The 225252-nt window shown below is 67.0% G+C and carries 221 protein-coding genes and 3 pseudogenes (1 of these 224 only partly in view); 72 read left to right on the top strand and 152 right to left on the bottom strand.

Annotated elements, in window-relative coordinates; genetic code table 11:
* Positions 1-874, top strand: the 3' portion of a protein-coding gene (gene lptF / locus U1701_RS10675) for an LPS export ABC transporter permease LptF (RefSeq protein ID WP_332782549.1). The gene continues 332 nt to the left of window position 1, outside the view; 874 of the gene's 1206 nt are visible here — the last part of the coding sequence; the start codon falls outside the window, past its left edge; the stop codon is at positions 872-874.
* Positions 871-1968 (top strand): LPS export ABC transporter permease LptG, encoded by a 1098-nt coding sequence (gene lptG, locus U1701_RS10670; protein ID WP_332782548.1) that lies wholly within the window; start codon positions 871-873, stop codon positions 1966-1968. Before lptF ends, lptG begins: the two co-directional genes overlap by 4 nt.
* 44 nt (positions 1969-2012) lie before the next feature.
* Here lptG and U1701_RS10665 read toward each other — a convergent pair whose 3' ends face one another.
* Positions 2013-3116 carry a fatty acid desaturase family protein gene (locus U1701_RS10665; RefSeq protein ID WP_332782547.1) on the bottom strand — a complete coding sequence of 368 codons (1104 nt, stop codon included), beginning with the start codon at positions 3114-3116 and terminating at the stop codon, positions 2013-2015.
* Positions 3117-3246: 130 nt separating this feature from the next.
* On the opposite strand from U1701_RS10665, the gene U1701_RS10660 reads away from it, so the two are divergent.
* Entirely contained in the window at positions 3247-4398 is a 1152-nt protein-coding gene (locus U1701_RS10660; protein ID WP_332782546.1) for an N-acetyltransferase, read from the top strand.
* Positions 4399-4431: 33 nt separating this feature from the next.
* Here U1701_RS10660 and U1701_RS10655 read toward each other — a convergent pair whose 3' ends face one another.
* From U1701_RS10655 to U1701_RS10630, 6 genes are all read right to left on the bottom strand, one after another.
* A complete protein-coding gene (locus tag U1701_RS10655) occupies positions 4432-5235 on the bottom strand; it encodes a transporter (protein ID WP_332782545.1) in 804 nt (267 codons plus the stop codon).
* A gap of 9 nt (positions 5236-5244) precedes the next feature.
* On the bottom strand, positions 5245-6009 hold the full coding sequence (xth, locus tag U1701_RS10650; RefSeq protein ID WP_332782544.1) for an exodeoxyribonuclease III: 765 nt from the start codon (positions 6007-6009) through the stop codon (positions 5245-5247).
* 22 nt (positions 6010-6031) lie between these two features.
* A complete protein-coding gene (erpA, locus tag U1701_RS10645) occupies positions 6032-6370 on the bottom strand; it encodes an iron-sulfur cluster insertion protein ErpA (protein ID WP_332782543.1) in 339 nt (112 codons plus the stop codon).
* Positions 6371-6438: 68 nt separating this feature from the next.
* Entirely contained in the window at positions 6439-7158 is a 720-nt protein-coding gene (locus tag U1701_RS10640; RefSeq protein ID WP_332782542.1) for a M23 family metallopeptidase, read from the bottom strand.
* Positions 7159-7411: 253 nt separating this feature from the next.
* Positions 7412-7864: a peroxiredoxin gene (locus U1701_RS10635; protein ID WP_332782541.1), complete on the bottom strand. Its 453-nt coding sequence runs from the start codon at positions 7862-7864 to the stop codon at positions 7412-7414.
* Positions 7857-10514, bottom strand: a complete 2658-nt coding sequence (locus U1701_RS10630; RefSeq protein WP_332782540.1) for a bifunctional [glutamine synthetase] adenylyltransferase/[glutamine synthetase]-adenylyl-L-tyrosine phosphorylase — start codon at positions 10512-10514, stop codon at positions 7857-7859. The genes U1701_RS10635 and U1701_RS10630 overlap by 8 nt, the downstream gene beginning before the upstream one ends.
* A gap of 83 nt (positions 10515-10597) precedes the next feature.
* Between U1701_RS10630 and U1701_RS10625 the strand changes: the two genes are divergently transcribed.
* Positions 10598-10771: a hypothetical protein gene (locus U1701_RS10625; RefSeq protein ID WP_332782539.1), complete on the top strand. Its 174-nt coding sequence runs from the start codon at positions 10598-10600 to the stop codon at positions 10769-10771.
* A gap of 14 nt (positions 10772-10785) precedes the next feature.
* Here U1701_RS10625 and U1701_RS10620 read toward each other — a convergent pair whose 3' ends face one another.
* From U1701_RS10620 to U1701_RS10610, 3 genes are all read right to left on the bottom strand, one after another.
* Positions 10786-11442 (bottom strand): sigma-70 family RNA polymerase sigma factor, encoded by a 657-nt coding sequence (locus U1701_RS10620; RefSeq protein WP_332782538.1) that lies wholly within the window; start codon positions 11440-11442, stop codon positions 10786-10788.
* 97 nt (positions 11443-11539) lie between these two features.
* Positions 11540-11677 (bottom strand): hypothetical protein, encoded by a 138-nt coding sequence (locus U1701_RS10615; protein WP_332782537.1) that lies wholly within the window; start codon positions 11675-11677, stop codon positions 11540-11542.
* Between the two features lie 48 nt (positions 11678-11725).
* Complete coding sequence (locus U1701_RS10610; protein WP_332782536.1) at positions 11726-12523, bottom strand: response regulator; 798 nt, start codon at positions 12521-12523, stop codon at positions 11726-11728.
* 238 nt (positions 12524-12761) lie between these two features.
* Here U1701_RS10610 and U1701_RS10605 point away from each other — a divergent pair, with 238 nt between their 5' ends.
* From U1701_RS10605 to U1701_RS10595, 3 genes are all read left to right on the top strand, one after another.
* Positions 12762-12926, top strand: a complete 165-nt coding sequence (locus U1701_RS10605; protein ID WP_332782535.1) for a NepR family anti-sigma factor — start codon at positions 12762-12764, stop codon at positions 12924-12926.
* 98 nt (positions 12927-13024) lie between these two features.
* Positions 13025-14554 carry a sensor histidine kinase gene (locus tag U1701_RS10600; protein WP_332782534.1) on the top strand — a complete coding sequence of 510 codons (1530 nt, stop codon included), beginning with the start codon at positions 13025-13027 and terminating at the stop codon, positions 14552-14554.
* 270 nt (positions 14555-14824) lie between these two features.
* Positions 14825-14959: an entericidin A/B family lipoprotein gene (locus U1701_RS10595; protein ID WP_332782533.1), complete on the top strand. Its 135-nt coding sequence runs from the start codon at positions 14825-14827 to the stop codon at positions 14957-14959.
* Positions 14960-15044: 85 nt separating this feature from the next.
* On the opposite strand, the gene tatC is transcribed toward U1701_RS10595, so the two are convergent.
* The 8 genes from tatC to argS form a co-directional block, all read right to left on the bottom strand.
* Entirely contained in the window at positions 15045-15812 is a 768-nt protein-coding gene (gene tatC / locus U1701_RS10590; RefSeq protein ID WP_332782532.1) for a twin-arginine translocase subunit TatC, read from the bottom strand.
* Positions 15809-16243 carry a Sec-independent protein translocase protein TatB gene (tatB, locus tag U1701_RS10585; protein WP_332782531.1) on the bottom strand — a complete coding sequence of 145 codons (435 nt, stop codon included), beginning with the start codon at positions 16241-16243 and terminating at the stop codon, positions 15809-15811. Before tatB ends, tatC begins: the two co-directional genes overlap by 4 nt.
* A gap of 36 nt (positions 16244-16279) precedes the next feature.
* Positions 16280-16516 (bottom strand): twin-arginine translocase TatA/TatE family subunit, encoded by a 237-nt coding sequence (locus tag U1701_RS10580; RefSeq protein ID WP_332782530.1) that lies wholly within the window; start codon positions 16514-16516, stop codon positions 16280-16282.
* Between the two features lie 28 nt (positions 16517-16544).
* Complete coding sequence (gene scpB / locus U1701_RS10575; protein WP_332782529.1) at positions 16545-17120, bottom strand: SMC-Scp complex subunit ScpB; 576 nt, start codon at positions 17118-17120, stop codon at positions 16545-16547.
* Complete coding sequence (locus U1701_RS10570) at positions 17117-17842, bottom strand: segregation and condensation protein A (RefSeq protein WP_332782528.1); 726 nt, start codon at positions 17840-17842, stop codon at positions 17117-17119. Before U1701_RS10570 ends, scpB begins: the two co-directional genes overlap by 4 nt.
* Before the next feature lie 16 nt (positions 17843-17858).
* Positions 17859-18860 (bottom strand): glycoside hydrolase family 3 N-terminal domain-containing protein, encoded by a 1002-nt coding sequence (locus U1701_RS10565; protein WP_332782527.1) that lies wholly within the window; start codon positions 18858-18860, stop codon positions 17859-17861.
* Between the two features lie 151 nt (positions 18861-19011).
* On the bottom strand, positions 19012-19731 hold the full coding sequence (locus U1701_RS10560) for an SPOR domain-containing protein (protein WP_332782526.1): 720 nt from the start codon (positions 19729-19731) through the stop codon (positions 19012-19014).
* Positions 19731-21455, bottom strand: coding sequence for an arginine--tRNA ligase (argS, locus tag U1701_RS10555; protein WP_332782730.1), 1725 nt, complete (start codon positions 21453-21455; stop codon positions 19731-19733). Before argS ends, U1701_RS10560 begins: the two co-directional genes overlap by 1 nt.
* A gap of 190 nt (positions 21456-21645) precedes the next feature.
* Between argS and U1701_RS10550 the strand changes: the two genes are divergently transcribed.
* On the top strand, positions 21646-21939 hold the full coding sequence (locus U1701_RS10550; RefSeq protein ID WP_332782525.1) for a hypothetical protein: 294 nt from the start codon (positions 21646-21648) through the stop codon (positions 21937-21939).
* 71 nt (positions 21940-22010) lie between these two features.
* On the opposite strand, the gene U1701_RS10545 is transcribed toward U1701_RS10550, so the two are convergent.
* From U1701_RS10545 to U1701_RS10445, 21 genes and pseudogenes are all read right to left on the bottom strand, one after another.
* Positions 22011-23195, bottom strand: a complete 1185-nt coding sequence (locus U1701_RS10545; protein ID WP_332782524.1) for a deoxyguanosinetriphosphate triphosphohydrolase — start codon at positions 23193-23195, stop codon at positions 22011-22013.
* On the bottom strand, positions 23192-25372 hold the full coding sequence (locus U1701_RS10540) for an SPOR domain-containing protein (protein WP_332782523.1): 2181 nt from the start codon (positions 25370-25372) through the stop codon (positions 23192-23194). The genes U1701_RS10545 and U1701_RS10540 overlap by 4 nt, the downstream gene beginning before the upstream one ends.
* A 193-nt stretch (positions 25373-25565) precedes the next feature.
* Positions 25566-27068 carry a cell division protein FtsZ gene (gene ftsZ, locus U1701_RS10535; protein WP_332782522.1) on the bottom strand — a complete coding sequence of 501 codons (1503 nt, stop codon included), beginning with the start codon at positions 27066-27068 and terminating at the stop codon, positions 25566-25568.
* Between the two features lie 112 nt (positions 27069-27180).
* Complete coding sequence (ftsA, locus tag U1701_RS10530) at positions 27181-28443, bottom strand: cell division protein FtsA (protein ID WP_332782521.1); 1263 nt, start codon at positions 28441-28443, stop codon at positions 27181-27183.
* Positions 28444-29391: a cell division protein FtsQ/DivIB gene (locus tag U1701_RS10525; RefSeq protein ID WP_332782520.1), complete on the bottom strand. Its 948-nt coding sequence runs from the start codon at positions 29389-29391 to the stop codon at positions 28444-28446.
* Positions 29388-30323: a D-alanine--D-alanine ligase gene (locus tag U1701_RS10520; RefSeq protein WP_332782519.1), complete on the bottom strand. Its 936-nt coding sequence runs from the start codon at positions 30321-30323 to the stop codon at positions 29388-29390. The genes U1701_RS10525 and U1701_RS10520 overlap by 4 nt, the downstream gene beginning before the upstream one ends.
* Positions 30320-31381, bottom strand: coding sequence for a UDP-N-acetylmuramate dehydrogenase (gene murB, locus U1701_RS10515; protein ID WP_332782518.1), 1062 nt, complete (start codon positions 31379-31381; stop codon positions 30320-30322). The genes U1701_RS10520 and murB overlap by 4 nt, the downstream gene beginning before the upstream one ends.
* Positions 31382-31422: 41 nt before the next feature.
* On the bottom strand, positions 31423-32838 hold the full coding sequence (gene murC / locus U1701_RS10510; protein ID WP_332782517.1) for a UDP-N-acetylmuramate--L-alanine ligase: 1416 nt from the start codon (positions 32836-32838) through the stop codon (positions 31423-31425).
* Positions 32835-33989: an undecaprenyldiphospho-muramoylpentapeptide beta-N-acetylglucosaminyltransferase gene (murG, locus tag U1701_RS10505; RefSeq protein ID WP_332782516.1), complete on the bottom strand. Its 1155-nt coding sequence runs from the start codon at positions 33987-33989 to the stop codon at positions 32835-32837. The genes murC and murG overlap by 4 nt, the downstream gene beginning before the upstream one ends.
* Positions 33986-35203 (bottom strand): FtsW/RodA/SpoVE family cell cycle protein, encoded by a 1218-nt coding sequence (locus tag U1701_RS10500; protein ID WP_332782515.1) that lies wholly within the window; start codon positions 35201-35203, stop codon positions 33986-33988. The genes murG and U1701_RS10500 overlap by 4 nt, the downstream gene beginning before the upstream one ends.
* 14 nt (positions 35204-35217) lie before the next feature.
* Positions 35218-36501, bottom strand: a complete 1284-nt coding sequence (gene murD / locus U1701_RS10495; protein WP_332782514.1) for a UDP-N-acetylmuramoyl-L-alanine--D-glutamate ligase — start codon at positions 36499-36501, stop codon at positions 35218-35220.
* A complete protein-coding gene (mraY, locus tag U1701_RS10490) occupies positions 36498-37568 on the bottom strand; it encodes a phospho-N-acetylmuramoyl-pentapeptide-transferase (RefSeq protein WP_332782513.1) in 1071 nt (356 codons plus the stop codon). The genes murD and mraY overlap by 4 nt, the downstream gene beginning before the upstream one ends.
* Complete coding sequence (locus tag U1701_RS10485; RefSeq protein WP_332782512.1) at positions 37568-38932, bottom strand: UDP-N-acetylmuramoyl-tripeptide--D-alanyl-D-alanine ligase; 1365 nt, start codon at positions 38930-38932, stop codon at positions 37568-37570. Before U1701_RS10485 ends, mraY begins: the two co-directional genes overlap by 1 nt.
* Before the next feature lie 115 nt (positions 38933-39047).
* Positions 39048-40475: a UDP-N-acetylmuramoyl-L-alanyl-D-glutamate--2,6-diaminopimelate ligase gene (locus tag U1701_RS10480; protein ID WP_332782511.1), complete on the bottom strand. Its 1428-nt coding sequence runs from the start codon at positions 40473-40475 to the stop codon at positions 39048-39050.
* A 10-nt stretch (positions 40476-40485) separates the two neighbouring features.
* On the bottom strand, positions 40486-42204 hold the full coding sequence (locus U1701_RS10475; protein ID WP_332782510.1) for a peptidoglycan D,D-transpeptidase FtsI family protein: 1719 nt from the start codon (positions 42202-42204) through the stop codon (positions 40486-40488).
* A complete protein-coding gene (locus U1701_RS10470) occupies positions 42201-42869 on the bottom strand; it encodes a hypothetical protein (protein ID WP_332782509.1) in 669 nt (222 codons plus the stop codon). The genes U1701_RS10475 and U1701_RS10470 overlap by 4 nt, the downstream gene beginning before the upstream one ends.
* Positions 42866-43810: a 16S rRNA (cytosine(1402)-N(4))-methyltransferase RsmH gene (rsmH, locus tag U1701_RS10465; protein WP_332782508.1), complete on the bottom strand. Its 945-nt coding sequence runs from the start codon at positions 43808-43810 to the stop codon at positions 42866-42868. The genes U1701_RS10470 and rsmH overlap by 4 nt, the downstream gene beginning before the upstream one ends.
* Positions 43807-44307 (bottom strand): division/cell wall cluster transcriptional repressor MraZ, encoded by a 501-nt coding sequence (locus U1701_RS10460; protein ID WP_332782507.1) that lies wholly within the window; start codon positions 44305-44307, stop codon positions 43807-43809. The genes rsmH and U1701_RS10460 overlap by 4 nt, the downstream gene beginning before the upstream one ends.
* Before the next feature lie 291 nt (positions 44308-44598).
* Positions 44599-44871 carry a hypothetical protein gene (locus U1701_RS10455; RefSeq protein ID WP_332782506.1) on the bottom strand — a complete coding sequence of 91 codons (273 nt, stop codon included), beginning with the start codon at positions 44869-44871 and terminating at the stop codon, positions 44599-44601.
* A gap of 47 nt (positions 44872-44918) precedes the next feature.
* Positions 44919-45899 carry a cysteine synthase A gene (locus U1701_RS10450; RefSeq protein ID WP_332782505.1) on the bottom strand — a complete coding sequence of 327 codons (981 nt, stop codon included), beginning with the start codon at positions 45897-45899 and terminating at the stop codon, positions 44919-44921.
* A gap of 118 nt (positions 45900-46017) precedes the next feature.
* Positions 46018-47081: pseudogene (locus tag U1701_RS10445) on the bottom strand (NAD(P)-dependent alcohol dehydrogenase).
* A gap of 220 nt (positions 47082-47301) precedes the next feature.
* Here U1701_RS10445 and U1701_RS10440 point away from each other — a divergent pair.
* From U1701_RS10440 to aat, 3 genes are all read left to right on the top strand, one after another.
* Positions 47302-47670: a hypothetical protein gene (locus U1701_RS10440; protein ID WP_443026032.1), complete on the top strand. Its 369-nt coding sequence runs from the start codon at positions 47302-47304 to the stop codon at positions 47668-47670.
* Positions 47671-47770: 100 nt separating this feature from the next.
* Positions 47771-48478: a ParA family protein gene (locus U1701_RS10435; RefSeq protein WP_332782503.1), complete on the top strand. Its 708-nt coding sequence runs from the start codon at positions 47771-47773 to the stop codon at positions 48476-48478.
* Complete coding sequence (gene aat, locus U1701_RS10430) at positions 48478-49200, top strand: leucyl/phenylalanyl-tRNA--protein transferase (protein WP_332782502.1); 723 nt, start codon at positions 48478-48480, stop codon at positions 49198-49200. Before U1701_RS10435 ends, aat begins: the two co-directional genes overlap by 1 nt.
* Positions 49201-49235: 35 nt before the next feature.
* Here aat and U1701_RS10425 read toward each other — a convergent pair.
* From U1701_RS10425 to U1701_RS10405, 5 genes and pseudogenes are all read right to left on the bottom strand, one after another.
* Positions 49236-49469 (bottom strand): annotated as a pseudogene (locus tag U1701_RS10425) (DUF2155 domain-containing protein); the annotation flags it as partial.
* Between the two features lie 194 nt (positions 49470-49663).
* Complete coding sequence (locus U1701_RS10420; protein ID WP_332782501.1) at positions 49664-50056, bottom strand: NADH:ubiquinone oxidoreductase subunit NDUFA12; 393 nt, start codon at positions 50054-50056, stop codon at positions 49664-49666.
* Positions 50057-50222: 166 nt separating this feature from the next.
* Positions 50223-50726, bottom strand: a complete 504-nt coding sequence (locus U1701_RS10415; RefSeq protein ID WP_332782500.1) for a DUF192 domain-containing protein — start codon at positions 50724-50726, stop codon at positions 50223-50225.
* The gene (locus U1701_RS10410; RefSeq protein WP_332782499.1) at positions 50723-51298 is read right to left on the bottom strand and encodes a cold-shock protein; all 576 of its coding nucleotides are present in this window, start codon (positions 51296-51298) and stop codon (positions 50723-50725) included. The genes U1701_RS10415 and U1701_RS10410 overlap by 4 nt, the downstream gene beginning before the upstream one ends.
* Before the next feature lie 66 nt (positions 51299-51364).
* Positions 51365-51928 carry a regulatory protein RecX gene (locus U1701_RS10405; protein WP_332782498.1) on the bottom strand — a complete coding sequence of 188 codons (564 nt, stop codon included), beginning with the start codon at positions 51926-51928 and terminating at the stop codon, positions 51365-51367.
* Positions 51929-52035: 107 nt separating this feature from the next.
* Here U1701_RS10405 and U1701_RS10400 point away from each other — a divergent pair, with 107 nt between their 5' ends.
* Together U1701_RS10400 and U1701_RS10395 are read left to right on the top strand one after the other, a co-directional pair.
* Positions 52036-53790 (top strand): fatty acyl-AMP ligase, encoded by a 1755-nt coding sequence (locus U1701_RS10400; protein WP_332782729.1) that lies wholly within the window; start codon positions 52036-52038, stop codon positions 53788-53790.
* Between the two features lie 91 nt (positions 53791-53881).
* Positions 53882-56239 carry a putative bifunctional diguanylate cyclase/phosphodiesterase gene (locus U1701_RS10395; RefSeq protein WP_332782497.1) on the top strand — a complete coding sequence of 786 codons (2358 nt, stop codon included), beginning with the start codon at positions 53882-53884 and terminating at the stop codon, positions 56237-56239.
* On the opposite strand, the gene U1701_RS10390 is transcribed toward U1701_RS10395, so the two are convergent.
* From U1701_RS10390 to U1701_RS10370, 5 genes are all read right to left on the bottom strand, one after another.
* On the bottom strand, positions 56236-57663 hold the full coding sequence (locus tag U1701_RS10390; protein ID WP_332782496.1) for a hypothetical protein: 1428 nt from the start codon (positions 57661-57663) through the stop codon (positions 56236-56238). The two genes, U1701_RS10395 and U1701_RS10390, sit on opposite strands and share 4 nt — an antisense overlap.
* A 109-nt stretch (positions 57664-57772) precedes the next feature.
* Positions 57773-59167: a dihydrolipoyl dehydrogenase gene (gene lpdA, locus U1701_RS10385; protein ID WP_332782495.1), complete on the bottom strand. Its 1395-nt coding sequence runs from the start codon at positions 59165-59167 to the stop codon at positions 57773-57775.
* Positions 59168-59189: 22 nt separating this feature from the next.
* Entirely contained in the window at positions 59190-59579 is a 390-nt protein-coding gene (locus U1701_RS10380; RefSeq protein ID WP_332782494.1) for an acyl-CoA thioesterase, read from the bottom strand.
* Positions 59576-59791, bottom strand: a complete 216-nt coding sequence (locus U1701_RS10375; protein ID WP_332782493.1) for a hypothetical protein — start codon at positions 59789-59791, stop codon at positions 59576-59578. Before U1701_RS10375 ends, U1701_RS10380 begins: the two co-directional genes overlap by 4 nt.
* A 112-nt stretch (positions 59792-59903) precedes the next feature.
* Positions 59904-61259 (bottom strand): pyruvate dehydrogenase complex dihydrolipoamide acetyltransferase, encoded by a 1356-nt coding sequence (locus U1701_RS10370; RefSeq protein ID WP_332782492.1) that lies wholly within the window; start codon positions 61257-61259, stop codon positions 59904-59906.
* 132 nt (positions 61260-61391) lie between these two features.
* Between U1701_RS10370 and U1701_RS10365 the strand changes: the two genes are divergently transcribed.
* The 3 genes from U1701_RS10365 (at position 61392) to U1701_RS10355 (ending at position 63884) form a co-directional block, all read left to right on the top strand.
* Entirely contained in the window at positions 61392-61847 is a 456-nt protein-coding gene (locus U1701_RS10365; RefSeq protein ID WP_332782491.1) for a universal stress protein, read from the top strand.
* A 10-nt stretch (positions 61848-61857) separates the two neighbouring features.
* A complete protein-coding gene (locus tag U1701_RS10360; protein ID WP_332782490.1) occupies positions 61858-62520 on the top strand; it encodes a hypothetical protein in 663 nt (220 codons plus the stop codon).
* A gap of 83 nt (positions 62521-62603) precedes the next feature.
* Positions 62604-63884 carry a M20/M25/M40 family metallo-hydrolase gene (locus U1701_RS10355; protein WP_332782489.1) on the top strand — a complete coding sequence of 427 codons (1281 nt, stop codon included), beginning with the start codon at positions 62604-62606 and terminating at the stop codon, positions 63882-63884.
* Between the two features lie 35 nt (positions 63885-63919).
* Here the strand turns inward: U1701_RS10355 and U1701_RS10350 are convergent, their stop codons facing one another.
* Both U1701_RS10350 and msrC read right to left on the bottom strand, forming a co-directional pair.
* Positions 63920-64951, bottom strand: a complete 1032-nt coding sequence (locus U1701_RS10350; protein WP_332782488.1) for an RcnB family protein — start codon at positions 64949-64951, stop codon at positions 63920-63922.
* 154 nt (positions 64952-65105) lie between these two features.
* Positions 65106-65588 (bottom strand): free L-methionine (R)-S-oxide reductase MsrC, encoded by a 483-nt coding sequence (gene msrC / locus U1701_RS10345; protein ID WP_332782487.1) that lies wholly within the window; start codon positions 65586-65588, stop codon positions 65106-65108.
* 136 nt (positions 65589-65724) lie between these two features.
* Here msrC and U1701_RS10340 point away from each other — a divergent pair, with 136 nt between their 5' ends.
* Both U1701_RS10340 and U1701_RS10335 read left to right on the top strand, forming a co-directional pair.
* Positions 65725-66477: an NUDIX hydrolase gene (locus U1701_RS10340; RefSeq protein ID WP_332782486.1), complete on the top strand. Its 753-nt coding sequence runs from the start codon at positions 65725-65727 to the stop codon at positions 66475-66477.
* Positions 66477-67205: an extensin-like domain-containing protein gene (locus tag U1701_RS10335; RefSeq protein ID WP_332782485.1), complete on the top strand. Its 729-nt coding sequence runs from the start codon at positions 66477-66479 to the stop codon at positions 67203-67205. Before U1701_RS10340 ends, U1701_RS10335 begins: the two co-directional genes overlap by 1 nt.
* Here the strand turns inward: U1701_RS10335 and U1701_RS10330 are convergent.
* The 4 genes from U1701_RS10330 to U1701_RS10315 all read right to left on the bottom strand — a co-directional run bounded on the left by U1701_RS10330 (position 67202) and on the right by U1701_RS10315 (position 70006).
* Entirely contained in the window at positions 67202-67756 is a 555-nt protein-coding gene (locus tag U1701_RS10330; RefSeq protein WP_332782484.1) for a hypothetical protein, read from the bottom strand. The genes U1701_RS10335 and U1701_RS10330 overlap by 4 nt on opposite strands.
* 256 nt (positions 67757-68012) lie before the next feature.
* On the bottom strand, positions 68013-68294 hold the full coding sequence (locus tag U1701_RS10325; RefSeq protein WP_332782483.1) for a hypothetical protein: 282 nt from the start codon (positions 68292-68294) through the stop codon (positions 68013-68015).
* A 93-nt stretch (positions 68295-68387) separates the two neighbouring features.
* Entirely contained in the window at positions 68388-69167 is a 780-nt protein-coding gene (locus U1701_RS10320; protein ID WP_332782482.1) for a transglutaminase-like domain-containing protein, read from the bottom strand.
* Between the two features lie 89 nt (positions 69168-69256).
* On the bottom strand, positions 69257-70006 hold the full coding sequence (locus tag U1701_RS10315; protein WP_332782481.1) for a Bax inhibitor-1/YccA family protein: 750 nt from the start codon (positions 70004-70006) through the stop codon (positions 69257-69259).
* A 112-nt stretch (positions 70007-70118) separates the two neighbouring features.
* On the opposite strand from U1701_RS10315, the gene thpR reads away from it, so the two are divergent.
* The gene (thpR, locus tag U1701_RS10310) at positions 70119-70685 is read left to right on the top strand and encodes an RNA 2',3'-cyclic phosphodiesterase (RefSeq protein WP_332782480.1); all 567 of its coding nucleotides are present in this window, start codon (positions 70119-70121) and stop codon (positions 70683-70685) included.
* Positions 70686-70704: 19 nt separating this feature from the next.
* A complete protein-coding gene (locus U1701_RS10305; RefSeq protein ID WP_332782479.1) occupies positions 70705-71241 on the top strand; it encodes a superoxide dismutase family protein in 537 nt (178 codons plus the stop codon).
* Between the two features lie 21 nt (positions 71242-71262).
* Here U1701_RS10305 and U1701_RS10300 read toward each other — a convergent pair whose 3' ends face one another.
* The 3 genes from U1701_RS10300 to U1701_RS10290 form a co-directional block, all read right to left on the bottom strand.
* Positions 71263-72834 (bottom strand): spinster family MFS transporter, encoded by a 1572-nt coding sequence (locus U1701_RS10300; protein WP_332782478.1) that lies wholly within the window; start codon positions 72832-72834, stop codon positions 71263-71265.
* Between the two features lie 79 nt (positions 72835-72913).
* The gene (locus tag U1701_RS10295) at positions 72914-73585 is read right to left on the bottom strand and encodes a hypothetical protein (protein WP_332782477.1); all 672 of its coding nucleotides are present in this window, start codon (positions 73583-73585) and stop codon (positions 72914-72916) included.
* Complete coding sequence (locus tag U1701_RS10290; protein WP_332782476.1) at positions 73585-74820, bottom strand: TIGR04063 family PEP-CTERM/XrtA system glycosyltransferase; 1236 nt, start codon at positions 74818-74820, stop codon at positions 73585-73587. The genes U1701_RS10295 and U1701_RS10290 overlap by 1 nt, the downstream gene beginning before the upstream one ends.
* An 82-nt stretch (positions 74821-74902) precedes the next feature.
* Here U1701_RS10290 and U1701_RS10285 point away from each other — a divergent pair, with 82 nt between their 5' ends.
* From U1701_RS10285 to U1701_RS10275, 3 genes are read left to right on the top strand one after another with little or no spacing between them, the layout of a single operon-like run.
* A complete protein-coding gene (locus tag U1701_RS10285; RefSeq protein WP_332782475.1) occupies positions 74903-75037 on the top strand; it encodes a hypothetical protein in 135 nt (44 codons plus the stop codon).
* Entirely contained in the window at positions 75030-76379 is a 1350-nt protein-coding gene (locus U1701_RS10280) for a putative O-glycosylation ligase, exosortase A system-associated (protein WP_332782474.1), read from the top strand. Before U1701_RS10285 ends, U1701_RS10280 begins: the two co-directional genes overlap by 8 nt.
* Entirely contained in the window at positions 76376-77467 is a 1092-nt protein-coding gene (locus U1701_RS10275; protein WP_332782473.1) for an acyltransferase family protein, read from the top strand. The genes U1701_RS10280 and U1701_RS10275 overlap by 4 nt, the downstream gene beginning before the upstream one ends.
* 4 nt (positions 77468-77471) lie before the next feature.
* On the opposite strand, the gene U1701_RS10270 is transcribed toward U1701_RS10275, so the two are convergent.
* Positions 77472-78035, bottom strand: a complete 564-nt coding sequence (locus tag U1701_RS10270; protein WP_332782472.1) for a type 1 glutamine amidotransferase domain-containing protein — start codon at positions 78033-78035, stop codon at positions 77472-77474.
* Positions 78036-78141: 106 nt separating this feature from the next.
* On the opposite strand from U1701_RS10270, the gene U1701_RS10265 reads away from it, so the two are divergent.
* The gene (locus tag U1701_RS10265; protein WP_332782471.1) at positions 78142-79179 is read left to right on the top strand and encodes a DNA topoisomerase IB; all 1038 of its coding nucleotides are present in this window, start codon (positions 78142-78144) and stop codon (positions 79177-79179) included.
* Positions 79180-79192: 13 nt separating this feature from the next.
* The gene (locus tag U1701_RS10260; RefSeq protein ID WP_332782470.1) at positions 79193-80371 is read left to right on the top strand and encodes a mechanosensitive ion channel family protein; all 1179 of its coding nucleotides are present in this window, start codon (positions 79193-79195) and stop codon (positions 80369-80371) included.
* 4 nt (positions 80372-80375) lie between these two features.
* On the opposite strand, the gene U1701_RS10255 is transcribed toward U1701_RS10260, so the two are convergent.
* The 3 genes from U1701_RS10255 to U1701_RS10245 form a co-directional block, all read right to left on the bottom strand.
* Positions 80376-81656 carry an MFS transporter gene (locus U1701_RS10255; protein ID WP_332782469.1) on the bottom strand — a complete coding sequence of 427 codons (1281 nt, stop codon included), beginning with the start codon at positions 81654-81656 and terminating at the stop codon, positions 80376-80378.
* Positions 81656-83776 (bottom strand): M3 family metallopeptidase, encoded by a 2121-nt coding sequence (locus U1701_RS10250; RefSeq protein ID WP_332782468.1) that lies wholly within the window; start codon positions 83774-83776, stop codon positions 81656-81658. The genes U1701_RS10255 and U1701_RS10250 overlap by 1 nt, the downstream gene beginning before the upstream one ends.
* A gap of 138 nt (positions 83777-83914) precedes the next feature.
* The gene (locus tag U1701_RS10245; protein ID WP_332782467.1) at positions 83915-84649 is read right to left on the bottom strand and encodes a Crp/Fnr family transcriptional regulator; all 735 of its coding nucleotides are present in this window, start codon (positions 84647-84649) and stop codon (positions 83915-83917) included.
* Positions 84650-84713: 64 nt separating this feature from the next.
* Here U1701_RS10245 and gntA point away from each other — a divergent pair, with 64 nt between their 5' ends.
* The 3 genes from gntA to U1701_RS10230 are packed head-to-tail and all read left to right on the top strand — an operon-like array spanning position 84714 to position 86888.
* Positions 84714-85454, top strand: coding sequence for a guanitoxin biosynthesis heme-dependent pre-guanitoxin N-hydroxylase GntA (gene gntA / locus U1701_RS10240; protein WP_443026031.1), 741 nt, complete (start codon positions 84714-84716; stop codon positions 85452-85454).
* Positions 85447-86034: a DUF1989 domain-containing protein gene (locus U1701_RS10235; protein ID WP_332782465.1), complete on the top strand. Its 588-nt coding sequence runs from the start codon at positions 85447-85449 to the stop codon at positions 86032-86034. Before gntA ends, U1701_RS10235 begins: the two co-directional genes overlap by 8 nt.
* A 20-nt stretch (positions 86035-86054) precedes the next feature.
* Positions 86055-86888, top strand: a complete 834-nt coding sequence (locus U1701_RS10230; protein WP_332782464.1) for a shikimate 5-dehydrogenase — start codon at positions 86055-86057, stop codon at positions 86886-86888.
* On the opposite strand, the gene U1701_RS10225 is transcribed toward U1701_RS10230, so the two are convergent.
* On the bottom strand, positions 86885-87145 hold the full coding sequence (locus U1701_RS10225; protein ID WP_332782463.1) for a hypothetical protein: 261 nt from the start codon (positions 87143-87145) through the stop codon (positions 86885-86887). The genes U1701_RS10230 and U1701_RS10225 overlap by 4 nt on opposite strands.
* 5 nt (positions 87146-87150) lie before the next feature.
* Positions 87151-87669 carry a hypothetical protein gene (locus tag U1701_RS10220; RefSeq protein WP_332782462.1) on the bottom strand — a complete coding sequence of 173 codons (519 nt, stop codon included), beginning with the start codon at positions 87667-87669 and terminating at the stop codon, positions 87151-87153.
* A 256-nt stretch (positions 87670-87925) separates the two neighbouring features.
* Here U1701_RS10220 and U1701_RS10215 point away from each other — a divergent pair, with 256 nt between their 5' ends.
* Positions 87926-90919 carry a TonB-dependent receptor domain-containing protein gene (locus U1701_RS10215; RefSeq protein ID WP_332782461.1) on the top strand — a complete coding sequence of 998 codons (2994 nt, stop codon included), beginning with the start codon at positions 87926-87928 and terminating at the stop codon, positions 90917-90919.
* 110 nt (positions 90920-91029) lie between these two features.
* Positions 91030-92295, top strand: a complete 1266-nt coding sequence (locus U1701_RS10210; RefSeq protein WP_332782460.1) for an aspartyl/asparaginyl beta-hydroxylase domain-containing protein — start codon at positions 91030-91032, stop codon at positions 92293-92295.
* On the opposite strand, the gene U1701_RS10205 is transcribed toward U1701_RS10210, so the two are convergent.
* Entirely contained in the window at positions 92292-93731 is a 1440-nt protein-coding gene (locus tag U1701_RS10205) for a tetratricopeptide repeat-containing sulfotransferase family protein (protein ID WP_332782459.1), read from the bottom strand. The genes U1701_RS10210 and U1701_RS10205 overlap by 4 nt on opposite strands.
* 96 nt (positions 93732-93827) lie before the next feature.
* Here U1701_RS10205 and U1701_RS10200 point away from each other — a divergent pair, with 96 nt between their 5' ends.
* Entirely contained in the window at positions 93828-94244 is a 417-nt protein-coding gene (locus U1701_RS10200) for a PilZ domain-containing protein (RefSeq protein WP_332782458.1), read from the top strand.
* A 69-nt stretch (positions 94245-94313) separates the two neighbouring features.
* Here the strand turns inward: U1701_RS10200 and U1701_RS10195 are convergent, their stop codons facing one another.
* Positions 94314-94586, bottom strand: a complete 273-nt coding sequence (locus tag U1701_RS10195) for a hypothetical protein (RefSeq protein WP_332782457.1) — start codon at positions 94584-94586, stop codon at positions 94314-94316.
* A gap of 273 nt (positions 94587-94859) precedes the next feature.
* Positions 94860-96368, bottom strand: a complete 1509-nt coding sequence (locus U1701_RS10190) for a YifB family Mg chelatase-like AAA ATPase (protein WP_332782456.1) — start codon at positions 96366-96368, stop codon at positions 94860-94862.
* A gap of 116 nt (positions 96369-96484) precedes the next feature.
* Here U1701_RS10190 and U1701_RS10185 point away from each other — a divergent pair, with 116 nt between their 5' ends.
* From U1701_RS10185 to yihA, 6 genes are all read left to right on the top strand, one after another.
* Entirely contained in the window at positions 96485-96790 is a 306-nt protein-coding gene (locus tag U1701_RS10185; protein ID WP_332782455.1) for a hypothetical protein, read from the top strand.
* 87 nt (positions 96791-96877) lie between these two features.
* A complete protein-coding gene (rpmH, locus tag U1701_RS10180; protein ID WP_031393806.1) occupies positions 96878-97012 on the top strand; it encodes a 50S ribosomal protein L34 in 135 nt (44 codons plus the stop codon).
* Between the two features lie 2 nt (positions 97013-97014).
* Positions 97015-97335, top strand: coding sequence for a ribonuclease P protein component (gene rnpA / locus U1701_RS10175; protein ID WP_332782728.1), 321 nt, complete (start codon positions 97015-97017; stop codon positions 97333-97335).
* Positions 97336-97471: 136 nt separating this feature from the next.
* Complete coding sequence (gene yidD / locus U1701_RS10170) at positions 97472-97684, top strand: membrane protein insertion efficiency factor YidD (RefSeq protein ID WP_332782454.1); 213 nt, start codon at positions 97472-97474, stop codon at positions 97682-97684.
* A gap of 26 nt (positions 97685-97710) precedes the next feature.
* On the top strand, positions 97711-99414 hold the full coding sequence (gene yidC / locus U1701_RS10165; protein ID WP_332782453.1) for a membrane protein insertase YidC: 1704 nt from the start codon (positions 97711-97713) through the stop codon (positions 99412-99414).
* 32 nt (positions 99415-99446) lie between these two features.
* Positions 99447-100085 (top strand): ribosome biogenesis GTP-binding protein YihA/YsxC, encoded by a 639-nt coding sequence (yihA, locus tag U1701_RS10160; RefSeq protein ID WP_443026039.1) that lies wholly within the window; start codon positions 99447-99449, stop codon positions 100083-100085.
* Between the two features lie 121 nt (positions 100086-100206).
* On the opposite strand, the gene U1701_RS10155 is transcribed toward yihA, so the two are convergent.
* From U1701_RS10155 to rpiA, 17 genes are all read right to left on the bottom strand, one after another.
* Positions 100207-101277 carry an acyl-CoA dehydrogenase family protein gene (locus U1701_RS10155; protein ID WP_332782451.1) on the bottom strand — a complete coding sequence of 357 codons (1071 nt, stop codon included), beginning with the start codon at positions 101275-101277 and terminating at the stop codon, positions 100207-100209.
* A 3-nt stretch (positions 101278-101280) separates the two neighbouring features.
* The gene (locus U1701_RS10150; RefSeq protein WP_332782450.1) at positions 101281-102477 is read right to left on the bottom strand and encodes an acyl-CoA dehydrogenase family protein; all 1197 of its coding nucleotides are present in this window, start codon (positions 102475-102477) and stop codon (positions 101281-101283) included.
* A 105-nt stretch (positions 102478-102582) separates the two neighbouring features.
* The gene (locus tag U1701_RS10145) at positions 102583-104118 is read right to left on the bottom strand and encodes an alginate export family protein (protein ID WP_332782449.1); all 1536 of its coding nucleotides are present in this window, start codon (positions 104116-104118) and stop codon (positions 102583-102585) included.
* Positions 104119-104180: 62 nt separating this feature from the next.
* Entirely contained in the window at positions 104181-105518 is a 1338-nt protein-coding gene (locus U1701_RS10140; RefSeq protein ID WP_443026030.1) for a dicarboxylate/amino acid:cation symporter, read from the bottom strand.
* Between the two features lie 51 nt (positions 105519-105569).
* On the bottom strand, positions 105570-106271 hold the full coding sequence (locus tag U1701_RS10135) for a spermidine synthase (RefSeq protein WP_332782448.1): 702 nt from the start codon (positions 106269-106271) through the stop codon (positions 105570-105572).
* A 13-nt stretch (positions 106272-106284) separates the two neighbouring features.
* On the bottom strand, positions 106285-107580 hold the full coding sequence (locus U1701_RS10130) for an Hsp70 family protein (protein WP_332782447.1): 1296 nt from the start codon (positions 107578-107580) through the stop codon (positions 106285-106287).
* A 68-nt stretch (positions 107581-107648) separates the two neighbouring features.
* Positions 107649-108107: a YaiI/YqxD family protein gene (locus tag U1701_RS10125; protein ID WP_332782446.1), complete on the bottom strand. Its 459-nt coding sequence runs from the start codon at positions 108105-108107 to the stop codon at positions 107649-107651.
* 145 nt (positions 108108-108252) lie between these two features.
* Positions 108253-110022, bottom strand: coding sequence for a DEAD/DEAH box helicase (locus U1701_RS10120; RefSeq protein WP_332782445.1), 1770 nt, complete (start codon positions 110020-110022; stop codon positions 108253-108255).
* Positions 110023-110077: 55 nt separating this feature from the next.
* Positions 110078-111256, bottom strand: coding sequence for a BaiN/RdsA family NAD(P)/FAD-dependent oxidoreductase (locus U1701_RS10115; protein ID WP_332782444.1), 1179 nt, complete (start codon positions 111254-111256; stop codon positions 110078-110080).
* A 289-nt stretch (positions 111257-111545) separates the two neighbouring features.
* Positions 111546-111728, bottom strand: a complete 183-nt coding sequence (locus tag U1701_RS10110) for a hypothetical protein (protein ID WP_147079614.1) — start codon at positions 111726-111728, stop codon at positions 111546-111548.
* Positions 111728-112183, bottom strand: a complete 456-nt coding sequence (locus U1701_RS10105) for a GreA/GreB family elongation factor (RefSeq protein WP_332782443.1) — start codon at positions 112181-112183, stop codon at positions 111728-111730. Before U1701_RS10105 ends, U1701_RS10110 begins: the two co-directional genes overlap by 1 nt.
* 1 nt (position 112184) lies before the next feature.
* A complete protein-coding gene (locus U1701_RS10100; RefSeq protein WP_332782442.1) occupies positions 112185-112928 on the bottom strand; it encodes an HAD-IIB family hydrolase in 744 nt (247 codons plus the stop codon).
* Positions 112925-113731, bottom strand: coding sequence for a Cof-type HAD-IIB family hydrolase (locus U1701_RS10095; RefSeq protein WP_332782441.1), 807 nt, complete (start codon positions 113729-113731; stop codon positions 112925-112927). The genes U1701_RS10100 and U1701_RS10095 overlap by 4 nt, the downstream gene beginning before the upstream one ends.
* Entirely contained in the window at positions 113728-114711 is a 984-nt protein-coding gene (gene gnd, locus U1701_RS10090; protein WP_332782440.1) for a phosphogluconate dehydrogenase (NAD(+)-dependent, decarboxylating), read from the bottom strand. Before gnd ends, U1701_RS10095 begins: the two co-directional genes overlap by 4 nt.
* 138 nt (positions 114712-114849) lie before the next feature.
* Positions 114850-115974 carry a transaldolase gene (gene tal, locus U1701_RS10085; protein WP_332782439.1) on the bottom strand — a complete coding sequence of 375 codons (1125 nt, stop codon included), beginning with the start codon at positions 115972-115974 and terminating at the stop codon, positions 114850-114852.
* Entirely contained in the window at positions 115974-118067 is a 2094-nt protein-coding gene (gene tkt / locus U1701_RS10080) for a transketolase (protein ID WP_332782438.1), read from the bottom strand. The genes tal and tkt overlap by 1 nt, the downstream gene beginning before the upstream one ends.
* A 68-nt stretch (positions 118068-118135) precedes the next feature.
* On the bottom strand, positions 118136-118810 hold the full coding sequence (gene rpiA, locus U1701_RS10075; RefSeq protein WP_332782437.1) for a ribose-5-phosphate isomerase RpiA: 675 nt from the start codon (positions 118808-118810) through the stop codon (positions 118136-118138).
* 190 nt (positions 118811-119000) lie between these two features.
* Between rpiA and U1701_RS10070 the strand changes: the two genes are divergently transcribed.
* The 4 genes from U1701_RS10070 to U1701_RS10055 are packed head-to-tail and all read left to right on the top strand — an operon-like array spanning position 119001 to position 126087.
* Positions 119001-120245 (top strand): efflux RND transporter periplasmic adaptor subunit, encoded by a 1245-nt coding sequence (locus U1701_RS10070; protein WP_332782436.1) that lies wholly within the window; start codon positions 119001-119003, stop codon positions 120243-120245.
* Between the two features lie 6 nt (positions 120246-120251).
* On the top strand, positions 120252-123500 hold the full coding sequence (locus U1701_RS10065; protein WP_332782435.1) for a multidrug efflux RND transporter permease subunit: 3249 nt from the start codon (positions 120252-120254) through the stop codon (positions 123498-123500).
* On the top strand, positions 123500-125107 hold the full coding sequence (locus U1701_RS10060) for an efflux transporter outer membrane subunit (protein WP_443026029.1): 1608 nt from the start codon (positions 123500-123502) through the stop codon (positions 125105-125107). The genes U1701_RS10065 and U1701_RS10060 overlap by 1 nt, the downstream gene beginning before the upstream one ends.
* Positions 125104-126087 carry an NAD-dependent epimerase/dehydratase family protein gene (locus U1701_RS10055; protein WP_332782433.1) on the top strand — a complete coding sequence of 328 codons (984 nt, stop codon included), beginning with the start codon at positions 125104-125106 and terminating at the stop codon, positions 126085-126087. The genes U1701_RS10060 and U1701_RS10055 overlap by 4 nt, the downstream gene beginning before the upstream one ends.
* Positions 126088-126191: 104 nt before the next feature.
* Here U1701_RS10055 and U1701_RS10050 read toward each other — a convergent pair whose 3' ends face one another.
* Together U1701_RS10050 and U1701_RS10045 are read right to left on the bottom strand one after the other, a co-directional pair.
* Positions 126192-129779 carry an autotransporter domain-containing protein gene (locus U1701_RS10050; protein WP_332782432.1) on the bottom strand — a complete coding sequence of 1196 codons (3588 nt, stop codon included), beginning with the start codon at positions 129777-129779 and terminating at the stop codon, positions 126192-126194.
* Positions 129780-129935: 156 nt separating this feature from the next.
* Positions 129936-130658, bottom strand: coding sequence for a PAS domain S-box protein (locus U1701_RS10045; protein WP_332782431.1), 723 nt, complete (start codon positions 130656-130658; stop codon positions 129936-129938).
* A 289-nt stretch (positions 130659-130947) separates the two neighbouring features.
* Between U1701_RS10045 and acnA the strand changes: the two genes are divergently transcribed.
* Positions 130948-133632 (top strand): aconitate hydratase AcnA, encoded by a 2685-nt coding sequence (gene acnA / locus U1701_RS10040; protein WP_332782430.1) that lies wholly within the window; start codon positions 130948-130950, stop codon positions 133630-133632.
* 205 nt (positions 133633-133837) lie between these two features.
* Here acnA and U1701_RS10035 read toward each other — a convergent pair whose 3' ends face one another.
* The 4 genes from U1701_RS10035 to U1701_RS10020 all read right to left on the bottom strand — a co-directional run bounded on the left by U1701_RS10035 (position 133838) and on the right by U1701_RS10020 (position 136911).
* Entirely contained in the window at positions 133838-134389 is a 552-nt protein-coding gene (locus U1701_RS10035) for a GNAT family N-acetyltransferase (protein WP_332782429.1), read from the bottom strand.
* Complete coding sequence (locus U1701_RS10030; RefSeq protein ID WP_332782428.1) at positions 134386-135168, bottom strand: LysR family transcriptional regulator; 783 nt, start codon at positions 135166-135168, stop codon at positions 134386-134388. The genes U1701_RS10035 and U1701_RS10030 overlap by 4 nt, the downstream gene beginning before the upstream one ends.
* Positions 135169-135310: 142 nt before the next feature.
* On the bottom strand, positions 135311-135709 hold the full coding sequence (apaG, locus tag U1701_RS10025) for a Co2+/Mg2+ efflux facilitator ApaG/CorD (RefSeq protein WP_332782427.1): 399 nt from the start codon (positions 135707-135709) through the stop codon (positions 135311-135313).
* Complete coding sequence (locus tag U1701_RS10020) at positions 135706-136911, bottom strand: trans-sulfuration enzyme family protein (protein ID WP_332782426.1); 1206 nt, start codon at positions 136909-136911, stop codon at positions 135706-135708. The genes apaG and U1701_RS10020 overlap by 4 nt, the downstream gene beginning before the upstream one ends.
* 82 nt (positions 136912-136993) lie before the next feature.
* On the opposite strand from U1701_RS10020, the gene U1701_RS10015 reads away from it, so the two are divergent.
* The gene (locus tag U1701_RS10015) at positions 136994-138211 is read left to right on the top strand and encodes a phospholipid carrier-dependent glycosyltransferase (RefSeq protein ID WP_332782425.1); all 1218 of its coding nucleotides are present in this window, start codon (positions 136994-136996) and stop codon (positions 138209-138211) included.
* A gap of 110 nt (positions 138212-138321) precedes the next feature.
* Here U1701_RS10015 and U1701_RS10010 read toward each other — a convergent pair whose 3' ends face one another.
* The 15 genes from U1701_RS10010 to U1701_RS09940 all read right to left on the bottom strand — a co-directional run bounded on the left by U1701_RS10010 (position 138322) and on the right by U1701_RS09940 (position 152667).
* Positions 138322-139422, bottom strand: a complete 1101-nt coding sequence (locus U1701_RS10010; RefSeq protein ID WP_332782424.1) for a glycosyltransferase family 2 protein — start codon at positions 139420-139422, stop codon at positions 138322-138324.
* Positions 139419-140465 carry a 3-isopropylmalate dehydrogenase gene (gene leuB / locus U1701_RS10005; protein ID WP_332782423.1) on the bottom strand — a complete coding sequence of 349 codons (1047 nt, stop codon included), beginning with the start codon at positions 140463-140465 and terminating at the stop codon, positions 139419-139421. Before leuB ends, U1701_RS10010 begins: the two co-directional genes overlap by 4 nt.
* A 40-nt stretch (positions 140466-140505) precedes the next feature.
* Positions 140506-141237, bottom strand: a complete 732-nt coding sequence (gene recO, locus U1701_RS10000) for a DNA repair protein RecO (RefSeq protein WP_332782422.1) — start codon at positions 141235-141237, stop codon at positions 140506-140508.
* A 97-nt stretch (positions 141238-141334) separates the two neighbouring features.
* A complete protein-coding gene (locus U1701_RS09995) occupies positions 141335-142225 on the bottom strand; it encodes a GNAT family N-acetyltransferase (protein WP_332782421.1) in 891 nt (296 codons plus the stop codon).
* The gene (locus U1701_RS09990) at positions 142222-143172 is read right to left on the bottom strand and encodes a polysaccharide deacetylase family protein (protein ID WP_332782420.1); all 951 of its coding nucleotides are present in this window, start codon (positions 143170-143172) and stop codon (positions 142222-142224) included. Before U1701_RS09990 ends, U1701_RS09995 begins: the two co-directional genes overlap by 4 nt.
* A gap of 238 nt (positions 143173-143410) precedes the next feature.
* A complete protein-coding gene (gene uvrC / locus U1701_RS09985) occupies positions 143411-145336 on the bottom strand; it encodes an excinuclease ABC subunit UvrC (RefSeq protein WP_332782419.1) in 1926 nt (641 codons plus the stop codon).
* 300 nt (positions 145337-145636) lie between these two features.
* The gene (locus U1701_RS09980; protein ID WP_332782418.1) at positions 145637-145957 is read right to left on the bottom strand and encodes a DMT family transporter; all 321 of its coding nucleotides are present in this window, start codon (positions 145955-145957) and stop codon (positions 145637-145639) included.
* A gap of 159 nt (positions 145958-146116) precedes the next feature.
* Positions 146117-146740, bottom strand: coding sequence for a F0F1 ATP synthase subunit B family protein (locus U1701_RS09975; protein WP_332782417.1), 624 nt, complete (start codon positions 146738-146740; stop codon positions 146117-146119).
* On the bottom strand, positions 146733-147227 hold the full coding sequence (locus U1701_RS09970) for a F0F1 ATP synthase subunit B family protein (RefSeq protein ID WP_332782416.1): 495 nt from the start codon (positions 147225-147227) through the stop codon (positions 146733-146735). Before U1701_RS09970 ends, U1701_RS09975 begins: the two co-directional genes overlap by 8 nt.
* Positions 147228-147294: 67 nt before the next feature.
* Positions 147295-147522: a F0F1 ATP synthase subunit C gene (locus U1701_RS09965; RefSeq protein ID WP_055873230.1), complete on the bottom strand. Its 228-nt coding sequence runs from the start codon at positions 147520-147522 to the stop codon at positions 147295-147297.
* Between the two features lie 39 nt (positions 147523-147561).
* Entirely contained in the window at positions 147562-148320 is a 759-nt protein-coding gene (locus tag U1701_RS09960; protein WP_332782726.1) for a F0F1 ATP synthase subunit A, read from the bottom strand.
* A gap of 75 nt (positions 148321-148395) precedes the next feature.
* Positions 148396-148716 carry an AtpZ/AtpI family protein gene (locus tag U1701_RS09955; protein ID WP_332782415.1) on the bottom strand — a complete coding sequence of 107 codons (321 nt, stop codon included), beginning with the start codon at positions 148714-148716 and terminating at the stop codon, positions 148396-148398.
* A gap of 242 nt (positions 148717-148958) precedes the next feature.
* Positions 148959-149330, bottom strand: coding sequence for a YdbL family probable chaperone protein (locus U1701_RS09950; protein WP_332782414.1), 372 nt, complete (start codon positions 149328-149330; stop codon positions 148959-148961).
* Positions 149330-149506: a YnbE family lipoprotein gene (locus U1701_RS09945; protein ID WP_332782413.1), complete on the bottom strand. Its 177-nt coding sequence runs from the start codon at positions 149504-149506 to the stop codon at positions 149330-149332. Before U1701_RS09945 ends, U1701_RS09950 begins: the two co-directional genes overlap by 1 nt.
* 47 nt (positions 149507-149553) lie before the next feature.
* Positions 149554-152667, bottom strand: a complete 3114-nt coding sequence (locus U1701_RS09940) for an intermembrane phospholipid transport YdbH family protein (protein WP_332782412.1) — start codon at positions 152665-152667, stop codon at positions 149554-149556.
* Positions 152668-152758: 91 nt separating this feature from the next.
* On the opposite strand from U1701_RS09940, the gene U1701_RS09935 reads away from it, so the two are divergent.
* A complete protein-coding gene (locus U1701_RS09935; protein WP_332782411.1) occupies positions 152759-153586 on the top strand; it encodes a JAB domain-containing protein in 828 nt (275 codons plus the stop codon).
* A 66-nt stretch (positions 153587-153652) separates the two neighbouring features.
* Positions 153653-153943, top strand: a pseudogene (locus tag U1701_RS09930) (JAB domain-containing protein); the annotation flags it as partial.
* Positions 153944-154029: 86 nt separating this feature from the next.
* On the opposite strand, the gene U1701_RS09925 reads toward U1701_RS09930, so the two are convergent.
* Positions 154030-154500 carry an EF-hand domain-containing protein gene (locus U1701_RS09925; RefSeq protein WP_332782410.1) on the bottom strand — a complete coding sequence of 157 codons (471 nt, stop codon included), beginning with the start codon at positions 154498-154500 and terminating at the stop codon, positions 154030-154032.
* A 208-nt stretch (positions 154501-154708) separates the two neighbouring features.
* Between U1701_RS09925 and purB the strand changes: the two genes are divergently transcribed.
* Complete coding sequence (gene purB / locus U1701_RS09920; RefSeq protein ID WP_332782409.1) at positions 154709-156007, top strand: adenylosuccinate lyase; 1299 nt, start codon at positions 154709-154711, stop codon at positions 156005-156007.
* A 262-nt stretch (positions 156008-156269) separates the two neighbouring features.
* On the opposite strand, the gene U1701_RS09915 is transcribed toward purB, so the two are convergent.
* The 5 genes from U1701_RS09915 to dnaK all read right to left on the bottom strand — a co-directional run bounded on the left by U1701_RS09915 (position 156270) and on the right by dnaK (position 161101).
* Positions 156270-156572, bottom strand: coding sequence for a transcriptional regulator (locus tag U1701_RS09915; protein WP_332782408.1), 303 nt, complete (start codon positions 156570-156572; stop codon positions 156270-156272).
* Complete coding sequence (locus U1701_RS09910) at positions 156569-157021, bottom strand: hypothetical protein (RefSeq protein ID WP_332782407.1); 453 nt, start codon at positions 157019-157021, stop codon at positions 156569-156571. The genes U1701_RS09915 and U1701_RS09910 overlap by 4 nt, the downstream gene beginning before the upstream one ends.
* A gap of 107 nt (positions 157022-157128) precedes the next feature.
* The gene (locus U1701_RS09905; RefSeq protein WP_332782406.1) at positions 157129-157944 is read right to left on the bottom strand and encodes an APH(3') family aminoglycoside O-phosphotransferase; all 816 of its coding nucleotides are present in this window, start codon (positions 157942-157944) and stop codon (positions 157129-157131) included.
* A 17-nt stretch (positions 157945-157961) separates the two neighbouring features.
* A complete protein-coding gene (dnaJ, locus tag U1701_RS09900) occupies positions 157962-159083 on the bottom strand; it encodes a molecular chaperone DnaJ (protein ID WP_332782725.1) in 1122 nt (373 codons plus the stop codon).
* A gap of 116 nt (positions 159084-159199) precedes the next feature.
* Positions 159200-161101 carry a molecular chaperone DnaK gene (gene dnaK / locus U1701_RS09895; protein ID WP_332782405.1) on the bottom strand — a complete coding sequence of 634 codons (1902 nt, stop codon included), beginning with the start codon at positions 161099-161101 and terminating at the stop codon, positions 159200-159202.
* Between the two features lie 158 nt (positions 161102-161259).
* Here dnaK and U1701_RS09890 point away from each other — a divergent pair, with 158 nt between their 5' ends.
* Together U1701_RS09890 and U1701_RS09885 are read left to right on the top strand one after the other, a co-directional pair.
* Positions 161260-161694: a copper chaperone PCu(A)C gene (locus U1701_RS09890; protein ID WP_332782404.1), complete on the top strand. Its 435-nt coding sequence runs from the start codon at positions 161260-161262 to the stop codon at positions 161692-161694.
* Positions 161691-162182 (top strand): vgr related protein, encoded by a 492-nt coding sequence (locus U1701_RS09885; protein WP_332782403.1) that lies wholly within the window; start codon positions 161691-161693, stop codon positions 162180-162182. The genes U1701_RS09890 and U1701_RS09885 overlap by 4 nt, the downstream gene beginning before the upstream one ends.
* Before the next feature lie 51 nt (positions 162183-162233).
* On the opposite strand, the gene U1701_RS09880 is transcribed toward U1701_RS09885, so the two are convergent.
* The 5 genes from U1701_RS09880 to hrcA all read right to left on the bottom strand — a co-directional run bounded on the left by U1701_RS09880 (position 162234) and on the right by hrcA (position 166106).
* Positions 162234-162473, bottom strand: coding sequence for a hypothetical protein (locus tag U1701_RS09880; protein ID WP_332782402.1), 240 nt, complete (start codon positions 162471-162473; stop codon positions 162234-162236).
* Between the two features lie 96 nt (positions 162474-162569).
* A complete protein-coding gene (locus U1701_RS09875; protein WP_332782401.1) occupies positions 162570-163793 on the bottom strand; it encodes a threonine synthase in 1224 nt (407 codons plus the stop codon).
* A 132-nt stretch (positions 163794-163925) separates the two neighbouring features.
* Positions 163926-164483: a hypothetical protein gene (locus U1701_RS09870; RefSeq protein WP_332782400.1), complete on the bottom strand. Its 558-nt coding sequence runs from the start codon at positions 164481-164483 to the stop codon at positions 163926-163928.
* A 14-nt stretch (positions 164484-164497) separates the two neighbouring features.
* On the bottom strand, positions 164498-165040 hold the full coding sequence (gene grpE / locus U1701_RS09865) for a nucleotide exchange factor GrpE (protein WP_332782399.1): 543 nt from the start codon (positions 165038-165040) through the stop codon (positions 164498-164500).
* A 25-nt stretch (positions 165041-165065) separates the two neighbouring features.
* Entirely contained in the window at positions 165066-166106 is a 1041-nt protein-coding gene (hrcA, locus tag U1701_RS09860; RefSeq protein WP_332782398.1) for a heat-inducible transcriptional repressor HrcA, read from the bottom strand.
* 70 nt (positions 166107-166176) lie between these two features.
* Between hrcA and rph the strand changes: the two genes are divergently transcribed.
* Positions 166177-166893, top strand: coding sequence for a ribonuclease PH (gene rph, locus U1701_RS09855; protein ID WP_332782397.1), 717 nt, complete (start codon positions 166177-166179; stop codon positions 166891-166893).
* Entirely contained in the window at positions 166890-167525 is a 636-nt protein-coding gene (gene rdgB, locus U1701_RS09850; RefSeq protein WP_332782396.1) for an RdgB/HAM1 family non-canonical purine NTP pyrophosphatase, read from the top strand. Before rph ends, rdgB begins: the two co-directional genes overlap by 4 nt.
* Positions 167526-167632: 107 nt before the next feature.
* On the opposite strand, the gene U1701_RS09845 is transcribed toward rdgB, so the two are convergent.
* A complete protein-coding gene (locus tag U1701_RS09845; RefSeq protein WP_332782395.1) occupies positions 167633-168181 on the bottom strand; it encodes a CAP domain-containing protein in 549 nt (182 codons plus the stop codon).
* Between the two features lie 40 nt (positions 168182-168221).
* On the opposite strand from U1701_RS09845, the gene hemW reads away from it, so the two are divergent.
* Positions 168222-169388 carry a radical SAM family heme chaperone HemW gene (hemW, locus tag U1701_RS09840; RefSeq protein ID WP_332782394.1) on the top strand — a complete coding sequence of 389 codons (1167 nt, stop codon included), beginning with the start codon at positions 168222-168224 and terminating at the stop codon, positions 169386-169388.
* A gap of 100 nt (positions 169389-169488) precedes the next feature.
* Here the strand turns inward: hemW and U1701_RS09835 are convergent, their stop codons facing one another.
* Complete coding sequence (locus U1701_RS09835; protein WP_332782393.1) at positions 169489-170688, bottom strand: penicillin-binding protein activator; 1200 nt, start codon at positions 170686-170688, stop codon at positions 169489-169491.
* On the opposite strand from U1701_RS09835, the gene rsmI reads away from it, so the two are divergent.
* From rsmI to U1701_RS09795, 8 genes are all read left to right on the top strand, one after another.
* A complete protein-coding gene (rsmI, locus tag U1701_RS09830) occupies positions 170687-171529 on the top strand; it encodes a 16S rRNA (cytidine(1402)-2'-O)-methyltransferase (protein WP_332782392.1) in 843 nt (280 codons plus the stop codon). The genes U1701_RS09835 and rsmI overlap by 2 nt on opposite strands.
* A 164-nt stretch (positions 171530-171693) precedes the next feature.
* A complete protein-coding gene (locus tag U1701_RS09825; protein WP_332782391.1) occupies positions 171694-172026 on the top strand; it encodes an ArsR/SmtB family transcription factor in 333 nt (110 codons plus the stop codon).
* A gap of 11 nt (positions 172027-172037) precedes the next feature.
* Positions 172038-172466: an arsenate reductase (glutaredoxin) gene (gene arsC, locus U1701_RS09820; protein ID WP_332782390.1), complete on the top strand. Its 429-nt coding sequence runs from the start codon at positions 172038-172040 to the stop codon at positions 172464-172466.
* Entirely contained in the window at positions 172466-173752 is a 1287-nt protein-coding gene (locus U1701_RS09815; RefSeq protein ID WP_332782389.1) for an arsenic transporter, read from the top strand. The genes arsC and U1701_RS09815 overlap by 1 nt, the downstream gene beginning before the upstream one ends.
* 40 nt (positions 173753-173792) lie before the next feature.
* Positions 173793-174545 carry an arsenical resistance protein ArsH gene (arsH, locus tag U1701_RS09810; protein WP_332782388.1) on the top strand — a complete coding sequence of 251 codons (753 nt, stop codon included), beginning with the start codon at positions 173793-173795 and terminating at the stop codon, positions 174543-174545.
* Positions 174546-174626: 81 nt separating this feature from the next.
* Positions 174627-175007 carry a YraN family protein gene (locus U1701_RS09805; RefSeq protein WP_332782387.1) on the top strand — a complete coding sequence of 127 codons (381 nt, stop codon included), beginning with the start codon at positions 174627-174629 and terminating at the stop codon, positions 175005-175007.
* Positions 175008-175155: 148 nt separating this feature from the next.
* Entirely contained in the window at positions 175156-176106 is a 951-nt protein-coding gene (gene gshB, locus U1701_RS09800; protein ID WP_332782386.1) for a glutathione synthase, read from the top strand.
* 120 nt (positions 176107-176226) lie between these two features.
* Positions 176227-176826: a DedA family protein gene (locus U1701_RS09795; protein ID WP_332782385.1), complete on the top strand. Its 600-nt coding sequence runs from the start codon at positions 176227-176229 to the stop codon at positions 176824-176826.
* Positions 176827-176927: 101 nt separating this feature from the next.
* Here the strand turns inward: U1701_RS09795 and U1701_RS09790 are convergent, their stop codons facing one another.
* Complete coding sequence (locus U1701_RS09790) at positions 176928-177830, bottom strand: tyrosine recombinase XerC (protein WP_443026027.1); 903 nt, start codon at positions 177828-177830, stop codon at positions 176928-176930.
* 61 nt (positions 177831-177891) lie between these two features.
* Here U1701_RS09790 and U1701_RS09785 point away from each other — a divergent pair, with 61 nt between their 5' ends.
* Both U1701_RS09785 and U1701_RS09780 read left to right on the top strand, forming a co-directional pair.
* Positions 177892-179370 (top strand): diguanylate cyclase domain-containing protein, encoded by a 1479-nt coding sequence (locus U1701_RS09785; RefSeq protein WP_332782384.1) that lies wholly within the window; start codon positions 177892-177894, stop codon positions 179368-179370.
* Positions 179371-179468: 98 nt separating this feature from the next.
* The gene (locus tag U1701_RS09780; protein WP_332782383.1) at positions 179469-181637 is read left to right on the top strand and encodes a primosomal protein N'; all 2169 of its coding nucleotides are present in this window, start codon (positions 179469-179471) and stop codon (positions 181635-181637) included.
* Between the two features lie 65 nt (positions 181638-181702).
* Here the strand turns inward: U1701_RS09780 and U1701_RS09775 are convergent, their stop codons facing one another.
* The 6 genes from U1701_RS09775 to U1701_RS09750 form a co-directional block, all read right to left on the bottom strand.
* Positions 181703-181954 (bottom strand): ATP synthase F1 subunit epsilon, encoded by a 252-nt coding sequence (locus U1701_RS09775; RefSeq protein ID WP_332782382.1) that lies wholly within the window; start codon positions 181952-181954, stop codon positions 181703-181705.
* A 116-nt stretch (positions 181955-182070) separates the two neighbouring features.
* On the bottom strand, positions 182071-183546 hold the full coding sequence (gene atpD / locus U1701_RS09770) for a F0F1 ATP synthase subunit beta (protein ID WP_332782381.1): 1476 nt from the start codon (positions 183544-183546) through the stop codon (positions 182071-182073).
* A gap of 4 nt (positions 183547-183550) precedes the next feature.
* Complete coding sequence (locus U1701_RS09765; RefSeq protein ID WP_332782380.1) at positions 183551-184138, bottom strand: DUF6030 family protein; 588 nt, start codon at positions 184136-184138, stop codon at positions 183551-183553.
* A complete protein-coding gene (locus U1701_RS09760; RefSeq protein ID WP_332782379.1) occupies positions 184135-185025 on the bottom strand; it encodes a F0F1 ATP synthase subunit gamma in 891 nt (296 codons plus the stop codon). The genes U1701_RS09765 and U1701_RS09760 overlap by 4 nt, the downstream gene beginning before the upstream one ends.
* A gap of 110 nt (positions 185026-185135) precedes the next feature.
* Entirely contained in the window at positions 185136-186665 is a 1530-nt protein-coding gene (gene atpA / locus U1701_RS09755) for a F0F1 ATP synthase subunit alpha (protein ID WP_332782378.1), read from the bottom strand.
* 2 nt (positions 186666-186667) lie between these two features.
* Positions 186668-187222 (bottom strand): F0F1 ATP synthase subunit delta, encoded by a 555-nt coding sequence (locus U1701_RS09750; protein WP_332782377.1) that lies wholly within the window; start codon positions 187220-187222, stop codon positions 186668-186670.
* A 694-nt stretch (positions 187223-187916) separates the two neighbouring features.
* Here U1701_RS09750 and ada point away from each other — a divergent pair.
* On the top strand, positions 187917-188957 hold the full coding sequence (gene ada / locus U1701_RS09745) for a bifunctional DNA-binding transcriptional regulator/O6-methylguanine-DNA methyltransferase Ada (RefSeq protein ID WP_332782376.1): 1041 nt from the start codon (positions 187917-187919) through the stop codon (positions 188955-188957).
* On the opposite strand, the gene U1701_RS09740 is transcribed toward ada, so the two are convergent.
* Complete coding sequence (locus U1701_RS09740; RefSeq protein WP_332782375.1) at positions 188933-190435, bottom strand: S1C family serine protease; 1503 nt, start codon at positions 190433-190435, stop codon at positions 188933-188935. The two genes, ada and U1701_RS09740, sit on opposite strands and share 25 nt — an antisense overlap.
* A gap of 95 nt (positions 190436-190530) precedes the next feature.
* Here U1701_RS09740 and U1701_RS09735 point away from each other — a divergent pair, with 95 nt between their 5' ends.
* The 3 genes from U1701_RS09735 (at position 190531) to U1701_RS09725 (ending at position 194821) form a co-directional block, all read left to right on the top strand.
* A complete protein-coding gene (locus tag U1701_RS09735; protein WP_332782374.1) occupies positions 190531-192063 on the top strand; it encodes a TadA family conjugal transfer-associated ATPase in 1533 nt (510 codons plus the stop codon).
* A 98-nt stretch (positions 192064-192161) separates the two neighbouring features.
* The gene (locus U1701_RS09730) at positions 192162-193352 is read left to right on the top strand and encodes a pepsin/retropepsin-like aspartic protease family protein (protein ID WP_332782373.1); all 1191 of its coding nucleotides are present in this window, start codon (positions 192162-192164) and stop codon (positions 193350-193352) included.
* A 32-nt stretch (positions 193353-193384) separates the two neighbouring features.
* Positions 193385-194821 carry a glycosyltransferase family protein gene (locus U1701_RS09725; RefSeq protein WP_332782372.1) on the top strand — a complete coding sequence of 479 codons (1437 nt, stop codon included), beginning with the start codon at positions 193385-193387 and terminating at the stop codon, positions 194819-194821.
* Here U1701_RS09725 and U1701_RS09720 read toward each other — a convergent pair.
* A complete protein-coding gene (locus U1701_RS09720; RefSeq protein ID WP_332782371.1) occupies positions 194811-194996 on the bottom strand; it encodes a hypothetical protein in 186 nt (61 codons plus the stop codon). The two genes, U1701_RS09725 and U1701_RS09720, sit on opposite strands and share 11 nt — an antisense overlap.
* Positions 194996-195556, bottom strand: a complete 561-nt coding sequence (phaR, locus tag U1701_RS09715; RefSeq protein ID WP_332782370.1) for a polyhydroxyalkanoate synthesis repressor PhaR — start codon at positions 195554-195556, stop codon at positions 194996-194998. Before phaR ends, U1701_RS09720 begins: the two co-directional genes overlap by 1 nt.
* A 26-nt stretch (positions 195557-195582) precedes the next feature.
* Between phaR and U1701_RS09710 the strand changes: the two genes are divergently transcribed.
* Positions 195583-196647, top strand: coding sequence for a polyhydroxyalkanoate synthase family protein (locus U1701_RS09710; protein WP_332782369.1), 1065 nt, complete (start codon positions 195583-195585; stop codon positions 196645-196647).
* Here U1701_RS09710 and U1701_RS09705 read toward each other — a convergent pair.
* Together U1701_RS09705 and U1701_RS09700 are read right to left on the bottom strand one after the other, a co-directional pair.
* Complete coding sequence (locus U1701_RS09705) at positions 196632-198683, bottom strand: TonB-dependent receptor (protein ID WP_332782368.1); 2052 nt, start codon at positions 198681-198683, stop codon at positions 196632-196634. The two genes, U1701_RS09710 and U1701_RS09705, sit on opposite strands and share 16 nt — an antisense overlap.
* Before the next feature lie 332 nt (positions 198684-199015).
* Positions 199016-199612 (bottom strand): hypothetical protein, encoded by a 597-nt coding sequence (locus U1701_RS09700; RefSeq protein ID WP_332782367.1) that lies wholly within the window; start codon positions 199610-199612, stop codon positions 199016-199018.
* On the opposite strand from U1701_RS09700, the gene U1701_RS09695 reads away from it, so the two are divergent.
* A complete protein-coding gene (locus tag U1701_RS09695; protein ID WP_332782366.1) occupies positions 199611-200099 on the top strand; it encodes a hypothetical protein in 489 nt (162 codons plus the stop codon). The genes U1701_RS09700 and U1701_RS09695 overlap by 2 nt on opposite strands.
* Positions 200100-200107: 8 nt before the next feature.
* On the opposite strand, the gene U1701_RS09690 is transcribed toward U1701_RS09695, so the two are convergent.
* The 11 genes from U1701_RS09690 to U1701_RS09645 form a co-directional block, all read right to left on the bottom strand.
* Complete coding sequence (locus U1701_RS09690) at positions 200108-200557, bottom strand: hypothetical protein (protein ID WP_332782365.1); 450 nt, start codon at positions 200555-200557, stop codon at positions 200108-200110.
* Between the two features lie 11 nt (positions 200558-200568).
* Entirely contained in the window at positions 200569-201105 is a 537-nt protein-coding gene (locus U1701_RS09685) for a demethoxyubiquinone hydroxylase family protein (protein ID WP_332782364.1), read from the bottom strand.
* On the bottom strand, positions 201102-201584 hold the full coding sequence (locus U1701_RS09680; RefSeq protein WP_332782363.1) for a disulfide bond formation protein B: 483 nt from the start codon (positions 201582-201584) through the stop codon (positions 201102-201104). The genes U1701_RS09685 and U1701_RS09680 overlap by 4 nt, the downstream gene beginning before the upstream one ends.
* 1 nt (position 201585) lies before the next feature.
* Positions 201586-202920: a S41 family peptidase gene (locus U1701_RS09675; RefSeq protein ID WP_332782362.1), complete on the bottom strand. Its 1335-nt coding sequence runs from the start codon at positions 202918-202920 to the stop codon at positions 201586-201588.
* A 108-nt stretch (positions 202921-203028) separates the two neighbouring features.
* Positions 203029-204192, bottom strand: coding sequence for a murein hydrolase activator EnvC family protein (locus tag U1701_RS09670; protein ID WP_332782361.1), 1164 nt, complete (start codon positions 204190-204192; stop codon positions 203029-203031).
* Between the two features lie 4 nt (positions 204193-204196).
* A complete protein-coding gene (locus U1701_RS09665) occupies positions 204197-204619 on the bottom strand; it encodes a 23S rRNA (pseudouridine(1915)-N(3))-methyltransferase RlmH (protein WP_332782360.1) in 423 nt (140 codons plus the stop codon).
* A gap of 13 nt (positions 204620-204632) precedes the next feature.
* Positions 204633-205037, bottom strand: coding sequence for a ribosome silencing factor (gene rsfS, locus U1701_RS09660; RefSeq protein ID WP_332782359.1), 405 nt, complete (start codon positions 205035-205037; stop codon positions 204633-204635).
* A gap of 1 nt (position 205038) precedes the next feature.
* Positions 205039-205650, bottom strand: a complete 612-nt coding sequence (locus tag U1701_RS09655) for a nicotinate-nucleotide adenylyltransferase (RefSeq protein ID WP_332782723.1) — start codon at positions 205648-205650, stop codon at positions 205039-205041.
* Between the two features lie 6 nt (positions 205651-205656).
* Entirely contained in the window at positions 205657-205935 is a 279-nt protein-coding gene (locus U1701_RS18725) for a type II toxin-antitoxin system RelE/ParE family toxin (protein WP_443026026.1), read from the bottom strand.
* On the bottom strand, positions 205926-206177 hold the full coding sequence (locus U1701_RS09650) for a CopG family ribbon-helix-helix protein (RefSeq protein ID WP_332782358.1): 252 nt from the start codon (positions 206175-206177) through the stop codon (positions 205926-205928). The genes U1701_RS18725 and U1701_RS09650 overlap by 10 nt, the downstream gene beginning before the upstream one ends.
* A 40-nt stretch (positions 206178-206217) precedes the next feature.
* Complete coding sequence (locus U1701_RS09645; protein ID WP_332782357.1) at positions 206218-207480, bottom strand: glutamate-5-semialdehyde dehydrogenase; 1263 nt, start codon at positions 207478-207480, stop codon at positions 206218-206220.
* A 78-nt stretch (positions 207481-207558) separates the two neighbouring features.
* Between U1701_RS09645 and U1701_RS09640 the strand changes: the two genes are divergently transcribed.
* Positions 207559-208602 (top strand): DUF3667 domain-containing protein, encoded by a 1044-nt coding sequence (locus tag U1701_RS09640; RefSeq protein ID WP_332782356.1) that lies wholly within the window; start codon positions 207559-207561, stop codon positions 208600-208602.
* A gap of 63 nt (positions 208603-208665) precedes the next feature.
* On the opposite strand, the gene U1701_RS09635 is transcribed toward U1701_RS09640, so the two are convergent.
* The 8 genes from U1701_RS09635 to ruvA form a co-directional block, all read right to left on the bottom strand.
* Complete coding sequence (locus tag U1701_RS09635; protein WP_332782355.1) at positions 208666-209046, bottom strand: hypothetical protein; 381 nt, start codon at positions 209044-209046, stop codon at positions 208666-208668.
* Between the two features lie 65 nt (positions 209047-209111).
* Positions 209112-211088 carry an ATP-dependent zinc metalloprotease FtsH gene (gene ftsH, locus U1701_RS09630; RefSeq protein WP_332782354.1) on the bottom strand — a complete coding sequence of 659 codons (1977 nt, stop codon included), beginning with the start codon at positions 211086-211088 and terminating at the stop codon, positions 209112-209114.
* A gap of 82 nt (positions 211089-211170) precedes the next feature.
* Positions 211171-212136, bottom strand: a complete 966-nt coding sequence (gene tilS, locus U1701_RS09625) for a tRNA lysidine(34) synthetase TilS (protein WP_332782353.1) — start codon at positions 212134-212136, stop codon at positions 211171-211173.
* Between the two features lie 60 nt (positions 212137-212196).
* The gene (locus U1701_RS09620) at positions 212197-213132 is read right to left on the bottom strand and encodes a hypothetical protein (RefSeq protein ID WP_332782352.1); all 936 of its coding nucleotides are present in this window, start codon (positions 213130-213132) and stop codon (positions 212197-212199) included.
* Positions 213133-213200: 68 nt separating this feature from the next.
* Complete coding sequence (locus U1701_RS09615; RefSeq protein WP_332782351.1) at positions 213201-214040, bottom strand: helix-turn-helix domain-containing protein; 840 nt, start codon at positions 214038-214040, stop codon at positions 213201-213203.
* A gap of 104 nt (positions 214041-214144) precedes the next feature.
* Positions 214145-216418: a phosphoenolpyruvate--protein phosphotransferase gene (ptsP, locus tag U1701_RS09610; protein ID WP_332782350.1), complete on the bottom strand. Its 2274-nt coding sequence runs from the start codon at positions 216416-216418 to the stop codon at positions 214145-214147.
* 83 nt (positions 216419-216501) lie between these two features.
* Positions 216502-217524 carry a Holliday junction branch migration DNA helicase RuvB gene (gene ruvB / locus U1701_RS09605; RefSeq protein ID WP_332782349.1) on the bottom strand — a complete coding sequence of 341 codons (1023 nt, stop codon included), beginning with the start codon at positions 217522-217524 and terminating at the stop codon, positions 216502-216504.
* Positions 217521-218117 (bottom strand): Holliday junction branch migration protein RuvA, encoded by a 597-nt coding sequence (ruvA, locus tag U1701_RS09600; RefSeq protein WP_332782348.1) that lies wholly within the window; start codon positions 218115-218117, stop codon positions 217521-217523. The genes ruvB and ruvA overlap by 4 nt, the downstream gene beginning before the upstream one ends.
* A gap of 117 nt (positions 218118-218234) precedes the next feature.
* Between ruvA and U1701_RS09595 the strand changes: the two genes are divergently transcribed.
* The 3 genes from U1701_RS09595 to U1701_RS09585 all read left to right on the top strand — a co-directional run bounded on the left by U1701_RS09595 (position 218235) and on the right by U1701_RS09585 (position 221375).
* Entirely contained in the window at positions 218235-219419 is a 1185-nt protein-coding gene (locus U1701_RS09595; protein WP_332782347.1) for an acetyl-CoA C-acyltransferase, read from the top strand.
* A gap of 218 nt (positions 219420-219637) precedes the next feature.
* Complete coding sequence (locus tag U1701_RS09590) at positions 219638-221056, top strand: DEAD/DEAH box helicase (protein ID WP_332782346.1); 1419 nt, start codon at positions 219638-219640, stop codon at positions 221054-221056.
* A gap of 52 nt (positions 221057-221108) precedes the next feature.
* The gene (locus U1701_RS09585; protein ID WP_332782345.1) at positions 221109-221375 is read left to right on the top strand and encodes a hypothetical protein; all 267 of its coding nucleotides are present in this window, start codon (positions 221109-221111) and stop codon (positions 221373-221375) included.
* A 113-nt stretch (positions 221376-221488) separates the two neighbouring features.
* Here the strand turns inward: U1701_RS09585 and hslU are convergent, their stop codons facing one another.
* The 3 genes from hslU to U1701_RS09570 form a co-directional block, all read right to left on the bottom strand.
* Positions 221489-222784: an ATP-dependent protease ATPase subunit HslU gene (gene hslU / locus U1701_RS09580; RefSeq protein ID WP_332782344.1), complete on the bottom strand. Its 1296-nt coding sequence runs from the start codon at positions 222782-222784 to the stop codon at positions 221489-221491.
* A gap of 113 nt (positions 222785-222897) precedes the next feature.
* On the bottom strand, positions 222898-223452 hold the full coding sequence (gene hslV, locus U1701_RS09575) for an ATP-dependent protease subunit HslV (protein WP_332782343.1): 555 nt from the start codon (positions 223450-223452) through the stop codon (positions 222898-222900).
* Between the two features lie 91 nt (positions 223453-223543).
* Positions 223544-223711, bottom strand: coding sequence for a 3TM-type holin (locus U1701_RS09570; RefSeq protein WP_332782342.1), 168 nt, complete (start codon positions 223709-223711; stop codon positions 223544-223546).
* Between the two features lie 131 nt (positions 223712-223842).
* On the opposite strand from U1701_RS09570, the gene U1701_RS09565 reads away from it, so the two are divergent.
* Positions 223843-225138, top strand: coding sequence for a recombinase family protein (locus U1701_RS09565; RefSeq protein WP_332782341.1), 1296 nt, complete (start codon positions 223843-223845; stop codon positions 225136-225138).
* Positions 225139-225252 lie beyond the last annotated feature (114 nt).

Here is a 225252-nt window from a genome sequence, read left to right as displayed (position 1 = left end):
GCTGACGAACCTGGCGATCGTCGGCTACGTACAGCCGATCGCGCGGTATTATTACGAGGGCCTGCGGTTCGAGCTACGCACCGGCGCACTCGGCGCGTCGATCAAGGTCGGCGAGTTCACGCATTTGGGCGACCGGATGACGTTGCGGATCGAGCAGAGCAAGGACAAGGGTCGTGAGCTGTCGGGCATCTTCGTCCACGCGCAATCGGCGAAGGGCGACTGGATCGGCGTCACCGCGGCCAAGGGCAAGTTCCTGGCGACCGACGATCCCAACGTCATCATCTTCCGCTTGGCGAACGGCACGCTGATCCACAACCGGCCCGAGTTCAAGGCGCCGCGCGTGTTGACGTTCGACAGCCACGATCTGCCCATCAACCTGCCCAAGTTCGGCAGTTTCCGCGGACGCGGCGGTCGCAACCTTGAATATACCCTGCCCGAACTCGCCCGCCAGGGGAGCAGCGCGGCCAGCGTCGAAGCGCGCGACAGCAGCCGATCCGAATTCCATTTCCGCCTGGCGGAGGTCGCGACGATGTTCCTGCTGCCGCTTCTGGCGCTGTCGCTGGGCGTGCCACCCAAGCGATCCTCGTCGGCGTTCGGCGTGTTCCTGGCGATCGTTATGATCGTCACCTATCACAAGGTGAACCAGTACGCGGCCGACATCGGCGAGCTCGGCCGGATCGACCCCATCATCGCGCTATGGGTGCCGTTCACGGTGTTCGCCGGACTGATCCTGTGGATGTACCACACTATCGCCTATGTCCCCGGCGGGCAGCCGATCGGCGCGCTCGAACGCGTCTTCTCCAAGGCCGCGAAGGCCGTCACCAGCCGTCTGCCCGGGCGCCGTCGGACTATGGGCCGCGGAGCCTCGGCATGAACACCATCAGCTTCTTCCCGTCGCGCACCGTGGCGATCTACATGGCGCGCCTGTTCCTGGTCCGCACCTTCGCGGTGCTGGCCGCGCTGGTGCTGGTGCTGCAGGCCCTCGATCTGCTGAGCGAATCGGGGCGCATCCTGGCGTTTCCCGGAAACGGCGATGCGCAGGTGTGGCATTATGTCAGTCTGCGCGTGCCGCAGATCATCGCTCGGTTCCTGCCCTTTTCGGTGCTGCTCGGCACGATCCTGACGTTGATCACGATGAACCAGAACAGCGAGATCGTTGCTCTAAAGGGGTCGGGATTGTCCGCGCACCAGGTGCTGGCGCCGCTGCTCGTCGCGAGCATGGGGGTCGCGGTGATTAGCTTCGTGTTCAGCGACCGCGTCGTGGCGCGCGCGACCGCGACTCTCGATCAATGGCAAAAGGTCGATTACGGGCGCCTGCCGATCGATCGTGGCGATCGTAGCAACGTCTGGGTCCGCGACGGCGACGATTTGATCGAGGTCGCACAAATTCGCGGGCGCGGCGACGCGGCACGGCTAGGCGGTGTCACGCTGTACGACCGGACCGGCGGCAACCTCGTCGCGGTGATCCGCGCCGATCATGGGCGCCGGGTACCTGGCGGCTGGTCGATCTGGCCTGCCAATCGCTTTGATGTTGCCAAGGGCACCGTGACCCAGCTCGGCACGACGGTGGTCGCGAAGGATGTTCGGCCCGACCAATTCACGCTGTCGACCGTCAACGCGGATGGGCTATCGTTCGGCGCGCTAAAGGCGGCGATCGCCGACCTCTCGGACGCGGGCCGGCCGACCAAGGCATTGGAGGGATCGCTGTGGCATAAGCTGTCCGGGCCGCTGTCCGCCGTGCTGATGCCGTTGCTCGGTGCGGTGGCGGCGTTTGGGATCGCGCGATCGGGCAAGCTGTTCATCCGCGCGGTGATCGGAATGGCGCTTGGGTTCGCCTATTTCGTCGCCGACAATTTCGCGCTCGCGATGGGAAATCTGGGGGCGTACCCGCCGTTTCTCGCGGCCTGGGCGCCGTTCCTGTTGTTCTTCCTGATCGGCGAGGCCGTGCTGATCCGAAGCGAGGAATAGACGCCTCCCGTCATCCTGACGTGGTCAGGATGACGGGAGGATGATCAGCGCGCCACCATCGTGCTGCGCGCGATCTTGCTGACCAGGCCCGGCAGACCCGGATAGCTCGCCTTGTGATACGGCGACATTGCGTCGAGCTTGTCCGACAGGCGCCGATGCGCCTCGCCCAATGCGTGATACGGCACGCCCGGCAGCAGGTGATGCAGCGCGTGATAGCGGAGACCGACGGGTGCCCACAGCACCGGCAACAGTGCCGGCGGCGGCACGTTGACGCTGTCGAGGTACTGCGCGGTCACGCTCATCACCTCGCCTTCGTTCTCCCACAGATGCGCTACCAGCGTTCGGACCTGGTTGAGCACCGCGACACCCGAACCGATGATCATCGCGATCGCGAACCCGCGTACCGGGATAATGCCAGTCGCGACCATCGTCAGCAGTGCAACCGCCCAGATCGCGGTGGCGGTCTCGACCTTCAGCCACTGCGCGCGAAACTCCCCCTCGGGCAGGCGGCGGCGGAACGACGGGTTGATCGATAGCGCCGAATAGCGCTCGATGACGACCTTGCGGAATCCCGGAATGATCACGGACAGCGGCGCTAGCACGCCGTAGCGGATCAACAGGCCGACCGGCGCCAGCGCCGATACAAGGATGAACAGCGGCAGCGTGTAGGGCTTCATCAGCGCCAGCGGCAGATATTCGGGATCTTCCGACGTGCCGTAGCGCGTCTTGGCATGATGCAGGTTGTGCACGCCTTCGTACATGAACGACGGTACCATCATCGGCACGCCAACCAGCGCGTTCCAGCCGGTCCGGAAACCCGGAAGCGCGGCGTGCTTGATGTGCGTGATCTCGTGGATGAAGCTCAGGGCGCGGTACAATGCCAGCACCGAAACGATGCCGGCGGCAACCATCCACCCGGTCGACGTGGTGGTCACCGCCACCGCGAGCGCGCCATAGCCGATGCCGACCGAGGCAATCAGGTCACCCCAATAGATCGCGCGGCTCGGCGTGATCAGGTCGCGGGTCGCCTCCGCCGCGGTACGCAGCATCGCCTTGTCGTCGGCGACGCGGTGCGACTTGGCGGGGATCGGCGACGCCGTGGCGGGGCCGCGCGAAAGGGCGATCGAAGTGTCCATAAGGCTATCCATTACCGCTAGATAATGGCGACACAGTGACTTTACAGCCCGCACCCGGTTCGGAAACGCTGTGTTGCCCGCCAGCTTGACATGCACCCTTGGCCAAGGGAACTGAAGCGCCGAACTACAGGGACGTCGTCACGTGGCCAATACCATCATCCGTCCGATCGAATCGAAGCGCGATCGCAAGGCGTTCATCGACCTGCCCTTCCGCCTTTATGCCGATGATCCGAACTGGATTCCGCCGCTGAAGAACGAGGCGCTGGGGCTGATCACGCCCGAGAAGAACGGCTGGTTCAGCCACGCCAAGGCACAACTGTTCCTGGCCGAGCGCGACGGGCGCGTCGTCGGGCGGATTTCCGCGCATATCGACACGCTGGCGCTGACGATGCCGCCCGAGCAAGGCTTTGGCCCCGGCGTCGGGCAATGGGGACTGTTCGACGCGGAGGATGCCGAAACCGGCGCACGGCTGATCGCGACCGCCGAGGACTGGCTGCGCGGCCAGGGCATGACCCGCGCGCTGGGCCCGATCAGCATGTCGATCTGGGAGGAGCCGGGGCTGCTGGTCGAAGGCTATGACCACCCGCCGACGATCATGATGGGGCACGCCAAGCCCGACTATCGCGGCTGGATCGAGGGTTCGGGCTATGTGTGCGTCAAACGGCTGCTGACCTATGAGGTCGACGTCACGAAGATGTTCCCGCCGATCGTTCAGCGGATCATCAAATCGGGCGAGAAGAACCCGCGGATCGTCATCCGCGAAGTCGACAAGACCAAGTTCGACCAGGAAGCGGCGATCATCCTCAACATCCTCAACGACGCGTGGTCGGACAATTGGGGGTTCGTGCCGCTCACCGAACCCGAGATCAAGGATGTCGGCGTCAAGCTGAAGCCGATCGTGTTCAACGACCTGATCCGCATCGCCGAGGTCGACGGCAAGCCCGCCGCGTTCATGATCACGCTGCCCGACCTGAACGAGGCGATCGCGCCGCTGAAGGGCAATCTGTTGCCATTCGGCTGGGCCAAGCTGTTGTGGTGGCTGCGCAAGCCCAGGGTGCGCACCGTGCGCGTACCGCTGATGGGCGTGGTCAAGGACATGCAGTCGTCGCGGATGGCGAGCCAGCTCGCCTTCATGATGATCGAATATATCCGCCGCGCCTCGGCGGCGAACTATGGCGCGACCCGCGCGGAAATCGGCTGGATCCTCGACGATAACCAGGGGATGCGATCGATCGCCGAGACGATCGAGAGCCGCATGAACAAGGTGTATCAGGTGTACGGGAAGGCCCTGTAGCCTGTTCCCTCGCGAAAGCGGGGGAACAGAAGATCAGAACAGGATGGCCCCGCCCGTCACCAGCCGGAAATCGGGGGCGTCGTGGTTGAGCCCCACCGTGCCGAGCAGATCGAGCTGCAGCCCGGTCCGCGGCTGCCATGCCACCGAGGTGGCGGCGACCGTCTCGGTATGCGCGTCGATCGGATCGTCGTCGCGCGCGACCGAGAGCTCGCCGACTACGGTCCATTGCTTGCTGAGCTGAAAGCCGAGCCCGACGATCCCGCTATAGGCGAAATGCCGGCCGTCGCCGTCTTCGTCGGGCGCCGCTTCGGCCTGGCCGGTGAAGGCGAGGTTCCATTTGTCGGTAAGGTCGTAGGTCACCGGGACCATCACCCCCGCCCCCCAGTCGCCGTCGCCGATCGGCTCACGGCCGACGGGCAGAGTCACGAACGGCTCGACGCCGTAGGACAGACCCTTGCCGTCGGGGTTGGCGAGGTTCTGGCGCAGCGCCAGCCGGATGTCGCCGACGCCGTTGACGGTATCGATCGCGCCGGATGCCTTGTCGCGGGTGCGGACATGGCCGAACCCGGTCCAGCCGACCTGCGCCTCGGTGCTGGCGCCCAGGCCGAACCGCACCAGCAGATCGCCCGCGAGCACGGTATCCTCGCGCGATTCGGCGGTGTCGTCGCGTTGCCAGTCGACCGCGGATAGCTCGACCTGCACCTTACCCGGCTCGGTGGTGCACGCCGACGATCCCAGACTCGGGCGGTTAGGGCAGAAGCGCGGTTCGTCGGCTTGCGCCAGCGCGGGGGTCGCGGCAAGCATCGCCAGTCCCAGCAGCCCCAATCGTCCAATCATATCCGGCCCTTACCGTAATCGTACCCAGGTCGGAGCATGGTCGCTCGCCTTTTCGCGGCCGCGATAGGCCTTGTCGACGCCGGCGTCGATCATCCGATCGGCGGCCTGGGGACTGAGCAGCAGATGATCGATCCGGAACCCGGCGTCGCGCTGCCATGCGCCCGCCTGATAGTCCCAGAACGTCCACACCCCGCCCTTAGGATATTGCGTGCGCAGCGAATCGGTCCAGCCCTGCGCCACCAGCGCGCGATAGTGTTCGCGCGATTCGGGCTGCATAAGGGCGTCGCTCTGCATCGCGCGGACCGAATAGGTGTCGTCGTCGTTCGCGATGACATTGAAGTCGCCGGCCAGCACCACCGGCTTTTCCTCCGCGAGCAGGGTGCGAGCGCGCGCCGCGAGGCGATCCATCCAGCGTAGCTTGTACTCGAATTTGGGGCCCGGCTGCGGATTGCCGTTGGGCAGGTACAACGCTCCGACGATAACGCCGTCGACCTCGGCCTCGAGATAGCGGCTATGGTCGTCCTCGGGTTCGCCGTCCAGACCGCGCTGGCGCTCGACGGGCATGCTGCCGCGCGCGAGGATCGCCACGCCGTTCCAGCTCTTCTGGCCGTGCCAGATCGCGCCGTAGCCGAGCCCTTCGATCTCAGCGACCGGAAACGCCTCGGCCTTCAGTTCCTGCAGGCAGACGATGTCGGGCTGCTGTTCGGTCAGATACTCGACCAGCCGCGGCAGCCGTGCCTTGATGCCATTGACGTTGTAGGTGACGATTTTCATGCGCCCGGCTTAGCGCGCCGGATCAGATCGCGAAACTGGAACCGCACCCACAGCCCGATGCAGCGTTCGGGTTCTCGACCTTGAACGCGGCGCCGCCGAGCGATTCGACATAGTCGACCGCGCAACCGCGGACCAGATCGATGCTGACGCTGTCGACGACGAGCCGGACGCCGTCGGTCTCGGCGATCACGTCGTCGCTCTCGGCGGCGTCGGCAAACCCGAACTTATACTGGAAGCCGGAGCAGCCACCGCCATCGACGGAAAGCCGCAGGATCGCGGGCTTGCCCTGCTTGCTGGCGATCGCCGCAACGCGCGCCGCGGCAGAGGGGGTGAGGATGATCTCGGGTGCCAGCATTGCCATGGGGTCAAGATAGGCGGTCGCCGGGGTGCGGGCAACCTCTCCTGCCCGGCAACGCCGGGGTGGTCGGCTCAGTCCTGCGCGGCAGGGCCCGTGGTCGAGATCGGGATCGCACGGACCGAACGGTCCTGCGCGGCGAGCAGATAGTCGGCGGTGGTCAGGAACGGCACCGGGTTGACCGCGTGACCGTCGATCCGGACCTCGTAATGCAAATGCGGGCCGGTCGAACGCCCGGTCGAACCCATCAACGCGATCAACTGGCCACGCGTCACGCGGGCGTTGTCGGCGACGAGGATCTTCGACAGATGGCCGTAGCGCGTCGCGATGCCCTTGCCGTGGTTCAGCTCGACCATGTTGCCGTAGCCGCCCTGGCGACCCGAATGCGAGACGATCCCGTCTGCGGTAGCGTAGATCGGCGTCCCGACCGGGCCGGGGATGTCGACGCCGGCATGCATCGCCGCGGTGCCGCGGAACGGATCCGAGCGGATGCCGAAATTGCTCGTGAAGGACAGGCTGTGAACCGGGTGGACCGAGGGGATCGCAATCACGCCCTGCTGCGCCGGCGCGTCGAACTTCTTCCAGGTCTGGAACAAGGTGCGGAACTGGGCATCGGCGCGCAGATCGGCGGTGGCTTCCTCGCTGCTGGCTTCGATCATCGTGCCGCCTACCGCGCGGGTCGCGGGCGCATCGGCCTCGGCGTGGGCGGCGGTGCCGGAAATGCCGATGGTCAGGGCCCCGACCATGGCGACGAGCGCCCGGCTCTCGCGTGCGCCGACCAGGCGCTTGATCATCGTTGCGACGGCTGAAGCGGAAATAATGACCATTGGTCCCCGACACTAAACAGCTGCGTTTCCGACAAGAAACGCCGCGCCAACATGATGTTCTGAAGAGCAGCCCCTCCGCGCATCAGACACTTGCCGTTAGGGCCGAAGCCGCCGCACGCCGCAAGCGCCGCGCGTCAGGCTGCCAGCATGATGCGGCGAGTTGCAGATTTATTGTCGAAGCGATGGAACGAATGGGGAATTCGTCCGTAGGCCTCGCCGCTCAAAGCATTCCCACTGCGGCAAGGACGGCTTCGGCATGGCCGGGTACGCGGACCTTGTGCCACACCTTGGCGAGCGTGCCGTCCGCACCGAACAGGAACGTCGCGCGCTCGATCCCCATATAGGTTCGGCCGTACATCGATTTCTCTACCCAAACGCCGAATGCGTCGCAGATCGCGCCGTCCGCATCGCTTGCAAGCGTCACTGCCAGCGAATGCTTGGCGGTGAATTTGGCATGCGCGTCGAGACTATCTTTCGAAACGCCGACGACCACCGCGCCGGCTTCGGCAAAGGCCGATGCCAGCGCCGTGAAATCCTTCGCCTCGCGCGTGCAGCCGGCAGTATCGTCCTTCGGGTAGAAATAGACCACGAGCGGTAGGCCAAGCCCGGTCAGTGGCATCGTACCGTCCGCAGTGGTGACGGTCACGTTGGGGATTTCGTCGCCTTCAACCACGGGTCACCTCCTGCCATGTGTCCTTGACGTCCTGCCGGGTCGTCGCCAGCGTGGCAACCACCGCCGCCCAGTCGGCAAGGCCCAGCGCGCGGGCGACGAGCGCCTGCGTGGCGGTCCCAGGCTCTTTCGCATCGGGCGCGACGAGCCGTAGCGTCACGAGCAGCCGCGTCAGCACGTCATAGGCCGGTCGCATCGCCTCGGGCAGCAACCCCTGTCCGACCAGCTCGTCGATCGCGGCCGCCAGGTTCGGGCGCAGCCCGGCATGATGCAACAACTGGACGACGTGCACCGCAAATTCGAGGTCGACCAGCCCGCCCGGCAGAAGCTTCGCGTCGAGGGGCCCCTGCGGCGGTTTGTGCGTGGCCATCTCGGCGCGCATCGTCACGGCGTCGGCGACGATGTCGCGCTTCGGCCGGTCGCCACCGAGCACGCCAGCTATCAGCGCGGAGACCGTCGACCGTGCCTCTGCCGAGCCGTACACGGCGCGTGCGCGGGTGAGCGCCATATGCTCCCAGGTCCAGGCATCCTCGCGCTGGTAGCGCGCGAAGCTGTCGACCGTGACCACCAGCGGCCCCTGCCCGCCCGAAGGCCGCAGCCGCGTGTCGATCTCGTAGAGCGGCCCCGCCGCGGTCGCCACCGACAGTGCCGCGGTCAGCCGCTGCGCGAGGCGGTTGTAATAGAGCGTCGCGCCGAGCGGCTTGGTGCCGTCGGACTCGGCGGTGAAGTCGCCGGTGAACAGATAGATCAGATCGAGGTCCGACGCGTGGGTCAGCATCGCACCACCCATCCGCCCGAGCGCCAGGACGACGAGTTCGCTGCCCGGCACGCGGCCATGCGCGCGGGCGAACTCGGCGATCGTCGCATCGGCGAGAACGCCGATCGCAGCCTCTGCGACCCGCGCGTAGCCCGCAGCGACGTCGAGCGGATCGGCGACGCCCGCGACGATCTGCGTGCCGAGTGCGAAGCGCAGTTCGCCGACGACGCGCCGAACATGGTCGAGCCGCGTCTGATAATCGCCCCCCGCCTCCCCGCCGCGCATCGCGATCATCAACGCGGCGACGTCGCCGACCGCGCCGAACGCGCTGGCGTCGATCAGCCCGTCGAGCAACTCGGGTCGCCGTGCCAGATCGTCGGCGAGCGTCGGCGCGTGGCTGAGGATCGTCGCCAGCAAGGTCGCGAGACCCGGTCGCGCCTCGAGCAGGCGAAAGATGTTGATCGCGCTCGGTAGCCGTTCGAGCAGCGCATCGAGCCGCAGCAAGGCCGCCTGCGGCACCGGCGCCGCCGCCAGCGCGGGCACCAGAGTCGGCAGCACCGCCTCCAGCGCCTCCTGCGCCGCCGGGCTGCGCAGCGCCGGATAGGCCGTGCTGCGCCAGGTCTCGATCCGCTGCCGCGCGGCGGCGGCATCGGCGAACCCGGCCTGCGCCAGATCCGTATCGAGAGTCACCGCGTCGCGCGAAAAGGCCGGGCGGACATCGTCGTCGAGCGCATCGTAGATTCGGCCGATACCCGCGACGTGCGGGGCCAGCAGCGCGAGGAGCGCATCGGCATTGTCGACACCGTGCAGCTTGGCGACCCGGTCCAGCGCGTCGCCGGTCGGCAGAGCGTGGGTCTGGCGGTCATCGATCATCTGCACGCGGTGTTCGACCGTGCGGAGCAATGTGTAGCCCGCGATCAGCGTGCGGGCCTCGTCGCGGTCGATCCACCCCGCCTCCGCCAACCGTGCGAGCGCTTCGCGAGTCGCGGGTGCGCGCAACGCGCCGTCGCGGCCGCCATGGATCAGCTGGTGGATTTGCGCGAAGAACTCGGCTTCGCGGATCCCGCCGCGGCCGCGCTTCAGATCGTAACCGGGCCCGAACAGCTGCCCCTGCGCATGATGATCGCGGATCCGGCGCGAGATCCCGCGTATCTCGCCGATCGCGCCGAAATCGAGGGCGCGGCGCCAGACGAACGGGCGGACCGCGTCGAGAAAGCGCTGGCCCAGCGCGACATCTCCCGCCGCCGCGCGCGCACGAATGAACGCGGCGCGTTCCCAGGGCAGCGCCTGCGCTTCGTAATAACCAATTGCGGCATCGACCGGCAGCACGATCGGCGTGATCTCGGGACTCGGGCGCAGCCGAAGGTCGACGCGCAGCACATATCCGTCACCATCGCGCGCCTGCAACAGCTCGACGACCCGCTTGCCGATCCGAACGGCCGCCTCTTCGGGCTCGTCGCGCGCGCGCCGCGGCAGCGTTTGGGGGTCGAACAGCAGGATCGGGTCGATGTCGGACGAATAATTGAGCTCGCCGCTGCCCTGTTTGCCCAAGGCGATGCCGACGAATCCGCACGGCTCGGCGCCAGGCGTGCGCTCCTCGATGGCGGTGCGGATCGCAGTATCGAGCGCATAGTCCGCAAAGTCGGTCAGCGCGGTGGTTACCGCGGTGAGATCGAGCACCCCGGCCAGATCGCCGATCGCCACGTTGAGCGCGAGCGCCCGGCGCTCGATTCGCAGCCGCCGCGCGACCGGCATCGACGGATCGGCACTCGACGCGCGCAGGTCGAGGCGCCCGGAGGACAGCGCGGCGTCGAGTGCGGGCTCGCGGTCGAGCGCCATCGCCAGGAACGGGGAAAATTCGCGCGCGCGCGCGATGGCTCGAACGATGCTATCCATGAGCCCAATGTCTCGGCACGAGCACATTTTTCATAATCAAGCAACTAGTCATGATCGCGGTCGTTGTAAGCGTCATGACATATATGTTTCTCACGACAGGCCGCGAAGCGGACGGGCGACAGGTCGTCCGACGCCCCCGCGTGACGGACGTGGTCGGACACTCGCTGCGTGGCGCGTTCGGCGCCGATCCCGGTCTACCCGACGACATGGCACAGATGCTCCGTACCCTGGACGGGCTGCCCGCACGCTTCAAGTAACGGCGGGTGTGCGTTTAGCGCCCGCGGCTTAGTTCCTCGACATCGCCCATAATCGTGTCGAGTGCGGTCTTGCTGGTATCGGTTTCGTGATCGCGACGTGACGGCAACGAACCGTCGGTCAGGATCGTCTCGAGTGCGACGCGTCCGCGCGCGACACGGCTCTTGATCGTCCCGACCGCGACGTTGCAGATTTCTGCGGCTTCTTCATAGGCAAACCCGCCTGCGCCGACGAGAATCAGCGCTTCGCGCTGCGGCTGCGGCAGATGCATCAGCGCACGCTGCATGTCGCCAAGCTCGACGTGCCGATCCTGGCTGGCGGGAGCGGCAAGAATGCGGTCCGCCACCAGATCGTCCCACTCGCCCTTGAACCGGGCACGACGCATTTGTGAAAGGTACAGGTTGCGCAAGATAATGAAGGTCCACGCGCGCATGTTGGTGCCCGCCTGGAACCGAAGCCGAGCGGCCCATGCCTTGAGCAAGGTTTCCTGCACAAGATCATCGGCAAGGTCGCGGCTACCCGACAGCGACCGGCCGAACGCGCGAAGATGCGGGATGACCTGCGCCAGCTGAACTTTGAATTCAGCGTCGGACAGCGATACGTGCTCGACCGGCGCGATCGTCTCGGCCGTGTCGTCCTCTGCGTCATCGTCACGCGGAGCTGGCTGGGTCATGGAAATCCGATCAATCCCTTGGATCCGTCGCGCGTCGCGCCGATGCTATACGCCCTCCCGGCTACCATAACGAGTCGGTTGGACTGATTAATGTACGTTAGCGGGCGAACAGGAACCCAAAGATGGCAATCACCAGTATCAGCGAGATCGCAAGGATATATCGCGTCATGTGCGGAGTTGCCCCCGCGCGTGCCGCGTCGGTGTCGACGTGAATGCGTTCGTGTGGATCAGCCATGACGTATCAACCCCCGAAAACCGTTTTGGGTCCGTAACCGTCCTGTGATCAGGCCGCCGGGATGGTGGCCTGATTGAAGAACAACGCCTGGCTGATCGCCGCCTTGACCGTCGAACGCTGGAACGGCTTGGTGATCAGGAAGGTCGGCTCGGGACGCTCGCCGGTCAGCAGTCGCTCAGGGAACGCGGTGATGAAAATCACCGGAACCTCGAACTCGGCCAAGATGTCCTTGACCGCGTCGATCCCCGAGCTGTCGTCGGCCAACTGGATGTCGGCCAGCACCAGACCCGGACGGTCCTCCATAGCAAGACCCACCGCTTCGTCGCGCGTGACGGCAACGCCGGTCACATCGTGGCCGAGATCACGAACGATCGTCTCGATGTCCATCGCGATGATCGGCTCGTCCTCGATGATGAGGACGCGTGCTCGCGTTTGGTTCTCGATCTCGGACAGGGCTTCGGACACTAGCGTATCAACCTCGTCGGTATCGACGTCGATCAGATAGGCCGCATCCTCCGGCGTAAATCCTTCCATTGCCGTGAGCAACAACGCCTGACGCGACAAGGGCGTCATCCGAGCGAGACGGGCCCGCGCGGTCGCTTCATGACCGCTCGCGTCACCCTCGTCGGCCACATCGTCGTAATTGGCGGAATTCCAGATCGCCTGGAACATCCGATAGAGGCCCAGACGCGGGTCGACGTCGCGCGGAAATTCTTCCGGCGCGGCAACGATCGCTTCCAGCGTGGCGCGAACATATTTGTCGCCGTGGCTCTGGCTGCCGGTCAACGCCCGGCCGTAACGCCGCAGGAAAGGTAGATGCGGTGCGAGTTGCTGTCCAAGCGACATGGGTAACTGTAACTCCCTGATCCTGTGCGGCCACCATGTGTCGGCTCGCCGTCTGCATTGCAATGGCCGTCGAGAAAAACGCCCCGGTTCGACGTATCGCGGTTTTTTCGTACGGCTATGGAACCAACGAGGGGCTATTTGGTTTCACGGAGACGCTTTTCGCGGATATGCGGCTGGGCTTGAACCAGCTACGCAGTGCTTGGCAGTGGTTTTTGAATGTGTCGTGCAGGGGGAAGTCTTGAGTTTTGGCGACGACACACGGAAGAAGACCGCGATGAAGCCCGTTAAGAAGGGTGGCGATAAGGATCAGCAGATGGGATCCGCGCTGCGCTCCGTATACCAGAAGACCGTCGACGAGGCGGTTCCCGATGAGATGCTGGCCCTGCTCGGCAAGTTGGACTGACGGCGGGCCAGGTGGCCACGCCGGTCGATACCGCTGTTGACGTCGTGGGTAACGGGATCGCAGTCGATCACGGGGCGCGTCGCGCACCCGGCATTGGCATGAGCCGCCTACCTACCGGCGCCAAGCTTTTCCTCATTCTTAGTGCGGCCTTGCTGCCGTTGGCGTTGATTGCGGTGTTCGCGACGTTTCAGACGACGCGGCTGGCCGATGCAGAAGCGCGTGCCCGGTTGCGGGTGACCGCGAACGAGAGCGCGCGCGCCATCGCGATCGAGTTGATCGGTGACATGACCGCGCTGCGCGTCGCTGTGAACGCGCTGGATACCGACCCCGCGGACGCGCCGTCCTGCGCCCGGGCGCAGGGCGTGTTCGCACAGCAATCTTTGGCCGGCGCGCGGTTCGTCATCGCCGACCGCCGTGGACGCGTGCTGTGTGGCGAGCCCTTTCCAGACCCCGTCGCGCTACAGTCCGGCAATATGCCGACCACCGCCGCGATCCTGCCGGATCGCGCGTTGGTGCTGGCGATTTCGAGTCCTAATGGCGGCACCTCGGGTCGCGCTTATTTTCCCCGCGCATTTCTCGAAAAGGTCGGTCGCCCGTCCAGCCGCGCGCTGACGTTCAGCAGCGCGCTGGTGCATGATGAGAATGCGCTGCAGCTCGAATCCATTCCCGACGAAGAGCCACTCGATCGGCTCGAGACGATGCAGACCGACCTCGGCGTCGCCGACCTGACGCTGCGCACCAGCGTACGCAGCGCGCCGATCACCTCGTCGCTCGTGATCGCGATGCTGTTGCCGCTGCTGATGTGGATCGCGGCCGCCAGCATCGGCTGGTTCGTCGTTGATCATTTGCTGATCCGGCCCCTCCGTCGCCTGCGGGCGAGCGTGGCGGCGTTCCAACCCGGCGAAGAGATCGATCCCGGCGCAGTCCGCACCCTGCCCGCGCAGGAAATCCGCGAGCTCGGCGAAACCTTCCAGGCGATCAGCCGGACCGTGGCCCTGCACGAAGCAGGGCTCGCCGAAGGCCTCGTGCGGCAGACCAAACTGACCCGCGAAGTTCACCACCGCGTAAAGAACAACCTCCAGGTCATCTCGAGCCTCATCAATTTCCACGCACGCAGCGCGAAAAGCGCGGACGCGACCGAGGCCTATTCCTCGATCCAGCGCCGCGTCGATGCGCTGGCGGTCGTCCATCGCAATCATTTCGCCGAGATGGAGGAAAATCGCGGCCTCAATCTGCGGACGATGATCGGCGAACTCGCTGCCAATATCCGTGCCACCGCGCCCGACCGATCGCACGGCCTTGGCATATCGCTCGATATCGATCCGTATCTCGTCAACCAGGACGTCGCGGTGGCGATTGCCTTCCTGGTCACCGAAACGATCGAGCTTGCGATGACCTGCGATCCCGCAACGCAGATCCGCGTCGTCGTCAAGCCGAGCGACGATCCGAACCGCGCGCTGCTCCGCGTGGTATCGCGCGCGCTCGTGGAAAGCGACGCGCTACGCGAAGCGGCGACGCGCTACGGGCGTGTCATGGAAGGCCTGTCCCGCCAGCTGCGATCGCCGTTGCACCATGATCCGCTCGCCGGCGCCTATGAAATTGCCTTCGCGGTCACCGGGCGAGACTAGCCGTCGTCGGTTCCGGTGTTTTTCGACAAAATAGTTCATTTTCACTGGAACGGACTCGGCGGATCGCCGTTCTACACTTCGGATGGCGACTTTATGCCCCCCCGCTCTCGTCATCCACTCAATAGGCCCGGAAGTATCACCCTCCCCCCCCCCGGTGATACTTCCGGGTCTTATTGTGCCCGGCGTCGAAACCGCGCCGTTCCGCGTACGGAACGAAAGCCGCGGTCGATCATTGGAAAACCGGCATTCAAGCCTTCAGGAGATAGTATCATGCGTAAGTTGGTAGGATTGGCGCTCGTCGCCGGCGCACTGATGGTGTCGGCATGCAACACGATCGAGGGCGCCGGCAAGGACGTCAGCTCGGCCGGTCGAACCGTCGCCAAGACGGCAGACGGCGCCAAGTAAGCCGCCTTCGCGTGCTACGAAAACGGGCTCCGGTACAGACGTACCGGAGCCCGTTTTTGTTCGTACCGGCATGCGGCGCCGGGACCTAGTCTTCCACTACCGCCACGGCGGCCGCCTTGGCTCGGCTGCGCTCGGTGAACCAGATGCCGATCAGCGCGAGTTCGTAAAGAATCGTCAGCGGGATCGCGAGCAGCAGCTGCGACCCGACATCGGGGGGCGTCAGCACCGCGGCGATCGCGAACGCGCCGACGATCGCATAGCGCCGCGCACCGACCAGCTGCTTGCGGGTGACGATCCCGGCGCGCTCCAGCAGCATCAGCAGCACCGGCAACAGGAAGGCGAGCCCGAAGCCGAACAGGAACTGCATGATGAACGAGAGGTACTTGCCGATCGCCGGCAGCGCCTCGCGGCGCACGCCGCCGACCATGCCATCGAACCCGAGCAGGAAGTGCAGCGCCATCGGAATGGCGATGTAATAGGCCAGCGCCGCGCCCATCAGGAACAGCACCGGCGTCGCCAGGATGAAGGGAAGCAGCGCGCGTTTCTCCTTCTTGTACAGCCCGGGCGCCACGAACTGCCACAGCTGGTTGGCGATCACCGGGAACGACAGCATCATCGCGGCGAAGAACGCGACCTTGATCTGGACGAAAAACGCCTCGAAGATCTCGGTGTAGATGACGGTGTTCTGCCCCGCGACGAGCAGCGGGTGAACAAGGAAGCCGAAGATATCCTCGGCGAAATACATTGCGACCGCAAACGTCACGACGAGCGCGGCGATGCAATAGAGCAGGCGCCGGCGCAGCTCGATCAGATGATCGAGCAGGGGCGCGCGGCTGTCGTCGATCTCGCTCATGACTTTGCGGTGCCTTGATCGTCCGATGCGGAACGCGCGGTATCGAACAGGTCTGGCGTATGCGGCGACGGCTGCCCGTGAACCTGGGGCTCAGACGCGGTCTCGGTGTCGGCCGGTGCGACGACGGGCTTCTCGACCGTCACCACAGCCGCTTCGCCGTCGGGGTCCGATGCTTCGACGACATCCGACGCGGGTTGCGGGTGCTCGCGCATGATCCGCTCGTTTTCGCTCGCCCAGCGCTTCTCCATCTCTTCGAGTTCCGCCTCGCGAACCATCGAATCGAACCCCGAGCGGAATTGCCGCGCAACGCCGCGTGCCTTGCCGACCCAGTAGCCGACGATGCGCATCGCCTTGGGCAGGTCCTTCGGCCCGATCACGACGAGCGCAACAAAGCCCACGAGCAACAGCTCGGATGGCGCGATATCGAACATTCAGCCGCGCCTGTCTTGGTGCGTCAACCCGGAGCCCTAGCGGTCTTCGCGGACGCGGTTGCCGTCGCGATCGAACGCCGGATCCGCGGTCTTCTGCGCTTCGATGCGCGCGGCAGGCTTGGTCGCGTCGTCGTCCTGTTCGGCCATGCCCTTCTTGAAGTTCTTCACGCCCTTGGCGACGTCGCCCATCAGGCTGGAGAAACGGCCGCCGCCGAGCAGAAGGATCGCAACAACCGCAAGCACGAGTAGGTGGATCGGGCTGAAACCGCCCATGGCAATTCTCCTGGAAACTGCGGCCTATCTAATCCTGTTCGCGCGGCTTTGCCACCTCCAGTTGCTCAAAGGCAAGATCGACCGGATCGAGCAGCCCGGCTGCGCGCAAATCGTCCATTCCCGGCAGGTCGCGGCGGGTCGCGAGCCCGAAATGCACCAGGAATTCGGGCGTGGTCGCATAGGTCAGCGGCCGTCCGGGGACCTCACGCCGCCCCGCCGGGCGCACCCAGCCTGCCTCCAGCAACACGTCGATCGTGCCCTTGGAAATCTGCACCCCGCGGATCGCCTCGATTTCGGCGCGCGTGACGGGTTCGTGATAGGCGATGATCGCCAGCGTCTCGATCCCCGCGCGGCTGAGCTTGCGGGTCTCCTCGCGGTCGCGGCGCAGCATGTGCGCCATGTCGGGTGAGGTCTGGAACTGCCAGCGCTCGCCGCGTCGGACGATACCGATACCGCGACCGGCATAGTCCTCCGCCAGACGGTCGAGCGCACCGCGTACGTCGCCCGGCCCGACATGCGCGCGAATCGCGTCGATCGTGAGCGGTGCCTCGGCCGCGAACAGCACCGCCTCCACCGCGCGCGCGAAATCGTCGGGCGGGGTCACAGCGCGCGCAGATAGAGCGGCGCGAACGGCCCAGCCTGGCGCAGCTCGACGCGACCCTGGCGCGCGAGTTCGAGCGCGGCGACGAAGCTGGATGCTAGCGCCGAACGCCGCAGCGCCTCATCCGAAACGGGCAGGAAGCTCTCGATCATGCTCCAGTCGATCCGTTCGCCAAGCAGCGCCGACACGCGCTCAAGCGCCGCCTCCAGCGTCATCACCGCGCGATCGGCGACGACGTGCATCACCGGCCGCGTCCGCGCGCTGATCCGGCCGTAAGCGGCGATCAGGTCGTAGATCTCCGCGCTCCACAGCGCGGTGCGGACGGTGCGCAGTCCCTCGGACGCGCCGCGCGCGAACACGTCGCGCCCGATCCGGTCGCGCGCCATCAACCGCGCCCCCGCCTCGCGCATCGCGCTTAGCCGCTCGAGGCGCAGCTGCAGTTTCAGCGCAAGTTCCTCGGGGTCGGGCTCGGCCTGCGGGTCGCGCGGCAGCAGCAAGGCGGACTTCAGATAGGCCAGCCACGCTGCCATCACGAGATAATCGGCGGCGAGTTCCAGTCGCAGAGCGCGCGCCCGTTCGACATAGGCGAGATATTGCTCGACCAGCGCGAGGATCGAGATCGCCCGCAAGTCGACCTTCTGCCCGCGCGCGAGCGCCAGCAGCAGATCGAGCGGCCCTTCCCACCCGTCCAGGTCCAGCGTCAGTGTCTCGTCGTCGGCCGCCATCGCGCGAGTGTAGCGGTCAGGCGACCGCCAGCAAGGCGTCGCGGCGCGCGATCAGCTCGGCAAAGTCCCCTTGCGCGCGGCCCACGCTCGCCATCGCGCGATCAAGCCTCTCGCGGGACCGCGGCGTGATCTCGTCGAGCCGGCCAGCGATCTCGACCATCTCGTCCATCCGCGCCCAGCAATCGAGCACCAGGTCGCATCCCGCCGCGATCGCACCCGCGGCCTTGTCGCCCGCGCTGCCCGACAGCGCCTTCATGTCGATGTCGTCGGTCATCAGCAGCCCGTCGAAGCCGATCCGTTTGCGGATGATGCCGTCGATCACCGTCGGCGACAGCGTCGCGGGATGCGCCCGATCCCAGGCTTCGAACACGATATGCGAGGTCATCCCCATCGGCGCGGCATTCAGCGTGCGGAACGGTTCGAGGTCGACCTCGAGCTCGGCATCGCTCGCGGTGACGGTAGGCAGCAGGTGATGCGAATCGACATGCGCGCGGCCGTGGCCCGGCATGTGCTTGACCACACCGACCACCCCACCCACGGCGAGCCCCTCGAGCGTGGCGCGGCCCATCGCCGCCACGCGCATCGGTTCGCCGCCATAGGCGCGCGTCGTGATGACGTCGGCCGCGTCGGGCTGCGCGACGTCGAGCAGAGGCAGGCAATCGACAGTGATCCCGACCTCGGCAAGCATCACGCCGAGCGCCTGCGCGTTCGCCCGCACCGCATGGATCGCCGTCATCGGCGCGCGTTCGTACAGCGCTGCGAACTGGGGCCCTGCGGGGAAGGCTGGCCATTCGGGCGGCCCCATCCGCGCGACGCGCCCGCCCTCCTGGTCGATCAGGATCGCGAGGTCGTCGCGGCCGGCAAGATCGCGCAGCGAATCGGTCAGCGCGCGAAGCTGCACACGGTCGACGACGTTGCGTTTGAAGAGGATGTATCCGGCGGGCTCGACGTCGGAGAAGAACGCGCGTTCGTCTGGGGAGAGGGTCGGGCCGGACAGGCCGAAAATGACGGGCTTCATATGGTGCGTGTAGCCCGCGCCGCGCGTGAGGTCACGCCATGCATGTCACCCAGTTCGCCCGCGAAAGCGGGAGTCCAGGGTCAAGCAGCGTATCGCCCCGTAACCCTGGACTCCCGCTTTCGCGGGAGAACGGATTTGGCAGCCAACAATCTCAACTCGCGACGAAACACGTCTCGCCGGCCACGCGCAGTCGGCCGCAAATGTCGGCCGCCTGGTTGGCGCTGCCCGCGTCGACGCGCAGCCGATACAGCGTCCGCCCGCCGGCCGCGACCGGCTGCACCGTTTTGCCGAGCGGCGCGATATACGCGAAGCGCTTGGCGAACTTGTCCCACGCAGCGTTGGCGACGGCCTCGCTCGGGAAGGCGCCGAGCTGGACCAGCGACCCGGTCGCAGTGCCCGCACCGGCGGCGCGAGACGGCGCGACCGGCGCGGTCGCGACCAGCCGTCCGCCCGACGCCGGCACCTGTGCTACCGCATTGCGGCCGGCCTCGGTCTTGGCCGTGACGGCCTTGGCGCGTTTTCCGTCGACGGGTGCTTCGGGTACGCCGCGCAGGTCGATCGCGCCGTTGCCCGCGCCCTTGCCCGCGCTCGTCGCGATCGCACTATTGCCCTCGCCCTCGACCTTGAGCCCGCCGGGCTGATCAGGCTTGACCTTGTAGTCGCCTTCCTGCGCCGCGATCAGCTGACCGTCACCCGCGGGTTGGCGGTGCTGCAGCGTGTAGATGCCGAAGATGATCGCGGCGAGCACGCCCAGACCAAGTACCACGAGCGCGACGACGCGGCCTAAGCCGACGGTTTCGTCCTCGTCGGGTTCGACCGTTTCGAGCCAGGGAAGCCGGTCTTCCTCGCGCAGATCCATATCGTCGGCCATCACTTCATCTCCGAAACGGCTTCGACGCCCATGATGCCCAGGCCGTTGCGGATAATCTGCCCGATTGCGTCGGCCAAGAAAAGCCGTGCCGCGGTGGCGCCGGGATCCTCGACGACCAGGAAGCGGCGATCGGGACGATCGTTGCCGACGTTCCACAGCGCATGGAAAGCCGCGGCTAAGTCATAGAGATAAAACGCAATACGGTGCGGTTCGCGCGCCGTCGCCGCGGTCTCCACGGTCCGCGGGAACTGCGCCGCCAGCTGAACCAGCGCCAGCTCGTCCGTATCAAGCCGGGACAGGTCTGCCGAAATCGCCGCGATCCCCGCCTCGGCGGCGCGCCGATGCAGCGACGCGATGCGGGCATGCGCGTACTGGACGTAGAAGACGGGGTTGTCCTTCGACGCCTCAACCACCTTGGCGAAGTCGAAATCCATCTGCGCATCGGAGCGGCGGGTGAGCATCGTGAAGCGCACCACGTCCTTGCCGACTTCGCGCACGACATCGGCGAGGGTCACGAAATTGCCCGACCGCTTCGACATCTTGACCGGCTCGCCCGCCCGCAGCAGCCGCACCATCTGCACCAGCTTGACGTCGAACCGCGTCTTGCCGCCGGTCAGTGCAGCGACCCCCGCGACGATCCGCTTGACCGTACCGCCATGGTCGGCGCCCCAGATGTCGATCAGCTGGTCGGCGGTTTGGCTCTTCTGAAAATGATAGGCCAGATCGGCACCAAAATAGGTCCAGGACCCGTTCGACTTCCTGATCGGCCGGTCCTGATCATCACCGAACTGGGTCGAACGGAACAGCGGCAGTTCGACCGGCTCCCAATCGTCCGCCATCTCGCCTTTCGGCGCCTCGAGCACGCCGTCATAGACCAGATCGCGCGACCGTAGCTCGGCCTCGGCCGCCTCAGGTTTGCCGAGCGCCTGCAGCTCGGCCTCGGACGAGAACACCTCGTGGCGGATGCCGAGCAGGGCGAGATCCTCGCGGATCATCACCATCATCGCCGCGACCGCGCGGGTACGGAAAGGGACCAGCCAGTCGCTCTCGGGCGCATCGACGAAGCGGTCGCCGAACTCGGCGGCGAGCGCCTGCCCCACCGGCATCAGATACTCGCCCGGATAAAGCCCCTCGGGGATCGTCACCGTCTCGCCCAGCGCCTCGCGGTAGCGCAGGTGCGCCGAGCGCGCGAGCACGTCGACCTGACCGCCCGCGTCGTTAACATAATATTCGCGGATCACCCGGTGCCCGGCGAATTCCAGCAACGCGGCCAGCGCGTCGCCGACCACCGCACCGCGGCAATGCCCCATGTGCATCGGCCCGGTCGGGTTGGCGGAGACATATTCGATGTTGACCGTCAGCCCCTCGCCCTGCCGCGACCGGCCGTAATCGGCGCCCGCGGTGTGGATCGCGGCGAGCTCGGCGCGCCACGCGTCGTCGGTCAGCTTCAAATTGATGAACCCCGGCCCCGCCACGCTGACGCTCGCGACGTCCTCCAGCTTCGCCAGTTCGACGACGAGCGCCTCGGCCAGCATCCGCGGATTGGTCTTGGCAGGCTTGGCCAGCACCATCGCGGCGTTGGTCGCCAGATCGCCGTGGCTCGCATCGCGCGGCGGTTCGACCGTGACGTTCCGGCGGTCGAGCCCGTCGGGCAGCGTCCCCGCCGCGGTCAGCGTGTCGAGCGCCGCATCGATATGCGCGGCGAAACGGATGTAGAGCGTCATCGGCAGTTCCAGGCTTGGCACGAAAGCGCGTCCCTTAGCCGGTCCGCGCAAAGTTGAGAAGCGAAGGCAGATGCACTCCGCGCAATCGCTTTTGGTAGGTTTGCAATTGCTACCTATGCTGCGTTGCAATATTTTTGGCCATGTAGCCGGTGCGCCGATCCCGCACCACATCACCATGTGGAGACCGACCATGCGCAAGACCATTCTGATCCTGACTGCCGCCGCTGCAGCCCTGACCTCGACCGTTGGCATCGCCGCCGAGGGGCGTCAGAGCTTCGTCCATGAGGGCAGCACCTATGTCTACACGACGAGCGAGCAGGATGGCCGCCAGGTCATCAACGGTCGCCGCTTCCCCTCAGGCCAGCAGTTCCACCTGATCGTGCGCGGCGACCGCGTCTCGGGGACGTCGGGCGGCGTGCCGGTATCGTTCAAGACGCGCGAAGCCAGCGGCGCTGCCGGCGGCGTTGCCCCGACCGCGAACTGATTTCCGCAGCCTGCACGACAAAAACGGCGGTCGGGACATCCCGGCCGCCGTTTTGCTGTCCGCTCTCCGATCTAGAACCCTTCGGGCAGATCGATCGGCCCGACGATCTCGCGGTAGCGTGACACCGCGTAGCGATCGGTCATCCCGGCGATGAAATCCGCGATATGCCGGCTGCGATCCGGCTCGGCTGCGGGCAGCCGCTCGCGCCACTCGGTCGGGATCAGCGCCGGATCCGCGCTATACGCCGCAAACAGCCCCGCAACGATGCCATGTGCAGCTTCCGCCGCGGCAAGCTGGCGCGGGTGATGATAAAGTTTCGCGTACATGAACCGCTTGAGGTCGCGCTCTTGCTCGCGCATCGCGTCCGAAAAGCCGACCAGGCACGTCCCTGCCGCGCGCACATCCTCGACGCTCGCGACTCCGCTGGCGGCGATCCGCGCGCGCGTTTCGGCGATCAGGTCGTTCGCCATCGTCCCGATCTGGCCGCGGACCAGTTCCCCCATCAACCGGTGCGCCGCGACGTCGGGATAGCGCGCGCGCGCCGCGTCCCAACCGCGCGCGACCAGAGGCACGGCGAGCAGCTGGTCGAGCGTCAGCAACCCGGCGCGCAGGCCGTCGTCGATGTCGTGATTGTCGTAGGCGATGTCGTCGGCGATCGCCGCGACCTGCGCCTCGAGGCTGGAAAAGCTCGTCAGTGCCAGCGGGAATTCGGCGTCCGCCGCGGCCAGCGCCCAGCCCGGATGCCGTACCGGCCCGTTATGCTTGGCCAGCCCCTCTAGCGTTTCCCAGGTCAGATTGAGCCCGCTCCAGCTCGGATAGGGATGCTCGATCGTCATCAACGTGCGCAGCGTATGGCCGTTGTGATCGAACCCACCCTGCCCGCCCTCTTCAGCCGAAGGCATCAGCGCGGCCTTCAGCGCATCCTCGCCGGCATGGCCGAACGGCGGGTGGCCGATATCGTGCGCCAGGCACAGCGCCTCGGTCAGGTCCTCGTTGAGCGCCAGCGTGCGCGCGATCGTACGGCCGATCTGTGCCACTTCCAGGCTGTGCGTCAGGCGGACGCGGAAATGGTCGCCGTCGGGTGCCATGAACACCTGCGTCTTGTGACGCAGCCGGCGGAAGCTGATCGAATGGATAATGCGATCGCGATCGCGCTGGAACGCATCGCGCGGGCCGCGCGCGGTCCCGTTCTGTTCCTCGTGGAGGCGACCTTTGCTGCGCGCCGGGTCCGAAGCCCAGGGCGCGCGGTAGCTCATTTGCCGGGCAGCCTCGTGACCGGCTGACCCGCGTCGCTGGTGAACGTAAACGCCGACACGCCGCCCTTGGCGAGCTGGTTGACGAAGGTACGCGCCTCGGCGTCGGTCTTGAACGGTCCGGCCAGCACGCGATTGGTCGCGCGCAGCGGCGTGGTCCAGCCGGCACGGCTGCCGAACACCGTCGGCGCCTTGGCCTTCACGGCCTTCCAGGCCCTTGGCAGATCGCCTTCGGTCGCGCCGCCGGCGACCTGCACCCATATCCGTGGCGGATTGGCGCGTGCGATGCGCTTCTCCTCGGCGGCTTCCTTGTCGGCGATTGCCTTCTCCGCAGCCGCAGCCTTCTTGTCGGCGAGCGCCTTCTTGTCGAGAACCGCCTTCTTGTCGGCCGCCTTCTTCTCGGCGGCGAGCTTGCGCGCCAGTACGACCTTGGCCGCCGCGTCGCGTTGCGCCTTGGCCTTCGCCTCGGCGACGACGCGCGCGCCGTCGTCGGCTACTGTGGGCATCGCGCCGGACGCCGGAGCCGCGACGATCGGCGCGACGTCGAGTTCGGACGCCGGGATCGACAATCCGGCGACGATCCGCGCGAGGATCGAATCGTCGCCCGTGCGCCCGGACACCGTCGGCTCTGGCGCGACGACTGCAGTGGATGGCGTCGTCGCCGCTACGTCCGAACGTGCAGGCGGGCCCGCCACCGGAGCGGTCACCGCGGTCCCGGCCGCAGAACCGGGGATGGCGACGGTTGTAACCGTGCCGCTAGAAAAGCCCGGCGTCGCTATGGGTCGGGTCGCAGTCGGGACCGTCTCTGCCACGTCGGTCGACGCTCGCGGTGCAGCTTGGACGCTCACGCTCGGCGTTGGCGTGACCGCCGCCAAGGACGGCGTCGGTGTTATCGCCGCGATCGAAGACGTCGGCGTGACCGCCGAGATCACTGGCTTCGGCGTGACTGCTCCAAGGATCTGCGACGAAGTCGCGGGTGCAGGTACGACGGTGGCAGCGGGAAGCCGCTCGGTTACCGAACGTACCGGAACGCTCGGCGTCACGACAGCAGGCGCCACCGCCTGCACCGTGGCCACCGGCGGACGCACGGCCGGCTGCACCGCTACCGGAGCACGCGGGGCCGGCTGCGCGACAATCGTGGGCACCACCGTCGTCCGGGCCGGCTGTTCGACACCGCGCGTCGCGAGTTGCGGTGCGGTCTGCGGGAGCGGCTGTAACATGGCGAGCTGACGCGTGCTCGCCGGGCTGACCGCAGCTGTCTCGACACGCCCCGCACGCGCGCGGCGATCGCGCGAGTCGGCCCGCCGCGACGTGCGCGATGTCGGCTCAGGCGCGCGCGCGGGCTGGCCCGACGCCATCATCACCGGTGCAGTGGGATCGGCGCCCAGGACAGGCAGCGGCGGCGCCATCCGTGCGTCGGCAATCCGTTCGGGGGTCGCGTGGATCTCGCCGAAATGCACCGCGAACGCACGATCGCTCGGCGGCAGAAGCGGCAGGCGCGCGAAGAACGGAAGTAGCCCCTGCGCCATCCCCGCCGGCATCATCGTCGTCGCGATCCGCTCGGCGCCGGGGACATCGCCGGTCATTGCCAGGATGAACGCCCGCGCGCGCCAGGCGCCACGATCGGTCTTCTGCAGCAACGGCGCCAGCTGCTGCAACGCGAGCGCCTGCTTGCCCGATATGCCGAGCGACAGCGCATAACGCCGCACGGTCTCGTCAACGGGCGCATCGCGGAGTGCCACGCGGTAATCGCGTTGCGCCCGGTCCTGCTGCCCGATCAGGTCATAGGCGAGCGCCCGGTCCGCGACGAAGCGGCGCGCGTCCCACCCGAACGACTCGGCCTGCGCGAAATAGCGCAGCGCCTCGCCGGGGCGCTCGGACCGGACCAGGATCGACGCCATCCCTGCCTTGACCCGGCCGTTGCGCGGATCGACCTTTTCGGCGCGCGCAAACAACGCCGCAGCGCCGCCAAGATCACCGACGTCGATCGACAGTTCGCCCGCGCGCAGCAGCGCATCGACGTCGCGCGGATCGCTCGCGACCCGGCGCATCACCTCGCCCAGGCGATCGGCATCGGTCGTACCGGGCAGCGGCTGGACGACGGCCTGCGCCGCGACCGCACCGGGCGATGCCGCGAGCAACAGCGCTGCGGCGAGCGAAAAGGGAAAACGGCGGATCATGAACAGGTACAGCTAGACCCCAGCGACGCCCAACCGGCAACGCCCCATCCGGGCGCTCGCGACGAAACGGGCGAACACGGCGATGAATGCGCCAACGGCGGGTTCGCGGCGCGAACTGGCCGAAGCCGTCATCCCGAGCTTCACCAAGGGGGACGGCCCTCGGGCTGACCGCACCTGCGACAGCCCTGTCGGCTTACTGGTTGTTCTGGCGATGCAGGAAGCGCGGGATGTCGAGCGGATCGGGCGTCGCCGGCTCACCGTCTTCCTTGGCCGCGCCACGCGCGGCGTTGGACATGCGCTCGAACAGCGTACCGCCCAGCTTCACGCGCGGCGTCGGCGCCGCAATCGCCTCGGGTGCGGCTTCGGCGCCCGGCGCCAGCCAGCGGCGGCGCGCGCCGCCTTCGTCGGCCGCAGGCATCGGCACGGGCGCCGCAGCCGGCGCGTCGCCATAGCTGCGCGGCGGGGTCGGGACGATCGTCTCGGCCCCCAGAACGAGTTCGTCAGCGTCAGCGGCGGCCACCGGCTGCGGCGCGGGTTCGATCGCGGTCGAGGCGGGCAGCTCGAACGGCTCCTCCTCGGCGACCGGCGCTGGCGCGGGTACCGGCGCAGCAACAGCGGCCGGTGCGGCGGGCTCGCTCGGGCGGAACGACGTGGTCTCGTCGGTCTTGCGGATACCACCGAAGCTGAACGAGCGCGTCGGTTCGAGCGGGGCCGCGGCGGGCGCCTTGGCATCGGCGTCGATTCCGGTCGCGACGACCGAGACGCGGATCTTGCCTTCGAGCTCCTGGTTGAACGCCGAACCCCAGATGATGTTCGCGTCGGGATCGACTAGGTCGCGGATGTGATTGGCAGCCTCGTCGACTTCGAGCAGGCGCATGTCGTCGCCGCCGGTGATCGAGATGATCACGCCCTTGGCCCCCTGCATGCTGACGCCTTCGAGCAGCGGGTTCGAGATCGCCTTCTGCGCAGCTTCGAGCGCGCGGTTGTCGCCGCTTGCCTCGCCGGTGCCCATCATCGCCTTGCCCATTTCCTGCATCACGCTGCGGACGTCGGCGAAGTCGAGGTTGATCAGGCCCGGCATGACCATCAGGTCGGTGATGCTGCGCACGCCCTGCTGCAGCACCTCGTCCGCCATCGTGAACGCTTCCTTGAAGGTCGTGTTCGCGTTGGCGATCAGGAACAAATTCTGGTTGGGAATGACGATCAGCGTATCGACGTACTTCTGCAGTTCCTCGATACCGCCCTCCGCGGCCTTGGCGCGACGGTTGCCCTCGAACGCGAACGGCTTGGTCACCACGCCGACGGTCAGGATGCCCATGTCGCGCGCCGCCTTGGCGATGACCGGTGCTGCGCCCGTGCCCGTGCCGCCGCCCATGCCCGCGGTGATGAAGCACATGTGCGCGCCTTCGAGCATCTTGGCGAGATGATCGATCGTCTCCTCGGCCGCGGCGCGACCGATCTCGGGACGGCTACCCGCGCCGAGCCCCTGGGTGATCTTGGTGCCGAGCTGGATGCGCTGCGGCGCGATCGACTGCTTCAGCGCCTGCGCGTCGGTGTTGGCGACGAGGAAGTCGACGCCTTGGACGTCCGCCCGCATCATGTTGGCGATCGCGTTGCCGCCAGCACCACCGACGCCGATCACCGCGATGCGGGGGGCCAGCTCGTCCACTTCGGGACTCAAAAATTCGATGCTCATCGCCTGTCTCCGCACATCCCGGTTGGTACGCTATGCCGGGGCCCTGATTAACCGTTTTGCACGATCGAACTGTCCCGTTCCACACAAAAGCGCGGCAGAACCTTCCCAATCGTCAATAATTTGCGCGCGCCGCCTGGATCAGCTTGCGCATCATGCCCAGGCCCTTCGGCCGGTGCACCGTCGTCCGCTGCGGCGCCAAGCCGCGCAGGTCGACCGGATCCGTCGCGGCATAGAAGGCCAGCCCCGCTAGCGTGGCGAACGCCGGACCGCCATGCGCCTCCGGCAGGGCGGTCAGTCCACGCGGCCGGCCGACCCGCACCGACCGCCCGAGCGCCTGCTGCGCATAGTCGGCGACGCCCTTCAGCTCGGCACCGCCGCCGGTCAGCACGACCTGCCGCCCCACCGGCCCTTCGAACTTCAGCTTGGCGAGCGCGCTACGCACTTCGCCCATCTGATGCTCCAGCCGCTGGCGGATCACGCCGATCAGCTGGGCCTTGGTGATCTGCGCGGCATCGCCGCCGCCATCCTCGGCCGAGATCGGCACCACCGGGATCATGTCATGATTGTCGCGCGGCGACGCGTTGGCCGATCCGTGGAAGCACTTCATCCGTTCGGCGAGTTGCCGCCGCGTGCCGAACGCCGACGCGATATCGTCGGTGATGTCCTGCGCGCCGACCGGAATCGAGGTCAGCCCGACCAGCATGCCGCCGGCGAACAGCGATACGTTGGTGATCCCCGCGCCCATCTCGACCAGCGCGACGCCGAGCTCGCGCTCTTCTTCGGACAGGCAGGCAAGACCCGTGGCGACCGGCGAGGCGATGATCGACTTCACCTCGAGATGCGCCGAGCGCACGCACAGATCGAGGTTGCGGACCGGCGACCCGTCCGCCGCGACGACGTGAATGTGGACGCCGAGCCGGTCGGCATGCAGCCCCAGCGGCTTCTTCACACCGGTCAGCCCATCGAGCGTGTAGAGCGCAGGCTGCGCGTGCAGCACCATCCGCCCCTGCGGATCGATCGAATTGCGTCCCGCCGCGAGCAGCGCGTCGATATCCTGCTGTTCGACGCGGTGGCCACCCAGTTCGAACTCGACCTCGGCGACGTCGCTGACGAGGCCACCGGCGGAGAAGCCGACCCAGACGTTCTCGATATTGACGCCCGCGATGCGCTCGGCCTGTTCGACCGCCTCGCGGACCGCGGCTTCGGTCGCCGCCATGTCGGCGATATAGCCGCGCTTGACGCCGCGGCTCTCGCGCTGTCCGGTGCCGAGCACGATCAGTTCGCCGCCATCGCCCTTTTGCGCGATCATCGCCGAGACCTTCGACGATCCGATATCGAGGGCCGTGATCAGCCCCTCGGGTGCCACTTTCGCCATCTAGACTTCCTCGCCTGTTGCGTCCGCCCCCGCGGTCTCCGATCGGGTCTTCATCGACGTCGTATCCTGCGCCGGCACGTCGACGCTGTGCGCCAGGCTCGCGCCCGGCTTGCGCGCGACCAGCTTGGTCGGGTCGCGCATGTCGAACCGGATCCAGCCGCGCCCGAGCAGCGGCTTCGATCCGTCGAGCTCGGCGAACTTCACCAGCGCACGTGGCGCGCCATCTTCGGGCAAAGCAAGCGTTTCCCCGCTTTCGAACGTCAGATCCCAGCGCCGGTTGCCGACCCAGGTCGCCGCCTTGACGCGCGGCCGCAGCGCCGGGGCGGCGGCGAGCAACGTCTGGTACGCCGCCTCCTGCCGGTCCGCGCCGGGACCGATGACGAGCGGGAGGTTCGGAATCGCGTCCGGCTGGACGGGTTCGAGCAGGACGCCGGCGGCGTCGATCAGCGTCAGCTGGCCGTTATCCTGCCATACCGCGGCCGGCGTGCGCTCGACGATGTCGACCAGCAACGTGTTGGGCAGCCGCCGCGAGACATGCGCATCGGCGATCCAGCCATAGCGCAGCAGTTTCTGGCGGATGCTCTCCAGATCGACCGACAGCATCGACGTCTGGTTCTGCTTGTCCTCCAGCGCGACCGCATAGACCGACATCCGGTCCATCCGCTTGAGCCCGGTGACCTCGATCTGGTCGACCTTGAACCCCGCGCGCCCCGCGCCCTCGGCGATCGCGCCACCGATCATGCCGGGAATACCGATCCACGTCGCCGCGACGATCGCTACCGCGGCGCCCGCACCGAGGATCGTCCAGGTCGCGATCTTTTTCAGCGTCTCTTCGCTGACCGGCAGCATGCCGATCACGCGGTCCATCACCGACACGCGCTTGACCGCGACCTTCCGGCGCGGTGCCGGGCGTTTGGGCGGCGGGCCGCGCTTGATCGTGCGGCTCATGGGGTCGCAGCCTCGGACATCGCTTCGTCGACGATTGCCTGGACGAGATCGGCATAGCTCATGCCGATATGCCGTGCCTGTTCGGGCACCAGGCTGAGCGGAGTCATGCCGGGCTGGGTGTTGACCTCTAGCAAGAACAGCCCGTCGACGCCGCGCTCGTCGTCCCACCGGAAATCGGACCGCGACGCGCCCTTGCAGCCGAGCAGGCGGTGCGCCTCGAGCGCCAATGCCTTGCAGGCGTCGGCGATGTCATCCGGAATGTTCGCCGGGCATTCGTGGACGGTCATGCCGTCGGTATATTTGGCGTCGTAATCGTACCAGCCGCTCTTCGGGATCAGCTCGGTCACGCCGAGCGCCTTGCCGCCCAGCACCGCCGTCGTCAGCTCGCGTCCGCGGATATAGGGTTCAGCCAGCAGTTCCTCGAAATCGACCCACGGCCCCACCGCGTCGCGCGCGATCGGGTTGCCGTAATTGCCCTCGTCGGTGACGATCGCGACGCCGACCGACGAGCCCTCGTTCACAGGTTTGAGCACATAGGGCCGCGCCATCGGATCGGCCTCGAACAGGTCCGCCGACTTGACGATCCGGCCGCCGGGCATCGGGATGCCCGCGGGGACCAGCGCCTGCTTGGTCAGCACCTTGTCGATCGCGATCACCGACGTGGCCAGCCCCGAATGCGTATAGCGCAGGCCCATCAGGTCGAGCAGCCCTTGCACCGACCCGTCCTCGCCCGGCGTGCCGTGCAGCGCGTTGAACACGAGATCGGGGTTCGCCTCGGCCAGCCGCGCGGCGACGTCGCGCGCCATGTCGATCCGCGTGACCCGGTGGCCGAGCGATTCGAGCGCATCGGCGCATCCGGTGCCGGACATCAACGAGACCTCGCGCTCGGCCGACCAGCCGCCCATCAGGACGGCGATGTGGAGCGGCGTCACTTCAACATCCCTTCGTCATCCTGACGAACGTCAGGATCCAGAGCCACGAAGGCGGCACCCTGAAACCCTGGATCCTGACGTTCGTCAGGATGACGTGCGATGCCCACCCGCTGGATTTCCCACTCCAACGTCACCCCCGAATGCGCCATCACCCTGTCCCGTACCTCTTCGCCCAGTGCCTCGATCTCGGCGCTTGACGCCGATCCGAGGTTGAGCAGGAAATTGCAGTGTTTCTCGCTCACCTGCGCGTCACCGCGCGTGAGCCCGCGGCACCCAGCGGCGTCGATCAGCGCCCAGGCCTTGTGGCCCTCGGGGTTCTTGAAGGTCGACCCGCCGGTGCGCGAGCGCAGCGGCTGCGACGCCTCGCGCTCTGCCGCGATCCGGTCCATCTCCGCGCCGATCGTAGCCGGATCGCCGGGCGTGCCGCGGAACACCGCCTCGACCACTACCGCACCCGCGGGCAGATCCGAATGACGATAGGTGTAGCCGAGCCGGTCCGCCGGCCAGACCTCGACCGCGCCGCTACGGGTCACGACCGTGGCTTCGACGAGGATATCGCTGACATCGCGCCCATAGGCGCCGGCGTTCATCCGCACCGCGCCGCCGACCGTGCCCGGAATGCCGCGGAGGAATTCGAGGCCCGCGATGCCCGCGTCGCGCGCGGCACTGGCTACGGTGATACCCATCGCGCCCGCCCCTGCGCGGACGCGGCCCTCCTGGACCGAGACCTTCGCCATCGCCTTGGGCAGGCGCACGACGACGCCGGGCACGCCGCCGTCGCGGACAATCAGGTTCGAACCAACGCCGACGGGCAGGACCGAGGTCGCCGGATCGAGGCTTGCCATCAGGTCGGAAAGATCGGCGATATCAGCGGGACGCACGAGCCACTCCGCCGGCCCGCCGGTGCGGAACCAGATGAAGTCGGCGAGGCTGCCATTGGGCGTCATGGACCCGCGCAAATCCTCCCCGGCACGGGGAGGGGGACCGCCGAAGGCGGTGGAGGGGGCGCTGTTCGACGTGCTGCGCTCGCGGTCAGCCCCCTCCACCATGCTGCGCATGGTCCCCCTCCCCGTTCCGGGGAGGATTTGGGAATCCCCGCTCACGCGTCCACCTGCCGCTTCGCCGCGATCGCATCCGCGAGACCCGCCGCCCACTTCGTGATGTCGCCGGCCCCCAGGCACACGACCATATCGTCCGGCTCGATCGTCGCGGCGAGTTCCTCGGCCAGCGCATCGGCATCCGCGACGGTCGCCGCGAACCGGTGTCCGCGCCGCTTCAGCCCCTCGACCAACGCGTCGGCATCGACACCCTCGATCGGCGATTCTCCCGCGGCATAGACCGGCGTCACCAGCACGCGGTCGGCGTCGTTGAACGCGGTCTGGAAATCCTCCATCAAATTGCCGAGCCGCGAATAGCGATGCGGCTGCACCACCGCGATCACCCGGCCCTGCGCGCCCTCGCGGGCCGCCGACAGCACGGCGCGGATCTCGACCGGATGATGGCCGTAATCGTCGATGATCGTGGCACCAGCCACGTCACCGACCTTGGTGAAGCGCCGCTTCACGCCGCCGAACTTGGCGAAACCCTGCTGGATCGTCGCGTCGTCGATACCGAGTTCCAGCGCCACGCCGATCGCCGCCAGCGCGTTCTGGACGTTATGCCGCCCGGGCATCGGCATCTCGATCCCCTCGATCGAGCGGGTTGCGCCGTCGCGGCTGCGCACGATGCATTCGAAGCGGTTGCCGCCCGGGATCGGCGTGACGTTCACGCCGCGCACGTCGGCCTGCGCGGAGAAGCCATAGGTCACGACCCGTCGATCGCGCACCCGCGGCAGGATACCCTGAACCTCGGGATGATCGAGGCACAGCACCGCCGCGCCGTAGAAGGGCACGTTCTCGACGAACTCGACGAACGCATCCTTGACCGCGTCGAACGATCCGTAGTGGTCGAGATGCTCGGGATCGATATTGGTGACGACCGCGATCGTGCCGTCGAGCCGCAGGAAGCTGCCGTCGCTCTCGTCCGCCTCGACCACCATCCAGTCGCTCGCGCCCAGTCGCGCGTTCGACCCGTAGCTGTTGATGATCCCGCCGTTGATCACGGTCGGATCGACCCCGCCCGCGTCGAGCAACGCCGCGACCATCGACGTCGTCGTGGTCTTGCCGTGCGTGCCCGCGACCGCAACGGTCGACTTCAACCGCATCAGCTCGGCCAGCATTTCCGCGCGCCGCACCACCGGAATGCGCGCGTTGAGCGCCGCCTCGACCTCCGGGTTCGACCGCACGATCGCGGTCGACACCACGACCACCGCGGCATCGCCCAGATTGTCCGCGCTATGCCCGATCGCCACCGGAATGCCCTTGTCGCGCAGGCCCTGCACGACATAGCCCTCTGCCACGTCCGAGCCCTGTACGGTGTAGCCGAGGTTCATCATCACCTCGGCGATGCCCGACATGCCGATCCCGCCGATGCCGACGAAGTGGATCGTGCCGATATCCGTCGCGACGCCCCTCATGCGAACTGCGCCTTGGGATTGGTCGGTGCACCGACCGGGAGCCGCGATACCGGTGCGTCCAGGCTCTCGACCAGATCAGCGAGATCGCTCACCGCGTCCGGTCGCCCGACGCTGCGCGCACGCCCCGCCGCATTCTGGAGGGCCGCAGGGTCCAGCCCCAGTTTCTGCATCTGCTTGGCCAGTTCCACCGCGGTAAAATCCTGCTGTGCGATCGTCCGCGCGCCACCGACCTTGGTCATCTCGCGCGCGTTGACGGTCTGGTGATCGTCGGTCGCGCTCGGCAGCGGTACCAGGATCGCCGGCCGTCCCGCCGCGGTCAGCTCGGCGATCGTCGATGCGCCGGCGCGCGCGATCACCAGATGCGCCCAGGCGAGTTGTTCGGGCATGTCGGGCAGATAGGTGGCGAGTTCGGCCGGGATCTGATGCTTGGCATATTTGGCGCGCACCGCGTCGATATCCTCGATCCGCGCCTGGTGGGTCACCTGCAGCCGCCGACGGAAGGTCACGGGCAGCATCGCCAGCCCGTCTGGAACGACCTGGCTGAGGATGCTCGCGCCCTGACTGCCGCCGGTCACGAGCACGCGGAAGATGCCGTCCTCTTCCAGCAGCGGATAGGGCTTGGTGCGCAGCGCCAGCACCGCCTCGCGCACCGGATTGCCCACCAGATGCGTCTTCGGTTCCAGCTTCGGTGCCAGGCGCGCGGTCTGCTCGTAGGACGTCGCGATCGCGTCGACGCGGCCCGCGACGAACCGGTTGACCCGCCCCAGCACCGCATTCTGCTCATGCACCGCGGTCGGGACGCCGTCTGCGAACGCCGCCAGCAGCGCGGGCATCGCCGGATAGCCGCCGAACCCGATCACCGCCGCCGGCCGGAACGTCTTGTACAGCTCGCGCGCCATCGCCCGGCCGCGCCACATCTCGCGCACCGCAGAGGCCCAGCCCTGCGGCCGCTTCGCCTGGAACCGTCCCGCGGGCAGGACGTGCGTCTGCACATCCTCGAACAGACCGGGAAAGCGCACCCCACGCGAGTCGCTGACCAGGGCGACGCGGTGACCGCGCTTGGTCAGTTCGACCGCCAGCGCCGCTGCCGGGACCATGTGCCCCCCGGTGCCACCCGCGGCGAGGACATAATGTTTCTGCTTCACACTCATTCACCACTCCAGCGGACGACGTACGGGCTCCGCGTGAGAAACGGATTGCGCCGGGTGAACGCCAGCAGCAACCCCATGCCGATCGACAAGGCGATCATCGACGACCCGCCATAGCTGATGAACGGCAGGGTCATGCCCTTGGACGGCGCGAGCCCGGTGTTTACCAGCATGCTGATCAACGCCTGCGCGCCAAACTGCGTCGCTAGCCCGGCGGCGGCCAGCAGCTTGAATTCATCCTGCTCGTCCAAGAGCTTGACGAACACACGCACGACGATCGCGAGGAAGATCAGCGCGATCACCGAGCAGGCGATCAGCCCGAATTCCTCGCCGATCACCGAAAAGATGTAATCGGTATGCGCCTCGGGCAGCCCAAACTTCGCCGTACCGCCACCAGGCCCCGTCCCGGTCCAGCCGCCCGCGGTCAGCGTGTTGTGCGCCGCGTTGGTCTGGAAATGGTCGCTCGCGCCGTCGCCTTCCGCGCTGGGGAACAGGAACGCGTCGATGCGGTTGCGCGCGGTGCCGTAGAACATATACGCCGCACCCAGCCCGACCGGCACGCACGCACCCAGCGCCGCCATGACGCGCATCGGAGTCCCCGCGATCATCAGCAACGCGATCCACACCGAGCAATAGATGATCGTCTGGCCGAAATCCGGCTGCAGCATCAGCATCGCCGCGATCGCCGCAGTCAGCGCGCCGGTGATCAGCACGGTCGGCAGCTCGGGATCCTTGGCGCGCAGCGACAGCAGCCAGGCGACGCTGACGATGAACATCGGTTTCAGAAATTCCGACGGCTGGAACTGCGCGAAGCCGTAGCCGACCCAGCGCCGTGCGCCATTGACCTCGACGCCGACGAACGGCGTCACCGCCAGGATCGCGACCAGAACGGCGGTGCCGAGCAACGCCATCCGCCGCGCCATGGTGACGGGCATCATCGACACGCCGAACAGCACCGGCATCGACACCGCGACCCACATCAGCTGACGCCAGAAATAGTAAAGCGGCGCGAGCTTCCGGTGCTCGCCCGAATAGCGCACCGCGGTCGCGGGGCTCGCCGCGGCCACCGCGATCAATCCGATCGCGATCAGGAACAGCGTGAGCAGCAGGAGCATCCGGTCGATGTCCCAGAACCAGGTGCCGAGCGGCGAGCGGTCGCCACGTCCCCCGCGACGCTTCATCTTGGCGACGAGGCCGGTGTCGCTTTGATCGGTCATGGCGCGCACATCCGTCATGCCAGCGCTGCCACCGCGGCGCGGAACGCGTCACCGCGCTCCTCGTAATCGCGGAACTGGTCGAAGCTAGCACAGGCCGGCGACAACAGCACGGTATCGCCGGGCCGCGCGTTCGCCGCCGCGCGGTGGACGGCGACGTCGAGCGTGCCGGCTTCCTCGACCGCCATGTCGGGCTTCAAAATCGCGGCGAAGCGTGGCCCTGCTTCGCCGATCGTATAGGCCCGGGCGACATGACCATAGGCGGGGCGGCAGGCGTCGAGCTCGTCGCCCTTGGCCTTGCCGCCGACGATCCAGTGAATGCGGTCGAAGGCCGCCAGCGCGGGCGCGGCGGAGTCGGGGTTGGTCGCCTTGCTGTCGTTGACATAGGCGACGCCGTTGACGGTCGCGACGTGCTCCATGCGGTGCGGGAGGCCCGTGAACGAAGCTAACGCAACCTCGATCGTCGGCCAGCCGACACCGAGTTCTTCAGCTGCAGCTATAGCAGCTGCAGCGTTCTGTAGGTTATGCGGACCTTGCAAAGCCGGCCATTTGCGCTGCCATTTGACATAGTCCCGACCCGTGATCCGCGTGGCCTGCCATTGCAACTCATCCGCGATCTGCCGGGATGGAACGTCGTCGACGCCGACGATGGCACGCCCCATCCGCTGCATCGCGAACAGCCGCGCCTTCGACGCCGCATACCCCTCGAACCCGTCATAGCGGTCAAGATGATCGGGCGTGATGTTGAGCAGCACCGCGACATCGCAATCGAGGCTCTGCGTCAGATCGATCTGGTAGCTCGACAGTTCGAGCACATACACGCCGCCTGCGGGAAGCGGCTCCTGTCCCAAGATCGGCAGTCCGATATTTCCGCCCATCAGCGTCGGGACGCCGGCGGTCTTCAGGATATGGTGCACCAGCGCGGTGGTCGTCGACTTGCCGTTGGTGCCGGTGATCCCGACGACCTTGTGCGCCGGCAGCTCGGCGCGCGCCTGCGCGAACAGTTCGATGTCGCCGATGATCGGCACGCCCGCGGCGCGCGCCTGCGCGGCGAGCGGATGGGTGTTGAGAGGGACGCCGGGCGACATCACGAGTCCCGCCGCATCGGTCAGGTCGAGCAGCGCCGGATCATGGACGATCACCCCATCCACCTCTGCTGCACGACTTCGCGCCGCCGCATCGCTGTCCCACGCGACGACATAGGCGCCCGCCGCGGCGAGCGCCTGCACCGTCGCCAGGCCGGACCGCGCCAGCCCCAGCACCGCATATCGCTTCTCGGCCCAGGCGCTTGCGGTGATCACCGCAGTTTCAACGTCGACAGGCCGGCCAGCGCCAGCACGAACGCGATGATCCAGAACCGGATCACGACGGTCGCCTCGGCCCAGCCAAGCTGTTCGAAATGGTGATGGATCGGCGCCATGCGAAACACGCGCTTGCCGGTGCGCTTGTAGAAGAACACCTGGATGATCACCGACAACGCCTCGACCACGAACAGCCCGCCGATGATCCCGAGCACGATCTCGTGATGCGCGACCACCGCGATCGTGCCCAGCGCCCCACCCAAGGCCAACGACCCGGTATCGCCCATGAATACCGCGGCCGGCGGCGCGTTGAACCACAGGAACGCGAGCCCTGCGCCAACGATTGCACCGCAGAAGATCGCGAGCTCGCCAGCCCCCGGCACATGCGGAATACCCAGGTAATTGGCGAACTTCACGTTGCCCGCCAGATACACGATCAGCATGAACGCGACGCTGGCAATGATCACCGGCATCGTCGCCAAGCCATCGAGCCCGTCGGTCAGATTCACCGCATTGCCGAACGCGACGATCGTGAACGCTGCGAACACCGGGAAGAACCAGCCGAGGTCGAGATAGAACCGATCGGTGAACGGCAGGTACAGGTGCGGACCGTTCTGCGACATGATGATCGTCGCCGCGATGCCCGCGATCGCGAACTCCAGCAGCAGCCGCGTGCGTCCCGACACGCCGGCGCTGCTGGCTTTGCGGACCTTGTCATAGTCGTCCATGAACCCGATCGCCCCGAAGCCGAGGGTCACGAACAGGCACGACCAGACATAGGCGTTGCTCAAATCCATCCACATCAGGATGGCGAGCCCCATGCTGGTCAGGATCATCAAGCCGCCCATTGTCGGCGTGCCGCGCTTGGCCAGATGCGTCTGCGGGCCGTCGGCGCGGATCGGCTGACCCTTGCCCTGGCGCACGCGCAACCAGCCGATAAAGCGCGGGCCGATGATCAGCCCGATCAGCAACGCGGTCGCCACCGCGCCGCCGGTACGCGTCGACTGATAGCGAAGCAGGTTGAGCACACCGGGGAACCCCAGATGCTCGGCGATCCAGTACAGCATTAGTTTTTTCCGTCCGCGAGGGCAGCGACCAGCCGCGACAGCCCGACGCCGTTCGATCCCTTGACGAGCACCGCATCGCCCGGCGCCAGGATCGTCCGTAACGACGAAAGCGCAGCGGCAGAGTCCGCCACATGGACGATATCGATCCGGCCCTCAAGCGCTGTGGCAAGCGGGCGCATCGCTTCGCCGACGAGCACGGCCGTTTCGACGCGCGCCGCAAGGATCGGTTCGGCGAGGTCCGCATGATAGGCGTCCGAGCCTTCGCCAAGCTCGCGCATCTCGCCCAGCACCGCTACATGCCGCCCGGGCTCGTTCGCCAGCACCGCCAGCGTCGCGCGCATCGACGACGGGTTGGCGTTGTAGCTCTCGTCGATCACCAGCACGTCGCCCGCCACGAACCGCGCGCCGCGCCCCTGCAGCCCGCCCAGTTCGGCGAGCGCGAGGCCGGCGAGCCCCAGATCTCCTCCCGCCGCATCGACGCAGGCGAGCACGCCGAGCGCGTTGGACACCCAGTGCATCCCCGGCTGCGCGATCGTGAAACTGAGTTCGCGGTCTCCGATCGCCGCGGTGACGAAGGTGCCGCCCGTGGCCACGCGCATCGTCTCGACAGCGCGGACGTTGGCGCCGTTCCGGAGCCCGAAGGTTACGATCCGGCTCGCATGCGGTTCGGCATGGCCGATCAGCCGGTCGCGGTGCGGACTGTCATACGGGATTATCGCGGTGCCGCCGGGTTCCAAGCCCGCGAAGATCTCGCCCTTGGCGTCGGCGATCGCGCTCTCGTCCCGGAAGAATTCGGTATGCGCAGGCGCGATCGCGGTCACCATGGCGATGTGCGGGCGGACGATCTGCGTCAGCGCGGCAAGCTCGCCGGCATGGTTCATCCCCATCTCGAACACCCCGAACCGGGCGTCGCGCGGCATGCGCGCGAGGCTCAGCGGCACGCCGGTATGGTTGTTGTAGCTTTTGACCGACCGGTGCACCTCGCCCGGCGCGGCGCGGTCGAGACACGCGAACAGCGCTTCCTTCGCGCTGGTCTTGCCGACCGATCCGGTGACGCCGATGATCTTGGCCGACGACCGCGCGCGGCTGCCGCGGCCGAGGTCCTGCAACGCGACGAAGCTGTCTGCGACCGGTACATGCGGATGCGCGGTCGGTTCGGAGACGATCGCGCCCGCCGCGCCTTGCGCAAAGGCCTGGTCGAGGAACCGATGGCCGTCGCTCGCCTCGCCCCTCATCGCGACGAACAGGTCGCCGGGCCCGACTTCCCGCGAGTCGAAGGCGACGCCGGTAACGGCGAAGTCGGCCGATGCGCTACCACCGGTGGTGGCTGCGATTTCGGTGGCGGTCCAGAGCGGCGCGGTCACAACCACCCTCCGTCACCCCGGACTTGGTCCGGGGTCCACCCTTCCGCGAAACCAACGGCCTGCGAGTTTGCGGAACCATGGATGCCGGAACACGTCCGGCATGACGGGGTACGGATCACGCCGCGCACTCCCGCGCCACCGAGACATCGTCGAACGGCAACACCATCTCGCCGACGATCTGCCCCTGCTCGTGCCCCTTGCCCGCGATCAACACGATGTCCTCCGGTCCTGCCTCCCGCACCGCCGCCGCGATCGCCGCGCGACGATCGCCGATCTCCTCCGCGCCGACCGCACCCTTCAGCACGTCGCGGCGTATCGCTGCCGGATCCTCGGTCCGCGGATTGTCGTCGGTGACGATCACGCGGTCGGCATGCTGGATCGCCACCTGCCCCATCGTCTCGCGCTTGCCGGTGTCGCGGTCGCCGCCGGCGCCGAACACCACAACCAGCTTGCCGCCCGCGTGCGGCTTGAGCGCCGCGATCGCCGCTTCGAGCGCGTCGGGCGTGTGCGCATAATCGACATAGACCGGCGCGCCGCTCTTCGCGATCACCGCGCGCTCCAGCCGCCCGCGCACCGGCTGCAACCGCGCGAGATTGGCGATCGTGCTCGCGATGTCGCCGCCGGTGGCGATCACCAGCCCTGCCGACACCAGGGCATTCGCCGCCTGATACGCGCCGATCAACGGCAGGTTGACCCGATACGTCTGGCCCTCGGCCTCGATCGTCAGCCCCTGCCCCAGCAAGGTCGGATTCCGCCCGACCAGCCGCAACGTATCGCCTTGAGTACCGACGGTCACCAGCCGGTTGCCCCGCTCGCGCGCCAGATCGATGACGCGTGCGCTCTGCGGATCGTCCGCCCAGACCACCGCCGCCCCCTCGGGCGACAGCACTTCGGAGAACAGCCGGATCTTGGCGGTGAAATACGCCGCCATGTCGCCGTGATAGTCGAGATGGTCGCGGCTGAGATTGGTGAACGCCGCCGCCGCGACGCGTAAGCCCTCGGTCCGGTACTGCGTCAGGCCGTGGCTTGACGCCTCGAACGCCAGATGGGTCACCCCTTCGCGGGCGAGGCCGGCGACGTTGGACAGGAAAGTGACGACGTCGGGCGTCGTCAACCCGGTGGTGACCCGCTCATCGGCGGTCGTCACGCCCAGAGTCCCGATCGATGCAGCATGGAACCCCGCCATCCGCCACAATTGCCGCGTCATTTCGACACACGAGGTCTTGCCGTTCGTGCCGGTGATCGCGACCGCGGTGGCCGGGAACGGCGCGAAGAACCGCGCGGCGAGCTTCGCGAACGCCTCGCGCGGGTTGGCGCGCGCGATGTACGCGGCCCCCTCGATCCGCAGACCGGGCCGCGCGACGATGGCGATCGCGCCGGACCGGATCGCATCGGCGATATAGTCTTCGCCATTCACGCGCGCGCCCTCGAACGCGCCGAAGACGGTGCCCGGCGCCACCTTGCGATGGTCGATCGCGAAGCCGGTGACCTGGCGCTCGTCCGCCCCGGGAACGTCGGAGCCGATCAGCGCACCAAGTTTCATTCGCCCATCCTCATTGTCCCGTCGGCTGTTTCGCCCCCGGCTCCTGCCAGAGCAGGGGCGTCAGGTCGGAGACGTCGATATCGCGATTATTGTCGGGAATCACGCCCAGCATCGATCCAACCCGCGAGATCGTCCGGCCGACGACCGGCGCCGCGTTCCAGGCCGCGGTCTTCCAGCCGCCGGTTTCCTTGGTGCCGTTGGGCGAATCGAGCATCGCCAGCACGACGTAGCGCGGCGCATCCATCGGGAAGGCGGCAACGAACGTCGCCACGTTACGCGAACGATCATAACCGCCCGCGACCGCGGCTTCGGCGGTACCGGTCTTGCCGCCGACGCGGTAGCCGGGCGCCTCGCCCTTGCGACCCGTGCCGCGCAGCACGACCAGCCGCAGCATCTGCCGCATCCGCGCGCTGGTCGCCTCGCTGATCACACGGCGCCCCTTGGCGGCGTGGCCCGGTCCAACCTTGAGCAAGGTCGCGGGGCGCCAGGTGCCGCCATTGACGAGCGCGGCATAGGCGCTCGCAAGGTGCAGCGGCGTCACCGCGATGCCGTGCCCGAACGCGGTGGTCATCACGGTCGTTCGCGCCCAGTATTTCGGCCACAGCGGCCGTGCCTTTTCGCGCAGTTCGATATCGGGGCGGGTGTCGAACCCCAGCTTGCGGAACATCGCCTGCATCTTCGCGGCACCGACCTCGTCCGCCACGCGCGAGGTCGCGACGTTGGACGAATAGATCAGCGTCTCGGGGATGTTGAGCCAGCGCTTGGGATCGCCGCGCTCGTCATGGATCGTGTAGCGTCCGACCTTCAGCGGGTGCGTCGCATCGAAGCGCCGCGCGATGTTGGTGACGATGCCGGTGTCGAGCGCGGTCGCCATTGCGATCGGCTTGAACGTCGAGCCGAGCTCATAGACGCTCTGGGTCACCGAATTGCGCAGTTCCTCGGTGCCCGCCATCCCGACGCGATTGGGGTTGAAGAACGGCAGCGAGGTCATCGCGATCACTTCGCCGGTATGCACGTCCAGGACTACGCCCGCGGCTGCCCGCGCGCCGAACGTCGTCATCGCGCGGCTGAGCTCGCTGTCCATCGCCGCCTGAACGCGGGTGTCGAGCGACAGCGCGACGGGGGTCTGGCTGAGCGCCGGATTGGTCAGCCGCTCGTCGAGCACGCGCTCCATCCCGCTTACGCCGTGGCCGTCGGTCGACAGGAAGCCGAGCGCATGCGAGGCCATCGTCGACTGCGGGTACAGCCGCTGCGTCTCGCGGTCGAAGACGATGCCGGGCTCGCCGATCGCATTGACCTGCTCGACCAGCGCCGGCGAGGCCCGACGCTGCAGATAGGCGAAATTGCGGTTGGAGGTCAGCACCGCATAATAATGCGCCTGGTCGCCGCCTTCGGGCATCAGCGCGGCGAGCTTGCTGGCGATATCGGTCGGGTCGCCGATCAGCTTTTTCGGGTGGACCGCGATCGTCCAGGCGTCGATCGTCCGCGCGAGCGGCGCGCCGTTGCGATCGACGATGTCGCCGCGCGCCGCGATCGTGGCGGCGACGGCCTGCGGATCGGCCATCGAGGTCTGGATCGCCAACATGCCCAGCCGTGCGATCACCAGAAGCACTGCGGCGCCGAACAGGAACATCAGCATCATCAGGCGCGTATGCGCGGTCGCGACCAGCGCATGGCGCTGGCCGGCGGTGCGTCGCTCGGGGGCGGGCCGGGCGACGAGAACGGTCATCGGCGGCGACGCGCCTCGGCGCGCGCGCCGCTGAGAATGTCACCGAGCGTGTTGTCGGACAACAGCTTGCTGTCGAGCATAGCGACCGCCTGTGGCCGGACCTTCGACACCGCGGCCATCCGCTCGTTGAGCTTGTCGGCCATCCGCTGCGGAAGGGCGCGGACGATCGCCGCTTCCGCCGTACGCGACGAACCGGTCGATGCGCGGATGACCGTCGGCTTCAGCGCGGTGTTCGCCGCGGTCTGCACCGCAACGTTCAGCGGCTTGGGTGCGGCAGCCGCAAGCGCCTGGATCGGCTTGGGCGTGGCAACGGTCATCGCGGGCACCACCAGTGCCGCCATCTGCGTCTGGCCCACGCCATTCAGCGGCTGAGTCACGTCGATCGACGCCAGCGCATTTTCACTCGTCACGAACTGCCCGGCGACGGGAGCTGACAACGCCAGCGTGTCGCCGTTCCAGCGCTCGAGCTGCGCCAGGTTGGCGCGCGTGTCGAATTCGGTCTCGAGCGCGCGGATGTCGCGCTCCGCCGAGCGGATCTGGCCATTGACCGTATCCAGCTTCTTGCGCTCCGCCGCCACCTGCAGCGACACCAGATAGAAGCCGAGCACGACGGCCACGCAGCCCCCGAACCAACCCACGCCCCTCAACCGATACGCCGCCGTCATGTCGTCACCTCTTTCGCCCAGGGTAATGCCGCGGTTCGCCGCGCCGTTCGTAACGTTGCCGACCGCGCGCGCGGGTTGCGCGCCAGCTCGGCCTCGCCCGCCTTCACACCGCGGCCGACCGCCTCGAAACTCGGGGCAGCCGGCGCACTGGCCTGCGGAAGATGTCGCGAACCTGAAGGCGTCCCGCCGCTGCGCTCGCGCAGGAAGCGTTTGACCATCCGGTCTTCGAGACTGTGGAAGGTGACGATCGCCAGGCGACCGCCCGGCTTCAGCACGCGCTCGGCCGCCTCCAACCCGTCCGCCAGTTCGCCCAGTTCGCGGTTCACATGGATACGGATCGCCTGGAACACGCGCGTCGCGGGATCCTTCTTGTCGTGCGGCTTGTAGCCAAGCGCGCGGCGGACGATGTGCGCCAGCTCGCCGGTCCGCGTCAGCGGCCGCGCGGCGACGATCGCGCGGGCCACGCGCCGCGACTTGGGCTCGTCGCCATATTGATAGATGATGTCGGCGATCTCGGCCTCGTCGGCTTCGTTCAGAAAGTCCGCCGCCGACATGCCGGCCTGCGCCATCCGCATATCGAGCGGCCCATCGGACTGGAACGAGAAGCCGCGCTCGGCCTGGTCGAGCTGCATCGACGACACGCCGATGTCGAGGGTCACGCCGTCGACCGGCACGGCGCCGCGCGCCTCAAGCTCGCTTTCCATCGCCGAGAAATCCGCCGCGACCAAAGTCAGCCCGTCGAGCGCCAGCGCTTCGCCCGCGGCGATCGCGTCGGGATCACGGTCGAACGCGATGACCTGCGCGCCGCTCGCCAGCAGCACGCGGGTATAGCCGCCGGCACCGAACGTGCCGTCGACGATCGTCTCGCCGGGCGCGGGGGCGAGCGCGGCGACGACCTCGTCGATCAGCACCGGGATGTGCGGAGCGTCGGGGCGGCTCACAGTTCGACCCCGCGTTCGGCCATGTAGAAGCGCGCCATTTCCTTGACGACGGGGGGCAATCCGTCGGTGGCGATCAGCGTCGCAGGGTCCCAGATCTCGATATAGTCGAGCACGCCGTAGAAGAACGCGTGCCCCTTGATCCCCGCATAGAAGCGCGGGAACGCCGGCATGATGAAGCGGCCCGAGCCATCGAACGGCACCGCCTCGCCCGAGGCACCGGCGCGCTTGCGATTGTAATCGATGTCGCCGTCTTCGGTCGGATTGGCGGCTTCGAGCCGGTCCAGCCGCTCGGCGAGCAGGTCGACATAGCCCGGGTCATACGCGACGAGGCAGCGGTTCTTCTGATGCGCGCCGATGATAATGGTGCCGCCGTCCTTGCCATTGGCCTTGGGCGCGTTGGCCGACAGCGTGGTGCGGAGTGCGGAGGGGATGGCTACCCGGCCCTTGTCGTCGACAAGGCCGATGCCGTCTCCCTGATACCGACCCCTGCCCGTCACGCCAAAACCCTTTGCATGGCGCGCGCCATCTCGTTCCGGAACGCGACCATCGTCGCGGTTCCAGCGCCTGCGTCAGCAAACGATGAGCGTGCCCCTATACTTCCGTCTGTCTATCACAGCGGATCGGGGACGCAACGGGAGAATTGGGGAAATTGCGGGATCAGCCGGTTTTTCGACTGCCGTTGCTGGGGGAACGGGAATCCGTCCCGGTTTGGTTCATCGGGGTACAGGGGCGCAAAACCGCGGCCTTCGCGCACGGATCAGGCGCAATCCCCGGATTTCCCCGGATCGTCACTGAACAGCCTGGGCCTGCGTGTTGGCGCCTGGCGCGACGCCCATCTGGGCGAGCGGCTCGCCACTGCGGTCGGCGGCGTTGTCCTGGGTAACTGCCGCGGTCACGACCGCCCGGCTCTGCTCGGCGCCCGCCGTCAACACCGGCCGCTCGCGCGTCGCCGATCCGATGATCGCGCTGGCAAGGCCGATAAACAAAACGATCACCGCAAGGCCGATCATGCCGACCTTCACGCGTTGCCCGGTTTGTGAGAGATGCTGGTGTGACTTCATCTTGGCGCGCGGAAATACCCGACCGGCGCGTGTTTGTCGACCGAACCTCAATACGCCCCCTCCGCCAGCCCCTTTGCGGCGCGCCATTCGGGGTTGTACAGCGTCGACAGATACCGGAACCCGCTGTCGCACAGGATCGTCGCGACGCGTTTGCCCGGCCCCAATTGCCGCGCGAGCGCGACCGCGCCGGCCACGTTGATCCCCGACGAGAGACCCAGGCACAGCCCTTCCTCGTCGAGCAGTCGGCGAACCCAGTACATGCCCTCCTGATCGGAGATGCGGAACTGCGTATCGATCGGTGCGCCCTCCAGATTGGCGGTGATGCGCCCCTGCCCGATACCTTCGGCGACCGACGAGCCTTCGGCCTTCAACTCGCCGTGCGCATAGTAATTGTACAGCGCCGCGCCATGCGGATCGGCGAGCGCGATGCGGACCGCCTCGTCCTTCGCCTTTAGGCCGAGCCCTACCCCGGCGATCGTGCCGCCGGTGCCGGCCGCGCAGGTGAAGCCGTCGATCCGGCCGTCCATCTGCGTCCAGATTTCTTCCGCGGTCCCGACGATGTGCGCGCGGCGGTTGGCGGTGTTGTCGAACTGATTGGCCCAGATCGCGCCGGGCGTCTCCCCGGCGATCCGTCGCGACGTGTGGACGAAATGGCACGGGCTGGAAAAGGCCGCCGCCGGGACCAGCACCAGTTCGGCGCCGAGCGCGCGCAGCGTGTCCATCTTCTCGCGGCTCTGCGTCTCGGGCATGACGATGATCGTCTTGTAGCCCTTGGCGTTGGCGACCAACGCCAGGCCGATGCCGGTGTTGCCCGCGGTGCCCTCGACGATCGTGCCGCCAGGCTGCAGCGCGCCGCGCGCCTCGGCATCCTCGACGATATACAGCGCGGCGCGGTCCTTCACCGACGCGCCGGGGTTGGTGAACTCGCATTTGCCGAAGATCTCGGCGCCGGCGGCCTCGCTCGGGCCCTTGAGGCGGACGAGCGGGGTGTTGCCGATCAGGGACAGCGTATCGGGTAGTGTGTGCATCCGTCCTAAATGGCGGCGCGCCCCGCCCGCGGCAAGCGAGCTATGCTATGCCAAAGAAAAGCCTCGTCACCGCAAACACGACCCCAGCCAACGCCGGGGTCGCGCGTACCGCTGCGGCTTACGCGGCCTTCAGCGAGGCCATGTCGATGACGAAGCGGTATTTGACGTCGCTCTTCACCATCCGCGCATAGGCGGTCTCGATCTCCTGGATATCGATCATCTCGATATCCGAGGTCAGGCCATGCTGGTGGCAGAAATCGAGCATTTCCTGCGTCTCCGCAATCCCGCCGATCAGCGACCCCGCCAGTGCCCGACGCTTGAACACCAAATTGCCCACCGAAGGCGAAGGATGCGGCGTCTCCGGCACACCCACCAACGTCATCGTGCCGTCGCGCTTGAGCAGATTGAGAAACGGATCGAGGTCGTGCGCCGCGGCGACGGTGTTGAGGATGAAGTCGAAGCTGTTGGCGTGCGCCGCCATCTCGCCTGCATCGCGCGACACGATCAGGTCGACGGCGCCCAGCCGCTTGGCGTCCTCGCGTTTGCCGGGTGACGTGCTGAACACATAGACCTCGGCACCCATCGCGGCGGCGATCTTGACGCCCATATGGCCGAGTCCGCCCAGGCCGACGATGCCGACCTTCTGGCCGGGTCCGACCTTCCAGTGCTTGAGCGGCGAATAGGTGGTGATACCGGCGCACAGCAGCGGAGCGACCGCGGCGAGATCCGCCTCGGCGTGGCGACCTTGAGCACATAGCCCTCGTCGACGACGATATGATCGGAATAGCCACCGAATGTGTGGCCGCCGAGCACCGGATCGGGGCCGTTATACGTGCCGACGAACCCGGTGGTCTCGCAATATTGCTCTTCGCCGTCGTTGCACGACGGGCAATGCCCGCAGCTGCCGACCATGCAGCCCACCCCGGCGATATCGCCGACCGCAAACTTGGTCACCGCATCGCCGACCGCGCGAACCCGTCCGACGATCTCATGGCCGGGCACGCACGGGTACAGCGTGCCTTCCCATTCACCGCGCGCGGTGTGCAGATCCGAATGACACACGCCGCAGAACAGGATGTCGATTGCGACATCGCGGGGGCCTGGATCGCGACGATCGATGCTGAACGGGGCAAGCGGACTGGTCGCCGACTGGGCGGCGAAGGCATTGGCTGATGTGGACATGCTATTCCTCAGTATGAGGCCGCGCGTGGTCGTACGGCCTGCTTGCTGGGATATGGCCATGGCGATGCCCCACGCCAACGGGTGGCGGCCGGGATTTGTGTGCACTGCGGAACCACGTCGCGCATGCCGTAGCGTCAGATTTCGGGACGCCCCGCCGCAAACCGTCTTGACGCTCCATGCTGCGTGCGCGAAGTCCGTCGTCGCTATGAAAATCATCTCCATGACCGCCGTTGCCGCGCTGCTCGCGCTGGCCGCCTGCAACTCCAAGCCCGCTTCGCCCGAGGTAGTGGATAACAATCCGGACCCGATGGCGAATACGCTGGCCAACGCCGCGCCCGTCGAACTGCCGCCGGCGATCAAGGCCGAGCAGACGCTGCGCTGCAAGGACAATACGCTGGTCTATGTGACCTTCTTCGAGGGCGACAAGCAGGTCAACGTCCGCACGAAGCAGGGCGGCACGCCGACCAAACTGGTCGCCCCGACCGCCGGTGCGCCGATGACCGCCGAGGGCGGCTGGTCGATGACCGGCGACCAGGCGAGCGTCACGCTGACCCAGCCGGGCAAGTCGGCGCAGACCTGCCACGCTTAAGTCAAAGTACCGTATGAAAGGACGGCCGGCGGAATGTTCCGTCGGCCGTTTTTGCGTCTGTGGCTTGTCTTGGCGACGGTACGGCGGCACGCTCGTTTGCATGGCGACCATCGCTATCTACAGCCTGAAGGGCGGCGTCGGGAAGACGACCCTCGCGGTCAATCTGGCCTGGTGCGCAGCCGCGAACTCCGCACGCCGCACCCTGCTCTGGGACCTCGACCCTCAGGCGGCGGCGACGTGGTTGCTCGGCGGCGCGCCGACCGATCAGGCCCAGGCGATGTTCTCGAAGGACGTCGCAGTCGCGCGACAGGCTCGACCGACCCGCTATCCTAAACTGGACCTGATTGGCGCCGACGCCTCGCTGCGCGGGCTCGACCAACTCTTCCATGATCTCGACAAGAAGAAGCGGCTCGCCAAGCTGCTCGCCGAGCTCAAGGCCTATGACCGCGTCATCCTCGACTGCCCGCCGGGCCTGACCGAGACGGCGGACCAAGTCATGCGCGCTGCCGACCTGATCGTGATCCCCGTCATTCCCTCCCCGCTGTCGCAACGTGCCTATGACGCCGTTGCACGACACCTGGGTGGCCGGGCGCCGCTGATGCCCGTGCATGTGATGGTCGACCGCCGCCGCGCGCTGCACGCCGACGCGCTGGCCGCGAACCCCGACTGGCCGATCGTGCCGATGGCGAGCGCGATCGAGGGGATGGCGGCGAAGCGCGAACCGGTCGGGGTCTGCGCGCCCCGATCGCCCGCAGCGCGGGCGTTCGCCGAGTTGTGGCGCGCGGTCGAACGTCGGATCGCGGTCTGATGGAGATGCTCGACCCGCAGCTCGTGCTCGGCGCCTATTCGGTCGGGGTGTTCCCGATGGCGGACAACCGCGACGCCGCCAGCGTCTATTGGGTCGAACCGCGACGGCGCGCGATCCTGCCGCTCGACGGATTCCGGCTCTCGAAATCGCTTAGGAAACGCATCCTCTCGGACAAGTTCCGCGTAACCGTCGACACCGCGTTCGAACAGGTCGTGCAGCTCTGCGCCGAGAGCGTCGAGGGACGCCCCGAGACGTGGATAAACGGCGGGATCGAGCGCGTCTTCCTGACGCTGCACGCGATGGGGTTCGCGCATTCGGTCGAATGCTGGGATGGCGATCGGCTGGTCGGCGGTCTCTACGGCCTTGCGCTCGGCCGTGCGTTCTTCGGCGAAAGCATGGTCAGCCGCGCCACCGACGCGTCGAAGGTCGCGCTCGCCGCCCTAGTCGCGCGGCTGAAGGCCGGCGGGTTCACGCTGCTCGACTGCCAGTTCCAGACTTCGCACCTCGAATCGCTCGGCGCGATCGAGATCGGGCGCACCGATTACGTGGCGTTGCTGAGCGCGGCGCTGGCGGGCGTGGTTGGCGCGGGCGCCTCCGACGGTTTGGCCGCCGGCGATTTCGGCGCGCTCGACCGGTTGGCGGGCGCGGGCTCAGACGCGGAAACCGTGTCGGCGCCGGTCTGCGGGAAGCTCATCGCGCAGCTCTTAGTCCATACGTCGTAGATCGGGTGCTCCACCGCGTTCAGCGCGGGGCGTTCCTTGAACAACCAACCCGAAAACGTCCGCCGCCAGCGCTTGTCCACACCGCGCACGACCACCTGCACGAACGCACCGGTGAGCTGCTCCGGCTCCCACGGCGCGGTCCGTTCGCACGCGCGCAGCCGCAGCACGACATCGCCGATCCGCGTCGCCTGTCCGGGCTTCAACGTGATCTCGCGGCTATCGCCGTTGCGCTTGTTAAGTAGGCCGAGCACCGCGACGCGTTGCGCCATCGGCGTGCCGCCGTTCGCGATCGTGGCGGTGGTGGTATCGATCGTCTCGACCGACCCGTCGCCGGTGGCTTCCGGCATTGGCAGATCCTGTCGTGCCGCGACGGTCGTGGTGGCAGACCCGGTCCAGGCGCGATAGCCAAACCATCCGCCGACGCCGAGCACCGCGACCAACACGGCCGCGGCGATCCAGCGTGTCATCCTTCGGGCGTCCAGGCTTCGTAATCGCCGGTCGCGGCAGCGCGATTACCGCCCTTTTCGAGCGCACCCGCAGGGCGATGCGCGAGCGGCGTACCGGTCATGTTGGCCAGCGCGGGCTTCTGCCACGGCCGAATCGGGGGCAGCGCACGATCGGGCACGTCGTCTACCTGATGATGCAGCCAGCTGAACCATGCCGGCGGTACGCGGCTGGCGTCGGTCGAACCCGAATAGATCACCCAGCGCCGCGGGTTGCCAGCGGTGTCGCGACCCCCCTCGTAATAGACGTTGCCGAGCGCATCTTCGCCCATCTTCGCCTTGCCGCGAAGGCCGAATTTGGTGCCAAGGGTGGCGCCGTTCCACCAGGTGAAGGTCGATGCGAGGAAGCCCATGGGCGTGCGCTTAACCCGAAGGGCGGCGAGCAGCAACAGGCGATGGCCGGCCGGCCGACAAAACCCTTTCGTAACCCCGGACTTGGTCCGGGGTCCATCGCGTCGCGAACCAGAACGTCGGGGGAACGCGGTGCCATGGATGCCGGACCAAGTCCGGCATGACGGATCAGCCCTTCGGCCCGCCTGCCCAGGTCACGCGGTCGCCCTCGGCGATCCCGAGCGTGGCGGCCCTGCCGCCCATGATCTCGAGCACCGCACCGACCGGCTCACCCGAGGGGATCGGTGTTTCGGAGAATGGCACGGCATTCTCGGCGATCCGCGCGATCGTGCCGTCCGGCCGGATATAGATGATATCGAGCGGGCTCGGCGTGTTCTTCATCCAGAAGCTGGCGGCGCGCGGAGGCCCGCCGTCCGCCGGATAGGGCCAGAAGATCATGCCGCCGTTCGGCGTCAGATCGGTGCGGTACATCAGCCCCCGCTCCTGCTCGACTGCCGTCTTGGCGATCTCGACCGTGAACCGGTGCGCGCCACTCACGCTGGCGATCGTCAGCGGCATGGTCTTCACCGCCGGCTGTTCGGTATCACCCCCGCGCGTCGCGACGACGGCGACGCCGCCCGCCGTCCCCAGCAACAGCAGCGCCGCCAGCGCCGCCTTGGTCGATACGATCATCCGGCATCCTCTTCGACGGCCACGGCAAGCGGCCCTTTACGCCCACTGACGATCCGCGCGCGCAGCGGCTGTTCGGGTTCAACCTGCTCGATGCCGGCGCGGCGGAGCGTTTCCATATGCACGAATATATCGGCGCCGTCCTTCGCACGCACCAGGAAACCGTAGCCCTTCAGCCGGTTGAACCATTTCACCGACACTCGTTCATAGGGGCCGGCCCCATCGAGCAGCGCGACGGGATCGACCCGGTCGGTCGCGCTCGGCGTGCGTGCGACTTCTTCCACAGCGCCGCTCATGTCGATCGAAACGATCTCGCGCGCCTGGAACCCGCGGCCACGCTGCACCGCCAAGGTTTCGACGCGCGCGCCTTCGGGTAGGCTGCGGCGGCCATGCGGTTGCAGGACCGAAAAATGCACGAGGATGTCGCCGACCGTTGCATCATCGGCGACCGCGAAGCCGAACCCGCGCGTCACGTCGAACCATTTGATCACGCCCGCGATCGGACGTGCGTCCGCGCCGTCCGCAGCAAAGGGGCCGGCCGGCTCATCGTCTTCCGCTTGCGTCTCGCTACGCATGTGAACTTACCCCCGTAATACTACTGCTAGCACGGTTCGTCGCAGCCGCAACGATCCCGCAGTGCATCATTCGAAATCTTTCTCATCGATTTCGGCGCTAGCGTCCGCAAGCGGTGGCGCCGATGCGATCCGCCGCGACAGCGCGAAGCCGTGCCCGGCGCGGATCATCGCGCCGATCTGTTTCTCGCGCAGCACGCGGTCCGCCTCGACCAGTGCATAAGGCCCGATCCGTTTGCGGCGTGCAAACGCCAGTGCCGACGTCACGGCGCGATCGGCGATCGCGGGCGCGACCGCATCGGTATCCGCCTCGTCGATCCGCGCCTCGCGCAACGCGCCGGCGACCCGTCGGCCGCCCAAACCCCGTCGTTGCATCGCCGCCGCCTTCGCCTCGGCGAAGACACGGTCGTCGACATAACCGAGCTCGGCCATCCGCTCCGCCAGCGCTGCCGCATCCGCCGGCTCGCCCTCCCAGCCCCGTTCGCGGATCTTGCGGACCAGATATTGGGTCAGCTTGCCGCGTGAGGTCGCGAACCGCTCGACATAGCGCAGCGCCAGCCGCTCCAGCGCGGCCGCATCGAGCGGTGGAATGACGCGCGGTTCGCGTGTTCGGGCGGTATCGTTTCTAGGCACGCCATCATTGTGCCACAGTGACAACCGAAATTGAACGCCACGGCCTGTCAGGGCCATAGATTGGCGAGGCGCCCGACCGCGACGCCATGACGAAGACAGGGACTGCGATGACCAACCTCTCATCGGCGAGCACGGCGGATACGCTCCGCGCGACGCCCACCGAAGATGCGCTGCCGCGCCGCTTCGCCGATTTCGGCACGCTGGGCGAGGCGCTCGATTATGCCGCCACCGGCAACCGCGGCCTGAACTTCCACGACGCGCGCGGTACCTTGGCCCGCCCTTATCGGTACGCGGAGCTGCGCGCCGACGCGCTGGCGATGGCCGACCGGCTGATCGCCGCGGGTGTGGCGCCTCAGGATCGCATTGCGCTGGTCGCCGAAACCGGTCCGGAATTTGCCGCGCTGTTCTTCGGCGTGGTCTATGCCGGCGCCTGGCCGGTGCCGCTGCCGCTGCCGACATCGTTCGGCGGACGCGATTCGTACATCGAACAGCTGCGCGTCCAGCTCGCGAGCTGCGATCCCAAGATGCTGATCTTCCCGCCCGAACTCGCGCAGATGGCGAGCGAGGCGGCGCGGCTCGCCGGCGTCGATGGCATCGACTGGTCCGAGTTCGCGGCGCGCGAGGCGCCCAAGGCGACCCTGCCGGCGGCGAGCCCCGACGACATCGCGTATCTTCAGTACAGCAGCGGATCGACGCGCTTCCCGCACGGCGTGGTCATCACCCACGCCGCATTGCTCAACAATCTCGCCGCGCACAGCCATGGCATGGAAGTGTGCGACACCGATCGCTGCGTGTCATGGCTGCCCTGGTATCACGACATGGGGCTGGTCGGCTGCTTCCTGTCGCCCATCGCCAACCAGGTTTCGACCGATTACCTGAAGACAGAGGATTTCGCGCGGCGGCCGCTCGCCTGGCTCGACCTGATCAGCCGCAATGCGGGCACCACGCTCAGCTATTCGCCGACCTTCGGCTACGACATCTGCGCGCGGCGCATGTCGAGCCAGACCAAGGCCGGCGACCGCTTCGACCTGTCGCGCTGGCGCGTGGCGGGCAACGGCGCCGACATGATCCGCCCCGACGTGATGCAGAGCTTCGTCGATGCGTTCGCCGATGCCGGGTTCAAAGCCAGTGCGTTCCTGCCGAGCTACGGCCTGGCCGAGGCCACGCTCGCAGTGTCGTTGATGCCGCCGGGCGAAGGCATTCGCGTCGAACTCGTCGAGGAAACGCAACTGTCGGGCGGCGCCTACGGCAAAGACCGGCCGCAGCGCTACCGCGCGATCGTCAATTGCGGCAAGCCGGTGCGCGACATGGTCGTCGAGATCCGTGAAGAGGACGGCACCCCCCTGCCCGAGCGTGCGATCGGCAAGGTGTGGTGCAAGGGCAAGTCGGTGATGGTCGGCTATTTCCGCGACGAGGCGGCCACCGACGCCTGCATGGCGAACGGTTGGCTCGACACCGGCGACATGGGGTACATGTCGGATGGCTATATCTACATCGTCGGTCGCGCCAAGGACATGATCATCGTCAACGGCCGCAACCACTGGCCGCAGGACATCGAGTGGGCGGTCGAGCAGCTCCCCGGCTTCAAGGCGGGCGACATCGCCGCGTTCGCGATCACCACTCCGGGGGGCGAGGAAACGCCCGCAGTGCTGGTCCAGTGCCGGAGCTCGGACGAGGGCGAACGTACCCGGCTGCGCGACGAAATCCGTGAACGCGTGCGGTCGGTGACGGGCATGAACTGCGTGATCGAACTAATCCCGCCGCGCACGCTGCCACGCACCAGCTCGGGCAAGCTCAGCCGCGCCAAGGCGCGCAATCTGTACCTGAGCGGCGACATCAAGCCCTACGACATCGCTGCCTGACGGCGACGCTCGCCACGGCGGGACACCGTTAACGCAGCGCTAACCCTCTCCGACAACCGATCGACCAGCCGGTGTCGGCTATGGTTGACGGGTGACCAGCAAATCCACCGTCCGCCCGAGCACCCGCCCTATCGATTTTCGCACGTTGGTCGGGCTGCGCGAGGGTCCCGACCCGGCCGAATGGGGTCGTGTCCGCGCGACCCAGCTTGCGGCAGGGCGTCAGCTCGCGCTGCTGCTGTTGGCCGTCAATCTCTCCGGTATCGCGGCGACGATCAGCCTGATGGCCAAGGTCGCGCCGCTTTGGCAGCTGGCGAGCTGGGGCGCGCTGACGGCGGCGGTTGCCACGACCGTCGCCTTTCGACGTCTGGCAACGCGGCACCGCGATGATAGCTATGCCAGCATGCACGACATGCGCGAGACGGTGTTCGAAGGCGTCTGCCTCGCCGCCACGTGGTCGGTCGTACCGTTGTTCTTCTGTACGCAGGCGCCCCAGGGCACGACCGAAGGGCTCGGCATCGTGCTGACGATCCTCACCACGGCGGCCAGCGTTGCGATGGCGCCGCTGGTGCTTGCGACCCTCATGTTTCTGGCAGGTCTCGGTGTAGCGATTGGCGTCCAGTTGGCGGTCGAACACAATTATGCGGCCGCCGCCGGCAGCGCCATCTTCACACTGTTGTTGATGGTCGTGTGCATGACGCGCGCGCGGTCGCTGGTCATCATCCGCGCCAACGAGATGACGCTGCAGGAACGGGACGAAACCGTCAGCCTGTTGCTGCGCGAATTCGAGGAGAATCGGGCAGATTGGCTGTGGGAAACCGACTCCGCACGCCGCGTGATCAAGGCGTCCCCGCGTTTCGCCTATGCCTGCGGGCTCGATCCGATCAGCATCGAGGGGATGCCGTTTCTGCAGGTGCTTGCCGGCCCGACCTGGGAAACGGGCAATTTTGCCGCCGGGCTGCGAACGCTCGCCGAAAAGCTAAAGGCGCGCGAAAGCTTTCGCGACCTGCGGCTGCCGGTGCAGATCGACGGCGAAGAACGCTGGTGGGAGATTTCGGCATCACCCCGGGTCAGCGAACAGGGGAAGTTCTGCGGCTTCCGCGGGGTCGGCTCCGACGTCACCGAACAATGCGCATCTGCCGACAAGATCAATCGCATGGCGCGATTCGACACGCTGACCGGCCTACCCAACCGGCTGATGGTCAACGAGACATTGGCCCGCGCGATGGCGGATGCCGACAAATGGGGCGGGCGCTGCGCGTTCATGATGATCGACCTCGATCGCTTCAAGGCTGTCAACGATACGCTGGGTCACCCGATCGGCGATCGGCTGCTTGGACGGGTATCCGAACGGCTGGGTCAGCTCATGACCGACGCGACGTTGTGCGGGCGGCTGGGCGGCGACGAATTCGCCGTCGTCATCCGCGATGGGACCGATCATGTCGCTCTCGAACACCTGGCACGCCGGATTATCGAGACGCTTTCACGCCCCTATGAGATCGATCAGCATACGCTGTACATCGGCGCCAGCGTCGGCCTTGCGGTCGGGCCCCGCGACGGTCGCACGGCGGAGATGCTGATCCGCTCCGCCGATCTCGCGCTATACCGCGCCAAGGATGCCGGCCGCGGCGTGTTCCGGACCTATGAGCCCGAGCTGCATGTCCAGGCCGAGGAGCGCCGCGTACTCGAAATGGCGCTGCGATCGGCGGTCGAGAAGGGCGAGATGCACCTGATGTACCAGCCGGTCGTCGACGCCGGATCAGGGCAGCTTCGCGGGTTCGAGGCGCTGCTGCGCTGGACCAACCCTGAATTCGGCAATGTTTCGCCCGACAAGTTCATTCCGCTCGCCGAGGACGCGCAGTTGATCGCGCCGATGGGTGCCTGGGTTCTGCGGACCGCGTGTGAGGAGGCGGCGAAATGGCCGTCCAACATCCGGATCGCGGTCAATGTTTCGCCCGACCAGCTGCAGAGCCCCAGTTTCGTGACGACCGTCACCAGCGCGCTGGCGAACACCGGACTCTCCGCCGAGCGGCTCGAACTCGAAGTGACTGAAAGCGTGTTCATGCACGAGGGCCTGAGCGCGACCAAAGTGCTGGAGCGCGTGCTCGACCTGGGCGTCCGGCTCAGCCTCGATGACTTCGGCACCGGCTATTCGTCGCTCGGCTATCTCAGCCGTACGCGGTTCTCGTCGATCAAGATCGATCGCGGCTTCGTGCGGGACGCCGCAAAGGGCGTGCGCGAGGCGATCGCGATCATCCGCGCGGTGGTGGCGCTCGCCGAGAGCCTGGGGATGGCGACAACCGCGGAAGGCGTCGAGACCGAGGCCGAGCACCGGATGGTGCAGGAGTTCGGCTGTACCAAGGTCCAGGGCTATTATTTCGGTCGGCCGCTCCCGGTTGAGGAGGCTCGCGAACTCGCCAGCCGCCGCTGGGACTCGTCCGTGGCGGCCTAGCGCGGTTTTGCGACCTGGCCCAGCATGGCCTGATAGGTCGCGGGGGGCGCCGGCAACCACACTCGGGCGACGATCCCGCCAGCGATCACGACAGCCAGCGCCCCCGCGCCTATCCCGACGGTCCGACGTGGCCGTGACCGGCCGTCCGCCAGCAGCACGATCGCCACCGCAGTCGCGATCATCGACCACAAATGATAGCGCAGGTCCGACGCGATGCTCAGCACGCCGAAGCTCAGCTCGAGCGCCACACCCGATGCGAGCAGGGCGAGCGCAAGATCGCGGGCCGGCGCTCGCGGCCGTTGCACCGCGACGGCGATCGTGGTCACCGCCGCCACCAGCCACGCGATCGGCCAGCCCAGCGGTGTTTCGACCACGCTGCGCGCCAACACCTGCCACCCCCGCGCGAACACGCCGACGCGGCCTAGCTTCAGCGCGTTGGGCTCGGAGTCGGCGGGCGGTGCCGCATTCGGCCAGCGGAATGGCACCAGCCAGCGCTCGGTCGAATTCCAATGCGACAGCCGCTGGCCCGCATAGGCGACCGGATGGCGCAGGATGGCGTCGACCAGCGAGGTGTAGAGCTGCCCGACCGGCTGCGCCTGAAGCCGCGCCATCACCGGCGCGCAATGCGCCTCGTCGCCCAGCGGATCCCAGAAGAACGGCTTCGAACACTGCCGCGCGATCACTGCATGCGCTTCCTGCGCGGTCAGTCCGATATGCGCCGCATCGGGTACCCGCGATGCGATGCCGGCGAGATCGTACAATGCTTGCGTGCGCTCGACCCCGCTCGGCGCGGCCGCGAACACGCGGTGGTTAATGATCGGCGATACGGCCAGCACCACGAGGATCGCGACCAGTCCGATGCCGATCCTGGCCATCGGGCGAACCGGGAGCATCATCACAACCAGCGGCACCACGAGGAACACCGCGTTCGCGCGCACCAATATTGCATAGCCGAGGAGCATGACGATCGCGGCCAAGGCGACCGGTGGAATACGCGAATCGCGCAGCCGCCACCATGCGACCAGCCCCGTAGCCGCCAGCACTGCGCCGACTAGCTGCGCATCCTTTAATATGACGATCTGCCACCCAAGGAACGGCGGCAACGCACCTACGCACAGGATAGCGACCGCGCGACCACGCGCGCCTGCCCCGGCAAGCGCCGCGGCGATCAGGCCGAGGCCCGTCCAATAGGTGACGAGTTGCAGAACCAGCATCGGCATCGCGCCGGGGCCGAACGGCGCCAGCACCGCCCATAGGCGCACCATCACCGGCGGATGCCAGTCGTCATAGCGACCCGACAACACCTGCCCATATTGCGCGACGGTGTCGTACATCGCCACGCCGGGCCACGCCGCCGCAATCGAGGCGAGGCACAGCAACACCGCGAGTCCGCCATATCGCCATCGGGGAGAAAGCGGGGTCAAATATCCTCCGCCAGGCAGAGGTGGCAGGCGCGGCCTGACGGAGGGGGCGGCAGGACCGACGTCGGTTTCATCCCCTCCTCCTCAGTCATCTTGGTGCCAAGGCTATCGATCAGTAATGGATCGACCGGCCGTAGGCGCCGAGCACGCTCTCGTGCATCATCTCGCTGAGCGTCGGATGCGCGAACACCGTCTCCATCAGCTCGGCCTCGGTGGTCTCGAGCTGGCGCGCCACGACATAGCCCTGGATCAGCTCGGTGACCTCGGCGCCGACCATGTGCGCTCCGAGCAGTTCGCCGGTCTTCGCGTCGAACACCGTCTTCACGAAGCCTTCGGCCTCGCCCAGCGCGATCGCCTTGCCGTTGCCGATGAAGGGGAATTTGCCGACCTTCAGCTCGTATCCCGCTTCCTTGGCCTTCGCCTCGGTCATGCCGACCGATGCCACCTGCGGGCGGCTGTAGGTGCAGCCCGGAATGTTGGCCTTGTCCATCTGGTGCGGCGAGCCGCCCGCGATCTTCTCGACCGCGATGATGCCCTCATGGCTCGCCTTGTGCGCGAGCCACGGCGCGCCGGTAACGTCGCCGATCGCCCAGATGCCGTCAACGTTGGTGCGACCATAGCCGTCGGTCTTGATGTGGCCACGGTCGGTTTCGACGCCGAGCGCCTCCAGCCCGATATTCTCGGTGTTCGGCACGATGCCGATCGCGATGATCGCGTGGCTGAAGGTCTCCTCGGAAACCTTGCCGTCCTTGGCCTTGATCTTGGCGGTGACGCCGGTCGCCGACGTCGCCAGCCCCTCCAGGCCCGTCTGCGTCAGCAGCTTGATCCCCTGCTTCGTCAGCGCCTTGTCCATGAACGCGGACACTTCCTCGTCCTCGACCGGCAGGATCCGCGGCAGCATCTCGACAATCGTCACCTCCGCGCCCATGTCGTTGTAGAAGCTAGCGAACTCGACGCCGATCGCGCCCGATCCGATGACCAGAAGCTTGGTCGGCATCTCGGTCGGTACCATCGCATGGCGATAGGTCCAGATCCGCTCGCCATCCGCCTTGGCGAACGGCAGGTCGCGCGCGCGCGCGCCGGTCGCGACGATGATATTCTTGGCTTCGAGCTCGACGGTCTTGTCGCCCTGCTTGACCGACAGCTTGCCCTTGGCCGTCACCGTGCCGACGCCCTCGTACACGGCGACCTTGTTCTTCTTCATCAGGCCCTTCACGCCCGCGTTCAGCTGGCCAGCAACCTTGCGGCTGCGGTCGACCACCTTGGCGAGGTCGAACCCGACATTGTCAGCGCTGAGGCCGTAGCTCTCGGCGTTCTGCATGTAGTGATAGATTTCCGAGGTCCGCAGCAGCGCCTTGGTCGGGATGCAGCCCCAGTTGAGGCAGATCCCACCCAGCCGCTCGCGCTCGACGATCGCGACCTTCAGGCCGAGCTGGCTGGCGCGGATCGCAGCGACATAGCCGCCGGGGCCGGAACCGAGGATCACGAGATCGAATGTGTCAGCCAACGGAACAATCCTTCTTGGAAATTCAGGCAGAAAGCGGCGGTACCGGCCGCGGCTTGCGATCGTCGCCGACCGCGACGAACACGAAGCGCGCCTGCGTCACCTTGCAGCTGTCGTCGCTGTGCCGTGCGCGGCGCCAGGCTTCGACCTCGATCGTCATCGACGTGCGCCCGACCGCGACGAGACTGGCATAGACCGATACCTCGTCGCCGACCACGACGGGCATGTGGAACTTCATCGCGTCCGCCGCAATGGTGACCGCGCGGCCGGCGCTGCGCCGCGACGCGACCGAGCCCGCGGCAAGATCCATCTGCCCCATCAACCAGCCGCCGAAGATGTCGCCGTAGGGATTGGCGTCGGCGGGCATCGCGGTGACGCGGATTGTCGGTGCGGTGTCGGGGGGCAGGTCGGTCATCGTGTAGCCTTGTCTTCCCGCCAGGCGCGCCGCAGCGGCCCGATCCCCATCAGCAGCGTCGCGACCATCGCACCCGCGCCACACCACCAGATGACGTCCCAGCCAAGCGGATAGGACGCTGCCGCGATCCAGGTGATCGCCAGCGCGGCGGCCAATCCCGCCGCCACGTGCAATGCCTCGACCAGCGTCTTTGTCATAGCGACTGGTCGCACTACCCCTTCCCTCGTTCGCCCTGAGCGAAGTCGAAGGGCATGCCGCAAACAGGGATGCTCCGACTTCGCTCAGCACGAGCGGAAGGGGGACAAGGCGCGCGCACGCTGAGCCTTACGCCAGCATGCCGAGCGGCTTCTCGACCAGGTTCTTGAACGCCTTCATGAACTGCGCCCCGTCCGCGCCGTCGATCGCGCGGTGATCGAAGCTGCCGGTCGCCGACATCACCGTCGCGATGCCCAGCTCGCCGCCGATCACGTACGGACGCTTCTCGCCCGCGCCGACCGCCAGGATCATCCCCTGCGGCGGGTTGATGACCGCATCGAACTGCGTGATCCCGAACATCCCCATGTTGCTGATCGAAGCGGTGCCGCCCTGATATTCTTCAGGCTTCAGTTTGCCTTCGCGGGCGCGGCCGGCGAGATCCTTCATCTGCGTTGCGATGCTCGACAGCGACGCCGTATCCGCGCCGAAGATGATCGGCGTGATCAGCCCCGAGGGAGTGCTGACCGCGACCGAGATGTCGGCGCGGCCGAAGGTGATCAGCTGATCGGGCGTGAACATCACGTTGCAGCTCGGCACCTGCATCAGCGCCACGGCCTGCGCCTTGATCAGCAGGTCGTTGACCGACAGTTTCACGCCGCGGCTTTCCAAGCTCGCGTTCAGCTCGCTGCGCAGCTTCAGCAGCGCGTCGAGGCGCACGTCGACGGTCAGGTAGATGTGCGGAACGGTCTGCTTCGATTCGGTCAGACGGCGTGCGATCGTTTTCCGCACGTTGCTGAGCTTGGTCGCCTCGTAAGGCACGTCGGGAATCGCCGCGGGCTTCACGGCCGACACGGGCGCAGGTGCGGTGGCCTCAACCGAGGCCGCTGCCTTGACGGGCGCAACGCCGACCTTGGCGCTCTCTACGTCTGCCTTGATGATACGGCCATGGGGGCCGGAACCGGTCACGCTGCCCAGATCGACACCCTTGTCGGCCGCCAGGCGACGCGCCAGCGGGCTCGCCTTGACGCGATCGCCCGATGCCGGTGCGTCGCTGCCGGACGATGCGGGACCGGCATCCGCCGGGCGGCCGTGATCCTCGGCTTCGCTTTCGGTGCGATCGAACGGCGCCGACTCGCTGCCGGTGTCGTTCGGGTCGGTCGGATCGGGCTTCGCTTCCGATTCCGCTGCGGCGGGGGCCGGAGTCTCGCTTTTGCCGGAAGTATCGATCGATGCGGTGTCCTCGCCCTCTTCGGCGAGGATCGCGATCACCGTGCCGACCTTCACATTGTCGGTACCCTCGGCGACCAGCACCTTGACGATCGTGCCTTCGTCGACCGCCTCGAATTCCATCGTCGCCTTGTCGGTCTCGATCTCGGCCATCAGGTCGCCCGACTTGAGCACGTCGCCTTCCTTGACCAGCCATTTGGCGAGGGTCCCCTCCTCCATGGTCGGCGACAGCGCGGGCATTTTGATCTCGATCGACATGGAAGTCCCCAAGGCTTTACGTAACGGCACGCCCAATCGCGCCCCCGCCCGCCCGGGTCAAGGCCTCGGGGACACAGCGGCCTTGCGCCACCGCGGCAACCGCGTCACGCTCTAGCCTTAACGAGGACCGACATGCGCATCTATCTGGTAGTGATCGACGAGAGCCCGGAGGCCGGCATCGCACTGCGGTTCGCCGCCCGGCGTGCAGTGAAGACCGGTGGCGGAGTCGAGATCCTTACGATCCTGCCGCCACAGGAATTCATCGCGTTCGGCGGCGTCCAGGCGACGATCGAGGAGGAAGCGCGGCTGCATGCCGAGGGCGTGGTCGCGGGTGCCGCAGGTACATTGCTCGAGGAATCGGGTCTGCGTCCCTCGATCATCGTGCGCGAGGGCGAGGGCCCCAAGATCATCCGCGAGATCATCGCCGCCAACCCCAATATCGCCGCGCTGGTGCTTGGTGCTGCGGCCAGCGGGGCACCGGGCGCGCTGATCGCGCATTTTTCGGGGACCGATGCCGGGACCCTGCCCGTTCCCGTCATGATCATTCCGGGTTCGCTGACCCGCGAGGCGATCGACCGGCTGAGCTGAAGGAGCGTTCATGACCCGATTCCGACTCGCCGCGCTGAGCCTGCTCGGCGCCACCCCCGGGGCCGCGCAGGTCAGCGCCCCCATCACCACCGTCGACATCCCCGCCTCGACGATCCTGCCGAGCGACGGCGACCTTGCGCGCAGCTATCTGGAGAAGGCGCAGTCGGACCCTGACAATGCGCAGGCCTGGACCGCCTGCGCCGCGGCTGCGACCAAACGCGCCGAAAGGCCGGCGGAGGCGGACGACTATGCTGTCCAGATGGCCAAGGTATTGAAACTGATCGTGCCCGACCCGAGCCGGTCCCCGTGCGAGGATGCGATTTCGCCGCCCCTATGGGCCGCAGCCGGAGGGCCCCAACCGGCGCCACGCGCTGTCGCCAAGCCGGTGCCGCCGGCGGCGGCCGAGCGCATCCGCCTTCAGGAGGAAGCCGCCAAGGCCGACGCCGCAGAGCGCGCGCGACTGACCGAACTCAACCAAGCGGCCGCAGCACGCGCGAAGGCCGACACCGACAAGATCCTGGCCGACAAGCAAGCCGCAGCGCTGGCGCGGCAGGCGTATCAGGCGGCGCAGGCTCAGTACGACACCGACAAGGCACGGGTGGACAAGGCACGCGCCGCACAGGTGGAGTATGACCGACAGATGCGCGAATACCGGGCGAAATACGGCAAATAGCCCGTCATGCCCGGGCCGTCCGCCGATGACGCCGGCGGCCGAAACCGCTTGAGCCCCCGCCCCGAACCCGCCACCATTGCGCGATGACCATCCTCGCGCTCCCGCTGCTGCTCGCTGCCAGCCCGCTCCCCGCTCCGTCTCCGGACCGCCTCAGGGCGAGCGTCACCACCCTTGTTGGCTTCGGTACGCGCCATACCGCATCGACCACCACCGACCCCAAGCGCGGGATCGGGGCTGCGCGCACCTGGGCCGCGGCCCAGTTCAAGCAGATCGCGCGGAGCTGCAACGGCTGCATCACGGTCGAGCGGATCGGCCGGACCTTCACCGGCCCGCGCGCGCCGACCGGGGTCGTCGTCGAGGACGTGCTCGGCATCCAGAAGGGCCGCGACCCCAACCGCGTCGTCATCGTCGGCGCGCATATCGACAGCCGCGTCACCGACGTGATGAACGCGACGTCCGACGCGCCCGGTGCCAACGACAACGCCTCGGGCGTCGCGCTGGTGCTGGAGGCCGCACGGCTGCTGTCGCAGCACAAATTCGACGCGACCATCGTCTATGCGGTGTTCTCGGGCGAGGAACAGGGGCTGTGGGGCGCCGAACTGCTCGCCGACACCGCGAAGGCGCGCGGCTGGAAGGTCTCGGCGATGCTCAACAACGATATCGTCGGCAACACCATCGGCCAGGGCGGCGTGAAGATCGACGACCGCGTCCGCGTCTTCTCCGAAGGCATCCGCGCGTCCGAAGGCGAAGTCGCGCAACAGGGCCGCCGCGCCGAGGGCGGCGAGGACGACGGCCCCAGCCGCGCGCTGGCCAAGGCGATCGACGGGGTCGCCAAGACCATTCCCGGCGGGCTCGACGTGATGCTCGACCGCCGCCCCGACCGGTTCGGCCGCGGCGGCGATCACGAGCCGTTCCTGAAGCTCGGCTACCCCGCGGTGCGGTTCTCGGTCGCGGCCGAGAATTGGGACCGCCAGCACCAGGATCTGCGCACCGAGGCCGGGGTGCCGTACGGCGACACCGTCGACGGCATGGATTTCCCCTATCTGGCGAAGGTCACCGCGATCAACGTGGCCACGATCGCTCGGCTTGCCGCAGCGCCCGCCGCGCCGACCGGCGTCTCGATCGCAGGGGAACTCTCGCGCGACACCACGGTGAAATGGGCCGCGGTGCCCGGCGCGACGACCTACCGCGTCCGCTGGCGGCGCAACGATGCGCAGGACTGGACCGACACGCGCGACGTGACCGGTACGACGACGGTGCTGACCCAGGTGCCGGTCGACGACAATTTCGTCGGCGTCTCGGCGCTCGGCGCGGGCGGCACGGAAAGCGTCGTCACCTTCGCCGGGCGCGAAGCGCGACGGTAGGCCTCAGGGGCGCGCCAACGGCGGAAAGCTACCGCTCAGCAGCGGCAGCGCGGCAGGAGTTTGGTCTTCGCGCGCTTCCTCCACACCTTGTGCGGGCGCGAATAGGTCACCGCGTCGTCGTAATAGGTGGTGGTCGTCGTGGTGGTTACCACTGGCGCGGACTGCACGATCACCGTGGTGGTCGACCCGCCGGGGTAGCCTGCATAGCCGCTGGTCGTCGTCACCGTCGTGCCGCCATCGGGCGACACCCAGGACCCGCCCGGCACTCCGCGATACACCGGCATCGGCGGCGGCGGATAACCCGCCCCGTTCCCGTCGTAATAACGGGGCGGCGGCGGGGCTCGGCGACCACGGTCCTCGTTCTTGTCGATCGCATAGCCCGCGGCGGCGCCGACGCCCGCCCCGATCAATGTTCCGCCCAGTCGGTTGCCGCGCCCGGCAATCAGATTGCCCGCGACGCCGCCGACCACGCCGCCGATCACCGCGCCGCCGATGCCGTCGTCGCGCCGCTGGTAGCCGCGATCAGCCGGTCCGGCATAGACCGAGTCGTCGGCATAGGCGTCGCGATAACCGTCCTGATACCCGCCATCCCAGTCGAGCCCGCTGGCCGTGTCATAAACCGACCCGCGCGCGTCGATCAGTACCGCGTCGTCATAATAGCGGACCCAGTTATAGCCGTTATCGGGCTGCGCCAGGCCGTAGTTCGCCCAGTCGGTGATGTAGAAGCGCGGCGAGATCCAGTAGCGCGGCACGGCCCAGCCGCGATACGGGCGACGATAGCCGGCCCACCCGCCAGGCGCGTTCGCCCCGCCCCACCAGCGCCCGCCGATCTTGCTGCCCCAGCGCTGGCCGCGGATCGGCTGCACGCCCGGCCGACCCGGCATCGGTCGAACCTGCGGCCGGACCTGCATCTGTGATGGCATCGGGCGATTCTGCGAAGCCATAGGCGTTCGACCGGGGATGCCGTAGCCGGCGCCGGGACCGGTCTGCACGATCCGCTGCTGCGCGTCGGCCGCGCCGCTGGCGATCAGCACCAGTCCCGCGCTGGCGATCAAGAGGCTCCGCATCTACCGTCTCCCTGGTTCCGCCGCGCGCGACTCCGCAGCAAACGTCGAACGTTAACGCGTTGCTTACCAAACTCGTTTCATCGCCGCCAGCGGCCGCGCTGTCCCGTTTCGGGCCGCATACCGGGTCGTGCGCGGAGCCTGGACGACGGGAGGCTCAGGCGATGCGCGGCGCCAGCAATGCCATCAGCGCTTCGCATCCCGCAGCGTCCTCGGCGTCGAACCGGCCGGGCATAGGGCTGTCGAGATCGAGCACGCCGATCAACTCTCCGTCCTGCACCACCGGCACGACGAGCTCCGACCGACTCGCGGCGTCGCAGGCGATATGCCCGGGAAACGCATGGACATCAGCCACCAACTGCGTCGCGCGGGTTTGCGCCGCGGTGCCGCATACCCCCTTGCCCAAGGCGATACGGATGCACGCCGCCTTGCCCTGGAACGGCCCGAGCACAAGCTCTCCCTCGACCAGCCGATAGAACCCCGCCCAGTTGAGATCGGGCAAATATTCCCACACCAAGGCGGCGGCGTTTGCCATGTTCGCGATCGGGTCGGCCTCGCCCGCGGTCAGCGCGTCGAGCGCGGCGGTCAGGTCGTGATAGAGTTCGGCCTTCGAGCCGGCTGAGATATCGAACTGGTACATGCTTACCCTCAAAGCGTCATCCCAGCGAAGGCTGGGATCTCGTGCGGCAAGGACTGCGCACACTGCAGCGGATCCCAGCCTTCGCTGCGATGACGTATAGTGGCGCCCGCGCGGCATTCCACGCGTTAAGGCAACAATGACCGATCTTCCCCCCGCCATCCCCGCCGCGACGCTCGTCATCTTCCGGGACCGCGACATCGGACCGCCAGAGTTGTTGATGGTCGAGCGCGCCCAGGCGATGGCGTTCGCAGGCGGTGCGCTGGTCTTCCCTGGCGGGCGCATCGACCCCGGCGACCATGCGCTGGCCGCACTGATCGGCCGCGACGACGACGAAAGCGCCGCGCGCGTCGCCGCCATCCGCGAGACGCTTGAGGAGGCCGGGATCGCGATCGGTCTCGATCCGATCCCAGCCGATGTCGCCCCGCTGCGCGCCGCGCTCCATGCGGGCACGCCGTTCGCCGCGGCGCTTGCCGCCACGGGTTCGCGGGTGATCCCGGAGATCCTCGAACCCTTTTCCCGCTGGCGCCCCGCCCAGGCGCATGCCCGGATCTTCGACACGCGCTTCTACCTCGCACGCCTGCCGCGCGGATCGGCGCCCGCGAGCGTCGATGCGACCGAGAACAGCCGGCTGCTGTGGACCAGTGCCACAGACGTGCTCGCCGACGCCGACGCCGGTCGCGCGACGATCATTTTCCCTACACGTCGTAATCTCGAACGACTGGCGCGCTTCACCGGTTTCGACGACGCCGTCGCCGACGCGCGCCTGCATCCGGAACGGACCGTCATACCGTGGATCGAGACGCGCGGCGGGGTCGCGCATCTCTGCATCCCCGAGGATCTCGGCTACCCGGTCACCGCCGAACGGCTGAGCGACGCAGTCCGCGGCTGATGCGCGCGGTGCGGCATACGATCGGTTGGCTGGTCGGGCTGAGCCTGACGATCGCGCTCGGCATGCTGCTGTGGGCGCTCGCACGGGGGCGCCCACAGGATCTGCCGTGGGCCCCGCTCGATCTGGGCCAGCCGATCGGGCTCTTCACCGGTCGCAAGCTGACCGCGCTGACCGACGATTTCCCCGCCTGCCGCGCACTGCTCGATCACGCTGGTGTGCGCTACACCGTGCTGCCTGAACGGCGTGACGGGCAATGCGGCTATGCCGATGGCGTGCGGTTTGGAAGCGGCGGGCCGCGCCGGATCAGCTTCGCACCCGCGGGACTCGGCATCGCCTGCCCGGTCGCCGCGGCGCTATCGGCCTGGGAATGGAACGTGGTGCAGCCCGCCGCGCAGGCGCAGTTCGGCGCGCGCGTCGCCAGCATCGATCATTTCGGCAGTTACAGCTGTCGTCGCATCTATGGGCGCGACGCGGGGAATTGGAGCGAGCATTCCACCGCCGACGCGGTCGACATCGCCGGCTTTCGCCTGACCGATGGTACCCGGATCACGGTCGCCCGCGACTGGAAGGGGGACGGACCCAAGGCGCGGTTCCTGCGCCAGGTCCGCGACGGCGCCTGCGCGTTGTTCGCGACGACATTGTCGCCCGATTACAATGCCGCGCACGCCGACCATCTCCATCTCGACCAGGCCAATCGCGGCGCCGGCGGCTGGCGCGCCTGCCGCTAGTTCGCGAGCGACGTGCCCGTATCGACCTTCTCGACCCAATAGGGGAAGAAGGCGGGCTGGCGGTTCGACCAGCCCGACGCGGTCGCCGCGGCTTCGCTGATCGACTGCAACAGCTTGCGGCGCAGCTCGGGATGGAGCGTCGGCAAGGCGGCTGCGGCACAAAAGGCCGAGGGGAGCCACGGCCTGACTTCGGCGCCGATCAGCCGTTCGTAAAGGAAACGGAACGCCGGAAAACTCGTCAGCCGCCCCTGTCCCAGGTCGAACGCGACCAGGGTCACCAGCGGCGCGAGGAACGGCTCGACCGAGTCGAGCCCGCTGTCGTCGGGTACGATCGCGCGCAAATCGGGAAGCGTGGCATAGAGCCTCGCCTGCGCGCGGATGCTGGCAGCCTCGACCACGTCGCGCGACCAGCGTTGCATGGCGTCGTCGCGATCGAGCCCGATATCGAGCGAGCGGCGGATGTAGCGCTGGGTCGCCGCCGCAAAACCTGCGAACTCCTTCATCTCGGTCAGTGTCGTCGCGCCTTGCGCCGGTTTCATTTTGGCAGCCATGTCGTCACCCCGCCCTCAAAGGAACGGTGCGACTATGCGCCGGGTTGGTTAACAGGCCCTAAGCATCGCCGCGCCGTGATCCCATAGCGCCACGGAAACTGTTGCGCCGCAACATGCCTTGCGACGAAGCGAGCGCTGAAGCATGAAAATTCACGTATCGTGGCGTTCACGCGCAACAAAAATGCGTCGATCCCGCGAGGACCGACGCATCGTGTCATTCCGCCATCCGGATTACATTTAGCCGGACGCTACTAGCCTAGGCCTGCTTGTGCGTCAGGCCGTCCTCGACCGCGGGATTGTATCCGGACGATTCCGGGGCATCGGTGCTCGCCCCTGGCTGGGTCTGCGCGGGCGGATCGCTGGCGTCCATCGACTCGTCCAGCGCGTTGTCGAGGCGTGCGTCCTCGCTGTCGGGGCTCTTCTGCAGCCGCTTGGCGATCGACTTGTCCTGGCCAGCGTCCTGACGCGGATCCCGCTCGGCGTCCTCGGCCGGCGCCACCGACAGACTGTCGAGCGCGCGTTGATCGATATCGGTCATGACAAGTATCTCCTATAAACCTGAAGCATATCAACGATCAGTACGGAGGTACGTTCCTGAAGCGAAACGAAACTCCGGCGCGAAACGCCGTGCTCAGTCGATCCCGACGACGCGTACCACCTGTTCGTACAGCGTTGCCTGACCGAACACCGTCATGAACGCGATATCGGTGGCATCGCGGCCGATACAGACGCGTGCGACGTCCCCGCACGACGCCATCCCGGTCGCGTCGACCAATCGCCAGTCGCCATCCAGCCACAGCTCCGCGACCGCGTGGAAATCGGGCGGATCGACGCCGGGCGCGTAAGCGGAGACGCACCGCGCCGGGATTCCCCCCGCGCGGGCCAGCGCCACCAGCAGATGCGCGTAATCCCGGCACACCCCAGACCGCGATGCAAAGGTGTCGAGCGCGGTCGTCTCCCCGCTGCTCGTGCCCATGCGGTAGTCGAGCGAGTCGCCCACCCAGGCCGCGAGCGCGGCGGCAAGCGGACCGCCCTGCAGCCCGCCGAACTTGCGCATCACGAACCCGTCGAAACGGTCCGACTGGCAATAGCGACTTGGCATCAGATAGGCGGTCAGTTCGCCCGGCAGCATCCGTGGGGGCGTCGCGCGGTAGCGGTCTAGTTCAACCTTCTCGCGCGCGACATCGACGATCGCGCGATATTCGGCGACCAGCCGGCCGTGCCCACGCGCCCAGCACCGCTGGCCGATACCGTCTTCGCCCCGCACCGCGCGGATCGGGGATTCGGACCAGATCGTCAGCGATTCATCAATGATCCGCTGGTCGGCCATCGCTGCCGCCTCGATCTGCAGCAGCACGTCCGCATCCCCGTTGATGCCGTAATCCAGACGCACGTCGATCGACAGGCGCATTGCGCGGAATTCCTTCGCTGTTGGGGTACAAGAAAAGGGCCCGGCGGTTTCCCGCCAGGCCCCTCCCTGAAACGCGTGTGATCGCGGTATCAGTTGCGGCCGCTGCCGAACAGACGCAGCACGAACATGAACATGTTGATGAAGTCGAGATACAGGCTCAGCGCCGACATGATCACGACCTTGCCGACCATGTCCGTACCCGCGACCTGCGCATACAGGCTCTTGGTACGCTGCGTGTCATAGGCGGTGAGGCCCGCGAACAGCAGCACGCCGATCGCGCTGATCACCAGCGCCATGATGCCCGACTGCAGGAACACGTTGACGATGCTGGCGACGATCAGGCCGACCACGCCGATGATCAGGAAGCTGCCGAACGCCGACAGGTCCCGCTTCGTGGTGTAGCCGTAGAGGCTCAGCGCCGCGAAGCCCGATGCGGTCGCAAAGAACGCGCCGGCGATCGACGTGCCGCTATAGACCAGGAAGATGGTCGACATCGACAGGCCCATCAGGACCGCGAAGCCCCAGAACAGCGCCTGCATCGTGCCGGTGCTCATCCTGCCCTGACCGAAGCTCATGCCGAACACGATCGCCAGCGGGGCGAAGATGATGACGTACTTCAGCAGGCCACCACCCATCATGATCTGCGCGGCGGGCGAGGTTTCGCCACCCCACGAGAACAGCAAGGCGACGATGCCCGACAGCAGGACTGCGGAGGCCATGTAGTTGTAGACCGACAGCATGTAGGCGCGGAGGCCCGCGTCATAGGCTTCGGTACGGGCTCCCGTGGCGGCCGCTCCGAACGGCGCGGCACGGGGCCGGGGGTCAGACCAGTTAGCCATTGTTGAAAACTCGCTCCTTTGCCCGGCCCGATGCCGGTTCACTCGAATATCGCTCTTTACGGGGCCTTTTTCAAGACGCGCCACCCGGACTCCTGGTAGGCGTCGGAGGGTCATGATTCGCCTGTTCGTCGCCCTTCGCCCGCCCCCTGCAGTCCGCACACAGTTGGCCGCGACGATGGAGGGGGTGATCGGCGCGCGGTGGCAAGACGACGACCAACTCCACCTGACATTGCGCTTCATCGGCGAGGTCGAACGCCCGCTTGCCGAAGACATCACCGGCACGCTCGGCCAGATCTACGCCGAGGCACCGACCATCGCGCTCAGCGGCGTCGGGCGGTTCGAGCGGCGCGGCGCGACCACCACGTTGTGGGCGGGCGTCACCCCCCACGACGCGCTCGCCGCGCTCCATCGCAAGGTGGATCAGGCCTGCATCCGCGCAGGCCTGCCCGCCGAGCACCGCGCCTATTTGCCGCACGTCACGCTGGCGCGGCTCGCGCGCGGCGCGGCCGGGCCGGACGCCGATCGCTGGATCGCGGATCATGCGGGGTTGGCCAGCGCGCCGTTCGCGCTGCCGCACATGATGCTGTACGAAAGCGTTCTCACGCGCGACGGCGCGCGCTACGAACCGGTGATGCGCTGGCCGCTGGGAACCGGCGGACAGGCCGTGGGTTCGCTATGAAACAACAGGGAGACTGATCATGCGGATTGCGACACTGGCGATGATGGGCGCGGCGACCCTCGGCCTTTCGGCCTGTGAGACGGGTAAGATGGAGACCGGTGCGCCGATGGCAGGTGGCCAGACTGCGACCGCGATGCTGCGCACCGCCGATGGCGCGGACGTCGGCCGCGCGACCGCCAGCGAAGTCGCCGGCGGCATCCGCTTCACGCTCGACGCGAAGGCGATGCCACCCGGCACGCACGGCGCGCACATCCACATGGTCGGCCGCTGCGACGCTCCCGACTTCACCACCGCGGGCGGCCATTGGAACCCGGCCGGGGCGAAACATGGCAGCATGAACCCGCAAGGCCCGCATGAGGGCGATCTGCCCAACCTGATCATCGGCACCGACGGTCGCGGGACGATCGGCATCACGATCCCCGGCGCGACGATGGCCGGGCTGATGGACGCGGACGGATCGTCGTTCGTGGTGCATGCCAACCCCGACGACCTGATGACCGACCCGTCGGGCAACAGCGGCGGCCGCATCGCCTGCGGCGTCTTCGCTCCGGCCTGATCCCTGGCGGCGGGGGAGGCGTCAGAGCGCCTCGCCCGCCGCTTTCGCGCGCGCTTCGCGGGTCGCCTCGGCCCCCGGCGCCAGACGATATGCCGCGATCGCCGCCGCCAGCGTGATCGGCGTCACCACCAGCAACGACAACATGCCGGTCGACAGGCTGCCGGTCAGCGTCGACACCCTCCCCGCCAGATACGGCCCAAGCGCCAGTCCAATAAGCGTGGTCCCGATGAAGAAGGTCGCGGTCGCCGTCCCGCGCATCCGCGGCAGTACCATATCCTGCGTCGTGGCGGCGGCGGCGCCCAGCGCGCACGCCGCGGTAATCTGCGCGAAGAAGATGCCGATGTAGAAGGGCAATGCCGCGCTCGCGGTGAAGGCGAGGATTAGGAACGGCACCGGCACCACCGCGCCGAAGATCACCACCCACAGCCGCCCCGCCGGGTTGCTCCGCCGCAGCCGGTCCGACACGATCCCGCCGATCGTCAGCCCGAGAAACCCTGCCGCCGCCCCAAGTCCACCGACCATCAGCCCCGCCGACGACGGCGTCAGTTCCAGAACGCGCAGCGCATAGGGCGCCGCCCAGAAGCTCGCGGCGTAGCTCAGGAACGCGTTGAACCCGTAGGCGACGACCGTGCACAGAAACGCCGGTGTGCCGACGATCAGCGCGAAGGTCGGCGGGTCGCGGCGCTTCAGCGCGCAGGCCCAGGAAAAGACCGCATAGACCCCGATCCCGACCGACACCCATTGCGGCCATGGCTCGCCCGCCCCCACCAGCGCCACGACGCCACCGATCACCAGCGCCAGTCCTGTAATGTTGACCAGCAACGCACGCGTGCCCCCCATCGCCGCGCCGATCAGAGTCAGCGGCGGCACGATCGTAAGCAGCTCACCGGCAAAGGCACGGAACGGCGCGGGGTGCTTCTCGGGCTCGGGCAACCCCTCGACGGCGCCCCGTATCGGCTCCCTCAACGTCGAGACCCAGATCGCCAGCATCAGTCCAGGCAGGCCGACCGCCATGAACGCCGCCTGCCACCCGACCAGCCCCAACGGCCCGCCGCCCGGCCAGGCGCGGTTCCAGCCCTGCACGATCAACCCGCCGACGAACAACGAACACCCACCGCCGACGAATAGCCCGGCGGAATAGATCGACAGCGCGGTCGCGCGCAGCCGCTTCGGGAAATAATCCGAGATGATCGAATAGGCCGAAGGACTCGCGGTCGCCTCGCCGACCCCGACGCCGATCCGCGCCGCGGCGAGATGCCCGCCGGTCCGCGAAAAGCCCGACACCGCGGTCATCACCGACCACAAGGTCAGCCCGATCGTCATCAGCCGCACGCGGTGCCAATTGTCCGCGAGCCGCCCGAGCGGGATACCGAACAGCGCATAGAACACGCCGAACGCGGTGCCGTACAGGAAACCGAGATCCTGATCCTTCAGCCCCAGGTCGCGTTTGATGTCTTCGGCTAGGATCGAGATGATCTGGCGATCGACGAAGTTCAGCACATAGACGAGGAACAGCACCGACAACACGTACCAGGCGTAGCGCGACGCGCTCGCGTCGCGGTCCGTGTCGATCCCGGTTGCGGCGGTTGCCATGATCCCTCCTATGGTCTTTCGAACACTGGGTATCAGAGCAACTCGCGGAGAAAAAGCGGTTTCGCGGCTATCGGGTACGTCAGCGCGCCGCCTGCGCGCGCCGGCCGGCGCCCTGTTCGAGGCGCCGCAGGAGCGATTCGATGGTCGGGGGACCTGCGGGCGCGGGAGCCGGCCGCGGCGCACGCATCGGAGCCGGTTCCACCGCCTCGATCACCGCCGGCTCAGGCGCAGGCTCGGGCGCGGCCACAACCGCGGGTTCGGGGATCACCAGCGGAGCAACCGGACGCGCCGGCTCCATCGGCACCGGCAACAGCGCCGCCGGATCGAACGCGGCGAGCGGCAGATCGAGGTCCGCCGGGATCGGCCGCTCGGGCGCGGCGGGCATCACCACCTCCATCAGCGGCTGGCCTAGATCGGCCGCGGTCATTGGCATCCGCGGCGGCGCGTCGGGATGCGCATCGGCGCGGCGCAGCACGGGAACGCCCGCGCTGCGCACCGGCTTGACCAAGAACCCGCCGGGTCCGAACAACAGATACAGCGCAGCCCATGTCACCGCAGCGAACAATACGCCGCTGCCCAGCGCCAGCAGCGCGCGCGCGGTCGCGCCCAGCGGCGGCGCGGCGACCGGCAGCAATGCCGCGACACCGCTGTTCCACACCAGGGATTCGAGCATCTCTGCGGGCATTGCGACGAAGCCGATCGCGGCGATCACGCCGACGCCCAGGCCGCCATAGACGGGGAAGGACCGCATCAGATTTTTGCTGGTGAACGCTGACATGAGACATCCAATGAAGCGGTCTTGATGAGCCGCCGGTAGATCGGTTCGTAACGGCGAATGTTTGACGACCAGTTACGCTCCCGTTCGACAAATGCCCGCGCCACGTCGCGCCGCGCGTCCCAGCCCGATCGGTCCTCGAACATGCCCGCGAGCGCCGCCGCGACCGCCGCGGGATCGTCGGGCGCGAACAGCGTCCCGGTCTCGCCGTCACGGATCAGTTCGCGGTGCCCGCCGACATCGGATGCTGCTACGAGTCGCCCCTGTGCCATCGCTTCCAGCGGTTTGAGCGGCGTGACGAGATCGGTCAACCGCATCCGCTTGCGCGGGTAAGCGAGGATGTCGACGAGGCCGTAATAACGCTCGACTTCGGTATGCGGCACGCGCCCGACGAAGTGGATCGCGCCCGCCATCGGCGACGACGCCGCCTGCGCGCGCAACGCCGCCTCCATCGGACCGCCGCCGACCAGCAGCAGCCGCGCGTTGGGCCGCGCCTCGACCAGAGCCGGCATTGCCGCGATCAGATCGTCGAGCCCTTCGTAATCATAGAAGCTGCCGATGAACCCGACGACGTCCTTGCCGTCGAGACCGAGTTCGGCGGCGAGCGCATCGTCGCGCGGCGGCACGGTACCGAAGAGGTCGAGATCGACCCCGTTGGGCGACACGATAATCTTGTCCGCGTCGATTCCCCGCGCGATCAGGTCGCCGCGCAGCCCCTCGCAGATCACCGCGACTCCCCCCGCCCGCCGCACCGCCCAGGTCTCCAACGCACGCGTCGTGCGATAGCGCAGCGAGCCTTCGGTTCCGGTGCCGTTGCCGACCGCCGCATCCTCCCAGAACGCGCGGATCTCGTAGACCAGCGGCAGTGTGCGCCGCCGCGCGACGATCAGCGCGGCCAGCGCATCGATCACCGGCGAATGCGCGTGCAGGATGTCGGGGCGAAAGGCTTCGACCGCCGCCTCGATCCGCGTCGCGAACGTACGGATGCCCGCGAGTTCGCCGATCGGCCCGGCCTTGGCGGGTGCGAGCGTGCGATGGAAGGTCAGGCCGTCGATCGATTCGACCAGGCCCGGCGCCGTACCGTGCCGCGGCCCGGTCACCGCCGCGACCGTCCACCCGCAAGCCTCCTGTGCCTTCAGGATCGCGCGGGTGCGGAACGTATAGCCGCTCTGCAACGGCAGGCCGTGGTCGAGGATGTGGAGAATGCGCATGGATGTCTCCTGCCACCTTTTGGTTTAACGGCGCGTCAACCGGGCCGCGCTACGACGGGCCTTCGTTGGAGCAGGCCGTACCATGATCGACAATCTCGCGCTCGGCCTGACGCACGGCCTGATGATGCTGGCCGCGTTCCTGCTCCTCAAGCGGCCCGATCTCGATTCCGAGCGCGACGCGAAGGCTCCGCGCAAAAAGGGCCGTTTCGGTGCGTGATCTTGCGTTCATCGCGTTCCTGCTCGGGCTGTTCGGGATGGGGATCCGGCGCCCGTTCCTGCTCGTGCTGGTCTATGTCTATATCGACATCGTCTCGCCGCAGCGGCTGACCTATTACCTGCTGAACAGCGTGCCGATCTCGCTGATCGCGGTGGCGCTGGCGGTCGGCGGCTGGGCGGTCGCCGACGACAAGCGCGACACGCGAGTCGCGCCGCGCCAAGGGCTGATCGTGCTGCTGCTGCTCTATTGCTGGGCGACGACGTTGAGCGCAGACTTCCCGATCGAGGCGCTGGAGAAATGGGACTGGGTGTGGAAGGCGCTCGCCTTCGCCGCGTTCCTGCCGCTGACGCTGCGCACGCGGTTGCGGATCGAATCGCTGCTGCTGTTCATGATCCTGTCGGCGGCGTCGATCATCATCGTCGGTGGGATCAAGACGATCGCCAGCGGCGGCGGCGGCTATGGCCAGCTCAACCTGATGGTCGACAACAATTCGGGTCTGTACGAGGGCAGCACGATCAGCGCGGTCGCGATCGCGATCGTGCCGCTGATAGTCTGGTTCATGAAATTCGGCACGATCTTCAAGCCCGACTGGCGCGTGAAGACCTTCTGCCTCGCCTTGGTGTTCGCGTGCCTGTTGATCCCGGTGGGGACCTCGACACGGACCGGGTTGCTCTGCATCGCGCTCTTGGCGCTGCTCTCGCTCCGCGCGGTCAAGCGCAAGGGGCTGTATGTCGGCGCGCTCGCGCTGCTCGGGCTGATCGCAGTACCGTTCCTACCTTCGACGTTCACCGACCGGATGAATACGATCCAGACCTATCAGGCCGACGAGTCCGCCTCGACCCGGCTGGCGGTGTGGAAATGGACCATCGACTACGCCAAGTCGCACCCGTTCGGCGGTGGGTTCGAGGCGTATCGTGGCAACCGCATCCGCTACGACCTCAAGACCGCGGACGGCAGCGCACCTAAGGCCGGCCCCAAGGTCGAGATCGACAAGGCGCGTGCCTATCACAGCGCCTATTTCGAGATGCTCGGCGAACAGGGCTATTTCGGGCTCGCATTGTGGCTGACGATCAATCTCGTCGGGATCGTTCGCATGGAGATCCTGCGCCGCCGCTACCGCGATCCCGAGGGGCCCTATGCCTGGGCGGGACCGCTCGCCGCCGCGTTGCAGAGCGGGCACCTGGTGTACCTCCTCGGCGCGGCATTCATCGCGATCGCGTTCCAGCCGTTCATCTACATGCTGATCGGCGCGCAGATCGGGCTCGACACCTATCTCGCGCGCAAGCGCCGAGAAGAGAGTTTCCGCCCGATGCGCCGCGCGGCAGACCCGCTGCCCGCATGACCGAACTGCGCGCGCTGACGAGCGTTCGCGGGATCGCCGCCTGGTTCGTCGTCCTCTACCATATCCGCCTGTCGATCGCCGGCTTGCCGGTGGCGGTGCGCGACGTGTTGGCCAAGGGCTATCTCGCGGTCGATTTCTTCTTCCTGCTGTCCGGCTTCGTGATCTGGCTGACCTGGCATCAGCGTCTGCGCGAGCCGGGCAATGTCCGGTGGTTCCTGCTCAAGCGCCTCGCCCGGATCTGGCCGTTGCACCTGGTGGTGCTAGCCGGCGCGGTGGCACTGGCACTCGTGCTGCAGGCGACCGGCCGCGCCGACCCGGCCGACTATCCGTTCGCGGACCTGCCGCTGCACATCCTGCTGGTCCAGAATTGGGGTTTCACCGGTCGACTGGCCTGGAACGACCCGAGTTGGTCGATCAGCGCCGAACTGGGTGCTTATCTTCTGTTTCCGGTGCTGGTTGCCGCGGTCGACTGGCGCCGCGTGCCTATTGCCGCGCTGATCGGGGCGGCGGTCGCGATCCTGATGCTGCTCCACGTAACGATGGGCGCGCCGACGCTAGGCACCGACATCCCGCGCTTCGGCCTGCTCCGTTGCCTGACGGAATTCGCCACCGGCACGATAGTCGGCGCACTGTGGCTGCGTCTGCGTGGGACGCGCAGCGCGCCGATCGCCGCCGCCGTTGGGGCGACATTGCTGGCCGCATGGGCGCTGGGAGCGCGGGAGACATTGGTCGTCCCCGCCGCGTTCGCCTGCCTGCTTCTTGTCCTCGCGCTGACATCCGGCGCGGCGCGCAACCCGCTTGAAGGACGCTGGCTGCACGCCTTGGGCGAGATCAGCTACGCGACCTATCTGGGCCACTTCATGCTCTGGGTCGTATTCAAGCTGAGTTTCGTCAGCGACGCTACCGCGGTCTCGCCCGGGCTCATCGCGGCCTATCTCGCGCTGGTGCTAGTGAGCTCTATCGCGCTCTACCATCTGGTCGAACGCCCCGCGCAACGATGGATCAACCGCACGGGTCGTGCCAACGGACGCCCGGATCCAGCGCTGCCTGCACCGGCAACACTGGATCCTGGGTCTACTCCGGGCTGATGCGTCAGTCCGTCGGCTCGTCCGCAAGCTCTTCCTCGAGCGCGCTGATAATCGCCGCGTTGAACGCAGGGATGTCGTTCGGATTGCGGCTGGTGATCAGGTTGGCGTCGACCACGACCTCTTGGTCGACGACGTCCGCACCGGCATTCTCCAGGTCGGTCCGGATCGACGGATAGCCGGTCATCTGACGCCCATCGATCACGTCGGCCTCGGCGAGCAGCCACGGCGCGTGACAGATGGCGGCGACGATCTTGCCGTCTTCCATGAACTCGGTAATGATCTCGATCGCGCGCTCCTGCTGGCGCATCGTATCGGGGTTCACCACCCCGCCGGGCAGCACCAGCGCGTCGTAATCATCGGTGTCGACCTCGTCGAGCGTCAGATCGGGGGATGCCGTCTCGGCCTTGTTGATGTCGCCCTTCATCCCCTGAATCGGATCGGTCTTGATCGACGCCAACGTCACCTTGGCGCCCGCGGCCTCGAGCGCCTTGCGCGGTTCGAACAGTTCGACGGTCTCGAACCCGTCCGTGGCGAGGAACAGAACGCGTGCCTGTGAAATATCGGCCATGTCGTATCTCCGGTGATTGCTTATCCCCAGAACACGCGGCCGCCCCGCCGCGTTCCGGAACGATGCGTCGCGTCGAACATTTCGAAAGGCCAAAGGAGCGACGCATTTGGCGACACGCATCGTGTATTCCGACGACTCGAAGCCCGGCATCACCCGGAAGAAGGTCCACGACAATTGGGGCTATTGGGATGCCAAGGGCGTCCGCATCACCGATCGCGACGAGATCGACCGGTTGAACGCGATCGGCCTGCCGCCCGCCTATGGCGATGCGTGGTTCTGCCCCAAGCCGAATGGTCATATCCAGGCGGTTGGCTGGGACGAGAAGGGTCGTAAGCAATATCGCTATCATCTGGGCTTTCGGGAAGCGCAGGACGCCGCGAAGTACGAACGCTGCGCCAATTTCGGTCACGCCCTGCCCAAGCTGCGCAAGCGCGTCGAAGCTGACCTCGCCACCCGCACGCTGACCCGCGACCGCGCGGTCGCCGCGGTCGTCCGCCTGCTCGACACCGCGCATATCCGCGTCGGCAATGAAGCCTATGCCGAGGCGAACGAGAGCTTCGGCGCAACCACGCTACGCAAACGGCATGGCGCGGTCAGCGGCGGAACGCTGAAACTGCAGTTCAAGGGGAAGTCCGGCAAGGAGCGCACGCTGAAGGTTGCCGACCGCGCGCTGGCCAGCGTGGTAAAGAAAATGGCCGATCTCGACGAACAGCATCTGTTCGCCTGGCTCGACGACGCCGGAGAGGCGCACCCGGTCACCTCGTCCGACGTCAACGCCTATATCAAGGCCGCGACCGGCGAGGATTTCACCGCCAAGCATTTCCGCACCTGGGCCGCCAGCGTCGCGGCGTTCGAGGCGCTCGCCACCGCCGAGCGCGACCTCAGCCTGAAGACGATGCTCGAACCCGTCGTCGCCAAGCTCGGCAACACCCCGGCGATCGCGCGCAAGAGCTATGTTCATCCCTCGCTCATCGACCTGGTGAAAAAGGGACAGTCCAGTTTTCGCGCGGGGCTCCGCCTGCCCCGCGCCAAACGCTATCTGACGCGCGAGGAATGCGGGTTGATCAAATTCCTCGAGGCCGGGACGCCCGCCGCCCCCGCGCTGGTGGCGGCGATCGCCGCACCGATCGCGAAAGCCGCCTGACGAGAGTTATCGAATGTCCAAAACGCCGACCGTTGCCAAAGCCCCGTTGATCAAACCCGTCGATATCCAGGCGCAGGTCCAGACGTTCTTCGAATCGAGCACGCTCTGGATCCACACCAACTGGGTAAAGATCCTGATCGCGTTCGCGGCTGGCGCGGTGATCGTGATCGCGCTGCACGCCGCGCGCCGGCTGGGCCGCAAGCTGTGCGACGGCGACCGCGCGCGGTTCGGCTGGACCAGCGTTGCGGGTCGCGCAATCGTGCGGACCAACAACTTCTTCATCGTCATGCTCGCGGTCAAACTAGTCGTCGGCTATGCGGGCGCCCCTCAGGAGGTGTCGACGACGGTCAACTTCCTGTGGACCGTCGCGTCGGTGTTCCAGGCGGCGATCTGGGCGCGCGAGATCATCCTCGGCTCGATCGAGCATCGCACCGCCTCCGAACATTATTCGGGCGAAGCGCTGCTGTCGGCGATGGGGCTTATTCGCCTGCTCGTCACGCTCGTGCTGTTCGCGGTCGCGCTGGTCGTCGTGCTCGACAATCTGGGCGTCAACGTCACCGGCCTGGTCGCGGGTCTGGGCGTTGGCGGCATCGCGATCGGGCTGGCCGCGCAGGGCATCTTCGCCGATCTGTTCGCCGCCCTCGCGATCATCTTCGACCGCCCGTTCCGCCGCGGCGACAATATCAGCTACGACACCGCGTCCGGCAGCGTCGAGGGCATCGGCCTGAAATCCACGCGCATCCGCGGCATCGACGGCGAAGAGCGGATCATTTCGAACAAGAACCTCCTCGACAAGGAGATCCTCAACAACACGCAGCGCAACCACCGCCGCGCGAAATTCGTGATCGGCGTCTCCTATTTCACGCCGCCCGAGGTATGCGCACGGATCCCCGACATGCTGCAGGAGATCGTCGAGGCGAACGGCAAGACCTTCATCCGCGCGGGGTTCACCGGGTTCGGCGCCTCCAGCCTAGATTTCGAAGTGCAGTTCGACAGCGACGGCCCCGACTACAAGGCGTTCTACGACGGCCGCACCGCGGTCGGGATCGCCATTCTGCAACGCCTCAACGACGAGAAGATCGAGATCGCCTTCCCCACCCAGACCACGCTGACCGCCGCGCCGGACGGGTCGCTGGTGATGCCCTATCCGGCGGTCCAGGCGGTCAAGACGGTAGCGGAAAGCGACGCCTAAGGGGTCAGTCCTCCGCGATCTTGCTGTGCAGCCGGGTGTCCTTCATCCGCAGATACACGATCAGCGATACGCCGATCATCGCGGTGACGTACCAGTAGAAGCCGCGCTCCATGCCCTCGTTCTTGAGCCACAGCGCGACATATTCGGCGGTGCCGCCGAACATCGTGTTGGCCAGCGCATAGGGCAGCGCGACGCCCAGTGCGCGGATATGCGCGGGGAACAGCTCCGCCTTCACCACCGCGTTGATCGCGGTGTAGCCGGTGACGATGAACAGCGCCGCGACGACCAGCGCGAACGCCAGATACGGGTTGGTCGCGGTCTCTAGCACGGTGAAGATCGGCACGGTGAACAGCACGCCGGCGATGCCGAACCCGACCATGAGTGGCTTGCGTCCGATGCGATCCGACAGTGCGCCCGCGGCCGGCTGGAACGCCGCATACAGCGCCAGCGCGGCGGTCATGATCAGCGTCGCGGATTCGCGGCTGAACCCGCTCGTGTTGACCAGGAACTTCTGCATGTACGTGGTGTAGGCGTAGAATGCGAGCGTACCGCCCGCGGTCAGCAGCAGTACAGTGAACGCCTCGCGCGGATACTTGCTGAACAGCTGCCATCCGCTCGACTTGGGGGCACCGTCCGATTTGACGTTCTGGTAGGATTCGGTCTCCAGCAACCCGCGACGGATGCGGAACACGACGAGCGCAAGCACGCCGCCGATCGCGAACGGAATGCGCCAGCCCCATTCGTCGAGTTGCGCCGTCGATAGCGTCGCCTGCAGCAGCAACAGCACGCCGAGCGCGAGCAGCTGCCCGGCGATGAGCGTGACATACTGGAAGCTGGAGAAGAAGCCGCGTCGCGACTTGCCCGCCATCTCCGACAGATACACCGCGCTGGCGCCATATTCGCCGCCGACGCTGAGCCCCTGGATCAGCCGAGCGAACACCAGCAGCGCGGGTGCCACCCAGCCGATCGTCGCGAACCCCGGCGTGATCGCGATCAGGAAAGAGCCCGCGCACATCAACGTCACCGACAGCGTCAGCCCCGCCTTGCGGCCGCTGCGGTCGGCGTAGATGCCCATCACCCACGCCCCGATCGGCCGCATCAGGAATCCGACCGCGAACACCGCCGCGACGCTCATCAGCTGCGCGGTCGAATTGCCCTTCGGGAAGAACACCGGCGCGAAATACAGCCCGAACGCCGAATAGACGTACCAGTCGAACCATTCGACGAGATTGCCCGCCGAGCCGCCGAGGATCGATTTTAGGCGGGTCTTCTGGTCGCGTTCCATCATTTCGTCCCCCGCGTGGCAAAGCCGCGCTTCTTGAGCAGTGCATTGACGTCCGGATCACGCCCGCGGAACGCGCGATACGCCTCCGCCCGGTCGGTCTCGTTGCCCGTCGACAGCAGAACGCGCGCGAACTTGTCGGCGGTCGCCTTGTCCCACGGGCTGCCGGCTTCCTCGAACGCGGCAAACGTGTCGGCGTCCATCGTCTCGGACCAGAGGTAGCTGTAATAGCCCGCCGAATAGCTGTCCGATGCGAACAGATGCTGGAACTGCGGCACGCGGTGCCGCATCACGAGCTGCCTGGGCATGCCGATTTCGGCGAGCGCCGCGGCCTCGAACTTGTCGGGATCGATCACCCCGTCGGGGACGGTGTGGATCTTCATGTCGACGATCGCCGACGACAGATATTCCGCGGTGGCGAAGCCCTGGTTGAAGGTGCGCGACTTCTCGATCTTGTCGAGCAGGTCCTGCGGCATGGCGGCCTTGGTCTGGTAGTGCCGCGCATATTTGTCGAGCACGTCGCGGGTCAGCAGCCAATGCTCGTTCACCTGGCTCGGATATTCGACGAAGTCGCGTGGTGTGCCGGCTAGGCCGGGATATTCCACATTCTGCAGCATCGCATGGATCGCGTGGCCGAATTCGTGGAACAGCGTCTGCGCGTCGTCGAGGCTGATCAGGATCGGTTCGCCGGGCGCGCCCTTGGCGAAATTGTTGTTGTTGGAAGACAGCACTAGCTGCGCCGGGGCGAGTCCACGCTGGCCGCGATAGGTGTTCGCCCAAGCGCCCGAACGCTTGCCGGTTCGCGCGAAATCGTCGCGGTAGAACAGGCCGACATCCTTGCCGTTGCGGTCGGTGACGCTCCACACCCGCATGTTGGGCTCGAACACCGGCACGGTGCCGGTGATCTCCTTGAAGTTCAGCCCGTACAGCCGGTTGGCGGCGTAGAGCGACCCCTGGATGATGTTGCCGAGCTCGAAATACGGCTTCAGCTGCGCCTGATCCAGGTCGTACCGGCTTTTACGCACCTTCTCCTGGTAGAAGCGGTAATCCCACGGTTCGATCGTCAGCGACGTGCCCGCGACCTTCTGCATATCCGCCACCTCTTCGGCGACGCGGCCCTTTGCGGCGGGCCAGACGCGCATCATCAGGTCCATCGCCGCGGCGGGAGTCTTGGCCATCGTGTCCTGCATCCGCCAGTCGGCATGCGTCTTGAACCCGAGCAGATGCGCGCGGTCGGCGCGCAGCTTGACGATCTGCGCGATCGTCGCGTTGGTATCGTTTGCGTCGCCATTGTCGCCGCGATTGACGAACGCGCGCCACACCTTCTCGCGCAGGCCACGGTCGGTCGCATAGGTCAGCACCGGATCGACCGCCGAGCGCGTGTTGACGATCGCCCAGCCCGGCAGCTTGCGCTCGACGGCGGCGGCCTTGGCGACCGCCTTCACGCTGTCGGGAAGGCCGGCGAGCTGCGCCTCGTCGGTGACCGTGATCGCCGTACTCTCATCGGCGAGCAGCTTTTCGCCGAACGTCGAAAACGCGGTCGCAAGCTTTTGGTTATACTGCGAAAGCTGCGCCTTCTGCGCGTCGTCGAGCTTGGCGCCCTGCCGCACATAGCTATCGTAGATCCGCGTCACGAGGCGGATCTGCTGCGCGTTCAGCCCACTGGAATTACGCGTGTCGTAGATCGCCTGGATGCGTGCGAACAGCGGCTTGTCGAAGGTGATCGCGTCCGACGCGGCGGAGAATTTGGGCGACCATTCGCGGTCGAGCGCCTGATACGCCGGCGTGTTCATATTGCCGGTCATCACGCCGAACAACGTCATCACCTGGCCGTAACGCTTGCCCGCCAACTGCATCGGCACGATCGTGTTCGCGAACGTCGGCTTGGCCGGATTGTCGGCGATCGTCCGGTATTCCGCGGCGCGCTCGGCCAGCGTAGTCGCAAAGGCGGGCGGAAACAGCTCGGGCCGCACCTTGTCCCACGGCGGCACCCCGCCATCGGGGCCGGTCCACTCAGCGAGCAGCGGGTTGGCGGCAGGGGCTGGCGCGGTCGCCTTCTGGGCGATGGCTGCGGTCGAGGCGAGCAGCAGCGCGGCGCCGGCGGCGAAATAGAAAGACTTCACATGGAACTCCCGGTCGATGTGCCGGGCACCATAGAGAGAAAGGCGGGCGGTATAACCCCCGATCCGTCTCCCGGCGCTCACCGCCTTACCGCTCCCGCCAACTGGCCGGCCGGCCGGCATCGCGCCCGAACACGAAGATCAGCGCGACTGATCCTTCGGGTTGAGCCGGCTGCCATACAGATAGTCGGGCTCGAACTCGGCGATCCGCTCCAGCGCCTTGCGATCGAGGATCCGCACTTCACTGCCTTTGAACGTCATCGCGCCGCGCTCGCGCAGGCTGCGCAGCACGCGGTTGACGTGGACGCCGGTAATTCCGCACGCTTCGGCAAGATCGGGCTGCGTCATTGCCAGCGAAAACACCCCGTCCTTGGCGAGTCCGACCATCTCGAGCCGGACGTGCAATTCGCAGAACAGATGCGCGAGCCGCCCCTCGGCGCCCAGCCGCCCGAGCCGGAAGATCCATTCGCGGTGCATCGCCGAATCGAGCAACGTGCTGAACCACAGCATCCGCGTGAGATGTGGGAACCGTTCGGTGATCGTCGTCAGCGTGCGATGGTCGAACGTCGCAACCTTCGCCGGACCCAGGGTCGCGACGTCGTGATCGAGCCGCTTCATCGGAAAGCCGTGCAGATCGACGAAATCGCCGGGCACGTGCACCGCGACGAGCTGTCGCTGCCCCTCGCGGTCGTCCATGTAGCGGCAGATATACCCTTCGAGCAGCAGCGTGCTGCTGTCGACCGGGTCGCCCGCACGCACCAGCTGGTGCCGCGCCGGCAGCGACCGGACCCCTGCGACACTGTCTTCGATCACGCGGATCTCGTCGTCGCTCAATTCGTCGCGACCGCGACCGAGCAGAAATTTTCCGGTTAGCATCGCGCCCCCTTTTTCCCGGTGTTCGGCACCCGCACAACCGCAGGATTCGTACTTACATAGGTCAATGCATGTCGTCGCATGTGAAACATTAGCCCCGCCCGAGTGTTCCTCGGCGACCATGTATCGACCGATATTTCAGAATGATCACCCGTTGGCCCAGGCGTTTATCGCGACTGTCGAGGCCCCGCAATTCCCGTGTGTCGGCGCCAAATCGGCCCTTGGACGCGGGCAGATGGACATCATCGTCGCGCGCGACGTGCGGTCGGCCTGGGACGACATGCGTATCCTGCCGGCGCTCGGCGAGACGGTGCGCAAATATCATGACGACCGCGCGATCTTTCGTACGCTCGTCGTGTTGTTCGAGGCGCCTGCGCTGCTGACCGAGGAGCAGTTCGAGGCGCATCTGTGGGCGCGCGCGCAGTCGCTGAGCGACAAGGACGAATGGCTGGGGTACCGGCCCGATCCCAGCGTCAGCAGCGACCCCGACGATCCCCATTTCTCGCTGAGCTTCTCGGGCGAGGCCTTCTTCGTGGTTGGGCTGCACCCCAACGCCAGCCGCCCCGCGCGGCGGTTCGAATCGCCGGCGATGGTGTTCAATCTGCACGATCAGTTCGAGGTGCTGCGCACCCAGCAGCGTTATGACAAGCTGCGCTCGTCGATCCTGGCGCGCGATCTGGTCTATGCGGGCAGCGAGAATCCGATGCTGGCGCGACACGGGGAGTCCAGTGAAGCACGCCAGTATAGCGGCCGCGTCGTCGACGAATCGTGGAAATGTCCGTTCAAGCGAGGTGAAGCGCATGGGTGACGTGCAGACGATCCCGCCGCAGTCGGGCGCAGGCTTTACGCTCGACCGAGGGCAGACTCTGACGGTGATCGATCCCGAGGGTCGGCAGGTCGCCGATCTGCTTGCGTTCAACCGCGCCGACATCCGCGAGGTGCTATCGTCGGGACGGACGCTCGATTACGCTAGCCGGCTATATCTGACGACCGGCGATCCGCTCTATTCGAACCGCAGCAACGTGATGTTGAACATCGTGTCCGACGATGTCGGCCGGCACGATTTCCTGCTGACGCCGTGTTCGAAGGAGACGTTCGCGATCATCTATGGCGACACCGATCCGCACCGTGGCTGCTTCGGCAACCTTGCCGAAGCGCTCGACCCCTGGGGTGTCGAGCCCGACATGATCCCGATCGCGTTCAACTGTTTCATGAACGTCCCGATCGACGGCACGACGGGCACCTTCACGGTCGAACCGCCGCTCAGCCAGGCGGGCGACACGATCGTGTTCCGCGCCGAGATGGACCTCGTCATCGGGTTGACCGCATGTTCGGCGTTGCAGTCCAACGGCGGCGCGTTCAAGCCGATCCAGTACCGGATCGACTGACACCGTAGCAAGGACCCCACATGACCGACAGCGCGACGCCCCCGAAGCCGCTGATCGGTCGTGATACGCAACTCTGCATGTCGCTCTCGGCGCGGCCCGGCAATTTCGGGACGCGCTTCCATAACCGCCTCTACGCGCTGACTGGACTCGATTACGTCTACAAGGCGTTTTCGACTGCGGATTTGGCAGGCGCAGTGGGCGGCATCCGCGCGCTCGGGATCCGTGGATGCGCGATCTCGATGCCGTTCAAGGAAGCGGTGATCGCACTGCTCGACGGGCTCGCGCCGTCGGCGGCGGTGATCGACAGCGTCAACACGATCGTTAACGACGATGGCGTGCTGACCGGCCACAACACCGATTATGCCGCGGTGGTCACGTTGCTCGCCGGAATCGACCCCGCGACGCGGTTCGTGCTGCGCGGTTCGGGGGGCATGGCGAAGGCTGTGGCCGCGGCGTTGCGCGATTCCGGGTTTTGCGATGGCCGCATTGTCTCACGCAACGAGCCGGCGGCGCGTAATCTCGCCGAGCAATACGGCTTCGGCTGGAGCGTGGCGGTCGATCCGGGCGCGGCGCTGCTGATCAACGCGACCCCGATTGGCATGACCGGGCCGGACGAAGGGACACTAGCGTTTCCGGTCGAAACGATCGCGGCGGCCAGCACCGCGTTTGACGTCGTGCAATATCCGCCCGAGACCCCGTTCCTACGCGCTGCCGCAGCGTCCGGTAAACGCACGATCACCGGCACCGAGGTCGCGACGTTGCAGGCGCTGGACCAGTTCACGCTGTATACGGGCGTGACCCCGACGGCCGATCAAGTCGCCGACGCCGCGGCGTTTGCACGCGCCAACAGCTAGGCGTCGGTCTCGACGAGTTCGACGATCTCGAACGCGTGGCGGGTCCAGCCCCGCATGCGCGCCGCATCGGTGGTGGCGGTCCGCTTGCGCTTGGCCTCGGCCAGTGATCGCGTATGGCCCCAGAACACTTCGGTCTTGCCGTTCGCGAGCACCGCGACGATCCGCCAGTAGTGCGTGAACGCATCGGCGGTCGGGCCGATCGTCTTGACGTAACCGTCGGGCAGGGTCGCGGTCAAAAACCGGCGTTTGCGCGCCACCCGCGCTAGCGCAGACGCCGCACGCGCGGCGATCGCCGGCCGGGCGCGGTCGCGACATAGCTGCCGAGCGCGCCGGCCTTGATCGTCACGGTGTCGCCGCGGCGCGGTGGCAGCATGACCTGATCGGTCGTTTCCCAGACGCTGTTGTCGTCGAGTTCGAACCGCATCAGCCCGCCGGGCAGCGACACGCTACTCCGCATGACCGCGGTCAACTGCTTGAGCGCCTGCTCGTCGTCGCCCCCGCCGAACAGCTTGATCGACGGCAGCGAGAATCCGAACAGCGATCGTTTCGCGCGCTGCACTTCGGCGCGGTCGAGAACGACGAAGTCCTTCGCGCGCTGCCCGCTGACGACGGCCTTGGCGGTGCGGTCGAAACACGCAAGTCGTTCGGCATCCTGCGCAATGTCGACGCACCGCGCCAAGTCGTCGAGCGCCTTTGACGGGGTCGCCGCCTCGCGCTCCCGTGCCGCAACCGGCGTCGCCGCCATCGTTGCAACCGAAACTGCCAATACTGCGCGTCGCATGCGATCCCCCGATGTTTTCCGCAGGGTAGCGTGATGATCCTGCACAGGCAACGACAGCAACACTTCCTTATTCGGCGACAGTAATGCTTCCCTTTTGTGACGAACAGGACACAGAGTCTGCACAAACGTAACCGAATATCGCACGCATGATTGCGAGTTGTTGCGAACATATCCTAGTCATGGCGCCAAGGTGGTCGGAAAAACGGAGCAAAGTCTCTGCCGAACCACCGTAAGACAATTGAAAAAGGGGTTTATGATGCAGATGACCGTCCGTTCGCGCCTGCTCGCGTCGACGTTGTTCGCGGGGGCGGCCGTGTTCGCTGCGCCTGCCACCGCGCAGATCACGCCCGCCACGCAGGAAACCCAGCAGGTTTCGCAGGATCCCAACACGCCCCCGCCGGCCCAAGAGGGCCAGGACATCGTCGTCACGGGCACGTTGATCAGCAACCCCAACCTCGTCTCGTCAAGCCCGGTCAACGTGGTCTCCGAGAACGAACTGACGCTGCGCAACATCAACAACGTCGAACAGGTGATCCGCGAACTGCCGGGCGCGGTCGCGGGCCTCGGCTCGGCCACCAACAACGGCAATGGCGGCTTTGCGACGATCAACCTTCGCAACCTGGAATCGAAGCGCAACCTGGTGCTGCTCGATGGTGACCGGATCGTCCCCGCGCAGCAGAACGGCACGGTCGATCTCAACAACATCCCGGTCGCGCTGCTGCAGCGCGTCGACATCCTGACCGGCGGCGCGTCGACCACCTATGGCGCCGACGCAGTGTCGGGCGTCGCGAACTTCATCACCAAGAAGAACTTCGCCGGCATGGAGGCATCGGCCAGCCAGCAGGTCACCGAGGACGGCGATTCGAACTATTTTCGCGCGGACCTGACGATCGGTGCGAACTTCGACGATGGTCGCGGCAACGCCGTGCTGAGCCTGGGCTACCAGGAAGCGGATCCGCTGTACCAGGGCGACCGCGACGTCTCGGTCTTCGGGATCGGCTCGGGCAACGGTGTGGCGTCGGGCTCGTCCTTCACCAGCGTGCCGACGACGATCTCGTTCTCCAGCGGTGATCTTCAGATCAATCCCGCGGGCACCGCGCTGGTGCCGCAATATCAGGGCTTCAACTTCAACCCGTACAATATCTTCCAGACGCCGTTCAAGCGCTACAACATCTTCGCGCAGGCGAACTACGAGATCAACGACAACCTGGAAGTCTATACGCGCGGGCTGTTCTCGAAGAACACCGTCAGCACGATCATCGCGCCGTCGGGCGTGTTCGGCGAACAGCTGACGGTTCCGGGCAACAACCCGTATCTGCCCGCAGGCATCCGTGATCAGCTTTGCACGCTCAACGGCATCGCACTGGGAGCGGCGTGCAACACCAATCCCGCGATCCTGTTGCCCGCGGTCTATCGCCGTTCGGTCGAACTCGGACCGCGCGTGTCCGACTATACGACCCAGGTCTTCGATTATAAGGCCGGCCTGCGCCTGCGCTTCTCCGATCACGTCAAGCTTGATGTATCGGGCGCCTATGGCGAGAGCGAACTGACGCAGGTCCAGTCGGGCTATGTGTTGCGCAGCCGTGTCCAGCAGGCACTCAATGCGACCAACACCACGACCTGCAACGTCACGACCAATGGCTGCGTCCCGCTCAACCTGTTCGGCGAAGCCGGGTCGATCACCGCGGCGCAGGCGGCGTTCCTGAACGGCGAGAGCTCGATCCGCATCAAGACCGCGCTGTCGCAGGCTAAGGCCGTTCTCAACGGCGATTTCGGCACGACCTCGCCCTTCGCGGACCAGCCGATCGGCTTCGCGCTGGGCGGCGAGTATCGCAAGTACAGCTATCGCCGCAGTCCCGACGCCTATGCGCTGTCGCCAGGCGAACTGGGCGGCGCCGGTGGCGCGATCCTGCCATTCTCGGGCAGCTTCGACGTCCGCGAGGTGTTCGGCGAGGTCATCGCGCCGCTGGTCACCGGGCGTCCGTTCTTCCATTCGCTGACGCTCGAAGGCGGCTTCCGCTATTCGGACTACAAGGTCCAGGCGGCGAACAATCCGAGCTTCAACGCCTGGACGTACAAGGGCGGTGCGAGCTTCGAGCCGGTCGAGGAAATTAAGTTCCGCGGCGTCTATCAGCGCGCGGTGCGTGCGCCGAACATCGACGAGCTGTTCTCGCCCGTCGTCACCGGCCTCGACAACCTCGCACCAGGGCTCGACCCCTGCGTCGGCGCCCGTCCGGTCGGCAACGTCAACCTGACCGCCGCATGCCGCAACCAGGGTGCACCGGCGGCGGTAATCGGCACGATCCAGGAACCGTCGGCAGGCCAGGTCAACGTGACCGGCGGCGGCAGCGTCAACATCCGTCCGGAAAAGGCCGACACCTATACGCTGGGCGTCGTCATCCAGCCGCGCGGTCTGGTGCCGGGCCTCAGCGTCGCGGTCGATTACTTCAACATCAAGGTGAAGGACGCGATCACCTCGGCACAGCCGAGCGACATCCTCAGCGACTGCTTCGGCTCCAACCCGTCTGCGATCACCGCGGCGCAAGCTGCCTCGGCTGCATGTACCTCGATCCGTCGCGGCACCACGACGGGTCGCCTGAGCGGTTCGAGCGCAACGATCCCCGGCCTGCCGCAGCCGCTGACCAACCGCGGCCGCCTGGCGACCGACGGTATCGACCTGACCGCCAACTACGCCCGCGACTTCGGTGATTTCGGGTTCAACATCGGGTTCCAGGGCACCTGGACCGCGCATCGCTATTTCCAGGCATCGCCGACCGGCTACAACCGCGACTGCGTGGGCTATTACAGCACTAACTGCACCTCGATCCAGCCGGAGTATCAGTGGAACCAGCGTACCAGCCTGTCCTACGGGCCGGCCACGCTGTCGCTGCTGTGGCGTCACCTGGGCGCGGTTCAGTATGAGGGCCAGGCGGACGATTTCGCGGCACGCGGTTTCTCGGCTACCTCGCGGAACCTGTTCAACGGCACGGTGACCGGTCCGTCGCCGCTGGCCGGCGGCCAGTACAACTTCAACAAGATCGAGGCCTACAACTACCTCGACGCGTCGGTGCAGTTCGAAGTCAACGACAACTTCACGCTGACCGGGTCGCTGCGCAACCTGACGGGCAAGAAGGCGCCGTTGGTCGGCTCGTCGGCCGGGTCCACCGCGTACAACAGCGGCAACACCTATCCCGCGACCTACGACGTCCTCGGTCGTCTGTTCAGCGTCTCGGGCAAGCTGCGCTTCTAAGCGCACCTGCCGCGAACGATCGAAGGGGGTGGCCGCCAGGCTGCCCCCTTTTTCGTTGGCGGGCGCGGTCGCCACTTGCGCATGCCGACCCAAGGTAGAGGATAGAGCCGATGGCCAACATTCCCCCCACAGCCACATCGTTCGTCAACGCCGCACTCGCAGCGCGGCAGCGCGGCGATGCCGCCGGCGAACGCCGGCTGCTCGACGACGCGCTCCGCGCCGCGCCCGACCATCCGCAGATCCTCAATGCGCGCGGCATGCGCGCGCTGGGCGACGGCGATCTCGACCAGGCGCTGACCTGTTTCGAACGCGCCGCCGCGCGCGATCCGGGCCAGCCGGTGCTGTGGATCAATCAGGCGACGATCCACCGGACGCGCGGCAACGACGCTGGCGAACGCGCCGCGCTGGACGCCGCGCTGGCGATCGACCGGCTCAACTTCACCGCGCAATTGCGGATGGCAGAACTCCACCAGCGACGCGGCGACACGATCGCGGCGGCGCAGGGCTGGTCGGGGGTCGTGCAGATGGCCACCGCGATGACCGAACGACCGCCGGGGATCGAGGACGCGCTGGTCCGCGGCCGCGCGTTCCTAGCGGATCACACCGCCACCTTGGGCACGGCACTGGCCGGCGAGCTCGGCTCGGCGCTGGGCGACGCCGGGGCGCGGCGGATCACCGCGTGCATCGACCATATGCTCGGCAGACGTGCGATCTACACCAACCAGTGTTCGGGCGTGCACGTGCCGTTCCTGCCTGCTGACGAGTTTTTCGATTCCGCCGCCTTCCCCTGGTTCGCCGCGCTGGAAGCGCAGACCGCCGCGATCCGCGCGGAAGCGCTGGCGCTGGTCGCGTCCGACGACGCGCCGATCCGCCCCTATGTCCGGCTCGATCGTGGCACGCCGCAGAACAAATGGTCCGCGCTCGACAACAATGCCGACTGGAGCGCGTGCTTCCTATGGGAGTTCGGGGTGCGCAACGATGCCGCCTGCGATCGCTGCCCGGCGACCGCCGCGGCGCTGGCGGCGGTGCCGCAGACCGACATCCCCGGCAAGGCACCGACGGCCTTCTTTTCGATCCTGCGGCCGCACGCGCACATCCCGGCGCATACCGGCGTCACCAACGCGCGGACGATCGTCCATCTGCCGCTGGTCGTGCCCGAAGGGTGCAGCTTCCGCGTCGGCGGCGAAACGCGTGCGTGGCGCGAGGGCGAGGCGTTCGCGTTCGACGACACGATCGAGCACGAGGCCTGGAACCGCAGCGACGCGCCGCGCATCGTGCTGATCCTCGACGTCTGGAACCCGCATCTCACCGCGCAGGAACGCCGTCTGCTGCGCGACGTGTTCCGGATCAGCGGTCAGGGCGGCGTGGCGCCCTAGGGTTCGTCGAGTTGCGCGCGGTACTGCTCCAGATGCTGCGCGTAGTTCCGCCAGCGGCCTGCCGAGCGCCCATGCAGCGGCTGCCGGACCTGCCACACGCTGGCGGTACGGACGACACCGCCCGCGCCTTGGTCGGCGAGCACCGCGTCCTCCCAGTCCAGGCCGGCGAAGTCGAGCAGAGCGCCGATCGTCGCGCGCGGCGCGCTCACGACGTCCTCATAGGCGACGTCATGGATATCGCCACTGTATAGCCGGTGCCAATGCGCCATCAGCCGCCGATACTGGCCGAACCAGTGCGCGATATCGTCGAGCGAATGGCCATAGCTGACGCTGTCGTCGAAGTGCAGGAACCAGACCGACAGCATCGTATCGAGCATGTCGCGCGTCGTGTGGACGATCCGGGCCGACGGGAACAGGTGCTTGATCAGGCCGATATGCAGGAAATTGTCGGGGCGCTTGTCGGTGAGGATATCGGCATCCGGATACAGCGCGCGCGCCTCATGCAGATACGCATCGCGCAGCGCGGCGAGCGTCTCTGGCGTGGCCGCGGCAAGCGTGTCGGGATAGGGTTGCAGCCGCGTGGCGACCAGCGCCGGCAGGATCTCGAGCTCGCCCCCCTTGGTAACGCGGCTGTGACGCGACAGGATCTGTTCGACAAGGGTCGACCCCGATCGGAACATCCCGCAGACGAACAGCGGCGACCAGGAATCGTCGGTGGCTGGCGGTGCCGGCGGCAGGGCGATCAGCGCGTCGACCAGCCGTTCCTGGGCAGCCCGATCATAGCGGTGCGACGGATGCGCTGCCGCCTGCGCCGCCTGGTTCGCGCGCGCATAGGCCGCGAACGCATCGTCGTACCGCCCGAGCGCATCGAGCGCGCCGCCGAGCGCGAAGCCGATCTCCGCCGCGTCAGCCGCGGGCAGACGCGGCTTGCCCAGCACCGCTGCCAGCCGGGCCGGAACGACGCGCGCCTTGCCTTCGAACATGTCGATCGCGCTCAGCCGCGCCAGCGCACGCGGGTGCGCGGGATCGAGCGCGAGGACACGTCCATAGCTGTCGCGCGCGGCGGTGGCATCGCCGCGATCCTCGTACAGCAGGCCGAGGTTGAGCCAGCCGGTCACGAACCGTGGGTTGCCCGCCACCGCGGCGCGCAGTTCGCGCTCCGCATCGCCGTTGCGCACGAGGAATTCGGACAGGATCACCGCACGGTTGAGATGCACCTCTTCGGGTCGCCCGATGCCGCGCGCGAGGGCCTCACCATAGGCGTCGAGCGCGGCCTCATACGATCGTGCGCAGCGCAGCAGATAGCCGAGATTGTACCAGGAGTCGGTCGACTCCGGGTCGGCGGCGAGTACCCGGCGATACGCATCGATCGCGTCGTCCACGCGCTGTTCGCGCAGCGCGCGAGCCGCAAGCTGTTTCAGGGCAACGATGTCCACGCACATCCTCCTGCCGCTGCCCTGCCCGGTGCGCGGGGCGGGATCAAGCGGGCGCTCCCGATTGCGAAACCACCGCCCTACCCCCAATTATGAACCATGCCGAACACGTCAGATTGCCCCGGGTCCGACGGCACCGCCGCCAGCGCCAGCAGAGAACGGCCGCCGCGCGCCAGCGTAATGCTGAGCGCGACCGTAGAGCGGTTCGGCGGCGGCGGACCGACCAAGCACCGCGTTCGCGACCTGTCGCCCGGTGGCGTGCGGATCGATCAGGCGGCGGATCTGCGCATGGGCGCGACCGTGCTCGTCACGGTCGGTGCGCTCGAAGCGATCGGGGCAACGGTGGTTTGGGTCCGCGAGGGTACCGCCGGACTGAAGTTCGCGCAGCCGATCGACCCCAACGACGCCAAGGCCAAGGTTGCGATCGCGGTGCGCCCCGCCCCAGCGCCCACCGATCATAGGCTCAAGGCCGGCTGGACACTCGACTTGCGGAACCCCTACAAAAAGGAGCGGTGACCCTGCCACGCGCGGGTCGCGAGATGCTGCGCAACGATGCTCCAGATCCGGCAACACCGCCTCGGCGCTTCATGATGCCGGCTTGCCGCCTGTCATCATCGCGTCGATCTTGGTCTTGGGCAGGTTGATCAGCAGGCCATTCTTGTTCTTGGCGAACGACCCGAGATCGACTTCGACGCTGCCGGTGGGACTGGCCACCACCGCGAACCCGCTGCCGACCTTGGCGACCGTGCCGATGACGAGGCCTTTGGCGTCCCGAACCTCCAAGCCTTGGAGAATGTCCTTCGGCCGCGCGGGGACCGGACGTAGCGACCGCGACGACGCCACGACTTCGTCGTTCAACCTGGTATAGTTGGATTGGCGATCAAGCCATCGTTCGGCAGCATCGCCGGACATGCCCCTCAGGTCTGGCGCCGCTACCGGGCCAGCAGGCGCCGACTGGGCATGTGCTGGGCCTGCCGATGCAAGAATTTGGGCCATCATCGCGAGCACGAATACACGCATCTTGCCTCCCCCTTTTCTACGTCTCAGGCCAGAATATAGAGAGAATCCACGGCGGACAATTGCCGTGCTCGCAGCCGCATTCGGAATGCGGCCTTTGAACGGGACCCGTCATCAATTGGGTGGCGACCGCCGGCGATAGCTGAGCGCCTCCGCGACATGGACACGACGCACCGTTTCGGCGCCCTGCAGGTCGGCGATCGTCCGGCCGACACGCAAGATGCGGGTGTAGCCGCGCGCGGTGAGACGCATAGATTCCGCCGCCTGCGCCAACAGCTTGCGACCGGGATCGTCGGGCATCGCCACCGCATCGAGTAATGGGCCGTCGGCCTCTGCATTGGTGCGCACGGCGTGGTCGCGGTAGCGTGCCGCCTGGATCGCGCGCGCCGCAGCGACGCGCGCGGCGACCTCGGCCGATCCCTCAGCCGGCGGTGGCAGGACGAGGTCGGCGGCGCTGACCGCGGCGACATCGACGTGCAAGTCGATGCGGTCGAGTAGCGGCCCCGACACCTTGGCCTGATAGTCCGCCGCGCATTTCGGCGCACGCGCGCAGGCAAGGCTAGCATCGCCGAGATGCCCGCAGCGGCACGGGTTCATCGCCGCGATCAGCTGGACGCGCGCCGGAAACGTGACGTGTGCATTGGCGCGCGCAACGCTGACGGTGCCGGTCTCGAGCGGCTGGCGCAGCGAATCGAGCACCGCACGCTGGAATTCTGGCAATTCGTCGAGGAACAGCACGCCGAGATGCGCGAGGCTGACCTCGCCGGGCTTGACCTTCAGCCCGCCACCGGTCAGCGCCGCCATCGATGCCGAATGGTGCGGCGCACGGTACGGGCGGGTGCGGGTCAGGCGACCGCCGGTGAGCGTGCCGGCGACCGACTGGACCATTGACACCTCCAGTGCCTCGGCGGGGTCGAGCGGTGGCAGGATGCCTGGCAGGCACGATGCCATCAGCGACTTGCCCGACCCCGGAGGGCCACTCATCAACAAATTGTGCCCCCCGGCCGCGGCGATCTCCAGCGCGCGCTTCGCGGTCTCCTGGCCTTTCACCTGGCGCAGATCGGGGCCGTGGACGACATCGTCCGCTTCGCCGGGTGCCGGTGGCTTGAGCAGGCCGTGGCCTTTGAAATGGTTGATCAGCGCCAGCAGGTCGGGCGCGGCGATGACCTCGATCGATCCGGCCCAGGCGGCTTCCGCGCCCTGCGACGCCGGGCAGACCAGACCCTTGCCGATCTCGGATGCGTGAAGCGCCGCGAGCAGCACGCCGGGCGATGCGGTGATGCGCGCGTCGAGCCCGAGCTCGCCGACGATGACATAGTCGGCCAGCGTCTCGACGTCGACGATCCCCATCGCGCCCAGCAAGGCGAGCGCGATGGGTAGGTCGAAATGCGACCCTTCTTTGGGCAAATCGGCGGGCGATAGGTTCACCGCGATGCGTTTGGGCGGCAGCGCCAGCCCCATGCCCGCGATCGCACCGCGTACGCGCTCGCGACTCTCGCCGACCGCCTTGTCACCGAGCCCGACAACGTTGAACGCGGGCAACCCGGGAATCAGCTGGACCTGCACCTCGACGGCGCGCGCCTCCAGCCCGAGATACGCCACCGTCGACACGATCGCCGCCACCCGTTTCCCCCGCCTTATCGCGCTCGCGCATCCACCGCCTTAGTAATACCCCAATTTCGGCGTCTGCCCATGCCACGTGCCTTGCCGATCTAACACACTGGACCCACATGCCCGTCGTGAAGCCAGCCCGTCCCCAACCCCGCCATCCGGTGATGCGCGCCGCGCAGCTTGGCCTCGGCGGCGTGCTGATCGTCGGCGCGGGAATCATGGGGCCGCTACCGGGCCCTGGCGGGATCTTCCTGTTCGCCGGCGGGATGATCCTGATCCTGCGCAATTCGCGGCGCGCGAAGACCAAATGGGCGCGGCTGAAGCGACGCTGGCCGCGCACCGGCCATATGGTCGACCGGGTGATGCGTCGGCCGAGCGCTTTGCGCCGCCACGGGCGCGCCAAAGCGGCCGCACGAACCGTCGCCGTCGATTGACTTGCGCCCCCGTTTTGCCTATGCGCCGCCCCATCAAGGCCGTCCGCTCGGGCGGCCCTTTTCTGTTTGACGAATTAGGAATGACCGATGAAGCGCACCTTTCAGCCGAGCAACCTGGTCCGCGCACGCCGCCACGGCTTCCGTGCACGGATGGCGACGGTCGGCGGTCGGGCCGTGATCCACGCCCGCCGCGCACGCGGCCGCAAGAAGCTGTCGGCCTAACCATCATCAGCCAGCGCCGCGATTTCCTCGCGGCGAATGCTGGCAAGCGGGCGCCGATGCCGGGATTCGTCCTGCTGATGCGCCCGCGCGATGACGGTGATGCGACGATGCGAATCGGCTTCACCGTCACGAAGAAGATCGGCAACGCTGTCGTCCGGAACCGCATGAAACGGCGGTTGCGGGCGTTGGCGCGTGAGCTTTTGCCGGTACGCGGCATTGCCGGCGCCGATCATGTGCTGATCGGCCGGAACGGCGGGATCGAACGCGATTACGCGCTGTTGCTGACCGAGTTCGGCAAGGCGTTGGGTAAGGTGGCACGGTGACCTCGTCCCTCCCCCCCCCGTCATGCCGGACTTGGTCCGGCATCCATCGTGCGGCAGGGGTGGCGCTTAAGTATCGTACGTTGCCCTCGCGGCACCATGGACCCCGGAACAAGTCCGGAGTGACGGAGGTAGGCGTATGATCGCCCGCCTCTTCATCCTGCTCGCACGCGGCTGGCAACTCGGCCCCTCGCTCGTCCTGCCGTCATCCTGTCGCTACACGCCATCGTGTTCCGCCTATGCAATCACCGCCCTCACCCGCTATGGCGCGGTGAAAGGGGGCTGGCTGGCGGCGAAGCGTATCGCGCGCTGTCATCCTTGGGGCGGGTACGGACCCGATCCGGTTCCCTGAGTCGAAATCTTGAAAGATCCCGCCCTGTGAAAGACGACAAGCAGAATTTCGTGCTGTTCGCGGTGATCGCGGCGCTGATCCTGTTCGGATGGCCGCTGATCCAGGGCAAGTTCTTCCCGACCGCCAATCCGCCGGTCACGAAGATCGTCGACGGCAAGTCGAAGGCAATCGCCAACCCCAACGCGGATCCCGCCGCCGACGGCGCCAGCGCGATCCGCGATCGCGGCGTCGTGCTCGCCGAATCGCCGCGCGTCCGCATCGAGACGCCACGCCTGTCGGGCTCGATCAACCTAAAGGGCGCGCGGATCGACGATCTGGTGCTCAAGCAATATGACGAGACGGTCGCGAAGAATTCGCCGCCGATCCGCCTGTTGTCGCCCGCCGGCAGCCCCGACGCGTATTTCGCGAGCTTCGGCTGGCGCGCCGACGGCCTGACCCCGCCGGGTGCCGATGCGGTCTGGACCGCAAGCGGCAACACGCTGACACCGACCACGCCGGTGACGCTCGACGCGTCGAACGCGACCGGCCAGCGCTTCCGCATCGTCCTCGCGGTCGACAACGACTTCATGTTCACCGTGCGTCAGACCGTGCTCAACGCGGGCGCCGCACCGGTGCCGGTCGCGACCTATGGCCTGGTCAATCGCATCGGCATCTCGAAGGACCCGTCGTCGATGACGATCCATGTCGGTCCGATGTCGGTCGACAATGGCGGCGCGCATTACCGCCCCAACTACAAGGACGTCGACGAGGCGCCGCAGCGCTTCACGACCAAGAATGGCTGGCTGGGCTTCACCGACAAATATTGGCTGACCGCGCTGGTCCCCGACCGCAACGAGACCTTCGACGGCCAGTTCCGCGCCGGCGCCAACAAGGCGTATCAGGCCGACTATGCCCTGCAGCCGAAGATCGTTGCACCCGGTGCCGCAATCACGCAGACGTCGAAGTTCTTCGCCGGCGCCAAGGAAGTGCGCCTGCTGGACCGCTACACCGACTCCGGCGCCGCGACGCAGCTCGATTACGCGATCGATTGGGGCTGGTTCCGCCTCGTCGAAAAGCCGATCTTCTATTATCTCGACTGGCTGTTCCGTCTGGTCGGCAATTTCGGCGTGGCGATCATCCTGCTGACGCTGACGATCCGCGGGATCATGTTCCCGATCGCGCAGCGCCAGTTCGCATCGATGGCCAAGATGCGCGCGATCCAGCCCAAGACCAAGGCGCTCCAGGCACGCTACAAGGACGACAAGGTTCGGATGCAGCAGGAAACGATGGCGCTGTACAAGGCCGAGGGTGTCAACCCGCTCGCCGGCTGCCTGCCGACGCTGTTGCAGATCCCGGTGTTCTACGCGCTGTACAAGGTGCTGATGCTGACGATCGAGATGCGTCATCAGCCTTTCTATGGCTGGATTCACGATCTGTCCGCACCCGACCCGCTGACTCCGCTCAACCTGTTCGGCCTGCTGGCGTTCACCCCGCCGCATGCGATCGCGATCGGCATCGTGCCGATCCTGTACGGCATCTCGATGTACTTCCAGTTCAAGCTGAACCCGACGCCGATGGACGACACCCAGAAGCAGGTCTTCGCGTTCCTGCCGTGGATCCTGATGTTCGTGATGTCGTCGTTCGCGGTCGGCTTGCTGATCTACTGGATCACGTCGAACATCCTGACGATCGCGCAGCAGAAGCTGCTCTACGCCCGGCATCCGGACTTGAACGTGCCGGTGACGAAGTGAGCGAACCCGACACGCAGCTCGCAACGCCAGTAGTGCCGCCGTTTGATGCGGAGACGTTGGAATCGGCGCGCAAGCTGTTCGCGGGGCCGATCCAGTTCCTGAAGTCGGCGCCGACGCTGGAATTCCTGCCAACCGCCAGCGTGCCGGAAGTGGCGTTTGCGGGCCGGTCGAACGTCGGCAAGTCTTCGCTGCTGAATGCGCTCACCGGTCGCAACAGCCTGGCGCGGACGTCGAACACGCCGGGGCGGACGCAGGAGCTGAACTTCTTCGACGTCGGCGCGCCGCTGGCGTTTCGGTTGGTCGACATGCCGGGGTACGGCTTTGCCAAGGCGCCCAAGGACATCGTCAAGAAATGGCGGTTTCTGGTCAATGACTTCCTGCGCGGACGGCAGGAGTTGAAACGCGCGCTGGTGCTCATCGACGCACGCCACGGGATCAAGGATGTCGACCGCGAGATCCTCGAGATGCTCGACAAGGCGGCGGTCAGCTACCGGATGGTGCTGACCAAGGCGGACAAGATCAAGGCGAGCGAGCTCGTCGAGGTCACCGAGCGGACCGCGGTCGAGGCACGCAAGCGGGCGGCGGCGCATCCCGACATCCTGGTGACGTCGGCGGAATATGGGATGGGGATCCCCGAGCTGCGGGCGGCGGTGGTCGAGGCGATCGGCTGACCTCTGCTCCCCTCCCTGGAAGGGAGGGGTTGGGGGTGGGTTGGTTTCGAGGGAACGCCGCGCGTGCCCCGAGCCGACCCACCCCCGCCCCCTCCCTTGCAGGGAGGGGAGTTCTGCAGCGTCACCCCAACGCGATATACCGCTGCAGATGGAAATCCTCGTCGCCGAGCTGGTGGTCGATCATCACCAGCCGCTTGGCATAGTGCGAGACCGCATATTCCCACGTCATGCCGATGCCGCCGTGCATCTGGATCGCCTCCTCTGCGACCAGCGCCCCGGTGCGGCCGATCGTATACTTCGCCGCCGATAGCGCGCGCTCCCGTGCCTTCGCATCGTCGCCATCGAACGCTGCCGCGGCGTTGATCACCGCGGAGCGCGTCTGTTCGATCTCCAAGAGCACGGTCGCCATGCGGTGCTGCAATGCTTGGAACTTGCCGATCGGCACCCCGAACTGCTTGCGATCGCGCAGATAGCCGAGCGTCGCCTCCTTCACATATTCCATCGCGCCCAGCGCCTCGGCGGACAGCGCGAGCAACCCCGCGCCGATCGCAGCATCGTGGATGCGCTGGCCGCCGCCGCCAAGCCGCGCGTCTGCGCCGAGCGTGACATTCTCGAACGTCACCTCGCCTGCTGCACCGCCATCGACGACGGTATAGCTGCGCACCGACAGGCCAGGCGTACCGGCGGGCACGACGAACAGGTTGGCCCCGTCCCCCACGCTGACGACGAACAGGGAAGCCGCCTCCGCCTGCCGCACCACCGCCTTGGTCCCGTTCAGGACCCAACCGTCGGCGCTCTGCGTCGCGGTGACCGGATCGGCGGCATCGTCATGCGCAAAGGTCGCAATCGTCGCACCGGAGACGATCGCTGCCAGCGCCTCGTCATGTCCGCCGGCAACCGCCAGCGCGCGGCCCGCCATCAGCGCACCCAGGAACGGTTCGACCACCAGCGCGCGGCCGAGCGCCTCGAACACCACCATGATGTCGAACCCGCTGCCGCCGAACCCGCCCGCGGCCTCATCGAACAGCGCGGAGACGATGCCGAGTTCGCTCAGTTGCGCCCAGACCGCGGGGTCGTACCCCGCCTCGCCATAGGCGCCGCCGTTGCGCGTCTCGATCCTGTAGCCATCGCGCAGCGCGCGCCCGAGCGTATCAGCCAGCATGCGGCGGTCGTCGGTATGCTCGAAGTTCATGGCTCAGAGACCCAGGATGGTTTTGGAGATGATGTTCTTCTGGATCTCGTTCGATCCGCCGAAGATCGACAGTTTGCGGTTGTTGAAATAGCTCGGCGCCGCGGTCGCCGCGTCGTCGGGGCCGATCGGTTCGCCGTTCCACCCCGATTCCAGCGCTTCGGGCACATAGGGCGCGGCGTAGGCCCCGAATGCGCGACGGTTGAGCGCGGTGATCTCCTGGCGGATTTCGGTGCCTTTAATCTTCAGCATCGAGCTTTCCGCCCCCGGCGCGCCGCCGCCCGCGACCGCGGCGAGCACGCGCAGGTTGGTCGTCTGCATGTTGGCGAGATCGATCTCGAGCCGTGCCATCCGCGCCGCGAACAGCGGATCGTCGGCCAGCGCGCGGCCGTTCTTGCGCTGCGACGCCGCGACCGTCTTCAACTGTTCGAACGCCGCCATCGACGCGCCGACGCCGGCAATGTTGGTGCGCTCATAGGTCAGCAGGTACTTGGCGTAGGTCCAGCCCATATTCTCCTCGCCGACCAAATTGGCGACGGGCACCTCGACATCGGTGAAGAACACCTCGTTCACCTCGGCTTCGCCGTCGATCAGCGTGATCGGACGGACTTCGATACCCGGCGATGTCATGTCGATCAGCACGAAGCTGATCCCCTCCTGCTTCTTTGCCGAAGAATCGGTACGGACGAGGCAGAAGATCATGTTGGCGAACTGGCCGAGCGTGGTCCAGGTCTTCTGGCCGTTGACGACATAGACGTCGCCCTTCCTGACGGCGGTCGTCTTGAGTCCGGCAAGGTCCGAGCCGGCACCGGGTTCGGAATAGCCCTGGCACCACCAGTCTGAGCCGTCGAGGATACGCGGCAGCCAATGCCGCTTCTGGTCGTCCGATCCGTATTTGATCAGCACCGGACCAAGCATGTTGACCCCGAACGGCACGACGCGCGGCGCGTGCGCCAGCGCCGCCTCCGTCTCGAAGATGAAGCGCTGCATCACGCTCCAGCCCGGCCCGCCCCATTCCCGCGGCCAATGGTTGGCCAGCCAGCCGCGCGCGTTGAGGATCGTGTGCCATTCCTCCATGTCCGCCTTGCCCGGCCGACGGCCCTCACGGGTCTGCGCGGCGAGCCGTGACGGGAGGTGTTCGCGGAAGAAGGCGCGGACCTCCTCGCGGAAGGTTTCGTCTTCGGCGGTGAACGACAGGTCCATGGTCTGCGACTCCTGATGCTGGAGCTGCTGTGCCACAGATTGGGACAAAATTGAAAGAGCGGTATGGAAAACCGTTACCGTCTCCCGCCGAGGGAGGATTAGGTCCTAAAACCGGAAGCTGAGCCACCCCGCCCCGAAATTGGAGCTCTTATAGCCCGCGCGGGTCAGCACATCGCCGGCCTGCACATGCTCGAGCCGCCCGGTGAACGACAGCCGAGGCGAGATGCTCCACACCGCCTGCAGTCGCGCCGCCTGCCCGATCTCGTGCCCTGCAACGTTCTGCGTTCCGGCATAGGGCGTGCCGTTCGAGCGATATACCGCGTCGCGGTCCGTCGAACGCCACATGAACTCGTATTCGGCGGTCACCCGCACCTTCTTGATCGGCTGGAACGACAGGTTCGGCGCCGCCGCCAGGAAATTGATCGGGCCGACGAACACGCCGTAGGTATAATAGATGTTGTTGCCGAACGGCGAGAACGACGTCCGCAGCGGCTTGGTCGGGTCGAACGCATCGCCGCCGCTGCCATAGTCGCCGCGCAGGCCGATGCGGGGGGCGGTCGCGCCGGTACCGAGGCGATAGGTCTGCGCCGCGAACACTTGCCATGCCTTGATCGGGCGGCCGGCAAAATCGCCCTCCTCGCGCGTGACGGTATAGTCGACCGTCAGCGGCCCGACCGTACCCCACAGACGGCCACCATAGTAAATGCGCTCCTCGCGGCCCGTGACCCCGCCCCAGGTCTGCTCGCGGCTGCGCAGCCGCCAAAGCAGCGGGTCGAAGTACAGCTTCGATCCGCCGAACAAGGTCTTCGGCAGCACGACGCCCAGGCTGATGCCGCTGAACCGCGTGCCGCCGTCGGTGGTGTCGTCCGACAGCCCTTCGGTGCCGTAATTGACGAAGTTGAAGTCGAACACGTCGGCGCGCACCGTCGCGCTCTTGGCCCAGGCGCGGACGCCGTCCAGCACGAACATCACCGCATTGTTGTCGCGGGCCGACACCAACATGCTGATCCCGTCGGTGAACTCCTGGCGGCCGCCGCGGACACCGACGTCGACGTTACCGACCTTGCCGTAGACGTCGGCGAAGATCTGCTGCGCGAACAGGTCGTTGCGCTGCGTTCCCGCGACCGCGCCGGTATTGACGCCCCCGACCGTGCCGTTCGCGAGCTCGCCATAGACACGGACATGGTTGCCCAGATGCAGGTCGGCGCCACCGACGACGCGCAGGATATCGAGCCGCTGCGCATCGGTCTCGACCAGCCCCGGGTTGCTCGTGAAATTCACCCGCGCGCGCACCTCGCCGCTCAGCGTGAGGTAGACGTCGTCCTGATCGGAGATCGAAATGTACTTCAGCGAGTCGAGGACGTCATCGCGCTTCGCCGGGTCCTTGTACTTGCTCCAGTCCTCTGCCCAGCGCGAGATGTTGTAGCCGCCCGTCGTCGCGCCATAGCCTTCGGCCTCGGCGGGGTACGTGCTCTGCTCCGCTTCGGGTGCCTTGGTTCCGCCCGCGGTGGGGACGTTCTGCGCGACAGGGTCGGTCTGTGCCGATCCGGTCTGCGACTGGCTCGCAGACTGCGCGAACGCGGGGAGGGCAAGGGTGACAGCAAGCGCGTACAGCGCACCGCCGGTCAGCGGACGGAACATGGCAATACCTTGTGATAATAGGTCAGCGATTCGTACTGAATCGGATCGCTGCCCTAAGGGTATCAATGCGCCGCTGGCAAGGGTTCGACCGCCGGCGACGGCTCCGGCAACCGGCCGTCGAGCGCCGCATTCAGCTTGTCGCGGTCGAGCGCATTCTCCCAGCGCGCGACGACGACGGTAGCGACGGCATTGCCGATGAAGTTGGTCAAGCTGCGACATTCGCTCATGAAACGATCGACGCCGAGGACCAGCGCCATCCCGGCGATCGGAATCGTCGGGACGATCGACAGCGTTGCCGCAAGCGTGATGAATCCAGCACCGGTGACGCCCGCGGCACCCTTGGACGAGATCATCGCGACGAGCAGCAGCAACACCTCCTGCCCCAGCGTCAGGTCGGTGTTGGTCGCCTGTGCGATGAACAGCGCCGCCAACGTCATGTAAATGTTGGTACCGTCGAGATTGAATGAATAGCCGGTCGGCACGACCAGGCCGACGATCGACTTCTCGCAACCCGCGGCCTCCATCTTGACGATCAGGTTGGGGAGCGCCGCCTCGGACGACGATGTCCCGAGGACGAGCAGCAGCTCGGCCTTCAGATACCGGATCAGCTTGAGGATCGAGAAGCCTGTGAGACGCGCGACCGTGCCGAGCACGACCAGCACGAACAGCGCCGAGGTCAGATAGAAGGTCGCGACGAGCGCACCCAGGTTGGCGAGGCTGCCGATGCCGTATTTGCCGATGGTGAAGGCGATCGCGCCGAACGCGCCGATAGGCGCCGCGCGCATCAGGATACCGACCAGGCGGAACACGACGATGCTGAGGCGTTCGAGGAAGTCGAGAACGGGCTTGGCGGGGTCGCCGACCAGGCTGATCGCGATACCGAAGAGGATCGCGACGAGCAGGATCTGCAGGATGTTGCCATCGGTGAACGCGCCGACCAGCGTGTCCGGGATGATCGACATCAGGAAGCCGGTGATCGTCGTCTCATGCGCCTTATGCGAATAATCCGCGATCGACGCGGCATCGAGCGAGGCGACATCGACGTTCATGCCCGCGCCCGGCTGGATCACGTTGGCGACGATCAGCCCGACGATCAGCGCCAGGGTCGAGAAGAACAGGAAATAGGCGAACGCCTTGCCCGCGACGCGGCCGACCGCGCCGAGTTCCTTCATCCCCGCGATGCCGGTCACGAGCGTCAGGAAGATCACCGGCGCGATGATCATCTTAACCAGCTTGATGAAGGCATCGCCGAGCGGCTTAAGCTGGGCGCCATAGGTCGGATAGAAATGTCCAAGCGCGGCGCCGAGCACGATCGCGATCAGGACCTGGAGATAGAGCTGGCCGCTCCATTTTTTGCGCCGTGGCGTCTCGGCGACCGCATAGGTCTCGGATGGAATCACGGCTTCTCTCCTGGTTTCGCGGCCGTCCGGCGGGGTCACGCGATTGGGTCATTAACCTTTGCGACCCTCATGCCGCAAGGCCGGTCCACATTCCGCCACGGTGGCGAACCATATGACGTGTCGCGCGCCGCCCCCACGATTGGCGCGCGCGACGACTTCGTCGACCGTGAAACCGGCGTCCGCCAGCCTTCGGGAAAAGGCCTTGCTCGGCGCCGATGACCAGACCGCGAGCACGCCATTGGGTCGCAGCGCACGCCGCGCCGTGGCAAGACCGCGCGCGCTGTACAGGCGGTCGTTGCCGACGCGGGACAGGCCGTCGGGACCGTTGTCGACGTCGAGCAGGATCGCGTCCCAATTGCCCGCATCGATCGGTTCGGCGACGTCCGCCTCGACGATCCGGGTGCGGGGGTCGTCGAGGCTGTCGCCGTGCAGCGCCGCCATCGGTCCCCGCGCCCAGGCGATCACGGCAGGGACGAGTTCGGCGACGACGACCTCTGCATCGACCGGCAGCCGGGCCAGCGCGGCGCGGAGCGTGAAGCCCATGCCGAGCCCGCCAATCAGCATCCGCACGCCGGACCGCGTGCCGATCCGCTCGCAGGCCATCTCCGCCAGCGCCTCTTCGGAGCCGCTCAACCGGCTGTTCATCAGCTCGTTGGCGCCGAGCATGATCGAGAATTCGGCGCCGCGTTGCAGCAGGCGCAGCTCGCCGCCATCGGGTACCTGTGCGGTGTCGAGAAGGACGCGCGGGACCATCAGGCGGCCCCCATCATGCCGACCACGCCGCGATATCGTCCTGTTCGCCGATCAGCGCCAGGCCATGTGCGATCGAGGTGAGTTCGCCACCACTCATGATCGCCGCTTCGCCGAACCGCTCGGTGAAGATGCGCCGCACGCGCGGGATCAGCGACGATCCGCCGGTTAGGAAGACGCGATCGATACCCCCCTGCCCGGTGTTCGCAGCGGACAACGCGCGATCGACGGTCGTCTCGATGCGGGCGATGTCGTCGGCGATCCACTCCTCGAACTGCGCGCGCGTGACGTCCGCCTCGATCTCGAGCCCGGCGCCGGAGAAGTGGAAATGCGCCGTCTCGTTGGTCGACAGCGCGCGTTTGAGCCGCCCCACCGCGTCGTAGAGCGGATAGCCGAGTTCATTCTCGATCACCGCGATCATCCGAGCGATCGCCGCCGGATCGATCGCGGTCCGGCGCAGCCGGTCGAGCTCCTCCAGCGTCCGCCGGTTGCGCATCAACGCAAGCCGCGACCAATCGGCGAAATCGGCAAAATAGCCGCGCGGGATTTCGAGTTCCTTGTCGAACGAGCGGTAGCTGCTGCCCTTGCCCAGCATCGGCAGTACGAGCCGGTCGACCAGCCGATAGTCGAACCGGTCGCCGGCGATCCCGATGCCGGCATGGCCGAGCGGGGTGCAGCGGCGCGCCGCACCTGGTTCGGCGACGCGGACGACCGAGAAGTCGCTGGTGCCGCCGCCGAAATCGGCGACCAGGATCGTCGCCGGCTCGGTCAGCCGGGTTGCATAGCTATAGGCAGCGCCGAGCGGTTCGTAGACATAATGGATGTCCGCGCCGAAGCCCTTGAACATCGCGTCGTACCTCGTGCGAGCGAGCGTCTCGTCGGGACGACTGCCGGCATATTTGACCGGGCGACCGACCACGATCCGCTGCGGCCGCGTGTCGAGGCGCCCGCCGGCATGCTTAACCAGCCGGTCGAGGAATAGCCGGCCCAGATCCTCGAAGCGGAAGCGCTTGTCGAACACCGATGCCTGTTCGAACGACGCGCTGGCGGCGACCGACTTGAACGATTGCAGGAAGCGGCTGTCCTGCGGGAATTCGAGATATTCGGCGATCGCCCAGGGCCCGGCATCCGACGCGAGCCCGCCGGGGACGTCGTCATGCCAGAAGCATAGCGCCGACCGGAACACCGGGCTGGTTTCGGTAGGCGCGGCAAAGGGCACGAGATCGGGCAATGCGCCCGGATTGCCGAGCGCGACCACGGTATTCGTCGTGCCGAAATCGAGGCCCAGCGCGGGACCGGCAGCTGTCTGCATGGCGTCGGTCTCCTGGTGACGGCGCGCCTATGCCTATGATCCGGTGCGAAGATCAAGCGGGCTGCGCGTCAGCCGCGCTTCAGACGGACCAACGCAGCGTCGAGCGCGGAGAGGAAGCGCGAGCGGTCGGTCTTGGCGAACGGCGCGGGCCCGCCGATGACGTCGCCGCCCGCGCGCAGATCCGCCATGATCGCGCGGGTCGCCACCGCGCCGCCGATCGAGTTGGCGGTAAAGGGCTTGCCGGTGTTCGACAGGACCGTCGCGCCCGCCTTCACGCAGCGATCGGCGAGCAGGATGTCGGCGGTTATGACCACGGCCCTGGCGTCCGCCTGCTCCGCGATCCAGTCATCGGCGGCGTCGAAGCCGTCGCTGACCACCACGCGGGTGATCAGCGAATGGACCGGGATGCGGAAATGGCTGTTACTGACGATCGTGACCGGCACCTCGTGCCGCCACGCGACCTTGTAGATCTCGTCCTTCACGGGACACGCGTCGGCGTCGACGAGGATGCGGATCGGTGGGGTCATCAATTCTAATCCTCCCCCGCCAGGGGGAGGTGGCAGGCGTAGCCTGACGGAGGGGGCGGCAAGCGAAACATCGGTTTCGTATCCTCCCCCTCCGTCACCTTCGGTGACACCTCCCCCTGGCGGGGGGAGGATCGTTGGTATCGCTTTACGGACGCGGACCGCGATTGGGCGGGCGATGGCGCGTCGGCGCAGGCCCGCCGCGCGGCGAAGGCGACCGGTGCAGCGTCTGGCGCGGACCGCCGGCATTGCTGCGGTTGCCACCACCGCCGTCATGCCGCGCACCGCTCTCGGGCGCGCCCTGCATCGCTTCGATCGCGACGCCGCTTTCCTCTTCGCCCTGCTGCGCGGTGCGCTGGATGGCGGAGACGAAGCGCGAGGCGACGCTGCGCGGGATCTCGAACGCAGTCTCGTTCGGGCCGATGCGGATCGCACCGATCTCGGACTTGGTGATGTGCCCGCGACGGCAGATCAGCGGCAGGATCCAGCGCGGATCGGCGTTCTGGCGACGGCCGATGTCCATGCGGAACCAGACGGTGTCCTCGAACCCGGCACGCGGGCCGGTGCTGCGGTCGTCGCCGACCGACTGCTTGCTCTGGTCGATCAGGTCCTCGGCCTGCGGCATCGCCGACCGATGCACATGCACCAGGGCGGCGGCGATATCCTCGGGCGTCTTTTCCGCCATCAGGCGCGTCGCCAGCTCGCGATCCTCGTCGTCCACTTCGACCGGCAGCATCAGCGCGGTGATCAGGCGTTCGCGATCGTTCTTGCGGATGTCGTCGGCGGTCGGCGCATTGAGCCACTCGGCGTTGATCTTCGCACCGCGGAGCATCATCTCGACGCGGCGGCGGCGCGGAAACGGCACGATCAGCACGGCGGTGCCCTTCTTGCCGGCGCGACCGGTGCGACCCGAGCGATGCTGGAGAGTCTCGGCATCGCGCGGCAGTTCGACGTGCACGACGAGGCTCAGCGTCGGCAGATCGATGCCTCGCGCGGCGACGTCGGTCGCGACGCAGACGCGGGCGCGACGGTCACGCAGCGCCTGCAGCGCGGCGTTGCGCTCGTTCTGGCTATGCTCGCCCGACAGCGCGACAGCGGCGAAACCGCGCTCGACCAGGCTGGCGTGCAGGTGGCGGACATTGTCGCGCGTCGCGCAGAACAGCATCGCCGTCTCCGCCTCGTGAAAGCGCAGCAGGTTGATCACCGCATGCTCGATCTCCGACGGGCTGACGGTGACGGCCTGGTAGCTGATATCGCCGTGGCCACGATCTTCGCCGACGGTCGAGATGCGCACAGCATCCTTCTGGTAACGCTTGGCGAGCGCGACGATCGGCTTCGGCATCGTCGCCGAGAACATGAACGTGCGACGCTGTTCGGGCGACGCGTCGAGGATCTGCTCGAGATCCTCGCGGAAGCCCATGTCGAGCATCTCGTCGGCCTCGTCGAGCACCGCGACCTTCAGCGCCGACAGGTCGAGCGCGCCGCGCTCGAGATGGTCGCGCAGACGGCCTGGTGTTCCGACGACGATGTGCGCGCCATGCGCCAGGCTGCGACGCTCCTTCGACGCGTCCATGCCGCCGACGCAGGTCGAGATACGCGCGCCGGCCTTGGCATAGAGCCACATCAACTCGCGGCTGACCTGCAGCGCGAGTTCGCGGGTCGGGGCGATGCAGAGCACGAGCGGCTTGTGCGGCGCGGGCAGGCGCTGGACGCCGTCCTCGCCGGCTTCGCCGAGGATTTCGGGCGCCATGGCAAGACCGAAGGCGACGGTCTTGCCCGAGCCGGTCTGTGCCGACACGATCAGGTCACGCCCGCGGGCATTGTCCTCGATCACATGAGCCTGGACGGGGGTCAGCGCGGTATAGCCACGCGCTTCGAGCGCCTCGGAAAGAAGCGACGGAATATTCGAGAAAGGCATGTACGTCCTAGATGTGTGGCCGGGCTGCTTTGAGCAGACCTCTGGCGGATTGTCCCTACAGGACCTGACCCGCGGCCCACCCGCTCGCCCATGCCCATTGGAAATTGTAGCCGCCGAGCCAACCCGTGACATCGACCGCTTCGCCGATCGCATACAGGTTTTTTGCACGTTTGGCTTGCATTGTTTGCGAAGAAAGTTCCGCGGTGCTGATTCCGCCTGCCGTGACCTCGGCCTTGGCATAGCCTTCCGAACCATTTGGCGTAAATTGCCAATGACTTAGCTCGCGTTCGGCCTCGGCGAGCTTCTTGTCGGTCTGCGCGGATAATTCGCCGGTCAGGCCGAGGCGTTCGGTCAATGTCTCCGCCAGACGGTCGGGCAAAGCCCCGGCGAGCGTCTTGCGGACGGTGGCACGCGGAGTCCTGCGCTTGGCGGACTGCAGCCAGCCGGCGTCGCGGTCCGGCAGGAAGTCGATCGCCACTGGCTGGCCGTGGCGCCAAAAGGACGACACCTGCAGGATCGCCGGCCCCGACAACCCGCGATGCGTGAACAGCGCGGCTTCGCGAAACGCGGTCTTGCCGCATGACGCGACAACATCGGCGGCGACGCCGGACAATTCGCGGAACAGGATCTCGTCGCCGCCGAGCGTCAGCGGCACCAGCGCCGGGCGCGGCTCCACCACCTTCAACCCGAACTGACGCGCGAGATCATAGGCGAAACCGGTCGCACCCATCTTCGGGATCGACGGCCCACCGGTCGCGATCACCAGCGCCGGCGCGGTTACGTCGCGGCCGTCTATCGAGACGCGGTAGTCGTCGCCGTCATGCGTTACGCCGGTCACCGCACGGCCGAGCGACCAGTCCACCCTGCCCTTCGCGCATTCGTTGAGCAGCATGGCGACGATCTGCTTCGCGAAACCGTCGCAGAAGAGCTGGCCGAGCGCCTTCTCGTGCCAAGCGATGCCGTAGGACTCGACGAGCGCGAGGAAATCCTCGGCGGTGTAGCGGCCGAGCGCGGATTTGGCGAAATGCGGGTTGGCGGAGAGGTACCGGTCTGCGGCGGTGTGCAGGTTGGTGAAGTTGCACCGACCGCCGCCGGAGATGACGATCTTCTTGCCCGGTTCGTCGGCGTGATCGACGAGGAGGATGCGGCGCCCACGCTGGCCGGCGACGGCGGCGCACATGAGGCCGGCGGCGCCTGCGCCGAGGATGATCGCGTCGTAGGTAGGCACAGTCACGTCACACACTCCGTCACCCCGGACCGATCGGGAATGCGGGGCCTTACACGCATACCTCTCCCCGGCGAAGGCCGGGGCCCAATTGGGGAACGCTTGGGACGGGGGACTGCGCTTCGTTAAGGCCGCCTTCCCAATTGGGCCCCGGCCTCCGCCGGGGTGGGGGGAGCATTAACCCCTTCCGTCATCCTGACGAAAGTCAGGATCCAGGATTACGGGCGCTGCGCTGCTTGGCTCTGGATCCTGACTTTCGTCAGGATGACGGGGGATGGGGGTTCCGCTCTGCCTACCGTCAGCGCAACTTCGCGATGTTCAGCCCGTCCGCCTTGGCTCGGTCCTTCACGGATTCCTCGCTGCGCGTCATCGCCTTGGCGATCGCCTTCAGCGCCATACCCTTCTTCGCCAGCGTGTGCAGCTTCTGGATCTCGTCCTGCGTCCAGGGCTGGCGATGGCGTTCGAACTTCTCGGCAGCCATCAGCGGATTTCCAGGATTTCGATCGCGTCGTCGCGACCATTGAACGCGACGCGTTCGCCGACCATCGCCCCGATCAGCGCGCGGGCGAGCGGCGCGGAGAATGCCAGGCGGTCCGCGCCGGGCTCGGCCTCGTCACCGCCAACGATGGCGATCGTCCGCTCCGCGCCATTCATCCGAACACGAACCGTGGATCCGATCCCGACCTCGCCCGCCTCGGGCGCATCCGCCAGTTCGGCCGTCGTCTGCCGGGTATGCCAATAGCGCAGGTCGCGCTTCAGCACCTCGAGCGCGACCGGGTCGGTCTCGACCTCGATCGCAGCCTCGATCGCCTCGACCCGCTCGCCGATCAGCGCAAGTCCGCGCGGAGTCACCAGATTGGGCCCCGGCGCGATTGGCATCTCGAATTTGGGTTCGAGATGCTCTTCGTCGCTGTCGCGGCGGAACGCGACGCTCATGCTATTTCAAGCATGCGACGATGCCGGCGATCGCGGCTAGCGTGCCCTCGGGGTTCTTGACCTTGACGACGTCGAGCCCGAGTTGCTCAGCCGGATAATCGTTGCCGCCCGGGAAGATCGCGTCGCCGATGAACATCATAGCCTCGAGCGCGATCCCGCTCGTCTCGCTCAGCTTCTTCAAGCCATACGCCTTGTCGACACCTTCACGCGTGATGTCGATCGAGGTCGCGCCGCCCATGTTGATCGACAGGCCCGGCAGCCGCCGGCGCAGGTCGGCCTGGATCACCTTGCGCTTGGCGAAATCGGGGTCCCAGTGCTCCTTGGCATCGATCGGCGCCTGCTGGCCGAGCGCGGAGAAGGTGATCTGGCTGCCGCGATCCTCGATCCGCTCGCCCCAGGTCTGCTCGGGGACGAAGCCGGTCGCATGGAGCGACGCGTCGAACGCTTCGAGGATCTTGTGCTTCTCGTCGTCCTCGAACAGCTCGGCATAGACCACCCGCCATTCGCCGTCATAGCGATAGAGCTTGGTGCCGGTCGTCGGCATCAGCCACAATTTGGTGCGGTCAGCGCGCTCGGGCAGGCGGCTGGCGACCTGCTTTTCGAACTGCGGCCAGTCGCCGCCCGAGATCACCGCGACATGCGCGACCTCGAGCAGATCGGCGAGCGCTTCGCCCATCGGCTCCAGCAGCGCCTGCTTGCTCTCGGCCAGCGTTCCGTCGAGGTCGAAGGCAACCAGTTCTTTCATGCGGGAACTCCAAGGATGAATGTATCGATCGCGCGTGCAACACCGTCGGCGTCGTTCGCCGACGTCAGTTCGTGCGACACCGCGCGAACCGCCTCAGGCGCGTTGCCCATCGCGATCGACAGGCCGGCGCGCTTCAGCATCGAAATGTCGTTGGCCTGGTCACCGATCGCCGCGGTCTGCGCAAGCGGCACGCCGAACGCGTCGGCCAGTTCGCCTATGCCGGTGCCCTTGTTGCCCGCGAGCGGCGTGATGTCGAGATAATAGGTCTGGCTCTGGACGATCGTCGCCTGCTCGCCGAACTGCGCCGCAACCTTGGCGTGCAGATCGCGCAACAGCGGCTCGTCATCGCTGACGAAGGTGATCTTGTCGGCGCGCGCCATCATCTCGCCGAAGTCGGCGATGATGACCGGATCCTGCGCGGAGGCCTTTCGCTCGCTGCCGACATGCCCGCCCTGGTCGGTGCTGGCGTACCAGATGTCGTCCGCGAACACCCAGGTGTCGACGGGTGCATCGCCGATGATCGCCATCGCCCCGCGCGCGACGGTCTCGTCGATCATGTGGTGCTCGATCACGGTCCCGTCGCGCTTGAAGACGATGCCGCCGTTAAACGCGCCCATCGGTTCGTCGATGCCGAGGAGATCGGCGATCGGCATCATCCCCGAACGCGGGCGGGCGCTGATGATCGTGAAGCCGATGCCGGCCGCCTTCAGCCGTGCGACCGCGTCGACCGTCGCCGGCGCGACCTGCTTCTGCTTGTCGACCAGCGTGCCGTCGACATCGGACACGAGCAGGCGGATGCTCACTGCGGGATCTCCACATGCCCGCCAAAGCCGAAGCGCATCGCCGACAGCAATTTGTCCCCGAACGTGTGGTCCACCCGGCTGCGATAGCGCGCGTAGAGAGCGGCGGTCAGCACGTTGGCGGGGACCTTCTCCTCCATCGCGGCGTCGATCGTCCACTGGCCTTCGCCCGAATCCGCGACGCTGCCGGTGAACTGTTCGAGATTCTGGTCCTTGGCGAGGCCGATCGCGGTCAGATCGAGCAGCCAGGACGAAATCACACTGCCGCGGCGCCATACTTCGGCGATGTCGGCCATGTTGAGATCGAACCGCTGATCCTCGGGAAGCTTCTCGGACGACTTGCCCTTCAGGATGTCGAAGCCCTCGGCATAGGCCTGCATCAGGCCGTATTCGATGCCGTTGTGCACCATCTTGACGAAGTGCCCCGCACCCGCCGGACCGGCATGGATATAGCCCTTCTCCGCGCGCGGATCCTCATGGGCTTCTTCACGGCCCGGAGTCCGGACGATCGTGCCCATACCCGGCGCGAGGGCGTCGAAGATCGGGTCGAGCAGGTCGACGGTGTCCTTGTCGCCGCCGATCATCATGCAATAGCCGCGCTCGAGGCCCCAGACGCCGCCCGACGTGCCCACGTCGACATAGTGGATGCCCTTGTCCGAGAGCGTCTTCGCGCGGCGGATGTCGTCCTTGTAGAAGGTATTGCCGCCGTCGATGACGATGTCGCCTGCGTTCGCCTTTTCCGCGATCGTCGCGATCGTATCCTCGGTCGGGCCGCCGGCGGGGAGCATCACCCACCAGATCGCCGGCGACGCGAGCTTGCCGCGCATGTCGTCGAGCGACGACGCGCCGATCGCGCCGTCGGCGGCGAGGGCTTCCACAGTGGGCACGTTGCGGTCGAAGGCGACGACTTCGTGGCCGTTCTTCATCAGGCGGCGGGCGATATTGCCGCCCATGCGGCCGAGGCCGATCAGTCCGATCTTCATGCGGGATCCTTCGTGATTGTCGTACCAAGCAAAGCGCGTCACCCCGGACTTGTTCCGGGGTCCACCGTGCCGCACACCCCAAGCCATCGGGTTCGCGGAACAGTGGATGCCGGAACAGGTCCGGCATGACGGCGGAGATCAGGCCCCGGCGGGCTGCTTCTTCGCGATCGACCCGAGCAGGTCGTCGAACGCCTTCACGAACGACGCGACACCCTCCTGTACCAGCTTGCCGGTGACCCCGTTGAGGTCGAGACCCAGCCGGTCGGCTTCTGCGAGCACGTGCTTGGCCTGCTCGACATCGGCAGTGATGGTCTCCGCCGCAGTGCCGTGATCGCGGAATGCGTCCATCGTCTTCGGCGGCATAGTGTTGACCGTGTCCTTGCCGATCAGCGTGTCGATGTAGAGCGTGTCAGGATAGGCCGGATCCTTGACCCCGGTCGACGCCCACAACAACCGCTGTGGCTGCGCGCCCTTGGCGGCCAGCGCCTGCCAGCGATCCGACTTCAGGAAATCGAGATACCATTGATACGCCAGTTTGGCGTTGGCGATCGCGACCTTGCCGCGGATCGCCTTCAGCGCTTCGGCCTCGGCATCGCCCTTCTCGACACGCGCATCGATTTCCTTGTCCATCGTCGCATCGATGCGGCTGACGAAGAAGCTGGCGACGCTCGCGATCTTGTCGATCGGCTGGCCGTGCTTCACCCGCTCCTCGAGCCCGGTCGCATAAGCCTCGGCGACGCGAATATACGCGTCGAGCGCGAACAAAAGCGTGACGTTGACGTTGATTCCTGCGGCGATCGTCGCCGAAATCGCCGGCGCACCCGCGAGGGTCCCCGGGATCTTGATCATCAGGTTCGGGCGGTCGACCATCTTCCACAGCTTCTGCGCCTCGGCGATCGTCGCGTCGGTGTCGTCCGAGATGTACGGCGACACTTCGAGGCTGACATAGCCGTCCTTCGCGTCGAGCCGGTCGTACACCGGCTTCAGCGTCTCCGCCGCGGCCTTGATGTCCTGGATCGCGAGGTGCTCGTAGCGGTCGATCGTGGCGGCGCCGGGATGCTCCTTGTCGTACGCCGCGAGCGTGCCGTCATACGCGTCGCCGTGGCCCATCGCCTTTTCGAAGATCGACGGGTTCGACGTCACGCCGGTCAGGCCGTCCGCATCGACCAGCTTCTGCAGGCCGCCGGCCTCCAGAAACTTGCGGTCGACGAAATCGAGCCAGACGGCCTGGCCGAAGCCTTCGAGCTGGTTGAGCGCACCCATCACTTGGTCTCCATCGTTTCGCGGGCGACCTTGACGACATTGTCGACGGTGAACCCGTATTTGTCGGCGAGTTTCGCCAGCGGCGCAGACGCGCCGAACGTCGTCATCGCGATCACGCGGCCCGACAGACCCACATAGCGCGCCCAACCGATCTCACCCGCCATCTCGACCGCGACACGCGCGGACACCGCCTTGGGCAGCACGCTTTCCTTGTAGTCCAGATCCTGCAGTTCGTAGCGATACCAGCTCGGCATCGACACGACGCGGCTCTTGACGCCGTCGGCGATCAGCTTTTCGTGCGCGTCGACGACAAGCGAGAGTTCGGATCCGGTCGCGATCAGGATCACGTCGGGCGTGCCGTCACAATCGGCCAGCACATAGCCACCCTTCGCGACACCATCCGCGCTCGCATATTTAGTGCGATCGAGCGTCGGCAGCGCCTGGCGCGACAGCACCAAGGCGGTCGGCGTGCTCGCATCCTGCATCACCGCCTTGTAGGCCGCGGCGACTTCGTTAGCGTCGCCGGGCCGGATCGTGTCGAGCCCCGGGATTGCGCGCAGCGTCGCCAGATGCTCGATCGGCTGATGCGTCGGGCCGTCCTCGCCGACGCCGATCGAATCATGCGTGAACACCCAGATCGCGCCGATCTCCATGATCGCCGAGAGCCGGATCGGCGCGCGCATGTAATCGGAGAACACCAGGAAGGTGGAGCCGTAGGATCGCAGGTGCGACAGCGCCATGCCGTTCACGACGCCGCCCATGCCGTGCTCGCGCACGCCGAAGTGGAAGTTCTGGCCGGCGTAGTTGTTCGCCTCGAACGAGGGCTTGCCCTTGATGTCGGTCTTGGTCGACGGCGCCAGATCAGCCGAGCCCCCGATCAGCCACGGCACGCGTCCCGCAATCGCGTTGAGCACCTTGCCGCCCGAATCGCGGCTCGCGAGACCCTTGGCATCGGCCTCGAACACCGGAATGTCGGCGTCCCAGCCCTCGGGCAGCTCGTCCTTGAGCAGCAGGTCGAGTTCGGCCGCCATCTCGGGATAGTCGGTGCGATACTGATCAGTCATCGCGACCCATGCGTCGCGCAACTTCGCGCCGCGATCCGCGATCGTGCCGTGGAAATGCTCGACGACGCCGTCGGGCACGTAGAACGATTTGTCCTCCGGCCAGCCATAGGCCTTCTTCGTCAGGCGGATATTCTCTTCACCGAGCGGTTCGCCGTGCGCCTTCTCGCTGCCCGCCTTGGGGCTGCCATAGCCGATCACCGAATGCACGACGATGAAGGTCGGCTTGTCGGCGGTGGCCTTGAACGTCTGGATCGCCGCCGCCAGCGCCTTCACGTCATTGGCATCGTCAATATGGATGACGTTCCAGCCATAAGCCTGGAAGCGCAGGCCGACATCCTCGTCGAAAGCGAGATCGGTATCGCCCTCGATAGAGATGTGGTTGCTGTCGTAGATCCAGCACAAATTGCTGAGCTTCAGATGCCCGGCCAGGCTCGCAGCCTCGGCGGCGACGCCTTCCATCATGTCACCGTCACCGCACACGGTGTAGACGTCATGGTCGAACAGCGGGAAGCCGTCGCGGTTGTAGCGCGCGGCGAGCCAACGCTCGGCGATCGCCATGCCGACCGAGTTGCTGCACCCCGCGCCGAGCGGCCCGGTGGTCGTCTCGACGCCCGTGGTATGGCGATATTCGGGGTGGCCCGGGGTCCGCGACGACAGTTGGCGGAACTGGCGGATATCCTCGAGGCTGACCGCCTCGTTGCCGCTCTTCTCGCCGTCCGCGCCGATCTCTTCGATGCCCGCCAAGTGGATCAGCGAATAGAGCAGCATCGATGCATGACCGACCGACAGCACGAAGCGGTCGCGATTGGGCCAGTCGGCGTGCGCGGGATCGTACCGCAGGAACTGCGACCAGATCGTGTAGCCGACCGGCGCCAGCGCCATCGGCGTTCCGGGGTGGCCCGAATTCGCCTTCTGCACCGCGTCCATCGACAAAGTGCGGATCGTGTCGATGGTCAGCCGCTCGATCGAGCCGTCCTCGTGCAGCTTCGGGTCCGCCGTGGGGGCAGCGGCGGTTCGGGTATCGGTCATGCAAAAAGCCTCGCTCTAGACTGTACCGAACGCCGCGCGTTCGATTGGGTTGCCACGTTGCCGAACCCTTAGGCGGATGCGTCGCGGCGTTCCAGCCGCGTAACAAGTCCGTTGTCTGCAATATAGGCGGCGTCGACCTCGTCGAGGAAAAGCCCGTGCCCGAGCACACCAGGGATCGCCGCAAGCGCGATTCCCAGTGCCCGCGGATCGTCAAGCAGCGCGAAACGACAGTCGACGACGAGGTTTTGCTGGTCGGTGCGATAGTCTGGCCGGACGACCGGATTGCCCCCGATCTCGGCAAGCCTTTGCATTACATATGTTTGGGCGAACGGCAGGACTTCTACCGGGACCTTCGCCGCGCCGATCCGCGCGACCCGCTTGGAACCGTCGCCGATCACGATCATCCGTGCCGAACTTGCGCCGACGATCTTCTCGCGCAGCATCGCGCCCCCTGCCCCCTTGATCGCGAACAAGTGGTCATCGATCTCGTCGGCGCCGTCGATCGTCAGGTCGACCTGGCCGACCTCGGCGAAGTTGATAACCGGAATTCCGACGTCGCGCGCCAACCGCTCGCTGGCCGCCGATGTCGCCACCGCGCGGATCGCGAGTCCCTGCGCGACCCGCTCGCCGAGCGCGGCGATCGCAAACGCCGCGGTCGATCCGGTGCCAAGGCCGACGAGCATGCCGTCCTGCACCTCGATCACCGCGGCCAGCGCCGCCGCCCTCTTGTCGCTATCGATCATCAGCCCACCCGCACGTCATCCCGGGCTTGTCCCAGGCTACAGGACCACAAACGCAGCGTCCGTCACCCTGGATCCCGGGATGACGGACACCCAACGCACACCGCTTTTTTGCGTGTGCTGTGCAACGGACACACTTCTGGTACATTTCCTGATTAGGGCGCCCCATCCCCGATCGCGAGCGGAACCAGATTTGACAGCAAGACTTTTCGCGAGGCCGTCCGCCTCGACAGGAACCGCCTTAACCCTCATCGCGATTGCGCTCGCGGGCTGCTCCGGCGGCGGAGACCAGTCGCAAGGCAAGGGCAAGGGCGCAAGCGCACCGGGCCAGGGCACGCCGACCGTGGGCTTTGTCGTCGTCCAGCGGACCAGCGTTGCGGTGCCGACCGAACTCAGCGGCCGGACCACCGCGTTCGAAAGTTCCGACGTGCGACCGCAGGTGACCGGGATCATCCGCCGCCGCTTCTTCACCGAGGGCACGCTGGTAAAGCGCGGGCAGCCGCTCTACGAAATCGATCCGCGGCTGTACCGCGCCGCGACCAACGAGGCGCAGGCCAATCTGCAGAGCGCGCAGGCCAACGCCCAGGCCCAAGGCGTGCTGGCCGCCCGCTACAAGCCGCTCGCGGACATGGAGGCGATCAGCAAGCAGGAATATACCAACGCGATCGCCGCATCGCGCCAGGCCACCGCATCGGTCGCACAGACCCGTGCCGCGCTGGAAACCGCGCGGATCAACCTGAAGTTTACCACCGTCCCCGCACCAATCAGCGGTCGCATCGGCCGCTCGCTGTTCACCGTTGGCGCGCTCGTGTCGGCCACCCAGACCGATCCGCTCGCGCAGATCCAGCGGCTCGATCCGATGTTCGTCGACATTCAGCAGTCCGCTGCCGACATGCTCGCGTTGCGCCGGTCGCTCGGCAAGGACGGCATCGTCGCGACCCGCGCCGAGGTGCGTCTCGCGCTGGAAGACGGCAGCGATTACGGCCTGACCGGCACGGTCGAGTTTTCCGAAGCACTGGTCAATGTCGAGACCGGCACGGTGACGGTGCGGGCGCGCTTCCCCAATCCGCAGGGGCTGTTGCTGCCCGGCATGTTCGTGCGCGCGCGGTTCTCGCAGGCCATCAACACCAACGCCTTCCTGGTGCCGCAGGCCGCGGTCGCGCGCGACCCGAAGGGCAATGCCACGGTCTATGTCGTCGACGCAGCGAACAAGGCCGTACAGAAGACGGTCAAGGCCGATCGCACCGAGGGTGCGTTCTGGGTCGTGACCGGCGGGCTGAACGCCGGGGACCGCATCGTCACGCAGGGCTTGTCGAAGATCGTGCCAAACCAGAGCGTCAAGCCCGTACCGGCCAATTCCGCGCAGGTGATCAAACCGCCATCGAAGGAGGAGCAGGAGAAGTCCGGCAGGTCCGGCGCGCAGAGCAAGGGCGGCTGACCGCAGATGCTATCCAGAATCTTCATCGATCGCCCGATCTTCGCCTGGGTGCTCGCAATCATCGTAATGCTCGGCGGCGTCGGCGCGATCATGGGTCTGCCGATCGCGCAATATCCTGACGTCGCCCCGCCGCAGGTCTCGGTGCGCGCCAGCTTCCCCGGGGCCAATGCGCAGACGATCCAGAACAGCGTCACGCAGGTCATCGAACAGTCGCTGACCGGTATCGACGGGCTGCTCTATTTCAGCTCCTCGTCCAGCTCGCGCGGATCGGTGACGATCACCGTCACCTTCGCCAAGGGCACCGACCCCGACATCGCGCAGGTCCAGGTCCAGAACCAGGTCCAGCAATCGCTGTCGCGTCTGCCCAGCCAGGTCCAGCAACAGGGTCTGGTCGTCCGCAAGTCCAATCCGGACAATCTGCTTATCGTCGGCGTCTATGACGAGACCGACAAGATGACCAACCAGGACGTCTCGGACTATCTGGTCTCGAATCTGCAGGACCCGCTCGGGCGCATCCCCGGAATCGGTGACAGCAACGTGTTCGGCGCGCAATATGCGATGCGGATCTGGCTCAACCCGAACAAGCTTGCCGCGGTACAGCTGATCCCCAGCGACGTCATCACCGCGATCCAGCAGCAAAACACCGAAGTCGCGGCCGGCGAACTCGGCGGCCAGCCTCAGCCCGATACGCAGATGCTGAATGCGACCGTCACCGCACAGTCGCGGCTGCAGACGCCCGAGCAGTTCGCCAACATCATCCTCAAGACGCAGTCCGACGGCGCCACCGTCACGCTGAAAGACGTCGCACGGATCGAACTTGGCGCCGAAAACTATAACGCGCGCAGTCGTGTCAACCGCCATCCGGGCGCGGGCATCGCCGTCCTGCTGGCGCCCGGGGCCGACGCGCTCAAGACCGCGGAACTCGTCAAGGCGTACATCGCCGAGGAAGCCAAGAGCTTCCCGCCTGGTCTGAAATACGCGTACGCCAACGACACCACCGACTTCATCAAGCTGTCGATCGAGGAAGTCGTCAAGACGCTGATCGAGGCGATCATCCTCGTCGTCATCGTCATGTTCGTGTTCCTGCAGAGCTGGCGCGCGACCCTTATTCCGGCGATCGCGGTGCCCGTGGTGCTGCTCGGTACGCTTGGCATCTTCTATCTCGCCGGCTTTTCGATCAACACGCTGACGCTGTTCGGGCTAGTGCTCGCGATCGGCCTGCTGGTCGACGACGCGATCGTCGTCGTCGAGAATGTCGAGCGGCTGATGGAGGAGGATCCCGACCTTTCGCCGCGCGATGCGACCGTCAAGTCTATGGACGAGATTACCGTCGCGTTGATCGCGATCGCGCTAGTGCTGTCGGCGGTGTTCCTGCCGATGGCGTTCTTCGGCGGTTCCACCGGCGTCATCTATCGCCAGTTCTCGATCACGATGGTCGCAGCGATGATGCTGTCGGTCGCGGTAGCGCTGATCCTCAGCCCAGCCCTGACCGCGACTCTGCTGAAGCAAAAGAAGACCGATGCGAACGGCGATCCCGAGCGAAGCTGGGGTCAGCGCACCTTCCCGAAGACGTCCCACTTTTTCAGCCGCGCAGGCGACAAGTTCAACACCACCTTCGACCGCGGCGTGGTGAAATACACCGGCGCAGTAAAGGCCGTCGTCGCGCGGCGGTGGCTGTTCCTGCTGATCTATGCCAGCGTCGTCGCGCTGCTGGCGGTGCTGTTCCTGCGCCTGCCGACCGGCTTCCTGCCGACCGAGGACCAAGGCGCCGGCATCGTCCAGTTCCAGCTGCCCGCGGGCGCGACGCAAGGCCGTACCTTTGCGCTGCAGAAGCAGATCGAGAACTATTACTTCGAGAATGAGGGCAAGAACGTCGGCACGATGTTCACCGTGTCGGGCGGCGGCGGCGGCGGTGCCAGCGGCCAGAACACCGGCCAGGGCTTCGTCTCGTTCGCGCCGTGGGACGACCGCAAGGGCAAGGACAACACCGCCGAAGCGATCACCGGCCGCGCTTCCGCGGCGTTCCGCGGGTTCCGCGATGCGCAGGTCTATTCCCTCGTGCCGCCGGCGGTGCGCGGGCTGGGCCAGTCGAACGGCTTCACGATGGAGTTCCAGAATTCGGGTGGTCTGTCCGCCACCGAATTCGCGGCAGCGCGCGACAAGCTGCTGGCGGCCGCACGCGCGGACCCCTCGCTTGCGTCGATCCGCCTGACCGAGCTGCCCGATGTCGCGACGTTGAAGGTCGATATCGACCAGCAGAAGCTCGCCGCACTCGGGCTGAGCCAGGCGAACGTCAACGCGACCCTGTCGACCGCCTGGGGTGGCAATTACGTCAACGACTTCATCGATCGCGGGCGTGTGAAGCGCGTCTATGTCCAGGGCGATGGACCGTACCGCGCCGAGCCGTCCGATCTCAGCCAGTGGTTCGTACGCGGCAGCAACGGCCAGATGGCGCCGTTCTCGTCGTTCGCGACGACCAGCTGGAGCCAGGCACCGACGACGCTGTCGCGCTTCAATGGCATCGCATCCTACGAGATCCAGGGCTCAGCGGCACCGGGCAAGAGTTCGGGCGACGCGATGGAGCGGATCGCGCAACTCGCCGGGGAAATCTCCGGTACCTCGGTCGCTTGGGCGGGGCTGTCGTATCAGGAACGCCTGTCCTCGGGCCAGGCGCCGTTCCTCTACGGGCTTTCGTTGCTCGTCGTGTTCCTGTGCCTCGCCGCGCTCTATGAGAGCTGGACGATCCCGATCGCGGTGATGCTCGTCATCCCGCTCGGCTTGGTGGGCGCGATCCTCGCGGTCACGCTGCGCGGGCTGATCAACGACGTGTATCTGCAGATCGGTCTGCTCACGACGATGGGGCTCGCCGCCAAGAACGCGATCCTGATGATCGAGTTCGCCGAGCAGGAGGAGAAGAAGGGCGCAAGCGTGATGGATGCGGCATTGTCGGCGGCGAAGATTCGCCTTCGCCCGATTCTGATGACGTCGTTCGCGTTTATCCTCGGCGTGCTGCCGCTCGCGATCTCGACCGGCGCCGGCGCCAACAGCCGAATCGCGATCGGCACCGCGGTGATTGGCGGCATGCTGACCGCAACTCTGCTCGCGATCTTCTATATCCCGTTGTTCTTCGTGCTCGTCCGCCGCGGCGCGCGCGATGGCATCGCCAAGTTGCGCGGCCGACCGACCGGCCATCAGGGCGGTGGCCACAGGAATGACGATCCGCCCATGGGGCCCCCGAAGCCGGAGCCAGCATGATGCGTTTTCTTCCCCTGTTGATCGCAACGACCGCGCTGGCCGGCTGTTCGCTCGCGCCCAAATATGCGCGTACCGAACTCCCGGTGCCGCCGTCCTGGCCGGTCGGCGATGCGTATCTACGGCAGTCCGAAGCAGCGCTGCCCGCAATTACCTATCGCGACATCTTCCGGGACCCGCGCCTGCAGTCGCTGATCGTCCAGGCGCTCGCGAACAACCGCGACCTGCGCGTCGCCGCGGCGAACATAGCCTCGGCGCGCGCGCAATACCGTATCCAGCGCGCCGACCTGTTGCCGCAGGTGGATGCCAGCGGCCGCTATTCCTATTCGGGCGGCGGCAACGGCGCGCGCAGCACCGCGATCAGCGGCAGTAACGGCAATGGCGGTACTGGTACCGGCGGTACGGGCACCGGGACGGGCGGTACGGGTACGGGGGGAACGGGTAGCGGCACCGGAACGGGCGGAACCGGCACCGGCGGCACCGGATCGGTGGTCAGCACCTCGGGCTCGAACAGCTCCTTCTCGGTCGATCTCGGCTCCACCGCGTTCGAACTCGACCTGTTCGGGCGCATCCGATCGCTGACCGGCGCCGCGCTCGACCGCTATTTCGCGACCGAGGCGGCGGCGCGCGCGACGCGGCTGACTCTGGTCGGCGACATCGCCAACGCCTGGCTGAGCTATGCCGCGGACCAGAGCCTGCTGAAGATCGCGCAGGATACCGCCGCCAGCGCGCAACGCAGCGTCACGCTGACCACCGCGCGGTTGCGCGGCGGGATCGCGCCGCGCACCGACCTGCGCCAGGCCGAACAAGTCCTGTACACCGCGCAGTCCGACCTGGCGGAACAGCGGACAGCGCTCGCGCAGGACGTCAACGCGCTGCAGCTGCTGGTCGGCGCGCCGATCGATCCCGCACTTCTGCCCGCGTCGATCGATCAGGCGCTGCCGACGCTCGCCACGTTGCCCGCCGGGCTCGACAGTGGGATCCTGCTGCGTCGCCCCGACGTGGTCCAGGCGGAATACGAGCTGCGCGCCGCCAATGCCGAAATCGGCGCAGCGCGCGCCGAGCTGTTCCCGCGTGTTTCGCTGACCGGGCTACTGGGGTTCGCCAGCACCGCGCTGTCGTCGCTGTTCACCGGCGGCGCGTTCAACTATTCGGTCGCGCCCTCGATCAGCGTCCCAATCTTCCGCGCCGGCGCAGGCGTAGCGGGCGTCCAATATTCGCGGGCGCAGCGCGACGTCGCGCTCGCCAGCTACGAACGGTCGATCCAGGTGGCGTTCCAGGAGACGTCCGACGCGCTCGCCCGCCAGGGGACGCTCGCCGACCAGCTGCAGGCCAACCGCAACTTCGCCGCCGCCGCAGCGGATACCTTCCGCCTGACCGATGCGCGGTACCGCGGCGGGATCGACACCTTCCTCACCAGCCTCGACGCGCAACGCCAGCTCTACACCGCGCAGCGCAATTTGGTGGCGACTCAGCTGGTCGGCGGGCAGAACCGCGTGACATTGTACCGCGTACTCGGCGGCGATTCGACGCTGGAGACAACCGCGAACGGCCCCCGCCCCGTCACCGCGGCGGGGGCACCGCGATCTGAGGAGAGCGTGACACCATGACCGTCCTGGTTACCGGAGTTGCCGGGTTCATCGGCATGCACGTCGCGGGGGTTCTTCTGGCACGCGGGGAACGCGTCGTCGGGATCGACAACCTCAACGACTATTATCCCGTGAGCCTGAAGCGTGCCCGGCTCGCGCAGCTGAGCGGCGACTTTACCTTCCACCACGTTGATTTTGCCGACAACGCCGCGCTCGACGCCGCGACCGACGGCGAAGCGTTCGACCGCATCGTCCATCTCGGCGCCCAGGCCGGGGTGCGCTACTCGATCGACAATCCGCGCGCCTATGTGCAGTCGAACTTGGTCGGGCACGTCAACATCCTCGAGCTCGCCCGGACCCGCCGGGTAGCGCATCTCGTCTATGCGTCGTCCTCCTCGGTCTATGGCGGCAACGAGACGTTGCCGTTCCGCGTCGAGGATCGCACCGATCACCCCGTCTCGCTCTATGCCGCCACCAAGAAGGCGGACGAGCTGATGAGCGAGACCTATGCGCATCTCTACCGCGTGCCGCAGACCGGCCTGCGCTTCTTCACCGTCTACGGTCCGTGGGGGCGGCCCGACATGGCGCTGTGGCTGTTCACCCAGGCGATCCTGGAAGGACGGCCGATCAAGGTCTTCAACCACGGCCGGATGCAGCGCGACTTCACCTATATCGACGACATCGTCGCCGGCGTGGTCGCCGCGCTCGATCATCCGCCCGCCGACGACGGCGCGGCGAAGGCGGGTGGCAGTGTCGCCCCGCACACGATCTACAACATTGGCAACCACCGCTCGGAGGAGCTCGGGCGGATGATCGACGTGCTCGAAGCCGCATGTGGGCGCGAGGCGATCCGCGACTATCAGCCGATGCAGGATGGCGACGTGCCCGCGACCTATGCCGATATCTCGGCGATCCAGCGGGATCTGGGTTTCACCCCGACGACGGCGATCGATACCGGGATCCCGAAGTTCGTCGAATGGTATCGTGACTATACACGTTGAATGCGGCGGCGCGGGCGCCGTGCGACGCTAACGCTGCGATAGACGAACGAAGAGCCGCTCCCTTTCGGGAACGGCTCTTGTGATGTGGTACAGGACGGCCCGGGTCAGAACCGGAACGTCACCGTCCCCTTGTACGACTGGTTCTCGACATCGTTGCGCTCGACCGTGCTGTCGGCGCCGATCGACAGGTCGACCCGGCGTCCGACCAGAGTCAGTCCGGCGCTGATCTCCGCCCAGTTCTTGTCCTGCCCGGCCAGCGCGAACAACGCGTTGGGTCCGATGCCGCCGACGAAGTTTGCCCCGAACACCGCGGGCGTGGACTGGAAGTCGTGGACGAAGTTGGCCGACGCGTAGGGACGGATCGTGGTACCGCCGCTGAGCGACAGCCCGGCACGCCCCTGCAAGCTGTCGAACGCACGGCGATCGGTGAACAATGCCGGACCGCCGCCCGATTCGAGCGCCTTGCCGAAGCCGATATGGCTGGCGCGCATCGAGATGCGCGGCCCGACCTTCAGGTCCGACAGGTTGAACGCCTTGCCGAGTCCGACCTCCGTGACCACCGTCAGCGCCGAATCGGTGCTGCGCAGTCGATAGGTCGTACCGACCACGCCGACGCTACGATCGGTCCGGGCAACGAATGCGCCGGCGCTGAACTGGGTGTCCAGCACGATCCCGGTCGCGGTCTCCAGCTTGCCGTAGAGCGTCGCCTGATACAGTTCGCCCTTGGCATCCTGCACCTGCCCGCGGGTCCGCCCGTCGAGGTTGCTGTACGAGAAGCTGAAACCGATCGCGCCATCGTCGCCGGCCTGCTTCTCGAGCCCGCCGGCGATGTAATAGCCGTCGAACGTGTCACGGCCCCCGAACGGACGCGCGGTCGGCATCGACTGGCTGTTGCCGTCGATATAGCCCGCGGCGAGGAACCCGCTCATGTCGTCGGGCAAACGGCCCGGCTGCATCGTCATCGACGCCGAATCGCTCGCGGTCTGCTGCGCGCCGGGCAGGTCGCTGGCCAGCAGCGACGCCACCTCGAACGGCTTGCCGATCACCGCCAGCGTGCCGCCGAGACCGGCCGCCACGTCCATCTGCGCCAGACGGTCGCGGTGGAAGCGCGAGATGTTGTCGAGCGCGGCGATACCCATCGCCGTCTTCAACGTCTCCGCACGCGGTGCAAGCCCCTCGAGGGTCGCGCGGATCGTCGCCGTATCCTGCAGATCGAGCGGACCATACAACCCGCTGAGAGTCGCATAGTTCGAACGGTTGCGGTCGAGCAGCCCGGCATAGGCCCCCTGCACCGCAGTCCCGGCAACGACGTTCTGGTACAGCCCGGCGGCGATCCGGACCTGCACCGAGGTCGGGGTATAGACATACGTCGGCGTCAGGATCGCGCTCAGCGGGGTCGCCGCCGCGAAGCTGCCGGTCGTTCCGCCCTGCGCGGTCAGGATGGTGTACAGGTCGTTCGAGCGGATCATGTGGCCCGCCACCGGTGCGAAGCCGACCCGACCGCCCAGGTTGACGATACCGTTGGTCGGCGTCGTGCCGTTAAAGGTGGTCGCGACGAACGCCAGGCGATCCGACGTGTTGTTCGGCCCCAGATCGATCAGCAGGTTGCTGGCCGACGCCAGCACGCCGTTGCCGCCCACCGTCAGCGTGCCGATCGTCCCCATCGTCCCGGGGGCGATCATCCCGCTGACGCTGGTGAAGTACGGCGTGTTGATGCGACCCGATCCGGTGAGCAAGCCGGCGAGCATGAAATAGTCGCCCGGCGTGGAGATCACCCCGTCGTTCTGGACCGTGCCCGTGACCTGGTTGATCGTCATCAGGCTGGTCAGCGAGCCGGCCGAGGTCACCGCCAGGCGGGCAGCGCTGCCCGCGACCGTGAACTTGTCGACCGTGACCGCGCTGGCCAGGGTCGTCGTGCCCGCCGCCGTCAGGCTGACGTCGTAATAGCGCGCGCTGCGTTGAGTCGTGCGGTCCGGATCGATGTTGTTCGGCACGAAATTGGTCGCGCCCGGCAGCCCGTTGACCAGGGTCGCCGGCGGGGTCGCGACGACCGCAGCCGAGACGTCGGCCTGACCAACATTCTCGGCCCCGTTGAGCAGGCTCGAATCGACCCTGCCGTCCTGCGCGACGTTCTCGGCGGAAATCCCGCCGCGGCCGCTTGCGGTGGTGACGGTGTTGCCGGCAACGATCGTCGTGGCGGGTTCGTCCTCCTTGGCGACGGCAGCCGCGACCGCCGGGGAATCGGTCGTCGTGACGGGCACGCCGTTGATCGTCTCGATCCCGGTCTTCACGTCATAACAATCGGTCTGGAAGCAGATCTGGCCGAACTTGTTGGCATCGCCGGCGATCCCTGCGCCGGTGGTGGTCGGCACGCCGTTCACCAGCGCGCCGTTGACGATCACCTGATAATTGGGATCCAGCGCGGTCACCCAGTGGCTGGCATCGGTCCACGCCGCATCGCCCGCCTTGCTCTGCGCATAGCGATACGGATTGTTCGCGGCGATATAGTCCCAGAACAGATAGAGCGGCTGATAGAAGCTCTGGGTGCCATAGGCGCCGAACGGAGTCTGGCTGTAGAATCGGCTGCCGCCCGACAGCACGCCGATCACGACCTGTTTGGCGAACGCGCGGTCAAGGATCAGCGGACCGCCCGAATCGCCGCCCGCGGTCGTGCCCTCGTTGGGCAGCGCATCATCCTTGAACAGGTTGAAGTCATACGGGCTGGCCTGCGCCGTGCCGCGGCGCGGATCGTCGAAGTCGAGCTGGTACAGGTTCTGCGGCAGGCCGCTCGGCGCGCCGAACAGGAACGCATCACGGTCGTCGAACGAGCCGAGCAGGCCGATCGTGTTTTCCGCGATGCGCCGGCGGTAATCGATGCCGCCGGTGTCCCCTGTGGTGGTGCCGCCAGTGCCGTTGCGGCCATAGCCGGTCAGCGTCACGTGGTAACCGGTGCCGGTGGTGTTGCCGATCGTCGCGGGCGCCGGCAGGGCCGAGAACAACAGCGCCCAGGTCGGCACGTTTGCCGCCGGCGTATCGAGAGTCGCGATCGCGACGTCGGCCTGAATGAAGTTCTGCGCCAGGCCGAGCTTCAGCGAGTCGGCGTTATAAACGACCTGGTTGACGTTGTAGAGGAAGTTGGCGGTGTTGGTCTTGAACTGCTGGGTGTTGACCGCGCCGCCGGTGACCGTCGGCAGGTACCACGCACGCAGCGCCGCAAGATTGTCCTGCGCGAAGCCGAACGCGATCGGAATGCCGCCGCCCTGCGACCCATAGCCCCAAGGGTTTTGCGGGCCCGTTCCGGCAGCGTTCTCGTTCACGCAGTGCGCGGCGAAGATCACCGTGCGCGGGTTGATCAGCGTTCCGGTGCAAATGCCGATCCCGTCGGCATAGGCGATCGTCATGTTGCCGACACCGTTGACGCCGCCCGCGGTATCCTGCGCGGTCGTCGGGGTGCCAGGGGACCGGACGACGATGTCGGGTTCGTAGCCGAGATCCGAGGCCTTCAGGACGGTGCCCGCGAGCGCCTTGTTCTCCAGATCGCTGACGTTCAGCAGCGTGACGGCCTGCGCACCGTTCTCCACGCCCGTCGGACGGTCCTGTGCGTGCGCCAGAGCGGGCAAAGCCAGCAACGCGGTAGACGCCATCAAACCGGTGCGGACGCGACTCAGTGCACGCGTGGATACGATCGCCATAACCCTGTATTCCCCCAATAGCGCGACACACCTTCCCCAGCGGTCGTCGTGCCGACAGCCTATGCACAGCTCTTTGGAGACGTAATCCGTCATGTTACAAAGTTGAAATAGCCGACGGAAACGCGTCAATTTTGCAACAGGGCAGTCAATCGTCGCTTAGTGAAAGCTTCCGAAACTGGGTCCGCAAATGGTACTCGCGCCCGGCAAAGCCACGCCTTGCCAAGCCAACAGTTCCCGCAAGTGACGCTCGATCCGCGTCTGACCGCGAAACGTCAGGCGAACGGCGCGGTCGACCGGACTGGTTCTGCTTGGCTCGCACTCGATGAAATCGCCGAGTGCGAGGACTTTCAGCCAGCGAGCCCCGGTGGGTTTCGCGATGCCGAGTTCCTCCCACATCGCACCCGCCGTCAGCTCACGCCCTTCCATTTCCCCCACATAGGCAGCGAGCAGCACATCCCAGGCGGGATCCGTGAACAGCCCGCGATCAAAGATCTCGCTGCGCAGACGACGGCTTTTGTAGAGCAGACGCGCCACGTTCAGCAGTTCGCCGGATTCGCTGCGATCCTCGGTCGCGTCCAGCAGGTGGGTCGTCGCGATATACTGCGGCTCGGCGCCGACGATGCGGATCAGCGACACCTCGTTGCGCACCCAAACGCTCGATCCGTCGCCGCGAATATAGCGTTTGACGATTGTGAACGGCCTGCCGTCGCGCCGCGTCTGGCACAACAACGCCTGGTTGTCTTCGCGGCTTTCCGGCGCCGTCACGGCGATGATCCGGGTGCCGATCAGGCGATCCATCGGAACCCCGATGATGTCGCAAAATGCCGAATCGACGCCCGTGAACCGCCCGGTCATGTCCCCGGTCGAATGGCCGATCAATCCCATTCCTGATCCCCCTCGAAACGCAACTGCTACAAATGTTACAGTATATTACGGACGAGCGTTACAGGGAAATCACCGCGATCCACCGTCATCTGGCGATTCTGGCAAATCCCGCGTGCTCAAGAGAACCGCTCGCAGGACCGCGCCCGCCCTTCCCCCACCCCCTCCCCCTTGCTAAGGCCCGCCGGGTAACAGCATTCTGCTCGGTTCCCCGGCGCGCCCCGCGCGGCCTTTCGGCCGCTTCCCCGCGGCGCCCCTGCGACCGGCGCCCATGGGAAGGACCCCTATGACTGCCATTGGCCAGGACACCCTGAAAACCCGCACGAGTCTGTCGACCGGCGGCAAGACCTATGATTACTACAGCCTCGCCAAGGCGTCGGAACAGCTCGGCGACATCAGCCGCCTGCCCTTCTCGATGAAGGTGCTGCTCGAGAATCTGCTGCGCTTCGAGGACGGCGTCACCGTCACGCGCGACGACATCCAGGCGATCGTCGACTGGCAGAAGGATTGCCGCTCCAACCGCGAGATCCAGTATCGCCCCGCGCGCGTGCTGATGCAGGATTTCACCGGCGTGCCCTGCGTCGTCGATCTCGCCGCGATGCGCGATGCGATGACCAAGCTCGGCGGCAACCCCGAGAAGATCAATCCGCAGGTGCCCGTCCATCTCGTCATCGATCACTCGGTGATGGTCGACGAATTCGGCACGCCCAAGGCGTTCGAGGATAACGTCGACCTCGAGTACCAGCGCAACATCGAACGCTACGAGTTCCTGAAATGGGGCAGCAAGGCGCTCGACAACTTCCAGGTCGTGCCGCCGGGCACCGGTATCTGCCACCAGGTGAACCTCGAATATATCGGCCAGGCCGTGTGGTCGTCGGCATCGTCGGGCCAGCATGGCGACGGCACGATGATGGCATACCCCGACACGCTGGTCGGCACCGACAGCCACACCACGATGATCAACGGCCTGGGCGTGCTCGGCTGGGGCGTCGGCGGGATCGAGGCCGAGGCCGCGATGCTCGGCCAGCCCGTTTCGATGCTGATCCCCGAAGTCGTCGGCTTCAAGCTGACCGGTGCGGTCAACGAAGGCATCACCGCGACCGATCTGGTGCTGACCGTCACGCAGATGCTGCGCGCCAAGGGCGTCGTCGGCCGCTTCGTCGAGTTCTACGGCCCCGGCCTCGACACGATGACGCTCGCCGACCGCGCGACGATCGCGAATATGGCACCCGAATATGGCGCGACCTGCGGCTTCTTCCCGATCGACGACAAGACGATCGACTATCTGCGTCTCACCGCTCGGTCCGACGAAAACATCGAGTTGGTCGAGGCCTATGCCAAGGCCAACGGCTTCTGGCGTGATGCCGATGCGCCGGATCCGGTGTTCACCGACACGCTCGAACTCGACATGGGCACCGTCGTCGCATCGCTCGCCGGCCCCAAGCGCCCGCAGGACCGCGTCAGCCTCAACAAGGTCGACGAGGTGTTCAACGGCGATCTGCACAAGATCTACCACAAGGAAAAGGCGCTCCGCGTGCCCGTCGAGGGGAAGACCCACGACATCGGTGACGGCGACGTCGTGATCGCGGCGATCACCAGCTGCACCAACACCTCGAACCCGAGCGTGCTGGTTGCCGCAGGGCTCGTCGCCCGCAAGGCACGCGCGCTTGGCCTGACGTCGAAGCCGTGGGTCAAGACGTCGCTGGCGCCGGGTTCGCAGGTCGTCACCGACTATCTGGACAAGGCAGGCCTGACGGACGACCTGAACTATCTCGGCTTCAACCTGGTCGGCTATGGCTGCACCACCTGCATCGGCAATTCGGGTCCGCTCGATCCGCCGATCTCGGCCGCCATCAACGAGAACGACCTGGTCGCCGCGTCGGTGCTGTCGGGCAACCGCAACTTCGAGGGCCGCGTGTCGCCCGACGTCCGCGCCAACTTCCTCGCCTCGCCGCCCCTCGTCGTCGCCTATGCGATCAAGGGCACCGTCACGACCGACATGATCGAGACGCCGCTGGGCCAGGGTTCGGACGGCCAGGACGTGTATCTGCGCGACATCTGGCCGACCAACGCCGAAGTCCGCAGCACGATGGACGCCAATATCGACGCGACGATGTTCGGGTCGCGCTACGGCGACGTCTATGCCGGCGACGACAAGTGGCGCGGGATCGAAGTGACCGGTTCGGACACCTACGCATGGCGCGCAGGCAGCACCTATGTCGCCAACCCGCCCTATTTCGAGGGCCTGTCGATGACGCCTGCCCCGGTGCAGGACATCATCGACGCCAAGCCGCTTGCGATCCTGGGCGACTCGATCACGACCGACCACATCAGCCCGGCGGGCTCGATCAAGGCGGACAGCCCGGCCGGCCGCTTCCTGCAGGAGCATCAGGTCAGCAAGGGCGACTTCAACAGCTACGGCGCGCGTCGCGGCAACCATGACGTGATGATGCGCGGCACCTTCGCCAACATCCGCATCAAGAACGAGATGGTCCCCGGCGTCGAAGGCGGCATGTCGAAGTACAACGGCGAGACCATGGCGATCTACGACGCCGCGATGCGCTTCAAGGAAGACGGCACGCCGCTGGTGATCGTCGCCGGCAAGGAATATGGCACCGGCTCGTCGCGCGACTGGGCGGCGAAGGGCACCAACCTGCTCGGCGTGCGCGCGGTCATCACCGAGAGCTTCGAGCGTATCCACCGTTCGAACCTGGTCGGCATGGGCGTGCTGCCGCTGCAGTTCGCCGACGGTGTCGATCGCCAGACGCTGAAGCTCGACGGCTCGGAGACGTTCACGATTACCGACGTGGCCGCGATCCGTCCGCGCCAGGACGTGACCGTCAAGCTGACCCGCGCCGACGGGACGAGCGAGACGTTCGAGACGCGCTGCCGGATCGATACCGTCAACGAGCTGGAATATTTCCTGAACGGCGGCATCCTGCAGTACGTGCTGCGCAACCTGGCGGCCTGACGCGAAAAAGCGGGGCGACCTGAAAGGTCGCCCCGTAGTTCAGGGAGAAGACCGGGCAACAGGGGTGAAAACCCGGCCGATGCCGCCGCGGGAGGGAGAAGCGGCGACCCGCTCGCTCTGCCGCCGATATGTTGCCGGGATATGTCAGGGCGTCGGGTATCCGCCAGCCCCGTCGACCCGGACCACGTCCGGGGTCACGAAGGGTTCAGGCCCGACCCACTGCGCGCCAATCCCGCGCGCGCAGCCCGTAGATCAGGCTGTCGCGCATCCCGAGATGCGTTTCCCATTCGTCGCGCAGCAACCGCTCGCGACGAAACCCAAGCCGTTCCAGCAACAGGATCGACGCGGTATTCTCGGTGTCGGCGTCGGCGAACACGCGCTTGCGGCCCTCCTGGAACAGTCGGTCGACCACGGCGGACACAGCCTCGCTGGCGATCCCGCGTCCCCATGCCTCACGCGCGAGGATGAACCCGATCTCGGTCACCCCGCCGCGTTCGTCGCCGTCGGCCTCGCTGCCCGAGACCCAGCCGATCGCGCGGTCGTCGCCGGTGCGGGTGATCGCCCAGGTCCGCTGGTTGCCGGGCTCCGCCTCTTCGGCGAGATACACGCGGACGGCATCGACGGTGTCGAGCGGGCCGTCCGCGGAATAGGTCATCAGTTCGGCGTCGGCGAGCATCGGATGCAGCGCTGACGCATCCTCCTCGACGAGCGGCCGCAACCGCAGCCGCGCGGTGGCCAAGACCGGATGATCGGTCATGCCGTCAGCGCGTCGACGAGCGCGCGTACCTTCTTCTGCCGCCACTGCGGCAGGGGCGCGACCAGCCAATAGCCGCCGCGCGACGGCTGTGCCTCGCCGATCACCGCGACGCGACCGCTGGCGATGTCGCCCCGGGCGAGCATTTCGGGCACCGTCGTCCGTCCGAAGCCGGCGGCAGCGGCATCGATCGCCAGCCCCGCATCGGCGACCCGCACCAGCGCGCCGACCGCGTCGCCGCTCCAGACGATCGTGGCATCCGACTGGCCGCCGGTCGCGGCGATCGTCACGAGCCCTTCGGATTCGAGCGCTTCGCCTTCATGCTCGCCGGGCCCGTCGCCCCAGCGGATCGCGAGGTCAAGATTGGCTTCGGTGAAGTCGACATTCTCATCCGCGGTGATCAGCACGAACCGCAATTCGCCATCCGCCGCCGCGATCTCGGCGAGCCGCGGCATCAGCCACTTCTCGGTCAGGTCGCGCGGTGCGGCGATCGTCAGCGACTTGGACGACTGCCCCGCCTGCATCGCGCGCACCGCTTCTTCGAACTGCAAAAAGCCGTTGCGAAGCGGCCCCAGCCCCGCCTCGGCCTCGGGCGTCAGCTCCAGCCCCCGCGTCGTGCGGCGGAACAGCACGACGCCGAGCGTATCCTCGAGCGCGCGGATCTGCTGTCCCACGGCTGCCGGCGTCACCGCGAGTTCGTCCGCGGCGCGCGTGAACGACAGATGCCGCGCCGCGGCGTCGAGCACACGGAGCCCGTTGAGAGGGAGATGCGTGCGCTTCATGCCGTCCCCTCGCCAAATTCCGTCACCCCAGCGAAGGCTGGGGTTTCTCTGTTGCTGATCGCAGCACCCGCCCCATGAAGACCCCAGCCAACGCTGGGGTGACGGATTGGGGTGCGCGCTGGGAAAGGGGCATGCAGGCCTCTCACGACGCCACCGCCGGCGCCAGCAGCGTGAACCGCGGGATATCGACGTCAAACACCGCGCCGGTATCGTCGACCATCCGGTACGTGCCCTGCATCGCGCCGCTGGGCGTCGCCAGCGGGCAGCCCGAGACATAGTCGAAGCTCGCGCCGACCTCGATCAGCGGCTGTTCGCCGACCACGCCCTCGCCCTCGACGCTATGCCGCGCACCGCGCCCGTCGGTGATCTCCCAGTGCCGCGTCAGCAACTGCACCGCGCCCGGGCCGTCATTCTCGATCCGGATATGATAGGCCCAGAACCAGCGGCCGCGCTGCGGCTCCGACTGTTCGGGCAGATAGCTGACCGAGACCCGCACCGTCACCTCGTGCGTCGTCGCCGCATAGGTGAACAGCGCCTTCACAGCCCGACGCGCCCCAGCGCACGGTCGAGATCGTCGATCACGTCCTGTGCGTCCTCGAGCCCGACGTTGAGCCGCAACAATCCCTCGGTCACGCCCATCTCAAGGCGCTTGTCCTCGGCGACGCTCGAATGCGTGGTCGAGGCGGGGTGCGTCATCAGCGAGCGCGAATCGCCGATGTTGTTCGAGATATCGACCAGTTCGAGCGCATCGAGCAGACCGTGCGCCTGCTCACGGCCCTCGACCTCGAACGCGAAGATCGGCCCGCACGCGTCCATCTGGCTCATCGCCAGATTATGCTGCGGGTGGCTCGCCAGACCCGGATGCAACACGCGCGGTACGCGGCCTTCCAGGAACGCGCCGACCTTCAGCGCATTGTCCGACTGGCGGTGGATGCGCAGGTCGAGCGTCTCCAAGCCCTTCAGCACCACCCAGGCGTTGAACGGCGACAGCGTGGGGCCGGTGTTGCGCGTGAACGGCAACAGCGTGTTGGCGATGAAATCCTCGGTCCCGCACACCGCGCCCGCCAGCACGCGGCCCTGCCCGTCCATCATCTTGGTCGCGCTATAGGCGGTGACGTCCGCGCCGAACTCCATCGGCCGCTGCAGCGCGGGCGTCGCGAAGGCGTTGTCGACCACCGTCGTGATGCCGCGTTCGCGCGCGATGTCGCACACTGCCTTCAGGTCGACGACGTCCATCGTCGGATTGGCGGGAGTCTCGAAGAAGAACACCTTCGTATTCGGCTTCACCGCGTCGAGGAATGCCTGCGGGTCGCGCGCATCGACGATCGTCGTCTGGATGCCGAATTTCGGCAGCAGCGTGTCGGTCAGCCAGCGGCACGACCCGAACGCCGCGCGGCCGCCGACCAGGTGATCGCCGGTCTGCAGCTGGCACAGCAGCACCGCGGTCATCGCCGCCATGCCCGTCGCCATCGTCCGGCACGCTTCCGCGCCTTCGAGCAGCGCGATCCGCTCTTCGAGCATCTGGACGGTCGGGTTCTGCAGCCGGGAATAGGTCATCCCGTCCTGCTCGCCGGCAAAGCGCGCCGCGGCATCGCCCGCCTTGTCGTAGCAATAGCCCGAGGTGAGGAACAACGCCTCCGACGTCTCGCCATATTCGCTGCGCGCGGTACCTCCGCGCACGGCCTGCGTCTGCGGACGCCATGTCTGGGTGATCGAACGATCCTGGCCGGTCTTGCGCTTCATACGCGCCGCTTTGCCGGTGACGGCCCCGGATGACAAGGGCGGACCCTTGATCGGGGGCCCCCGACCGGGGCACAAGCGGGGCATGCGCACCCGCCCCCTGGCTCCCGCTATCGCCATCGGCGCGCTCGCACAGGCGGTGTTCGCATGGCGGCTGACGACGCCGCACAGCCTGGTGTTCGACGAGATCCATTACGTCCCCGCGGCGCGGACTCTGCTGACGCTGTGGCATCCCGTCAACACCGAACACCCGCTGCTCGGCAAGCTGCTGATCGCGCTCGGGATCGCGCTGTTCGGCGACAATCCGCTCGGCTGGCGCGCGCTGTCGACGCTGGCCGGGACGGCGACCGTGCTCGGCGTCTACGCGATCCTGTGGCTGATGCTCGGGCGCGTGCGACGGGCGGTGATCGGCAGCTTGCTGGTGCTCGTCAACTGTACCGTGTTCGTGCAGGCACGGATCGCGATGCTCGACGGGTTCATGGCGGCCTTCGTCGTCGGCGCGGTCGCGGCGATGCTGTGGGCGATGCGCGGTAAAGGCCCGCAGGTGTGGCGCCGCTGGCTGCTCGGCAGCGTTCTGCTGGGGCTTGCGGTAGGGGTCAAATGGACCGCGCTGCCCTATGTGGCCTATGCGGGGATCGCCTTTCTCTGCTTGAACCGTCCGAACCGCTGGCCCGGACTTGCCCTGTGGCGGGCGCTGGCGATCCTGGGGCTAGGCAGCGGCTTGACCTATCTGGCGACATTCGCCCCGGCTTTCTTCTACGCACAGGATCCGCTGACGATACGGACGCTGATCCCGTTCCAGTTCGAGATGCTCACGCGCCAGACGATCGTGCTGCCGCACCACAACTACCAGTCGCCCTGGTGGAGCTGGCCCTTGATGATCCGGCCGGTCTGGTACCTCTACGAGCCCGTCGATGGCGCGGTGCGCGGCGTGCTGATGATTGGTAATCCGGTGGTGATGTGGGGCGGGCTGGTCGCGGTCGCCCTATGCCTGCGGGCCGCGATCCGCGAACGCAGCGCCATGCTGTACGCCGTCGCAGGGCTATGGGCCGGATCCTGGGCGATGTGGGCGGTCATCCCAAAGTCGGTCGGCTTCTTCTATTATTACTATCTGTCGAGCATCTGGCTGTGCGTCGTGCTGGCGGTGGCGCTCGACCGGGTCGGGCGGCGGCGGCCATGGGACGTTGCGTTCCTGACGCTCGCGGCCGGACTGTTCGTCTATTTCTACCCGATCCTATCCGCCGCGGCATTGCCGGACTCTCGCGCGTTTGTCCGGTGGATCTGGTTCAGCAGCTGGGCGTGATCACCCGTCACCCCAGCGAAGGCTGGGGTCTCCCGTTGGCGGGCGCAGCACCCGCCCATAAAGATCCCAGCCTTCGCTGGGATGACGAGAAGCGGCAGCTCCCGCCCGCATCAGTACCGCCCCCAGGTGAATTTCGACGACAGCGCGTAATTCCACACCGCGCCGACCAGCACGCCGATCAACGCGGACAGCGCCCAGGCGCCGTTCCGCCAGTCGTGCAGGAATGCCGCAACCCCGACATTCGCGACCGCCCCCACCGCGCAGATCACCGCGAACGACACCCAGCCGTCAAGCAATTGTCGCCACCCCTTCAACCGCCGGTCGCGATAGGTCAGCGCGTTGTTGAGGAAGAAATTGACCGTCAGCGCGGTCAGGGTCGCGGCGATCTCGCCCAGCAGGAACGACGCGCCGAGCCCTAGATACAGCGCACTCAGCACGCCCATATGCACGCCGACCCCGAGCACGCCGATCGCGGAGAACATCGCGAACCGCACCGGTACGATCCGACCGAACATCCGGTCGTACAGCGCGATCAGATATTCCATCGCGACGACGTGATCGAGCTTGCTCTCGCCCGCGGTGCGGGTGCGGAACGTGTAGGGCAGCTCGATGAAGCGCAGCGGCTTGGGGCTCGCAGTCAACAGGTCGAGCAGGATCTTGAACCCGATCGCCGACAGCTTCGGCGTCAGGTCGCGCACCACCTGCGTCCGGATCGCGAAGAAGCCCGACATCGGATCGCTCAGATCCGCCTTCAACACGCGCCGCGACAGCTTCGTCGCCAGCGCGGACTTGGCGACGCGGTCGCGGTCCCATTCCCCGGTGCCGCCCCCCGCGACGAACCGCGATCCCACCACCAGATCGAGATCGTCGCCGCGCAACAGGTCGAGCATCGCCGGCAGCAGAGTCTCGTCATGCTGCAGATCGCCGTCGATCACCGCCACGACCGGCGCGGCGGTGGCGCACATCCCCTCGATACACGCCGACGACAGACCGCGCCGCCCGATCCGCTGGATCACGCGGACGCGCGAATCGAGCCGTGCGATCTCCCGTGCCTCGGCGGCGGTGCCATCGGGACTATCGTCGTCGACGAAGATCGCTTCCCAGTTCACCCCCGCCAGCGCCTGATCGAGCTTGGCGATCAGCGTCGGCACGTTCGCCTTCTCGTTGAACGTCGGGATGACGACCGCAAGTTCGAGGAGGTCGGGCGTCACCCGAGCTGCGCCAGCACCGCGTCACCCATCGCCGCGGTCGACAGCGTGCCGCCGAGATCGGGCGTGCGCGCGCCGCCGACGATCGCCGCCGCCACCGCCGCCTCGATCCGGTCCGCCGCCTCGGGCATCGCCAGCGAATGCCGCAGCATCATCGCCGCGGACAGGATCGCCGCGCATGGATTGGCCTTGCCCTGCCCGGCGATATCCGGCGCAGACCCGTGGATCGGCTCGTACAGCCCCTGCCCCGATCCGTTGAGCGTGGCGGACGGCAGCATGCCGATCGAGCCTGCGCACATGCTCGCCTGGTCCGACAGGATGTCGCCGAACAGATTGCCGGTGACGATCACGTCGAACTGGCCGGGGTTGCGCACCAGCTGCATCGCGGCGTTGTCGACATACATGTGGCTGAGCTCGACGTCGGGATACTCCGCGCCCATCGCCGTCACCACGTCGCGCCACAGCTGCGATGTTTCGAGCACGTTGGCCTTGTCGATCGAGCACAGCCGGCGATTTCGCGTCCGCGCGGTCTCGAACCCGACGCGCGCGATGCGGCTGACCTCGTCCTCATCGTACGACATCACGTCATAGCCTTCGCGGCGACCCGCGGGGGTGGTGCGAAACCCCTTCTCGCCGAAATAAACGTCGCCATTGGTCTCGCGGACGATCACCAGATCGATCGCGGCGGCGACTTCCGGGCGCAGCGCGGAGGCGTCCTCCAGACCCTTGAACAAGGTCGCCGGCCGCAGGTTTGCGAACAGCCCGAGTTCCTTGCGCAGCCCCAGGATCGCCTGTTCCGGCCGCAGCGACCGTTCAAGCGCGTCGCAGCTGGGATCGCCGACCGCACCGAACAGGATCGCATCCGCCCGCCGTGCGAGCGCCAGCGTCTTCGGCGGCAGCGGATGACCCTCGGCATGATAGGCCGCACCGCCGACCAGCGCCTCTTCATAGCTGAGCTCGAGCCCGAGCGCGTCGAGCACGCGGCGCGCCTGTGCGGTGACTTCGGGGCCGATGCCGTCGCCGGCGAGTATCGCGATCAGGGGCATGTCGTCTCCTCTGCCCCGGCATGTGCCGGGCGCGCGCGCGTCACGCAACCGCCCTTTTCAGCCGGTCGACCAGCCGCTCACGCGCCGCCAGCGTCTCCGCACGTCGGTCGACCAGGATGTCGCGCGCCAGGAAATGCCCGGTCAGCCGTAACCCGTCGAAGATGTCGCTCCATTCGGCGGCACCGCCGGTGCGGACGAACGCGGGCAACGGCAGCAGCTTGGCCTCGTACCCGTGCGCCGCGCCGCGCCCGACCGCGGCACCGCTGCGCGGGCTGACGAAGTCGAGATCCGCGGTGGATCCACTCGCGACGCAGGTCTCCAGGTCGAGCCCGAACCCCAGTTCCGCCAGCAGCAGAAGTTCGTACCGCACCAGCGCTGCCGCCCAGCCCCGCGCCGACGGCGCCGCCTCGATCGCGTCGAGCACGCCGCCCAGCGCGTCGTACACCCGCGGATAGGTCTGCGCTTCCGGCAGTGCGGTCGCGGTCAGCGCGGTGGTCCATTCGAGCGCCGCGGCGGCGAGCGGCTCGCCGTGCAGCGCGGCGCGGCTATGGACCAGCTCGACGGTCAGCGACGCGAGCTGCTCGCCGGTCCGCGCGCGCCATTCGCCCTGGATCGTGTTGGCGGCCTGCAGGATCGGCCGGATCGCCCGCGACCGCCCGCCGCGGACATAGCCGGGCTGCACGCCGTCGTTCGGCGTCAGCGCACGCACGATCGCGCCGTGCTCGCCATGCTGGCGGACGGCGACGACGATGGCGGACGTGCGCAGGTGCATGCCGGCATGATAGACAAAAGCGGGGCCGGGCGCGCCATCTTGTTCTCCCGCGAAGGCGGGAGCCCAGCCTGTGCCCCGCCTTCGCGGGACACAAGGGTTACCGCCGCACCCGCTTCGCCAATCGCTGCAATCCCGGATGCGCCACCGCGCGCTTTGCCCGCGCCATCGCCCCGTCGAACGCCCCAAGCGCCACCATCAGCGCCCGGTTCGCCAGCGTCGGCCGCAGCAACAGCACGTCGACGCATGCCGTCCCCCCGCTAGCGAACTGGCGTTTGTGCTGCCCCTCGCCCTCGGTGAAATCGAACCGCGCGAACCGATCGCCGAACAGCGCGCGCATCGCCTCAAGCTGCATTACCGCACCGGGCGACAGATCGCCATGCGCCGGATCATGCCCGACATGGTCGTAACGCAACGATTCGCCGTCGGCGGTGCAGCACAGATAGGCGACCGGCGTCCCCGCGATGAACAGCAGCCACGCCCGCACCCTGTCTTCGCGCGCCAGCGCCAGCAGCGGTGCGACGTCCTCCGGCAACCCCGACCCCAGCAATCGCTCTTGATACGTCGTCGCCGACACCGCGCGCGCCAGCGGGTGGAACGCCGCGATCTCGGCCGGCGTGCGATAGGCGCGGACGTCGAGCACGCCCCCCGAGGCCGTGGCGAGCTTCTTCGCCTTGCGCTTCAACCCCGACCGCGCGCTGCCCGACAGGCCGGCCAGCCATGCGTCGACGCCGATCCCGAGATCGACGTGATACCGCACATACCGCTGTCGCACGAAGCCCAGCAGCCCATGCCGGTCGACGCTCCCCAGCGCCGCCTCGGGCAGCGACGTTATCAGAAACCCGTCGGCGTCCGCAGACAATGCCGGCAGCGTGGGGACCGTGCCCGACAGCACCACGTCGAGCGACAGCGGCACGCGCACCAGCCGTCGCCGCACCGTGGCCAGCGCCCGCGCGCCGACCTGAAACCGCAACGGCACGGCCGGCGTCATGCCCGTTCCGAGACCCAATTCGACCAGAGCTGCTCCGCCTGCCGCCAGCGCTTGCGCAACCGGTCGGGCGCGAGCGGCGCGTCGTCGCGGTCGAGCGGCAGCGCCGGCCGGTCGGCGAAATGCACCGTCGGCAGCACGTCGCGCATCTCCTCCAGGATCGCGCACAACGCGCGGAAACGGCGGACGTGCACCGTGTTCGCGCGCGTGCCGCGGCGGTTGGCAAGTTCGAACCCATGGCTGACGATCGTCACCACCGCATGCTGCGACACCGCGGCATGTTCGAGCGCGTCATAGCTCTCGCCCGCCGACAACGCACACAGCTGGAACGTACGCAGCCGCCCCGGGCTATCCTCGATCACCGTCACCGGCACCTCGATCACGTCGCGCGCGATCGGTGCGATCTGGCGCGGCGACAATCCAATGCGGCTGACATTCGGCGCCTCGGCACCATTATGGCTACTGTCATAGATGAAACCGAGCGACGCGAGCGCCGCCAGCGTGTCGTCGTTGGCGGCATAGCTGCCCGCGCGGAACGCGATCGGCATCGGCGCCCCCGCCGCGACCAGCAGGTCGCGCGCCTGCGCCAGTAGCGCGGTCTGCGCGGCGAGGTCGTAGTCGTACAGGCTGAACCGCCCGAACGTCGCGCCGCGATCGCCCAGCGTCGCGCCCGCCCAATTGGCATGGCAGTGCAACTGCACCTCCTGCCCTGCGGTCAGGATCGTATCGACCATTCGTTGAACGGGATCGAGCCCGAACACCAGCGCCGGCATCGGATCGACGAAGAAGCACGCCTTCAGCCCATGGCGATTGATCTCGGCGAGCTGATAGCTGAGCCCGACCCCCGCCGGCTCGATCGACCGCGCATAGATCGTATCTTCGTCGAGCCCAGCCGCATGGTGCCGCCACGCGAATTCGGTGTCGACGGTCAGGAAAACGGGCGTTGTCACAGCTGCTTGGCTAGCAGTCGAGAGTGAACATTACGTTGCGCATTATTCACAAAAGCAGCGCGTTCCGTCAGCTCCATCAGACCCCATCCAGGCCCCTTCATCCGTTCGTGCTGAGTAGAGACCGAGTAGCGCCGAAGGCGCGTATCGAGGACTCGTATCGAAGCACAGGTTCCGCGTGCCAAGCTGTCCTTCTACAATTACTCAGGACGAACGGTAAGGGGTGGATCTCCCGCCGCCTTCACCGCGAATGGTAGAAATCATACACCTGCTGCGCGACCGCGGCGGACACCCCCGGCGCCTGTTGCAGATCCTGCAGGCTCGCATTCCGCACCGCGCGGCCGGTGCCGAAATGCATCAACAACGCCTTCTTCCGCGCCGGCCCGATGCCGGGCACTTCGTCGAGCGGGCTCGCGCCGATCGCCTTGCTGCGCTTGTCGCGATGCGCGCCGATCACGAAGCGGTGGACCTCGTCGCGCAGGCGCTGGAGGTAGAACAGCACCGGCGCGTTGACCGGCAGCTGGAAGTCGCGGCCGTCGAGCATGTGGAATATCTCGCGCCCCTCGCGACCGTGATCCGGCCCCTTGGCGACGCCGACCAGGTTGACGTCCTCGATCCCCAGATCCTCCAGCACGCCCCGCGCCGCGCTCAGCTGGCCCTTGCCGCCGTCGATCAGCACCAGGTCCGGCCATTCGCCGCCGTCGCGGTCCGGATCCTCCGCCTGCGCGCGCGCAAAGCGTCGCGTGAACACCTCGCGCATCATCGCGAAATCGTCGCCCGGCACGGTGTCCTTGTTCTTGATGTTGAACTTTCGATACTGGCCCTTGCGGAACCCCTCAGGCCCCGCGACGACCATCGCGCCGACCGCGTTGGTGCCCTGGATATGACTGTTATCATAAACCTCGATGCGGTTCGGCGGTTCGGGCAGGTCGAACAGGTCCGCCACCTCGCGCAGCAGCTTGGCCTGTGTCGTGCTCTCCGCCTGACGCCGCTCGATCGCCTCGATCGCGTTGCGCTTGGCCTGGTCCATCAGCCGCGCGCGATCGCCGCGCTGCGGCACCTGCAGCGCGACCTTGTACCCCGCGCGATCGCCCAGCGCCTCGACCAGCAACGCGCCTTCGGGCAGCTCGCGGTCGAGCAGGATCTGCTTGGGCGGCGGCACCTCCTCATAGAACTGGCCGAGGAAGCTCGTCAGCACCTCGTCCTCGGGAACGTCGTTGGTGTGCTGTGGGAAGAAGCTGCGATGCCCCCAATTCTGCCCGCCGCGGATGAAGAACGCCTGGATGCCGATCAGCCCGTCCTTGCACGCCATCGCGAAGATGTCGGCGTCGCCCACCCCTTCCGCGTTGATCGCCTGCGTCCCCTGGATGAACGTCAGCGCGCGCAGCCGGTCGCGCAGCAGCGCGGCGAGCTCGAAGTCCATGTTTTCCGCCGCTGCCTGCATCTGTGCGCCGAGCTTGGCCTGCACCCCGGTCGACTTGCCGCCGAGGAAGCTCTTCGCGTCCTCGACCAGTTCCTTGTACGCGGCCTCATCGATCCGCCCCACGCACGGCGCCGAGCATCGCTTGATCTGGTACAGCAGACACGGCCGATCGCGCGTCTTGAAGAAACTGTCGGTGCACGACCGCAGCAGGAACAGCTTCTGCAGCGCGTTGAGCGTGTTGTTGACCGACCCCGCACTCGCGAACGGACCGTAATAATTGCCCTTCGCGCGCCGCGCGCCGCGATGCTTCTGCACGCGCGGGAAATCATGGTCGTCGCGCAGCAGGATGAACGGGAAGCTCTTATCGTCGCGCAGCAGCACGTTGTACGCCGGGCGATAGCGCTTGATCAGCTGCGATTCGAGCAGCAGCGCCTCGGCCTCGTTGTTGGTCGTGACGATCGTCATCGACCGGGTCTGCGCGACCATTCGCTGCAACCGCTTGGTCAGCCGGTCGACCTGGACATAGTTCGCGACGCGGTTCTTCAGCGCGCGCGCCTTGCCGACATACAGCACGTCGCCGCGCGCATCCTGCATCCGGTAGACGCCGGGCCGCACCGGCAGCGTGTCGAGCACGTTGCGGATCGCCGCGACGCCCGCCTGGATGTCCGGCGCCTCGCCGCCGCCGCGGACCGCGAACGTGGACTTGTCTTCGTTGAACCGGTCGGGGGAATTGGGGGAGGACATTGCGTGCGATCTAGGGATTGCGGTGACTCAACGCCAGCGGGCGTGGCGGTTCGGAGAAAGCTGGTTCACCCGAAGACGCGAAGAGAAGACTTGGTTCGCGCGGAGGCGCGGAGGGCGCGGAGAAGAAGGGGCCCCCGCCCCAGATCGCCGGAGGCTGCCAACAATTGGAGATGGTCGATACCGCAGTCCCGACCACACCACCTCCGCGCCCTCCGCGCCTCCACGCGAAAAAACCCTTCTCTTTGCGTCTGCTCGGCTCAGCGTGAATCAATCTTCCAGCCCCTCCGGGGCGAAAAAGGGTCAGGCCTGCGCGAACACCTTGGTGCCGACGATCCCCACCACGGTCAGCGCCATGAACGCCGCCTGCACACCGCTGACCTTGTCGCCGAACAGCACGACCCCGCCGATGATCACGCCGATCGCCCCCGCGCCGGTCCAGATCGCATAGGCGGTCCCCGCCGGCAGCCCCCGCATCGCGAGCGCGAGCAGGCCCATGTTCACGAAGCTGAGGATGATCGGCACGCTCGACGCCTGCCAAGTGGCGAGCGTCGCCGCCCATTTCAGGCTCAGCGCCCAACTGATTTCGGTGACGACGGCCACCGCGAGAATGATCCAGGACACACAAATCTCCAACGGGCTCAGGTTGGAGATACAGCCGCCGGAAACCCGGGAAGAGACGGCCGTCAAAACTATTGCTGTTCCACCGCGAAGCGGGGGTCCAGGATTGCAGGCGGTGCATTACGCGACCCTGGACCCCCGCCTTCGCTGGGGAACGGGAACTCAGTTCGGCCGGCCCAACCCCGAGATCGCCCGGTCGACCATCGCGTGATCGCTGTCCGCGCCATGATGCTCGGCGATCAGCAGACCCGCTGCCTTCGCGGCGGCTTCCGCCGCCCGCGCACGCACTTCGGCGATCGCGGCGCGCTCGGCGGCGGCGATCTTGTCCGATGCCATCTTCGCGCGGCGCTCCATCAGGTCCTCGGCACTCGCCTTGGCCTTCGCGATGATCGCCGCGGCATCGTGATGCGCGTGCGCACGCATCGCTTCGGCCTCGACATGCGCCGACTGGGCCTTCGCCTCATATTCGGCGCGCAGCGCTTCGGCTTCGGCGCGCAGTGCCTTGGCCTCGTCGAGCTGGACGCGGATCGTGGCGATCCGGCCGTCGAGCATCCGGCCGATCATGCCGGGCACCTTCTTCCACAGCATCAGCGCGATCACGATCAGCGCCGCCGCCGCGACCCAACCGGTCGAGGTGAGGCCGAGAACGTTGTCAACCGGGTCGACGACGTGATGCGCGCCGCCGGGCGCGGTGGTGTGACCCTGCAGCCCTTCGTTGTCCGCAGAACCCTGGGGCGCCATGCCCTCGGCCGAAACGACCTTGGCGGGGGTGTCGGGATTAGCCATGCGCCATCGTCCTACGCACCGCATCGCTCGCGGCATCCAGGCTGACCTGGAGACCCGCGACCTTGGCGGTCAGTTCCTGTGCGACCTCCGCCGCGACGCCCTGAAGGTTCAGTAGCGCCTCGGTCTTGGCGTTCGCGACCGCAAGATCGTGATGCCCCAGCCGCTCGGCCAGTTCGACATCGGCGGCGTGAACCTGCTGCTCGAACGTCGCGGTTGCCTTCTTGGCGGCGGCGGCGGTCTCGGCCTGCGCCGCGGCACGCGCGCCGTCCATCTCGGCATGCCAATCGTCCTGGACCTTGTCGGCCTGGGCGCGCGCGGCTTCCGCTGCTGCCAGATCGCCGGCGATCCGCGCTTCACGCGCGTCCACCGTGGACACGATCTTCGGTACCATCGCCTTGCCGATCCCGAAATACAGGATGCCAAAGGTGATGAGCAGCCAGAAGATCTGCGACGCGTAGGTGGCGGCTATCTGGGAAATCTGAGGCATTGGGCGTCCCTAAAGTCGCGAAAGTCACATGGTCGACCGGACGGGATAGTCCGGTCGACCAGGCAAATCAGGCGACGAACACCAGGATGATCATCGTCACGAACGCGAGCAGACCGAGAAGCTCGGCGGCCGCGAAGCCGATGAACAGACGGCCCTGCTGGCTGTCCGCCGCGCCCGGGTTGCGCAGGGCGCCGGCGAGGAACTGGGCGAACACGTTGCCCACGCCCAGTGCGGCGAGGCCCATGCCGATCGCGGCCAGACCGGCACCGATCATCTTTGCTGCTTGTGCGTCCATGTCGAAAACTCCCTTGGTAAATCAGTAGGTTAAGAAAACTTAGTGCAGGTTGACCGCATCGTTCAGATAGACCGACGTCAGCAGCGCGAACACATAGGCCTGGATCGCGGCGACCAGCAGCTCGAGCAGCGTGATCCCGATCATCAGGACGAAGCTCGGCAGGCTGACGATCGCGACATAACCCGGGCCCATGTTGATGCCGTTGATCACAAATGCGGCGAGCACCTTGAGCAGAATATGCCCCGCGGTCATCGCGACGAACAATCGCAGACCGAGCGAGAACGGCCGCACCAGAAAGCTCATCAGCTCGACCACGAAGATCAGCGGGATCATCAGCGCCGGCGTGCCGCTCGGCACGAACAGGCTGAAGAAGTGGAAGCCGTGCTTGCCGAAACCGACGATCAGCACGATCGCGAAGCTGATGATCGCCAGCACGCCGGTGACGGTCATGTGGCTGGTCACGGTGAACGGGTGGACGCCCGGCACGATGCCGAACGGCAACAGACCGATGATGTTCGCGAACAGGATGAACATGAACAGCGAGAAGACATAGGGCACGAAGCGCTTGCCCGCCGGCCCGATGTTCTGCGTCAGCATGCCCGAGATGAACCCGGTGAAGCCCTCGACCGCCATCTGCCAGCGCCCGGGCACCAGATCGCGCTTCATGCCGCCGATCATGAACGCCCATAGCGCGACCAGCGTCACCACCATCCACAGAGCGGAATTGGTGAAGGACAGGTCGTAACCACCCACGATCCAGTGCGAGCCGAACGCCGGCTCGATCAGGAACTGGTGCATCGGATCGATCTTGCCGCCCTGTTCTGCCGCTGCCGCCACGTGGAATCCCTGCCGTCTGAAACGACAAACGCCCGGTTACTCCGGGCGTTCGCCTGAAATTCGAATGATCTGCCTGAACGCGACCGCGATTCCTAGGAACAGCAGCACGATCAGCCCCCATGGCTCAGTGTGAAACCAGCGGTCAATCAACCAGCCGATCAGCGCACTGCCGACGAGACTCCCGATCAGCGCGGAAATGACGCGATTGCCTTGCGAGTATCCCCGCTCGGCGTTCGGTCCTCCCCGCCCCGTCTTGAGCGTCTCTCGTCCACGCGCTTCCCTCAACCGCTCGTCGAGCGCGGAAAGTCGTGGATCGTCAACACCCTGGGGGTCCTGTCCGGGTTCGATCTCCGCCACGCACTACCCCTCATCTAGTATCGACCGGGGAGAGACGCGCAGCGACGAGCGATCCCGCCAAGGCGCGGCCCGTTTAGAAAGGGGGGGTGCTCAAGTCAACCGGTGTGACGGAAGTGTCATGCTTCGGAACTCTCCCCACCCTGGAAGGGAGGGGTCGGGGGTGGGTCGGCTTGGGGTGCCCGCAGCGCTCCTCTCGGGCCAACCCACCCCCAGCCCCTCCCTTCCAGGGAGGGGAGCAGATACTAGACACACCGCGAATCACGTTCCGGCGCCGCCGCACTCCGTGTCTTCCAAACCCCGTCCGGCGTCTTGTACTTCTCGCCGGCGGACGTCTGCACAATCAGGTTGCAGCCGCTGGTGAACGCCAATTGCTCGACCGTTGCGCCGCTCGCCTGCGCCTTCGCAGTGTACGCCGCTTTGCGCTGGATGTTGATGTTGTTGACCAACGCACGCAGATCGCCGCTCGCGGCGCCGACCAGCCCCAGATAGCCATCGGGCTGCTCGCCGACCTCGCCGCCGGCGCGCGCCGCGGCATAGGCCGGATCGCGCTGCGCCGCCGCCGCGCTCGACAGGCCGGCCAGAGCGATCATCGCGGCAACCAAGACCTTGTTCATCAGAATATCCCCGGATTCTGCTGGATCAGCGACTTCGCCTCGCCATCGAGACGATAGACCACTTCCTGCGTCACGTTGATGTTGAGATTGATCACGATCGGCTTGTCGGGTGCCGACACGTTGACGCAGCCCGACAGGGCGACGGCGGTCAGAACCGGCAGGATCATCCTCTTCATCATACCCAAGATCGGTGCTTGCTCCAACTTCTGCAATCCTGTTTCGGTCATGGCACGATCTCGCTTGCTTGAGGCTGAACGGGCGGCGTCGGCGTTTGCCGTTCGAGCAACGCGGGCAGGTTGCGCGCGATCAGCCGCTTGGGGTCGTAGAAGCTCTGCGCCGAATCGAGCAGTCCGCGAAACGGCGCCTTGATCCGGATGTTGAACACGAACGGCAGTTTCTGCAGCCGGCGAATCACGAAGTTCGATTTCGCCCCCGCGCCCTGGCTGACGCCCTCGAACCGCACGTCGGTGACCATCTCGCCCGCGAGCGGCCCGTTCATGCCGACGCTGAGCGTCTTGTAGCGCAGCGACTTCAGCGCCTGGAACGCGATGTTGCTCCACAGCCCGAGGTCCTTCTGGCTGAGGTCGCCGACATAGGCGATCGTGCCGCCGCCCGCGCGCACGCGCAGATCGCCGCCTTCGATCCGCCCACCGCTCTGGTCGAAGATCATCGGCAGCACGCCGTCGAAGATCCCGGTGGCGTTGAGGTTCTTGAAATCGAACTGCTGCAGGAACTGATCGGCGGCCATGTTGGCGATGTGGAAGGTCATCCGCCGCTCGGTCGGCGCCGAGAAATCGAGCAAGGTCGGGTCGAGCGTCAGCGTGCCGCCCGCGAACGGCCACTGCCCGCCCTCCACCTGCACGCGTGCACCGGGCAGCGTCTGGTAGCGGACCGTACCGTCATTCACGGGGATGCCGGGGTTGAGGGTACGGATCGTCGCGACCTGGCCGGGGGCGCTCTGCAATGCCAGCAGGTCGGTGAAGCGGATTTCGCCGGCAATCCCGGTCACCGGGCCGAACGCCGCGGCGAGGTCGGTGCCCGCGGTGCGGAACACGCCGGTGCTGGTGACGCCCGCGGGGGTCCAGCCGATATGCCCCTCGCCGCCGATCGACCCGTTGACGTCCGCGATCACGCCGAACGTCAATGGCGTCAGCATCTCGGGTTGCAGCGCACCCTTGGCGAAGGCGATTGCCGGCACCGCCAGATCGGCCTGCCCCGCGCCCGCACCGAGCGCATGGACCAGCGTCACGTCGGCGACCTTCACGTCGCGCGTCGGTTCGAACAGCGTCCCCGCCGCGGCAATCGTGCCGTTGACCAGCGACAGCGTCACGCCGCGCGCGGCCAGCGGCTTGAACCGTGCGGTCGCCGCCGCATCGGACACGCCCATCGCGCCCGTCAGTCGCAACGCGCCGCCCGCGAGCGTCCAGTCGCCCTGCGCCGCGCCGATCAGCAGCGGCACGTTGGCGATCTGCCCCGCCCCGCCGTCAAAACTGCCCGCCAGGCCTGCCGCGTTCATCCGCCCCGCGACCCGCGTGAAATCGAGCCGTGTCACGCGCCCCGGGGCGCCGATTCGCGTGCCGACGCCCTCCACCACGAAGCCACGGTTCGCCAGTGTCAGCGTCGCGCCCGAGGCCACCAGCGCGATCGGGGTCGTGCCGATCCGCCCCGACAGCGCCGCCTGGGCAATCCGCACGCCACCAGCGATGCCGCGGCGATCCACTCGCAGCAGCGCGCCGTCGACCGGGCACACCGCAAGCCGCCCCGGTGCGAGCACCAGCCCCGACACAGCGACCCGCCGAAACGCGAGCGGCGCGCACATCGTGTTGACCACCAGCCGCGTGCCGCCGTCCCAGTTCGCCACCACCGGCAACGACATATCGTCGACACGCCCGTCGCCGATCGGACCGCTGAGCGTCGCGGTGGTGCGGATCGCGGTGGCGCCACCCGGGGTCGCGCTGAACGTCACCGGCGTCAGCGCGAGGCGGGCGCCGCCCGCGGCATAGGGGCTCAGTCGCGCGACTCCGCGAATCGCCGCTCCGGCGCGCGCCTGCGCCAGCGACACGCGCCCCTCGGGCAAGCCACCGCCGCGCAGGGTCACCGCGGTATCGAGTCGCACGCCGCCCGCCGGCCACCCGATCGTCACCCCGCTGCCGCCCGCCAAATCGACCCGCGCGCCGCTCGCCGCCGCGAGCGATAGGCGCGATACCACCGCCGATCCCTTGCCCCCGGCCATCCGGACCGCGACCGCGCCCTCGCCACCGAAGTCGCGTGCCGCCGTCACCATGGCGCGCGCCGCCGCAGCCGCCAGCGGTGCGACAGGCGTTCCCGCCGCCGATGCGTCCAGCGCGGCGACCTTCGCCACTATAGCAGGCGCGACCGCGGCGTTGTTCGCGCGCACCGTCCCGTCGAACCGAGACTCGTGCCCGATCCGGTAGGCCCCCGCGAGTTGCAGCCGTGCCGTACGCCCTGCTTCGGCACGCACGGCTGCGCCGGTCAGGTCCAGCGTGCCCGCGGTCGCTGCGGCGTTGCCGTCGAACGCCACCGTTCCTGCCAGCCGGTGCGCCGTCACGCCGGGCGCGCGGACCGCCCCGCTCGCCAGGCTCGCCTTGCCGCGCCAGTGATCGAGCGCGGCGGACAGGGTGACATCGAGCGTCGCCGCGACGGCGTTCGCGATCGCGGTCCCGCAGGACAGGGTCGCGGCGCGGACCGGTCCGAAGATCGTTGGGCGGTCGGCGTCGATCCGTACCCGTACCGCGGCCGTAGCTCCCGTCGCGACGCATCCGCCGGTCGCGAGCCGGTCGCTGACCGCCGCCAGCGTGCCGCGGAACCCGTCGTTGAGCACACCAGACCCGGCCAGCTTCAGCCCGACCACCCCCTGCGGCGTCTCCAGCCGCATCCGCGCATCCGCGACGTCGACATCGAGCGCGGGCAGCGCGAACGGCCTGCCCGAGGGCGCCGGCAACAACCGGTCGATCGCGCCGAGCGTCACCTTGCCGTTCACCAGCCGCCCGCGCAGCCGCACGTGCCCCGCCCGAACGCCCGCCAGATACGCGCCCGACAGGCCAATCCCGGTCCGCGTCTCGACCCAGTCGGCGACCAGATCGGGGTTTGCCGGATCACCGAGCACGACGTTGGTCAGCCGCTGCCCCGCCAGCCCGAAATCGGCGATGGCGTACCGCGCCGGAACACCCGCGCTGGCCAGTTCGCGGTCGATGAAATGTCTGGCGATCGGCCGGCGCGCGACCCACAGCGCGGCCAGCACGACCAGCGGGAGGGCAAGCAGGATCCAGACGCGTCGGCGGCGGGGACGTACCCCTGTCTCGCTCGTCTCGCTCACCCACCCACTCCATTACGCGTCGCGTCGAGCATAGGCGGTACCGGCCAAGACATGCAATTGCACCACCCGCGCGCGGTGCTAGCATCGCCGCATGGCCGATAACGACGCCCCCGACGACAAGACCGGTCACCGCGCGCGGCTGCGCCAGCGTCTCGCGCGTGGCGGGGACGCACTGCTGGACCATGAACTGATCGAATATCTGCTCGCCCTCGCGATCCCCCGTCGCGACACCAAGCCGCTCGCCTATGCGCTGTTGCGCGAGTTCGGCGGTATCGGGGGCGTGCTCACCGCGGATGGCGAAGCGCTGGCGCGCGTACCCGGCATGGGCGAAACCGCGACCGCCGCGATCAAGATCGCGCATGCCGCGGCGATCCGCCTGCTGCAGGCCGACGTCGCCGCGCGGCCGGTGCTCGCCAACTGGCAGGCGCTGCTCGATTACCTGCGCGCCGACATGGCGCATCACGCGATCGAACGGTTCCGGGTGCTGCATCTCAACAAGTGGAAACCGGTTGTATGCGTTTTTTGCGGACTATCGGCGGATGGCCGCTCACGCCCACTTGCGGACATTAGCCAAGCGTCTCAATCTGCGGTGATGAGCAGGGTAGACATACAGCGCGACGCCGCACCTGAGATCGTGGCGGACGTCAGGATGTATGAGACGGCAAACGGCGGCAGGGCGGCTCCCGCCGCGCCCGGTTGGGCCTGTCCGGTGATGGTGTCGGATATCGAGCCGCTATTGGGCTTTGACGCGCTCCCGCTACTGCGGGACCAAGCGCTTGAACCCGGCGAGTGCCGACGCTTGGGTTTTGTGTTTTTGTCGCCCGAAGAGGCGGTAGCGGCCATCGAGAAAGCGGGCCGCTTCTATCTTTGGGAAGGTCGGTTCGTTGGCGAGGCGACCGTGGTTGCGAACGGCAGCTAACCCCCAGATTCGGACGTTCGTGTTCCGCATGTTCCATCACATGCGCCACTTCCCCTCCGCCTGATGTGGGTCAACACCCGGAACATGCTGATCCGCGACGAGGTTATGAGCGAAGGATCGATCGACCAGGCCGCGGTCTATGTCCGCGAGGTGATCCGCCGCGCGCTAGAGATCGGCTCGGCGGCGATCATCCTGGTCCACAACCACCCGAGCGGCGATCCCGCCCCCAGCCGCGCCGACATCGAGATCACCCGGACGATCGCGGAGGCGGGCAAGCGGCTGGGCATCGCGGTGCATGACCATATCGTCATGGGCACCAGCGGCCATGCGAGCTTGCGCGGCCAAGGGTTGATCTAATCCGCGCCTCTACGAAGGTCGGCTCTCACGCAAAAGGCCGCCGGGCGCGAACCCGGCGGCCATGTCGGCATCTTGAAGCGGGGCGATTAGCCCTTCGACAGGAACCCGGTCAGTTCGTCCTTCGAGACCGACTTGCTCTTGTCGGTATCCGCCTGCACGAACGCTGCGGTGTTGAACTTCTTGACCGCGGGACTGTCCGCCTTGGTGCTCGGATCCGACTTGACCTTGAGCGCGGTCATCCAGTCGCCGAATTCGGCAGAGCTCAGCGTACCGTTGGTGTCCTTGTCATAGGTCGGGAACTCGGCGTCGACGATCTGTGCGACCTGACTGCCCGTCGCGGGCTGCTCGGCCGGGGCGGCCTGCGCGGGTGCAGCAGGCGCCGGTGCGGCCGCCTGCGGGCCTGTTGGTACCGGATTCGCAGTCGTCGCGGGCGCGGTCTGAGCAACCGGGGCGGTCGCGGTAGCGGGTGCCGGATTCGCGCCAGTCTGCGGTGCGGTCTGGGCAATGGCTGGGGCGGCGATGATCATCGTACCGGCCAGCAAGATAGGGTTCAACATTGCGTTTCTCCAATCGTTATCGCAATCGTTACTCGAACGTCACAGCGGTGACCTTTCGAATAGTGCAGGGAACAAACCCGCCACTGCCGCTGCGGTTCCCGACCAGGCATTTGTGCGGGGGCGTGAGGCCTGCTACCCGCCGCGCGAACGGCGCCTTTCGTCGCGGAATGCGCCCGCAGTCTCTCCCAAGCGCCCAGAGGAAGAATCCATGGTCCCCCGCTATTCCCGCCCCGACATGGTCGCGATCTGGACGCCCGAAGCGCGCTTCAAGATCTGGTTCGAGATCGAGGCACACGCCACCGATGCGCTCGCCGAGCTGGGCGTCGTTCCCAAGGAAGCCGCCGCGGCGATCTGGGCCAAGGGCGCGTTCGAGGTCGACCGGATCGACGAGATCGAGCGCGAGACCAAGCACGACGTCATCGCCTTCCTGACCAACGTCGCCGAGCATGTCGGCCCGGAGGCGCGCTTCATGCATCAGGGCATGACCTCCTCAGACGTGCTTGACACCTGTCTGGCAGTCCAGCTCGCCAAGGCCAGCGACATCCTGATCGCCGATATCGACGCGCTGCTCGTCGTGCTCGAACGCCGCGCGCGCGAACACAAGATGACGCCGACGATCGGACGCAGCCACGGCATTCATGCCGAACCCGTCACTTTCGGGCTCAAGATGGCGCAGGCCTATGCCGAATTCGCGCGCAACCGAGCGCGGCTCGTGGCTGCCAAGGAAGACGTCGCGACCTGCGCGATCTCGGGCGCAGTCGGCACCTTTGCGAACATCGACCCGTTCGTGGAGAGCTATGTCGCCGAGAAGCTCGGCCTGTCGGTCGAACCCGTCTCGACCCAGGTCATCCCGCGCGATCGCCACGCGATGTTCTTCGCGACGCTCGGCGTCATCGCCAGCTCGATCGAGCGGCTCGCGACCGAAGTGCGCCACCTGCAGCGCACCGAAGTGCTGGAGGCCGAGGAATATTTCTCGCCCGGCCAGAAGGGGTCGTCGGCCATGCCGCACAAGCGCAATCCGGTGCTGACCGAGAATTTGACCGGCCTCGCGCGCATGGTCCGCGGCTACGTCACCCCCGCGCTGGAGAACGTCGCGCTGTGGCATGAGCGCGACATCTCGCACTCGTCGGTCGAGCGTTACGTCGGCCCCGACGCGACGATCACGCTCGACTTCGCGCTCGCGCGGCTGACCGGCGTGATGGACAAGCTCGTTGTCTATCCGGAGCGGATGCTGAAGAACCTCAACAAGATGGGCGGCCTGGTCCATTCGCAGCGCGTACTGCTCGCACTCACCCAGGCCGGCGTCAGCCGCGAGGTTTCGTACCGCCTGGTCCAGCGCAACGCGATGAAAGTCTGGGATTCGGACGGCGCGCTATCGCTGCTCGACCTGCTCAAGGCCGACCCTGAGGTGACGCTCAGCGATGCCGAACTCGAGGACAAGTTCGACCTCGGCTATCACCTCAAGCACGTCGACACGATCTTCGCTCGGGTGTTCGGGGCGGCTTAATCCCACCGAAACGGTCGACGATTGCACGCAACGCAATTACGATTGTATGTTACAAAATTGCGACAAGCCGCAACTATAGCCATATCGCCGTTACCGGATATTTCTCCGGTATCGGAGACCTACCCATGCGCATGTTCGAAACCGTGACCAGCACCATGCTGGCAATCGCGGCCCAGGCGCTGGTGGTCGGGGTGGTAATCGCCGCCTTCTGATCCATCGGCCTGCCCGCCCTCGCATGTGCTGAGGGCGGGGCTAGCCGCTGCTATTCCGCGGCCTTCGATGCCGTCACCTTGGCCAGGGTGGTCAGCGCCCGAACATGCGCCGCAAAGGCCTTGCGTCCGTCGCGCGTCGCCGCTGCCCAGGTCCGCACCCGCCCCTCGGACGGGGCCTTGCGCAGCCGGACATAGCCCGCCTCCGCCAGCGCGGCGAGATGCTTCGAAAGCACCGAGTCGCTGACCCCCGTCGTCTCGCGCAGCATAGCGAATTCGGCGTCCTGCACTTCGCACAGCACCGCCATGATCTGCAGGCGCGCGGGTGGGTGGATGACCGGGTCCAATCCGATCATGCCACCCCCGCGAGCATCTCGCGCCGGAACACGCGGCACCACCACACGCTGCCCGCATAGGCGATCCCGGTCGCGACTAGCCCGAGCGGCAGCGGCGCCCAGCCGACCCCGCGTTCCGCCGACAGCCATGCGGCGAGGATGTAGAGCGGCAGCACCGTCACCAGGATCGCCGCCGTGACCATGCGGGTCTTGCCCGCCCGATACCCGTTGATGAACATTCCCATTCGCCGCCGGTCCCACCGTATGATCATGGGCAAGGTCAGCGCGATCAACGCGAACACCGCAAACCGATACGGCAACGGCACCGCCGGGCTTGCCGTGAGCGCGCCCATCAGGCCCGCAAACACGAGATGCCGCAGCACCGGCGTCTCCGACGCCGCCGCCAGCTTCACCCGCGACTGTTCGATAAAGGCCAGCGCCTCGGCGGCGTTGTCACTGCTGTACTCCATGATCCCTCTCCCTTTCCGATATGGAAAGAGTGCCTCCGACTTTCCGTTTCGTCAAGTGACAACTTTCCGGTTCGGAAAGTCGAAGCCCTGAGCCCCGCCGGGCGAATTTAGAAGAACTCGTCCAGATTGGTGAACACGCGCAGCTTCGCGCGATCCGGGTCGGCGATGCCATAGTCGCGGAACAGCTGAGCCTGCAGCGCCTCGTCGAACTCGCCGAGGCAGTTCCACAGGATTGCCAGATCCTGATACCGATCGCCGACCCCCACGCGCCCTACGTCGATACACCCGGTCACGCGGCCATCCGCGATCAGGATGTTGTCGAGCGAATAGTCGCCATGCGTGACCACCGGGTCCGCAGCCAAGGGCAGTTCGGCGACCATCTCGTCCCACACGGCAAGTGGTGTCCACCCGGCATGCTCGTCGCCGAAATCCTCGGCGTCGACCTGGTCGGCGTCGATGCGCGCACGCGCCAGCATCATGCGGTGTGGCAGGCCGCTGTCGAACGGGCAGAGGTCGGTCGGCAACGCATGGAAACTACGCAGATGCGCCGCCAACGCCGCAACGATGACGGGGCGATCCTGCGGCGAGTCTTCCATCCATTGAAATGCGGTCCGTCCGGGGATCGCGGTCGTCAGCAACCAGGCAGCGTCGGGCAGCGCGACGAACCCGCATAGTTCCGGAACAGCGGCACGGTGCGCGAGCCAGGCTAGTCGGCTCATCTCGTCGGTCACAGCCGCCGCGACGTCGCCGGTGCCGTGTTTCAGATACAGCGCGGGCGCATCATCCGCCTCGAGCCGGTAGACCGACCCGCCCGACTCCCCGACCAGATCGCGCGACCAGCGATAGCCGGCAACGATCTCCGTCAAGCTCGCAGGAAGCGCGACGGGGGCTACCGGAATCTGTCGATCGCTAGCCCCCGTCATGCTCGTTCACGCCCCCCTTATTCCGCTGCGAACACGCCCTTGAGCTTCGCGAAGAAGCCCTGGCTTTCGGGGCACTCGTCGCCCGTCTCGGTCTCGCGGAACGCTTCGAGCAACTCCTTCTGCCGCAACGACAGTTTTGTCGGCGTCTCTACGTCGATTTGGATCACCAGGTCGCCATGCCCTCGGCCCTGCAGCACCGGCATACCGGCGCCACGCTGGCGGAGCTGCTTGCCCGACTGGATGCCCGCCGGAATCTTGATTTCATGGCTCTGCCCATCGAGCCCCGGGATCGACAGCGAACCGCCGAGCGCGGCGACCGTGAAGCTGACCGGCGCGCGCGCGAACAAGGTGGTGCCCTCGCGCTCGAACAGCCGATGCTTGGCGACGTGCAGGAAGATGTAAAGGTCGCCCGCCGGTGACCCGCGCGGCCCCGCCTCGCCCTCGCCGGACAACCGGATCCGCGTGCCTTCGTCGACACCCGGCGGCACGTTGACGCTCAGCGTCTTGGTCTTGTCGACGCGGCCCTCGCCGCGGCAATCCGGGCACGGGTCGGCGATCACCTGACCTGCGCCACCGCAGACCGGGCAGGCGCGCTCGACCACGAAGAATCCCTGTTGCGCGCGGACTTTCCCGTGCCCGCCACAATGCTGGCAGGTTTTCGCGCGCGTACCGGCGCGTGCACCGGAGCCATCGCAGGTGTCGCACTGTGCCGAGACGTCGACCGTGATCTCGGTCGCCTTGCCGTGATACGCCTCGTCGAGCGTGACCTCCATGTCGTAGCGCAGATCGGCGCCGCGCCGTGCAGCCGTGCGGCCGCCGCGCTGGCCACCCATGAATTCGCCGAACACGCTTTCGAAGATGTCGCCGAAATCGCCAAACCCCTGGCCGCCCTGCTGACCGCCGCCGCCATTCTGGAACGCGGCATGGCCGAAGCGATCATAGGCCGCGCGCTTCTGCGGGTCCTTGAGGCAGTCGTACGCCTCGGACACCGCCTTGAACTGCGCCTCGGAATCCTTGCAACCCGCATTCTTGTCCGGGTGATACTTCATCGCGAGCTTGCGATAGGACGACTTGATCGTCCCCGCATCTGCGGTCCGCTCGCATTCGAGCAGTTCGTAATAGTCGGTCTGGGTACTCATAGCCATTCGCCCTCTCCCCTCTGGAGAGAGGGGTGGGAGGGAGCGCCCCGCGCGCTGCCCTCGAAACTGCCCCTAGTCTCCTCCCTCTCCCCGCCCGGGAGAGGGAGGAGGATCGTTTACGCCTTGTGGTCGTCGACTTCCGAGAATTCGGCGTCGACCACATCGTCGTCCTTCTTCGCCTCGGCGCCAGCCTCAGGCGACGCGTCGGCCTGCGCCTGCTTCTCGTAGATCGCCTGGCCGAGCTTCATCGCGACCTGCGCGAGCGCGTTGCTCTTCTCGGTCATCGCATCGGGATCACCGCCCTCGACCGCGGCCTTGGCTTCGTCGATCGCGGTCTGGATCTCGCCCTTCAGCGCGTCGTCGACCTTGTCGCCGTTATCGGCAAGCTGGCGCTCGGTGGTGTGGATCAGGCTCTCGGCGTTGTTCTTCGCCTCGGCTGCCGCACGGCGCTTCTTGTCCTCCTCGGCGAACTGCTCCGCATCACGGACCATCTGGTCGATGTCGCTGTCCGACAGGCCACCCGAGGCCTGAATGCGGATCTGCTGCTCCTTGCCGGTGCCCTTGTCCTTGGCCGACACGTTGACCAGGCCGTTGGCGTCGATGTCGAACGTGACCTCGATCTGCGGCACGCCGCGGGGCGCCGGCGGGATCCCGACGAGGTCGAAATTGCCGAGCATCTTGTTGTCGGCCGCCATTTCGCGCTCGCCCTGGAACACGCGGATCGTCACCGCGCCCTGGTTGTCGTCGGCGGTCGAATAGGTCTGCGACTTCTTGGTCGGGATCGTCGTGTTGCGATCGATCATCCGGGTGAACACGCCACCCAGCGTCTCGATGCCGAGCGACAGCGGGGTCACGTCGAGCAGCAGCACGTCCTTGACGTCGCCCTGCAGCACGCCGGCCTGGATCGCGGCGCCCATCGCGACGACTTCGTCCGGGTTCACGCCGGTGTGCGGCTCCTTGCCGAAGAACGTCTTCACGGCGTCACGCACCTTGGGCATGCGAGTCATGCCGCCGACGAGCACGACTTCGCTGATGTCGGCGGTCTTGAGACCGGCATCGGCGAGCGCCTTCTTCATCGGCTCGATCGTGCGCTTGATCAGGTCGTCGACCAGCTTTTCGAGGTCGGTACGCGTGATGTTGCGCACCAGATGCTTCGGGCCGTTCTGGTCGGCGGTGATGAAGGGCAGGTTGACTTCGGTCGACGCGGCCGAGCTGAGCTCGATCTTTGCCTTCTCGGCCGATTCCTTCAGGCGCTGCAGGGCCAGCTTGTCCTTGGACAGGTCAATGCCCTCGTCCTTCTTGAAGCCCTCGACGAGGAATTCGACCAGCTTGTTGTCGAAATCCTCGCCGCCCAGGAAGGTGTCGCCGTTGGTGGCCTTCACCTCGAACACGCCGTCGCCGATCTCGAGGATCGAGACGTCGAACGTCCCGCCGCCCAGATCGTAGACCGCGATCGTCTTGCCGTCCTGCTTCTCGAGCCCGTAAGCCAGCGCAGCCGCGGTCGGCTCGTTGATGATGCGCAGCACTTCGAGGCCGGCGATCTGGCCGGCGTCCTTGGTGGCCTGGCGCTGTGCGTCGTTGAAGTAGGCGGGGACCGTGATGACCGCCTGCGTGACCGTCTCGCCGAGATAGGACTCCGCGGTCTCCTTCATCTTCTGCAGCGTGAACGCCGAGATCTGCGAGGGCGAGTAATCCTTGCCGCCGGCCGAGACCCACGCGTCGCCGTTCGGGCCGCGCGCGATCTTGTACGGGACCAGCTCGGTGTCCTTCTTCGTGATCGGATCGTCGAAGCGGCGGCCGATCAGGCGCTTCACCGCGAAGATCGTGTTGTCGCCGTTGGTGACCGCCTGCCGCTTCGCCGGCTGGCCGACCAGCCGCTCGCCATCCTTGGCGAAGGCGACGATCGACGGCGTCGTGCGCGCGCCCTCTGCGTTCTCGATGACCTTGGGCTTGCCGCCTTCCATCACGGAAACGCAGCTGTTGGTGGTGCCGAGGTCGATGCCGATTACTTTAGCCATGAGTTCTAACTAGCCCCTCGCAAACAATAAAAATTTTCGGCCCCGCCCCGTTACGGCGGCGGAACCAAATAGCGGTATGGGCGCGATATAGGTGGCCCCACGCTTGTCGCAAGATTGTACCGCACGTAAGGACCGCAAGAGGCAATGCGGAGCAGATTATGCGTATCGTTCTGGCACTGGCGCTCGCGCCGCTCCTGGCAAGCTGCGCACAGCCAAAGGAATTGTCGGTAGACGGCGCCTGGGTCAGGCTCGGCGCGGTACCCGGCAGCCCCGCCGCCGGCTATTTTACCGTCCATGGCGGGCCGGCACCGGCAACGCTGATCTCGGTCACCACCGACGTCGCAATCCGGTCCGAGATGCACGAGACGATGACGAAAGGCACGATGTCGGCGATGGCACCGCTGCAGCGCGTCGAGATTCCCGCCAACACCGACGTCGCCTTCAAGCCCGGTGGCCGCCACGTAATGCTGTTCAACGTCAATGCGGGCATCAAGCGCGGCAGCCCGCTCCTCTTCACCTTCGCCTTTGCCGACGGCACGCGCATCCTGCGAAACGCCGACGTGATCGCGGCGGGCGATCCGGGCGGAAAATGAAGCGGGCCCTGACCGACGGCGAGACCGCGCTCGCCGCCTCGGTCTTCGGCGATGCGATCGATTATGCGCAAGTCCGTCTGGCACGGACCAAATGGGCGTTCTTCCAGCCGCGCGACACGGTGATGGCGCCACGGGGCTGCATCCACTTCCACCCGAAAGGCGACCTGTGGTGCGACGATTTTGCCCACGCGCATCTCGACCAGCAGGGGCTGTTCATTCACGAGATGGTGCACGTCTGGCAGCACCAGCGTGGCATATTCCTGCCGCTCGTGCGCCATCCTTGGTGCCGGTACGACTATGCGTTGAAGCCGGGGCTGACGCTCAAGCGCTACGGCATCGAGCAACAGGGCGAAATCGTCCGTCACGCCTTCCTGCTGCGGGCCGGCGCTAGGATTCCCGGCGCCCCGCCCTTAGCGCAGTACGAAACGCTGCTGCCGTTCACGCCCTCCCCACCCGTCATCCCAGCGAAGGCTGGGATCTCCCGGTAATGGCGCGTGCCCTTGCCGCAAAATCCCAGCCTTCGCTGGGATGACGCCAAATCACATCCAGCTGCGACCATCGGGGCCCGCACACCCATAAGGCGGCAGCTGACCCGGGAACCGTGCCTGCATCTTGTGGCAACCCCAGCTGCGCATCGGCCCCGGCGCATAGCCGTTGAGCGCGATCCCGACCTCGTCATACGGGCTCTGCCTGCGCGCGACATACATGTACCAACGCCCGCCGAACATCACGATGGCGGCAACGAGAACGACGCAAACGACTTGGATGAGTTTCTGCACGGGGACCCCTTTTTGTGAATAAGGGTCCTCGTTGCAATCAACCCAAATCGGTTTCAACCGCCAATGCGACGACCCGAATTGGGGACAATCTGCGCCCTACAGTGCGTCGAAATCAATAGGTCGTGTCCGATCAAGCGCTTGCGGAGCCTCGGGCATCGGATATTTCAGTCCGGTCGCACAATTGAACAAGACCACGCTGTCGTCTTCATCGACCAGATTCGCGTTCAGCGCCTGATGGTAGGCGGCGAGCGTCGCGCCGCCCTCCGGACAGAGCAGCAGGCCGTCCTTCTTCGCCGCCGCATCGACCGCCGCCAGGATAGCCGGATCGCCGACCGCCAGCGCCTGCCCACCAGACTCCCGCACCGCGCGGAGAATCAGGAAGTCGCCGACCGCCTTCGGCACCCGGATCCCCGCCGCGACCGTCGCCGCATCCTCCCAGCGCTCGGCATGCTCCTTGCCCTCTTCGAACGCCTTGACGATCGGCGCACACCCGCTCGCCTGCACCGCGAACATCTTCGGCCGCTCCGACCCGATCCAGCCGAGCCGTTCGAGCTCGTCGAACGCCTTCCACATCCCGATCAGCCCGGTCCCGCCACCGGTCGGATAGAAGATCGCGTCCGGCAGTTTCCAGCCGAGCTGCGCGGCCAGCTCCAGCCCCATCGTCTTCTTGCCCTCGATCCGATACGGCTCCTTCAGCGTCGAGAAATCGAACCAGCGCCCCTCCGCCGCGCCCTTGCCGACGATCGCGCCGCAATCGTCGATCAGCCCGTTGACGCGCCACACCCGCGCGCCCTGCATCGCGATCTCGCGGACGTTGATCTCGGGCGTATCGTCGGGGCAGAACACGATCGTCTCGATCCCGCACCGCGTCGCATAGGCCGCCAGCGCGGCGCCGGCATTGCCGTTGGTCGGCATCGCGATCTTGGTGACGCCCAGCTCCTTCGCCATCGCCACCGCCATGACCAGCCCGCGCGCCTTGAACGAACCCGTGGGCAACCGCCCCTCGTCCTTCACCAGCACGTTGGGTCCGCCCGACTTCGGAATCGGCACCAGCGGCGTCTCGATCTCGCCCAGGCTGACGATGTTGGCGGTATGCCGCACCGGCAACAGCTCGCGCCACCGCCACAAATCGGTCGGCCGCGTCTCCAGCATCCGCTTAGGCAACGAAGCCGCGACCGCATCCAGATCATAGCGCACCAGCAACGGTCGCCCGGCGCGCGACAGCCCATGCAACTGGTCCGCCTCATACCGCTCGCCGGTGATCGAGCATTCGAGATGCGTGACGAAGGTCGGACGATCGGCGGCAAGGTTCGGGTTCACCACTTCGCGCCCAGGTCGTCGAGCGCCTTCAACAACGCGCGTTTGCTAGGGGTGCGCCGGTTGCCGGCGTTGCGAGGGACATCGACATCTCCTGCAGCAGCTCTACGCCGCGCCATGTCCGCGGCGAAAACCTCAAAGGGAATCGCTTTCGATGTCTTCGATCCGATAGTCACCAGCGGTTTCCTCGATAATACGATGCGCGAGATACGCTCTATCGATATCGGTGTGAAGAACCAGCATCGCCCGCGCTTGTCCGCGCATTTCGGGCGCCGAACCCGACGCATATTGCCCCATACGGTCCGCGATCATGTCCTCGACGGAGATGATCGCCGCGGTACCGTCTTCTCCGAAATCAATGAGGACCAAACGCGCACGATCCGCCAGTCCATCAAGCAGTCTCGCCGAGACGACTTCGAAGGACAGGCGTAGGTCGGGATGAACCCAGCCGCGCGTCGATTGATCAGGACCGGAGGGTTTTGCAAAGCCGAGGCTCCGCAGCGCCGCTTCGAAAGCCTCCTGACGTGCGGTGACGACATCGAAATCGCCCGTGGCGATCGCACTTGCAGTGAAGATTTCGACGGCAGCACCGCCGACGAGAATTGGCGCTTCATACCCTTGCGCAACGAGCAATCTGCTCGCCCGCGCAAACAGACGAAGCGCCGTTTCGAATTCGGGGCGATAGACCGTCATCGCCCGACCTTCCGTCAGTCGGCCTTCTTAGCCACCGCCACCAGCGCAGGCCGCAGCAACCGGTCCTTGATCATGTACCCGGTCTGCATTTCCTGTACGATCGTGCCCGGCGCTTCATCGCTCGGCATTTCCAGCATCGCCTGGTGCTTGTTGGGATCGAGCATCTCGCCCATCGCCGCGATCTTGGTCAGGCCGTGGCGCTGGAACACGGTGTCGAGCTCGCGCCCGGTCGCTTCGAGGCCCGTCACCAGACCCTTCATCTTCTCGTCGTCACGCAGCTCGGCCGGAATCGCGGCCAAGCCCCGCGACAGATTGTCGGCGACCGACAGGATGTCGCGCGCGAACGCCGTCGCGGCATAGGCGCGGGCGTCCTGCGCTTCCTTCTCGGCGCGGCGACGGACGTTCTGGACCTCGGCCTGCGCATAGAGGACGTTCTGCTTGGCCTCGGCCAGCTGGTTCTCGAGCTCGCCGACGCGGTCGTGCTCGGCGACTTCGGGCGCCGCCTCGGCGGTTTCGTCGCGCAGGTCGGCAGGCGAGTTCTGGTCGATATCGGTCATGTGAGTCCCTGTAATTGTGGCCCGCTCAACCCATCAACCGGGCGAGCGTTGCAGCCGTGAAATCCACCATGGGCACGACGCGCGCATAGTTCAACCGCGTCGGGCCGATCACCCCCACCACGCCGACCACCCGCCCGTCGAGCCCGCGAAACGGCCGCGCGATCACCGACGACCCCGACAGCGCGAACAATTTGGTCTCCGCACCTATAAAGATCCGCGTCGCATCGCCGGCGCGGGCGCTGTCGAGCAGCGATGCCACCTCCTGCTTGCCCTCCAGATCGTCCATCAGGTCACGCACCCGGTCGAGATCGGCGGCCGCAGCGGCATCGATCAGACGCCCCTGCCCGCGCACGATCAGCACCGGGCGGCGATTGGCGTCCTCGCTCCACACCGCAAGGCCCCGCTCGACCAATGTCCGCGCAGCACCGTCGATCGCCGCCTGCCCGTCGGCCAGCTCGCGCTCGATCCGCCCGCGCGCCTCGGCAAGCGTCAGCCCGCCCAAGGTCGCGGTCATGAAATTACCCGCCTCGACCAGCGCCGACGACGTCATCCCCGCGGGCAGCGCGATGACGCGGTTCTCGACCGACCCGTCCTCGCTGACCAGCACCGCGAGCGCCTGCTCCGCCGACAAGGGCACGAACGCGATCTGGCGCAGCGTCGTCTCGCGCTTGGGCACCATCACCAGCCCCGCGCACGCCGACAGCCCCGACAGCGCCAGCGTCGTCGCGGCCAGCGCCTCCTCGACCGGCCCACCGACGCCGGCCCGCGCCTCGATCGTCTGGCGCTCCTCGATCGAGGGCTCCATCGCCTGCATCATCCCGTCGACGAACAGCCGCAAGCCCCGGTCCGTCGGCATCCGCCCGGCGCTGGTATGCGGCGACGCGAGCAGCCCCAGCCCTTCCAGCTCACCCATCACCCCGCGGATCGACGCGGGCGACAGGCTCAATCCGGCAAGCTGCGCGATCGTCTTCGACCCCACCGGCGTCCCGCTCGCCAGATAGCTGTCGACGACCGCGCGAAAAATCTCGCGTGCGCGATCGGTCAGTTCGGTGACGGGAGCGGCCATGTCCCTGATCTAGGCTGGCGACCGCCGAAACGAAAGGCTAGGTCACGGCCAAACCAAGAAGGAAGACGATATGCGCCCCTCCGGCCGCGCCCCAGACCAGATGCGCACGATCTCGATCGAACCGCGCTTCACCAAACATGCCGAGGGCTCCGTCCTGATCGGCTTCGGCGACACCAAGGTGCTGGTCACCGCCAGCGTCGAGGAAAAGGTGCCGCCGTTCATGCGCGGCAAGGGCGAAGGCTGGGTGACCGCCGAATACGGCATGCTCCCACGCGCCACCAACACGCGCAACAACCGCGAGGCCGCCAAGGGCAAGCAGTCGGGCCGCACCCAGGAAATCCAGCGCCTGATCGGCCGATCCTTGCGCGCCGTCGTCGACCTGAAGCTGCTCGGCGAGCGCCAGATCGTGATCGATTGCGACGTGATCCAGGCCGATGGCGGCACCCGCACCGCATCGATCTCGGGCGGCTGGGTCGCGCTTAGGCTCGCGATCGACGGCCTGCTCGCGAGCGGCAAGCTGACCGCCGACCCGCTGACGCAGAAGGTCGCCGCGATCAGCTGCGGCATCTATCAGGGCAACCCGGTGCTCGACCTCGACTATATCGAGGATTCGGGCGCCGATGCGGACGCGAACTTCGTCCTGCTCGAAAACGGCAACATCGCCGAGGCGCAGGCGACCGCCGAGGGCGCGACCTATGACGAGGAAGCGCTGCTCCGCCTGCTCCGCCTCGCGCGCATCGGCTGCGCCGACATCTTCGCCGCGCAAGAGAAGGCCGTGAAGGCATGAGCGGCGAGGGCGACGTCCCGCAGGCGATCCGCAAGCTTGCCGCCGGCAAGCTCGTCATCGCGAGCCACAACAAGGGCAAGGTCCGCGAAATCGCGGCCCTGCTCGAAGGTCGCGGCCTCGATGTCGTCTCCGCCGCCGATCTCGACCTGCCGGAACCCGTCGAGACCGGCACGACCTTCTTCGCCAACGCCGAACTGAAGGCGCGCGCGGCCGCCGACCTGTCGGGCTATCCCGCGCTCGCCGACGACAGCGGCTTGTGCGTCGAGGCGTTGGGCGGAGACCCCGGCGTCTACACCGCCGACTGGGCCGAGACGCCCACCGGTCGCGACTGGGCCATGGCGATGCAAAAGGTCGAGGACGCGGTCCGCGCCAAGGGCCCCGACGCCAGCCGCAGCGCGCATTTCGTCAGCGTCCTCGCGCTCGCCTGGCCCGACGGCCATGTCGAATGGTTCGAAGGCCGCGCCGACGGTACGCTCGTCTGGCCACCCCGCGGGCAAGTCGGGTTCGGCTACGACCCGGTGTTCCAGCCGCTCGGCTACGACCAGACCTATGCCGAACTGCCACACGAGACGAAGAACCAGATCAGCCACCGCAACGCGGCGTTCAAGCTGCTCGAAGACGCGGTGTTCTAGATCCTCGTCACCCCGGACTTGTTCCGGGGTCCACCGGGCCGCGTACCAACCGGCCGCGGATCAAGCGGCCCCGTGGATGCCGGAACGAGTCCGGCATGACGGATGGTTCAATACACCCGCTCCCCCACCACATTCCCCGGCGGGGAATAGCGGCAGACCAGATAATCCTCGGTCCGGCTGCTTGCCATCGCGCAGCCGACCTGTGTCGTCTCCCGCCACACGATCTGCGTATAGTGCGCGACGTCCTCCCAGCGCCCGGTCCGGCTGAATCCCGGCGTCGCGCCGTTGACGAAATCCTTCCGCTCGGCGACCCAATGCCCGATCATCTCGGGATACGCATAGGCATAGCGCGTGCCGGTCCACAGATTCTCGCCCTCGCGCCCCGGCCCCATCGGCTGCACCGCATGTTCGAACCGCCCGGTCCGCGCCATCGTCTCGGCATAGCCGCGTGCGCTGGCGGCGAGCGTATCGCTCCACGCCAGCGGCGGCACGCCGACCGCAGCCCGCGCCCGCGCATGCCCCTGCATCATCGCCGCCTTCAACAGGCTCGCGCCGCGCGGCGCCGGCGCGTCGGTTGTACGCGGCTCTATGACCCGCGCCGGCTGTTGCGCGCAGCCGGCAAGCGCGAGCATGATCGCCAGTCCCAGAGCCTTCACGCTTTCCTCCGCCGGCCACCGCGGCCATAGGCGCGAGATAATGGTCCCAACCCAAACGCCAAGTCCCGAGTCCAAGGCCGATCTGGCGCTCTACGTCCACTGGCCGTTTTGCGTGTCGAAATGCCCCTATTGCGACTTCAACAGCCATGTCCGGGACAGCGTCGACCAGGCCGCGTGGCGCAGCGCGATGCTCGCCGACCTCAGGCACGAGGCCAGCGTCCTGCCCGGCCGCAAGCTCCAGTCGATCTTCTTCGGCGGCGGCACCCCCTCGCTGATGCCGCCTGAGACGGTCGCCGCGGTGCTCGACGCCGCCGAACGCGCCTGGGGGTTCGCCGACGGCATCGAGATCACGCTGGAGGCGAACCCGTCCTCGGTCGAGGCCGCGCGCTTCGCCGATCTGGCGAGCGCCGGGGTCAACCGCGTCTCGCTCGGCCTGCAATCGCTCGACGACGAGGCGCTGCAGTTCCTCGGCCGCGCGCACGACGTCACCGAAGGCCAGGCCGCGCTGGCCACGGCACAAAGCGTCTTCCCCCGCGTCAGCTTCGACCTGATCTACGCGCTCCCCGGCCAGCGCATCGCCGACTGGCGCGCGCAACTGGCGCGCGCGCTCGGCTTCGGCACCGAGCATCTCTCGCTCTACCAGCTTACCATCGAACCCGGCACGCGCTTCGCGACCGAGGCGCTCGCCGGCCGAATCACCATCCCCGACGGCGACAGCGCCGCCGACCTGTTCGAAGCCACGCGTGCCGACACCGCCGCCGCCGGGCTACCGGCCTACGAAACCTCGAACCACGCGCGGCCCGGGGCGGAGAGCCGCCACAACCTCGCCTATTGGCGCTACCAGGACTATGCCGGCATCGGTCCCGGCGCGCACGGCCGCCGCGGTGGCCTCGCCACGGTGCGGCGCAAAAAGCCCGAAAACTGGCTGAGCGCGGTCGACCGCAACGGCCACGGCCTCGAAGTCGAGGATCCGCTGACCCCCTCGACCCGCGCGACCGAAGCGTTGTTGATGGGCCTGCGCCTGACCGAGGGCGTCGACCTCGACCGCATCACGTCGCTGAATGCAGGCGTCGTCCCGGTCGACCTCGCCGCCGTCGCGCGGCTGGAGACGCTAGGCCTGATCGCCCACACCCCCGGCCGCCTGCGCGTCACCGAAGCCGGCGCACTGCTGCTCGACGCGATCCTTCCGGAAATCGTGATCGCTTAAGCCCCCCTCCCTGGAAGGGAGGGGTTGGGGGTGGGTCGCCTCACGCGCAGGGGTTGCCTATACCCACCCCCGCCCCCTCCCTTCCAGGGAGGGGAGTAGCCTACCCCCCGAACCCGGCCGGCGCAGGCGACACCACCGTGGTCGTGCCGCCGCGAATCTCCTTCACCTCCAGCGCGCGCTCGGCGACGCTGTCGCGCCCGAACCGGAACGCGCCATCGATCCCCGAAAACCCATCGCCATCACGCAGGCGGGAGACCGGAAACGCCGTCCCCGGCCGCCAGTCGCGCGCGATCCGCACCGTCAGCAGCACCGAATCATAGCCGATGCTCGACAGCCGGTACGGCCCGCTGCCGAACCGCGCGCGGTACTTGGCGGCATATTGCCGGTACAGCGTGTCCGACACCGCCGCATACCACGCGCCCGCCAGCGAAGGCTTTGCGGCAAGGCCGGTCTCCGAATTCCACAGCTCGGTCCCCAGCACCCGGGTCGATGCGCCCGCACCACGCTTGACCAGCGCCGCCGCCTGCGCCGCGGTCGCGCCGCTGTCGGCGATCAGCACCGCGTCATACGGCGCCTTCGCCGCCAGCCGCGACGCCGCGCCGGTCACGCCGCCCGCCGAGCGCGCATAGGTCTGCAACGATACGACCTGTCCGCCGGCCCCCTCGACCGCACGCAGGAACGCGGTCGACGCTCGCTCGCCGTACAATCCGTTCGGCACCAGCCCGGCGAAGTTGGTAACGCCGCGGCTCTTGGCGAAATCGACGACGCGGGCGATCGACTGGGTCGGCGCATAGCCCATCAGGTACGTGCCGTTGCCCGCCACGCCCGTATCGTTCGAGAAACTGATCACCGGCACCTTCGCCGCCTGCGCGATCGGCGCGACCGCGCGGACATCGTCGGCCAGCAACGGCCCCAGGATCAGTTGCGCACCGTCCGCGATCGCCCGCTGCGCCGCCGCCGCCGCGCCGGTTGCGGTATCGTAATTGGTGATCCGCACCCGCTGGTTCTGGGTATCGAGCAGCGCCAGCATCGTCGCATTGGCGATCGACGTGCCCACGCCTGCGTTACCGCCCGACAGCGGCACCAGCAGCGCGACTCGGTTGCGCTCGGCATCGCGCGGGATGCCAGCCTCGACATCGACCGGCCGGTCGGCCGGCGGCCGTGCGTCCGGGCGCTGCTGCGACGGCGTCACCGGCCCCTTCGGCACGATCGTCTGGCACGCGGCCAGCAAGCCGCCCGCGGCGATCACGATCCAGCGCGCGACGAACCGGCCGCCTTGCGTTATCGATGCCTCAGCCATGACCATCCCCCAAAATCCTCTTGAGCCCGGCCTCTACATCGTCGCGACGCCGATCGGCAATCTCGGTGATCTGACGAAACGTGCCGCAGACGTGCTGTCGCGCGCCGACGTGATCGCCGTGGAGGACAGCCGCGTCACCGCCAAGCTGCTCCACCATATCGGCATCAAGCGCCCGATGACGCCCTATCACGATCACAGCGCGGAGGGCGTCCGCCCCGGCCTGATCGCGCGTATGGCGACCGAGGCGGTGGCGCTCGTCTCCGACGCCGGCACGCCGTTGATCTCGGACCCCGGCTTCAAGCTGGTCCGCGACGCCCGCGCCGCCGGGCATCTGGTGGTGACGATTCCCGGCCCGTGCGCCGCGGTCGCCGCGCTGACGCTCGCGGGCCTGCCCACCGACCGTTTCCTGTTCGTCGGCTTCCTGCCGTCAAAGGCGCATGCCCGCACCGAGGCGATCGCCGAGATCGCCACCATCCGCGCGACGCTGGTGCTGTACGAGTCCGGCCCCCGCCTGTCCGCCTGCCTCTCGGCGCTCGCCGAAGGCCTCGGCGACCGCGAGGCGGCCGTGACGCGCGAGATCACCAAGAAGTTCGAGGAAGCCGTCACCGGCACCCTCACCCAGCTCGCCACCCGCTATGCCGACGCGCCCCCCCGCGGCGAAATCGTTATCGTCGTCGCCCCCCCCGGCGAAGCCCCCCCCGCCAGCCAGGAAGACGGCGACACCGCGCTCGCCGAAGCGTTGACCCGCCTATCGACGGGGCAAGCCGCAAGCGAGGTTGCCAAGAAATTGGGGCTCGACCGCAAGACGCTCTACGCGCGAGCCTTGGCGATGAAGGGGTAATCGACTCTATGGCTCGACCAACCGCATAAGGCGCGGACTGGGCTTATGTCGAACGTCCGACTGGGTGGAAAGCTGTCGGTCCGCTTTCAGGCGCGTAGCGGTGCATAGCTGCCATTCCGAAAACTTGCCCTAGCATCGACCGTCATATCCGTTATGCCGGATGCATGGATAACGATTCGGCCATCGCCGCCCTAGGCGCGCTTGCGCAAGGCACTCGCTTAGACGTGTTCCGCCTACTGGTGCGGCATGAGCCACACGGCATGGCGGCGGGCGAGATCGCCCGCCAGCTCCACGTACCGCAGAACACCATGTCGGCGCATCTCGGGATCCTCGCGCGCGCCGGCATTGTCCGATCCGAGCGGCACAGCCGGTCCATCATCTACCGCGCCGACCTCGACGGCCTGCGGGCGCTGACGCTGTTCCTGGTCAAGGACTGCTGCGCCGGCTCGCCGGAGCTGTGCGCGCCCCTTCTCGCCGAACTCACCCCTTGCTGCTGAAAGGACGCGCCATGGCCGTCGACATCGTGATCTACCACAACCCCGACTGCGGCACGTCGCGCAACACGCTGGCGATGATCCGCAACGCCGGCATCGAGCCGCACGTCGTGGAGTATCTGAAGACCCCGCCGGCCCGCGCCCTACTCGTCGAGCTGATTGATCGCGCCGGAATCACGCCCCGCGATCTGCTGCGCGAAAAAGGGACGCCCTACGCCGAGCTCGGCCTTGGCGACACCTCGCTGAGCGACGACGCGCTCCTCGATGCCATGGTGGCGCACCCGGTCCTCATCAACCGCCCGCTGGTCGTCTCGCCGCTCGGCGTGAGGCTCTGCCGTCCGTCCGAAGCCGTCCTCGATCTACTGCCCAAGCCGCAGCGGGGCGCGTTCGCCAAGGAGGATGGCGAACAGGTCGTGGACGCCTCCGGGCAGCGCATCGCCTGATGCTTCTCGCCCTCGCCATCTTCGTCGTCACGATCGCGCTCGTCATCTGGCAGCCCCGAGGCCTCGGCATCGGGTGGAGCGCGCTGGGCGGCGCAGCCGTGGCGCTGCTCGTCGGGGTGGTCTCCCTCTCCGACGTGCCCGTCGTGTGGGGCATCGTCTGGAACGCGACCGCGACGTTCGTTGCGATCATCATCGTCAGCCTGCTGCTGGACGAGGCCGGGTTCTTTGAATGGGCGGCGCTTCACGTCGCCCGCTGGGGCGGCGGGCACGGTAGACGCCTGTTCGTCCTGATAGTCCTCCTCGGCGCGGCCGTGTCGGCGCTGTTCGCCAACGACGGCGCGGCGCTGATCCTGACGCCGATCGTCATCGCGATGCTGCGGGCGCTCGGCTACCGCGACAAGGCAACGCTGGCGTTCGTCATGGCGGCCGGATTCGTGGCTGACACGGCCAGCCTGCCGCTGATCGTCTCCAACCTGGTCAACATCGTGTCGGCCGACTTCTTCCGTATCGGCTTCGCCGACTACGCGTCCGTGATGGTGCCGGTGGATCTCGCGTCGATCGCCGCGACGCTGGTCGTGCTGCTGCTGTTCTTCCGCCGCGACGTCCCGACCAGCTACGACGTGGCGCAGCTCCGCGCACCGGCCGACGCGATCCGCGACCGAGCCACGTTCCGGGCCGGCTGGGTCGTCCTCGCCGCCCTCCTGGCCGGCTTCTTCCTGCTCGAACCTATCGGCGTACCGGTCAGCGCCGTCGCCGCTGCCGGCGCGGTCCTGCTGCTCGCCGTCGCCGCGCGCGGCCACGTCATCGAGACCCGCAAGGTGCTACGGGGCGCGCCCTGGCAAGTCGTCATCTTCTCGCTCGGCATGTATCTGGTCGTCTACGGCCTCCGAAACGCCGGCCTGACCGACCACCTCGCCGGTCTCCTCGATCGCGCCGCCCAGGGCGGCGTCTGGGGCGCGGCGTTCGGCACGGGCATCATCGCCGCGCTGCTGTCGTCGGTAATGAACAACATGCCGACGGTCCTGGTCGGCGCCCTGTCGATCGACGCGACCCACGCCACGGGCGCGGTCAAGGAAGCCATGATCTACGCCAACGTGATCGGCTGCGACCTCGGCCCCAAGATCACACCGATTGGCTCGCTCGCAACGCTGCTATGGCTGCACGTCCTCGGACAGAAGGGCATCCGAATCGGCTGGGGCTACTACTTCAGGATCGGCGCGACCCTGACTGTCCCGGTGCTGCTGGTGACGCTTGCCGCGCTCGCGCTGCGGATCAGCGGCCTGTGAGCCATGGAAACGCCCTGAACATCATCGGAAACCCCACCTGATGCCCCTCCGCACCCTCACCGACGCCGACCATCTACCCGCGCTCGATCGCCGCTACGCGCTGGACCGTCCTGCCCTCTGCCTGGGCGGAGGCGACCCGCCCCCGCGCATCCTGCTGCTCTACGGCTCCCTGCGGGAGCGGTCGTATTCCCGGCTGTGCGTCGAGGAGGCGGCGCGCCTGCTGCAATTCTTCGGCGCCGAGACGCGCATCTTCGACCCCTCGACCCTGCCCCTGCCCGACCAGACGGCCGGCGACGACCATCCGGCCGTCCACGAACTGCGCGAGCTGTCGATGTGGTCGGAGGGGCAGGTCTGGTGCAGCCCCGAGCGGCACGGCCAGATCACCGGCATCATGAAGCTGCAGGTGGACCACCTGCCGCTGTCGATGGGCGGGATGCGGCCGACTCAAGGCCGGACGCTCGCCGTCATGCAGGTGTCGGCGGGATCGCAGTCGTTCAACAGCGTGAACACCCTGCGCGTCCTCGGCCGCTGGATGCGGATGGTGACGATCCCCAACCAGTCGAGCGTCGCTAAGGCGTTCGAGGAGTTCGACGACGCCGGCCGGATGAAACCGTCCAGCTACTACGATCGCATCGTTGACGTGATGGAGGAGCTGGTGCGGTTCACCGTTTTGCTTCGTCCTCACGCGGATCAGCTCGTTGACCGGTATTCGGAGCGGAAGGATGCCGGCGTACCGATCGATGCGGCAACCGACCTGTCCAGCATCGCGACGGCGCCAAAGCGCCGAAGTTGAGGCTGACATTGGGCGACCCGAGACACCGCTCATCACAACATCTCGGTTGTTGATCGCCACTCGCCCCGCCACACTCGCCGCATGCAGCGTCCTCGCTCCGCCAGAAGCACGAACTCCCGCCGCACCGCGGAAGCGGTCGGTCGGCGTGGCGAACGCCTCGCGGGATGGTGGCTTAAGCTCAAAGGCTGGCGCATCCTCGATCGGCGAGTCCGCACGCCCGCCGGTGAAGTCGACCTCGTCGCGCGCAAGGGCAACCTCGTCGCCTTCGTCGAGGTGAAGACCCGCGCCACCGCCGCCGAACTCGACTTCGCGATCGACGAACGCCGCCTCGCCCGCGTCGCCGCCGCCGCGGAATATCTGATGCCGACCTATGCCGGCCCCGGCGACGACATCCGCGTCGACGTCATCCTGCTCGCCCCCGGCACCCGACCGCGCCATATAGAGAATGCGTGGCAGCCCTAGAGCGGGTGACAGCGGAACGCCCGCCGCCTACATCGCGTTCACACCAATTCCGTCACCCTAGCGAAGGCTGGGGTCTCCCCGTTCGGGCCCTGGCGCCCGCCCCACACAGACCCCAGCCTGCGCTGGGGTGACGTAGCAGGACCAGCCCATGCCCCTCACCGTCGCCGTCCAGATGGACCCGATCGCCGACATCAACATTGCCGGCGACTCGACCTTCGCGCTGATGCTCTCGGCACAAGCCCGCGGGCACCGGCTGTTCCACTATGGTGCCGAAGACCTCAACTACCGCGACGGCCGGGTCTGGGCCAAGGCGCATCCCGTCACCGTCCAGCGAGTCGTCGGCGACCACTTCACCTTCGGCGAGCCCGTGCAGCTCGATCTCGGCGACGACGCCGACGTCGTGCTGATGCGTCAGGATCCGCCGTTCGACCTCGGCTACATCACCGCGACCCACCTGCTCGAACGCATCGCCGACAAGACGCTGGTCGTGAACGACCCCGCCCAGGTCCGCAACGCCCCCGAAAAGGTGTTCGTGCTCGACTACCCCCAGTTCATGCCACCGACGCTCGTCACCCGCAGCCTCGAGGAGGCGCGCGCCTTCCTCGCCGAGCACGGCGCGATCGTCGTCAAGCCGCTCCACGGCAATGGCGGCAAGGCGATCTTCAAGGTCGAATCGGACGGCGCCAATCTGTCCGCGCTGATCGAGGTCTTCAACATGACCTGGCGCGAGCCGCACATGGTGCAGGCTTTTCTTCCCGACGTCGCCAAGGGCGACAAGCGCATCGTACTGGTCGACGGCGAAGTCGCGGGTGCGATCAACCGGCTGCCCGGCGAGGGCGAGATCCGCTCGAACCTCGCGGTCGGCGGGTCGGCGGAGAAGACCGAGCTGACGGACAAGGAGCGCGAGATCTGCGCGGTGCTCGGGCCCGAACTCAAGAAGCGCGGGCTGCTGTTCGTCGGCATCGACGTCATCGGCGGCGAGTGGCTGACCGAGATCAACGTGACGTCGCCGACAGGGATCGTCGCGATCGAGACCTTCGACGGCACCGATGTCGCCGGCCTGATCTGGGACGCGATCGAGGCCAAGGTGCGTGCCTAACTTCCCCCCTCCCGTTTGCGGGAGGGGACAGGGGGTGAGCCCGCGGTCTCCGTATTCGCACCGGCCGATAGCGCGAGCCCACCCCCGGCCCCTCCCGCAAGCGGGAGGGGCGGAAAGCACGTGACCGAGTTCATCCTCAACCTCATCGCCTGGGGCGGCTACATCGGCATCTTCCTGCTGATGGCGCTCGAGAACATCGTTCCCCCCGTCCCCTCCGAAGTCATCATGGGCCTTGGCGGCATGGCGGTCGCGCGCGGCGACATGAGCCTCGTCCCGCTGGTCGCCTGGGGCACCGCCGGCTCCGTCGCAGGCAATTACTTCTGGTACTGGCTCGGCCGCAACATCGGCTATGAGCGGTTCCGCCCGTTCATCGCGCGCCACGGCCGCTGGCTGACGATGGAGTGGCGCGACGTCGAACGGCTCCACGCCTTCTTCCTGAAGCGCGGCATCTGGGTGGTGTTCGTGTTCCGCTTCATGCCCACCTTCCGCACCGTCATCTCGCTCCCCGCGGGTATGATTCGGATGCCGCTGTGGAAATTCCTGCTTTGGACCGCGGCCGGCACCGCCATCTGGAATACCATCCTCGCCTGGGCCGGCATCGCGTTCGGTGCGCATTTCGGCGAGCTCGACAAATATGTCGGCCCGGTCGCGATCGCGACGTTCGTTGTGATCATCGTCGCCTATGTCTGGCGCGTGCTGACGTGGAAGCCGAAAGACTAGCGCGCCCAGCATCGTCACCCCAGCGAAGGCTGGGGTCTCCCGTCATGAAGGGCGCCCCTGCCGCACGAGATCCCAGCCTTCGCTGGGATGACGGAGCGTAGTCAGGCCCGCGGATGCGCGCTGCGGTAGACGTCCATCAAATGCGCCGCATCGACCGCGGTGTACACCTGCGTCGAACTCAGGCTCGCATGCCCCAGCAACTCCTGCAACGCGCGCAGATCCGCCCCGCGCCCCAGCAGATGCGTTGCGAAACTGTGCCGCAGCGCATGCGGCGTCGTCCGCTCGCCCAGCCCCAGCCGCCCCCGCGCCGCCTGCACCGCCCGCCGCACCACGCCCGCCGACAACGGCCCACCCTTCGCCCCGCGGAACAGCGGTTCGTCGCGCGCCACCACGAACGGCACCTGCGCCGCATAGGCCTCGATCGCGGCCCGCACCTGCGGCAGCAGCGGCACGACGCGCGTCTTCGCCCGCTTGCCCGTCACCATGATCGTCGCACCCAGCGGCAGCACCGCTCCCGTCAATGCCACCGCCTCGCCGATTCGCAGCCCGGCGCCGTACAGCAACAACAGCACCGCCCAGTCGCGCGCGCCGATCCACGGCTCGGCGGCGTCGTCCGCCACCTCCTCGGCCAGCGCGATCGCCTCGGCCGGCGACACCGGCCGCGGCACGCCCGCCTTCACGCGCGGGCCCCGCAGCCGCGGCGGCTCGGCATCGGCGTTCGCCCAGGCCAGGAACCCGCGCACCGCCGACAATTCCCGCGCGGCCGAGGCGTTGCCCAGCCCCGCACCGCGCCGCTGCGTCAGATACGCGCGGATGTCGGCGGCGGTGGCCTTCGCCAGCGTGGCCCGGTCGATCCGCTCGCCCCAATGGTGGCCGAGAAACGCGACCAGCCGCTCCGCCGACGCGCGATAGGCGCGCACCGTATGCACCGATCGCCGCCGGTCGCGTGCCAAATGCTCGGCCCACAGCATCCACGGGAGCAGGTCGTGCGTAGTTTCTTCCATGATCCAGACTAACCCGCCGGTCGCACAAACAAAATTAACGTCGTTGCGATACCCGAATCAGATGAGTTCGACCAACGCCGACTCCCCTGCCGCAGCCGATTCCCGTGACGATGAAGCGCGCCGCCTCGCGGCCCTTCACGCGCTCGCGCTGCTCGACAGCCAGCCCGAACGCGAATTCGACGCGGTGGTCGCGCTGGCCGCCCAAATGCTCGACGCCCCCACCGCGCTGCTGACTCTGATCGATCGCGATCGCCAGTGGATCAAGGCGGCGCAAGGCTTCCCGGGGCGCGAGACGCCGCGCAGCGTCGCCTTTTGCGACCACACCATTCGCAGCGGCGAACCGATGATCATCGCCGACGCGCGCGACGACGTGCGGTTCGCGGACAACCCTCTCGTGACGGGGGACACGGCCGTACGCTTTTACGCCGGCGCCCCGATCCATGCGGTCGACAGCCGCGGCGAGCGGCACGCCATCGGCGCGATCTGCGTGCTCGACACCGCACCCCGCATCCTTGGCGAAGACGGGCGCCGCGCGCTGATGCATCTCGCGACGCTGGCCGAAGCGACGATCGCCGCGCGCACCGCGGCGAACCGCGCCATCGAGATCGTGACGACCGCCGAACGCCAGGCGACCATCCTCTCGCGCCAAGACCGCATCTTCCGCCAGGCCGAACGGATGGCGGCGATCGGATCGTGGCGCGTTTCGCTTCCCGACCGCGCGGTCCACTGGTCGGACGGCGTCTATCACATCCACGATCTGGCGGTCGGCGACATGCCCTCGGTCGCGGCGGCCCTGGATTTCTATCCTTCGCTCGCGCGCGACCAAGTCGCCGCCGCGCTCGAACGCGCGGTCGACCCGGGCGAATCGTTCGATCTCGAAGTCGATCTCAGGACCGCGAAGGGCGTGCTGCGCCGCGTACGCATGCTGGGTGAACGCGAGATGGTCGATGGTGTCCCGGTCGCGCTTGTCGGCGTGTTTCAGGACGTCACCGAACGCCACGCGCTTGAAACCCGGCTGCGCCGATCGGCCGACACCGATTCGCTGACGGGCCTCGCCAACCGCGCCTCGTTCGAACGCGCGCTTGAAGCGGCGATGGCGCGCGCGCATGCGCACGGCGCACCGCTGCTGCTCGCCCTGATCGATCTGGACGGGTTCAAGGTGATCAACGACACGCTCGGCCACACCGCGGGGGACGACGTGCTGCGCGACGTCGGCCGCAGCCTGCGCGCACCATGGCTCAAGAACAGCATCGCGGCACGGCTCGGCGGAGACGAATTCGCGGTGATCGTCGAGGATCCCCATCTCGCCGCCGCCCCCGCCGCGCTCACCGCGCGTCTGGAGGGTGCGTTGTGCGTTCCGGTGCAGGCCAACGGGCTGGCACTGGTGAGCGCCGGCACGGTGGGGGTCGCGACCTTCGACCGCGAATTCACCGGCGTTCGCGATTTCGTCCACCACGCCGATACCATGTTGTACGCCTCGAAGCGCGCGCGTGTCGGCGACCGCCGCCGCCGCAGCACCGACCGTCGCGACGCCGCCTGACGGATTTGAGGACCCACGCCCCCAAACCGTAGTCCGTCGCAGCACAACCCCGACAATCCGGTTCACGCGACCGCACTCTGCCCCCATATAGGCCCGGCATGTCCCGCGCCCGTATTCTGATCCTCAACGCCGCGCTCGGCCCGCTCGACTACCGCGTTCCCGCCGGAATGACGGTCGAGCCGGGGTCGATCGTCGTCGCACCGCTCGGGCCCCGACAATTGCTCGGTGTGGCCTGGGAAGCGGAGCGCATGCCCTCCGACGCGGAAGTCGGTGACAATCGTCTGCGCAACCTGCTGGCCGTTGCCGACGCGCCGCCGATCCGCGCGCCGCTGCGCCGCCTGGTCGAATGGACCGCCGACTATTATCTCGCCGCGCCCGCTTCGGTCCTGCGAATGACGCTCGCGTCGACCTCCGCGCTCGAGGGCGCGCGCACCGCGATCGAATATCGCGCGACCGGCGTCGTGCCGCCCCGGCTGACGCCGCAGCGCGAGCAGGCGCTCGAACGCATCGCCGACCGCCAGGGCATCATCCGCGAACTTGCGACCATCGCCGACGTCAGCGACGCGGTGATCCGCGGGCTGGTCAAATCGGGCGCGATCGAGGCGGTCGAGGTCGAAATGGACAGCCCCTATCCGGTGCCTGATCCCGACCATCACCAGCCGGTCCTGTCCGACGACCAGCAGGCGGCCGCCGATGTCCTCGTCGGCGGCGTGCGCGACCATGCCTTCAAGCCGACGCTGCTCGACGGCGTCACGGGCTCCGGCAAGACCGAAGTCTATTTCGAAGCCGTCGCGCAGGCGATCCGCGACGGTCGGCAGACCATCGTCCTACTCCCCGAGATCGCGCTGACCGAACCGTTCCTCAAGCGCTTCCACGATCGCTTCGGCTGCGAACCCGTCGCGTGGCATTCCGGCCTGCGCAGCACGCAGCGCCGCCGCGCGTGGCGCGCGATCGCCAGCGGCGAGGCGCTGGTGACGGTCGGCGCGCGCTCGGCCCTGTTCCTGCCCTACGCGAACCTCGGCCTGATCGTCGTCGACGAAGCGCACGAGACCAGCTTCAAGCAGGAGGACGGCGTCCACTATCACGCGCGCGACGTCGCGGTGATGCGCGGGCTGTTCGAGGAATGCCCGGTGATCCTCGCCTCCGCCACGCCCGCGATCGAGACGCGCCAGCAGGTCGCGACGGGTCGCTATGCCGAACTGAAGCTGCCCGGCCGGTTCGGCGTTGCCGAGATGCCGACGATCGAACCGATCGACCTGATCCAGGAACCGCCCGAGCGCGGCCGCTGGCTCGCGCCGCGGTTGGTGAAGGCGCTCGAAACGAACCTCGAAAAAGGCGAGCAGTCGCTCCTCTTCCTCAACCGCCGCGGCTACGCGCCCCTCACGCTGTGCCGCACCTGCGGCCACCGCTTCCAATGCCCGAACTGCACCGCGTGGATGGTCGAGCACCGCCTCACCCGCCGGCTCGCCTGCCACCATTGCGGGCATGTCGAACCGACCCCGCGAGTCTGCCCCGAATGCAAGGGCGAGGACACGCTGGTCGCCTGCGGCCCCGGCGTCGAACGCATCGCCGACGAGGTCACCGCGCTGTTCCCCGCCGCCAAGACCGCAGTCGTCACCTCGGACACGATCTGGTCGCCCGCCAAGGCCGCCGAGTTCGTCGGCCGGATGGAGGCGGGCGACATCGACATCGTCGTCGGCACGCAGCTGGTGACCAAGGGCTATCACTTCCCCAACCTCACGCTGGTCGGCGTGGTCGATGCCGATCTCGGCCTCGACGGCGGCGATCTGCGCGCGGCCGAACGCACCTTCCAGCAGATCCGCCAGGTGTCGGGGCGCGCCGGGCGCGGGGCGAAGCCGGGCCATGTCTTCATCCAGACGCACAGCCCCAAGGCGCAGGTGATGCAGGCGCTGATCACCGGCGACGCCGATGCCTTCTACGCCGCCGAGACCGAGGCGCGCAGAGACGCCGGCGCGCCGCCGTTCGGCCGCTACGCCGCGATCGTCGTCTCGTCGGAGGACCAGTCCTGCGCGCACGATGTCGCAAAACTGGTGGGCCGCAGCGCGCCGGAGGTCGACGGCATGCACGTCTACGGCCCCGCCCCTGCGCCGCTATCGATGCTCCGCGGCCGCCACCGCTACCGCCTGCTCGTCCACGCCAAGCGCGCGCTCGACGTCCAGGACGTCATCCGCGACTGGCTGGGCAAGCTCGACTGGTCGAGCAAGGCGCGGGTGACGGTCGACGTCGACCCGTATAATTTCCTGTAGCGCCGTTCACCCGCGAAGGCGGGTGCCCAGTCTGGGTCCCCGCCTTCGCGGGGACACAGGAGGGTTTATTCCGCGCTCTCGGCCAGCACGGTAAGCCCCGACGCATTCACTTCCGCGAACCCGCCGCGAATCGTGATCGTCTCCGCCGGGCCGCCGGCGGTGCGGAACAGCTGCAACGCGCCGTCGCGGACCGTCGACATGAACGGCGCATGGCCCTCCAGCACGCCGAAGTCGCCTTCGGCACCGGGGACGACGACCATGTGGACCTCCTCCGAGCGGACGAGCTTTTCAGGCGTGACGAGTTCGAAATGCAGCATGTCTTGGGTCTCACTCCCCTCCCGCTTGCGGGAGGGGCTGGGGGAGGGCCTGTCGGCAAGGGACGGCTTTACAGGCCCTCCCCTAACCCCTCCCGCAAGCGGGAGGGGAACTTCAGTTACGCCTCGGCGGCCATCCTCTCGGCCTTGGCGACGGCTTCGTCGATGCCGCCGACCATGTAGAACGCCGACTCGGGCAGGTGGTCGTACTCGCCCTCGACCACCGCCTTGAACGAGCGGATCGTGTCTTCGAGCTGGACGAACTTGCCGCTGATGCCGGTGAAGACCTCGGCGACGTGGAACGGCTGGCTAAGGAAGCGCTGGATCTTCCGCGCCCGCTGCACGGTCAGCTTATCCTCTTCGCTCAGCTCGTCCATGCCGAGAATCGCGATGATGTCCTGCAGCGACTTGTACTTCTGCAACGTCGACTGGACCGCACGCGCGGTGTCGTAATGCTCCTGGCCGACGACGCGCGGTTCGAGCAGACGCGAGGTCGAATCGAGCGGATCAACCGCCGGGTAGATGCCCAGCTCCGAGATCGCGCGGTTGAGGTTGGTCGTGGCGTCAAGATGCGCGAACGACGTCGCCGGCGCCGGATCGGTGAGATCGTCGGCCGGCACGTACACGGCCTGGACCGAGGTGATCGACCCCTTGTTGGTCGAGGTGATGCGCTCCTGCAACGCGCCCATGTCGGTCGACAGCGTCGGCTGATAGCCCACCGCCGACGGGATACGGCCGAGCAGTGCCGACACTTCCGCGCCCGCCTGCGTGAAGCGGAAGATGTTGTCGACGAAGAACAACACGTCCTGGCCTTCGACGTCGCGGAAATATTCGGCGATGGTCAGGCCCGACAGCGCGACGCGGGCACGCGCGCCCGGCGGCTCGTTCATCTGGCCGAATACCAGCGCGACCTTCGAGCCCTCCGACTGCGGATTGCCGTCGGCATCCTTGGCGATGACGCCCGCGTCGAGGAACTCGTGATACAGATCGTTGCCCTCGCGGGTCCGCTCGCCGACGCCCGCGAACACGCTGGTGCCGCCATGGCCCTTGGCGATGTTGTTGATCAGTTCCTGGATCAGCACGGTCTTGCCGACGCCGGCGCCCCCGAACAGGCCGATCTTGCCGCCCTTCGCATAGGGTGCGAGCAGGTCGATGACCTTGATGCCCGTGACCAGGATCGCGCTCTCGGTCGACTGGTCGACGAACAGCGGCGCTGGTGCGTGGATCGGCGCGGTCGTCTCGGCGCCGACGGGGCCACGCTCGTCGATTGGCTCGCCGATGACGTTGAGGATGCGCCCCAGCGTCTTCGGGCCGACCGGCACGCGGATCTGCGAGCCGGTGTCGGTCACGGTCTGGCCGCGACGCAGGCCCTCGGTCGCGTCCATCGCGATCGTGCGAACCGTGTTCTCGCCGAGATGCTGCGCGACTTCGAGCACCAGCCGGTTGCCGTTGTTATCGGTTTCGAGCGCCGACAGAATGGCGGGCAAATTGTCGGGAAAATGCACGTCGACGACGGCACCAATGACCTGCGCGATGCGGCCGGTGTTGTTGGTCGTGCCCTCGGTAGGGCGGATTGCTTCAGCGGCGGTGGCCATCACACTATCCTTGGGTCTTGGTGTTGCCTGGGCTGATAGCCGCAGGACGGGTAAAAGTCACGTCGATGCGCTCGGGCGCACCGTTAGCTGGCGGCACGACGACCACGCTGGCAGGCGCGCCCGCCACGGTCTGCGCAAACGGCTGGCCGTCGCGCGCCGCATCGAGCAGCGCGGCAAAACCGGGCAGCTTGAACCGGGTCAGAAAGTCGCCGATCGTCTGCGCGAACCGCCGACGCGCGGTCTTCGCGTCCACCGGATCGGTCAGGCTGAGCGAATAGGTGATCGTGTCGATCCGCGCGGGTTCGGCGCCCTTGACGGTCGCATTGATCGTGTTCGGCACCGCGGCGGACGAATTGGAGATCATCCGCTCGTGCCCCGACAGCGCATAATCGGCGGCGGCCGGCATATCGATGCCGAGCCCGGCTTGGTTGATCGCGCCGATCACCTCCTGGGGCGACGCGAACACGCGGTCCCAGCCGGTGAGCGTGGACACCGCGGCGACCTTGGTCGCTTCGGTCTCGCGCACCGTCGGTGCCGGCTTGCCGCAGCCCGCCAGCAACCCAGCCAGAGTCAGGACAGCAACCGTCCTCATTTGAGCGCTTCGGCGCCCGAGATGATCTCGACCAGCTCGGTCGTGATCGCGGCCTGGCGCGTGCGATTATACTGGATCGACAGTCGCGTGATCATGTCGCCGGCGTTGCGCGTCGCGTTGTCCATCGCGTTCATCCGGCTGCCCTGCTCCGACGCCGCATTCTCGAGGAGCGCGCGGAAAATCTGGATCGCGACGTTGCGCGGCAGCAGGTCGGCGAGGATCGCCTCTTCGCTGGGCTCATACTCGGTCACCGCGGTCGCGGCGCCGGTCTTGCCCTCGGCACCCGGGATGCTCGACAGCGGCACCGGCACGATCTGGATCCCGGTCGGCACCTGCACCAGCGCCGACACGAACTTCGCGTAGAACAGGTGCGCGACGTCGAACTGGCCCTCGCCGAAGCGCTTGATCAGGTCCTCGGATATCGCCTGCGCATCGCCGAACGCGAGCTTCTTGATATGGCCCATCTCGTGGTCGGCCAGGATGTCGTTCGGGAAGAAGCGCTTGATCACGCGCCCCTTCTTGCCGGCGATGTAGAATTTCACGGTCTTGCCCGCCGCGATCAGCTCTTCGGCTTTCCGCCGCGCCGCACGCACGATGTTGGTGTTGAATGCACCCGCAAGCCCGCGCTCCGACGTCGCGATGACGATCAGATGCACCTGGTCCTTGCCCGTTCCCGCGAGCAGAGGTGACGCGCCCGGTGCGATGCCGACGCGGCCGGCCAGGCTCGCCATCACGGCTTCGAGCCGCTCGGCATACGGACGCCCGGCGACCGCCACGTCCTGCGCCCGGCGCAGCTTCGCGGCGGCGACCATCTTCATCGCCTTGGTGATCTTCTGCGTCGACTTCACCGAGCCGATGCGGATCTTGAGGGCCTTGAGTGATGCCATTGTCTTCTTTCTTCCGTCACCCCGGACTTGATCCGGGGTCCCGCTGCCTGTCCGCCGTTTGAAGCGGGACCCCGGGTCAAGCCCGGGGTGACGGCAGCTAGGTTACCGCATCAAGCAAACGTCTTCGCGAACGAGTCGATCGACTCGACCAGCTTGGCCTTCGTGTCGTTGCCGAGATCGCGCGTGTCGCGGATCATCGCGAGCACGTCGGCATGGTTCGCGCGCATGTCGGCGAGCAGCGCGGCTTCGTAGCGCGTCACGTCGGCGACGGGCACCTTGTCGAGATAGCCGGCGGTGCCCGCGAAGATCGACACCGTCTGCTCCTCGAACGGCAGCGGCGAGAACTGGCCCTGCTTGAGCAGCTCGGTCAGACGCGCACCACGGTTGAGCAGCTTCTGCGTCGATGCATCCAGGTCCGACCCGAACTGCGCGAATGCCGCCATCTCGCGGTACTGCGCCAGCTCGAGCTTGATTGAGCCCGACACCTTCTTCATCGCCTTGGTCTGTGCGGCCGAACCGACGCGGCTGACCGACAGGCCGACGTTGATCGCCGGGCGCACGCCCGAGAAGAACAGGTCGGTTTCGAGGAAGATCTGGCCGTCGGTGATCGAGATCACGTTGGTCGGGATGTACGCCGACACGTCGCCCGCCTGCGTCTCGATGATCGGCAGCGCGGTCAGCGATCCGCCACCGTTCGCGTCCGACATCTTCGCCGCACGCTCGAGCAGGCGGCTGTGCAGATAGAACACGTCGCCCGGATAGGCTTCGCGGCCCGGCGGACGACGCAGCAGCAGCGACATCTGGCGATACGCCACGGCCTGCTTCGACAGATCGTCATAGACGATCAGCGCGTGCATGCCGCGATCGCGGAAATACTCGCCCATCGCGACGCCGGTATAGGGCGCGAGATACTGGAGCGGTGCGGGGTCCGACGCGGTGGCTGCCACGACGATGGAATATTCCATCGCGCCATTCTCTTCGAGCGTCTTGACGAGCTGCGCGACGGTCGAGCGCTTCTGGCCGATCGCGACATAGACGCAATACAGCTTCTTCGACTCGTCGTCGCCGGCGTTCGCGGTCTTCTGGCTGATGAACGCATCGACCGCGACGGCCGACTTGCCGGTCTGGCGATCGCCGATGATCAGCTCGCGCTGGCCGCGGCCGACGGGAACGAGCGCGTCGATCGCCTTCAGGCCGGTCTGCACCGGCTCGCTGACCGACTGGCGCGGGATGATGCCGGGCGCCTTCACTTCGACGCGGCTGCGCTCGGTCGTGACGATCGGGCCCTTGCCGTCGATCGGGTTGCCGAGGCCGTCGACCACGCGGCCGAGAAGCTCCTTGCCGATCGGCACGTCGACGATCGTGCCGGTGCGCTTGACGATATCGCCTTCCTTGATCTCGGAATCGCTCCCGAAGATCACGACGCCGACGTTATCGGCCTCGAGGTTGAGCGCCATGCCCTGCACGCCGTTCGAGAATTCGACCATCTCGCCGGCCTGGACGTTGTCGAGGCCATAGATGCGCGCGATGCCGTCGCCGACGCTCAGCACCTGGCCGGTCTCGCTGACCTGGGCCTCGGTGCCGAAATTGGCGATCTGATCCTTGATGATCTTCGAGATTTCTGCGGCGCGGATATCCATGGTCAACCTTTCATCGCCTGCGCGAGCGTGTTCAAACGAGTCTTGATCGACGAATCGATCATCTGGCTGCCGACGCGGACGACGAGCCCGCCCAGCAGCGTGGGATCGACCGACAGGTCGACGGAAACCTCACGGCCGACGCGCTGGCGGAGCTGATGCTTCAGCTCGATCACCTGCGTATCGGTCAGCGGATAGGCGGAGGCGACCTCGGCGCTCACCTCGCCGCGATGCTGCGCGGCCAGTTCGCGGAACGCGCGGATGATCTTGGGCAGCGCGCCCAGCCGGTGGTTCTCGGCGAGCACGCCCAGGAAGCTGCGCGTGGTCGCGTCGACGCCGAGCGACTCCGCCACTGCAGACACGGCCTTAACCGCGGCGCCGCGCGACACCATCGGGCTCGTCGTCAGCGCGCGGAAATCGTCCGACTGCGCCAGCGCGTCGCGCACGGTGGCGAGGCTGGCCTCGACCGTCTCGATCGCCTTCGCGTCACGCGCGAGTTCGAACAGGGCGAGCGCATAACGTCCACCTAAGCTCGCCTGAATACCGCCGGATGTCTCCACGGAAGCTGTAATCCTCGCCTGCAACAAATAAGACCATGGGAAACGAGGGCGCGAAAGCACCTCTCCACGGCAAGCGGCGCGGGTAGCATCGGGTTGGCGGGGATGCAAGCCGGGCGGGCGCAAGGGATGACGCGGACGTGAACGGATTGTCATCGGTCTCAACATACGATCGTCGCGGCACTCCATACCATAGCACCACCCCGGCGAAGGCCGGGGCCCAATTGGGGGACCCCGCTAACGGCGGACTGCGCTTCGTTACCAAGACCTTCCCAATTGGGCCCCGGCCTCCGCCGGGGTGGAAATGAAAGGCAAAGACCAGGCCTCCCCCACATCCTCCTCTGAAAGGCGAGGTGGCAGCCCGCAGGGCTCACGGAGGGGTGTCCACGCCGATTGGAGCGCGTCACCCGTCCGTCTGGCTGCGCCAGCCACCTCCCCTTGCAGGGGAGGATTTTCCCGGACCCGCCCTCTGTCCTACACAGCGCGCATCTGACACGATCCCCATCATGCCGAGTCCCGCCCCTGCGCGCTGTCCAGCAACCGAGAGCCACGCCATGCACATTGGCCGCGCAATCGCCGCCCCCCTCAACATTCACCGCACAAAACCGCGCCAGCGTCTCAACATTGACAACATTCGCGCCGCTTTGACCGCAAGCGCCGGGATGCCCCCTCTCCGAATCACGCTTAGACCATGCTCATGATCCCCGACCCCGAAACCGCCTGGACCGCCTTCGCCGCCCGCGACCGCACGCATGACGGCCGGTTCGTCGTCGCGGTTCGCACCACACATATCTATTGCAAGCCGAGCTGCCCGGCGCGCCACCCGCATCGCCGCAACGTCACCTTCTATACGGACCCCGCCCAAGCCCGCGACGCCGGCTACCGCGCCTGCCTGCGCTGCAAGCCCGACGAAATCGGCCGCGACCGCATCGCCGTCACTCAAGCGCTCGCACTGCTCGACGCCGCCGAGGACCGCATCGATCTCGACACGCTCGCCACCCAGGTCGGCTACGCCCCGCATCATTTCCACCGCCTGTTCAAGCGTGCCACCGGCGTCACCCCCGCCGCCTATACCCGCGCCCGGCGCAGCACCCGCGCCGCAGACGCGCTGACCGAGGAGAACACCGTGACGGAGGCGATCTACGACGCCGGCTATGCCGCCCCCAGCCGCTTCTACGCGAACGCCGCCAAGCGGCTCGGCATGGCGCCCAGCGCCTGGGTCCGCGGCGGCGAAGGCGTCACGATCCGCTGGACGATCGCTGCCACCAGCCTGGGGCCGATGCTCGTCGCCGCGACCGACAAGGGCCTGTGCCGCGTCTCGTTCGACGAGGACGCGGCGGCGCTCCGGCTCCGCTTCCCGAACGCGACGATCATTGAGGCCGACGCGGCGCTCGGCGACCTGGCCGCCAAAGTCGTCGCCGAAGTCGAGACCCCCGGCCTCGACTGCGACCTCCCCCTCGACGTCCGCGGCACCGCATTCCAGGAGGCGATCTGGCAGGCCCTGCGCACTATTCCGCTCGGCGAAACCCGCACCTACAGCGAACTCGCCGCGCTCGCCGGCAACCCCAGTGCGGTCCGCGCGGCGGGCAGCGCGTGCGGCAAGAACCCGGTCTCGATCATCGTCCCCTGCCACCGCGCCCAGCGGATCGGCGGCGCGCTCGGCGGCTATGCCTACGGCCTCGATCGCAAGCGCGCGCTACTCGCCGCGGAAGCTCAGCGCGCCGATGTGCAGGAATAGACCAGCTTCTCGTTCGGCAGCGGCGGCAACGTCGCCCGCACCGCCGCCTGCGCCGCACCCAGCTTCGCCAGCGCGGTCTCGTCCGCCGTGCACGTCTTTGAAACGGCACCCCGCGCGGTCCGCGCCGCTGCCATCCCGGCCGCGGACATCAGATACCGGGTATTGGCATAGGTCCGCGTCGCCGGATCGAACGCCAGCACCGACACGGTCTGCTCGGCATCCGGCACCAGCACCCGCTCCCACCGACCGCTCGCCGCGACATATTGCGTCCGGCCGTTCATGCACCCGCCCTTGCCCCAGTCGAGGGACACGTCCTGGCTCGACGACACCGTCACCCGGCTGCGGTCGGGAACCAGCCGGCACACCAGCTTGCCGAGCGTCGCATCGGCGACGATCGCCGCCCGCGCCGCCGGCGTCATCGGAACGACGACCTCGCCCGACGGCCGCACCACGAACACCACGACCGCCGCAACCACGCCGACCGCACCCCCGCCCAGTGCCCACAGCGCCCGGGTCCGCTCGCCGCGCGTCTCGAACAAACCCGCCCCGCCGATCGCCAGCGCCCCGCCGACCAGAAGCAGCACCGCGATCGCCATCACATTCTCCCTGGAGCGCTGCGCCGCGACCCGCGCCGTCTCCACCGCGGTTTCCCGCGCCAGCCCGGCCTGAGTCGCCGCCTCGCGCCGCGCCGTCGCCGCATCGGTCACCGCCCGCGCCGCAGCATCGCTATCCTGCCGCATCCGCTCCTCGATCGAGGTGCATGGCGTCCCGACCGAGGCATAGGGCTGCTTCGCCTCGCGCAAGAACGTCGCCAGTGCGGTATCGGCAATCGCGAACCCGAACGTCGCATCGCCCTCCTCGGCATGGGTGATCGCCGAATTGACCCCGATCACCCGGCCGCACCGGTCGAGCAGCGGCCCGCCCGAATTACCCCGGGCGATGCTCGCGGTATGAAGCAGAACCTCGACATTGGTCAGCGTCCGCCGCCCCGAAAAGACGCCTTCGGACCGCACCGGCGACATCGGCCGGATATAATCCGCCGCCGACCGCGCCGTCGCCACGTCGACATTACCGGGAAAGCCGAGCGAGACCACCGGGTCTCCCTCGGTCACCGGACCAGTATACAACGCCGCCTGTGGCAACCGCGCACCGCTAAACTCGATCAGCGCCAGGTCGGCCTGCGAATCATAGGCGATGACACGGCCCTGGTACGACTTGTCGCCTTCGGATGGCACGACGCCGATCACGACATTGTCGGGGTAGCGCTCGGCGAGGTCGACGACGTGCGCGTTGGTGACAATCCGGTTCGGCGCGATGGCGAACCCGCTGCCATGGCCGAATCCGACCACCTGGTCGTCGACCACCGCGATCGTCACGATCCGCACCACGCCGCGGCCCGTGGCCGCGATATCGTCTGCCGCCGCGGGTGCCGTGAAACCCAGGACCAGAGCGAGCATGAACAGAAGGCGCAGGATCATCGCGCTTCCTATCGTGCGCCATGCACGGCTGGAACCTGGTTTATGAAATCTCAAGGCTTCGCGCCTAATCCGATGGCAACCATGAAGGACAAGGCATGAGTGCGTTCGGGCGTCGTAATGGCATGGGTGGAGGAACCGCGGCGCGGCCGGCGTTCGGCGTGGCGCGGCCGATGCAAGGTGGCGGCCCCGCCGCCCGGCCCGAACCCGAAGGCGGCAGCCAGTTCCCGCCGATCGAATCGCTGCCGCTTCCGGGCGAGAGCGACGGCCTGTCGGGCACCATGCCCGGCGGCGCGATGGAAGCGATGCAGCGCCTGTCCGATCGTCAGAACGCCAGCGGCGAGGCCGGCAACAGCCGCGTCGAGGGGTTCGAACAGTCGATCCACAAGATCAAGGAACAGGTCCTCCCCCGCCTGCTCGAACGCGTCGACCCCGAAGCGGCCGCGACGCTCGGCAAGGACGAGCTCGCCGAGGAATTCCGCCCGATCATCGGCGAGGTGCTCGCCGAGCTGAAGCTGACGCTCAACCGCCGCGAGCAGTTCGCGCTGGAAAAGGTGCTGGTCGACGAACTGCTCGGCCTCGGACCGCTCGAGGAGCTGCTCAGCGATCCGAATATCACCGACATCATGGTCAACGGTCCCGAGCAGACGTACGTCGAGCGCAAGGGCAAGCTGGAACTGGCGCCGATCCAGTTCCGCGACGAGGAGCATCTGTTCCAGATCGCGCAGCGGATCGTCAATTCGGTCGGCCGCCGCGTCGATCAGACCACGCCGCTCGCCGACGCCCGCCTCAAGGACGGCAGCCGCGTCAACGTCATCGTACCGCCGCTGTCGCTTCGCGGCACTGCGATCTCGATTCGTAAATTCTCGGCCAAGCCGATCACGCTCGACATGATGGCGGGCTTCGGCAGCATGTCGCCGAAGATGGCGACCGCGCTCAAGATCGCCGGCGCCTCGCGCTTCAACGTCGTCATCTCGGGCGGTACCGGCTCGGGCAAGACGACGATGCTCAACGCGCTGTCGAAAATGATCGACCCCGGCGAGCGCGTGCTGACGATCGAGGACGCAGCGGAACTTCGCCTGCAACAGCCGCACTGGCTCCCGCTCGAAACCCGGCCCGCCAATCTGGAGGGCCAGGGCGAGATCAGCATCCGCGACCTCGTCAAGAACGCACTGCGTATGCGCCCGGATCGCATCATCCTCGGCGAAATCCGTGGATCCGAGTGTTTCGACATGCTCGCCGCCATGAACACCGGTCACGACGGCTCGATGTGCACGCTCCACGCCAACTCCCCGCGCGAGGCGCTGGCGCGTATGGAGAACATGGTGATGATGTCGGACATCAAGGTGCCGAAGGAAGCGATCAGCCGCCAGATCGCCGATTCGGTCGAGCTGATCATCCAGGTGAAGCGCCTGCGCGACGGTTCACGCCGCGTGACCAACATCACCGAAGTGATCGGCATGGAAGGCCCGGTGATCGTCACGCAGGAGCTGTTCAAGTTCGAATATCTCGACGAATCGGCGGACGGCAAGATCGTCGGCGAATACCGATCGATGGGTCTGCGCCCCTACACGCTCGACAAGGCGCGGCAGTTCGGCTTCGACCAGGCCTATCTGGAGGCGTGCCTCTGAGGCATGGCGTGCTCACTGCGTCGGCAGGAGCCCAGGGTACAAGCGCAGTGGCCAACAACCCCGGTTCCTGCCCGCGCAGGAACACGGTAGGCGGCAGCATGCGTCTCGCCATTCTGTTTGCCCTTCTGCCGCTGATCGGAGCCGTCCCCGACTCCATCGGCCCTGCGTCGCGCGATCCGGGCGCCGCTCGCCTGGCCGAAGACAGTGAAGGCCACTGGGTGCCGTTCGACCTGACCCCGGGCAACCAGATCCGCTTCACGATGCAGCTCGACGGCCGCGCCGTCACCGCGATCCTCGATACCGGCGTCAGCTACACGCTGCTGGCGAAAACCTCCTCGGCGATCGACCGTGCGAAGCTGGTCGCCGGTGGATCCGCGACTGCGATCGGCGGACAGGTCGCGCTGCAATGGATGCCGACGCGCACGCTGAACCTCGGCGGCCTCGCCCGCACCGGCGGGGGCGTCACGGTTGCCGAACTGCCTGCGATCGCCACCGGCAGCGCCGACTCGGTCGACCTGCTGGTCGGTCGAGACCTGGTCGCGCCGTATGCGCTCGATATCGATTATGCCGGGCGCCGCTTTCGGCTGCTCCGATCGGGGCGGATGCCGTTCACCGGCGCTACCGCGCCGCTGACCATCTCCGCCAAACGCCAGGTCTATGAAAGCCGCGCGACTCTTGGAGACCACCCGCTTACCCCGCTGGTGGTCGATACCGGCGATGGATCGTCGATCACGGTCAGCGACGCCGGCTGGAAGGCGGCGAGGCTTACGCGCCTGCCAACCACCACGACGATCGCGTTCGGGCTCGGCGGCGCAGCGGTCAGCGGCCTCGCCATCGTACCGGCGATCCAGCTCGGCCAGCTGACCGCGCGGTCGGTCGAGGTCCGTGTCGAGCCACCGGGCGGCTTCTCGCAATCGATTGGCACCGCGGGGCGGATCGGCTCGGGCTTCCTGCAGAACTACCGCGTGCTGCTCGATCCCGGTGCCGGCCGCATGATCCTCGCCCCCGGCCCCAGGGCCGACGCTCCGCCGCTGCGTTCGACCAGCGGCCTACTCGTCGGGGTCGAGCGTGACCGGCTGAAGGTCCTCCACGTCATGCGCGGCGGTCCTGCAGCCGCTGCGGGGTGGAAGGCCGGCGACACGATCTGCCGTATCGACGGCACCGCGATCCCGACCGATTATCCGACCAGTGCGCTTGCGACCTGGGCGGTCGGCAAGCCCGGCCGCGTGGTCGAACTCACCGGCTGCGACGGCGCTGTGCGGACGCTGACCCTTCGGAATTTCTATTGACCATATCCCGACCCGGCCGGGTGGGGATCGCCATGCTCCTGCTGCTGGTCGCGCTGGCGATCCGCGGCTGGGATTTCGGCAACCCGGTGATCGACGCCGACGAGCAATATTATCTGCTCGTCGGCGACCATTTGCTCCACGGCGCGGTGCCCTATATCGACCTGTGGGACCGCAAGCCGATCGGCCTGTTCGCGCTATACGCCGCGATTCGCCTGCTGCCCGGCGACGGCATCCTCGCCTATCAGCTTGTCGCGACCGCCTTCGCCTGGGCAACGGCGGTGATCGTCGCAGTCGCGGCGCGAACGCTCGGCGCGAACCGGCGCGGCGCCTGTGCGGCGGGCGTGCTCTATCTCGCGAGCCTATCGCTGCTCAGCGGCGGCGGAGGGCAGGCACCGGTCTTCTACAATTTGCCGATGGCGTTCGCCGCGTTGTTGACCTTGCGGCTACCCGCGAAGGCGGCGAGCCGACAGGTCGGTGCGATCGTCGGCAGCGGCGCCATCGCCTGTCTACTGGCGGGTATCGCCATCCAGATGAAGTATACGCCGCTGTTCGAGGGCGCGTTTTTCGGTCTCGCGCATTGCTGGTTCCTGCACCGTGCAGGCGCGCGGGCGCGCATGATCGTCGCCGCGGCGCTGCTGTGGATGGCGATGGGGGTGGCACCGACGCTCGCGGCGATCGGCTGGTACTTTGCCAAGGGACCGGGGGTGTTCGAAGCCTTCTGGTTCGCCAATGTCACCTCGATTGGCCTGCGCCCTGGCTATTCGGCCGCCCGGCTCGCGATCCGCCTGCTCAGCATCGTCGCACAGCTCCTGCCGCTGTTGGTCGCCGCGGGGCTCACCTGGTGCCGTCGCCCCCGCGAAGGTCTTGCTGCGGAGACCATGACGATCGCGTTCGCCTGGGTCGCCGCGGCGATGGTCGGGTTCCTGATCATCGGCACCTTCTTCGATCACTACGGCCTGCCGCTGGTCGCGCCGTTCGCGATTATCGCCGCGCTGACGCTCGGGCGCTCGCGCCGCATACTCGCCTTCGCGCTGGTCGTGCCAGCCGCGATCCTGATCGTCGACCGTGTCGTATCGCCCGACGACCGCGACGCGGCGCGCGCCGTCGCCGCCGTGGTTCAGGCCAATATCGGCCGCGAATGTCCCTACGTGTTTGTCGGCCACTCGATCACCTATCACCTCGCGCACGCTTGCGTGCCGACGGCGTATGCGTTCCCCAACCTGCTCTCCTACGCCACGGAGCAGGGTGCGATCGGCGTCGACCAGCCGGCCGAGGTCCGACGCATCATGGCGAACCGCCCCCCAGTGGTCGTCACTTCGGACCGTCGCGCTTCGGTCTACAATCCGGACACGCTGCGCATTGTTAAGGCGGCGCTGGCGCGCGACTACCGGGTCGTCTTCACCGTCCCACGCGGCAAATGGCACACGGTCGTCCATCTCCGTCGCGACCGCCGCTTCGTCAGGCCTTGAGCGCGAGGCCGACGGTGACCGCGAGCGCGATCAGCGCTAGCATCTGCACCGTCGGCCAGTCGACCCAACCGACCGAATCGGGATCGCGTCGGCGTCGGCGTCGACGATCCCCCAGCCCCGCCGCGAGCGCCACTACCGCGAATCCGCCGCTCGCGCCCCACAACAGCGGTTGCATCAGTGGCTGAGCTTCTCGACCTTGTCCTTCAGGTTGGCGAGTTCGTCGCGGAGCGCGGCGATCTCATCGTCCTGGTTCATCGCCGTCGGCGCGGGAGCCGGGGCCGCCCCCGCTGCACCCGGCTTGAACGCCTGGGTCGCGGTCTCGAACATTGCCATGTTGCGCTTGGCGATCTCGGCGAACGGCGAGTTCGCGAATGCCCCCTCGACCGCGGATTTGAACTGGTCGTGGTTGCGGCGGAAGCTGTCCATCGACGCCTCCAGATAGCCCGGCACCATCGCCTGCATCGAATCGCCGTACATTGCGATCAGCTGGCGCAGGAAATTGACCGGCAGCATCGTCTCGCCGCGGCTTTCCTCTTCCATGATGATCTGCGTCAACACGTTGTGCGTGATATCCTCGTCGGTCTTGGCGTCGACGACCTTGAACTCGCGACCCTCGCGCGTCATCGCCGCGAGGTGCTCGAGCGTGATGTAGGACGAAGTTTCGGTATTGTAGAGCCGCCGATTGGCGTACTTCTTGATGATGACAATACCGTCCGCTGCCGGTTGCTTTTTCATGAATCCCCCATTTTGTGTTTGAGTCGATGGGTACAGTCTTTGATGACGCACCGCAACACGGCCCCCGGCCGCTGCCGCTGTTCCTGACGCTACTGCAGGCCGAGACCGCAGCGGACGCTGACCGGACGACGCGCGCGCTCGCCGGTCTGAACGCGTATCAGGACGCGGTTCGAGAGCCGCCGATGCCCGCCATGCCGGTGGCCGCGCAGGTCGGCCGCGTCACGTTGCGCGATTATGGCGGCACCGGACGCCCGGTCGTGTTCGTGCCGTCCCTGATCAACCCGCCGGGGATCTTGGACCTGTCGGCGGAAACCTCGCTGCTCCGCTGGATCGCGACGCAGGGCATGCGCGCGTTCCTGGTCGATTGGGGAACGCCCACCGCCCAAGACCGTGACCTCGATCTCGCCGACCATGTCGATCGGTTGCTCGTGCCGCTGCTCGCAGGTCTTGCCACGCCCCCGGTACTCGTCGGCTATTGTCTCGGCGGCACGCTAGCGATCGCCGCTGCTGCCAGTATGCCGGTCGCAGCAGTCGCGACGATCGCCGCGCCGTGGCATTTCGCGGGCTATGGCGAACCGGCGCGCGCTGCGCTGGCGGCGATGTGGACGGCGGTGGAGCCCGCCGCCTCCGCGCTCGGACTTCTGCCGATCGAGGTGCTCCAGACAGCGTTCTGGCAACTCGACCCGGGCCGCACGATCGCCAAATACGAAACATTCGCGCGCATGCCCGCGGACAGCCCCGCGGCGCGCGCCTTCGTCCGGCTCGAGGACTGGGCGAATACCGGTGCGCCGCTGCCTTACGCCGCCGCGCGAACCTTGTTCGCCGACTGTATTGCAACCGATCGCCCGGGCCGCGGCGCGTGGCTTATTGGCGATACGATCGTCGACCCGCTGCGTCTGGAATGCCCCACGGTCGAATTCGTCTCGCTCACCGACCGCATCGTGCCCGCGGCGACCGCGATCGGGTTCGCCGACCGCCGTGACCTTGCGCTCGGCCATGTCGGCATGATCGTCGGCGGACGAGCGCGCACTGCGCTATGGGATCCGCTCGTCGCCTGGATCGGCGGGCTTTCGCCTCACCGCATCGCGTAACGCAGCCCGATCCACAGTGTCCGCGGCGTCGCCCGCTCGACGATCCCGACACCGCTCGTGCCCGCCTCGACGCGCTTGTCGAACAGGTTTTCGCCCCGCGCCTCGACCACCAGCGCGCGCGTGATCGGCAATGCCGCATACGCATCCAGCGTGGTCGCTGGCGCCAGGCTGCGGCTGTTCTGATCGTCGTCGAACTGCCGCGCCACATGCCGCACCGTCAGCGACGCGGCGAGCGCATCACGCCGCCAATCGAGCGTGCCCGACACCTGGTCTCGGGGAGTCTGCGCCGGCTGCAACCCGTCGAGCGCCGCACTCACGCCAGATCCCTCGACCCGCGAAGTGCTGTGCGACCACGATGCCTGCACGCCGACGGGCCCGGGCCGCCACGACGCATCGATCTCGAACCCGTGCACGCGTACCGCATCCAAATTCTGGCGGATGCGATAGGTGGTGACGCCGGGCAGTACCTGCGGCGGCGTCAGTGTCGTCACATTGGCGATCGCCCCCTTCAGTCTGTTGTAGAAATAGGTCGCGGCGATGCTGACCGATGGCGCCGGCGTCAGCGTCACGCCGCCCTCAATCCCCGTCAGTCGCTCGGGCGACAACAGCGCATTCCCCGCAGTCGCATCGCTGCCGACGCGGAACGGCCGATAGAGTTCGTTGAGCGTCGGCAACCGCCAGCCGCGATACCCCGCCCCGCGCAGCGTCACGCCCGCGACCGGCTGCCAGGCGACGCCGGCTCGCCCGGTCGCTTCGCTTCCGTCGCGATCGGGATAGGCGAGATCGGTCAGCGCAGCACCGACGCCGAGCGGTCGTTCGGACAGATAGCCCCCGTCGATGCTCCACCAATCGATCCGGCCGCCGAGACTGAACGTCAGGTCGCCGGCAACCAGGCTGCCATCGGCGAACAGACCGGTTGTCCGCGTCGATCCCCCCGCCTCCCGTCGTCGCGTCGGCGCGGCCGCGACGAACGTATACAGTTCCTGCGTCTTGCCGCTCACATCGCGCACGTCGGCGCCGACCCGCAGCGTGACATGCTCGCCGACCGGCGGCAGCAGCTCGATCCGCGCACCAAGCCCGGTCGCCGGGGTGTTGTACTGGTCGAGCGACTGGATCGCGGTCGTGCGACCGGCATTGATGCTGTTGAAGCTGCTCGCGAAGCCGCGCGTCTGCAGATAGGCAAGCGCCGAATAGGCCCAGCGGCCATGCCCAACCAGCCGCACGCTAGCATCGGCGCCCTCGCTGCGGTTGGCGGTGAAGGCGCTGCCACGCTCGCGGCGATCGGTGAAACCGCTGACGTTCGCCTGCAGCTCAGTCTTGGCACCGACACTGACGACACTCCGTAGTGCGGCGGATGCCTGCTCATAAACCGCGGCGCGATCGATCGGTCCGCGGCTTTCGGCGACCGTCGGGGTAAACCCGTCGCCGCGCGCATAGGCGCCCGACAGAGTCGCGAACCCCGATCCGCGCACCAAGGCGGCCGAGCCTTGCGCATCGACCGAATCGCGGCTGCCATAGGCGACGCTTCCCGAAAACGGCGTCAGTTGATCGGGCGTGGCGCTTTCAAGCTCGACCGTCCCGACCAGAGCGCCGGGCCCCTGATACCCGCTGCCGCCGCCGCGTGTAACGCGAATACGGCCCAGCCGTCCCGTCGCGTAAGCGGGAAACGCCACCCAACCGCCGAACGGATCGGCCTGCGGAACACCGTCCAAAATCAGCAGCGCCCGGCTCGACGCGTTGCCGCCGATCCCACGCAGGCTGATCCCCTGGCTCGTCGGGTTCGCACTGCGCGAATCCGATCGCCGAAACTGCTGCAGCCCCGCGACGTCACCCAGGATGCTCTCCAGCCGGTCGCTCGCATTCGCTTCGATCCGCGCGCGGTCGATCACGACGATGTCATAGGCACGATCCCCGGGCGCCTCCTCCAAACCGCGACCGGTAACGACGATCTCGGGTGCGGGGACCGACTGCGCATGCGCGGAACCGCACCACAGCAGGACGGGGACAAAGGCAAACGCGGTGTGGCGACTGGTCATGCCGCTGCGCATGACAGCATTTTGCGGCGCAGCAACATCCTGCGTTGCGGAAACCGCATTCTTTGGAGGACCTCGCTGCGTTGGCAACGCTCGTTCGAGTCGCGACTCGCCGAGTGTGCCGGGTCCCGCGAATCGGTCATGATCGGCCTAATGCGAGCCGGCCTGAGCCATACATCCCTTTTGATGTGTGATTCCGCAGGCTTGCGCGATTCCGGCAACGTAAAATTACAACCCCGAATGAACAAAAATGACTTTGGGTACACTTTCCGAAAAAATCGTCGCCGTTAAGCAATAATCTCCATTATTTGTTTACTTATCGTTCGATTTCACGCCTAGTCGCCTGCAGTAACGATCTCGGTGAGAGCCAACCGAAGCCAGCCGACTATGGTTACTGGGTACGCGTTGACGGGAAAACCTGCGGGTTCTTCGTCTTCTGATTCGGTGGATGGACATATATGGACGATTTCTTCATCGGCAGTGCACTGTCGTGCATTGGTGTTCGTGGTAACATGCCGCTGCACGACGCGTTCTGCATCACCATCCAGTCGCGCGCGACGAACGACCATCTCTTCGTCGGTTTGCATGACGAAGCGCAATGCATGGTTGTCTATGATCGCGCGGGTGTTGCCGCCCGACACCACCGCGACCGCGAGCGACAAGGCAATGACGACGACGCTCGAGCGAGCGAAGCCGCCCGCCGCCGTGCCTTCGGGTTCGTGGCGCCGACCAAGCTCGACGGGCGCGGCCGCATCGCGATCGCCCCGTGGATGCGCGGGCGGCGTGGTATCGCCCAGCGGACGCTGCTGGTCGGCATGGGCGATCATTTCGAGATCTGGAACCTCGATCATGTGCTCGAACACGGCCCTGCCGATCTCGCCATGCTCGCAACGCTTCACCTGACTCCGCCCTCCAATACGGACGCTCGCCATGCACCTGCTCTGCACCTTGTCCCGTCACCGCGCCGCACCCGTCACGCTGGAAAATCAGGGCTTCCTGTTCAGCCGCTGCCAGCGCTGCACCCACGATCTGGTATCGTCGGCGTCGGGACCGCCTAGCTGGCAGGCGGTGCCCGACGGCTTTCGCGTCGCGTGGCGCCAGACCGATCTCTCGGTGTTCGCGCAGACCCCGATGACGCATCGCGCCCTGGGGCGGATCCGCAAGGCTGGCACCACGGCGCGCGACGTTATCGGCCTAGCCGCAACGATCATCCGCTGGCGTACCATCGACGGTGCGCGAACGCTCAAGACCCGCGCGTTGACCGCCTATCGCACCAGCAAGGCGACTCTGCGGTTGCCCAATCTGCGCAAGCAGCGCGAAACCTGCGTGGTGATCGTCAACCTAACGCTGCGCCGGGACCTCGGCCCAGACGCACTGAGCGTCCTGCTCCGCGATCCGGGCGCAACGGCCCACGCCTGACCGCGTGATCAAGGGAGAACCGGGACGTCGGCGGCGCGGGCCCGGTTCTCCGCCCGTGCGTCCCGCACGCGCTGTCCGAAGCATCCGGTCGCGCCACCTGCGCCGACCGCCGAACAGCTGCCGATGCTGTTGGCGCCAACGCCGGTGTCCATCACCCCCTGCGCCTTGGCGGCCCAGCTCTCATTCTCGGGCGTCACGACGAACTCGCGAAGTTCCTTCGGAACGCGATACTGTTCCTGCGCGCTGCGGCGAACGCAGACGACAATCTCTTCACCGTTCGCATTCGTCGGGCAGCGTTCGTTGCCGAACAGCGTCAGCACACCGTTGATCGGCGCATTCCGCGACACCTGACCCGGCGCGGTCGAGACGGGTTTGGCGGGCGCCGGCGCCGGTCCGGCGACGGTCTGCGCCGCCGTCGGCGCGGCGAGCAACAGACCCGCGATCAACAGACTCTTCATACGCCCACTCCTCAGATGCGTTTGGCGGTCGCGATCGCCGCCTTGGTGCCGAGCCGGATCAACGCGCTCAAGACGGGATAGCCGAACGCGGTTTCGGCACCCGCCGCCAGCGCGGTGTCGCGGTGTTCGAGTTCCTCGGCCTGAAAGTCGGCGATCGCCTCCGACAATTCGGGGTCGCTGTCGCCGAGTTCGACAAGTTGCTCGGCATAATGTTTGTCGATCTCGGTCTCGACCGCCGCGGTGCACGCCATTGCCGCCGCGGGGCCGATCGCTGCGGTCACGGCGCCCAACGCGAACCCGGCAACGCTCCAGATCGGCTGCAGGATCGTCGGCCGCACGCCACGCTCGGCGATCATCCGGTCGAAGAACGCGCGGTGGCGTTCCTCCTGCTGCGCCATGTGGTGGATCTGGCGCGCGGCGGGGTGGCGATCGCCCAGCACCGCCAACTGTCCAGCATAGATGCGGATCGCGCCGAATTCACCGGCCTGATCCACGCGGACCATCGCGTCCGTCGCGCGCTTGGCGTCGCCTGGCTTCCAGCCGTTCATCGTGTCTTCCTCATGAGAGACAAGATGGTGAGCGCGCCGCCCAATGAAAGGATCGCGTTGAACCCGGCAAGCGAGATTCCGGCGAACCGCCACTGCGCGACGTCGCAACGGATCATCGGCGCGTTCATGATCGCCGCCAGCCGCTCGGCCGAGGTCGTCGCACCACCCGCGATCGTCGACGTGCAGGCGGTGACGCCATTCCACCAATGATATTCGACGCCGGCGTGAAACACCCCGATCGCGCCGCTGAGCGCGATCAACAGCGCGGCGATCAGCACCAGCGACCGACGCATCTCGGGGCCCGGCACGACGAACGCGCCGCCCGCGATCATGACCGCGGAATAATGCGGCCAGCGCTGCCAATGGCACATCTCGCACGGGTACAGCCCGCCCAGATATTGCGACCCCAGCGCCCCCAACAGCAGCAAAAGCGGCAGCCCGAACGCGACAGCCCGCGCGAGCTCTTCGTTCTTGGTCATGCTATTTGGCCCGCGGCTTCGTCGCCGCCGCGACCTGCGCCGCGCCACCCAGCCGCGCGACCGTCTTTAGCGCGTAATAGAGCTGGAAGTCCTCGACCCCCTGTTTCTTCAGCTGCTCGGGCGTCTCGGCGAAGCGCGGATCGGTCTTACTGTCTTCCTCGAGCACCGAATTGTCCGCCTTCATCTCGTTGATCAGATGCTTGCGCAGGTCCGCCTCGCGGAACACCGGCCGCGACTTGTAGTCGGGGTCGCTGATCTGCGGGACCTTGATGTCGGGCTCGATCCCGCCCTCCTGCACGGACCGGCCCGACGGCGTGAAATAGCGCGCCGTGGTCAGGCGCAGCGCGGTCTCGGGTCCGAGCTGGAGTACCGTTTGCACCGAACCCTTGCCGAAGGTGCGCTCGCCCATAATCAGCGCGCGGTGATGATCCTGCAGCGCACCCGCGACGATCTCGGACGCCGACGCCGTGCCGGGGTCGGTCAACACCACGACCGGCAGGCCGTGAGCATCGTCGCCGGGTTTCGCATAATAGCGCTCAATATCGGTCTTCTCGCGGCCGCGCTGGCTGACGATCTCGCCGTGATCGAGGAACGCGTCCGACACCGCGATCGCCTGCGTCAGCAAGCCGCCACCATTCTCGCGCAGATCGACGACATAGCCGAGCGGCCGGTGGCCGAGCGACTTGTCGATGCTCATGATCGCGGCGCGGGTGTCCGCCCCGGTGTTTTCGCTGAAGGTATTGATGTTGATGTAGCCGACGTCGCCGCGGACTTCCCACTTCACCGGCTTCTGCACGATGATCTCGCGCATCATCGATACTTCGAGCGGCTTGTCACGACCCGGTCGCACCAGCCCGAGCGTGATCTTGGTACCCGGCTTGCCGCGCATCTTGCCGATCGCCTCGTCGAGGGAATCGCCGTAGATCAATTTGCCGTCGATATGCGTGATATAGTCGCCCGACTTGACCCCGGCACGCGCCGCCGGTGTGTCTTCCTGCGGCGAGACGACCTTGATCGCGCCGTCCTCCATCTGCACCGTCAGGCCGAGGCCGCCGTAATTGCCTTCGGTCATGATCCGCAGATTTTCGTAATCGAGCGCGTCGACATAGCTTGAATGCGGGTCGAGCGCCGCCAGCATGCCCTGGATCGCGCCCTTGATCAGCGTCTTGTCGTCGACCTTGTCAACATAGTCCGCCTTCACGCGGTTGAAGACGTCGAGGAACTGATCGAATTCGCGGTAGGTATCGGTATCGACCGCAGCCATCGCCGACGTCGCGATAGGAATAAGCGTCAGCGCGCCGAGTATCGCGGTCGCGGTAAGAATAGGACGAGGCATCAAGGGTCCTGGATCCGGAGGTGCAAACGAGCCTAGCGGCAATCTGCGCCGTGAGCAAAGCCGCAAGGGGCTGAACCGGGGCTGACTCCCCTCTGCGTCCGAGGTCGCTTACCCGATCAGCGCCGCAGCATCGACCGGACGGCCGTGGCGGCGCAGTTCGACCGTGATGCTCCGATCGTCGCCAATGCCCGCTGCGCCGAGCATTGCGCCCGCATCGACGCGCTGCCCTGCGGCGACTCCGACGCGCGCCAGGCCCGTGACCAGACTGGTCCAGCCGCCGCCATGGTCGAGAATGACGATAATCCCATAGTCGCGAAAGCGGCGCGCATAGCGGACGATGCCGGCGGCGGGCGCGACCACCGCCGCGCCAGCGGGCGCCGCGAAGGTCAGTCCGCGCGACCGCACGCCCGCATCGGACACTTCGTCGAACCCGGTGAGCAGCCGGCCCGCGACAGGCCTGCGATAGATCCCGCGCGGCGGATCGGGCCATACCGCGCCAGCGGCGACCGGTCGCGGCGACGGGCCGGGCAAACCCGCAAGGCTTGCCGCGGTCGCCTCGGCGCTTCCCGCCTCCGCCATCGTGTCGACCAGATCGCGCGCGCGTTCGCCAAGCGCGAGCGCGCGATCCGATTCGCTGAGCGCGCCCCGCCCCAGCGCCTGGCTGCGTCGACGGTGCGCCGCTTCGAGCTGCGCGAGCGCGAGGCGATCGGCTTCGAGGCGGATCCGACCGTCGCGCAGAGCCTTTGCAGCCAGTATCGCGCTGTCCTGCAACCGGTGCGTCTCGGCGAGCTGGATGCGGACGCCCTCCGTACGCGCGCGCACGACTGGCAGCGCGCTACCCAGGACGGCGCGGACATGGACGAGATCGTCCACCGACCCCGGCTGCGCAACCGCGACGATCGTCGGTCTGCGCGCCAGCGATTGCAGCGCGGCGAGCAACCGCGCGACGGGTGCCTGCGCGGTACCGAGCCGGGCGCGCTGCGCCGCAAGCAAGCGATCGACGATCGCCACCCGCGCCTGCGCGGCAACCAGATCGGCCTCTGCTGCGGTCACGCGAGCGGCGAGCGCGCGCTCGTCGGCGCGCGCGCGTTCGGCGGCACCGCGTTCAGCGGCAGCCGCGTTGGCGAGCCGGTCGGCACGGACGGCAGCGATCGCGGCGTCGCGCTTGGCGGCCGCGAGCCGCGCCTGCTGATCCGCGAGCGCGGGCGTGCGGACGGCGCCCACCAGCGCTAGCCCGCCGGCGCACATCACAAGAACCCTCCCCACCCGCATGGGGTTAACCTTCGCGGTGGTAAGGATGATTGGCAAGGATGCTGGTGGCGCGGAACAGCTGTTCGGTGAGCATCGCGCGCGCCAGCAGATGTGGCCAGGTCGCGCGGCCGAACGAGAAGAGCAGATCGGCTTCCGCCCGTGCGCCGTCGTCAAAACCGTCGGCAGCGCCGAGTTCGAACCGCACCTCGCGCACGCCGCCGTCACGCCAGCGTTCGAGGATCCGCGCGAACGCGACCGACGACAGCGTTTCACCGGTCTCGTCGAGCAGCACGCGCCGGGTCTGCGGCTCGAGCGCCGGGATTTTGCCGCCCGTGTCGGGCAGCTCGGTCACCCGCGTCGGCCAAGCGATGCGCTTCAGATAGCGCGCGACCAGCTCGGCCTCGGGCGATCGTCCGATCCGGCCGCGGGCGACGATGTGAAGCAGCATCGCCGCCTACGCGTCAGTCTTCGCTCATCATCGGCGTGGCGGGCGGGGTTGGCGCATCGCCGAACGCCCACATGCGCTCGAGATTGTAGAAGCTACGCACTTCGGGACGGAACAGGTGGACGATCACATCGCCCGCATCGATCAGAACCCAATCGGCGGTCGGCAGCCCTTCGATCCGGGTCGGACGCTTGAGTTCGCCCTTGATCCGCTCGGCGAGTTTCGACGCCATCGACGCGACCTGGCGCGTCGAACGCCCACTGGCGATGACCATGTAATCGGCGATGCTCGTCTTGCCCGCTAGCGGGATCGAGATCGTCTCGACCGCCTGATCGTCATCAAGCGACGCCAGGATCAGCGCGTGGAGTGCTTCGACCTCTTGCGGGTCGGTCGCACGGGGAACGGTAGGGGAAGTGGCCAAGTCAGCTCCTGGGTTGGGCTACCGGCCCGGCAAAACGCCGGTGCCAGTCGGGATCGCCGGCGCGCAGGCCGGTCGCGGAGGTCGGGTCGGGTCGGAAGCGCAACAGCACAAGTGCCGGCAATCTCCACGTCGTCCAGCTCTTCGCCTTAGCTGCGGGCCGTTGGAAGCGACGCAGCCATCCCATCGCGGGTGCTGCGAGGGCGCGCCCGTCATATCCCGGACGCGCGATTACCGCAATCGGAACCTCGGCAGCGATCTGCCGCCACCCGCGCCAGCGATGGAACTCGGCCAGATTGTCCGCCCCCATCAACCAGATGAAGCGCTTTTTGGGATAACGCCGCTTCAGTTTTCGGATCGTATCGAGCGTGTAGCGGGTCCGCAGACCCGCCTCGATATCGCTCGCACGGATCGGCGCACGCTTCGCCATCGCCCGTGCCGAGGCGAGTCGCGCGGCAAATGGCGCCATGTCGCGCGCGCCGTCCTTTAGCGGGTTGCCGGGCGAAACGAGCCACCAAGCCTCGTCGAGTGCCAACGCATCGATCGCGGCAAGCGTGATCGCGCGATGCCCGCGATGCGCGGGGTTGAACGAGCCACCGAGGATGCCGATGCGGATCAAGGTTTAATGAACCAGTGCTCCCGTTCGTGATGGACGCGCAGCACTTGCACCAAGCTCGCCGGCAATCCGGTAGCGGATGAGGTAGGGGGTACCGAACACCCAAAGGATGCGCTGCCCGCCGCGGTGTGGACGCCCTGCGCGCGGAAAATCCACGAGAAATCGCGACCGCAACCGTATTGCCACCAGCGTCCGAACCGCGAAGTCGGGATCGGCCTCCGATGACGGCCATCTGTTAATCCCGCGCAGATCTGCAAGCGCGGGCGTCGTCCAGCCTATCTGCATCGCGCCCGATGCTGCTCGATCATCTGATCGAGCTCCGCCATGACGTCCGCATGCGGGATGACATCGCCGCGATCCGCAGCATCGATACCGACCTGTACGAACGCCCGATAATCGGCCTCACTCTTTGCAACGCGTCGGATGGCTTCCGCCGCAAATTTCGCGCCGGTCATACCCTTCTCGGCGGCAAGGCTGTCGACCATAGCCATCGTATCGCTGTCGATTTGCGCGGTGATGGGTGTCAAGGCGTCCATATCGCCAACCTACTGTTCGCAAGCACCGACATCAACCGCGCACCTGCCCCGCGCCGCGACCGATCCATTTGTAGGTTGTCAGTCCCTCCAGCGCGACCGGACCGCGGGCGTGGAGGCGGCCGGTTGCGATGCCGATCTCGGCGCCGAGCCCGAACTCGCCGCCGTCGGCGAATTGGGTCGATGCGTTCCAAAGGACGATCGCACTGTCGGCGCTCGCGAGAAAACGCTCGGCGATCACCGCGTCTTCGGCGACGATCGCGTCGGTATGGTGCGACCCGTACCGGGCGATGTGAGTCAGCGCGCCTTCGACACCGTCGACCAACCTCGCCGAAGCGATCGCCTCGAGATATTCGGTGTCCCAGTCCGCATCGGTCGCGGTCGCGAGTTCGGGCACTTGCGCCTGCAGACCCGCGTCGCCACGCACCTCGCATCCGCGCGTTACCAGCGCGCGGACCAACGATGCCGCATGCGGATAGGCGCGGTCGATCAACAGCGTCTCCATCGCGCCGCACACCCCTGTGCGGCGCATCTTGGCGTCCAGGACGATCGCCTCGGCCATCGCCGGATCGGCCGAGGCATCGACATAGACATGGTTGATGCCGTCGAGATGCGCGAGCACCGGCACGCGCGCCTCCGCTTGGACTCGCGCGACCAGGCTCTTGCCGCCCCGCGGAATGATCAGGTCGATGACGCCGTCGGCCTTGAGCATAGCGCCGACCACGGCGCGGTCGGTCGTCGGCACCAGTTGGACCGCGTCCGCAGGGATACCGGCTTCCGCCAGCCCCGCAGCCATCGCCTCATGGATCGCGCGGTTGCTCGCCACGGCTTCGGACCCGCCGCGCAGGATGACGGCATTGCCTGCCATGACGCACAGCGCCGCTGCGTCGGCGGTCACGTTCGGGCGGCTTTCGTAGATGATGCCGATCACGCCGATCGGAACGCGCACACGCGAAAGCCGAAGCCCGTTTGGGCGCTCGCGCGAGTCGATCTCGGCGCCGACCGGATCGTCGAGCGCCGCCACCGCCTCGACACCCGCCGCCATCGCAGCGATTCGCGCTGGGTCGAGCAGCAGTCGGTCGAGCATCGCGTTCGACAAGCCGGCGTCGCGCCCCTTCGCCATATCCAGCGCATTCGCGTCGAGGATCGCCGCTTCGGCGGCGCGGATCGCGCTTGCGGCGGCGCACAAGGCGGCGGCCTTCGTCCGGGTCGGCAACGCGGCCAGCGTCGCTGCCGCAGCACGCGCACGCCCACCCATCTCGGCAATCATTGCGGTCGGGATGTCTGCGTCGGCCATGCCAATTTCTAGCATGGCATTCCCTCTCGCGCCAAGCGACGCGGTGGGTTAGGTAGCTGCTACACCGGGGGGGCGTAGATGACGACGGATATTGGGGCTGCGGCGGACATCGTGACGGGGGCGCTGGTCGGGCGGTCGTTCGAGCCGCGTGCAGGGGAAGCGCATGGCGGCGGCGAGCCGCTGTGCCTAAACTGTGGCACACGGCTGATTGGCGAGCATTGCCATGCCTGCGGCCAGGCAGGGCACGTCCATCGCTCGCTCGGCGGGATCGCGCATGAGATTGGGCATGGGGTGTTCCATTTCGAAGGCAAGATCTGGCGTACGTTGCCGATGCTGGTCCTGCATCCGGGCGCGCTGACGCGGCGGTATGTGCACGGCGAGCGAGCGCGGTTCGTGTCGCCGCTCGCGCTGTTCCTGTTCACCGTGTTCCTCATGTTCGCGACGATCAGCGCGGTCGGCGGCGATGTCAGCGAAGTGGCGCAGCGTGCAGCGTCGAATGCGAACAGCGCAGAAACCCGCGCGAAACTGGAAGTCGCACGCGCGCAGCTCGCCAAGGTCGAAGCCGAACAGGCGAACGGGTCGGCGGATGATCTCGCCACCAAACGTGCGGTACTCAGGACGACGATCCGCGGGCTCGAAACGGCAACGGGAGACCCAAACAATCGCAGTTTCACGCACATCAAAATCGGCTGGGACCGCCTCGATCATGGCATCGAAAAGGCCAGCGCGAACCCCGGCCTCGCCATCTACAAACTCCAGACCAGTGCGTACAAATACAGCTGGGGACTGATCCCGCTATCGGTACCGTTCATGGCGCTGCTGTTTCTGTGGCGTCGCAAACACCATCTGTACGATCATGCGGTCTTCGTTACCTATTCGCTCGCGTTCATGATGCTGATGACGATCACGCTGATGCTCGGCAGCCTTGTCGGCCTGTCCGGCGACGCGATCGCGTTCACAGCATTGATCGTGCCGCCGGTGCACATGTTCGCTCAGCTGCGCGGGGCGTACGAACTGCGCAAGCGATCCGCGGCGTGGCGGACCGTTCTACTGCTGGCGTTTGCGTTCGCCGTGTTGACGACGTTCGTCGTATTGCTCTTGTTGCACGGGCTGACCGAGTAGCACCGCGCGGAGACCTTCGCCGGGGTGTCGATTTGATCCAGCGGAATTAACGAGAATGAGCGGTCAGCACGGAAACCGCTTCGCCAGCACGCGCGCGTAGCCGTCTTTGAGCGGCCGCTTCTGGTCCGCCGCTGGCAACGCAGCAAGGCCATCGAGCATGTCCATGATGCCGACCGATTCGCCTTCCGGTACGCAAGCGATCGGCTTCTTGCCCGCCGCGGCGCGCGCCGCGCGGTCGGCCTTCAGCGCGTTCGTCGCTGCCTTCGCTTCTGCCTTGAGCACCGGCAGGTCGGGCGACATCAGCGCCATCGGCCCCTGGTCGCGCAACGCATTCGCGCGCTCCAGGAACGTGCCGACCGTCATCGCTGCGCTCGCGGGCGCCGCAACACCGATCAGGACGCCGATCAGAACAGGGCCGGTAACGAAGGACCGCAGATACGACATGGGCCGGACTTTCTCTTGGAAAGTCCGGCCCATACGCCCGTTCAGCTTGCGGCCGCCTGAACCGATCAGGCGCCCAGCGGCGTCGGCGATCCGAACGGACCGTTGGGACGGCGCGTCTTGGGGATCGACGTCCCGGCCTTGGGGACCGAAGCGGTCTTGGCGCCCGGTACCGGCCGATCCATGTCCTCGCCGGCGATCAGCTTCTTGATCTCGTCACCGGTCAGCGTCTCATATTCGAGCAACGCACCCGCCACCGTGTGAAGCTGGTCGATATGCTCGCTCAGCACATGCTTGGCGCGGTCGAGGCCGCCTTCGACGATCCGCTTGATCTCGTCGTCGATCAGCTGCGCGGTCGCGTTCGACATCCGCGACGGACGGCTCGATGAATAGCCCAGGAACGATTCACCCTCCGGCTCGCCATATTCGAGCGGACCGACCTTGTCAGACATGCCCCAGCGCGTGACCATGTCGCGCGCGAGACCCGTGGCGTACTGGATGTCGCCCGACGCGCCGCTCGACACCTTGTCGTACCCGAAGATCAGCTCTTCGGCGATGCGACCGCCCATCGACACGGCCAGGTTCGCGTACATCTTGTCGCGGTGATAGCTGTACGAGTCGCGCTCGGGCAAGCGCATGACCATCCCAAGTGCACGACCACGCGGGATGATCGTCGCCTTGTGGATCGGATCAGACGCATGTTCGTGCATCGCGACGACGGCGTGGCCGGCCTCATGATACGCGGTCATCCGCTTCTCGTCGTCGGTCATGACCATGCTGCGGCGCTCGGCGCCCATCATGACCTTGTCCTTGGCCTCCTCGAACTCAGCCATCGCGACCAGACGCTTGCCCTTGCGCGCGGCGTGCAGCGCGGCTTCGTTGACGAGGTTGGCGAGATCGGCACCTGAGAACCCCGGCGTGCCGCGCGCGATCACGCGGGCGTCCACGTCGGGCGCCAGCGGCACCTTCTTCATATGCACTTCGAGGATCTTGATGCGGCCCTCGATGTCCGGCCGCGGGACGACGACCTGGCGATCGAATCGACCCGGACGCAGCAGTGCGGGATCGAGCACGTCGGGACGGTTGGTCGCCGCGATGATGATGATGCCTTCGTTCGCCTCGAAGCCGTCCATCTCGACCAGCAGCTGGTTCAGCGTCTGCTCGCGCTCGTCATTGCCGTTGCCGAGCCCGGCGCCGCGATGGCGACCGACCGCGTCGATTTCGTCGATGAAGACGATGCACGGCGCGCTTTTCTTGGCCTGTTCGAACATGTCGCGGACGCGGCTCGCGCCGACGCCGACGAACATCTCGACGAAGTCCGAGCCCGAAATGGTGAAGAATGGCACGCCGGCTTCCCCAGCGATCGCTCGTGCGAGCAGCGTCTTACCGGTACCCGGCGAGCCGACCAGCAGAGCCCCCTTGGGAATCTTACCGCCGAGACGCGCGAACTTGGTCGGGTCCTTAAGGAACTCGACGATCTCTTCGAGCTCTTCGCGCGCCTCGTCGATGCCGGCGACATCCTGGAAGGTCACCTTGCCTTCCTTCTGCGTCAGCATCTTCGCGCGGCTCTTGCCGAAGCCCATCGCGCCGGAACCCGAATTCTTCTGCATCTGCTTGAGCACGAAGAACGCGATGCCTAGGAACAGCAGGAACGGCAGCGACTGATAGAGCAACAGCATGATCACCGACGGGCCCTCTTCGGGCTTGGCACTGATCGAGACGCCCTTGTCGCGCAGCTTAGGCACCAGCGTCGCGTCGGGAATCGGATAGGCCTTGAACTTCTCGCCGCTCGACAGCGTGCCGGAGATCATGTCGCGGCTGATGTTGACGTCCTTGACGGTGCCTTCATCGACCTTGTCGAGAAACGCCGAATACGCGATCGTGTTGCCGCCCGCCGTCGCCGTACGACCGTCGAACATCGTCACGAACACCGCGAGCGCCAGCAGGATGCCGACCCAGATCAACAGGCTCTTCATCCAAGGGTTGCCGCCGCTCCCGTTGTCGGGGCCCTGGGGCTTGTCACCGCGGTTGTCGTTGTCGCTCATGGGTGCCGGATACCTTTCACGACACAAGATAAGCGCGCGCAGGTTAATGGCAATGGAACAAGGTGCGGAAGATCGCTTGGAATCAGGTGCGCCGTGCCGGTGCCACGCGGAACCGCCACCCGCCGCCCCGGACCGACGCGACGACCCCCGCCTGCGTCGCGCGCTTGCCCGCCATCAACGCGTCAAGCAACCGTTCGATATTGACCGAGTCGTTCCAGTCGGGCTGCACGATCTGTGCGTCGGCGCGGACGCTGCCGATCGCGCGGCGAGCCAGCCGACGTAGCACTTCACGCGGAAGCCCATCGGTCGCCAGCCGAACTTCCCCGCCCGCGACGACCGCACGCTCCCCCCAGATCCAGGCGACGATCGCGCGGACATCGCTATCCGCCTCGGCCAGCGTTGCCGCCGAATGGGCAATATGGGGGGGGTCGAGCCATTCGTTCTGGTCGAGCAACCGACGAAAGCGCGTGCGGTCGTGCCGGTCATCGTGGTTCGACGGATCGTCGACGAACGGGATGTCGGCGCGACGGACGATCGCGCGGAGTTCCGCGCGACGCCAGTCGAGCAGCGGACGCAACACCGTCACGCCGGCGATCTCGGTCCGTGCGCGGATGCCGGCGAGGCCCGCGAGACCCGATCCGCGCGCCGCGCGCATCAGGAACGTCTCCGCCTGATCATCGACATGATGCGCGGTCAGGATCGCCCCGGCCCCGACCGCGCGCGCGTGATCAGCGAGCAGCGCGTAGCGGTTCGCCCGCGCCTGCGCCTGAATGCTCGCGCCCGCGATCGGTGCGGTGGGCATCAGCGTGGCGTGCGCGACATCCGTCGTCGCGCAATAGGCGGCAACCATCGCCGCTTCGTCGGCCGCCGCCGCGCGCAACCCGTGGTCGACCGTTGCCGCCATGACGCGCCCGGGGAACGCCTCGGTGGCCAACGCCAGCATCGCCATACTGTCGGGCCCGCCGGAAACAGCGATCAGCAAGGGCCGGTTGGTGTCGCGCGCGATCCGGTCGACGTCGGCGCGGAAGCGAAGGGTTTCGTCAGTCATCGAACGTCTGATCTGTACAGAGGTGGCGTCCATAGCATCAGGACCGAGCCACGCCCCCGATCACGAACATTTGGCAGCGCTGCGGCCCTTAGTGACGTCCGCCTTCATCGCCGGCGACATCTTCGCACCATACACATCGCTCAGTTCGTCATAGACCTTGCAGGCGTCGGCCGCCTTGTTGAGCCGGGTCAGCGCGCCCCCCAGGTTCAACAGGCTTTCCGGCGCGCGCTCGCCATCGGGCATCTTCTTGTAATTGTCGTAGAACGCCATCGACGCGAGGCTCGGCTTGCCCTCGTCGAGATAGGCGCGGCCCAACAGGTTCTGCGCATAGCTCGCGCGCTTGCTCTTCGGATAGTCGGCGACCACCTTCTTCAACTGCGCCTGCGCCTCAGGGTAGAGTTTGGCGGCCCAGAGGCGATAGCCGTAAAGATAGGCGTCCTCGGGCGCGTCGCCCGTGGCGGGCCGTTCGATCGCGGCGACCTGCCGTGCGCGATCCGATCCCGCGGCTGCGGGTCGGGTCGCCGTTTCCGGCCTGCTGGTCGGACGCCCCGCGCCGCTGGTCGGCCCGGTCGCGGACAGGCCGGGCTCGGTATCGCCCGTCGCACGCGGGGTTGCCCCGCCCTCGACCGATTTCATGCGCGCATCGTTGCTCCGCTTGTAAGCGTCGAACGCGTCCTGAAGCTGACGCAGCTTGTAGCCGTTCTGCTCGATCTGACCGGTCAGGCCCGCCATCTGCTGTTCGAGCGAGGTCACCCGGCCGTTCAGGTCCGCGACCGCGCTGGATGCCGGGCTGCCGGGCCCGGGGCCGGCGCTCGACTGCGGGGCGGTGAGTTCGGGTTGAAGCAGCTGACCGGCGCCGCCGGGAAACACCTTGCGCTGCACCGCGCGCATCTCGCTCTCGAGCTTGCCGACGCGGCCCTCGACCCCCGATTGCGCGTGCGCGGCCGGCGGCAGCATTGCGACCACACAAACGCCGATCAGAACAGACTTACGCATAAGCGACACCCCCCGGTGCATTGGTTAATTCGCACCGTATAGCTGCAACAGTCATCCTGTCGCCAGCCTTAAGGCGCAGGCGTTCCGTCCGCCGGCGAGGCGATGGCTCCGGTGGTGGTGGCGGCGGCTGCGAGCCGAGCGGCGATCGCGGCCGGCCCGACCTTCACATCCTTGATCGCGCGCTCGCCCGTACCCAGCGGCGGGACGTTCGACCCGTTGAGCGTAACCGTCAGCTTGTCGGGCCGGCCGACGTTGATCATCGGATCCTTGGCCCCGGCGGGAACGTCGAACTTCTCGCCCGGCTTCATCGTGCCAAGGTACAGTGTCTTGTTGTCGGCGTCGTACACGCGCATCCAGACCTCGTCCGTCGCTGCCAGCGTGACCTGGCCGCCCGTCGGTGCTGCCGGCGTCGGCGCCGCCACGGGCACGGCCGCCGGCACCGTGGCAACCGTGGCGGGGCCGCTCGCGCCGCCGGTGTCGCGTGCGCGGAACCAGTCGGTGCCGTACCACAGCCCGACCAGAACCAGCACCGCGAGCGCCAGCCCCAAAGCGACTGCGGCGACGCCACGCGACGGGACGCGCGCCGGATCGGTCATTGCATAGGGTTCATATTCGGGGGTGCGGCGACCGAGCTTGGCGACGTCGGCGCGCACCAGCTGCGCGATGTGTACCTCGTCCGCGCCGATCGCGCGTGCGTACGCCTTGCCGAAGCCGACGGCGTAAGTCGGCGACGGGAGGCCGGCATAGTCGGATGCGTCGATCGCCTGCAGATGCCGAAGCGGCACGCGGGTACGCGCGGCCACGTCGGCCAAACTCAAACCTTGCGCTTCACGTGCACTACGGAGAACGTCGCCGGCGCGTTCGGGATCTGCCGGTGCCGCAAACCGGCCGGTGTCGACCTCGTCCATTCTCGTCTCCGCATGCGGGCCGTCCCCTTTGGCCCGCCTTAGCTCTCCATGTCACAGAGGCCCCAGCGCGTGTCAACGCGGTCCCGCCGCCCCGGACGTCGCGCTCACGTCAGTTCGACGCCGTTTTCCAACGCCCAGTCGGTAAGCGCACCGCGCATGTCGCGTGGCGGGTCGGCGAGCAGCGCGGCCATGAACCGCGTAATCGCCGCACGATCGAGGCTGCGGACCATCGCCTTGATCGGCCCGACCGCCGCGGGCGTAATCGACAAACGATCAATTCCGAGCCCGATCAACGCCATAGCCTCGAGCGGCCGCCCGCCCATTTCCCCACAAACGGCGAGATCCACGCCCGCTGCATGCACCGGCGCCGCGACCCGTGCGAGAAAGCGAAGGATCGATGGACTGAGCCAGTCATAGCGTTCGGCGAGCTTCGGGTTGGCGCGATCGGCCGCGAACAGGAACTGCGTCAGGTCGTTGGTGCCGATCGACAGGAACTGGACATGCGGCAAGAGGATGTCGAGTTGCTCAGCCAGCGCTGGTACTTCCAGCATCGCGCCATAGCGGATCTCGACCGGCAATTGCCGACCCCTCCTTGTCATCCAGGCGCGCTGTTCCTCGAACAACGCCCGTGCCTCGTCGAACTCCCACGGCTCGCTGACCATCGGGAACATCACGTTGAGCGTCCGGCCCGACGCCGCCTCGAGCAGAGCGCGCGCCTGCACCTTCATCAGCCCGTCACGTTCCAACCCCAATCGCAACGCGCGCCAGCCCATCGCCGGGTTTTCTTCCTCGCCATCGGTCTTGTTCAGATAGGGCAACGCCTTGTCGCCACCGATGTCGACGGTGCGGAAGATCACCGGCCGATCGTCCGCGGCGTCGAGCACCTCCTTGTACAACCGCTGCTGGCGTTCGCGCTGCGGTAGCGTCGCGGACACCAGGAACTGGAATTCGGTGCGGAACAGGCCGATGCCGTCGGCGCCGGTGATGTCGAGCGCGGCGACGTCGTCGCGCAGCCCCGCGTTGACCATCAGAGTCAGGCGATGACCGTCCTTGGTCACCGGCGGCACGTCGCGCAGCGCCGCGAACGCCGCCTTGCGCTTCTGGCGGAGTGCCAGGCGACCCTCGAACGATTCCTCGATCGCGCTGTTGGGCCGCGCGAACACGGTGCCGTCGGTGACGTCGAGCAACAGCAGGTCGCCCTCGGCGATCAGCCGCCGCACGTCGCGGACGCGGCCCAGCACGGGCACGCCCATCGCGCGTGCGACGATCGTCACGTGCGCGGTCAGCGACCCCTCCTCCAGCACGACGCCCTTCAGCCGGCGGCGATCATATTCGAGCAGTTCGGCCGGCCCCAGATTGCGCGCGATCAGGATCGTGTCCTGGCGCAGGCCCATCTGCGCGGCAGTGCCCATCTGCCCCGAGACGATCCGGATCAGCCGGTTCGACAGGTCCTCAAGGTCATGCATGCGATCGGCGAGCAAAGGGTCGTCGATCTGCCGCATCCGCTGGCGCGTACGTTGCTGGACGCGCTCGATCGCGGCTTCGGCCGTCAGCCCGGAATCGATCGCCTCGTTGATCCGCCGCGACCAGCCCTCGTCGTACGCAAACATCTTGTAGGTCTGCAGCACCTCTTCATGCTCGCCGCCGACGCCGAACTCGGCCTCGCGAGTCATGCGGTCGATACCTTCGCGCATCTTGTCGAACGCGGCGTAAACGCGGTGCCGCTCGGCGTCGGTGTCCTCGGCGACGGTGTGCTCGATATGGATACGCGGCTGGTGGAACACGGCATAGCCGGCGGCCATGCCTTCGACGAGCTTTTGCCCCGGAATGCGCATCGCCGCCGTCGACTGCGGCCTGTCGGTACCGCCGCCGGTGGCGTCGATCAGTCCGGCGTTCGCAATGAGTTCGGACAAGACCATCGCGACCGTCTGCAAGGCCTCGATCTCGACGTCGGCATATTTCCGCTGATCGGTATGCTGCACCGCAAGAACGCCGACCGCCCGTTCGCTGCGGATGATCGGCACGCCGGCAAAGCTGTGGAAGCGATCCTCGCCGGTCTCGGGCTTGTAGGCGAAATCCGGGTGCGTCGCCGCCTCGTCGAGGTTGAGCACCTCGACGCGCTGCGCGATCGTCCCGACCAGTCCTTCGCCGAGCGCAAGCTTGGTCACATGCACCGCGTCCTGGTCGAGCCCGCGCGTCGCATAGAGCTCGAGCAGGCCTTCGCGAAGCAGGTAGATCGAGCAGACCTCGCTATCGATCGCCTCGCCGATGATCGCGACCACCGAGTTGAGCTTCATCTGCGCGGTCGTGCGCGCCGCCATCACGTCGTGAAGGCGGGTCAAAATCTCGCGGGCAGAGGCGGCGGCCGAAATGGGCATGGCGGTTGGCTAGCAGGTCGACGGCTTGGGTGCCACGCAACAAAAGCTAGGTCGGTCGGAAGCCGACCCGCTTGATGAACAGCTCACGCGTCGAACAACCCGTCCTGGCTTCCGGCCGGTGGATTGAGCCCGAGATGCTTCCATCCGCCCGCGTTGAGGCAGCGCCCCCGCGCCGTCCGTGCGACGAGGCCCAACTGGATCAGATAGGGCTCGATGACTTCCTCGATCGTGTCGCGCGGTTCGCTGAGACCCGCTGCCAACGTCTCCACGCCGACCGGGCCGCCGCGATAGATGTCGGCGATCATCATCAGATAGCGTCGGTCCATCGCGTCGAGCCCGAGCGAATCGACTTCCAATCGGGTCAGCGCCGCATCCGCCGCCTTGCGATCGACGACCGCGTGCCCGGCGACATCGGCAAAGTCGCGAACCCGGCGCAGCAACCGTCCGGCGATACGCGGGGTCCCGCGCGCGCGTCTCGCGATCTCGACGGCGCCATCCGGTGCAATGCCCAGACCGAGCAGCCCCGCCGCGCGCGTCACCACCCGCTCCAGTTCCTCGACCGTATAGAATTGCAGCCGCACGGGGATGCCGAAGCGATCGCGCAGCGGCGTCGTCAGCAGCCCCTGTCGCGTCGTCGCGCCAACCAACGTGAAGCGCGGCAGGTCGATGCGTACGCTGCGCGCGCTGGGCCCCTCGCCGATCATCAGATCGAGCGCACGGTCCTCCATCGCCGGATACAGCACCTCTTCGACGGCGGGCTGCAGCCGGTGGATCTCGTCGATGAACAGCACGTCGCCATCCTCGAGATTGGTCAACAGCGCCGCGAGATCGCCCTGCTTGGCAATCACCGGCCCCGAGGTCGCGCGGAACCCTACGCCCATTTCGCGCGCGACGATCTGCGCGAGCGTGGTCTTGCCGAGGCCCGGTGGCCCGAAGAACAGCACGTGATCGAGCGCATCGCCGCGGTTCTTCGCCGCCTGGATGAACACGCGCAGATTTTCGCGCGCAGCCTTCTGCCCGACGAAATCGTCGAGGCTCTTGGGGCGCAGCGCGGCGTCGACGTCCTCGGGACGGCGGGCGGCGGTCAGGATGCGATCGTCGGTCATTTGGACGCCTTACGCAGCGCCAGTCGCACCAGCGCGTCGAGGCTCGCAGCCTCGCCCAGCTCCTCTTCGGCGGCAGCCACCGCGCTACTCGCTTCGGCGGGCCGGAAGCCCAGGTTCAACAGCGCCGACACCGCGTCGGCCGACGCCCCCGCCGGGGCGGCCATCGTCGCCGGGCCGAGCCCGAGCGCAATGCCGCCGGTCTTGTCCTTCAGCTCCATGACGATGCGCTGCGCGAGCTTCGGCCCGACACCGTTGGCGCGCGCGACCATCGCCTTGTCGCCGCTCGCGATTGCGCGCGCGAGGTCGTTAGGCTCCAGCGCCGACAGGATGGCGAGCGCGACGCGGGCGCCGACCCCTTGCACGCCGGTCAGCAACCGGAACCAGTCGCGCTCCGACCCGCTCGAAAAGCCCATCAGCCGGATCGAATCCTCCGATACCAGCATCTCGGTGAAGACCGTCGCGGCCTCGCCCACCGGCCCCAATGCCGCGAGCGTCCGCGCCGACGCGCCGACCAGATAACCGACGCCACCGACGTCGATCACCGCATGGTCGGTGCCGGTGGAATCCAGACGTCCTTTGAGGTGCGCGATCATCGGTGTGCGGTAGAACAAAAGGAGGGCGGCGTCATCCTCGCAAAATACGGGCCTATCGCCGGACAGCTGCCGATCATATCTACCCGTCCGACATACCGGTTTTACGAGGGACCTACCATGACCGCCGACCCGATCATCATCGCCAGCTATGCCCGCACCCCGATGGGCGGTTTCCAGGGCGCGCTGTCGGGCGTTAGCGCGGTCGAGCTTGGCGCGACGGCGGTACGCGCCGCGGTTGAACGCGCTGGCGTCGACCCCGCATCGATCGACCGCATCTATATGGGCTGCGTGCTGCCCGCCGGCCTCGGCCAGGCGCCGGCGCGGCAGGCCGCGATCGGGGCCGGGCTGCCCGTTTCGGTCGAGGCGACCACGGTCAACAAGATGTGTGGATCGGGCATGCAAGCGGCGATCATGGGCGCCGAGGCGCTGATGGCGGGCACCGTCGACGTCGTGATCGCGGGCGGTATGGAAAGCATGACCAACGCGCCGTTCCTGCTCGCCAAGCACCGCTCGGGCGCGCGGATCGGCCATGACGTGGTGTCGGATTCGATGATGCTCGACGGGCTGGAGGACGCCTATGACAAGGGCAAGCCGATGGGCGCCTTCGCCGAGGATACCGCGCGCGACTATCAGTTCACCCGCGAGGCGCAGGATGCGTTCGCGCTCGAAAGCCTGGCCCGCGCCAGTGCGGCGGTCGACGACGGCAGCTTTGCCGACGAGGTCGTGCCGGTCACCGTCAAGACCCGCGGCGGCGACGTGATCGTCGGCGAGGACGAACAGCCGGGCAAGGCCAAGCCCGAGAAGATCCCGGGCCTGCGCCCGGCGTTTGCCAAGGACGGCACGATCACCGCGGCGACCTCGGCGTCGATCTCAGACGGCGCGGCCGCGCTGGTGCTGACGCGGGCGAGCGTCGCCGCGCGGCTGGGGCTGGGGCAAGAGGCAGTCATCGTCGCGACCGCGGCGCATGCGCACGAGCCCGCCAAGTTCACCACCGCCCCCGTCTCGGCGATCCGCAAGGTGCTCGACCGCGCCGGCTGGAGCGTCGAGGATGTCGACCTGTTCGAGGTCAACGAAGCGTTCGCGACCGTCGCGATGATCGCGATGCACGAACTCGGCATTCCGCGCGAGAAGCTGAACGTCAACGGCGGCGCGACCGCGCTCGGCCATCCGATCGGCGCGAGCGGCGCGCGGATCATCGCGACGATCGTCGCGGCGCTGAAGCGGCGCGGCCTGAAGAAGGGCGTCGCCGCGCTCTGCATCGGCGGCGGTGAAGCAACCGCGGTCGCGGTCGAACTGGTCTGACGGGTGGCGGCTAAACGCCGCCATCTTGACATTTGACGCCCTTTGCTGCAGGTGCGTTGCCATCGAGGCGTCATGCAGCGTGATCGGACCTTTATCGGTTCAAGCTCCGCCTCGGTCGATTTTAACAGGCTTCCCTTTTCACGCGGGGTGTCAAAACACCACCGCCGCTCGAGCGCCGCATTCGCGCGCCCGAGCCCGGCACAATTGAGAGTATATCTATGTCCTTCTTAAACCTCGGCCTCGCCGAGCCCCTCGTCCGCGCGCTCGAAGCCAAGGGCTATACCGAGCCGACGCCGATCCAGGCCCAGTCGATCCCGATCCTGCTCGAGGGCGGCGACCTGCTCGGCATCGCGCAGACCGGCACCGGCAAGACCGCGGCGTTCGTGCTGCCGTCGATCCAGCGCCTGACCGAGAACCAGAAGCGCGTGTTGCCGACGCATTGCCGCATGCTGGTGCTCGCGCCGACGCGCGAGCTCGCCAGCCAGATCGCCGACAGCGCGCGCGCCTATGGCCAGTTCAGCAAGATGTCGGTCACCACCGTGTTCGGCGGCACCAGCATCAACAAGAACCGCCAGGATTTGAGCCGCGGCGTCGATATCCTCGTCGCCACGCCGGGCCGCCTGATCGACCTGATCGAGCAAGGCTTCTGCAACCTGTCGATGATCGAGATCCTGGTGCTCGACGAAGCCGACCAGATGATGGACCTGGGCTTCATCCACGCGCTGAAGAAGATCGTCCGCATGCTGCCGAAGAAGCGCCAGACGCTCTTCTTCTCGGCAACGATGCCGACCGCGATCCGCGAGCTGGCGTCGCAGTTCCTGCTCGACCCGAAGACCGTGTCGGTGAAGCCGGCGGCGACGACCGCCGAGCGCGTCGACCAGTATGTCACCTTCTGCAACCAGTCGGAGAAGCAGGCGCTGCTGACGATCACGCTGGCCGATCCGGCGATCGACCGCGCGCTGGTGTTCACACGCACCAAGCACGGCGCCGACCGGGTCGTGAAGCTGCTCGCGGGCAACGGCATCGCGTCGAACGCGATCCACGGCAACAAGAGCCAGGGCCAGCGCGAGCGCGCGCTGGGCGAGTTCAAGCAGGGTAAGGTCAAGGTCCTGATCGCGACCGATATCGCCGCGCGCGGCATCGACGTGTCGGGCGTTTCCCACGTCATCAACTTCGAGCTGCCGAACGTCGCCGAACAATATGTCCACCGCATCGGCCGTACCGCGCGTGCGGGTGCCAGCGGCATCGCCGTCGCGTTCTGCGCGGATGATGAGAAGACGTATCTGCGCGATATCGAGCGGATCACGCGCCAGAAGGTGCAGGTCCGCGCGTTGCCGGACGATTTCGTCAACCTGTCGAACCAGATCAAGGCGACGCGCGTCAAGACGATGGGCGCCGACCCCGAGGTCCGTATCGATCGTCCGCGCGATCCGGCGCGTCCCCGCGCGACGCATGCGCCCCGGGCGACGGGCAGCACCGGCCGCAACTATGCAGGCGCAAGCCGTGGTGGTCAGGGCGGTGGCCAGGGTGGCGGCGGCGGTCGTCCGCAGGGCGGCGGTCGTTCCGGCGGTCAGGGCGGTGGCAATCGCGGCGGCCAGGGTGGCGGTCGCGGCGCAGGCTCCAGCTCGGGTCGGTAATCGACTTCGATCTCCTCGCGCGGTATGAGATGACCCCGCGAGGAGATTGATCATGGACGTGTCCACTACCCCGGTCGCCGAACGCATCGCCCGCGTGCTCGCCGGTCAGCGGATCAGCGTGAATGCGGGCGGCGACGAGGAATCGGCTGCGGCGCATGTCGACAGCGTCTGGGTCGAGTATCTCCCCGATGCGATCGCGGTTTTGAAGACGCTGCGCGAGCCGGATCGGGCGATGGCCGCGGCGGGGGATCCTGCGGTTTGGGAGGCTATGGTCCTTGCCGGGATCAGGGGCGCCACGCCGCGGACGGTGGTTCTTTAGGCTCTACACCCCGTCACCCCGGACTTGGTCCGGGGTCCACCGGGCCGCAAACCAACCGCTTTCGAGCTTGCGGCGCAGTGGATGCCGGAACAAGTCCGGCATGACGGGGTGGCTTACAGGACGTAGCGGCTGAGGTCCGTGTTCCGCGCGATTTCCTTCAGCTGGCTGTCGACATAGGCGCCGTCGATCGTGACGCTGGAGCCGCCGCGATCCTCCGCGTGGAAGCTGACGTCTTCGAGCAGCTTCTCCATGACCGTCTGCAGTCGGCGGGCGCCGATGTTCTCGATCTCGGCGTTCACCTCGGCAGCGATGCGGGCAATCGCGGCGATGCCGTCTTCGGTGAATTCGATATTCACGCCTTCGGTGGCGATCAGCGCCTTGTACTGGAGCGGCAGCGACGCCTTGGTGTCGCTGAGGATGGCGACGAAGTCGGCTTCGGTCAGGCCCTTCAGTTCGACACGGATCGGCAGGCGGCCCTGAAGCTCGGGCAGCAGGTCGGACGGCTTGGCGACGTGGAACGCGCCGCTGGCGATGAAGAGGATGTGGTCGGTCTTCATCGGGCCGTACTTCGTCGCGACCGTCGTACCCTCGATCAGGGGCAGCAGATCGCGCTGCACGCCCTCGCGGCTGACCGATCCGCCGCGGCCGTCGGACACCGCGATCTTGTCGATCTCGTCGAGGAAGACGATCCCGTTCGCCTCGGCATCCGCCAGCGCGACGCGGCTGACCTCGTCCTGGTCGAGGCGCTTGTCGGCCTCTTCATCGACCAGCTTGTCCCACGCCGCGGTGACGGTCAGCTTGCGGCGCTTGAGTTGCTGGCCGCCGCCGAACGACTTCATCATCTCGCTGAGATTGATCATCTGCGGCGCGCCGCCGGGGATTTCGAACGGCGTGGTCGGGGTCTGTTCGACTTCGATCTCGATCTCGGCCTGGTTCAGGTGGCCGTCAAGGAAGCGCTGCTTGAAGCTTTCGCGCGTGGCCAGGCTCGAATCCTTGCCGACCAGCGCGTCGAGCAGGCGGGCCATCGCGGCTTCCTCGGCCTTATCCTTGACCGCGATGCGACGGCGCTCCTTCTCCAGCCGGATCGCTTCCTCGACCAAGTCGCGGGCGATCTGCTCGACGTCGCGGCCGACATAGCCGACCTCGGTGAACTTGGTCGCCTCGACCTTCACGAACGGCGCGTCGGCGAGCTTGGCGAGACGCCGGCTGATCTCGGTCTTGCCGCAACCGGTGGGCCCGATCATCAGGATGTTCTTGGGCGTCACCTCGTCGCGGAGGTCCTCGTCGAGTTGCTGACGGCGCCAGCGATTGCGCATCGCGACCGCGACCGCGCGCTTGGCGGCGGACTGGCCGATGATGTGCGCGTCGAGGGCTGCGACGATGGCCTTGGGGGTGAGCTGGTCGTTCATGTCACTTCTTGCTCCCCTCCCTGGAAGGGAGGGGTTTGGGGGTGGGTGGAGGCAAGGGCGGCGCGTGTGGCGACCCACCCCCGGCCCCTCCCTTTCAGGGAGGGGTGAATGCGTTATTCGGTCGCGATCGTCTCGATCGTCAGCCGGTCGTTGGTGTACACGCAGACCTCGGCGGCGATGCCCATCGCCTTGCGGCAGATCGTCTCGGCGTCCTGTTCGTAGTCGACCAAGGCGCGCGCCGCGGCGAGCGCGTAGTTGCCGCCGGAGCCGATCGCCGCGACGCCGGCTTCGGGCTCCAGCACGTCACCGTTTCCGGTGAGGATCAGCGTCACGTCCTTGTCGGCGACGATCATCATCGCCTCCAGGTTGCGCAGGAACTTGTCGGTGCGCCAGTCCTTGGCGAGTTCCACCGCGGCGCGGAGCAGCTGGCCCTGATGCGCCTCCAGCTTGCGTTCCAGCCGCTCGAACAGCGTGAAGGCGTCGGCAGTCGCACCGGCGAATCCGCCGATCACGCTGCCGTCGCCAAGCCGCCGCACTTTGCGCGCATTGGGTTTCATGACGGTCTGGCCCATCGAGACCTGACCGTCGCCGATCACCACCACCTTGCCGTTGCGCCTGACCGAGAGGATCGTCGTGCCGTGCCAGACCGGCGTTTTGTTTTCGCTCATGGGGCGGATGTAGGGTGTGGTGGGCGGGGTGCAACAGCCTCACCCACGTCGTCACCCCAGCGCAGGCCGGGGTGACGAGTATGGTAGGACGTCACCGCTCCACGCCCTTCGCCTTCGCCCAGGTCCTGGCCGCGGTATAACCGAGATACCCGGTGCCGAAGAGCGCGTAGAGCGGTTCGGGCAGGCCGTTCAGATAGGCCGTCATCCCGCGCACCATCGCCGCCGCCGTCGCCGGGCTGATCGCGGCGACCACCCCCATCGGGATCGACCAGAGCAGCCATCCGTACAGGGTTGTACACCTTGTGAACCCAGCACGCGAGAAAGCTCGCCTACAGGGTTGTCCACCCTTAACAAAGGCTACACGGCTACGCCCTAAAACTGGGGCGCAGCATGACCAAGTGTATAACTTACAAGCGTTTTTCGACGAAAGCGCAGGACAAGGGCAGCTCGCTCGATCGGCAAACGCAGGCCATAGACACGATGGTTCGCGACCACAAATGGGAGGTCATCGAGGAGATCGAGGATCTAGGTAGTTCCGCTTGGCGGGGCGATCATCTGCGCAGCGGCAACCTCGGGAAGTTCAAGGATCGTGTCGATGCCGGGGAGATCGAACACGGGACGATCCTGGTCATCGAGAACATCGACCGTCTATCCCGAGAGAATGTAAAAAAAGCTCGTCGGTGGGTCGAGGAGGTCACGGAGGCAGGTATCGCCGTAGCCGTCGCGAGCAAGAATAAGGTGTTCAACGAAGCCAGCCTCTCGGGCGAGAATATCATCGAACTGCTCGAATATCTCATGGAGGCAAAGCGCAGCAACGATGAGAGCCAGACCAAAAGCGACCGCATCAGTGGTGCCTGGAGGAAGGCAGAAAAAGATGCAGCGGAGACGGGAAAGCTCATTACCCGAACGGTGCCTGCGTGGATCGACATAACGCCGGACGGCCAGCGTGTGGAAAATGTTGAGCGCGGGGTGGTCGTCCGACGCATCTACGAGCTATGCGCCAGCGGTGTCGGCTACATGAGCATCAGCAAAATTCTCAACGAGGAAGGCGTCGAGGTTTGGGGCCGTCCCAGCGTCAATGTCAGCCGACTTTGGGAATGGTCCTACATCCGCAACGTACTCAAGCACCCAGCAGTCGAGGGCGAGTATCATGCGGGCCGTAAGGTCGGGAAGCCAACCGGTCAGGTAATCGAGGGCTATTATCCCGCCGTCGTCCCTCCCGAGTTGGTAGCACGCGCTCGCGCAGCGATGCAGAACCGCAGCCGAACCGGAGGGGCAAATTTTGCCAACCCGGCCAACCTGTTCGCCGGCCTGATGAAATGCGGCTTGTGCGAGGGCAACATGATACGACGCCCCAGCCGGTCCCTCACTCATGAGCGCGCGGGCAAGCAAGCCAGCTATCTGCAATGCTACGAGGCCAAGCGCGGCGGCGCGTGCAAGCACCGGACTTTCTACCGATACGAGACATTCGAGAAGGCCGCGCTGGAACAGGTTCTGAACCTCGCACTGCGCGACCAGTTTTTCCAGCGCAGCGACCAAACGGTCCTCCTGGCCAACCAACTCGCGCAGGCAAAAAAGAAGGTCGAGCAAAAGCGAGCAGCGCAAACGCGCCTCCTGCAACTCATCATGGAGGATGACGACGCAGCGGAAGCCAAAGCGATGTTGAAGGTAATCCGCAGCGAGTGAATAGCCCCTAGATTTCTAGACGCCTTGAGCCATCAAAGCCTGCTGCCGTTCGAACTCGACGGGCGACAGCATCCCGTTCCTGACATGCTTGCGGATCGGGTTGTAGAACATCTC

Source organism: Sphingomonas rhamnosi, from assembly GCF_036663615.1.
GTDB lineage: Bacteria > Pseudomonadota > Alphaproteobacteria > Sphingomonadales > Sphingomonadaceae > Sphingomonas.
The sequence above is the reverse complement of the archived record's forward strand: the minus strand, read 5'-3'. Positions and strand labels throughout refer to the sequence as shown.

What these genes read in the sequence shown, in the direction of transcription:
- lptG (WP_332782548.1), top strand. Translation starts at nt 871, where the DNA reads ATGAACACCATCAGCTTCTTCCCGTCGCGCACCGTGGCGATCTACATG.
- U1701_RS10665 (WP_332782547.1), bottom strand. Translation starts at nt 3,116, where the DNA reads ATGGATAGCCTTATGGACACTTCGATCGCCCTTTCGCGCGGCCCCGCC.
- U1701_RS10655 (WP_332782545.1), bottom strand. Translation starts at nt 5,235, where the DNA reads ATGATTGGACGATTGGGGCTGCTGGGACTGGCGATGCTTGCCGCGACC.
- xth (WP_332782544.1), bottom strand. Translation starts at nt 6,009, where the DNA reads ATGAAAATCGTCACCTACAACGTCAATGGCATCAAGGCACGGCTGCCG.
- erpA (WP_332782543.1), bottom strand. Translation starts at nt 6,370, where the DNA reads ATGGCAATGCTGGCACCCGAGATCATCCTCACCCCCTCTGCCGCGGCG.
- U1701_RS10640 (WP_332782542.1), bottom strand. Translation starts at nt 7,158, where the DNA reads ATGATCAAGCGCCTGGTCGGCGCACGCGAGAGCCGGGCGCTCGTCGCC.
- U1701_RS10630 (WP_332782540.1), bottom strand. Translation starts at nt 10,514, where the DNA reads ATGGATAGCATCGTTCGAGCCATCGCGCGCGCGCGCGAATTTTCCCCG.
- U1701_RS10625 (WP_332782539.1), top strand. Translation starts at nt 10,598, where the DNA reads ATGTTTCTCACGACAGGCCGCGAAGCGGACGGGCGACAGGTCGTCCGA.
- U1701_RS10620 (WP_332782538.1), bottom strand. Translation starts at nt 11,442, where the DNA reads ATGACCCAGCCAGCTCCGCGTGACGATGACGCAGAGGACGACACGGCC.
- U1701_RS10615 (WP_332782537.1), bottom strand. Translation starts at nt 11,677, where the DNA reads ATGGCTGATCCACACGAACGCATTCACGTCGACACCGACGCGGCACGC.
- U1701_RS10610 (WP_332782536.1), bottom strand. Translation starts at nt 12,523, where the DNA reads ATGTCGCTTGGACAGCAACTCGCACCGCATCTACCTTTCCTGCGGCGT.
- U1701_RS10600 (WP_332782534.1), top strand. Translation starts at nt 13,025, where the DNA reads ATGAGCCGCCTACCTACCGGCGCCAAGCTTTTCCTCATTCTTAGTGCG.
- U1701_RS10595 (WP_332782533.1), top strand. Translation starts at nt 14,825, where the DNA reads ATGCGTAAGTTGGTAGGATTGGCGCTCGTCGCCGGCGCACTGATGGTG.
- tatC (WP_332782532.1), bottom strand. Translation starts at nt 15,812, where the DNA reads ATGAGCGAGATCGACGACAGCCGCGCGCCCCTGCTCGATCATCTGATC.
- tatB (WP_332782531.1), bottom strand. Translation starts at nt 16,243, where the DNA reads ATGTTCGATATCGCGCCATCCGAGCTGTTGCTCGTGGGCTTTGTTGCG.
- U1701_RS10580 (WP_332782530.1), bottom strand. Translation starts at nt 16,516, where the DNA reads ATGGGCGGTTTCAGCCCGATCCACCTACTCGTGCTTGCGGTTGTTGCG.
- U1701_RS10570 (WP_332782528.1), bottom strand. Translation starts at nt 17,842, where the DNA reads ATGGCGGCCGACGACGAGACACTGACGCTGGACCTGGACGGGTGGGAA.
- U1701_RS10565 (WP_332782527.1), bottom strand. Translation starts at nt 18,860, where the DNA reads ATGAAGCCCGTCATTTTCGGCCTGTCCGGCCCGACCCTCTCCCCAGAC.
- U1701_RS10560 (WP_332782526.1), bottom strand. Translation starts at nt 19,731, where the DNA reads ATGGCCGACGATATGGATCTGCGCGAGGAAGACCGGCTTCCCTGGCTC.
- argS (WP_332782730.1), bottom strand. Translation starts at nt 21,455, where the DNA reads ATGACGCTCTACATCCGTTTCGCCGCGCATATCGATGCGGCGCTCGAC.
- U1701_RS10550 (WP_332782525.1), top strand. Translation starts at nt 21,646, where the DNA reads ATGCGCAAGACCATTCTGATCCTGACTGCCGCCGCTGCAGCCCTGACC.
- U1701_RS10545 (WP_332782524.1), bottom strand. Translation starts at nt 23,195, where the DNA reads ATGAGCTACCGCGCGCCCTGGGCTTCGGACCCGGCGCGCAGCAAAGGT.
- U1701_RS10540 (WP_332782523.1), bottom strand. Translation starts at nt 25,372, where the DNA reads ATGATCCGCCGTTTTCCCTTTTCGCTCGCCGCAGCGCTGTTGCTCGCG.
- ftsZ (WP_332782522.1), bottom strand. Translation starts at nt 27,068, where the DNA reads ATGAGCATCGAATTTTTGAGTCCCGAAGTGGACGAGCTGGCCCCCCGC.
- ftsA (WP_332782521.1), bottom strand. Translation starts at nt 28,443, where the DNA reads ATGGCGAAAGTGGCACCCGAGGGGCTGATCACGGCCCTCGATATCGGA.
- U1701_RS10525 (WP_332782520.1), bottom strand. Translation starts at nt 29,391, where the DNA reads ATGAGCCGCACGATCAAGCGCGGCCCGCCGCCCAAACGCCCGGCACCG.
- murB (WP_332782518.1), bottom strand. Translation starts at nt 31,381, where the DNA reads ATGCGCAGCATGGTGGAGGGGGCTGACCGCGAGCGCAGCACGTCGAAC.
- murC (WP_332782517.1), bottom strand. Translation starts at nt 32,838, where the DNA reads ATGAGGGGCGTCGCGACGGATATCGGCACGATCCACTTCGTCGGCATC.
- murG (WP_332782516.1), bottom strand. Translation starts at nt 33,989, where the DNA reads ATGAGTGTGAAGCAGAAACATTATGTCCTCGCCGCGGGTGGCACCGGG.
- U1701_RS10500 (WP_332782515.1), bottom strand. Translation starts at nt 35,203, where the DNA reads ATGACCGATCAAAGCGACACCGGCCTCGTCGCCAAGATGAAGCGTCGC.
- mraY (WP_332782513.1), bottom strand. Translation starts at nt 37,568, where the DNA reads ATGCTGTACTGGATCGCCGAGCATCTGGGGTTCCCCGGTGTGCTCAAC.
- U1701_RS10480 (WP_332782511.1), bottom strand. Translation starts at nt 40,475, where the DNA reads ATGAAACTTGGTGCGCTGATCGGCTCCGACGTTCCCGGGGCGGACGAG.
- U1701_RS10475 (WP_332782510.1), bottom strand. Translation starts at nt 42,204, where the DNA reads ATGACCGTTCTCGTCGCCCGGCCCGCCCCCGAGCGACGCACCGCCGGC.
- U1701_RS10470 (WP_332782509.1), bottom strand. Translation starts at nt 42,869, where the DNA reads ATGACGGCGGCGTATCGGTTGAGGGGCGTGGGTTGGTTCGGGGGCTGC.
- U1701_RS10455 (WP_332782506.1), bottom strand. Translation starts at nt 44,871, where the DNA reads ATGAAGTCACACCAGCATCTCTCACAAACCGGGCAACGCGTGAAGGTC.
- U1701_RS10450 (WP_332782505.1), bottom strand. Translation starts at nt 45,899, where the DNA reads ATGCACACACTACCCGATACGCTGTCCCTGATCGGCAACACCCCGCTC.
- U1701_RS10440 (WP_443026032.1), top strand. Translation starts at nt 47,302, where the DNA reads ATGACCGCCGTTGCCGCGCTGCTCGCGCTGGCCGCCTGCAACTCCAAG.
- U1701_RS10435 (WP_332782503.1), top strand. Translation starts at nt 47,771, where the DNA reads ATGGCGACCATCGCTATCTACAGCCTGAAGGGCGGCGTCGGGAAGACG.
- aat (WP_332782502.1), top strand. Translation starts at nt 48,478, where the DNA reads ATGGAGATGCTCGACCCGCAGCTCGTGCTCGGCGCCTATTCGGTCGGG.
- U1701_RS10420 (WP_332782501.1), bottom strand. Translation starts at nt 50,056, where the DNA reads ATGGGCTTCCTCGCATCGACCTTCACCTGGTGGAACGGCGCCACCCTT.
- U1701_RS10415 (WP_332782500.1), bottom strand. Translation starts at nt 50,726, where the DNA reads ATGATCGTATCGACCAAGGCGGCGCTGGCGGCGCTGCTGTTGCTGGGG.
- U1701_RS10410 (WP_332782499.1), bottom strand. Translation starts at nt 51,298, where the DNA reads ATGCGTAGCGAGACGCAAGCGGAAGACGATGAGCCGGCCGGCCCCTTT.
- U1701_RS10400 (WP_332782729.1), top strand. Translation starts at nt 52,036, where the DNA reads ATGACCAACCTCTCATCGGCGAGCACGGCGGATACGCTCCGCGCGACG.
- U1701_RS10380 (WP_332782494.1), bottom strand. Translation starts at nt 59,579, where the DNA reads ATGACCGACCTGCCCCCCGACACCGCACCGACAATCCGCGTCACCGCG.
- U1701_RS10370 (WP_332782492.1), bottom strand. Translation starts at nt 61,259, where the DNA reads ATGTCGATCGAGATCAAAATGCCCGCGCTGTCGCCGACCATGGAGGAG.
- U1701_RS10365 (WP_332782491.1), top strand. Translation starts at nt 61,392, where the DNA reads ATGCGCATCTATCTGGTAGTGATCGACGAGAGCCCGGAGGCCGGCATC.
- U1701_RS10360 (WP_332782490.1), top strand. Translation starts at nt 61,858, where the DNA reads ATGACCCGATTCCGACTCGCCGCGCTGAGCCTGCTCGGCGCCACCCCC.
- U1701_RS10355 (WP_332782489.1), top strand. Translation starts at nt 62,604, where the DNA reads ATGACCATCCTCGCGCTCCCGCTGCTGCTCGCTGCCAGCCCGCTCCCC.
- U1701_RS10350 (WP_332782488.1), bottom strand. Translation starts at nt 64,951, where the DNA reads ATGCGGAGCCTCTTGATCGCCAGCGCGGGACTGGTGCTGATCGCCAGC.
- msrC (WP_332782487.1), bottom strand. Translation starts at nt 65,588, where the DNA reads ATGTACCAGTTCGATATCTCAGCCGGCTCGAAGGCCGAACTCTATCAC.
- U1701_RS10340 (WP_332782486.1), top strand. Translation starts at nt 65,725, where the DNA reads ATGACCGATCTTCCCCCCGCCATCCCCGCCGCGACGCTCGTCATCTTC.
- U1701_RS10335 (WP_332782485.1), top strand. Translation starts at nt 66,477, where the DNA reads ATGCGCGCGGTGCGGCATACGATCGGTTGGCTGGTCGGGCTGAGCCTG.
- U1701_RS10330 (WP_332782484.1), bottom strand. Translation starts at nt 67,756, where the DNA reads ATGGCTGCCAAAATGAAACCGGCGCAAGGCGCGACGACACTGACCGAG.
- U1701_RS10325 (WP_332782483.1), bottom strand. Translation starts at nt 68,294, where the DNA reads ATGACCGATATCGATCAACGCGCGCTCGACAGTCTGTCGGTGGCGCCG.
- U1701_RS10320 (WP_332782482.1), bottom strand. Translation starts at nt 69,167, where the DNA reads ATGCGCCTGTCGATCGACGTGCGTCTGGATTACGGCATCAACGGGGAT.
- U1701_RS10315 (WP_332782481.1), bottom strand. Translation starts at nt 70,006, where the DNA reads ATGGCTAACTGGTCTGACCCCCGGCCCCGTGCCGCGCCGTTCGGAGCG.
- thpR (WP_332782480.1), top strand. Translation starts at nt 70,119, where the DNA reads ATGATTCGCCTGTTCGTCGCCCTTCGCCCGCCCCCTGCAGTCCGCACA.
- U1701_RS10305 (WP_332782479.1), top strand. Translation starts at nt 70,705, where the DNA reads ATGCGGATTGCGACACTGGCGATGATGGGCGCGGCGACCCTCGGCCTT.
- U1701_RS10300 (WP_332782478.1), bottom strand. Translation starts at nt 72,834, where the DNA reads ATGGCAACCGCCGCAACCGGGATCGACACGGACCGCGACGCGAGCGCG.
- U1701_RS10295 (WP_332782477.1), bottom strand. Translation starts at nt 73,585, where the DNA reads ATGCGGTCCTTCCCCGTCTATGGCGGCCTGGGCGTCGGCGTGATCGCC.
- U1701_RS10290 (WP_332782476.1), bottom strand. Translation starts at nt 74,820, where the DNA reads ATGCGCATTCTCCACATCCTCGACCACGGCCTGCCGTTGCAGAGCGGC.
- U1701_RS10285 (WP_332782475.1), top strand. Translation starts at nt 74,903, where the DNA reads ATGATCGACAATCTCGCGCTCGGCCTGACGCACGGCCTGATGATGCTG.
- U1701_RS10275 (WP_332782473.1), top strand. Translation starts at nt 76,376, where the DNA reads ATGACCGAACTGCGCGCGCTGACGAGCGTTCGCGGGATCGCCGCCTGG.
- U1701_RS10270 (WP_332782472.1), bottom strand. Translation starts at nt 78,035, where the DNA reads ATGGCCGATATTTCACAGGCACGCGTTCTGTTCCTCGCCACGGACGGG.
- U1701_RS10260 (WP_332782470.1), top strand. Translation starts at nt 79,193, where the DNA reads ATGTCCAAAACGCCGACCGTTGCCAAAGCCCCGTTGATCAAACCCGTC.
- U1701_RS10255 (WP_332782469.1), bottom strand. Translation starts at nt 81,656, where the DNA reads ATGGAACGCGACCAGAAGACCCGCCTAAAATCGATCCTCGGCGGCTCG.
- U1701_RS10245 (WP_332782467.1), bottom strand. Translation starts at nt 84,649, where the DNA reads ATGCTAACCGGAAAATTTCTGCTCGGTCGCGGTCGCGACGAATTGAGC.
- gntA (WP_443026031.1), top strand. Translation starts at nt 84,714, where the DNA reads ATGCATGTCGTCGCATGTGAAACATTAGCCCCGCCCGAGTGTTCCTCG.
- U1701_RS10235 (WP_332782465.1), top strand. Translation starts at nt 85,447, where the DNA reads ATGGGTGACGTGCAGACGATCCCGCCGCAGTCGGGCGCAGGCTTTACG.
- U1701_RS10230 (WP_332782464.1), top strand. Translation starts at nt 86,055, where the DNA reads ATGACCGACAGCGCGACGCCCCCGAAGCCGCTGATCGGTCGTGATACG.
- U1701_RS10220 (WP_332782462.1), bottom strand. Translation starts at nt 87,669, where the DNA reads ATGCGACGCGCAGTATTGGCAGTTTCGGTTGCAACGATGGCGGCGACG.
- U1701_RS10215 (WP_332782461.1), top strand. Translation starts at nt 87,926, where the DNA reads ATGCAGATGACCGTCCGTTCGCGCCTGCTCGCGTCGACGTTGTTCGCG.
- U1701_RS10210 (WP_332782460.1), top strand. Translation starts at nt 91,030, where the DNA reads ATGGCCAACATTCCCCCCACAGCCACATCGTTCGTCAACGCCGCACTC.
- U1701_RS10200 (WP_332782458.1), top strand. Translation starts at nt 93,828, where the DNA reads ATGCCGAACACGTCAGATTGCCCCGGGTCCGACGGCACCGCCGCCAGC.
- rpmH (WP_031393806.1), top strand. Translation starts at nt 96,878, where the DNA reads ATGAAGCGCACCTTTCAGCCGAGCAACCTGGTCCGCGCACGCCGCCAC.
- yidD (WP_332782454.1), top strand. Translation starts at nt 97,472, where the DNA reads ATGATCGCCCGCCTCTTCATCCTGCTCGCACGCGGCTGGCAACTCGGC.
- U1701_RS10155 (WP_332782451.1), bottom strand. Translation starts at nt 101,277, where the DNA reads ATGAACTTCGAGCATACCGACGACCGCCGCATGCTGGCTGATACGCTC.
- U1701_RS10150 (WP_332782450.1), bottom strand. Translation starts at nt 102,477, where the DNA reads ATGGACCTGTCGTTCACCGCCGAAGACGAAACCTTCCGCGAGGAGGTC.
- U1701_RS10145 (WP_332782449.1), bottom strand. Translation starts at nt 104,118, where the DNA reads ATGTTCCGTCCGCTGACCGGCGGTGCGCTGTACGCGCTTGCTGTCACC.
- U1701_RS10135 (WP_332782448.1), bottom strand. Translation starts at nt 106,271, where the DNA reads ATGGTCCCGCGCGTCCTTCTCGACACCGCACAGGTACCCGATGGCGGC.
- U1701_RS10130 (WP_332782447.1), bottom strand. Translation starts at nt 107,580, where the DNA reads ATGCAGACAGCTGCCGGTCCCGCGCTGGGCCTCGATTTCGGCACGACG.
- U1701_RS10125 (WP_332782446.1), bottom strand. Translation starts at nt 108,107, where the DNA reads ATGACCCCACCGATCCGCATCCTCGTCGACGCCGACGCGTGTCCCGTG.
- U1701_RS10120 (WP_332782445.1), bottom strand. Translation starts at nt 110,022, where the DNA reads ATGCCTTTCTCGAATATTCCGTCGCTTCTTTCCGAGGCGCTCGAAGCG.
- U1701_RS10110 (WP_147079614.1), bottom strand. Translation starts at nt 111,728, where the DNA reads ATGGCTGCCGAGAAGTTCGAACGCCATCGCCAGCCCTGGACGCAGGAC.
- U1701_RS10105 (WP_332782443.1), bottom strand. Translation starts at nt 112,183, where the DNA reads ATGAGCGTCGCGTTCCGCCGCGACAGCGACGAAGAGCATCTCGAACCC.
- U1701_RS10100 (WP_332782442.1), bottom strand. Translation starts at nt 112,928, where the DNA reads ATGAAAGAACTGGTTGCCTTCGACCTCGACGGAACGCTGGCCGAGAGC.
- gnd (WP_332782440.1), bottom strand. Translation starts at nt 114,711, where the DNA reads ATGAAGATCGGACTGATCGGCCTCGGCCGCATGGGCGGCAATATCGCC.
- tal (WP_332782439.1), bottom strand. Translation starts at nt 115,974, where the DNA reads ATGGGTGCGCTCAACCAGCTCGAAGGCTTCGGCCAGGCCGTCTGGCTC.
- tkt (WP_332782438.1), bottom strand. Translation starts at nt 118,067, where the DNA reads ATGACCGATACCCGAACCGCCGCTGCCCCCACGGCGGACCCGAAGCTG.
- rpiA (WP_332782437.1), bottom strand. Translation starts at nt 118,810, where the DNA reads ATGATCGATAGCGACAAGAGGGCGGCGGCGCTGGCCGCGGTGATCGAG.
- U1701_RS10065 (WP_332782435.1), top strand. Translation starts at nt 120,252, where the DNA reads ATGCTATCCAGAATCTTCATCGATCGCCCGATCTTCGCCTGGGTGCTC.
- U1701_RS10060 (WP_443026029.1), top strand. Translation starts at nt 123,500, where the DNA reads ATGCGTTTTCTTCCCCTGTTGATCGCAACGACCGCGCTGGCCGGCTGT.
- U1701_RS10055 (WP_332782433.1), top strand. Translation starts at nt 125,104, where the DNA reads ATGACCGTCCTGGTTACCGGAGTTGCCGGGTTCATCGGCATGCACGTC.
- U1701_RS10050 (WP_332782432.1), bottom strand. Translation starts at nt 129,779, where the DNA reads ATGGCGATCGTATCCACGCGTGCACTGAGTCGCGTCCGCACCGGTTTG.
- acnA (WP_332782430.1), top strand. Translation starts at nt 130,948, where the DNA reads ATGACTGCCATTGGCCAGGACACCCTGAAAACCCGCACGAGTCTGTCG.
- U1701_RS10035 (WP_332782429.1), bottom strand. Translation starts at nt 134,389, where the DNA reads ATGACCGATCATCCGGTCTTGGCCACCGCGCGGCTGCGGTTGCGGCCG.
- U1701_RS10030 (WP_332782428.1), bottom strand. Translation starts at nt 135,168, where the DNA reads ATGAAGCGCACGCATCTCCCTCTCAACGGGCTCCGTGTGCTCGACGCC.
- U1701_RS10020 (WP_332782426.1), bottom strand. Translation starts at nt 136,911, where the DNA reads ATGAAGCGCAAGACCGGCCAGGATCGTTCGATCACCCAGACATGGCGT.
- U1701_RS10015 (WP_332782425.1), top strand. Translation starts at nt 136,994, where the DNA reads ATGCGCACCCGCCCCCTGGCTCCCGCTATCGCCATCGGCGCGCTCGCA.
- leuB (WP_332782423.1), bottom strand. Translation starts at nt 140,465, where the DNA reads ATGCCCCTGATCGCGATACTCGCCGGCGACGGCATCGGCCCCGAAGTC.
- recO (WP_332782422.1), bottom strand. Translation starts at nt 141,237, where the DNA reads ATGCACCTGCGCACGTCCGCCATCGTCGTCGCCGTCCGCCAGCATGGC.
- U1701_RS09995 (WP_332782421.1), bottom strand. Translation starts at nt 142,225, where the DNA reads ATGACGCCGGCCGTGCCGTTGCGGTTTCAGGTCGGCGCGCGGGCGCTG.
- uvrC (WP_332782419.1), bottom strand. Translation starts at nt 145,336, where the DNA reads ATGTCCTCCCCCAATTCCCCCGACCGGTTCAACGAAGACAAGTCCACG.
- U1701_RS09975 (WP_332782417.1), bottom strand. Translation starts at nt 146,740, where the DNA reads ATGGCTAATCCCGACACCCCCGCCAAGGTCGTTTCGGCCGAGGGCATG.
- U1701_RS09970 (WP_332782416.1), bottom strand. Translation starts at nt 147,227, where the DNA reads ATGCCTCAGATTTCCCAGATAGCCGCCACCTACGCGTCGCAGATCTTC.
- U1701_RS09965 (WP_055873230.1), bottom strand. Translation starts at nt 147,522, where the DNA reads ATGGACGCACAAGCAGCAAAGATGATCGGTGCCGGTCTGGCCGCGATC.
- U1701_RS09960 (WP_332782726.1), bottom strand. Translation starts at nt 148,320, where the DNA reads ATGCACCAGTTCCTGATCGAGCCGGCGTTCGGCTCGCACTGGATCGTG.
- U1701_RS09950 (WP_332782414.1), bottom strand. Translation starts at nt 149,330, where the DNA reads ATGAACAAGGTCTTGGTTGCCGCGATGATCGCTCTGGCCGGCCTGTCG.
- U1701_RS09945 (WP_332782413.1), bottom strand. Translation starts at nt 149,506, where the DNA reads ATGAAGAGGATGATCCTGCCGGTTCTGACCGCCGTCGCCCTGTCGGGC.
- U1701_RS09935 (WP_332782411.1), top strand. Translation starts at nt 152,759, where the DNA reads ATGGCCGATAACGACGCCCCCGACGACAAGACCGGTCACCGCGCGCGG.
- U1701_RS09925 (WP_332782410.1), bottom strand. Translation starts at nt 154,500, where the DNA reads ATGTTGAACCCTATCTTGCTGGCCGGTACGATGATCATCGCCGCCCCA.
- purB (WP_332782409.1), top strand. Translation starts at nt 154,709, where the DNA reads ATGGTCCCCCGCTATTCCCGCCCCGACATGGTCGCGATCTGGACGCCC.
- U1701_RS09915 (WP_332782408.1), bottom strand. Translation starts at nt 156,572, where the DNA reads ATGATCGGATTGGACCCGGTCATCCACCCACCCGCGCGCCTGCAGATC.
- U1701_RS09910 (WP_332782407.1), bottom strand. Translation starts at nt 157,021, where the DNA reads ATGGAGTACAGCAGTGACAACGCCGCCGAGGCGCTGGCCTTTATCGAA.
- U1701_RS09905 (WP_332782406.1), bottom strand. Translation starts at nt 157,944, where the DNA reads ATGACGGGGGCTAGCGATCGACAGATTCCGGTAGCCCCCGTCGCGCTT.
- dnaJ (WP_332782725.1), bottom strand. Translation starts at nt 159,083, where the DNA reads ATGAGTACCCAGACCGACTATTACGAACTGCTCGAATGCGAGCGGACC.
- dnaK (WP_332782405.1), bottom strand. Translation starts at nt 161,101, where the DNA reads ATGGCTAAAGTAATCGGCATCGACCTCGGCACCACCAACAGCTGCGTT.
- U1701_RS09890 (WP_332782404.1), top strand. Translation starts at nt 161,260, where the DNA reads ATGCGTATCGTTCTGGCACTGGCGCTCGCGCCGCTCCTGGCAAGCTGC.
- U1701_RS09885 (WP_332782403.1), top strand. Translation starts at nt 161,691, where the DNA reads ATGAAGCGGGCCCTGACCGACGGCGAGACCGCGCTCGCCGCCTCGGTC.
- U1701_RS09870 (WP_332782400.1), bottom strand. Translation starts at nt 164,483, where the DNA reads ATGACGGTCTATCGCCCCGAATTCGAAACGGCGCTTCGTCTGTTTGCG.
- grpE (WP_332782399.1), bottom strand. Translation starts at nt 165,040, where the DNA reads ATGACCGATATCGACCAGAACTCGCCTGCCGACCTGCGCGACGAAACC.
- hrcA (WP_332782398.1), bottom strand. Translation starts at nt 166,106, where the DNA reads ATGGCCGCTCCCGTCACCGAACTGACCGATCGCGCACGCGAGATTTTT.
- rph (WP_332782397.1), top strand. Translation starts at nt 166,177, where the DNA reads ATGCGCCCCTCCGGCCGCGCCCCAGACCAGATGCGCACGATCTCGATC.
- rdgB (WP_332782396.1), top strand. Translation starts at nt 166,890, where the DNA reads ATGAGCGGCGAGGGCGACGTCCCGCAGGCGATCCGCAAGCTTGCCGCC.
- hemW (WP_332782394.1), top strand. Translation starts at nt 168,222, where the DNA reads ATGGTCCCAACCCAAACGCCAAGTCCCGAGTCCAAGGCCGATCTGGCG.
- rsmI (WP_332782392.1), top strand. Translation starts at nt 170,687, where the DNA reads ATGACCATCCCCCAAAATCCTCTTGAGCCCGGCCTCTACATCGTCGCG.
- U1701_RS09835 (WP_332782393.1), bottom strand. Translation starts at nt 170,688, where the DNA reads ATGGCTGAGGCATCGATAACGCAAGGCGGCCGGTTCGTCGCGCGCTGG.
- U1701_RS09825 (WP_332782391.1), top strand. Translation starts at nt 171,694, where the DNA reads ATGGATAACGATTCGGCCATCGCCGCCCTAGGCGCGCTTGCGCAAGGC.
- arsC (WP_332782390.1), top strand. Translation starts at nt 172,038, where the DNA reads ATGGCCGTCGACATCGTGATCTACCACAACCCCGACTGCGGCACGTCG.
- U1701_RS09815 (WP_332782389.1), top strand. Translation starts at nt 172,466, where the DNA reads ATGCTTCTCGCCCTCGCCATCTTCGTCGTCACGATCGCGCTCGTCATC.
- arsH (WP_332782388.1), top strand. Translation starts at nt 173,793, where the DNA reads ATGCCCCTCCGCACCCTCACCGACGCCGACCATCTACCCGCGCTCGAT.
- U1701_RS09805 (WP_332782387.1), top strand. Translation starts at nt 174,627, where the DNA reads ATGCAGCGTCCTCGCTCCGCCAGAAGCACGAACTCCCGCCGCACCGCG.
- gshB (WP_332782386.1), top strand. Translation starts at nt 175,156, where the DNA reads ATGCCCCTCACCGTCGCCGTCCAGATGGACCCGATCGCCGACATCAAC.
- U1701_RS09790 (WP_443026027.1), bottom strand. Translation starts at nt 177,830, where the DNA reads ATGGAAGAAACTACGCACGACCTGCTCCCGTGGATGCTGTGGGCCGAG.
- U1701_RS09785 (WP_332782384.1), top strand. Translation starts at nt 177,892, where the DNA reads ATGAGTTCGACCAACGCCGACTCCCCTGCCGCAGCCGATTCCCGTGAC.
- U1701_RS09780 (WP_332782383.1), top strand. Translation starts at nt 179,469, where the DNA reads ATGTCCCGCGCCCGTATTCTGATCCTCAACGCCGCGCTCGGCCCGCTC.
- U1701_RS09775 (WP_332782382.1), bottom strand. Translation starts at nt 181,954, where the DNA reads ATGCTGCATTTCGAACTCGTCACGCCTGAAAAGCTCGTCCGCTCGGAG.
- atpD (WP_332782381.1), bottom strand. Translation starts at nt 183,546, where the DNA reads ATGGCCACCGCCGCTGAAGCAATCCGCCCTACCGAGGGCACGACCAAC.
- U1701_RS09765 (WP_332782380.1), bottom strand. Translation starts at nt 184,138, where the DNA reads ATGAGGACGGTTGCTGTCCTGACTCTGGCTGGGTTGCTGGCGGGCTGC.
- U1701_RS09760 (WP_332782379.1), bottom strand. Translation starts at nt 185,025, where the DNA reads ATGGCATCACTCAAGGCCCTCAAGATCCGCATCGGCTCGGTGAAGTCG.
- atpA (WP_332782378.1), bottom strand. Translation starts at nt 186,665, where the DNA reads ATGGATATCCGCGCCGCAGAAATCTCGAAGATCATCAAGGATCAGATC.
- ada (WP_332782376.1), top strand. Translation starts at nt 187,917, where the DNA reads ATGATCCCCGACCCCGAAACCGCCTGGACCGCCTTCGCCGCCCGCGAC.
- U1701_RS09740 (WP_332782375.1), bottom strand. Translation starts at nt 190,435, where the DNA reads ATGATCCTGCGCCTTCTGTTCATGCTCGCTCTGGTCCTGGGTTTCACG.
- U1701_RS09735 (WP_332782374.1), top strand. Translation starts at nt 190,531, where the DNA reads ATGAGTGCGTTCGGGCGTCGTAATGGCATGGGTGGAGGAACCGCGGCG.
- U1701_RS09730 (WP_332782373.1), top strand. Translation starts at nt 192,162, where the DNA reads ATGCGTCTCGCCATTCTGTTTGCCCTTCTGCCGCTGATCGGAGCCGTC.
- U1701_RS09725 (WP_332782372.1), top strand. Translation starts at nt 193,385, where the DNA reads ATGCTCCTGCTGCTGGTCGCGCTGGCGATCCGCGGCTGGGATTTCGGC.
- U1701_RS09720 (WP_332782371.1), bottom strand. Translation starts at nt 194,996, where the DNA reads ATGCAACCGCTGTTGTGGGGCGCGAGCGGCGGATTCGCGGTAGTGGCG.
- phaR (WP_332782370.1), bottom strand. Translation starts at nt 195,556, where the DNA reads ATGAAAAAGCAACCGGCAGCGGACGGTATTGTCATCATCAAGAAGTAC.
- U1701_RS09710 (WP_332782369.1), top strand. Translation starts at nt 195,583, where the DNA reads ATGGGTACAGTCTTTGATGACGCACCGCAACACGGCCCCCGGCCGCTG.
- U1701_RS09705 (WP_332782368.1), bottom strand. Translation starts at nt 198,683, where the DNA reads ATGACCAGTCGCCACACCGCGTTTGCCTTTGTCCCCGTCCTGCTGTGG.
- U1701_RS09695 (WP_332782366.1), top strand. Translation starts at nt 199,611, where the DNA reads ATGCACCTGCTCTGCACCTTGTCCCGTCACCGCGCCGCACCCGTCACG.
- U1701_RS09700 (WP_332782367.1), bottom strand. Translation starts at nt 199,612, where the DNA reads ATGGCGAGCGTCCGTATTGGAGGGCGGAGTCAGGTGAAGCGTTGCGAG.
- U1701_RS09690 (WP_332782365.1), bottom strand. Translation starts at nt 200,557, where the DNA reads ATGAAGAGTCTGTTGATCGCGGGTCTGTTGCTCGCCGCGCCGACGGCG.
- U1701_RS09685 (WP_332782364.1), bottom strand. Translation starts at nt 201,105, where the DNA reads ATGAACGGCTGGAAGCCAGGCGACGCCAAGCGCGCGACGGACGCGATG.
- U1701_RS09680 (WP_332782363.1), bottom strand. Translation starts at nt 201,584, where the DNA reads ATGACCAAGAACGAAGAGCTCGCGCGGGCTGTCGCGTTCGGGCTGCCG.
- U1701_RS09675 (WP_332782362.1), bottom strand. Translation starts at nt 202,920, where the DNA reads ATGCCTCGTCCTATTCTTACCGCGACCGCGATACTCGGCGCGCTGACG.
- U1701_RS09670 (WP_332782361.1), bottom strand. Translation starts at nt 204,192, where the DNA reads ATGCGGGTGGGGAGGGTTCTTGTGATGTGCGCCGGCGGGCTAGCGCTG.
- U1701_RS09665 (WP_332782360.1), bottom strand. Translation starts at nt 204,619, where the DNA reads ATGCTGCTTCACATCGTCGCCCGCGGCCGGATCGGACGATCGCCCGAG.
- U1701_RS18725 (WP_443026026.1), bottom strand. Translation starts at nt 205,935, where the DNA reads ATGCAGATAGGCTGGACGACGCCCGCGCTTGCAGATCTGCGCGGGATT.
- U1701_RS09645 (WP_332782357.1), bottom strand. Translation starts at nt 207,480, where the DNA reads ATGGCCGACGCAGACATCCCGACCGCAATGATTGCCGAGATGGGTGGG.
- U1701_RS09640 (WP_332782356.1), top strand. Translation starts at nt 207,559, where the DNA reads ATGACGACGGATATTGGGGCTGCGGCGGACATCGTGACGGGGGCGCTG.
- U1701_RS09635 (WP_332782355.1), bottom strand. Translation starts at nt 209,046, where the DNA reads ATGTCGTATCTGCGGTCCTTCGTTACCGGCCCTGTTCTGATCGGCGTC.
- ftsH (WP_332782354.1), bottom strand. Translation starts at nt 211,088, where the DNA reads ATGAGCGACAACGACAACCGCGGTGACAAGCCCCAGGGCCCCGACAAC.
- tilS (WP_332782353.1), bottom strand. Translation starts at nt 212,136, where the DNA reads ATGACTGACGAAACCCTTCGCTTCCGCGCCGACGTCGACCGGATCGCG.
- U1701_RS09620 (WP_332782352.1), bottom strand. Translation starts at nt 213,132, where the DNA reads ATGCGTAAGTCTGTTCTGATCGGCGTTTGTGTGGTCGCAATGCTGCCG.
- U1701_RS09615 (WP_332782351.1), bottom strand. Translation starts at nt 214,040, where the DNA reads ATGGACGAGGTCGACACCGGCCGGTTTGCGGCACCGGCAGATCCCGAA.
- ptsP (WP_332782350.1), bottom strand. Translation starts at nt 216,418, where the DNA reads ATGCCCATTTCGGCCGCCGCCTCTGCCCGCGAGATTTTGACCCGCCTT.
- ruvB (WP_332782349.1), bottom strand. Translation starts at nt 217,524, where the DNA reads ATGACCGACGATCGCATCCTGACCGCCGCCCGCCGTCCCGAGGACGTC.
- ruvA (WP_332782348.1), bottom strand. Translation starts at nt 218,117, where the DNA reads ATGATCGCGCACCTCAAAGGACGTCTGGATTCCACCGGCACCGACCAT.
- U1701_RS09595 (WP_332782347.1), top strand. Translation starts at nt 218,235, where the DNA reads ATGACCGCCGACCCGATCATCATCGCCAGCTATGCCCGCACCCCGATG.
- U1701_RS09590 (WP_332782346.1), top strand. Translation starts at nt 219,638, where the DNA reads ATGTCCTTCTTAAACCTCGGCCTCGCCGAGCCCCTCGTCCGCGCGCTC.
- U1701_RS09585 (WP_332782345.1), top strand. Translation starts at nt 221,109, where the DNA reads ATGGACGTGTCCACTACCCCGGTCGCCGAACGCATCGCCCGCGTGCTC.
- hslU (WP_332782344.1), bottom strand. Translation starts at nt 222,784, where the DNA reads ATGAACGACCAGCTCACCCCCAAGGCCATCGTCGCAGCCCTCGACGCG.
- hslV (WP_332782343.1), bottom strand. Translation starts at nt 223,452, where the DNA reads ATGAGCGAAAACAAAACGCCGGTCTGGCACGGCACGACGATCCTCTCG.
- U1701_RS09570 (WP_332782342.1), bottom strand. Translation starts at nt 223,711, where the DNA reads ATGGGGGTGGTCGCCGCGATCAGCCCGGCGACGGCGGCGGCGATGGTG.
- U1701_RS09565 (WP_332782341.1), top strand. Translation starts at nt 223,843, where the DNA reads ATGACCAAGTGTATAACTTACAAGCGTTTTTCGACGAAAGCGCAGGAC.